166 protein-coding genes and 1 pseudogene (1 of these 167 only partly in view) are annotated in these 188,408 nt (G+C 34.0%); 96 read left to right on the forward strand and 71 right to left on the reverse strand.

Annotated features, from left to right (window positions below; genetic code table 11):
• Positions 1-2,357, reverse strand: the 5' portion of a protein-coding gene (locus SMGD1_RS13605) for an efflux RND transporter permease subunit (protein WP_008337450.1). It extends 28 nt beyond the left edge of the window; 2,357 of the gene's 2,385 nt are visible here — the first part of the coding sequence; the start codon lies at positions 2,355-2,357; its stop codon lies beyond the left edge, outside the window.
• A 60-nt stretch (positions 2,358-2,417) separates the two neighbouring features.
• Positions 2,418-2,708 carry a hypothetical protein gene (locus tag SMGD1_RS13610; RefSeq protein WP_008337614.1) on the reverse strand — a complete coding sequence of 97 codons (291 nt, stop codon included), beginning with the start codon at positions 2,706-2,708 and terminating at the stop codon, positions 2,418-2,420.
• A 243-nt stretch (positions 2,709-2,951) separates the two neighbouring features.
• Here SMGD1_RS13610 and SMGD1_RS13615 point away from each other — a divergent pair, with 243 nt between their 5' ends.
• Positions 2,952-3,557 (forward strand): DUF6166 domain-containing protein, encoded by a 606-nt coding sequence (locus SMGD1_RS13615; protein WP_008337080.1) that lies wholly within the window; start codon positions 2,952-2,954, stop codon positions 3,555-3,557.
• Between the two features lie 2 nt (positions 3,558-3,559).
• Here SMGD1_RS13615 and SMGD1_RS13620 read toward each other — a convergent pair whose 3' ends face one another.
• Entirely contained in the window at positions 3,560-4,798 is a 1,239-nt protein-coding gene (locus tag SMGD1_RS13620; RefSeq protein WP_008337366.1) for an EAL and HDOD domain-containing protein, read from the reverse strand.
• A 110-nt stretch (positions 4,799-4,908) separates the two neighbouring features.
• Between SMGD1_RS13620 and SMGD1_RS13625 the strand changes: the two genes are divergently transcribed.
• On the forward strand, positions 4,909-5,100 hold the full coding sequence (locus SMGD1_RS13625; protein ID WP_008337172.1) for a hypothetical protein: 192 nt from the start codon (positions 4,909-4,911) through the stop codon (positions 5,098-5,100).
• 13 nt (positions 5,101-5,113) lie between these two features.
• Here the strand turns inward: SMGD1_RS13625 and SMGD1_RS13630 are convergent, their stop codons facing one another.
• Entirely contained in the window at positions 5,114-5,617 is a 504-nt protein-coding gene (locus SMGD1_RS13630; protein WP_008337574.1) for an ankyrin repeat domain-containing protein, read from the reverse strand.
• Between the two features lie 74 nt (positions 5,618-5,691).
• On the opposite strand from SMGD1_RS13630, the gene SMGD1_RS13635 reads away from it, so the two are divergent.
• Positions 5,692-6,891, forward strand: coding sequence for a tetrahydrodipicolinate N-succinyltransferase N-terminal domain-containing protein (locus tag SMGD1_RS13635; RefSeq protein WP_008337285.1), 1,200 nt, complete (start codon positions 5,692-5,694; stop codon positions 6,889-6,891).
• A 175-nt stretch (positions 6,892-7,066) separates the two neighbouring features.
• Complete coding sequence (locus SMGD1_RS14945; protein WP_241761497.1) at positions 7,067-7,372, forward strand: flagellar basal body rod C-terminal domain-containing protein; 306 nt, start codon at positions 7,067-7,069, stop codon at positions 7,370-7,372.
• A gap of 11 nt (positions 7,373-7,383) precedes the next feature.
• Here the strand turns inward: SMGD1_RS14945 and SMGD1_RS13645 are convergent, their stop codons facing one another.
• The 13 genes from SMGD1_RS13645 to SMGD1_RS13700 all read right to left on the reverse strand — a co-directional run bounded on the left by SMGD1_RS13645 (position 7,384) and on the right by SMGD1_RS13700 (position 17,827).
• A complete protein-coding gene (locus tag SMGD1_RS13645) occupies positions 7,384-8,745 on the reverse strand; it encodes an SH3 domain-containing C40 family peptidase (protein ID WP_008337478.1) in 1,362 nt (453 codons plus the stop codon).
• Positions 8,746-8,761: 16 nt separating this feature from the next.
• Positions 8,762-9,421 (reverse strand): LexA family transcriptional regulator, encoded by a 660-nt coding sequence (locus SMGD1_RS13650; protein WP_008337161.1) that lies wholly within the window; start codon positions 9,419-9,421, stop codon positions 8,762-8,764.
• 214 nt (positions 9,422-9,635) lie between these two features.
• Positions 9,636-9,782, reverse strand: a complete 147-nt coding sequence (locus tag SMGD1_RS14785) for a hypothetical protein (RefSeq protein ID WP_008337416.1) — start codon at positions 9,780-9,782, stop codon at positions 9,636-9,638.
• Complete coding sequence (locus SMGD1_RS13655) at positions 9,779-10,249, reverse strand: tRNA (cytidine(34)-2'-O)-methyltransferase (protein WP_039920051.1); 471 nt, start codon at positions 10,247-10,249, stop codon at positions 9,779-9,781. Before SMGD1_RS13655 ends, SMGD1_RS14785 begins: the two co-directional genes overlap by 4 nt.
• On the reverse strand, positions 10,249-11,085 hold the full coding sequence (purU, locus tag SMGD1_RS13660) for a formyltetrahydrofolate deformylase (protein WP_008337370.1): 837 nt from the start codon (positions 11,083-11,085) through the stop codon (positions 10,249-10,251). Before purU ends, SMGD1_RS13655 begins: the two co-directional genes overlap by 1 nt.
• Positions 11,082-11,462, reverse strand: a complete 381-nt coding sequence (locus SMGD1_RS13665; protein ID WP_008337351.1) for a CiaD-like domain-containing protein — start codon at positions 11,460-11,462, stop codon at positions 11,082-11,084. Before SMGD1_RS13665 ends, purU begins: the two co-directional genes overlap by 4 nt.
• Positions 11,453-11,701 (reverse strand): tetratricopeptide repeat protein, encoded by a 249-nt coding sequence (locus tag SMGD1_RS13670; protein WP_008341581.1) that lies wholly within the window; start codon positions 11,699-11,701, stop codon positions 11,453-11,455. The genes SMGD1_RS13665 and SMGD1_RS13670 overlap by 10 nt, the downstream gene beginning before the upstream one ends.
• Before the next feature lie 15 nt (positions 11,702-11,716).
• Complete coding sequence (gene leuB / locus SMGD1_RS13675; RefSeq protein ID WP_008337188.1) at positions 11,717-12,784, reverse strand: 3-isopropylmalate dehydrogenase; 1,068 nt, start codon at positions 12,782-12,784, stop codon at positions 11,717-11,719.
• Entirely contained in the window at positions 12,784-13,287 is a 504-nt protein-coding gene (locus SMGD1_RS13680; RefSeq protein WP_008337354.1) for a 3-isopropylmalate dehydratase small subunit, read from the reverse strand. The genes leuB and SMGD1_RS13680 overlap by 1 nt, the downstream gene beginning before the upstream one ends.
• Before the next feature lie 59 nt (positions 13,288-13,346).
• The gene (locus SMGD1_RS13685) at positions 13,347-13,931 is read right to left on the reverse strand and encodes a diguanylate cyclase domain-containing protein (RefSeq protein WP_008337238.1); all 585 of its coding nucleotides are present in this window, start codon (positions 13,929-13,931) and stop codon (positions 13,347-13,349) included.
• Between the two features lie 15 nt (positions 13,932-13,946).
• The gene (locus SMGD1_RS13690) at positions 13,947-16,067 is read right to left on the reverse strand and encodes a methyl-accepting chemotaxis protein (protein WP_008337175.1); all 2,121 of its coding nucleotides are present in this window, start codon (positions 16,065-16,067) and stop codon (positions 13,947-13,949) included.
• A gap of 138 nt (positions 16,068-16,205) precedes the next feature.
• Positions 16,206-16,994, reverse strand: coding sequence for a flagellar basal-body rod protein FlgG (flgG, locus tag SMGD1_RS13695; protein WP_008337588.1), 789 nt, complete (start codon positions 16,992-16,994; stop codon positions 16,206-16,208).
• Between the two features lie 11 nt (positions 16,995-17,005).
• Positions 17,006-17,827: a flagellar hook-basal body protein gene (locus SMGD1_RS13700; protein ID WP_008337299.1), complete on the reverse strand. Its 822-nt coding sequence runs from the start codon at positions 17,825-17,827 to the stop codon at positions 17,006-17,008.
• Positions 17,828-17,969: 142 nt separating this feature from the next.
• Between SMGD1_RS13700 and rpoD the strand changes: the two genes are divergently transcribed.
• Both rpoD and SMGD1_RS13710 read left to right on the forward strand, forming a co-directional pair.
• Positions 17,970-19,841, forward strand: a complete 1,872-nt coding sequence (rpoD, locus tag SMGD1_RS13705; RefSeq protein WP_008337200.1) for an RNA polymerase sigma factor RpoD — start codon at positions 17,970-17,972, stop codon at positions 19,839-19,841.
• A gap of 3 nt (positions 19,842-19,844) precedes the next feature.
• The gene (locus SMGD1_RS13710; RefSeq protein WP_008337189.1) at positions 19,845-20,528 is read left to right on the forward strand and encodes a hypothetical protein; all 684 of its coding nucleotides are present in this window, start codon (positions 19,845-19,847) and stop codon (positions 20,526-20,528) included.
• Positions 20,529-20,531: 3 nt separating this feature from the next.
• Here SMGD1_RS13710 and SMGD1_RS13715 read toward each other — a convergent pair whose 3' ends face one another.
• From SMGD1_RS13715 to hemL, 3 genes are read right to left on the reverse strand one after another with little or no spacing between them, the layout of a single operon-like run.
• Positions 20,532-21,047, reverse strand: coding sequence for a hypothetical protein (locus SMGD1_RS13715; protein WP_241761498.1), 516 nt, complete (start codon positions 21,045-21,047; stop codon positions 20,532-20,534).
• Positions 21,031-21,378 (reverse strand): AtpZ/AtpI family protein, encoded by a 348-nt coding sequence (locus tag SMGD1_RS13720; protein WP_008337486.1) that lies wholly within the window; start codon positions 21,376-21,378, stop codon positions 21,031-21,033. The genes SMGD1_RS13715 and SMGD1_RS13720 overlap by 17 nt, the downstream gene beginning before the upstream one ends.
• Positions 21,371-22,663 (reverse strand): glutamate-1-semialdehyde 2,1-aminomutase, encoded by a 1,293-nt coding sequence (gene hemL, locus SMGD1_RS13725; protein WP_008337368.1) that lies wholly within the window; start codon positions 22,661-22,663, stop codon positions 21,371-21,373. Before hemL ends, SMGD1_RS13720 begins: the two co-directional genes overlap by 8 nt.
• Before the next feature lie 101 nt (positions 22,664-22,764).
• On the opposite strand from hemL, the gene SMGD1_RS13730 reads away from it, so the two are divergent.
• Genes SMGD1_RS13730 through SMGD1_RS13765 form a run of 8 tightly spaced genes read left to right on the forward strand, consistent with a single transcriptional unit; the run spans position 22,765 to position 34,636 of the window.
• A complete protein-coding gene (locus tag SMGD1_RS13730; protein WP_008341582.1) occupies positions 22,765-23,658 on the forward strand; it encodes a hypothetical protein in 894 nt (297 codons plus the stop codon).
• 28 nt (positions 23,659-23,686) lie between these two features.
• Complete coding sequence (locus SMGD1_RS13735) at positions 23,687-24,853, forward strand: efflux RND transporter periplasmic adaptor subunit (protein WP_008337487.1); 1,167 nt, start codon at positions 23,687-23,689, stop codon at positions 24,851-24,853.
• A 2-nt stretch (positions 24,854-24,855) separates the two neighbouring features.
• Entirely contained in the window at positions 24,856-28,002 is a 3,147-nt protein-coding gene (locus tag SMGD1_RS13740; RefSeq protein WP_081444050.1) for an efflux RND transporter permease subunit, read from the forward strand.
• Positions 28,002-29,288, forward strand: a complete 1,287-nt coding sequence (locus SMGD1_RS13745) for a TolC family protein (RefSeq protein ID WP_008337284.1) — start codon at positions 28,002-28,004, stop codon at positions 29,286-29,288. The genes SMGD1_RS13740 and SMGD1_RS13745 overlap by 1 nt, the downstream gene beginning before the upstream one ends.
• A gap of 1 nt (position 29,289) precedes the next feature.
• A complete protein-coding gene (locus tag SMGD1_RS13750; protein ID WP_008337187.1) occupies positions 29,290-30,504 on the forward strand; it encodes a DUF418 domain-containing protein in 1,215 nt (404 codons plus the stop codon).
• A 9-nt stretch (positions 30,505-30,513) separates the two neighbouring features.
• On the forward strand, positions 30,514-31,929 hold the full coding sequence (locus SMGD1_RS13755) for a DASS family sodium-coupled anion symporter (protein WP_008337337.1): 1,416 nt from the start codon (positions 30,514-30,516) through the stop codon (positions 31,927-31,929).
• Positions 31,930-31,939: 10 nt separating this feature from the next.
• Positions 31,940-33,433, forward strand: coding sequence for an OprD family outer membrane porin (locus SMGD1_RS13760; protein WP_008337613.1), 1,494 nt, complete (start codon positions 31,940-31,942; stop codon positions 33,431-33,433).
• Positions 33,434-33,442: 9 nt separating this feature from the next.
• Positions 33,443-34,636 carry an OprD family outer membrane porin gene (locus tag SMGD1_RS13765; RefSeq protein WP_008337417.1) on the forward strand — a complete coding sequence of 398 codons (1,194 nt, stop codon included), beginning with the start codon at positions 33,443-33,445 and terminating at the stop codon, positions 34,634-34,636.
• Here the strand turns inward: SMGD1_RS13765 and SMGD1_RS13770 are convergent.
• The 3 genes from SMGD1_RS13770 to SMGD1_RS13780 are packed head-to-tail and all read right to left on the reverse strand — an operon-like array spanning position 34,620 to position 36,534.
• Positions 34,620-35,237: a fumarylacetoacetate hydrolase family protein gene (locus tag SMGD1_RS13770; RefSeq protein ID WP_008337575.1), complete on the reverse strand. Its 618-nt coding sequence runs from the start codon at positions 35,235-35,237 to the stop codon at positions 34,620-34,622. The genes SMGD1_RS13765 and SMGD1_RS13770 overlap by 17 nt on opposite strands.
• Positions 35,238-35,279: 42 nt before the next feature.
• Positions 35,280-36,200, reverse strand: coding sequence for an HpcH/HpaI aldolase/citrate lyase family protein (locus tag SMGD1_RS13775; protein WP_008337616.1), 921 nt, complete (start codon positions 36,198-36,200; stop codon positions 35,280-35,282).
• Positions 36,190-36,534 (reverse strand): c-type cytochrome, encoded by a 345-nt coding sequence (locus SMGD1_RS13780; RefSeq protein WP_008337586.1) that lies wholly within the window; start codon positions 36,532-36,534, stop codon positions 36,190-36,192. The genes SMGD1_RS13775 and SMGD1_RS13780 overlap by 11 nt, the downstream gene beginning before the upstream one ends.
• Positions 36,535-36,687: 153 nt before the next feature.
• On the opposite strand from SMGD1_RS13780, the gene SMGD1_RS13785 reads away from it, so the two are divergent.
• The 9 genes from SMGD1_RS13785 (at position 36,688) to trpB (ending at position 46,258) form a co-directional block, all read left to right on the forward strand.
• Positions 36,688-40,059 carry a caspase family protein gene (locus tag SMGD1_RS13785; protein WP_008337212.1) on the forward strand — a complete coding sequence of 1,124 codons (3,372 nt, stop codon included), beginning with the start codon at positions 36,688-36,690 and terminating at the stop codon, positions 40,057-40,059.
• 18 nt (positions 40,060-40,077) lie between these two features.
• Entirely contained in the window at positions 40,078-41,271 is a 1,194-nt protein-coding gene (locus SMGD1_RS13790; RefSeq protein ID WP_008337578.1) for a patatin-like phospholipase family protein, read from the forward strand.
• 67 nt (positions 41,272-41,338) lie between these two features.
• Positions 41,339-42,211 carry a bifunctional methylenetetrahydrofolate dehydrogenase/methenyltetrahydrofolate cyclohydrolase FolD gene (gene folD, locus SMGD1_RS13795; RefSeq protein ID WP_008337386.1) on the forward strand — a complete coding sequence of 291 codons (873 nt, stop codon included), beginning with the start codon at positions 41,339-41,341 and terminating at the stop codon, positions 42,209-42,211.
• A complete protein-coding gene (lepB, locus tag SMGD1_RS13800) occupies positions 42,211-43,020 on the forward strand; it encodes a signal peptidase I (protein WP_008337123.1) in 810 nt (269 codons plus the stop codon). The genes folD and lepB overlap by 1 nt, the downstream gene beginning before the upstream one ends.
• Complete coding sequence (locus tag SMGD1_RS13805) at positions 43,007-43,681, forward strand: site-2 protease family protein (protein WP_008337190.1); 675 nt, start codon at positions 43,007-43,009, stop codon at positions 43,679-43,681. The genes lepB and SMGD1_RS13805 overlap by 14 nt, the downstream gene beginning before the upstream one ends.
• Positions 43,682-43,700: 19 nt before the next feature.
• Positions 43,701-44,138 carry a ribose 5-phosphate isomerase B gene (gene rpiB, locus SMGD1_RS13810; protein WP_008337231.1) on the forward strand — a complete coding sequence of 146 codons (438 nt, stop codon included), beginning with the start codon at positions 43,701-43,703 and terminating at the stop codon, positions 44,136-44,138.
• A gap of 25 nt (positions 44,139-44,163) precedes the next feature.
• Complete coding sequence (locus SMGD1_RS13815; RefSeq protein WP_008337590.1) at positions 44,164-44,496, forward strand: hypothetical protein; 333 nt, start codon at positions 44,164-44,166, stop codon at positions 44,494-44,496.
• A gap of 14 nt (positions 44,497-44,510) precedes the next feature.
• Positions 44,511-45,059 (forward strand): adenine phosphoribosyltransferase, encoded by a 549-nt coding sequence (locus tag SMGD1_RS13820; RefSeq protein ID WP_008337273.1) that lies wholly within the window; start codon positions 44,511-44,513, stop codon positions 45,057-45,059.
• The gene (gene trpB / locus SMGD1_RS13825; RefSeq protein WP_008337091.1) at positions 45,059-46,258 is read left to right on the forward strand and encodes a tryptophan synthase subunit beta; all 1,200 of its coding nucleotides are present in this window, start codon (positions 45,059-45,061) and stop codon (positions 46,256-46,258) included. Before SMGD1_RS13820 ends, trpB begins: the two co-directional genes overlap by 1 nt.
• A gap of 26 nt (positions 46,259-46,284) precedes the next feature.
• Here the strand turns inward: trpB and SMGD1_RS13830 are convergent, their stop codons facing one another.
• A complete protein-coding gene (locus SMGD1_RS13830; RefSeq protein ID WP_008337544.1) occupies positions 46,285-46,854 on the reverse strand; it encodes a class I SAM-dependent methyltransferase in 570 nt (189 codons plus the stop codon).
• A gap of 114 nt (positions 46,855-46,968) precedes the next feature.
• On the opposite strand from SMGD1_RS13830, the gene SMGD1_RS13835 reads away from it, so the two are divergent.
• The 5 genes from SMGD1_RS13835 to SMGD1_RS13855 all read left to right on the forward strand — a co-directional run bounded on the left by SMGD1_RS13835 (position 46,969) and on the right by SMGD1_RS13855 (position 51,044).
• Complete coding sequence (locus SMGD1_RS13835) at positions 46,969-47,565, forward strand: SpoIIAA family protein (protein ID WP_008337178.1); 597 nt, start codon at positions 46,969-46,971, stop codon at positions 47,563-47,565.
• A complete protein-coding gene (trhA, locus tag SMGD1_RS13840; protein ID WP_039920055.1) occupies positions 47,558-48,187 on the forward strand; it encodes a PAQR family membrane homeostasis protein TrhA in 630 nt (209 codons plus the stop codon). The genes SMGD1_RS13835 and trhA overlap by 8 nt, the downstream gene beginning before the upstream one ends.
• 65 nt (positions 48,188-48,252) lie before the next feature.
• Complete coding sequence (locus tag SMGD1_RS13845; RefSeq protein WP_008337222.1) at positions 48,253-49,665, forward strand: leucyl aminopeptidase; 1,413 nt, start codon at positions 48,253-48,255, stop codon at positions 49,663-49,665.
• Positions 49,662-50,543, forward strand: a complete 882-nt coding sequence (locus tag SMGD1_RS13850) for a DMT family transporter (protein ID WP_008337451.1) — start codon at positions 49,662-49,664, stop codon at positions 50,541-50,543. The genes SMGD1_RS13845 and SMGD1_RS13850 overlap by 4 nt, the downstream gene beginning before the upstream one ends.
• A complete protein-coding gene (locus SMGD1_RS13855) occupies positions 50,544-51,044 on the forward strand; it encodes an RNase H family protein (protein ID WP_008341586.1) in 501 nt (166 codons plus the stop codon).
• On the opposite strand, the gene SMGD1_RS13860 is transcribed toward SMGD1_RS13855, so the two are convergent.
• The 3 genes from SMGD1_RS13860 to SMGD1_RS13870 all read right to left on the reverse strand — a co-directional run bounded on the left by SMGD1_RS13860 (position 51,013) and on the right by SMGD1_RS13870 (position 55,024).
• Entirely contained in the window at positions 51,013-52,941 is a 1,929-nt protein-coding gene (locus SMGD1_RS13860; protein WP_008337378.1) for a putative bifunctional diguanylate cyclase/phosphodiesterase, read from the reverse strand. The genes SMGD1_RS13855 and SMGD1_RS13860 overlap by 32 nt on opposite strands.
• Positions 52,938-53,531 (reverse strand): SCO family protein, encoded by a 594-nt coding sequence (locus SMGD1_RS13865; protein ID WP_008337396.1) that lies wholly within the window; start codon positions 53,529-53,531, stop codon positions 52,938-52,940. Before SMGD1_RS13865 ends, SMGD1_RS13860 begins: the two co-directional genes overlap by 4 nt.
• A gap of 218 nt (positions 53,532-53,749) precedes the next feature.
• Positions 53,750-55,024 carry an ABC transporter substrate-binding protein gene (locus tag SMGD1_RS13870; RefSeq protein ID WP_008337277.1) on the reverse strand — a complete coding sequence of 425 codons (1,275 nt, stop codon included), beginning with the start codon at positions 55,022-55,024 and terminating at the stop codon, positions 53,750-53,752.
• Positions 55,025-55,172: 148 nt separating this feature from the next.
• Between SMGD1_RS13870 and SMGD1_RS13875 the strand changes: the two genes are divergently transcribed.
• The 7 genes from SMGD1_RS13875 to SMGD1_RS13905 all read left to right on the forward strand — a co-directional run bounded on the left by SMGD1_RS13875 (position 55,173) and on the right by SMGD1_RS13905 (position 63,122).
• Positions 55,173-55,880 (forward strand): tetratricopeptide repeat protein, encoded by a 708-nt coding sequence (locus tag SMGD1_RS13875; RefSeq protein WP_008337296.1) that lies wholly within the window; start codon positions 55,173-55,175, stop codon positions 55,878-55,880.
• Between the two features lie 151 nt (positions 55,881-56,031).
• Positions 56,032-56,619 (forward strand): GNAT family N-acyltransferase, encoded by a 588-nt coding sequence (locus SMGD1_RS13880; protein ID WP_008337591.1) that lies wholly within the window; start codon positions 56,032-56,034, stop codon positions 56,617-56,619.
• Positions 56,620-56,732: 113 nt separating this feature from the next.
• Entirely contained in the window at positions 56,733-58,691 is a 1,959-nt protein-coding gene (locus tag SMGD1_RS13885; RefSeq protein WP_241761499.1) for a TonB-dependent receptor plug domain-containing protein, read from the forward strand.
• Positions 58,692-59,237 carry a hypothetical protein gene (locus SMGD1_RS13890; RefSeq protein ID WP_008341592.1) on the forward strand — a complete coding sequence of 182 codons (546 nt, stop codon included), beginning with the start codon at positions 58,692-58,694 and terminating at the stop codon, positions 59,235-59,237. It abuts the gene before it with no gap.
• Positions 59,238-59,322: 85 nt separating this feature from the next.
• Positions 59,323-61,263, forward strand: coding sequence for an EAL domain-containing protein (locus SMGD1_RS13895; protein WP_008337364.1), 1,941 nt, complete (start codon positions 59,323-59,325; stop codon positions 61,261-61,263).
• A gap of 77 nt (positions 61,264-61,340) precedes the next feature.
• Entirely contained in the window at positions 61,341-62,441 is a 1,101-nt protein-coding gene (ychF, locus tag SMGD1_RS13900) for a redox-regulated ATPase YchF (RefSeq protein ID WP_008337260.1), read from the forward strand.
• A 57-nt stretch (positions 62,442-62,498) separates the two neighbouring features.
• Positions 62,499-63,122: a hypothetical protein gene (locus SMGD1_RS13905; RefSeq protein ID WP_008337576.1), complete on the forward strand. Its 624-nt coding sequence runs from the start codon at positions 62,499-62,501 to the stop codon at positions 63,120-63,122.
• Here the strand turns inward: SMGD1_RS13905 and SMGD1_RS13910 are convergent.
• Genes SMGD1_RS13910 through SMGD1_RS13925 form a run of 4 tightly spaced genes read right to left on the reverse strand, consistent with a single transcriptional unit; the run spans position 63,094 to position 66,619 of the window.
• On the reverse strand, positions 63,094-63,876 hold the full coding sequence (locus SMGD1_RS13910) for a hypothetical protein (protein ID WP_008337196.1): 783 nt from the start codon (positions 63,874-63,876) through the stop codon (positions 63,094-63,096). The genes SMGD1_RS13905 and SMGD1_RS13910 overlap by 29 nt on opposite strands.
• A complete protein-coding gene (locus SMGD1_RS13915) occupies positions 63,869-64,687 on the reverse strand; it encodes a phosphatidylserine decarboxylase (protein WP_008337314.1) in 819 nt (272 codons plus the stop codon). The genes SMGD1_RS13910 and SMGD1_RS13915 overlap by 8 nt, the downstream gene beginning before the upstream one ends.
• 29 nt (positions 64,688-64,716) lie before the next feature.
• On the reverse strand, positions 64,717-65,790 hold the full coding sequence (gene truD / locus SMGD1_RS13920; protein WP_008337381.1) for a tRNA pseudouridine(13) synthase TruD: 1,074 nt from the start codon (positions 65,788-65,790) through the stop codon (positions 64,717-64,719).
• 10 nt (positions 65,791-65,800) lie between these two features.
• Positions 65,801-66,619, reverse strand: coding sequence for a thiamine-phosphate kinase (locus SMGD1_RS13925; protein WP_008337431.1), 819 nt, complete (start codon positions 66,617-66,619; stop codon positions 65,801-65,803).
• 88 nt (positions 66,620-66,707) lie between these two features.
• Here SMGD1_RS13925 and SMGD1_RS13930 point away from each other — a divergent pair, with 88 nt between their 5' ends.
• The 5 genes and pseudogenes from SMGD1_RS13930 to SMGD1_RS13950 all read left to right on the forward strand — a co-directional run bounded on the left by SMGD1_RS13930 (position 66,708) and on the right by SMGD1_RS13950 (position 72,566).
• Positions 66,708-67,913, forward strand: coding sequence for a GGDEF domain-containing protein (locus SMGD1_RS13930; protein ID WP_008337479.1), 1,206 nt, complete (start codon positions 66,708-66,710; stop codon positions 67,911-67,913).
• 162 nt (positions 67,914-68,075) lie between these two features.
• Positions 68,076-69,788, forward strand: a complete 1,713-nt coding sequence (gene sdhA / locus SMGD1_RS13935; protein ID WP_008337520.1) for a succinate dehydrogenase flavoprotein subunit — start codon at positions 68,076-68,078, stop codon at positions 69,786-69,788.
• 9 nt (positions 69,789-69,797) lie between these two features.
• Positions 69,798-70,778 carry a succinate dehydrogenase/fumarate reductase iron-sulfur subunit gene (locus tag SMGD1_RS13940; RefSeq protein WP_008337320.1) on the forward strand — a complete coding sequence of 327 codons (981 nt, stop codon included), beginning with the start codon at positions 69,798-69,800 and terminating at the stop codon, positions 70,776-70,778.
• Positions 70,779-70,788: 10 nt separating this feature from the next.
• Positions 70,789-71,670, forward strand: coding sequence for a CoB--CoM heterodisulfide reductase iron-sulfur subunit B family protein (locus tag SMGD1_RS13945; protein WP_008337210.1), 882 nt, complete (start codon positions 70,789-70,791; stop codon positions 71,668-71,670).
• Positions 71,671-71,790: 120 nt separating this feature from the next.
• Positions 71,791-72,566 (forward strand): annotated as a pseudogene (locus tag SMGD1_RS13950) (exodeoxyribonuclease III).
• 16 nt (positions 72,567-72,582) lie between these two features.
• Here the strand turns inward: SMGD1_RS13950 and SMGD1_RS13955 are convergent.
• The 15 genes from SMGD1_RS13955 to SMGD1_RS14025 all read right to left on the reverse strand — a co-directional run bounded on the left by SMGD1_RS13955 (position 72,583) and on the right by SMGD1_RS14025 (position 89,057).
• Positions 72,583-73,437, reverse strand: coding sequence for a hypothetical protein (locus SMGD1_RS13955; RefSeq protein WP_008337617.1), 855 nt, complete (start codon positions 73,435-73,437; stop codon positions 72,583-72,585).
• Positions 73,438-73,563: 126 nt separating this feature from the next.
• A complete protein-coding gene (gene mog, locus SMGD1_RS13960) occupies positions 73,564-74,097 on the reverse strand; it encodes a molybdopterin adenylyltransferase (protein WP_008337512.1) in 534 nt (177 codons plus the stop codon).
• A 25-nt stretch (positions 74,098-74,122) separates the two neighbouring features.
• On the reverse strand, positions 74,123-74,644 hold the full coding sequence (gene bioV / locus SMGD1_RS13965) for a pimelyl-ACP methyl ester esterase BioV (protein WP_008337177.1): 522 nt from the start codon (positions 74,642-74,644) through the stop codon (positions 74,123-74,125).
• A complete protein-coding gene (locus SMGD1_RS13970; RefSeq protein ID WP_008337182.1) occupies positions 74,631-76,274 on the reverse strand; it encodes an AAA family ATPase in 1,644 nt (547 codons plus the stop codon). The genes bioV and SMGD1_RS13970 overlap by 14 nt, the downstream gene beginning before the upstream one ends.
• Entirely contained in the window at positions 76,261-77,508 is a 1,248-nt protein-coding gene (mtaB, locus tag SMGD1_RS13975; RefSeq protein WP_008341594.1) for a tRNA (N(6)-L-threonylcarbamoyladenosine(37)-C(2))-methylthiotransferase MtaB, read from the reverse strand. The genes SMGD1_RS13970 and mtaB overlap by 14 nt, the downstream gene beginning before the upstream one ends.
• Positions 77,509-79,149, reverse strand: a complete 1,641-nt coding sequence (locus SMGD1_RS13980; protein WP_008337228.1) for a mechanosensitive ion channel domain-containing protein — start codon at positions 79,147-79,149, stop codon at positions 77,509-77,511.
• Positions 79,150-80,199 (reverse strand): 3-dehydroquinate synthase, encoded by a 1,050-nt coding sequence (gene aroB / locus SMGD1_RS13985; protein ID WP_008341595.1) that lies wholly within the window; start codon positions 80,197-80,199, stop codon positions 79,150-79,152.
• Positions 80,200-80,276: 77 nt separating this feature from the next.
• A complete protein-coding gene (locus SMGD1_RS13990; RefSeq protein ID WP_008337195.1) occupies positions 80,277-81,683 on the reverse strand; it encodes a COG3400 family protein in 1,407 nt (468 codons plus the stop codon).
• 81 nt (positions 81,684-81,764) lie between these two features.
• Complete coding sequence (recQ, locus tag SMGD1_RS13995; RefSeq protein WP_008337105.1) at positions 81,765-83,546, reverse strand: DNA helicase RecQ; 1,782 nt, start codon at positions 83,544-83,546, stop codon at positions 81,765-81,767.
• Positions 83,539-83,730, reverse strand: a complete 192-nt coding sequence (locus SMGD1_RS14000) for a hypothetical protein (RefSeq protein ID WP_008337103.1) — start codon at positions 83,728-83,730, stop codon at positions 83,539-83,541. The genes recQ and SMGD1_RS14000 overlap by 8 nt, the downstream gene beginning before the upstream one ends.
• A 148-nt stretch (positions 83,731-83,878) precedes the next feature.
• Positions 83,879-84,448: a toxin-antitoxin system YwqK family antitoxin gene (locus SMGD1_RS14005; protein ID WP_008337593.1), complete on the reverse strand. Its 570-nt coding sequence runs from the start codon at positions 84,446-84,448 to the stop codon at positions 83,879-83,881.
• Between the two features lie 28 nt (positions 84,449-84,476).
• The gene (locus SMGD1_RS15080) at positions 84,477-86,231 is read right to left on the reverse strand and encodes an efflux RND transporter permease subunit (RefSeq protein ID WP_008337261.1); all 1,755 of its coding nucleotides are present in this window, start codon (positions 86,229-86,231) and stop codon (positions 84,477-84,479) included.
• 2 nt (positions 86,232-86,233) lie between these two features.
• Entirely contained in the window at positions 86,234-87,811 is a 1,578-nt protein-coding gene (locus SMGD1_RS15085) for an efflux RND transporter permease subunit (RefSeq protein ID WP_008337262.1), read from the reverse strand.
• A gap of 5 nt (positions 87,812-87,816) precedes the next feature.
• On the reverse strand, positions 87,817-88,629 hold the full coding sequence (locus SMGD1_RS14020) for an efflux RND transporter periplasmic adaptor subunit (protein WP_008337402.1): 813 nt from the start codon (positions 88,627-88,629) through the stop codon (positions 87,817-87,819).
• Positions 88,630-88,649: 20 nt separating this feature from the next.
• Positions 88,650-89,057: a hypothetical protein gene (locus SMGD1_RS14025; protein ID WP_008337572.1), complete on the reverse strand. Its 408-nt coding sequence runs from the start codon at positions 89,055-89,057 to the stop codon at positions 88,650-88,652.
• 388 nt (positions 89,058-89,445) lie between these two features.
• On the opposite strand from SMGD1_RS14025, the gene SMGD1_RS14030 reads away from it, so the two are divergent.
• The 5 genes from SMGD1_RS14030 (at position 89,446) to SMGD1_RS14790 (ending at position 94,462) form a co-directional block, all read left to right on the forward strand.
• Complete coding sequence (locus SMGD1_RS14030; RefSeq protein ID WP_008337406.1) at positions 89,446-90,594, forward strand: hypothetical protein; 1,149 nt, start codon at positions 89,446-89,448, stop codon at positions 90,592-90,594.
• Positions 90,595-90,708: 114 nt separating this feature from the next.
• Complete coding sequence (locus SMGD1_RS14035) at positions 90,709-91,758, forward strand: hypothetical protein (RefSeq protein ID WP_008337230.1); 1,050 nt, start codon at positions 90,709-90,711, stop codon at positions 91,756-91,758.
• Between the two features lie 54 nt (positions 91,759-91,812).
• Positions 91,813-93,108, forward strand: coding sequence for a MotA/TolQ/ExbB proton channel family protein (locus tag SMGD1_RS14040; protein WP_241761500.1), 1,296 nt, complete (start codon positions 91,813-91,815; stop codon positions 93,106-93,108).
• Positions 93,109-93,114: 6 nt separating this feature from the next.
• On the forward strand, positions 93,115-94,296 hold the full coding sequence (locus tag SMGD1_RS14045) for an OmpA family protein (protein WP_008337390.1): 1,182 nt from the start codon (positions 93,115-93,117) through the stop codon (positions 94,294-94,296).
• Position 94,297: 1 nt separating this feature from the next.
• Positions 94,298-94,462: a hypothetical protein gene (locus SMGD1_RS14790; RefSeq protein WP_008341600.1), complete on the forward strand. Its 165-nt coding sequence runs from the start codon at positions 94,298-94,300 to the stop codon at positions 94,460-94,462.
• Here the strand turns inward: SMGD1_RS14790 and SMGD1_RS14050 are convergent.
• Genes SMGD1_RS14050 through SMGD1_RS14075 form a run of 6 tightly spaced genes read right to left on the reverse strand, consistent with a single transcriptional unit; the run spans position 94,456 to position 98,907 of the window.
• Positions 94,456-94,800: a hypothetical protein gene (locus tag SMGD1_RS14050; RefSeq protein WP_139064138.1), complete on the reverse strand. Its 345-nt coding sequence runs from the start codon at positions 94,798-94,800 to the stop codon at positions 94,456-94,458. The genes SMGD1_RS14790 and SMGD1_RS14050 overlap by 7 nt on opposite strands.
• A gap of 8 nt (positions 94,801-94,808) precedes the next feature.
• Positions 94,809-95,507 carry a hypothetical protein gene (locus SMGD1_RS14055; protein WP_008337194.1) on the reverse strand — a complete coding sequence of 233 codons (699 nt, stop codon included), beginning with the start codon at positions 95,505-95,507 and terminating at the stop codon, positions 94,809-94,811.
• 5 nt (positions 95,508-95,512) lie between these two features.
• Complete coding sequence (gene trmA / locus SMGD1_RS14060) at positions 95,513-96,619, reverse strand: tRNA (uridine(54)-C5)-methyltransferase TrmA (RefSeq protein ID WP_008337164.1); 1,107 nt, start codon at positions 96,617-96,619, stop codon at positions 95,513-95,515.
• 13 nt (positions 96,620-96,632) lie between these two features.
• On the reverse strand, positions 96,633-97,367 hold the full coding sequence (fliP, locus tag SMGD1_RS14065; RefSeq protein ID WP_008337333.1) for a flagellar type III secretion system pore protein FliP: 735 nt from the start codon (positions 97,365-97,367) through the stop codon (positions 96,633-96,635).
• Positions 97,367-98,143 (reverse strand): OmpA/MotB family protein, encoded by a 777-nt coding sequence (locus tag SMGD1_RS14070; protein ID WP_008341605.1) that lies wholly within the window; start codon positions 98,141-98,143, stop codon positions 97,367-97,369. The genes fliP and SMGD1_RS14070 overlap by 1 nt, the downstream gene beginning before the upstream one ends.
• Positions 98,143-98,907, reverse strand: a complete 765-nt coding sequence (locus SMGD1_RS14075; RefSeq protein WP_008337255.1) for a motility protein A — start codon at positions 98,905-98,907, stop codon at positions 98,143-98,145. Before SMGD1_RS14075 ends, SMGD1_RS14070 begins: the two co-directional genes overlap by 1 nt.
• Positions 98,908-99,042: 135 nt before the next feature.
• On the opposite strand from SMGD1_RS14075, the gene SMGD1_RS14080 reads away from it, so the two are divergent.
• The 15 genes from SMGD1_RS14080 to SMGD1_RS14150 all read left to right on the forward strand — a co-directional run bounded on the left by SMGD1_RS14080 (position 99,043) and on the right by SMGD1_RS14150 (position 119,845).
• Positions 99,043-100,437, forward strand: a complete 1,395-nt coding sequence (locus SMGD1_RS14080) for an ArnT family glycosyltransferase (protein ID WP_008337433.1) — start codon at positions 99,043-99,045, stop codon at positions 100,435-100,437.
• Positions 100,438-100,489: 52 nt separating this feature from the next.
• Entirely contained in the window at positions 100,490-101,395 is a 906-nt protein-coding gene (locus SMGD1_RS14085; RefSeq protein WP_081444051.1) for a lysylphosphatidylglycerol synthase transmembrane domain-containing protein, read from the forward strand.
• Positions 101,396-101,427: 32 nt separating this feature from the next.
• Positions 101,428-102,651, forward strand: coding sequence for a glycosyltransferase family 9 protein (locus tag SMGD1_RS14090; RefSeq protein ID WP_008337185.1), 1,224 nt, complete (start codon positions 101,428-101,430; stop codon positions 102,649-102,651).
• Positions 102,635-104,065, forward strand: a complete 1,431-nt coding sequence (locus SMGD1_RS14095; RefSeq protein ID WP_008337587.1) for an ArnT family glycosyltransferase — start codon at positions 102,635-102,637, stop codon at positions 104,063-104,065. Before SMGD1_RS14090 ends, SMGD1_RS14095 begins: the two co-directional genes overlap by 17 nt.
• Positions 104,062-104,736, forward strand: a complete 675-nt coding sequence (locus SMGD1_RS14100; RefSeq protein ID WP_008337585.1) for a phosphatase PAP2 family protein — start codon at positions 104,062-104,064, stop codon at positions 104,734-104,736. The genes SMGD1_RS14095 and SMGD1_RS14100 overlap by 4 nt, the downstream gene beginning before the upstream one ends.
• The gene (locus tag SMGD1_RS14105; protein WP_008337436.1) at positions 104,720-106,027 is read left to right on the forward strand and encodes a purple acid phosphatase family protein; all 1,308 of its coding nucleotides are present in this window, start codon (positions 104,720-104,722) and stop codon (positions 106,025-106,027) included. The genes SMGD1_RS14100 and SMGD1_RS14105 overlap by 17 nt, the downstream gene beginning before the upstream one ends.
• Positions 106,024-107,325 carry a bifunctional UDP-N-acetylglucosamine diphosphorylase/glucosamine-1-phosphate N-acetyltransferase GlmU gene (gene glmU, locus SMGD1_RS14110; RefSeq protein WP_008337343.1) on the forward strand — a complete coding sequence of 434 codons (1,302 nt, stop codon included), beginning with the start codon at positions 106,024-106,026 and terminating at the stop codon, positions 107,323-107,325. Before SMGD1_RS14105 ends, glmU begins: the two co-directional genes overlap by 4 nt.
• An 11-nt stretch (positions 107,326-107,336) precedes the next feature.
• A complete protein-coding gene (locus tag SMGD1_RS14115) occupies positions 107,337-108,776 on the forward strand; it encodes a methyl-accepting chemotaxis protein (protein WP_008337127.1) in 1,440 nt (479 codons plus the stop codon).
• A gap of 78 nt (positions 108,777-108,854) precedes the next feature.
• A complete protein-coding gene (locus SMGD1_RS14120; protein ID WP_008337077.1) occupies positions 108,855-110,840 on the forward strand; it encodes a methyl-accepting chemotaxis protein in 1,986 nt (661 codons plus the stop codon).
• A 45-nt stretch (positions 110,841-110,885) separates the two neighbouring features.
• On the forward strand, positions 110,886-112,004 hold the full coding sequence (locus SMGD1_RS14125; RefSeq protein ID WP_008337248.1) for a metallophosphoesterase family protein: 1,119 nt from the start codon (positions 110,886-110,888) through the stop codon (positions 112,002-112,004).
• Entirely contained in the window at positions 111,991-114,360 is a 2,370-nt protein-coding gene (locus SMGD1_RS14130; RefSeq protein ID WP_008337526.1) for an AAA family ATPase, read from the forward strand. The genes SMGD1_RS14125 and SMGD1_RS14130 overlap by 14 nt, the downstream gene beginning before the upstream one ends.
• 15 nt (positions 114,361-114,375) lie before the next feature.
• A complete protein-coding gene (locus SMGD1_RS14135) occupies positions 114,376-116,847 on the forward strand; it encodes an AAA family ATPase (RefSeq protein ID WP_008337340.1) in 2,472 nt (823 codons plus the stop codon).
• A gap of 43 nt (positions 116,848-116,890) precedes the next feature.
• Positions 116,891-118,375, forward strand: a complete 1,485-nt coding sequence (locus SMGD1_RS14140) for a DUF2779 domain-containing protein (protein WP_171801010.1) — start codon at positions 116,891-116,893, stop codon at positions 118,373-118,375.
• A 75-nt stretch (positions 118,376-118,450) separates the two neighbouring features.
• On the forward strand, positions 118,451-119,329 hold the full coding sequence (locus tag SMGD1_RS14145; RefSeq protein ID WP_008337311.1) for an ORF6N domain-containing protein: 879 nt from the start codon (positions 118,451-118,453) through the stop codon (positions 119,327-119,329).
• A 75-nt stretch (positions 119,330-119,404) separates the two neighbouring features.
• Positions 119,405-119,845, forward strand: a complete 441-nt coding sequence (locus SMGD1_RS14150; protein ID WP_008337076.1) for a hypothetical protein — start codon at positions 119,405-119,407, stop codon at positions 119,843-119,845.
• 213 nt (positions 119,846-120,058) lie between these two features.
• Here SMGD1_RS14150 and SMGD1_RS14155 read toward each other — a convergent pair whose 3' ends face one another.
• The gene (locus SMGD1_RS14155) at positions 120,059-121,258 is read right to left on the reverse strand and encodes a cation:proton antiporter (protein WP_008337174.1); all 1,200 of its coding nucleotides are present in this window, start codon (positions 121,256-121,258) and stop codon (positions 120,059-120,061) included.
• A 125-nt stretch (positions 121,259-121,383) separates the two neighbouring features.
• Between SMGD1_RS14155 and SMGD1_RS14160 the strand changes: the two genes are divergently transcribed.
• Positions 121,384-121,794, forward strand: a complete 411-nt coding sequence (locus SMGD1_RS14160; RefSeq protein WP_008337545.1) for a Spy/CpxP family protein refolding chaperone — start codon at positions 121,384-121,386, stop codon at positions 121,792-121,794.
• 1 nt (position 121,795) lies between these two features.
• Here the strand turns inward: SMGD1_RS14160 and SMGD1_RS14165 are convergent, their stop codons facing one another.
• Positions 121,796-122,110: a hypothetical protein gene (locus tag SMGD1_RS14165; protein WP_008337083.1), complete on the reverse strand. Its 315-nt coding sequence runs from the start codon at positions 122,108-122,110 to the stop codon at positions 121,796-121,798.
• A gap of 97 nt (positions 122,111-122,207) precedes the next feature.
• Positions 122,208-123,364 (reverse strand): IS3 family transposase gene (locus SMGD1_RS14170; RefSeq protein ID WP_430738972.1). Its coding sequence is split into 2 segments (ribosomal slippage): positions 122,208-123,115 and positions 123,115-123,364, totalling 1,158 coding nucleotides; the frame shifts between segments, so codons are not numbered across the junction.
• A gap of 203 nt (positions 123,365-123,567) precedes the next feature.
• On the opposite strand from SMGD1_RS14170, the gene SMGD1_RS14180 reads away from it, so the two are divergent.
• The 7 genes from SMGD1_RS14180 to SMGD1_RS14210 all read left to right on the forward strand — a co-directional run bounded on the left by SMGD1_RS14180 (position 123,568) and on the right by SMGD1_RS14210 (position 129,074).
• Complete coding sequence (locus SMGD1_RS14180; protein ID WP_008337359.1) at positions 123,568-124,065, forward strand: hypothetical protein; 498 nt, start codon at positions 123,568-123,570, stop codon at positions 124,063-124,065.
• A complete protein-coding gene (locus SMGD1_RS14185; protein WP_008337155.1) occupies positions 124,065-124,652 on the forward strand; it encodes a class I SAM-dependent methyltransferase in 588 nt (195 codons plus the stop codon). Before SMGD1_RS14180 ends, SMGD1_RS14185 begins: the two co-directional genes overlap by 1 nt.
• 58 nt (positions 124,653-124,710) lie before the next feature.
• A complete protein-coding gene (gene thiI / locus SMGD1_RS14190; protein WP_008337176.1) occupies positions 124,711-126,174 on the forward strand; it encodes a tRNA uracil 4-sulfurtransferase ThiI in 1,464 nt (487 codons plus the stop codon).
• Positions 126,175-126,266: 92 nt separating this feature from the next.
• Positions 126,267-126,518, forward strand: a complete 252-nt coding sequence (locus SMGD1_RS14195; RefSeq protein ID WP_008337150.1) for a hypothetical protein — start codon at positions 126,267-126,269, stop codon at positions 126,516-126,518.
• 53 nt (positions 126,519-126,571) lie between these two features.
• Positions 126,572-126,889 carry a hypothetical protein gene (locus SMGD1_RS14200; protein ID WP_008337565.1) on the forward strand — a complete coding sequence of 106 codons (318 nt, stop codon included), beginning with the start codon at positions 126,572-126,574 and terminating at the stop codon, positions 126,887-126,889.
• Position 126,890: 1 nt separating this feature from the next.
• Positions 126,891-127,742 (forward strand): L,D-transpeptidase, encoded by an 852-nt coding sequence (locus SMGD1_RS14205; RefSeq protein WP_008337403.1) that lies wholly within the window; start codon positions 126,891-126,893, stop codon positions 127,740-127,742.
• Between the two features lie 15 nt (positions 127,743-127,757).
• Positions 127,758-129,074: an MATE family efflux transporter gene (locus SMGD1_RS14210; protein WP_008337207.1), complete on the forward strand. Its 1,317-nt coding sequence runs from the start codon at positions 127,758-127,760 to the stop codon at positions 129,072-129,074.
• On the opposite strand, the gene SMGD1_RS14215 is transcribed toward SMGD1_RS14210, so the two are convergent.
• The gene (locus tag SMGD1_RS14215) at positions 129,054-129,851 is read right to left on the reverse strand and encodes an ion transporter (protein WP_008341611.1); all 798 of its coding nucleotides are present in this window, start codon (positions 129,849-129,851) and stop codon (positions 129,054-129,056) included. The genes SMGD1_RS14210 and SMGD1_RS14215 overlap by 21 nt on opposite strands.
• A 140-nt stretch (positions 129,852-129,991) precedes the next feature.
• Between SMGD1_RS14215 and SMGD1_RS14220 the strand changes: the two genes are divergently transcribed.
• The 9 genes from SMGD1_RS14220 (at position 129,992) to SMGD1_RS14260 (ending at position 137,026) form a co-directional block, all read left to right on the forward strand.
• Complete coding sequence (locus SMGD1_RS14220) at positions 129,992-130,594, forward strand: hypothetical protein (protein ID WP_008337559.1); 603 nt, start codon at positions 129,992-129,994, stop codon at positions 130,592-130,594.
• Between the two features lie 62 nt (positions 130,595-130,656).
• Positions 130,657-131,295, forward strand: coding sequence for a helicase-related protein (locus tag SMGD1_RS14225; RefSeq protein WP_008337219.1), 639 nt, complete (start codon positions 130,657-130,659; stop codon positions 131,293-131,295).
• Positions 131,296-131,387: 92 nt separating this feature from the next.
• On the forward strand, positions 131,388-131,873 hold the full coding sequence (locus SMGD1_RS14230) for a hypothetical protein (RefSeq protein ID WP_008341615.1): 486 nt from the start codon (positions 131,388-131,390) through the stop codon (positions 131,871-131,873).
• A 268-nt stretch (positions 131,874-132,141) separates the two neighbouring features.
• Complete coding sequence (locus SMGD1_RS14235) at positions 132,142-133,092, forward strand: GGDEF domain-containing response regulator (protein ID WP_008337298.1); 951 nt, start codon at positions 132,142-132,144, stop codon at positions 133,090-133,092.
• 104 nt (positions 133,093-133,196) lie between these two features.
• Positions 133,197-134,258 (forward strand): ADP-ribosylglycohydrolase family protein, encoded by a 1,062-nt coding sequence (locus SMGD1_RS14240; RefSeq protein WP_008337125.1) that lies wholly within the window; start codon positions 133,197-133,199, stop codon positions 134,256-134,258.
• A gap of 81 nt (positions 134,259-134,339) precedes the next feature.
• Positions 134,340-135,551: an EAL and HDOD domain-containing protein gene (locus tag SMGD1_RS14245; RefSeq protein ID WP_008337272.1), complete on the forward strand. Its 1,212-nt coding sequence runs from the start codon at positions 134,340-134,342 to the stop codon at positions 135,549-135,551.
• Positions 135,552-135,567: 16 nt separating this feature from the next.
• Positions 135,568-135,804, forward strand: coding sequence for an ADP-ribosylglycohydrolase family protein (locus tag SMGD1_RS14250; protein ID WP_008337527.1), 237 nt, complete (start codon positions 135,568-135,570; stop codon positions 135,802-135,804).
• Between the two features lie 78 nt (positions 135,805-135,882).
• Positions 135,883-136,776 (forward strand): ADP-ribosylglycohydrolase family protein, encoded by an 894-nt coding sequence (locus SMGD1_RS14255; protein ID WP_008337160.1) that lies wholly within the window; start codon positions 135,883-135,885, stop codon positions 136,774-136,776.
• A gap of 58 nt (positions 136,777-136,834) precedes the next feature.
• On the forward strand, positions 136,835-137,026 hold the full coding sequence (locus SMGD1_RS14260) for a hypothetical protein (protein WP_008337186.1): 192 nt from the start codon (positions 136,835-136,837) through the stop codon (positions 137,024-137,026).
• A gap of 53 nt (positions 137,027-137,079) precedes the next feature.
• On the opposite strand, the gene SMGD1_RS14265 is transcribed toward SMGD1_RS14260, so the two are convergent.
• Positions 137,080-138,189: a multiheme c-type cytochrome gene (locus SMGD1_RS14265; protein WP_008337374.1), complete on the reverse strand. Its 1,110-nt coding sequence runs from the start codon at positions 138,187-138,189 to the stop codon at positions 137,080-137,082.
• A 136-nt stretch (positions 138,190-138,325) separates the two neighbouring features.
• Here SMGD1_RS14265 and coaBC point away from each other — a divergent pair, with 136 nt between their 5' ends.
• Genes coaBC through truA form a run of 5 tightly spaced genes read left to right on the forward strand, consistent with a single transcriptional unit; the run spans position 138,326 to position 142,828 of the window.
• Positions 138,326-139,594 carry a bifunctional phosphopantothenoylcysteine decarboxylase/phosphopantothenate--cysteine ligase CoaBC gene (coaBC, locus tag SMGD1_RS14270; RefSeq protein ID WP_008337295.1) on the forward strand — a complete coding sequence of 423 codons (1,269 nt, stop codon included), beginning with the start codon at positions 138,326-138,328 and terminating at the stop codon, positions 139,592-139,594.
• 2 nt (positions 139,595-139,596) lie between these two features.
• A complete protein-coding gene (locus tag SMGD1_RS14275; protein ID WP_008337560.1) occupies positions 139,597-140,274 on the forward strand; it encodes a di-trans,poly-cis-decaprenylcistransferase in 678 nt (225 codons plus the stop codon).
• Between the two features lie 5 nt (positions 140,275-140,279).
• On the forward strand, positions 140,280-141,089 hold the full coding sequence (locus tag SMGD1_RS14280) for a prepilin peptidase (RefSeq protein WP_430738973.1): 810 nt from the start codon (positions 140,280-140,282) through the stop codon (positions 141,087-141,089).
• Between the two features lie 2 nt (positions 141,090-141,091).
• Entirely contained in the window at positions 141,092-142,111 is a 1,020-nt protein-coding gene (locus SMGD1_RS14285) for an LptF/LptG family permease (RefSeq protein WP_008337315.1), read from the forward strand.
• A 6-nt stretch (positions 142,112-142,117) separates the two neighbouring features.
• Positions 142,118-142,828: a tRNA pseudouridine(38-40) synthase TruA gene (gene truA, locus SMGD1_RS14290; RefSeq protein ID WP_008341619.1), complete on the forward strand. Its 711-nt coding sequence runs from the start codon at positions 142,118-142,120 to the stop codon at positions 142,826-142,828.
• Here the strand turns inward: truA and SMGD1_RS14295 are convergent, their stop codons facing one another.
• On the reverse strand, positions 142,829-144,841 hold the full coding sequence (locus SMGD1_RS14295; RefSeq protein ID WP_008337101.1) for an LTA synthase family protein: 2,013 nt from the start codon (positions 144,839-144,841) through the stop codon (positions 142,829-142,831).
• A 93-nt stretch (positions 144,842-144,934) separates the two neighbouring features.
• Between SMGD1_RS14295 and SMGD1_RS14300 the strand changes: the two genes are divergently transcribed.
• Positions 144,935-145,414 (forward strand): iron-sulfur cluster assembly scaffold protein, encoded by a 480-nt coding sequence (locus tag SMGD1_RS14300; protein ID WP_008337133.1) that lies wholly within the window; start codon positions 144,935-144,937, stop codon positions 145,412-145,414.
• Positions 145,407-146,216: a protein-binding non-hem iron gene (locus SMGD1_RS14305; RefSeq protein ID WP_008337592.1), complete on the forward strand. Its 810-nt coding sequence runs from the start codon at positions 145,407-145,409 to the stop codon at positions 146,214-146,216. Before SMGD1_RS14300 ends, SMGD1_RS14305 begins: the two co-directional genes overlap by 8 nt.
• Before the next feature lie 8 nt (positions 146,217-146,224).
• On the opposite strand, the gene SMGD1_RS14310 is transcribed toward SMGD1_RS14305, so the two are convergent.
• Together SMGD1_RS14310 and SMGD1_RS14315 are read right to left on the reverse strand one after the other, a co-directional pair.
• Positions 146,225-146,971 carry a YdcF family protein gene (locus SMGD1_RS14310; RefSeq protein ID WP_008341620.1) on the reverse strand — a complete coding sequence of 249 codons (747 nt, stop codon included), beginning with the start codon at positions 146,969-146,971 and terminating at the stop codon, positions 146,225-146,227.
• Complete coding sequence (locus SMGD1_RS14315) at positions 146,971-147,732, reverse strand: alpha/beta hydrolase (protein WP_008337536.1); 762 nt, start codon at positions 147,730-147,732, stop codon at positions 146,971-146,973. Before SMGD1_RS14315 ends, SMGD1_RS14310 begins: the two co-directional genes overlap by 1 nt.
• 48 nt (positions 147,733-147,780) lie before the next feature.
• Between SMGD1_RS14315 and SMGD1_RS14320 the strand changes: the two genes are divergently transcribed.
• Positions 147,781-148,530, forward strand: a complete 750-nt coding sequence (locus SMGD1_RS14320; protein WP_008337259.1) for a hypothetical protein — start codon at positions 147,781-147,783, stop codon at positions 148,528-148,530.
• A 1-nt stretch (position 148,531) separates the two neighbouring features.
• On the opposite strand, the gene SMGD1_RS14325 is transcribed toward SMGD1_RS14320, so the two are convergent.
• Genes SMGD1_RS14325 through glyS form a run of 4 tightly spaced genes read right to left on the reverse strand, consistent with a single transcriptional unit; the run spans position 148,532 to position 154,195 of the window.
• Positions 148,532-149,650, reverse strand: coding sequence for an NAD(P)/FAD-dependent oxidoreductase (locus SMGD1_RS14325; RefSeq protein WP_008341621.1), 1,119 nt, complete (start codon positions 149,648-149,650; stop codon positions 148,532-148,534).
• Positions 149,651-151,075 (reverse strand): S1C family serine protease, encoded by a 1,425-nt coding sequence (locus SMGD1_RS14330; RefSeq protein WP_008337611.1) that lies wholly within the window; start codon positions 151,073-151,075, stop codon positions 149,651-149,653.
• A 29-nt stretch (positions 151,076-151,104) separates the two neighbouring features.
• Positions 151,105-152,184: an FkbM family methyltransferase gene (locus tag SMGD1_RS14335; RefSeq protein WP_008337256.1), complete on the reverse strand. Its 1,080-nt coding sequence runs from the start codon at positions 152,182-152,184 to the stop codon at positions 151,105-151,107.
• Positions 152,177-154,195, reverse strand: a complete 2,019-nt coding sequence (gene glyS / locus SMGD1_RS14340; protein ID WP_008337087.1) for a glycine--tRNA ligase subunit beta — start codon at positions 154,193-154,195, stop codon at positions 152,177-152,179. Before glyS ends, SMGD1_RS14335 begins: the two co-directional genes overlap by 8 nt.
• Positions 154,196-154,325: 130 nt before the next feature.
• Between glyS and SMGD1_RS14345 the strand changes: the two genes are divergently transcribed.
• From SMGD1_RS14345 to SMGD1_RS14360, 4 genes are all read left to right on the forward strand, one after another.
• Positions 154,326-156,419 carry a TonB-dependent receptor gene (locus tag SMGD1_RS14345; RefSeq protein WP_008337405.1) on the forward strand — a complete coding sequence of 698 codons (2,094 nt, stop codon included), beginning with the start codon at positions 154,326-154,328 and terminating at the stop codon, positions 156,417-156,419.
• A gap of 8 nt (positions 156,420-156,427) precedes the next feature.
• Complete coding sequence (locus tag SMGD1_RS14350) at positions 156,428-157,852, forward strand: 4Fe-4S binding protein (RefSeq protein ID WP_008337310.1); 1,425 nt, start codon at positions 156,428-156,430, stop codon at positions 157,850-157,852.
• A gap of 302 nt (positions 157,853-158,154) precedes the next feature.
• Positions 158,155-159,957, forward strand: a complete 1,803-nt coding sequence (locus SMGD1_RS14355) for a methyl-accepting chemotaxis protein (protein WP_008337163.1) — start codon at positions 158,155-158,157, stop codon at positions 159,955-159,957.
• A gap of 111 nt (positions 159,958-160,068) precedes the next feature.
• Positions 160,069-160,455, forward strand: coding sequence for a class II SORL domain-containing protein (locus tag SMGD1_RS14360; protein WP_008337148.1), 387 nt, complete (start codon positions 160,069-160,071; stop codon positions 160,453-160,455).
• A 23-nt stretch (positions 160,456-160,478) separates the two neighbouring features.
• Here the strand turns inward: SMGD1_RS14360 and SMGD1_RS14365 are convergent, their stop codons facing one another.
• Positions 160,479-162,044: an EAL domain-containing protein gene (locus SMGD1_RS14365; RefSeq protein WP_008337316.1), complete on the reverse strand. Its 1,566-nt coding sequence runs from the start codon at positions 162,042-162,044 to the stop codon at positions 160,479-160,481.
• A gap of 108 nt (positions 162,045-162,152) precedes the next feature.
• Between SMGD1_RS14365 and SMGD1_RS14370 the strand changes: the two genes are divergently transcribed.
• Entirely contained in the window at positions 162,153-162,809 is a 657-nt protein-coding gene (locus SMGD1_RS14370; RefSeq protein ID WP_008337435.1) for a uracil-DNA glycosylase, read from the forward strand.
• Complete coding sequence (locus SMGD1_RS14375; protein WP_008337552.1) at positions 162,806-164,077, forward strand: type 1 periplasmic-binding domain-containing protein; 1,272 nt, start codon at positions 162,806-162,808, stop codon at positions 164,075-164,077. Before SMGD1_RS14370 ends, SMGD1_RS14375 begins: the two co-directional genes overlap by 4 nt.
• Here the strand turns inward: SMGD1_RS14375 and SMGD1_RS14380 are convergent.
• From SMGD1_RS14380 to mgtE, 3 genes are read right to left on the reverse strand one after another with little or no spacing between them, the layout of a single operon-like run.
• A complete protein-coding gene (locus SMGD1_RS14380) occupies positions 164,060-164,440 on the reverse strand; it encodes a YbgC/FadM family acyl-CoA thioesterase (protein ID WP_008341625.1) in 381 nt (126 codons plus the stop codon). The genes SMGD1_RS14375 and SMGD1_RS14380 overlap by 18 nt on opposite strands.
• 54 nt (positions 164,441-164,494) lie before the next feature.
• Entirely contained in the window at positions 164,495-165,658 is a 1,164-nt protein-coding gene (locus SMGD1_RS14385; protein ID WP_008337090.1) for a calcium:cation antiporter, read from the reverse strand.
• 10 nt (positions 165,659-165,668) lie between these two features.
• Positions 165,669-167,036 (reverse strand): magnesium transporter, encoded by a 1,368-nt coding sequence (gene mgtE / locus SMGD1_RS14390; RefSeq protein WP_008337099.1) that lies wholly within the window; start codon positions 167,034-167,036, stop codon positions 165,669-165,671.
• Between the two features lie 65 nt (positions 167,037-167,101).
• Here mgtE and SMGD1_RS14395 point away from each other — a divergent pair, with 65 nt between their 5' ends.
• The 5 genes from SMGD1_RS14395 to SMGD1_RS14415 all read left to right on the forward strand — a co-directional run bounded on the left by SMGD1_RS14395 (position 167,102) and on the right by SMGD1_RS14415 (position 174,564).
• On the forward strand, positions 167,102-168,988 hold the full coding sequence (locus SMGD1_RS14395) for a sensor domain-containing diguanylate cyclase (RefSeq protein ID WP_008337468.1): 1,887 nt from the start codon (positions 167,102-167,104) through the stop codon (positions 168,986-168,988).
• A gap of 115 nt (positions 168,989-169,103) precedes the next feature.
• Positions 169,104-170,411: a TolC family outer membrane protein gene (locus SMGD1_RS14400; protein WP_008337078.1), complete on the forward strand. Its 1,308-nt coding sequence runs from the start codon at positions 169,104-169,106 to the stop codon at positions 170,409-170,411.
• Complete coding sequence (locus tag SMGD1_RS14405; protein WP_008337192.1) at positions 170,395-172,572, forward strand: type I secretion system permease/ATPase; 2,178 nt, start codon at positions 170,395-170,397, stop codon at positions 172,570-172,572. The genes SMGD1_RS14400 and SMGD1_RS14405 overlap by 17 nt, the downstream gene beginning before the upstream one ends.
• Positions 172,569-173,951, forward strand: coding sequence for an HlyD family type I secretion periplasmic adaptor subunit (locus SMGD1_RS14410; protein WP_008337353.1), 1,383 nt, complete (start codon positions 172,569-172,571; stop codon positions 173,949-173,951). Before SMGD1_RS14405 ends, SMGD1_RS14410 begins: the two co-directional genes overlap by 4 nt.
• 1 nt (position 173,952) lies before the next feature.
• Positions 173,953-174,564: a helix-turn-helix transcriptional regulator gene (locus SMGD1_RS14415; protein ID WP_008337325.1), complete on the forward strand. Its 612-nt coding sequence runs from the start codon at positions 173,953-173,955 to the stop codon at positions 174,562-174,564.
• On the opposite strand, the gene SMGD1_RS14420 is transcribed toward SMGD1_RS14415, so the two are convergent.
• The 3 genes from SMGD1_RS14420 to SMGD1_RS14500 all read right to left on the reverse strand — a co-directional run.
• Positions 174,557-175,084, reverse strand: a complete 528-nt coding sequence (locus SMGD1_RS14420; protein ID WP_008341631.1) for a hypothetical protein — start codon at positions 175,082-175,084, stop codon at positions 174,557-174,559. The genes SMGD1_RS14415 and SMGD1_RS14420 overlap by 8 nt on opposite strands.
• 255 nt (positions 175,085-175,339) lie before the next feature.
• Positions 175,340-182,854 (reverse strand): VCBS domain-containing protein, encoded by a 7,515-nt coding sequence (locus SMGD1_RS14425; protein ID WP_008341633.1) that lies wholly within the window; start codon positions 182,852-182,854, stop codon positions 175,340-175,342.
• Between the two features lie 246 nt (positions 182,855-183,100).
• Positions 183,101-188,408, reverse strand: a 5,308-nt coding sequence (locus SMGD1_RS14500; RefSeq protein WP_008340241.1) for a beta strand repeat-containing protein, incomplete at its 5' end; no start/stop codon positions are given.

Here is a 188,408-nt window from a genome sequence, read left to right on the forward strand (position 1 = left end):
AGAAGTGCGGGACCTAGTATTATGTTTGATATAAGCGCTATTGTTATCGATCCGCCTGCTAGTATCCCAAAGTTTATAAGATTGCTTAGAGATGCAAACATATAGACAAAAAAGCCTAAAGAAAGAACAACACTCGTAGCAACAAGTGCGCGACCTGTTCCTGTCATAGTTCTAACTACAGACTCTCTAGTTCCAAGACCCTGATGGTGATATCTGGCAAAGTTATGGAAAAAGTGAACTGTATCATCAACTGATAGTCCTATCACTATGGCACCGACCAGCATCGTAAACATATCTAGCGGCATATCTACTATAGCCATAAATCCTAGAGCCATTATTACTGGTAGAACGTTTGGTATCATGCTTGTCAATCCTATCTTAATACTTCCAAGAAGAATCATCATCATGATAGCTATCAGTATAAATGCCGTTATATAGCTAGTAGCCATTGATGTCATAGCAGCAGAGAGAGTTCTTTGAAAAAGTGGAACCATACCTGTAATGGTAATCTCTACACTATCTCCAAGCTCACTCTTCATCAAACCAGTAAGCTCTTGTGAAAGTTCCTCATACTCTCCTGCCTCCATCCATGGCAGTTTAAAAGTAATACGAGCTTTTGAAAATGCAGAGTCAACCAAATCTTCCAGATCATCGCTTCCGCTGTTTTCAAAAAGTAAAAACTCCTGAGGAATCAAAGCATCGTTATCAGTAATAACATAATACTCTTGAGAGTTCTTATGCAGTGCTCTATGAATCTCTTTTAAGACTTCTGCTACACTCCAGCCTTTTCCTACGAAATATTTATCATTCTCAATTGCTTCAGCCTTACGAACAACAGAGTCTATCTTATTTAAAAGCTCTGAACTATAAAGGCCATTCTCTTTTTTTGTGTCAACTATTACTTCCATAGTAACAGAACCCCTTAGCTCTCTGTCCACTACTTCTGTAGATAGTTTAATTGGTGAGTTGTCAGGTTGCCAGCTAAGCGGGTCGTGCTTAAACTCAACCTTAGATGCTGCGTAAACAGAAAGAACAATTATTACAACACTTACGCCAACTATTGTTTTGGCATGATCAACACTAAAAATAGCTATACGACTCAGCAGCGCATCCATCTTTTTTGTATTTTCTATATGTTTTTGTTTTGCTTGCTTTATAGGTAAAACGGCTAATATTGCAGGCAATGTAATTATTGTATTCATAAGAGCTATCATTACACCAACAGCTGCAAATAGGCCTAAATCAGCAATAGGTGCAATAGCAGCAGTAGAAAATGACAACAACCCAGCTGCAGTTGTCAGAGATGTCATGATAATAGCTAGGCCTGAGTGCCCAAGAGAGTATGATATAGCCTTGTTCTTATCACCATTATCGTTATAGTGTTTGAAGAACATTGCCAGCAGATGCACAACTGCCCCGATGCCAACTGCAAGCAAGAATGATGGAAGAATCTGCGTAGGAATAGTTATTGGCGTTCCAACCAAAGCCATTGTACCCATAGTAGTTAAAAGTGAAAGAGCTACTATAAAGATAGGTAAAAGCACAGCACTCGCTCTACGAAACACTACAAAAAGAAAAATCATCATCATAAGAAGAACAAGTTTTACAAATTTTTGCATATCTTTTTGAACTGCACGCTTGTTAAAGTCATTTACTGCAAGAGAACCAGCTATAAATACATCAAAACCATCAGAGCTAAATTTCTTAGCTATCGTTTGAGCAGCTTCAACCATCTCGCTCTTAGAACTATCTTTAAGAAACTCTAACTTTGGCTGCTCTTTAGCATCACTAAAACCATCAAGATCATTTACTGATGTTGAACTTTCATACGCACTTGGTTCCAGTATTACAGTAGTTAGGGTTAGATCTTGGCTCAGAAGAAGATTTTTATACATAACATTGTTAACTGCTAGATTCTTCTTTAACTCTAGTTCTTCTTTGTTTTTTGGAAATTCTTGAAAAAGATCTTCAACTATAAGTCTATCCTTTTCACCTCTAGTGTTTCTGGCATTTATAAGTGAAGTTATATCATTTAGGTGTGGGATGTTGTTTTCTAACTCCAGATGCAACTCTTGAAGTTTTTTTAAAAAAGCAGGTTCGAAAATATCTTTACCTCTAACGACAACCATGATTTTTTCATCTTGACCGAACTGTTCTTTAAAAGCCTCATATTTGACCAAAGCTGGATCGCTATCGTGCAAAAAGCCTTCTGTTGAAGTGTCTATGGTGATTTTTGGAAGATTTGATATAAGAGCTATACTAAATATCAAAACAAGAAAGATAATTTTTATTGGATTTTGGGTGATTTTATCACCCATAGCTTCCAAAGAAGCTTCTGTTTTACTACGCCAGTTCATATATACCCCTATAGAAATAATACCCAATAGTATTATTTCTATATTAGGGGAATGTTAAGACTAGTCTTCTTCTTCAAATCCGAAGTCTTCGTCGTCATCGCCTTTTTGAGCTTCTAAAATATCATCTATAAGTTCTTTAGCTTCTTCTTCATCGATGTCACCAGCTTTAATATCTTCTAGTACATCTTGCAAGTCAGCTTTAAACTCACGAAGCTCTTCTATTTCTTCTTTTGCATCTTCACTTGCATCTTTATTATCAGCTATCTCTTCAAAAATCTCATCTAATCTTTCATCAATATCTGGGATAACACTTTTTGTAAGAAGTTCTTCTAATTTTTCTACATTAGACATTTTTTTTCCTTGAATAATTTGTAGCATCATACTAAAAAAAGGCAAAAATTTTAATAAATTATAGTTTTTTGTCGATATTAGTCTATCGTAAATCAAGGAATATCATCATGTTAGTTTGGTTATTGGTATTTTTATTGCTAGTGGTGATTAGTTATGTTGTTTATAGGGTATCGTTTTCTGCAAAAGAAGTGGACTCAAGCAGTAGTAATCAGCATTATACTTTCAAAATATAAGAAGAGAATTATGGCTATAAGAAATAATCACGTATTTAAAGGGCACAAAACACTACTAGGAAGCAGGTATGTAACTTACGCAGAAGTTGAATTACCTCTGAAATATGAACTATTTTCCAAATCAAAAGATGGGTTTGATTGGGGACACAATGGTTCTGCATCTATTCAGCTCGCATTTTCTATACTTCATCAACTAAGTGATGTCGAGTTTGCTACAAAACATGCTCCGGAATTTTGTCAAGACGTTATAAGGTCATTACATTCTAGAGACTGGATACTTAATGCCTCTGATGTTGTGGATTGGATAGAAAAGAACTCAGAAGACTATCAAAAAATATATACTGAATCAAGAACTATGAGTATGGTAAGACCACCGCTAAAAGCTAAAAAAGTAAAAAGAAATGTTGTTAAAGATGTGTGTCGAGAACTATCTATTACTCAAAAAAATCTTGCAGAGATTTTAGAGGTTCCAGAAGGGACTGTTAGTAGTTGGGCAGTCAAAAATGAGATACCGAGACTTGGCAAAAAAGCAATCGAATTCTACATACAAAACAGAAAAAATCAAGAAGTTGTAGATAGCTATAAAAACTTTGTTAAGCTTTTACAGAGCGCATAAACCTATGCGCTCCTTGAGTTTTCAAACTCATTTGCACTTTGAATAACTTCAAAAGTAAGTTTTTCTAACTCCTCTGTTTCTATATCATATTTGTCACAAAAATTCTCAACAGCTTTAATATCAAATTTCTCTAAGTTCTTTGCAAACATATATATATCTCCAAGAACACCTTCTCCTCCATTAATCGCTTCTTTTATCTCACTGTCTATATTCAACTCTTCCAAAATAGTATTTATATTAACATTGAAAAGGGTATCTAAAAGCGATATAACTCCAACAAAGTAAACCTTAGATGATAGATCTTTAACACCACTGTCTTGAATCTGTTTGGATACTTCAACCATTAGATTTGTTCTGCACTTTAAAAGTTGCATTAGTGGAGATTCTGACTCTTGTTCATTCAGGGTTCCATTCGTAGAGTAAACCATGAGCATAAGCCACTGAGTTAGCGGTGTTCTTCCCATAAGAGTTAAAATTTGACGAACTGAAGATATGTTTTGTCTAAAGTGAAATGAGCCAGAATTCACATACTTTAAGAGTTGCAAAGAGATTGCATGATTTTCTTCAAACTTTTCAACTATTTCATCTATACTAGAATCACTCATAATATAGTTACATAGATTAATTGCTGTTAAGCTATTTGGGTCGAACTTCTCTTGTTCTAAAATCTTTGGCTTAGAAAAGAAATAGCCTTGAACATAATTACCATTAAACTTTTTAGCCTTATCATACATATCATGAGTCTCTACTTTTGTAAAAATCACTACAAGGTCAGAAGATTGAAGAAGGTCTAGGTTTTCACTGGGTGTATTAACATCAACTTTAATATAAGTAATATATTTTAAAAGTTTAGAGAACTTATCTAAAGTCTCTTTTGTAAGTAACACATCGTTTATAGCCAATAGATAGCCCATTTCACTAAGTTTTATTATTCTTTGTTCAAGAGCTTCAGTAATTTCCATGTTTGCTTGTATCGCAAATATAAAGTGCTCTTTTGGTATATAGAATACCACATCATGCATCAGAAATTTTTTATCTGCTTTGATAAATGCCTTATTGTCACCAAGTAGATTTTTAACACCAAATTTATTCAGTACATTACTTAAGACTGTAACGGTTGCATGCCTATCATTTTTAATATTAGAGCTTTGGTTGGAGTCTCGATAAAGTAATTCATATGCAAATATATTATCGTACTTATCTAAAATAGGCTGTCTGGCTATATATAAATTTGAGTTCATTCTTAAATCTCTTTGACAAATTTTTGTCACTATTATACAAAAGTATTCTTAAGCTCGCAAAAAGTGATTCTTTGATACTATATAATTTACTATATAGTTAGGAGCAGTTAATGAAACCAAAAGACGAAATAACAAGAAGTCTACTCATAGATAGAAGCACATGGGATGAGGCAATGAAGTACTCTAGAAGTAGATACAAAATGAGCTTAAGCAAAGTAGTTGAATCACTTCTTCAAGAGTGGCTTGCAAAAGAAAAGAGAAAACCTTTAGATAATGATAAGCAAGGTAAATTTTTCCACTAGATATATCTTAATATTATCTAGTATAAGCCTTGTTCTTTGGATTGTCTTTATCATATTCTAAAATATCCAAAATACTTTTTTTATTCATTTTTCTAGCTAAATCAACCGCAGAAAAACCTTTTGTATCCAGCATTTCCTGATCTGCACCATGCTCTAAAAGTAGCTTTGCAATATCAGCTCTTCCATAAGATGCAGCAGCCATCAGAGGTGTAAATCTACTTCTTCTGTTTGTGAAATTCACATCTATTCCTTGAGCAATCATATACTCCACCATTTCCATGTTATTATATGTAATTGACATGTCAAATATACCTACACCTTCATCGTCAAAATCGTGTATATCTGCACCATTTTCTATTAATAACATCAAAAGATCCATATCGCATCTGTGTCTAATTGCATTTGCTAAAACAGATTCACCCGTTTCATTAGCTTCATTTACATCTGCACCATCTTTTATATACTTCTTAACACTTATAAAATCGTTGTTTTTTAAAAATTCTATCCATTTATTCATAATGTAAGTATATATAAATTCTTGTTAGTAGTTTTTAAGTATAATTCCAACAATAAATTATTAAGCGAGAATTCATGGAAATAATACAAACAGCAGATGCTTTTAAAGCATTAATACAAAGCATTAAGTCGGAGATATCTGGTTATAAAGACCCTTTAGCATTTGGTATATGTAGAGTTGACTTTGGTCAGATAAATATTGAAAAAACACTTCAAGCTACATATCCTTTGATTAACTGGAATGAGAACTTCGGCAGTGCTGCTATTTTTATCAAAGCACTGTCAGAACAAGGTGTGGAAGTTGATTTTAATGAGAGTGAAGTTGTTTGTAATATTAATGCAGCATTTTTAAAGAGTTGTCTAAATGCATTTACTCCTTATGCTGATGAAGCTTACGGCGATGCTCATAAAAACATTCAAGTTGTATCTGCACTTTACAACCAAATAATGAATAGCGGATCTCTTGAAGGCGAATTTAAAGTAACATTTATCTTTGCAGATGAAGCACTTAAAAGTGTTGAAGCAACATATTTAAAACTATATGCAATGAGTCAAGCCAAAGTTGAACTTAGAAGTATTAACCTAAACGGTGCATTCGGTGCTTTACCTAATGTAGCCTGGTCAAATGGGCAGCCAATTGAACTTGAATACCTAAGAGAGTTTGAAATAGAGTTAAAACTTGCAAATGAATATCCTCATATTGATTTTGTAGATAAGTTCCCAAGATTATTACAGCACATTATTCCTGCAGACAACACTCGTATCCTTGAGACTTCAAAAGTAAGATTTGGTGCTCAACTTGCAGCTGGAACAACTGTAATGCCTGGTGCTTCATATATAAACTTCAATGCTGGAACAACAGGTTCAGTAATGGTTGAGGGTCGTATATCTAGTTCTGCTATCGTTGGTGCCGGCTCTGACGTAGGCGGTGGTGCTTCTATCCTTGGTGTACTAAGTGGAACTGACGGTAACCCTATTTCTATCGGTAAGAACACTCTACTAGGAGCAAATTCTACTTGTGGCATTCCTTTAGGTGACGGTTGTATTATAGATGCAGGTTTAGCAATCTTAGAAGGTACAAAAGTAGGAATCAATTCTAAGGAACTTACAAAAATCAAAGAAGTTAATGAAAACCTAAATATGGAAGGTGAAATTTTCAAAGGTAAAAGTCTTGCAGGTCTAAATGGTCTTCACTTTAGACAAAACTCTTTAACTGGAGAGACTACAGCTTCTCGCTCAACAAGAGAAATCAAACTTAACGCTGATTTACACTAGTACTTTCCAAGCATCTGGCAGTTTCTTGCTAGATGCGATAACATCTACTTTATATATATAAACAAACTTTCAGAAATATAGTATTATAATGAGTACTAGGAATAGTAGCCTAAATGTCTCCTAAGCTATTTTCTTAGCCTTGGAGACTTTTTATAATTTTGCACAGGAGCATGTTATGAATATCTCAAGCAATGTGTCATCTATACAATCTCATCAGATAATGATGAATACCAATGCGAACAATGTAGCGAATGTTAATACTGAGGGTTTTGTGCCATCAGACACCAAAATGTTAGGTAATGAAAATTCTGTTAGTGCAAATACTAGAAAAGCTGATAACACTGGCTCAAAAATGAGTCAAACAGACTTAGCTAAAGAAATTCCAGATCAAATAGTAGCACAAGGTGCAACGGCGGTAAATGTAACAGCGATAAAAACAGAAAATGAGATGCTTGGCTCTCTGCTGGATATAAAAGCTTAAGCTTTTAATATCTACTGCGTTAAAATATTCATACTCTTTAAATTAGTAAGTATTTCAGCTTCTTTGTCATAATCTTCTAGATTTGATCCAAGTCTTAATGTACTAAAAACTGTTTTACCAACTACAACCCTGCCCTCTACATCATTCTTTTTAGTCTTAATTCCCCATGTGTTATGAAAAACAATTATTTCATCATCAACAGTTCCCACATAGAGAACTATATGCCCTTTTTTATATAAAAGAGTTTGAAAAGGAACAGCCTCTTCTTTTATAAGAGATATCTTTTCCTCATCACTCAGGTTTTCTAATGTAATTATTCTACCAACTTTAGCTTGCTGAGACGAGTTTCTAGGAAGCCATATTCCAAATGGTGCATACATGTCACGAAGCGTTGATGAACAATCTCTTTGCCCATACATTCCTCCCCAACCATAGTTACTTTTGAATACTTCGTTCATTATATGTGCTAGAGCTTCTCTGTCCAGATTTAGTATCTCTTTTCTAGCTATGTTTTTAGATATCTTTACTCTCTCAAACATTGGAGTTAAATTTTTGTATGAAGATATTACTAGTGCCGTGAAGTTTTCTTTATCTTCAGATATTAGAGCTAGCATCATTCCTATTTTTGAAGAAAAAAGAAAATCACCATTCGTGCTGTAAATAGGAACATCTTCTTTTAGTAAAAATATTTGCTGTGCATTTTGCCATGAGTCTGTATGTTCTTTTTTTAAAAAAACAATGTCACTTGTTTTTATCCAGCCGGAAGTGAAACTGCTAAAAGCATAAACCCACTCTTTGTCCTTTGAATAATGAGATACAAAGAGTGGTTTGTTTGCATACACTGTAGAGTTTTGAAGATAGTCAAAAGGGAAACCTTCTCCAGCTTTTTCAGGATCTCTCAGAAGTGGTTTTATTGTAGGAAAAGCTCTTATATCTGCATGTCTAAGGGTAATGGCTTTAGCATTTATAGTTGCATAATTATCAAAATTAGCATTTTGAAACATCTCATCAAAAAACTCTTGTTTTAAGAGTTCAAAATTTTCGCCATAGCTATTACCTGCTTTATATGAAAAAAATGGCCACTTTACATCTTCTAATTTCTCTCTTGGCTCTATATCATTCCATACATTAAAGTAGTACTGCTCATATTTCTTTTGAATAGGGTAAGTTTCTACCCTCGCATTCAGAGAATTTGTAAAAAATTCAACATTTTGAGGGATATCAATCAAATCAGCTATCTCTACAACCTTTTTGGTCTCTTGCTTAGGCTTAACTTCTTTCTCTACTTCTTGTTTCTCTTTATTTACTATTAGTTCTTTAGAAGAACATGAAGCAAAAATTAAAGCAAGTAACACTAAAAAAAAATATCTCAACTTATTTATCCCTGTTTTAATCTACATCACCAAATCTACTAACAACTCTACCTATAACTTCTATTTCATTAAGTTCCAAAGTCTGTGTAGAATATACTTGATTATCAGATATTATATCTATTTTTCCATCTATTCTTTTTTGAACACGCTTTATAAAGAGTCCTGCTTCAGTTCTTATAGTAAAGATGCCGCCTCTTTGGAGGTCCGTCTTTGCTCTGTTTATAAATACAATATCATTATAACTAAAAGTTGGCTCCATAGAATCACCTGAAACATTAATAGCTTCAATATTTTTCATCTCACTCTCACCACCAAGCATATACACAAACTGTTCTGGAAGCTCAAGATCTTCAAGCTCTTCACACTGCTCATCTGCTCCACCACCTGCACTTGCATTTACATTACTAAAGTACTTAACCATATAGAATCTGTTTGTAGCTTCTACAAGACTTTCAGGTGATTGACCATACAGCATCCAATTTATAGATATGCTTCTAGCTGCACAAAAATCCATTAGCTCTCCAAATGGAACCTTATTTCTTTTCTTCATAGTCGCAAAATTCATTTGAGATATACCTAAAACATCAGCTACATCTTTATCAAATATTTTTTTTGAGTTAAACTCAGAAGAGACTATACTTTTTATTTCTTCAACAATTTCCAAAAAACACTTCATGACATTTCTCCCATATTTTTCCAATTATAATGTAATTTTGAAATAAAGTCAAAATATTTATGACAAAATGCCATGTTTTTTAGGTTTAAATTTAAAAATGTGTATTATTTAACATACTTAATAAAGGATTTGTAATGTCAATGATTATTAAAAACGCAGAAAGTCTATTTGAAAGATTTGAAAATTCTATTGAGATGTGGGCGAGTAAAGTTTTTTAAGACTCGCTCTTTTTTTTGTTTTCTTCTTCTATTTTAAATTGTTCTTCTCTTTGAGCAGATTTATTTTTATGGTAACCACCAAAAATAAACACCATAAATAGAATAAATAAAACAACCATGATTCCATCAACAATTGGATTCATAAAATCTCCTTAAAACGACTATGGTTTTGTCTTATAGCATCATAAAGAACTATGCCTGTGCTAATAGCTAAATTTAGGCTTCTTCCTTCTTTGGTCATAGGTATAGTTATATTTTGCTCTTTATGAGCATTTAATATATTTTCAGGAATACCGGCAGTCTCACTACCAAAGAAGATAAAATCACCCTCTTTAAATTCTGCTTCAAAATATGGTTTATCTGTTTTTGTTGTAGCAAAATGAGCATTATCAGTGATTGTGTTTTTTTCAAAAAATTCTTCTATGCTTTCCCAAACATGTAAATCTAGCTTATCCCAATAATCAAGTCCTGCTCTACGAACTGCTTTTTCATCTATATCAAAAGCAATTGGCTTTATTATATGCAGCGATGCCCCAGCATTTACACACAAGCGCCCTATTGCACCTGTATTATTTGGTATTTGTGGATTTACCAGAACTAGATTAAACACTAGAAAATCACGGTTTTGTTCGCATATACGAAAATTCTATCTTCAAGCGCGAGCTTAAGCGCACGTGATAAAACAACTTTCTCCACATCTCTACCTGAGCGTTGCATATCTTTCCAGCTGTAAGCATGATCTACATGTATAACTTCTTGAGCTATGATTGGACCTTCATCAAGATTATTGTTTACGAAGTGTGCTGTAGCACCAATAATCTTGACTCCTCTGTTGTAAGCTTGCTTATAAGGGTTTGCACCTATGAATGCAGGTAAAAACGAGTGATGAATATTGATGATTTTATCTTCATAAGTTTCTACAAATCTAGGAGTTAGTATTCTCATATATTTAGCTAAAACTATGTAATCAACATCTTTGAAACTATCTATACACTCAATGATTTTTTGCTCATGCTCTATACGCTCAAGACCTTCATGAGATACAGTAATATATGGAATATTAAATCTAGTGACTAAAGACTCAAGTTCATCATAGTTTGATATAACAGCTAATATGTTTGCATCTAATTCATCAGCTTCATGACGAATAAGAATATCTCCTAAAGCATGAAGTTCTTTAGTAGCCATTATAATAATATTTTTCTTTTTAGGTTCAATTAGTTTGATTCCTGCGCTCTTTGGTAAAACTTCTTTTAGACTCTCTCTTAACTTAGATATATCAATATCACCATCTACAACACTTCTCATAAAAAATTTGTTATTTTCTTTATCAACAAACTCACTATTTGATAAAATATTTAAATCATTGTTGTAAAAAACGGTTGATACTTTATGAACTAAACCTTTTTCGTCATTTGCATCTATAAGAACTCTGTATTTGCTCACTTTAATTTTCCTTTTTCTAACTGCTCTGCTCTTAAATCTATTGTAGCCAATGAATACTCTAAAAAGTTTAGCGTCATATCTACTTTAGCTTCTATATTTGTATTATTTGGTGCTTGAAAACCTTCAAATAGCACAAGAAGTCTCTCTCTTAATGAGTTTAAAAATAAAAGTTCACCATCTACGCAAGAGGAAGATTCTTCTTTTTTAACCCTGTTTTCTTTAAGTAAAGGAGTTTGCATTGGAGGTTCTGGCTTTAAATCACTTATCTCTGATTTTTCCATTTTTTTAGGTTGAATAGAACTATTTAAAACTTTTTTTGTAATTTCATTATCTTCCATTTCTGCCAAAGTTGATAGTATTACATCTTTTAATTCCATGACTTTAATAACCACCTTTCAAACTCATTAAACTCTACATCTGCTTCCATTTTTAAAAAAAAATCTTTCATCTGAGTATTTACATTTAAAAACTTTTTTCTCATGCCAGATAGTCTTCTTATAGCAATTTTTGCGTCACTGTTTGAAGGATCTTTTTTTAAAACTTCTTTGTAAATTTCCAAGGCCTCTTCTTTAAGGCCTTGTAGCTCATAAATATTTGCTAATGTTAGAGTTTGCATATATATTTTCTATTTCTATCTTACTATGTAGTTAGCAATAATAGAACCCATTTCGCTTGTTGAACAAACTTCTTTTGCGTCAAACTGTGCTAAATCTTGTGTTCTGTAGCCTTCGCTAAGTGCTTTTTTTATTGCTTCATCTATTTTATCTGCAGCGGCATTTTCACCAAGAGCATATCTTAACATCATAGATGCTGAAGCGATAGTAGCGATTGGATTAGCAATTCCTTGTCCTGCAATATCTGGTGCTGAACCGTGAATAGGCTCATAAACACCTATTTTAGCTCCAACAGATGCTGATGGTAAAAGACCAATTGAACCAGAAAGCATACTAGCTTCATCACTTAAAATATCACCAAATATATTTCCAGTTAGCATTACATCAAACTGTCTAGGATCACGTATAAGTTGCATTGCAGCATTATCTACATACATGTGGCTTAGTTCAACTTCTGGATAGTCTGTTGCTACATCTTCAACAACTTCTCTCCATAGTTGAGAAACATCTAAAACATTTGCTTTATCAATAGAACAAACTCTTTTGCTTCTTGTCATTGCAATCTTAAAAGCTTGGTGCGCGATGCGAACAATCTCATCACGAGTATATACCATAGTGTTCCAGCCTCTATTCTCATCACGACCTTTAGGCTCACCAAAATAGATGCCACCAATAAGCTCACGAACGACCATTATGTCAACACCCTTAACTATTTCTGGCTTAAGTGATGAAGCATTTACTAGTTCATCATAAACAACAGCAGGACGAAGATTTGCATAAACACCAAGTTCTTTTCTAAATCTTAAAAGTCCACTTTCTGGTCTTTTTTCACGAGGTAAAGAGTCCCATTGTTCTCCACCGATAGCACCAAAAAGTACTGCATCGGAGTTTAATGAGATATTTATAGTTTCTTGAGGAAGTGGGTCACCTGTAATATCATAGGCACAACCACCCATTAGAGCTTCTTCATATTCAAAGTGAAAGCCACAGCATGAAGATACAGCATCTAAGACTTTAACTGCCTCATCTACGATTTCTGGACCTATTCCATCACCTTTAATTAGTGCTATTTTATAATTTTTCATTATTTACCTTTTATTTCATTCTGTGCGAAATTCATTAATCCGCCAGCGTCTATAAGTTCTTGCATAAATTCAGGGATTGGAATAAAGTCGTATGACTTATTTGTAGTTTTATTTGTGATTGTACCAGCATTCATATCAACACTGATTTCATCGCCTTCACTGATTTCTGCACTCTCTTTTAGCTCAAATATAGGAAGACCCATGTTAAATGCGTTTCTATAAAAGATTCTTGCAAAAGTTGGAGCAATTATTGCAGCAACACCAGCAGCTTTTAGAGCAATTGGAGCATGTTCTCTTGAACTTCCACAACCAAAGTTTTCACCTGCAACTATAACATCACCTACTCTCATATTATTTACAAACTCTGGGTCAGCATCTTCCATAACATGTTTCGCAAGTTCCTCTGGAACAGATGTGTTAAGATAACGAGCAGCAATAATTAAATCTGTGTCGATATCTTTTCCAAAAGTCCAAACTTTTCCATCAATATTTGCTTTTTGCATATAAAATCCTAGATATATTTTAAAATATTTTTGCGATTATATCCAAAATGAGATTGGTATTAGTTTAAAGCTTTACGTATAGCATCATTGATTAATTCGTTAGACTCTGTTGCGTCATCTGGATATATACTTTTTCCAATACTTATTTTTATATCCAAAGTACCTTTTTCATCTTCAAATTTTTCACTAAAAAGCGTGTTTATTCTTTCAAATATAACATTTAAATTTTCTTTTTCAAGGTACTCATTAAATACAATAATAAATCCATTATCAGAGATTCGAGAAAGCATGTCCTCATTACGGATTGAGCTAAGCAACCTATTGCTTGATTCTACAACAAACTCTTGAGCACGTGTTTTAGATCTCAAATTAATATCGTGGTAGTTAAGTAGCTTAACGGCAGCAACTATAAACGATTTTTTATGTCTAAAAGCTCTAATTATCTGCTCACCTATTATTATGTCGAGATTGTTTCTATTTGGTAGCTCAGTAACAGGATCAAAGTAAGCTTTTTTTATGAGAACAAGATCATTTTCACCACGTTTTTTAGCAAGCTGTCTCTGTTTAATATTAAAATAAATGCTAATAAGTAACAAAACTATTAAAATATATAAATAGTATTCAAGTCCATAAAATTCTGCCATGTCAATCCTTCTTTGTTATGTTTTAAACTGCTCTAGCTTGGTAGATAAATCATCAGTCATATGGTTTAGATGCTCAGCAGCGCTTGCTATTTCTTCAACGCTTCTTGCATTTTCTAAAGATATAGTGTTTATCTCTTCAATACCTTTAACAATATAATCTATTTGAACACCAGTATGCTCAAAATCCTGTACAGATTTATCACTTGCTTGCGTCGCTTTATTTACAATTTCAGTTGTTAATCGTATCTTACTCTCAACTTCTGAAGCAATTACAGATAACTCTGCCATCTCTTTAGAGCTTTTACCCATCTCATCACTTGCAGAATTTGTAGCCTGAACTATTATATTAATTGTAGCATTAATTTCCGATAATGATTTTTGAGTTCTCTCGGCAAGTTTTCTGACTTCATCAGCAACAACAGCAAATCCACGACCATGCTCACCTGCACGAGCCGCTTCAATCGCTGCATTTAACGCCAATAGATTAGTCTGCTCAGCAATATCTGATATAACTATCAGAACATCCTTTACTTGCTCAGTATCTTTAGATAGCTCTTCTATTTTCATTGCTAATTCAACTTCTGATTCAACACTACTTTGAACCTTTGATGTCAGAGTTACAATCTCATCTCTAGCACCGTTTAACATTTCATTAGCTGCTAGCATCTCATGTTTAGATTTATTTGCGTCTTCAATAGCTATCTGTATTTGAGAATGTGTTTTCGTAGCATGCTCTGTAGTTTGGTTTACTATTTGTACTGATTTTTCAACATTAGTTCCAACTTGAAGTGCTGTTGATGAAAGTTCATTAGAAACAGATGAGTTCTCAAAACTTGATTTTTTTGCTCCATCTACGCTTTCATGAACTTTTTGAATAAATTTATTAATGTTATTTGCAACATCTCTTATTTCATCATTACTCTCAACTATAACTCTTTTTGTTAAATCACCCTCACCCATCGCTAAATCTTCTGTAACTTCAAGGATGTTTCTAATAGGCTTAACAATAGCTCTATCTGCTGCGAAACTTACAATGATAGTTATCACAAAGACTAAAAGCATTGATGATAATACTATTTGTGTAGTAGAAGCAACTATTTGATCATTTGCATCATCACGCATCTGTTGTATTTTTGCTTCTATGTTATCTATATATTCTCCTGTACCTACTACCCATCCCCAGTCTTTAAATAGCATCACATAAGACATCTTTGGAACAGGTTTGTCTAAACCTGGTTTTGACCAACTGTAATCAACTCTACCTTCGCCCTTGTCTTTTGCTATTTTTGCCATCTCAGTAAACAAAAATATTCCATTTGGATCTTTTGTATCAGACAAGTCTTTTCCATCCAGCGCCGGTTTTATCGGATGCATAATCATCTTAGGAGTTGTATCATTTATCCAGAAATATCCATCTTTACCAAAACGCATCTGAGATATTGTTTTTAATGCTTCACTTTTCATCTTAGTTGTTACATCAGAAACATAAGCGCCAGTACCTATTATCCAACCATATGGCTCAAATTTTCTAACATAAGATACTTTTGGCTGAGGCTTTTCAAATCCTGGCTTAGCCCAGTGATAGTTTACTACACCGGCATCACTGGATTTTACTGATTTTACCATATCATTAAATAGGAAAACTCCATTTGGATCTTTAAAGGTAGTTAAGTCTTGTCCGTTTAGACTAGGTTTGATTGGATGCATAATCATTCTTGGCAACTTGTCATTTATCCAAAAATATCCACTGTCCCCATATCTAGCAGATTCAACTACATGCATTAAATGTTTTTGCAGTTCTGATTTTGACATTGTATTTTTATTTTTGTCGTAAGCCTGCTGAATAATGCTAAAAAGAAAGTCCGTCTGCTCTTTTAGGTCAGATTCAACTTCTTTTTTAATTTTATCTTTTGATGTTCTAGCGTAAAAAGATTCAATAGACTTCATAGCTACACTAACGTAGTTTTTGAGTTCTGATTCCTTATTCTGATAAGCTTCTTCCTTATATTTAGAAACACTTTGTTCAGTCATCTCATTTATACCATGGATAGACTGCAAAATTATTGCGATGGAAACGGCTATAACGGTAGATATAATGAGAATAACCATTTTCATTTTTATCGATATTGTTTTCATAACGACCCCTTTTAACAATATAATATATGAACATATTAAATCATTATATCTAAAAATATAGCAATAATATTATAATAAAATCAAATGAGAAGTTATGCTTAAGTATTGGAAAAACCAATACTTAATTATTGTAGAATACTATCTTTTGAGGTTGTTTGTAGTTTGCAGCATTTCATCACTTGTAGTGATTACTTTTGAGTTAGAATCATAGGCACGTTGCCCTGTAATCAGGTCAGTAAGCTCAACAACAAGCTCCACATTACTTAACTCAACAAAACCCTGTCTAAGCACTCCAAGACCATCTACACCAGGGGTTCCTTCTACTGGTTGTCCTGAACTGTCTGTCTCCAAATAAAGGTTATCACCGCGTGAGTGTAATCCCGCTGGATTAATAAAATTTGTCAATGTGATTTGCCCAATTTGAGTTGCTTGAGTCTGTCCTGGCTGAACAACAGTAACTGTACCATCTGTACCGATACTAATATCTGTAGCATCTGGCGGAATAACTATCTCAGGAACTAGCTTATATCCATCACTGTTTACCATACTTCCATTGTCATCAACTTTAAAAGCACCGTTTCTACTGTAAACCTCTGTTCCATCAGGAAGTTCAAGTTTGAAGAAACCTCTACCAGTAATTGCAACGTCTAGTTGATTGTCTGTCTGCTTAAGACTTCCCTCGGAGAAAATCTTGTTAATAGCAGTAGGTCTTACACCAAGCCCTACTTCTATACCTGTTGGACTCTTAGTTACATCACTTGTAGCCGTTCCGGCGTATGACATAACCTTGTACATCAAGTCAGAAAACTCTGCACGAGATTTTTTAAAGCCTATAGTATTAACATTGGCAATATTATTAGCTGTTGTATCTATCTGTGTCTGCATCCCTAACATTCCTGTAGAGGCAGTATAAAGTGATTGCATCATAATCTAACTCCTTAAGCTTTTCTGGCAATTTTATTTATAGCATCGTTGTTCATATCATCCATCTGAACACTCATCGCTTTTTGATACATTCCAACTAAGCGATTTGTCTCTATCATTTGTGTCATCATCTTCACGGCATTAACATTACTTTTTTCTACAAAACCTTGCATAACAGCTTCTGTATTATCAAGAGATTTTAAATCCGTTGTTCCATCATATCTATAAAGATTATTACCCTCTTTTTTAAGAAGTGCAACATTATCTGGTTGCGCAACAAACAGATGTGAACCTTGAACTAATTTAACACTATTAGGTATATTTTTATAAATCTGACCATGCTTATCAACTTTTATGACATTTTCATCGTCGTTAAATGTTATATTTCCACCAGCTTCAAAGTAATCATTTGGCAAAACTTCATAACCGTTTTTAGTAACAAGCCTTCCTTCATCATCCTTTGTGAAAGAACCATCCCTTGTTAGTCTAACACCCTGAGGAGTCTTAACCAAGAAGAACAAACCTTCTCTAGAGAGTGCAAAATCCATATCATTATCAGTCTGCTGAGTATTACCTACAGTAAAGTCTGTATACGAATCGACAACTTGAGGAGCTTTTGTCATAGCTCTGTTTAAAAACTGTGCTCCATCTTCTGAATGATTTTTATTAGGTAGTTCATCTCTAGCCTCTTTATAAAGACGCTGAAAGTCACCGACCACAAGATTGTCTTCTTTAAAACCTACCGTGTTAACATTTGCAAGATTATTAGCAATGGTATCTAAACGATTAAACTGAGTAACCATACCGGCTGCTGAACTATAATATCCGCTTTGCATAAAATCCCTTTATTTAGCATATCTGTTTGAACAAAAGCAAAGTGCGTTCCAAAAATAATTTATTCTAATTTAAGAGTAGTTTAAAATATTCTGGGTATAATCCACTCTTTAAAAAATCTTAACTATTAAGGCATATTTTAATATGACAGCAAAAGACCTCAACAAAGCTATAGACTCATATTTTGCAGATCACAAGTCAAAAGACTGTAGAACTTACGAAGCATTAATAGAACTTTTTGACAAACAGCCAACAGCAGCTCAAGCTAAAACTATTCATAAATTAATGATAAAACATAAAACATGTCTATATACAGCAAGCGAACATGCTAAGAAGCTAAATGATAAAGAAGCTGAAGCTAGAAAAGATGCTCAAAGAAAAATGCTAGCTAATAATGAATCAGATAATTTTGATATCTTAAAAGAGCATGAACTTCTTGAATGGTCTAGATCAGACTCTCCAGTTCGTATGTACCTTCGTGAAATGGGACAGATCCCTCTTCTTACTAAAGAAGAAGAGATTGAAATTTCTAAAAAAATAGAAGGTGGAGAAAGTATTATTATAGATGCTATCTGTTCTGTGCCTTATCTTATTAGATTTATCCTAGATTACAGAGAACCTCTTATTAATCGTGAAAGAAGAGTTAAAGAACTTTTTAAAAGCTTTGAAGATGAAAAAGAAGATTCAGAAGATGATAGTGATAGCGATAGTGACACAGCTATTGAGATAAGTGATGAAGAAGAGACTAAGACATTGACTGCTAAAGATAAAAGCAGAGTGGAAAAAGTAACTCTAAGCTTTAAAGCACTTGAAAAAGCTAAAAAAGAGTGGATAAAACTAGCAGAAAAAATACCTGAAGACATAGATGGTGAGATTACATCAGATATAGTTCAATACTTTCTTAACGTAACATTTAAAAAGTCTGTTCTTAAAGATAGACTTTTAGATCTTGGTCCAACTTCTAAGCTAATAAATGAACTTGTTAAAGCTATGGAGACAGCACTTAAGAGTGATGACGGGTATGATAAAGAGCTTAAGAGACTTGAATACAAACTACCACTTTTCAACTCTACACTAAAAGCTAATCACAGAGTTCTAGTAGGTAAAATTTGTGAGCTAACTAAAGAAGATATCTCAAGCATGGTTCCAGAAGCTACAATGGTTAGCACATATATGGAAATCAAAAAACTTGTTCAAACCAAAGAAGCTTCAAAAAATAGTTTCGACATGGAACCAGAAAAACTTTTAGATATTTTAGAGCAGATAAAACGTGGTAAAAATATCTCTGAGATCTCTAAGACTAAGATGGCAAAATCTAACCTTAGACTTGTTGTTTCTATTGCTAAGAGATATACAAACCGTGGCTTACCATTCCTTGACCTTATTCAAGAAGGTAACATTGGTCTTATGAAAGCTGTTGATAAATTTGAATACCAAAAAGGTTACAAATTCTCAACTTATGCTACTTGGTGGATTCGTCAGGCTATAAGCCGTGCTATTGCTGATCAAGCAAGAACTATTCGTATCCCAATACACATGATTGAAACAATTAATCGTATCAATAAAATCATGCGTAAACATCTTCAAGAGCATGGTAAAGAGCCAGACGTAGAGGTAATCGCTCTAGAAGTTGGATTATCAGTAGAGAAAGTTAAAAACGTTATAAAAATAACAAAAGAACCTATCTCTCTTGAAGCGCCTATAGGGAACGAAGATGATGGAAGATTTGGTGACTTCATTGAAGATAAATCATCAATCTCGCCTTCAGATGCGATACTAAAAGATGACCTAAGAGTTCAAATCGAAGGTGTTTTAGAGCAATTAAATGAAAGAGAAAAAGCTGTTATCAAACTAAGATTTGGAATAATGGATGATGAGAGCGATAGAACACTAGAAGAAATAGGAAGAGAGCTAAACGTTACTCGTGAGCGTGTTCGTCAAATAGAATCTAGTGCTATCAAGAAACTTAAGCACCCTAAAGTAGGTAGAAAACTAAAAAGTTATATAGAAGAATAATATATGACTTTTGAACAACAGTGGCTAGAATACGATTACAACCCTTTTGTGCTTTTTAGTTCTAATGGGAAAATTATATCACTAAACGCTGAAGCTCAGTTTCTTATTGGTGCTGCTTCTTCGCATGACCTTTTTGAACTTGCAACAGCATATGCTAATGTCTCTTTTGGTTTTAAAACTACTTTTTTAGAACTCGAGTTTGGTAGATACAAATTTTTTGCACTTACAGTTGGTTACGAAAATGAAGAAGAGATAGGTATTAAATTATATCAATCTCCATCATTTAAGTTAAACAATCCAAAACCTGTTGGTGAACTGACAAATATTTACACACTTGTAGATCTGTGTATCTCCACAAACTCTATTAATTCAAATATAAAGTATACAAAAGAGTTCGATCCAACTATCCCAGAGATAATTATTAATACAAATAAATTTATTAAACTATTAAATAAGATTTACTCTTGTTTTGAAGACAATGATAAAATCAATACCAAAATATTCTATAGAGTTGGTGAGCATATAAAGTTTGAAGGTAAAAAATACAGTATATTTTCTATTGAAATACAAGCAGAAAATATGAATCAGCAAAAAGCAGATGAGCTGGAAGTTATAGCCTCTAACACAAACTTCTACATCGATATGCAAAAAAAGATAACTATCAATATACCTATGATAACTTCTTAAGAGCTATTTCTCTACAGAGAAAAGCTCTTTTCCACTTACAGAACCAACTACTATTCCAACAAGTAAAGATGGTAAGTATACAGCTATATCTAATAGATCATTATTTTTCAGTGCTATAAATCCAAGAACCAAAAACACATATGGCACCAGTCTAAATAGTGACGTACTGCCTTTAACACCATGCTTCATACTATTAAGACTAAAAGTCTTTATTTTTTTCTTCTCTTCTTTAACAATAGCTCTTAAGTCTAACTCTTCAACTGGTGCATAGTTTATAGAGTCCTCTTCATATAACTCATATGGGTCTTCTATCTCATCGAGGATATCTCTTTTTTCTTCAACCATATCAGAAGTAACTTGAGTATCTACCATCTTTCTATAAGCATAAGAGGAACCCAATATTATAAATAGACTACTTAAAAAGGCAATCTGCAAATTCATGAAAAAACTAAATGATATAAATGAAGATGCTATTATTAAAAGCTCTGCTACAGTAATGAGCCTAATACTTTTTTTCACCATAATCCTCATCGTCATCAGAATCTTCTTCTAATTGTTTTTTAATAGCATATCTGGGTTGTTTAGCAAGTTCTTCAAATACCTTATATTGTTTTGAGTATGCTTTATAAACATTTAAAATTGCCGCTGCTATACCTATGGCAACACCGACCCAAAATAACCAACCAATTCCAGTCAAATTGCGAAGAAGATAACCTATACCAACACCCATAACAACTGCAACAACCATAGAAATACCTAGAGAAAGGCTATCAGCTGCTTCAATAATTGGTTTTATTCTAGGCTTATGCTCTTCTTCTGTTTCTTCTACTTTATTTTCAGCATCAGCCATTTGTAATTGCCTTAAGCACTTTCGCGCTAGCTTTAATCGTATCTTCAATCATCTCATCAGTTGTAGCAGTTGAGATAAAACCTGTCTCATAAAGAGAACAAGCAAAGTAAAAACCTTCTTTAATCATGCCAGCATGAAACTTAGCAAAAAGCTCAGCATCTGAGTTACAAGCATCTGCAAAGTTTTTAACAGGTGCTTCATTGAAGAAGAAACCGAACATACTTCCTCTTGTATCTATTTGCATAGTGACTCCACACTCAGAAGCTGCAGCTTGCATACCCTCTACAAGTCTTTTAGCACGAGCATTAAGAACATTCATTACAGGTGCATTTTTCTTTAATTTACTAAGTGCCGCAAAACCTGCTGCCATTGCAACTGGATTTCCACTAAGTGTACCTGCTTGATACACTGGTCCTTCAGGTGAAAGCTTAGCCATAATTTCAGCACTTGCTCCAAACGCCCCAACAGGCATACCACCACCGATAACTTTACCAAGAGTGACAATATCTGGAGTAGTACCAGTGATAGACTCAGCACCGTTTATAGATGCACGAAAGCCACTCATAACTTCATCAAAAATAAGCAGTGTTCCATTCTCATCACAAATCTTTCTTAATTCTGCTAAAAACTCTTTATCAGCAGGTACAAGACCCATATTTCCAGCAATTGGCTCAATAATAACACAAGCAATGTCTTGAGAATCAGCAAAACATTTCTTTACACTTTCTATATCATTGTACGTTGCTAAAAGTGTATGTTTTGTAAAGTCAGCTGGTACACCTGGTGAACTTGGGTTTCCAAAAGTAACTGCACCACTTCCTGCCTGAACTAAAAGGGAGTCACTATGTCCATGATAACAGCCAGTAAATTTTACAATATCATCACGACCAGTAAAACCACGAGCAAGACGTATTGCACTCATAACTGCTTCTGTTCCACTACTTACAAATCTAATCTTATCAATAGAATCAAACATAGATACAACAAGCTGAGCCAAGTCTGTTTCAGCCTGTGTAGGGGCACCAAAACTAAGTCCGTGCTTAACAGCTTCTATAACTGCTGCTTCTATGCTTTCATCTCTATGACCAAAAATCAGTGGTCCCCAACTCTGTACAAAATCAACATATTTGTTTCCATCAATATCAGTTAAATAAGCTCCATTTCCTTCTGCGATGAAAATCGGTGTTCCACCAACGCTTGAAAATGCTCTAACTGGAGAGTTAACTCCACCTGGAATTAAATTTTGTGCCTGTTCAAATGCTTTTGACGATGCTTCTGTACTCATTTAGTAACCTTAATATTTTTTTTGTTATTATAGCTAAGTTGTATTAATCTATATTAGTTATAATCATTGAAATTATTTAAAATTATAATAAACGGAACAATTTGAATAGATCCTCTTTTGCATTATTTGTAGCACTTCTTATACATCTCCTGCTTGTATTGATTTTTTGGCTACTTGGAACTATAGTCCCTGATATAGAAAAGCCTGTTAAACAACAAGAAAACAAAATAAAAGTCTCACTAAAAGAGATGCCAAAAATAGAAAAAGAATCTGGAGATATAAAAAAGAAAGTTGAACCTTCTACTATTGCTCCACCAATGCCAAAGGGCTCACAGCTTAAAAAAATCGTTAAGCCACCTGTTACATACGAACCAAAAAAACCAGTTAAAGAACCAAAGCTAAATCCAAAGCCAAAAGTAACTAAGCCAGAGCCAGCATCTAAACCAGAGCCAAAAACAAAACCATTACCGCAAAAGCCATATATAGCACTGACTTCAGAAAAAGATATAAATATCACTAAAGAAGAACCAAAAAAAGAAGTTAAAAAACCTGTAGATCCACTATACGCTATGCTATCTCAAGACAAGTCTTCTAAAGAGGAAGAGAAGCAAGAAAAAAAGACATATAGTGAAAGTAGCATAAATCAAAACATCAAAGAGCTTTATGGTGATGAGTTCGGAAAACTAAGTCCAGGACAACAAAAATACATCTTAGACAATCAAGAGATAATGAGAAGAATAACTCAGCAGGTTCTTACTCGTGTGGCAAGAGTAAATCTTCCAAGAGATTTAAACGTAAATAGAAGTAACGTTATAGAATTTTACCTGCATCCAAATGGAGATATGAGTGACTTTAAGTTTTTAGAAAAAAGTGGTTACTATGTTCTTGATGACACTACAAAGGAGACAATAGAGTACGCTTACAGTAGATACCCAAGACCTACAGAAAAAACTCTAGTCAGATACAATGTATTTTACAATTTAGCAAGATACTGATACAATTACTTATAATTAAAGGCAACAAATGAAAACAAAACTTATAAGCACAATACTACTCTCCTCCCTCTTTCTCTTTAGCTCATGTTCAGACGATAAACCCGAGCAAGTTCAAAAAGAGATGCCACCACTTAGCGTTAATACCATTACAGTAAAAAAAGAACCTATTCCTATATGGAAGCAGTATACAGGTACAACAAAAGCAAGTTCTGACCAAGAAGTTCGTGCCAGGGTTCCCGGCATACTTAAAAAGATTTATTTTAAAGATGGTGATACAGTTATAAAGGGTCAAAAACTCTTTATGATAGAGCAAGATGAGTATATAGCAGCTCGCGATGCAGCAAAGGCTAAAAAAGCTCAGGATGAGGCTTCATTAAAACTAGCAAATGCTGATGTTGCAAGATACGAGCCACTTGTTAAAGAAGGTCTTGCTCCTCGTGCGACACTGGAGCAGTACCAAGCACAGCAAGCCGGATTAAAAGCTGCCATTGCAGGTGATGTAGCAGAAATTAAAAAAGCACAACTATCTCTTAGCTACACAATGATTCGTGCTCCAATTAGTGGTAAAGCAAGTGCAAGAAGAGTTGATATTGGAAATCTTGTAGGACAAGGAGAGTCGACACTTCTTACAACCATTATGAGCGTTGATCCTATTTACACTTATTTTTCTCCTTCACAAAATGATGTAAGATTATTTGAAAAATATAGAAATAAAGAAAAACCAGTTGCCTTCATAGAAATAAATAGTCAAAGAGAAACTATAAGACTTGATGGATATGTAGACTTTTCAAATAATGTTGTCGATTCTCTTACTTCAACAATTAGTATGAGAGCTACTATATCTAATCCAGATGGAAAAGTTTTACCAGGCACTTTTGTATATGTGAACCTATTTATAAACGATAAGTACAGCTTTTTAATGATTCCACCTGAAGTAATATTTTCAGATCAACTCGGAACTTATGTATATGTTGTAGATAAAGATAATAAAGTTAAAAGAGCTGATATTGAGACTGACTACTCTACAAAGTATTATGTAAGCGTTAAAACTGGTCTACAGGATGGGGATAGAGTTATAGTATCTGCTCTAGTTAAATTAAAGCCTGGTCGTGCTATTAAAGCGACAGATGTATCGTCTACGCATGGGATTAAAGCTGTTTTAGAAAAAAACAAACTTATTCCAAAGAGTAAATAAAAATGTTTTCAGTAACATTCATTAAAAGACCTATTCTATCGATAGTTATATCGTTAATAATTATTGTTGCGGGTCTGGTATCAATGGCTGTCCTTCCTATATCAGAGTATCCAGATGTAGCACCACCGACTGTAAATGTATCCGCGACTTATACTGGAGCAAATGCATTTGTTGTTGAAGAAACTGTTACTCGTGTACTAGAAGATAAACTAAATGGTATAAAGGGTGTTATATATATGGACTCCTCTTCTGCATCAAGTGGAAGTTCAAGTATAAACGTATATTTTGAACCAGGTTATGATATAGATATTGGTGCTGTCGATGTCCAAAACAAAGTCTCTACTGCAACTGCTTCTCTGCCTTCTGAAGTAACACAACAAGGTGTTATAGTTGATAAAAGAAGTCCCTCTTTAGTATGTATCATTGCCATTAATGGTGATGATAGGTATGATGGTAGTTTTTTAAGTAACTTTGTAAACATCAATGTCCTAGATGAAGTCAAAAGAATTCAGGGTGTTGGTAAAGCTGAAAATATGGGTGAGAAGAAATACTCTATCCGTATATGGCTAGACCCTGACAAACTAAAAGCTCTAAATATGACTCCTATGGAAGTCATCCAAGCCGTTCAGTCACAAAACAAGCAAGCTTCTATAGGTAAGATAGGTGGTAACCCTACATTTGATGATCAGAAGCAGGAATTCACATTAACGACTAAAGGTCGTCTAAGCGAAGTTGATGAATTTGAAAACATCGTTTTAAAATATAAAAAAGATGGCTCATTAGTCCATCTTAGTGATGTCTCTAAAATAGAACTTGGAAGTGAGAGCTACGACTGGAATGCAATTAGTGCTAAGCGACCAACAGGGTTGATTGGTGTTTATCAGCTTGGTGAAGCAAACGCTCTTGATATTCGTAAAAAAGTAGAAGAGACAATGGTAAGGCTTGAGAGTAGATTTCCAGATGGTGTGACATATTCAGTTCCATATGACACTACTAAATATGTTAAGGTAGCAATAGATAACGTTGTAACAAACTTATTTACGGCCATTGGACTTGTTATTCTTATTATTTTCATATTTTTAGGCTCATGGAGACCAACCGTTATAGCATCTGTAACTATTCCAGTTTCACTTATAGGTGCATTTGCAGCGATGGAGCTTGCAGGTGGATTTAGCATAAACTTTTTAACGCTTTTTGGACTTATTCTCGCCATAGGTATTGTTGTTGATGATGCCATACTGGTTGTTGAAAATGTTGAGGTTATCATGTACAAAGAACCTGAACTAACAATGCCACAAGTTGTTAAAAAATCAATGATAGAACTTATAGGACCGATTATCTCAACTACTCTTGTTTTAGTTGCGGTATTTATTCCAGTATCTCTTCTACCAGGTATAACAGGAGCTCTTTATCAACAGTTTGCACTTACTATTGCATTTGCTGTTTTAGTATCATCACTAAATGCTCTTACACTATCTCCGGCTATTAGTGCTATTATTATAAAAAGAAGAAAAGAAGGCGAAGAGAAGTTTATACTCTTTCAAAAATTTGATCTCTTTTTTGATTTTTTAACTTCTAAATACAAAGCACTAGTTACACTTCTTGTAAAACTAAGATATTTTATGATTTTAGTTATGGGTGGTATTTTTTATCTTACGTATTATCTATTCGCCATAACTCCTACAGGCTTTGTTCCATCAGAAGACAAGGGTGTTTGTATGGTTTCTGTAAATCTAAAACCAGGTACTTCTATATCTCAGACCATAAAGGTAAGAAAAGAAGTTGAAGGCATTATATACGACATTGATGGTGTAGAAAACATTGTAGCCATAGAGGGTTACAACATCATCACATCATCTTTAGACGGTTCTGCTCTAGCCATGTTTGTTTCTTTTAAAGACTGGAGTGAAAGAACTACAAAAGAAAGCAGTGTTTTTGGAATCTTAGAGCAGATTAAACAAAAAACAGCTGGAATCACTGAAGCAAATATTGCAGCATTTAATATGCCTGGTATTCCTGGTGTCGGTAATGTAGGCGGATTTGACTTTAGGCTACAAGATTATCTGTCTGGTGACTTAGAGACTTTTGAGCATTTTGCGCAAGAGATGATAAAAGGAGCCTTTGCAGATCCAAGAATCGCATATGCATTTACAACATTTGCAACAAACTACCCTATGTACGACATAAAGATAGATAGAGAGAAAGCAAATGCCCTTGGCATAAATATGTCTGATTTGTTTACTACTATGCAAGCATATCTTGGCTCAATATATATCAATGATTTTACAAAGTTTGGTAAAGTCTTTAGAGTATTTGTTCAAGCCGACAAGGAATATAGAAGTTCAAAAGAAGATATTAACAAATTATTTGTTAAAAATGCTTTTGATAAGATGATTCCACTCAATGCAGTCCTCAAAATAAAAGAGATAATAGGTCCTCAAAATCTTACTCACTACAATATGTACAGAAGCATCCAGATAAATGGTGCTGCAGCTCCAGGATATAGTTCAGGAGACGCGATGCAAGCGATGGATGATATTGCTAAAAAAGTTCTTCCTCCTAGCTATGGATATGAATGGTCTGGAATGAGTTACCAAGAAACATTAGCCGGAAATGCTCAGATATATGTAGTTATTTTTGTACTACTTGTTGTATTTTTAGTTCTCTCAGCTCAATATGAGAGTTGGATATTGCCGCTAATGATTTTACTATCTGTTCCTATGGTTATCGCTGGTGCAGTAGCTGGACTTCATACGGTAGGACTTCCACTTAATACTTTTGCTCAAGTCGGACTGGTCTTACTCGTAGCACTTGCTGCGAAAAATGCCATCCTTATTGTTGAGTTTGCAAAAGAACAAAGAGAGAGCGGTATTGGGATTATTGAGTCAGCTATAAACGCAGGAACTCTTCGTTTTCGTGCGATTATGATGACTATTCTCTCTTTTCTTTTTGGTATTATCCCTCTTGCTTTTGCAACAGGTGCAGGTGCTATTACACAGATGTCTATAGGTATCGTATTGATGTTTGGTATGATTGCTGCGACTTTTATATCTACACTTTTTGTTCCTGTACTTTATGTACTTCTAGAGACTATGAGAGAGAAATTTGTAAGTGTTGAAGATGAAATAGCTACAAGGGAGTCAATATAATGTTAAAGATTTTAACTACATTTTTATTAGTTTTAAGTTTGCATGCAGAAGATGTCTATACAGTTGATGATTTAATCCTAGAAGCTCTCAAGAACTCTCCTGATTTGAAGATAAGCTCATCAGAGTATAAAGCTTCACAAAGTCGTTATGATTTAGCTTTTTCAAGCTATTTGCCAAAGGTCGATTTAAGCCTTACAGCTGGAGAAATAGGTATGAGTGATATACCTCTAAATCCAGATACCATGGTAAATGATTCTCTTTTACTTGGGCAACTGTCTCTTCAACAGATTATTTATGACTTTGGCAAGACAGGTGGTAATGTCGATACGTTTAAGTATGATTCAGACTCATACCTAAACTCAAACGAACAGCAAATCTCAAATAAAAAAAGAGATGTAAAGCAGGCATACTACGAAGTGCTACAATCCATTGCTCTTATCAATGTAAACAAAGAAAATGTAAAACTAAATGAGATTCAACTCTACCGTTCACAAAAGTATTTTGAAGCGGGAATTAGAACAAAGATAGATGTATCAGATGCTAAAGTAGAATTAATAAAATCAAAACTCAACCTCAAAAAGAGTCTCTACGATTTAAAGCTTTCATATGCTTCACTAGATCAAGTTGTTGGTTTCATGGAATCTGTAAAAGAGTATAGAGTATATTCTAAAGAGTTAGTATTAGAAAATCTATACGCATCTTTAAGTGATTATGGTTTAACTCTGAATGAGTCTATAGCTTATGCCTATGAAAATAGATATGAGCTTAAAAAGTACCTTGCCAATATAAAATCAGCTGAGTCTTCAAACGAATCTGCTTCGGCAGAGTACTATCCTCAACTATATTTTGGCGCTAACTACACTAAGCAAAAAGCTGACAAGTTTAAAAGTACAACACCAGAAGATCAATGGAAAGCTGCTCTAAATCTAGACTGGAATATTTACCAAGGTGGGGCTACTTCAGCATCTACTCAAGAGAAAAAAATCCAGATAGAGATTTCTAAATCACAACTGCAAAACTCTAAATTAACAATCAAAAAAGACGCTACACAGGCTTATATAAATGTATATAAAATGAAAGATTCTGTAGAACTCTCTCAAAGTCTGCTAGAAGTGTCTGAAGATAAGTTTGATCAAGCTCAAAAACGCTACGAGTATGGTTTATCAGACTACATAGAACTACAACAAGCAAGACAAGGGTATATAGATGCTAAATCCTCTTTAGTAATTGATTACTATAACTTCTACAACGCAATTGCTGTACTAGACAATGCTATAGGGAAGTAATTTGGGTGAAAAGATAGCTCCAATATCCAAAAACAATAGAGTGGAAATACTTGATGTTGTTCGAGGTTTTGCTATATTTGGGATAATAATCGCAAATATACAAGCTTGGAGTGGATATAAATTTGTTCCTTATGAAGTTTTACAAACCCTACCCTACTATGACTACAACACAACACTCAAATATCTTTTTATGTTTTTTATTGACACTAAATTTTACACTCTTTTCTCTCTGCTCTTTGGTATAGGTTTTTATATACAATTTGACAAGCAAAGAGACAGCCAAGCTTCTTTTATGAAGACATACAGAAAGAGACTTGGTTTTTTAATTATGTTTGGTGCTATACACTCTTTCTTTTGGTCTGGAGACATACTTCTCATATATGGAGCAGTCGGGCTTGTATTCGTTATGTTTAGAAACCTAAGTCATTACACTATATTTAAACTAAGTATATTTTTCTACTTTATCTGGTTAGCTTATGACATACTATTTGCTCTATTTTTTCCAGAAGTAATGAACTACCCATCCGGTGCTTATAAAACTTACCCTGATATATCTCCAGCAGAACTGACCGCTATATTTCAAAACGGAACTTTCATGGAAGTACTTCAGGCAAACTGGCACAACCTCTATTATCGCTACATTGACCTTGTCCCATCTGGACGTTTAACAAAGGTTTTAGCCCTTTTTATGCTTGGTTTCTACCTTATGAGCATTAACTACTTTACAACATATGCCCGCTCTGTAAAACTGTTTACGATCTTTTTCGTACTTGGTGTTGCTCTAACATATATCTCTTATGAGATTGGTGGAAGTATGGGTCAGTTCTCACATGATTTAAAAAATGTAGCTTACAAGGCTTTTGCAGTATCTGGACAGATATTTTTAGCCATGTCATACATTAATATTCTTGCTATCTTAGATGAGAAAGCTTTTTTCAAAAAATTCTTTCATCTTTTTGCTTATGTAGGTCGTATGTCATTTACATCTTATCTTACACATACTATATTTGGATTTTTAATTTTCTATCCATTCTTTGGTGGACTTTTTGGTACTATGGGAATATTAGAGATAACAATACTGGCAATTGTCTTATACGCTCTTCAGATAGTGTTTAGCTATGCTTGGCTTAAATACTTTAGATTTGGTCCACTGGAGTGGCTATGGAGATGTCTAACATACTCCAAACTATATCCTATTTTAAAAACAAAAAAATAAAGGGCAATTATGTCACACCACCCATTACAAACGATGAAGCAACACTATCTTCAACTATTTATTTTTGCCTTTGGAGCAACAATATGGTTCTCCCCGGTTCCGAGTGGTCTAGAGCCACAGGCATGGCAACTCTTTGCTATATTTATAAGTGCTATTCTAGCTGTAATAATAAAAGCTATGCCGATATTTACTTCATCTATTTTAGCCTTATCTGTTTCTGTTTTAACAGGAACACTAACAACTGACCAAGCTTACAGCGGTTTTTCAGAAGAGTTTATACTTCTTATTATTGTTGCTTTTTTAATAGCAAGAGGGGTTATAAAATCAGGTCTTGGTAAAAGAATCGCTTTTTTGATCATCAAAAGATTTGGCAAATCAAGTCTCGGTCTTGCCTATTCTATCATAGCAGCTGACATGTTTATCTCTCCTGCTTTTCCAAGTAATACCGCACGTTCAGGGGTTTTATATCCTATAGTAAATGCTCTCTCAGTTGACAGTGGTTCAAAGATAGCAGACGGAACTCGTAAAAAACTAGGTTCGTTTTTGATGATGTCCTCAATGGCTGGACTTACACTATCTTCTACTCTATGGCTAACAGCGATGGCTGCAAATCCAGCTGGTGCTAAAATGGCAAAAGATTTTGGAGTTGAAATCACTTACGGTTCATGGGCTCTTGGTGCATCTCTTCCTGTTCTTATTCTATTTTTTCTTGTTCCTTGGGTGATTTTTAAAATATATCCACCAGAGATTAAAGAGACACCTGAAGCTCCTGCAATTGCGATAGAGGCATTAAAACATATGGGTCCAGTTCATAAAAATGAATGGATTATGGCAGCTACCTTTGTTGGTATGGTATTTTTATGGGTTATGTCTGGAAGTTGGGGACTGGATAAGACAGCAGTTGCCTTTTTAGGACTTGGTGTTTTAATGGTTACAAATATCTTTACACTTGAAGATATGAGAGGAGAAGGGAATGCACTCTCGACTCTAGTATGGTTCTCTATACTTTTTGCTATGAGTGTCTACCTTGATAAACTTGGCTTTATGGGCTGGGTTGGTGCTCATATTTCAGATATGGTTGTTGGACTTGATTGGCCTGTGGTATATGTAGGTCTTACCATTGCTTATGTTCTTATACACTACTTCTTTGTATCTCAGACAGCTCAGATGCTAGCTCTGTTTTCAGTTTTTTTAAGTGTAGCTATCAGCGCAGGAGTTCCTCCAGAACTTATGGCTTTAATGCTTCTCTTTGCTACAAACTTTAATGCCATCATAACACCACAAGGTTCTTCTGCAAATGTTATCTATGCAGGTAGTGGCTATTTAGAACCTGGAGAAATTTATAAAGTCGGTGGTATAATAACTTTAATCAACACAGTAGTTTTTCTTACTATTGGTACAGGGTGGTTACTATTAATATTATAAGGATTTAACTATGCTAAGAACAATTATACTTCTTTCATGCCTATTATCCATAAATGCTCTCGCTAGCAATGATAAAAATATAAATAGCGACGACACCCAATATGAAGCCCCTCGTCTTGCTGGAGATTCACTTGCCATAAAACCTTTAGTGAAAAGTGTTTCTCAGCAGACAGTCTCACTAAGTGATATGTTTAAAAATGGTAATTTTAAGGGACTCATAAGATACAGCGCCCAACACAGAGATACAAACTACCGCTCCAGAGAGAGCTCAGCAATAACAAATTCTGTACAGCAGTACTCTGCAATTGGTGGCTATCTAGGCTATGAGACTGCAAAATTTAACAACATATCTCTTGGTGCTACATTTTACACTGCACAAAAAATAGGAAATAATCCAGACGATAGACTAGGTCTCGGTGGGTTAAACGAAGATGGCGGAACTGCTAATTCTTACGCTGTTTTAGGTGAAGCATATATAAAGTACAGAACTGAAGAACACTATCTGCACTATGGAAGAAGAGAGATGCCAGACTATAGATTTGTATCACTATCTAACATCCGTTTTTCTCCTTACACACACGAAGGTACTACTTATGAAAATACTATGTACGATGGTTTAAAACTAAATCTAGGATACATAAATTCTCAAAAAGCCAGAAATGCTGAAGATTTTCAAGATATGGTTAGATCAGCCCGTGTAAATGAATCAAGCATCAGAGGTAGCTATAATCCAAGCAACTACACTTCCGGAAGCTATAGTGGCGCTAATAAATCTATGGCAATGATAGGACTTGCCTTAAACAAAAATGGCCTTAGCATGGAAGTATGGGATTACTATGTTAGTGATTTTGTTAATACTCTCTATCTATATGGTGATTATAATTTTAAAATAAGTAAAGAGTTTACTCTTACTACAGCAGCTCAATACGCAAAACAGCAAGATGTAGGTAATCATGTAGCAGGAAATATTGATACATCTTTTTATGGACTAAAGATTCAAGGCGCATTTAAAAATGGTATAACACTTTTTGGAGCTTATAACAACGTAGCATACAATGAAAAATCTTATGATGGCGGTACTATTTTTGTTAGGTGGGGTACTCCACAAATGTTCAACTCCTTTCAAGTTCAAGATTCAGAAATCGCAGGAACAAAGTCTATAGGTGTCGGTGCACAATTTGAACTAGGTCGATTAGGCTTAATTGATAACACAGTTATTAGGTTTAGATACGCTAACTATGATATGCCAGACTCCGTGAATGATAGAGATGCCGCCCAAGATAGAAGTGAAGCCACATTTGATTTTAGATACTCTTTTACCAAAAACGATGGATTTGGTATATTTACAGAGATGAAAGGTCTCAGTATTCAATTTAGAATTGCATATGATGACTTTAAAACAGATTATGATTATGCCGCATACATTGCAAAACACGGCGTTTCTTTTAGTAAAGTCACTGATGATTTTGTTGATACACGTCTATATATAGACTATATGTTTTAGAAGTGACAGATGCCAAAATATAAACTCAGCTGTTTACTCTTCATCTTTGTAACTCTTACTCTTGAGGCAGACTCAAAACTAGAAGAAGCCTTCTCTAATGGTAATGTTGATGCAGAGATAAAACTATTTTTCTATGATATCAACAAAGAAACTGGTCTAGATGCCTATGCTACAGCACTCGGTGGTTACCTAAAATACACAACTGACACTAAAAATTCATTCTTTGCATCTGTTAGATTTCACACATCAAATCCTGTTGGCGATAATCTAAACAAAGGAGCTACAGCTCTATTTAACAATGACAAAAATGCAGATGCATTAACTACTATTAGTGAGTCATTCCTAGCCTACAAAACAAAAAGTAGAGTAATGAAACTTGGTAACTTTATGCTAAAAACACCGATGATGAATGATGACACGACAAGAATAGTTCCATGGAGTTATCAAGGTTTTACCTACACAGGTGAGAGTATAAAAGACCTGAAAGTTCAACTCTACTATATTAATGCTATACGCTCTTTTACATCTGATACTTATAAACAAGAGAGTGCCAGTGGTGAGTTTGGAGATAGTGGGATAAGTATGTTGTCTGCTCATTACACTGGTATAAATGGGCTAAAAGCTCAAGCTTTTTATTACTATGCTCCTGAGTTATACTCTACATTTGTAGCACAGACGGATTATGAACTATCTGTAGATAAAAATGCACTCTTTTGCGTAGGTGCCCAGTACTTCAATAGTGGAGATGGCGGAAAGTATGCAGTTACCCAAAATAGAAATGGCGGAGATGATATTAACCTTCTGGCATTAAGAACTTCTGTTGATACAGAAGATTGGATGATATCTATAAACTACTCTCAGAATTTCGGTCTAAGCGGTATAGTAAAAGGATATGGTGGTCTAGCAAAGGTCTATACAACTTCTATGATAGCTAACGGTCGTGGAAACTACAAACCTGAGACTTGGATGCTAAAGAGTACTTACAATCTTCCTTTAGGCTCACATCAAAGCGAACTTGGATTTAGACTGACAAATACCCAAGTGAATGACCCTAGAGGTGATGGCTTTAATGCTTATTATTTTCACTTTAAACACGACTTCACTAAAGAAGCTTCTATATATCTAAGATATGAAAACCTAGCTTACACAAGCACTAAGAGTGACGCCGCTTATTTTCGTGCCATCGCTAGTTATAAGTTTTAACAACCCACTCCCGCTCAACAAGTAGTTCATCACCGTAAAACACTTTTCCGACAAAGACATCACCAACTCTGTAGTTACTAACACCCTTTGGAGTACCACTCATTATGATATCATTATCTTCCAAGCTCATAAAAGTCTCTATCTCATTTATAATCTCAACAGGTTTATGTATCATAAGATCATAAGTCGCCTCTTGAGTAAGCTTGTCGTTTATGTACAGCACAAGAGCAAGCTTTTTAATATCACCCACAAAAGCTACAAACTCGCTAAAAACAGCAGAGCTGTCAAAAGCTTTTGCTCTCTCCCAAGGAAGACTTTTTGACTTTAAGTATGATTGGATATTTGCCTTTGTAAGATCAAGTCCAAAACCGACACCTGCTATCTTTTTATCTTTGATTAAAAAGCATATCTCACCTTCAAATCTTGTGTCTTCACTAAAGTAATATAGCTCATCACTTATGGCAGAATTTGGCTTATTAAAAAGGACTATACTCTCTGGTGTCTCATTTCCAAGCTCTTTTATATGCTCAACATAGTTTCGTCCGACACAGACTGCTTTGGATGTAAAAACGCTTTGATTATTGTACGTTACAGTTTTCATCACTAGTCCTTTTTTATAAAATAATAGTTAAATATTTTGATATTAGTTAATATTCAAAAGTGCTAAGGCGCCCTTATATATGGGCTCATCAACAAATCCATACTCTTCATCCACAAAACCTGTCACTCCAGTATCTCGGTGCATCTCAAAGAGTTTAACTATGACTTTTGCTCTGTTTATTTGAGCTTCTTCATCAACAAATATTTCATTTACAAGCTTTACCTGATCTGGCGAAATACACCCCTTTGAGTCATAACCCATACTTTTCTCTAACTCTATCCAAAGAGAGAATTCATCTAGATTTTTAAACTCTTGGTATACAAAAGATACAGGTTTTACTTTCATAGCTCTTGAAGTAATCAGAAAGTGTGAGAGCATATAAAGCATGGTAGGGTTGTTTAGGTTAATAAGGCTTTGGGATAGTTTCATATCTGCAAAAAGATCCAAGATGCCAAGATAAAAAGTAGTAACTCTAAGATTACCTTTTAGCGTTGCTAAGTTATGCCAAGCTTCCGATGTTTCAATAGAGAGATGCAACTCTATATCTTCATTTAAAAGAGCAAGAACATTATCTACTTCTTTTTTGTTTTTAATCTTTGGAACTCTTATGGCATCCGGCATAAACTGGTTTAAATAGGTTATCTCTTCATATCCACCCTCATCTAGTGCATTAACACGGACAACAAGCTTTTTACTGCACTCTCTATGTTTAGTTAAAAATATTGCACACAAAACAAGTGCAAAATGCTTATCTTCTTTACTTACACCATCTTCAAGGTTTAGCATGATGCAGTCAGCATCAAGATTCTCTATCTTATTTAGATGCTTTAGATTATTACATGAGAGCATTAAAACAGAACGAAAATCACTTCGTTTGTTAAGAATTCTAAAAGTCGGTTCTGCTAATGCATCTAGAGCTACTAAATCTCTTTCTTGGAAGGCTTTTTCTATTTTACTTAGCATCTGGCTTATCCCTATTTTGTTGAAGATAAAGATAGAGTGCTTGAACCTCTTTTTTTGTTAAGAAGTACATTGGCATTCCATTTTTTCTCTTCTCTAACGCATTATAAAAAACATTAAAGTCTAGACTGTTTATAGCAGGACCTTCAAAAGTTTTTTTCACTTTTTTATCTATATAACTTGCGACAAGTCTTCCTTCGCCTTTTTCACCGTGACAATGATGACAGCCAATTCCCCTAGGATTTTTATAGAGTTGAGATGCATATTCAAGCGGAGTTATAAACGAAGTTGCTCCAAACAAGAAATAAGGAAAAGTAAAAAGCAGCAGATATCTCATAAAATGACCTTCTAAATATATGATGATATAATAACAAAAAAATAATTTATGAGCTTTAAATCATTAATTTACTATATGCATAGACCACTAATAAGAATTTTTTTATTCTATTTAGATAATATTTACATAAATTGCACTAATAGAGGAAGCAGTATGTTTAAAAAACTAGTTAGTTTAACCTTTTCAATTATATTAATTTCTTATTTTAATCAAATCCAAACTGAAGCTGTAGCTTTTAGTATATCTAATATATTTGGTAATACAGAGACTACAAAAGTAATTGACTATAGTGATCCAGACTTCAAAGTAACTAAGCCCTACGTATCAATCAATCATAGTTTTAATATAGAAAAAGTAGTTATTACTCCTGATGGTAAATATGCCTTATCAGCTGGCGGTGATTATGATATAAAATTATGGGATATAAAAACTGGTAAAAACATTCGCACATTCGTTGGCCATACTAGGTCTATTATATCTATCAAGATTATATCAAATGGTAAACATATACTCTCAGGTAGCTACGATAGTACGATGAAACTGTGGGATATTAGAACTGGAAAGCTTATTAAAACATTTAATGGGCACAGTAGAGTCTTAACGGGAATATCAGTTATGAAAGATGATACATATGCTTTCTCAGTAGGTGCTTCAGATATTAATAAAAAACTTCAAGGTGAAGTTATATATTGGAACCTAAAAACAGGTAAAAAACTAAGGAAATACAATATAAGTCTAGAGGGTTTAAACAACGTTCAGATAGATGCAAATGACAAATACTTTTTTGTAAATGCTCCAGGTCATAAAATAAAGATGGTTAATATTGAAACAGGTGAAGAAAACAAAATTTTTAGTGGTCATACAAACCACGTAGGATATATTAAAATATTTAATGACAACAAACAACTCCTAACAGGAAGTTCTGACGGTAGTATAAAAATATGGGATATAGATAATGCTGAAGCAGTGCAGACACTAGAAGGTCATAAAAGTAGAATTACTGATATGGTTTTACTAAAAGATAATGAAGAGCTTCTATCACTATCTATTGATGGTATTATATTATGGGATTTAGAAAGTGGTAAACAAATAAAAGAGTTTAAACGAGATCGTGGGGAATATGGACATTGTTTAGCTTTATATCCAAATGAAAACTATGCCCTTTTGGGAGTAAATGAAAAACTATATAAGCTAGATATAAATAATGATACGAACTATGGAAAAGAACTCAATATAGCTATGGTTAACCCAGCTATAGTTCGTTCAGTGGGATTTAGCCCAGATAATAGATCTGTTATTGTCAGCAATAGATCTGTTTTTGGCAGGGATAATAAAAGAATATATGCTGGATTAGTTTACACTATGGATTCTGGTCTTTTTGGGAATATAAAAAAATATAAAGATTTACAGGGTGAAGTCTTAATAACAAAAGACATGAAGTATATTCTATCAACTTCTCTGTACAAAATACTTCTATCAGATATAAAATCAGGGAAAAAAATAAAAGAATTCATAGGTCATACAAATAGTATTACCTCAATCACCACTAACTCAGATGGAAGATATCTTATTTCAGCGAGTGATGATATGACTATAAAACTGTGGGATATTAAGTCTGGTAAGATTATTGATAGTTTTATTGTAGATACTAAAAAAGATTCGTCTTCCATAGATACACTTAAAGTCTCTTCTGATGATAAATATTTAGTATCTGTAAGTTCGGACAAAAATATAAAGTTATGGGATATTAAAACAGCTAAAGAAATAAACACTCGCATCTATTCTCACAACATAAGGTCCATAGATATTACAACAGATAACAAATATGTAATAGTTGCAGGTTGGAACAATAATATAGATATTCTAGATTTGAAAACATTTAAATTTATCAAATCATTCAAAGGTCATACAAACTATCTATATCATATACAAATATCTAGTGATAATAAATATCTTTTTTCAGCAAGCAATGACAGAACAATCAAGCAGTGGGATATTCAATCAGGTGAATTAATTAAAACATTCAAAGGTCACTCTTCTGGAGTTAAAGGTTTTGACTTAAGTGGCAATGGAGAGTACCTTATCTCATATGACAAAGGTGGTGTTATAAAATACTGGAGTATAAAAGAAGCTAAAGAGCTGTTGTCCATAATCTCTTTTGAAGATGGTAGTTCTATAAGTATAACTCCCGAAGGTTACTTTGATACAACTGCTAGTGGGACTAAGCATTTGAATATACTGACAAACACGATGGAAATCTCCACAATAGACCAGTACTACGAAATATTTTATAGACCTGATATAGTTAGCGAAAGCATAAGTGGCATAAATGAAAATTTTAACTATGCATATAAAGAATCATCTTTAGAGTTAAAAGCCAAACCAATCATAAAAACTGTAAAAGCTAAATCAGAACAAATGCCTAGATTAAAAATAAGTGAAATTAAGCCAGCACAAAAAGTAGCAATCATAGATACCAAAGAGAATATAGACAAAGAAGAGCTAAAAGTAACTCTTAAAATAACTCCAAACTCCGGGGGTATAGGTCAGATAAGACTTTATCTAGACGATGTACTGATTAAAACAGATGGTGATCGTGGACTTAAAAAAGCGCAAGACAAAAACATCGTGCTTAAAACTTATACTATAAAACTAACAAAAGGAAAACATAGTATAAAAGCCATAGTCTATAATGAACAAAACACTATGGCATCTAGTGAAGAAATCTTGGCTGTAATATCTACTTACAACCCTATAATAAAGCCAAATATATATGCAGTTGTAGTTGGTATAAATGAATATAAGAATCCATCTATAGCTCTAAAATACGCAGTAGATGATGCCAAACTTTTTGCAAAAACCATTAAACAAAGGACTAAGCATCTATATGGTGAAGTTGATATAAGACTACTCACTTCAAAAGATGCAACCTCAAAAGAAAATATAACCAAAGCACTTAAAGATATGCAAAACATATCTCCAAATGATTTATTTATCTTTTTTGTCGCTAGTCATGGGATGATTGAAGAGGCAAGATATCATATGATAACTTCAAATGTAGGAGCATTATCTAGTCGTGGAATAAAGAAAGAGGCTATCAATCAAGAGACACTTCGTGACCTAATAGCAAATATACCGACAACTAAAAAATTTATCATTTTAGATACTTGCAACTCAGGAAAATTAGGGAAAACTCTTGAGGTGGCATTTCTTACACGTGGACTTACAGAGACAACTGCCATGAAAGTTTTAAGTCGTGCAGTCGGTTCTACTATTATTTCCGCTTCATCGTCTTCTCAAGAGGCACTAGAGGGCTACAATGGACATGGTTTACTAACGTATGTGCTCGCTGATGGACTAAACGGCAAGGCAGATGCCGACAACGATGGATATATAAAAACATTAGAGATTGCAAACTTCGTAGAAGACAGAGTCCCTGAGATAGCAGAAAAAGTGTTTAAACGTGCTCAATACCCGTATATATCACCTCTAGGTCAAGGCTTTCCATTAGTAAAAATAAAATAAATAATTAATAGGCTTAATATGAAAAAAATACTTTTATCTATACTACTTCCTATACTATTTTTAGGTTGCACAACAAGACCACCGGCACTTCCGGATGCTCACGCTCATAAACTCCCTTGGGGTGCAATAGATTTAGACATAAACTCTAAAGACAAATCCTCTATAAAAAACTCCTTAGGAAGTATTTTAACTCAAAAAGCCAATAGATACAGCGAAAGTAACGGCAAAGTCCCTTTTGATATTTTAACCCTTACAGGTGGTGGCTCACGCGGTGCATTTGGTACAGGTCTTCTTATTGGCTGGACAAAAAAAGGTGACATTCCAAACTTCGACATAGTAACTGGAATCTCTACCGGTGCGGTTATGGCTCCATTTATATTTTTAGGTAAAGATGAACTAAAAAAAGTTGAATATTTCTATACAAAAATGCATACTGATGATATATTTGAAAGATCATGGACGAGCTTCTTCGGCTACGGATATATCATGAATGCCAAACCACTCAAAAAACTTTTTAAACGAACTTTTGACAAAGCTTTTTTAGACAAGGTAGCCTTAGAGCATAAAAAAGGTCGTCGTCTCTACATAGGAACTACTAACATAGATACGGGACAGCTTATAGTTTGGGATATGGGAGCTATAGCTTCTAGTGACAAACCTGATAAGTATCAAAGGTTTTGTGACATAGTCTATGCATCTTCTGCTCTGCCTATCTATCTGCCACCACAATATATAAAAGTAGAAGCAGATGGTCAAGACTACTACCAGATGCACATAGACGGTGGCATCTACTCTCAGGTTTTTATGATTGGCCTGCTTGTTAACTGGGGAGAAGTTTTGGACTTTAAAAAAACAGCTAACACTGACTTCGACGTTACGCTCTACACTGTTTCAAACAGAAAGTACAGACAAAGGGATATCTATAAACCGGTAGAACAAGCACCTTTTAGCATCATAGAAGCCTATGTATTAACAGAGATGGATCTGCTCTTTGACAGAAGCGTTTATAGACTCTACAGTAGTTGCAAGAAAAAAGGATTTAAATTCAAAATGGCGACCATCCCAGAGAAGATGACAGACGTCGTAATCGAACCTACAGAGTTTAACTCAAAACAGATGACAAAACTCTACAACATTGGCTACCAGCTTGGCAAAAATCACGTTGAGTGGAAAGAAAAAATATCATTTGATGAGTATGATAATAACAGATAGATAGCTCCTAAAGCGCCTTATTATAATTTGATGGGTATAATAATAAAAAAATATTCATGAGGTTTAAATGCAGATACTAGACGGTAGAGCACTCTCAAAAAAAATAGAAGAAAAAGTTAGTCAAGAAGTTAAAAACCTAAAGTCAACTTGCGGGTGTACGCCTGGTTTAGCAGTTGTTTTAGTTGGTCAAGACCCAGCAAGTGCTGCATACGTAAACATGAAGAAAAAAGCTTGTGACAGAGCTGGTTTTTACTCTATCACTCATGATATGCCAGAATCAATATCTCAAGAAGCTATTGAAAAAACTATCGTAATGCTAAACAATGATACAAATGTTGATGGAATCTTAATTCAGCTTCCTCTACCTGAACATATAGATACAACTAAACTTTTAGAGCTTGTTGATCCAGCTAAAGATGTTGATGGTTTTCATCCTTTTAATGTTGGTCGCCTTGCTACAGGTCTAGATGGCTTTGTTCCATGCACACCACTTGGAGTTATGGAACTCTTACGTGAATACAACATAGATGTAAAAGGTAAAAACTGTGTAGTAGTCGGTGCTTCAAATATAGTTGGAAAACCTATGGCTGCCCTACTTTTAAATGCAAATGCTACAGTTGAAATCTGTCATATCTTTACAGATGATTTGAAAAAACACACTTTAGCAGCAGATGTTGTTTTAGTTGGTGTTGGTGTTATCAACCTTATAACAGAAGATATGGTCAAGGACAATGTTGTGATTATAGATATCGGTGTAAGTAGAACTCCAGAAGGTAAACTTGTAGGTGATGTTGACTTTGAAAATGTAAGTAAAAAAAGCTCATATATTACTCCAAGTCCAGGTGGTGTCGGTCCAATGACTATAGCTATGCTTCTCAGCAACACTGTAAAAGCTGCAAAAATGAATGCAAAAAAACTTTTAGAAAAGAGTGAAGCTTAATGAAAGAAGTTATAAAAAAGGCCTATAGATTCTCAAACTCTTGGACTGGAACTATAATCATAGTTCTATTCATCATATTTTTTATCGCACAAGCGTTTAGAATTCCATCTGGTTCAATGAAAGACTCACTTCTCATCGGTGACCACCTTTTTGCTAAAAAGTTTGCGTATGGCATCTCTATGCCGCACATTCCTTTTCTGGAGATGTCAATCATGCCATGGAGCGATAAGCTTCGTTTAGTTGATGGTGATACACCGGAGCGTGGAGATATTGTAATCTTCAGGTACCCTGGTAATCCAAAACAGCACTTTGTAAAAAGATGTGTAGCACTTGAGGGAGATGAGCTATTTGTTTCTGAAAAAAACTTATACATTCATCACAGTGAAGGTGACGAGTGGATAAAAGAGAACTTCAAAGGTTTTGAAATCATAGTTTTTGCAGGAAAGCTTTGGGTTAAAAATCCTTACATGAAAGATCATCCAGGTATTCACCATGATGAAAAGATTGTAAACAACGGCAGATATCCGATGCCACTATTTTATTTCTCTCCTATAAAAGTTGAAAAAGGTAACTACTTTATGATGGGTGACAATAGAGACCACTCAAACGACAGTCGTTTTTGGGGAGCAGTTCCTTATGACAACATCGAAGGAACTCCTTGGTTTGTTTACTTCTCTGTAAATGATAAATGGGAAATCAGATGGGATAGAATCGGCAAGACTCCGACAGATTTAGAATCAGTTTCACATCTTGACTTAGCAAGAAAAGAGAGATTACAAATAGATAAAGATGACCATGGAATCTATTGATTTACTAAAAATATTAGCAGCAGTACTAGCACTTGCAGTAGCAATCATCGGGCATGAGATTATGCATGGTTGGGTTGCATACATGTATGGAGACACAACTGCTAAAAATGCAGGAAGACTATCTATAAATCCATTAATTCATGTTGATTTAGTAGGTACTATTATAGTTCCAGCGACAATGTACTTCTTACCTATGCTTCTTGGTGGAGAAAGCGGATTTTTATTTGGTTGGGCGAAACCTGTACCTATAAATACGGCTACTGTTATTAGAAGCGGTGGGTATAACGCTGCTATGCAAGTTGACCTTGCAGGAATAGTTTACAACTTTACAATGGCTACTTTAGCATCTGTAGCTGTAATCGCAATGGCTCAGCCTACAACTGCTGATAGTTTAGTATATATATTTGCATATATGTTTGTGTTTCAGCTTCTAATCATAAATGTTGTCTTAGGGGTATTTAACTTACTTCCTATTCCTCAATTTGATGGAGCACACTTTTTAATGCATCTTGCTCTAAAGTATAGAGTAAATGCTGTTGCAGAGTTTTTTTACAAAAATGAAAGATACGGAATTATAGTAGTTTTAATCATTCTAATGACACCACTAAAAAACTACCTGCTTTTAATGCCGGTACAAGCCATTTTACAACTATTGACATAATTAATAAAAAGGACAAATATTGAAGTTTTACATCGCTACAGACCATGCGGGAATTGATTTAAAAGACTATACAGTCGAACTACTAAAAGAAAAGGGACATGAGGTTATTGACCTTGGTCCTTTTTCAAAGGATAGAGTTGATTATCCAGACTATGCTGTTAAAGTATCTGAGTCTGTTCTAGGAGATCCAACTTCTCAGGGAATTCTTATTTGTGGTTCAGGTATAGGTATGAGTATGGCAGCAAACCGTCACACTGGCATCAGAGCTGCACTTTGTCACGATGCTTACACTGCTATGGTAGCTCGTGGTCACAATGACGCTAACATCTTATGTTTTGGTGAGAGAATCGTGGGTAAAGGTGTAGCTGAGTCTATACTAGATTCTTGGATAGCTTCTAGTTTTGATGGTGGAAGACACTGCGGTCGTGTTGATAAAATCGAAGCGATAAACGCTTAGTAAAAAACAATTTCAAGGAAAGCTCATGTTTTGGGAATGGTCACTTTTAACAATATTATCAATTGTATCCGTTTATCTATTTGTTAAGATGTATTACTTTAAAAGTATTACAAACAAAGAGCAAAGAGGTAACGACTTGATGAAGTTAACGCTTCGAGAAGCAGAGATGCTAATCAGAAAGTATCAGATACAACTTCAACGTGCACTTGGTAATGTTGATATTCTGAGTGAAGAGCTTACTAAACTTAGAAATGAGCTTAAAGTTCTAAAACAGAGAAATACTAAACACAGACAAGAGACTGATCGTCTAAATGGTAAAATCAAAGCACTAGAGGGTCGTATAGACGCTCTACTATAAAAAGGGGAAATGGCATGACATTAAGCAAAACAGAAAGAAAAATAATAGAAGCATCAATTAGGGATATCAAAGATTTCCCTAAACCTGGAATAGTTTTTAAAGATATCACAACGCTACTAAACGATCATAAAGCTTACGGCGTACTTATGAATCACCTATATCAAAGATACAAAGAGTATAACCTAGACTTTATAGCCGGTATAGATGCCAGAGGTTTTATCTTCGGTGCAGCTCTTGCTCAGATGCTAGGTCTTGGTTTCGTTCCTATTCGTAAAAAAGGAAAACTCCCATATACGACTATCAGTGAAAAATACTCACTTGAGTATGGTGTTGATGAAGTTGAAGTACACATAGATGCATTCAGTGCTGTCCCTAATGCAAAAGTTCTAGTTATAGATGATCTTATAGCTACAGGCGGAACTGCAAATGCTGCTGCTACACTTGTAAACCAAACTGGTGCTACGTGTGTTGAAGCTTGTTTTATTATCGGACTTAGCTTCCTGGACGGCATCAAAAAATTAGAAGAGAAAACAACTGTTTATTCTCTTATAGAGGTTAATTAATGTATATTCCCTCAGCTTCTAAATTTGACCCGGATGAGAATGGACACTTCGGCATCTTCGGTGGACGTTATGTTCCTGAAACACTTATGCCTGCACTGCTGCAACTAAAGGAAGAGTACGAAGCGATTCGTTTTGACAAAGAGTTTTGGAAAGAAGTTCACTACTATTTGACTGACTATGTTGGTCGCCCTTCTCCACTCTACTATGCTGAAAATATTTCTAAAGAGCTTGGAGCTAAAGTCTACTTAAAACGTGAAGATCTAAACCATACTGGTGCGCACAAAGTAAACAATGTTATTGCCCAGGGTTTAATGGCTAAGAGACTTGGTTATAAAAAAATAATCGCTGAGACTGGTGCGGGACAACATGGTGTTGCAACAGCGACCATCTGTGCACTCCTAGGTTTAGAGTGTGAGATTTTCATGGGTGCTAAAGATACTGAGAGACAAGAGCTCAATGTATTTCGTATGAAACTTCTAGGTGCTAAGGTGAACGCTGTTGAGAGTGGTTCACGTACACTAAAAGATGCTATGAATGAAGCTATCCGCCACTGGGTAACAAATGCTAGAGATACCTTCTACATCATAGGAACTGTTGCAGGTCCGCATCCATATCCAATGATGGTTAGAGATTTTCAAGCTATCATAGGCTTCGAAGCAAGAGCACAGATTTTAGAAAAAGAAGGAAGACTACCTGACCACGTAATAGCATGTATCGGTGGCGGTTCAAACGCTATAGGAATGTTTCAGCACTTTTTAGAAGATGCGGAAGTTGAGTGTATCGGTATTGAAGCCGGTGGACTTGGCATCGATACAGACAAACATGGATGTTCTCTTAAAAAGGGTCGCCCAGGTGTTCTGCACGGTCAAATGAGCTACACACTTCAAGATGAAGATGGACAGATAATAGAAGCTCACTCTATCTCAGCCGGACTGGACTACCCTGGAATAGGTCCTGAACACTCTTTTCACAATGATAATAAATCTGTAACTTATGACAATGCAACAGACCAAGAAGCTCTAGATGCATTTGTATGGTTATCACAAAAAGAAGGTATCATCCCAGCATTTGAGAGTGCTCATGCAGTTGCATATCTTAAAAAGATGAAAAACATAAAAGACAAAGTAATCATCGTAAACCTTTCAGGTCGCGGTGACAAAGATATGATTCAAGCTAAAGACATACTTCACTTCGATTAAAATCCATCCTCTTTTTGGGTGGATATTTATAAGCTAGCACTAACTGTATAGCGCCATTTATGTTTGCTTATCTCTACTTTAAAACCGTGACTTTCTAACATCTTTTTCAGAGCATCTACTTCGTAAAAATGTCCCGGTTCACCCAGTAGTTTTTCCATAGTACATATTGCTTTTCCTCTAAACGTGCCAAAGTCAAAATCATAGATAAACAGTTTTCCATCTTTCTTTAACACTCGCACTACTTCCTTCATAGCTACATCTGGATCATTGAAGTGATGCAGTGACTCGCCCATAAGTACGGCTTCAAAATTATCATCTTCAAATGGAAGTGCTTCAGCCATCCCTACATGCACTTGTGCGTAGTTTGGTGCATACTTTAACATTCCTTCTGCTGGATCAACTGCTACATATTTCAGATTAGAGTTGCATCTATGAGCGAACTCACTCATGACACCTGTTCCTGCCCCGACATCAAGCACAGATTCTTCACCCTTTAATTGTTCTAAAAATATGCATAGTTCATCAAGTACCTCTTTTGGATATATGACAGAACCAAAATGTTTAAAAAAGTATCCTAGATAGTTAAAAGGTATCATTAGTTTCTTTCCTTTACTTAATCAGTTTTAATTATATCATAGTGATTGAATCTTCACATTTTAAACACACTCTTTAGGTACAATATAAATATAAACTATTCAGAGGAGTATGCAATGAGCACAATAGAACATGGTATTTCCATAGGTATTAGTAGAGTAAATAAATTCTTTTTTATGAAAGTTAAAATAAACGGAACCCTAACTCATGAAGATTATGAGAGAATGGTTCCCATGCTAAGAAGTGCTATAGATGGAGTAAAAGATCCCGATGTCAGGGTTCTTATGGATGCTACCGAGTTTAGTGGCTGGGAGATGAAAGCCGCTTGGGATGACTTCATATTTGGCATCGAGTTTAGAAATGTTTTTACTAAAATAGCATTTGTAGGAACTACTGCATGGGAAGAGTATGGAGTAAAGATAGGAAGCTGGTTTATGAGTGGAGACGTTAAGTTCTTCAAATCTCTAGACGAAGCATACATCTGGCTAAACAAAGAAAAAATCATACCAACAACTGCTGTGCAAAAAGATTTGCACGCTAGAAAAGAAGAGATAAGAAATGATCTGGAATCTCTGTTTAAATCAAACCTAAAAATTGTTGACTGGAATGTACCGGAACCTGACGACCAAGATGCTTCTGAGATATTAGTTAGCATCTTAGAAGAAAAACTCCAAGAGATAAAAGCTGATGTAAAGGACGGTAAATATAAATAACTTCTCACTTCTTGAAGAAATTTGGCACGCTATCTCTCATGGACTTGGCTTAGCGTTAAGCATAGCTGGACTTGCTATATTAGTTGCATTTGCAAGTATTAACGGTTCAGCAATGGCTATTATAAGCAGTGCAATATTTGGGACAACCCTTATCTTTATGTATGGCTCTTCTACTCTATATCATGCTATTACACATCAAGAAATCAAAGAGTTGTTTCAAAAATTTGACCACGCATCTATATATTTTCTCATAGCTGGGAGTTACACGCCTATTACTCTTGTTTCTCTTGCTGGGCCATGGGGATACTCCATTGCATCTGCTATTTGGGCAACTGCTTTTTTTGGCATCTACATGAAGTTTATGTATCCAAATCGTTTTGAAAAACTATCTCTTTTTTTATATCTAATCATGGGTTGGAGTATTGTAGTAGCAATGAAACCTCTTAGCGAGTCTATGGAAAGTGGAGGTATTTACCTTCTTATTGCCGGCGGTCTTTCTTATACCTTGGGAGTATTTTTCTACATAAATGATCACAAGAATTTTTATCACGCCATCTGGCATCTCTTTGTGCTTGGAGGAAGTATTTTCCATTTCTTTATGACATTGTTTTACATCATATAAATAAACTCTATTTTATACTCTTTTAGATACTATCTTGCAAAATAATTTAACAACATGGATACTTTATGAACATTCAACTATTAAACAAAAATATTTCTGATATCAAAGCAGATATCACAGTAGAGTTTTTAACTCCAGATGCGTTAGCAGAACATACAGAGATAAGAGTTTTAAACCAAGCAGGTTTCAAAGCAGAGCAAGATTCTATTTGTTTTTTACATGAAAAAGGTCTTCTTTTTTGTGGAACTGATAGTAAAAAAAGTGACGATATAAGAAGTGCAACGGTAAGTATGATTAAAGCACTTAAGTCTTCAAACTATGAAAGTGCAGTATTTAGTGTTTTAAAAAACAGCTCTCTTGCTGCGATGGTTGAAGGTGTTGTCCTTGGTGGATATGAGTTTAATGAATATAAATCCAAGCCAAAAGAGATAGCTCTAAAAAATATTTCACTTGCATCTAACGAACTTGATTTTGAAGAACTAAAAAAGACTTTTGATGAAGCAATTATCATTGCTAATGCTACATGTTACACTCGTGACATTGTAAACAAAGCTCCACAAGAGTTAAACCCTGAGACTTTTGCTATACTGGCTAAAAAGCTGGCAGACACTAACTCACTAGAATGCAATATTCTTGCAGAGCTTGAACTAAAAGCTCAAAACATGAATGCTATGCTAGCGGTTGGTCGTGCTTCCATCCATGAGAGTCAACTTATCCACTTAGCATATAAGCCAGCCAATCCTAAAAAAATCATCTCACTTGTTGGTAAGGGTCTAACTTACGATAGCGGTGGACTAAGTCTAAAACCTGCTCTAAATATGGTAACTATGAAAATGGATAAAGCCGGTGCTTGTGCTGTTTTAGGAATTATCAAAGCAGCTAGTGAGTTAAAACTGGATGTTGAAATCCATGCATTTATTGGTGCGGTTGAGAATATGGTTGGTGGAAATGCTTACAAGCCTGATGATGTATTAGTTTCTCGCAGTGGAACAACTATTGAAGTTAGAAACACAGATGCCGAAGGTCGTTTAGTGCTTTGTGACGTTTTAGACTATGCTCAAGATGCTGTAAAAGCAGATGCTATCTTCGACTTTGCTACTCTTACCGGTGCTTGTGTAGTTGCACTTGGTCAATACACGACTGGAGTTATGGGACATTCACATAAACTAAAACATGACATGTCAAAAGCTGCTAGTGCATCAGGGGAGCTAACTGGTTCACTTCCATTTAACAGACACCTTAAAAAACTTCTAAAAAGTGAAATTGCAGATATCTCTAATGTATCTTCTAAGCCTTATGGCGGGGCTATTACAGCCGGTCTATTTTTAGATAAATTCATCAGAGACGAGAATAAGAACAAATGGATGCACTTTGATATAGCAGGTTCAGCATATACTGAGACTCCATGGGATTGTAATGTTTACGGTGGAACTGGAGCTGGTGTGCGCTTTATGAGTGAGTATTTAAAAAATATATGACAAAAGAGCGCGAAGGCGAACTTTTTATGATAGGACTCTCCATTTTGGAGAGTTGGTTTCCTATACTTTCCATCGTAGCCATTTCATATATAGGCGCTCTTCACACTTACGCTTTTTCTCTATTTGTATCACTATTCTTTTTCATACTCATAATGCTAAAGAAAAATCTTTTTCAAGAACTTAAAAACAGAGAAGCTTACAAAGACCTGCTACTTACGAGTTTTTGGATTACAACACTCTTTGCGCTTGTGTTCATAGGTATGCAGTTCACTACAGCTGGTAATATGTCCGTTATTATATTTACCCAACTCTTTTTCTCCTACATATACTTCAATGTGTTTGGAAAAGATAAAATGTATTTTATTCACAGTGCTGGCGCTTTTATTATGGGAGTTGGGGCGATAATAACACTTACTCCTGATGATTTTACTTTGAATAAAGGTGATTTTATAATCCTAATAGGAGCAGCAATCGCACCCATAGCTAACCTATACTCAAAAAGAGCCAGAATTTTTTGCTCATCTGAGACTATTTTAGGATTTAGAACGATCATTGCACTTCCATTCATAACTCTTTTAGCATGGATTGTAGAACCTGAGATTACTCTGGATGGCGCACAAAAAGCTCTACCATATTTTCTTCTTATAGGATTATTAGTTTTTGGCATCTCAAAAATTTTATGGATGGAGGCCCTGCATCGTACATCTATAACCAAGATTAGTGCTATGACTGCGATAGTTCCACCTATGACACTTTTTTTTGCATATATATATTTAGATGAAATACCTGAGATTCGTCAGATGCTTGGAATAATTCCTATTTTAATAGGTGGCTATCTTTTGACAAAACCAATTAAAACTAATGAAATATCTAGCTAGATGCAGACAACAAGTCATAAACCTACTCTCTACCTGTTTACAGATGCAAGTGTAAATCCTCAAGCAAAAATTGGCTTTGGGGCATACATACTTCTAGACGAAGAGAAAATTTCTTCTGCAATGTTCTCTAAAGATGATGTAAAGAGTAGAAAATTTGAAAATACAAGCTCAACAAAACTCGAGCTTGAAACTTTACTTTGGGCTTTAAATGACATTCCCTTGCAAAACAATAAGATTATTATATTTACAGATTGTCAAAATATCATAGGCTTAAATGACAGACGAGAGAGATTTGAGAAAAATAACTATCTGACTAGTAAAAACAAACTGATAAAGAATCATGAACTATATAAAGAGTTTTTTAAAATTACAGACACTGCTGATTGTGACCTTATAAAAGTCAAAGGTCACAAAAAGCATAAAGATAAAGACATGATAGACAATATTTTCACTCTAGTCGATAAAGCTTCTAGAGATGCTCTTCGTGAAGCAGTTTTATAAACTCTTCTTCTGGCATTGGTTTTGCAAAGTAATACCCTTGAATAATCTCACAGCCATGCTCTTTTAAATAGCTGTATTGGTATTCATGTTCAACCCCTTCAGCTACAACATCAAGACCTAGACTTTTTCCCATAGCCAAAATAGTATTGAGAAGTATCTCATCATTATTTCCCACTTCAGATATGTCATCAACAAAACTCTTATCTATTTTTAGCGTGTCTATTGGAAACTTCTTAAGATAAGAGAGTGATGAATAGCCAGTTCCGAAATCATCTATATATATGGAAACACCAAGATTTTTTATCTCTTGTAAGGTTGTGAGAGTTTTCTTAATATGCTGCATCATTATACTCTCTGTTATCTCTATACCAAGTTGTTTTGGGTCAACATCATTCTTTGATAATTCTTCTTTTAGGTCTTGATAGAGGTCTGTATTTTGAAACTGTCTTGTTGATATGTTAATCGAGACTTTTAAACCATTATAGCCTAAATCACTAAATCGTCTAATAGCCAGACTGCTCTCTTGTATAACAAACTTACCAAGACTCAACATAAAACCTGTACTCTCTGAAATAGGGATAAAAACATCTGGTCCTATAAGCCCTTTTTCATGATGAATCCATCTAAGCAATGCTTCTGCGCCAACAATTTTTTTACTCTTAGCATCTACTTTTGGTTGATAGTAGAGTTTAAACTCATTATCATAAAATGCTCTTTGCATATCATTTATTATGTCAACTTCATTATGTATCTTGGTATTTAAAGACTGCGTAAAAAAGCTAAAGTTATCTCGTCCATCTGCTTTAGCATTGTACATAGCTATATCTGCATACTTCATAAGCTCTCGAATACTTGATGAATCATCTGGAAAGATTGAAATCCCTATACTTGCAGAAAGCCTTAAAGAGTAACCTTTGATAAGCAACTCTTTTCTAAACTCTCTAAGCAGGTTAGTAATTATTGGCAACAGCTCATCATCACTGTCAAAATCTGAGATCACAATAATAAACTCATCTCCACCTATTCTTGTAATCAAATCATTCTTGTTGACACCATTTCTTAGAATATTTGCCACAGTCTGCAAAAGGGCATCTCCAATGTCATGTCCAAGCGTGTCGTTAATATTTTTAAAATGATCTAAATCTAAGAAAATAATCGCAAATTTTTTAGAGTTCTCATCAGCATAATGCTTTACTTTTTCTATCTGCTCATTTAAGTAGAGTCTGTTTGGAAGACCGGTCAAAGAATCATGAAGTGAAGTGTGTTTTAGCTCTTTATTTAACTCAAACACTTTGTTTCTCGCAATATTCAGGTCAATATTATGTTCTCTTTGAAGTCTTATAAGATAGCCCAAAACTAAGAATTCACTCACAACAAAGATTGCATGCAATAAAACAATATCAAAGCCACAACCATAGTTAAAAACCATTACAGGCATATCAAAGAGAGAAACCTCATATAGCTGAAGATAATTAAACACAATATGGTGTATGGTAGTCGTTAAAGCTGCAGCCAATAGAGGAAAAATATCCTTATACAGTGTTAGTATAGCCATAGTTATAAATACATGAAAGTGCATCTCTATTCGACCTAAATACTGCTGAATAAAAATAACTGAAAAGAGCATTAGTGCTATAGCTATAAAATATCTATAAAAATTATCACCCTTTAAAAATGGATATAAAATAAGAATAGGAATAACAATTAAAGCCCCGCCAAAAAATCCATAATAATAAGTATCATAAAGTATTGAGGTAATAAATGTAGCAATAAACCACTGGAGAACAAGTAATCCAATCATCACCTTATCTGCTTGTATATTTAGCAGTTTAAAACTACCCTTTGCAAAAAACGGTATTCTCGGATATGTAAATATGTAATTCATTACTGTGTTCATTTTAAATCCTCGGTTTTTCTTACTTTTAATTGTTTTATATCTTCAGTGATTTTTTCCTTGTTAAATGGATGCACGGAGTAGATATTTTTCAGGACTTGTCTATTCGAAGCGTTTTCTATCAAATATAGAAAATCAGTGTGATCTAGTTCTGTCTTATCCGAGAGGCTTCTTGAGAAAAAAAGTCCGAAAGTCCTATCTATACTCAGTGTCTCTTTTCTTGATAGATATACACCTTTAAAGTCCTTGTTAAAAACTTTTGCAAAATTATCAGGTTGATGCTTTTCTACTTCAGGTGTAAGATTTACAAACATCACTTCCACATCTTCTTTAACTGCTTCAAACTCTTTAGACTCATGCATAGTATTTAATTTTTCCAACAAAGGAGTACATACGTCTACACATCCAACATAACCAAAAAAAAGTAAGATAAATTTTCTGTCACTTTTTACATAGCTGGCTTCTAGCTCTTTATTTATTTCAATTTTGCCTTTAGTATTTGAGACAAAGATAAAAGATTGTATAAACGGAACCATCAAAAAGAAGATTGAGAGCAGAACAATCGTAACTATTTTATATTTTTTATTTTTCAATTTTTACTATTCCAATTATTAAAGACGTGAATGATTAATATACTCAGTATAAACTTTATGTGCAACATTCAAGTAGCTTTATTTGACGTAATAAATCTATGCTTAAATGTTATAGATTTTTTAGATTTTTTACTTGCACGCACTCATCAAAAAGTTTTTTATCATTTGAGTGTATAAAATATGTTAGAACATTGGGATCATCTTTATATATATCACTCTCAACCAACAAAATTAGCTAGTAACTCTTTTGAAACAAATAGTTTTTCTTTATCAGTTTCAAGTCTCCAATACGCCAAATCAAAAAGAGGGGAGAGATGTTTATTGATAAACTGATCTTTTGCATATAGTTTTGATTTTAGATATTCCAGTTTTGATATTTTCTTAGCTTGGTGTTTATACTTTTTTTTCTCAATTGCGTACATTGTGACAACTCCAAAGAACAAAACTATGAAAACAATTGTAAAGATATTTAAAAACATCGACTTTTCACCTTCAATGGAATTATCATTATCAATCAAAGTGGAATTTCTTGCGATATACTCCGATAGTATAACTCTTGAGTTACTTAACTCTTTTAAATTAAAAAAATACTCATTAGAATCTTTATCTATAGATTCTAAACCTTCTAAAGAACCTTTTTCCAAATATTGTAAAACTAATTTTGCTGCCCCGCCACCTTGCGAAGAACCACTTGTAACATAACCACCAACAACACCATCATACATATATGAGTCTTCCATGCTCAGTATGATTAAGTTTTTATTTTCTCTAATAATATCAATAGACTCTCTTGGTAAAAGTGTAATATTTTTACTATCTTTAAAATTTCCTATTGTTGTTAAAATAACAAAACTTCTCGGCTTAGTCGGAAGTTGACTTTTAATTTTAGAAATATACTCATCGCTTAAATAATGAAAATTAATATTAGCAAATTCACTTTGCTTAGATTCAAGTTCTTTTTTTATAGAAGCATAAGTATTTGAGTTGTCTCCTATAAAATATATATCTCTGGTTTGCGGAGAAAACTGTTTTATCAGCGCTATATTTGGTTCTATATCTTTTAATTCATAAATCCCTACAAATACATCTTTTGGCAAGATTTTTTGCATATCTAAATTATTTACTCCAGAAAAGAATATTGGTATTTGCTTATGAAATATTTTTTTATAATTAGAAAAAATAAAATTAAGGGCATTATCATCCGTAACGTATATCAAATCTGGATTTATTTCAGCATACTTCATCTTTAAATACTCAAGAAAATACTCTTGATACTCATCTGTAAATTTTAATCTTTTTGTATCTAAATATTCGCTCGAAAATTCAAATTTTTCAGTAGAGTTATTTAGAGTTTCTACAAATGAATTGTGCTGTTTTTTCGTCCAAGCATATTCTTGTGAATATGAATGTAAAATAAATACAGAAGTTTTATCTGACGCGTATAAAGAGAGTGTAAAACTAATAACTAGTAATAATTTTTTAAAAGAATCCAATATATAATCACCTTAAGTTGTTTTATTATTATTCCTTATTTTACAATTTATATACTAAAATCACGTTTATATCACTTTTTCTTTCAAGTTATTTTTCGTTATAATTATTTATGTGTGTTGCTATATTTGATATACAGAGGAGAAAATTATGAAAAAGTTAATAGTGGGGATAATTTTATTATGCAGTATAAATCTATATGCTGACTTTGCTGCGGGCATCTATGAATACAATGAAAAAAACTATGAAGATGCAATGGTTCTCTGGGATGAAGCTTGTAATGCCGGTGATATAAAATCTTGTCATAACTTAGGTCTAATGCTATATAGCGGTAAAAATGTAAAGCAGGATTATCAAAAAGCTATGAAATCATTCTCTAAGTCTTGTAAAAAAGGCGTTGACAGCAGCTGCTACAATATAGCCATAATGTATTTACGTGGTTATGGGGTTAAACAAGATTATAAACTTGGGATAGATTTCTATGATAAAGCTTGTAATGCTGGAAATTCTGAATCTTGCTACAACCTTGGAAATATATATAAAGATGGACAGGTGGTAACCCAAAATTTCCAAAAGTCAAAAGAATATTTCATAAAATCATGTACAACTGACAATATGTCTGCATGTTATGAGCTTGGTAATATGTACGTTAAGGGTCAAAAAGAGTATATTCAAGCTAAAGAAATGTTCCAAAAAGCTTGTGATGGAGGACTAAACTATGGTTGCTATAATCTAGGCGTATTATACCTAGAAGGAAATGGGGTAAAACAAAATAAAATAAAAGCTAAACAGCTGTTTAAAAAAGCTTGTGATGGCAGAATTTCAACAGCATGTAAAAACTATAAAGAACTAAAATAAACTTATTACATTATAAACTATGTTATTACTGGGTTATATTGATACTTATTAATATTTCTGTGTACTTTTGGAGGTCATTTTATGCCATTTTTGTTAATATATATAGTACGATTGTCGTAATTAGTTCAATTTTGTACTAAAAAGGGGCGGCTTGAATTTCACATTTTTAGAAGTTAAAGATAGCAACTTATTAGAAGATGTATTTAAGTTCAGATACAAAATTCTTTTAGAAATATATCCTGAGTATTTACAAAATCTAAATTTAAGTGAAGAAAAAGAGTATGATAAGTATGACCCGTATTCAGTTCATTTTGCTGTTTTAGATGAAAATTATGAAATTTGTGCAACTGTTAGATTAATACATAGTTCTCCGCTTGGATACCCTACTGAAAACTATATGAAAACAGATAGTGATTCTTTCCAAAGAGACAAACTTGGCGAGATGTCAAGAATATTTATAGATTCTAAATATAGAAAATTAAAAACAACCAAATGTATAATACACGGTCTTATCAAATTGATTTATATAAAAATGATCCAATTGGATATTGAGTATACCTATGGCTCACTAGAATCAAACTTTTTAAGACTACTAAAAATTTATAAATTGAATTACGTCACAATTGGCGAAGAACAGAAGCATAAATATTTTGGTCTGCGTCATCCATGTATTCTATATACAAAACAGCTTGTTGCTGATAATCCCGAACTTGATAAAACGATAGGAGAACCGTCATAAAAAATACTATTTTAAATAAGCTGCCTAAAATTAGCTTTCTTTTGTTCCCTCTGATTAGCTTAACTAGCTTAAATGCTCAAACAGACGCTTTGCTTGATTCTATCTCCAGTGAAATGGCACATTATAGTAAAGTTGCAACTGCTACTAAACAAAATGAGCATTACCAGCCATACATAATCTCCGTATTTAAAGGTAAAGAGTTAGAAAAGTTAGGAGTATCTAACTTAAGAGAAGCTCTTGCTTTAGTTCCTGGCGTAGATATGGCTACAGATAACTTTAACAATCAAACACCTGTCTTTAGGGGATCAAATCCACTTGCATATGGGCAGTCAAAACTTTTTATTGATGATGTACTGGTAAATAGTGTATTTTTTGATGCTTATTTTGAATATCTATCATTTCCTATAGAGATGATCAAGCGTATCGAAGTCACAAGAGGACCTGGAAGTAAAACTGATGGTGTAAATGCGTATGCAGGTTCTATTCATGTTGTAACATATGCTGAAGACTTTAAAGACTTTGAAAACAATGATAAGCTAGTTTTCAAGTATGGTTCATATGACTATATGATGGGCGGATTTGTGAAAAACTTCAAAAGTGAAGACTTAAAAGTCTTTACAGACTTTTACTATCAGCAGGATGATAAAAAACTGTATGCCGGTCCTGATGGTCTATCACAAGGAGCCCTCGGTGCTGTTAATATACCAAGATCACAAACAGGGGATGCCCCTGTTTGGTTAAAAGAGTATTCACTAGGTCTTAATATACAATATAAAGATTTTTCTATTAAAGCCAGACTACATGAACATACTCAGGGAAGCGCGTATGGAGTCAACCTATCTTTACCACAACATGATGACAGAGTAAAACTTCCAAACTACTACCTTGAACTTGGATATAACAAAGAGATAAAAGACTATGCTGTTGATATAAAAGCAGGTATCAAATATAACGCTTTTGACTCTAAAGCTAAACTGGCTCCTGACAATACAATACTATCTGGACCAACTCTGTTTTCTCAAGGTGTATATAGTGAACACTTTGCAGGACAAAGAGAATTATACCAATCATCTTATCTAAAGTATAAAGGTTTAAGTAAGCATCTTATATCTGCCGGTTATCGATTTACAAACGATGAGACTATAGATATGTCTTCAAAACTATCAAATAGAACAACTGGTGACCCTGCCCTTTTTGACTATACTGATACATTACCATTTTTCGATAAAAATGCAAAGCGCAATACTATTATTGTATCTTTGCAAGATGAATTTCAATATAGTAATAGTCTAAGCTTTATCTATGGCTTCAACTATGAAGAGAACACATATAAAACTGCAGGTTTAGAGCCTAGAGTTTCGATGGTATATCAACACAACAGTAATAATATATTTAAAGCAATATATAGCCGTTCACACAGAGATGCTTCATGGCAAGAGATGTATACCATGAACAATTTGGCAAGAGTTGGTAATAAAAATTTAGATCCTGAGAAAGTAGATGCTTTTGAGTTGGCTTACATCAAAAAACTATCTACTGATTCATATTTACAAAGTAATGCATTCTACCTTATAAATAAAGATCAGATATATAACACTGCGTCCGACCCAACATATAGAAATGTTGTTGATACAGATATTTATGGTTTTGAACTTGAGTATAAAGGTAATCTCTCATCATCAGACCAAGTATATATCAACTACTCTTATGTTAGTGGAACTTCTTATATAAAAGATGAAGATAAAAGCAGCTCTCTTCCTAATGTAGCTAATCACTTAGCTAAGGGCTACTACATATATAACTTTACTAGTTCCCTGTCCTTAAGCGGTATTGCTAAATATGTTGGCGCAAAGGAAAGGGTCGATGGTGATACGCGTGACAAAGTAGAAGCATACTCTACACTCGATTCAGCTCTTAGTTATAGAAATAAAAAGTATGATTATACTCTAGCTCTTAGTTTAAAAAACATATTTGATGCTACAGTTAAATTCCCGTCTCCACCAAAGACATACTCAGAAGATTATGAGCAAGAAGGCAGAAACTTTTTAATCGCTCTAACAAAGAAGTTTTAGATGAAAAAACTAATCTTCTTATCTTTAATCTTTGTAAATATGCTTTATGGCTATAGCTATAATGATATTTTACTAAAAGCACAAGCTTCAATTTTTCCAAAAATAATGCTCTTAGATAAAAACATAGAAAACAAACTCGTAGATGGAAAAATCGTGTACACAATTGCTTACGATAAGAGTGATATAAGCATAGCTCAAGAAATAAGTAAATTTATAAATAAAAATTTTGATGGATATTTTGACAAATACCTATATCAAATAAATTTAGTTGAGTTTTCTGATTTATCAAGTGATACAAAAGCTTCCGCAATTTACACTCTAAATTCAGATGAGCATATAGACAAAGTTGCAAATATAGCGAGGGAAAAAGGTGTCATAGCTTTTTCATACGATATAGAAAATTTAAAAAAAGGACTTCTATTTTCTATGATGCTTGAAAAATCAACAGTCCTCTATTTAAATAAAGAGGATTTAAATAAAACAAAAATTGACTTTGTTGATTCTCTACTGCAGATGGTTAGATTTATAGATAAAAACGATCTCTAATTGTCTCCCGATTTTTTAATAAATATGATAGAATAGCCTCCACAAAGCATAATTCTATATTTTAGAGAAACTGGAGGTTTTTGTCATGAAAATAAAAAATTTTAAATCTCTCTCCAGTAAAATCGTACTATTAATCATGCTTATTTCACTTCTTAGTGTATTAGTGATTTTCACTGTATTTGAAAGAGTAAATAAAAAAGCTTTTTACAGTGTAGAAATGGAGAAAGCAGACCTTGTTGCTAGAACTATAGAGCCGCTTATAGCCCTCAATATCTACCTTGATATGAAAAATAAAACAGATGAAGTAATAACTCAGCTTTTAGAAAATCCAAACATACTTGCTGTCAAGGTTTTAAAAAACAATGAAGTAATAAATGAAATAAAATCAAATGAGTATGCGCATAATATTGAAGAGTCTTTTATTATTGAAAAAACTATTAATCAACCAAATTATAAAAAGAAACTTGGTACTTTAGTTATAACTTATTCAAATAAGAACTACAAAGAACTTACAAATCAATATACTAAAATTTTATTGATAATGTTTATTGCTTTTAGTGTACTCTTTACACTCTTTAGTTTATATGTAAAAAAACTATTATTACCTCTTAGAAAAATTGCCAAATCATTAAAAACATACTCTCCAGATATGGAGATAGACATCCCATACGTATTTCAAAACAATGAGATTGGACTAATATCCAAAGCGTTAAATGATATGCAAAAAAAAATCTCACAATATTCAAAAAAACAAAAAAATATCAACCAATACCTTGAAGACAAAGTCAACGAAAAGACTTTAGAACTTCGTAAACAGCTCTATATAGACACTCTTACCGGTTTGCCAAACAGACATAGTCTATTAAATGACATAATAGGTACTAATGACGGAGCTCTTATTATTGTAAATATAGATGATTTTAAAGAAATAAATGATTTTTTTGGTCAAATAACCGGTGATGATATTTTAAAAAGTTTTGCTTATAAATTAAGTAATATGTTCAACAAAGACCATTACACAACTATTAGCAGACTCTCCGGTGATGAATTTGCTATATTCTTTACAAAAAAACCATTACTTAAAGAATTTATTGAGATTTCAAAAAAACTAGTAGTCGATGTAGAGAAAATGATTTTTTTATATGAAAATAATGAACTATCCATAAGAGTTACTGCAGGTTGTTCATATCAAATAGATAATGTTTTAGAAAAAGCTGATATTGCTCTGAAATCTGCAAAAAAACAGCAAAAATCTTTTTTACTTTATGATGAAAAATTAAATATTGAAGAGCAATATAAAGATAATATAGAATGGGTTAAAAAGCTAAAGATTGCTATTAAAGACGATAAAATAGTTCCATATTTTCAACCGATTTTTGATAACACATCAGATAAGATTGCAAGTTACGAATGTTTAATCCGCCTCATTGATGAAGATGATAGGGTTATTGGTCCATATAAATTTTTAACAATTGCCAAAAAGAGCAGACTGTATAGTAATTTGACAAAAATCATGATTGAAAAGAGTTGTAAATATTTTGAAAATATTAATTGTGATTTTTCAATAAACTTATCAGTTGAAGATATTTTAAATAAAGATATTGTTGAATATATCAAACAAAAAATAAAACAACATAATGTTTCTAAAAAAATAATATTTGAAATTCTAGAGTCTGAAGGTATTGAAAATTATGAAGATATATCAATATTTACAAATGAGATGAAAACTCTTGGCTGTAGAATTGCAATTGATGATTTTGGCTCGGGATATTCTAACTTTGAGCATCTTCTTCAATTAAAAATTGATTATATTAAAATAGATGGTACTCTTATAAAAAATATTGATCACGACATTAATTCTCAAATTGTAGTTGAAACTATTGTAAATTTTGCTCAGAGATTAAATATTTTAACTGTGGCAGAGTTTGTTCACAATGAAGACGTATACAAAAAAATTAAAAGCCTTCAAATTAATCGAACTCAAGGCTTTTTCTTATCTGAACCATTAGAGAAGATAGATAAATAAAAATCTCTTTATAAATAATCCAAGTATAATTTAGATAGTATTACACAATTATTTTATAAGCATTATAAAGGGCTCAAATGGGATTAAGTATAGGTCTAGTAGGACTTCCAAACGTAGGTAAATCAACAACATTCAATGCACTAACAAAAGCACAAAACGCAGAGGCAGCAAACTACCCTTTTTGTACAATTGAACCAAATAAAGCAGTAGTACCTGTTCCAGACAAAAGATTAGCAGAGTTAGCTAAAATAGTTAATCCGGAAAGAATTCAATATTCAACTTTAGACTTCGTAGATATTGCAGGTCTTGTTAAAGGTGCTTCTAAAGGTGAAGGTTTAGGAAATAAATTTTTATCTAATATCCGTGAAACTGAAGTTATTTTACAAATAGTAAGATGTTTCGAAGATGAAAATATTGTTCATACTGAAGGTGGCATTGACCCTCTTCGTGATGTTGAGATTATTGAAGGTGAACTTATCCTTGCTGATATCGAAGTTTTATCTAACCGTATTGATAGACTTAAAAAACAGGCTAAAGCTGACAAAAATGCTAAAGCTGCACTTGATATGGCAGAAGAGATCATTGAGTTTTTAGCAGACGGAAATCTAGCTAGAAACTTCAAAGATGTTGATAGTGAAATATACCAGCAACTAAACAATGAAGTTAGATTTCTAACTCAAAAAGAGATCATGTATGGTGCTAATACTGACGAAGATGGTCTTTTAGAAGATAATGAGTATGTTGTATTGCTAAGAGAGCATGCAAACAAAAACAACTGTGAACTTATAAAACTTTGTGCTAAAGTTGAAGAAGAATTAATAGGACTTGATGATGATGAAGCACAAGAATTCTTAACTGATTTAGGTGTTGAAGAATCAGGACTAGAGCAGATCATACATAAAGGTTTTGATAAATTAGGTCTAATGAGTTACTTTACAGCCGGCGTTAAAGAAGTTAGAGCTTGGACTATCAGAAAAAACTCAACAGCTCCAAGAGCAGCAGCAGCTATCCACAATGACTTTGAAAAAGGTTTTATCCGTGCAGAAGTTATATCTTACAATGATTACATAGTATGTGGTGGAGAAGGCAAAGCTAAAGAAGCAGGTAAAATGAGACTAGAAGGTAAAGAATACATTGTGCAAGACGGCGATGTAATGCACTTTAGATTTAACGTTTAAACACAAAAAGCCGATATAGCACGCATAATAAGAACTAAATAAAATAAGGTATTAATTATGGAGTTAAAATATGTCGGTCCCAAACCTATCATTTCACATACAGGAATAGAGTTTGACAACAATAAAGAGGACAAGTATGTTTATTTAAATATCGTTGTTCAGCTCTTAAAAGCACTAGACCACGATTATTTTGAAGATAGAACATACAATTATCAAGCTCAAACACAGCGCCTCTCTCCAGATGAACTATATAATGAATTAAAAAAGCAGTGTCCAAATATTAAGGCGCTTATGGAGCAAGAGAATCACAACATTGAAGAAGAAATAGAACACAACCTTCAAAGGGCGGAAGAAAATAGTGTTTTAAATGAAGAGAATAGAGAAGTGCTACAGAGCAACATCAATATTATGCACGACTACTTAGTTCAACGCTCAATAAACAAAACTATATATTACTGTGCTATAGATGCACTAGCTGAACTACTTAAAAAAGATCATATTGATCATGTAATAACACCAATGTTTCAAACATTTTCTCATGTACTTCACTCTGTTCAGGGTAGTCTTAAAAAGCAAAAATCACCAATAGATACATCTCTTGATGTGTTTGAAAAGAATGGTAAATTACTTGTAAAACTTCAAGTCATAAACACTAAGAAAGGTGGCTCATTCCTATCATAGATTGAACCATTGTATCTTTTAATCTTTTAATACCTGGATCGAATTTATCTAGTCCCTGATGTTTTAATTTTGTTAATTCTTTATTAGATTTTTCAAGTAAACTATAGTATTTCTGCTTTTCATCAGCATCGATATTTGGATTTGCATACTTCTTTTTCATCTCAACAACTTTCATCTTTGCAGTAGTGATGTCAGAATTTTTTATATTTTGAGCTGACTTTATGCGAGTAAATAACTGAGAAAAATTATGCATTTCAAGTATTTGTCTATTTTTGATTAAATTACTCTGTAGAGTCTCTTGTATAAGCTTAGTAGCATCTTTGTCTTGTTTTACATTTGAGACTAACTCAATAAAAGTATCAGCTATCTCTTCAAATATTTGACGTTTATACTTTTCATAATAGCTTTTGGCTAAAGAGTGTATAAATTTAACTCTTTCCTTACCTTGAAGTTCTTCAATAGCCTCTTTTTTTGGATAATATAAAATATCAGTAGCAAAACTAATCCACTCGTTTGCAATTTCGTGAAAAATTATATTTACAATCTGTGTAAATTTAAAATCATCATAACTCTCTAAATACAAAAAGTTTATCTCATATTTTAATTTATCACGAACAAGGGTTTGCGCTAGTATTTGCATGATCTCAAGCCTGTCATAATGAGAAGATACATGTAAAACTTCCCACTCAAACAGTGCTTTGTCTTTGAAAATTTTATCAATATACTTTTGCTTTTCCTCTTGTGTTCTATACATTTTTAGCTATATTTTCTCCATACTTAACATCTTTGCCAGCTAGGTCTTCAAATTCTAGCATACCTTTTTGAGATAAGATTACAATAGTAGAACCCATCTCAAAACATCCAAAATCATCACCTTTATTTAGATATAAATCTTCATATTCATACACAGTCGGAATTAGAACATCTGCATTTGTTTTTATATTTGGCTCAAATGAAACTTGCATCACACCAACATTTAAAGCACCTACAAGTACCATATAAAACTTCTTACCAGAAGCATTTTCACACATCAGAACAACTCTTTCATTTTCTATAAAAAGATTAAGCCTCTTTCTTAGTGAAGGAAAGTTTACTGGATAGAGCTTACCTGGAATATGAACAGCTCTTAAAACTTTTAAATTTGTCGGTATATGAAAACGATGATAATCTTTTGGAGAGAGATAAAAGTTAATAAAATTACCATCGTGAATAGCTTTCTTCTCATCAGAGCTAAAGTGATTACCTAAAAGTTCATCACTTGAGTATTTCATACCTTTGATTTGAAGAGCATAGTCCTCTTTTAACTCTCCACACTCAGAAATAAGAGAATCACATGGTGAAATAAAATCGTCTGCATCTAGAGAATATTTTCTGTCTTCTTTTAATTTTCTTGTAAATAAAGCATTTAAACTTTTGTATGTGCCAGGAGCGTGAAACTCGTTCATGTTCAGTCCCATTAAACCTACATAAGAGCTATTTACAATTTTTTGGAACCATTTAGGAAACTCTTTATTTGCAAATTTTCCAAAGTTTTGTGATATTGCTGATGTTATATGTCTACTCATTTATATATTTTTCCTTCTATTATAATATTTTAGTTGATTTTTCTTTTAGCTATCTCTTCAATAAGAACAGTTGCGTATGACCCTTTTGGAAGCGTAAAGTTCATCTCATAGTGAGCCTCTACTGGTATAAATCTACCTTCGATATCTGTAGGAAAAACCCATGCATATCTTCTAGCACCATCTTCATTTATTTCATCATCAAAATCTTTTTCAATAGTTCTTGCTATACCAGATGCTATTTTAACTTTTTTGCCGCATAAAAGGCCTGTAGGAGAAATATTTCTTTCATTAAACCTAGCTAAGTCTTCTTGTGTCGCTTCAAAATCAAATAGCCTTCCATGTGGATAGTGTTCCATCACATCACCGCTAATCAGCTTAAAAGGATGCTTCTGTGACTTTAATTTTGCAACTTCATCATTTGGCATATTTAAAATTGGCTCAAGCTCACTTACTTCAAAGTTATTGATAAGTCTACTTATCTCTAATCTTCTGCTTAACCATAGGTTAAAAAGATGACTCTGATAAGCATTTACCAGAAGCTTCTTTACTCTAGGATTTCTCTCCCTAGCCTCACCTTTAGCAATTTTCTCACCTAAGATATGGTTATCGCCATCATTTCCAAATCTCTGATAACCAAAGAAATTTGGCATACCAAATTTAGATATTTTTTTTAGAGCCTCATCTATTTTAGCAGCACTGGTAGGATTTACTTTTTTAATTTTAATATAAAATCTATTTCCTTTAAGATGCCCTATACGTATCTTATTATTGTGATAAGTTTTTGAAATTATTTTTATATTTTCATGTGTAAAGTTTTCGAGCATCTCTTCATGTTTTTTATGCAATGATATATACTGCTTTGTCATGGCATGCTTATCTTTTAAGCCTGCATAACCTATCTCTTTATTTTGTATGCCAAGGTATCTTGCAAAAATTCCCACCAATTCAGGGGTAGTAAGACTCTTTTTTCTTACAAATAAAATAAGATGCTCCCCCTCCCCTGAAAACTCATAAAGAGGAATTTCTTCAACTACAAAATCACGAGGACTCTGCTTAAAATGAAAATCAATACTAGAGTGATCTAGCGAATAAAATCTATCCATATAATTGCCTTTAAAAATGATGCGCTTTGCATCTGTTTGTGTATCTAACTCTTGCGCTTGTTGCAAAAATATTCAGCGGTGTTCTTACCTGTGCAGCTCGTCTTATAAGCGCTTTTTTATATCTCTTGTCAAAGGCTACTAGCATCTCATATTCTTCACCACTACAAGCTATAGCTTTTGAGATTTTCTTATTAAATTTAAAACCAAGTTTATTTGCACTTGCCAACTTATCTAAATCACTAAAAAGACCATCTGAAATATCCATACCGGAACTTAAAAGTCTGCTACAGTTATTTACAAACTTTTCTCTTAACTTAATATCAACAAACTTAGATTTTTTATGTAGTTTAGCATTACCTAAGAGGCGCTGTAAATCTTTTTTACTCTTGCCTAACTCACCGGTATAAGCAATCATGTAACCTTGTCTCAATCCACTTCTAAGAAGTGGTCTTTTAGTTGTTGAAATTATAGTAATTGTAATATCTAACTTAATATTACTTATAGTATCTCCGCCAATAATCTCAATTCCATACGTAGACGCTGTATCTTTAAAACCAGATGCTAGTTCTCGCATCTGTTGTTTTGAGATACTCTTTGGCATAGCAACACTTAAAAGTGCATATTTTGGTTTAGCATTCATTGAGATGGCATCTGAGATATTAATCATCATTGACTTAGCAGCTATTTGATAGTGACTCATCCATTTAGTCTTAAAATGTACATTCTCAAAAAACGCATCTTTGGAGTAAACAGTGTCACCGATCAAGGCACCATCATCACCTATGCGACTACTGTTAAATTGAGATATAAAATAATTTTCTAAATTCAAATAAACTTCTTTTAAAGTACCTTTAAGTAAGGATTAAAGGCTATAAATATAAAATGCTTACAATTATATCATTTTTAGGAAAAATAAAATGAAACATTCTATAAATAAAATTTTCAATAATCTTTCTATGTTTTTAATTTTAACCACTTTAGCTGTTGGTCTAGTTACTCTTTTAGTTCTAGAACAAAACAGTTCATATTCAAAAATTAATAATCTTAAAAATCAAAAAGAGCTTATCAATAGTTTAGCAAACCTTCAAAAAAAGGATATAGAGCTAGCTCTAATACAATTTAATGGCAAAAGCACTCAGCTTCAACATGAAATTGAAAAGCTTCGTAATTTAAACAAATACGACTACACAGGAAAGTTTCTGCTTGGCAACTCAGAAGAGTATTTATCTGATTTGGACAACTTGTCAAAACTGACTACTAACTTTAATAAATCTGCTCATGAATATTATATAAAAAATCTTGAAAATGAAGAAGAGAAAAATCAAGAATTAAAAAATATTTTTAGTTCTATAAACAAATTCTTAGATTCTATGATAATAAGAAACATAGGCTACAATGAAGAAAAGTTTTACCTCCTTGAAAAGATAACTGTTGTTGCATTTATACTTACATTTATTACTACATTTTGGTATAGAAGAAGACTAAAATCTGTATATGGTGATATATTACATTTATATGCTATTGATAATAATAAAAAAGATTATGTTATTTTTTCACAAGAAGCAGATGCTATACAACTTAGAATGAACAGAAAACCTGTTGTTACAGATAACCCTGCTATGCTAGATCCGGTTACACAGATAAACAACCATAAAGGGATGCTAAGCTCATATAGTAATAAAAAAGGGATGAAAGATAGTAACTTCACATCAGTTACTATCTTTGAAATAGATAACTTTTCAAAGCAAAAAAGAGCTTTCTCTCAAGAGTTCACTCAAGCTATACTTAAAAAAGTTGCTTTTACGATATCTCTTCATGAGCAAGCAACAGATGTTATAGCTAGAACTGACTATAATCAGTTTACAGTGATTTTATCCAGAGCCTCTAAAGAGCAATCATTTAAAGATATAGACATCATTCGTCAAAGCATCTCAGAGATAAAATTTAAAGCACCTGGCGGAGATTCTATAACCATTACTGCAAGTGGTGGTTTTATTATTAAACCAAATAACCAATCTTTAGATGAATCTCTTAGACAAGCTAAAGAAGTTTTACAACATGCTAAGAAAAAAGGCAAAAATAGTATTTCTCAAATTAGAGATGTGGCGGAACATGAGCTCTAAGGCAGATGTTACAAAAAGTTACTCCATCTATTTCAAATAGTTATATACGTCCTAAATAGTAACAAACTCAAACTTCCTGATTTCAAACTCTACATTTAACATTGCCAAAGGCTTCACACGATATAATCAACATTATTTTATATCTTTAACGAAGGAAAGCTAATGAGTATTCCTATTTATACTTACGATGCAATAGTTGTTGGTGCTGGTCTAGCAGGCTGTGCCGCAGCAAGAGAGTTGCAAAATGCAGGAAAAAAAGTTGCTGTTATTACAAAGTTACACCCTCTAAGAAGCCACTCTGGGGCAGCTCAAGGTGGTGTTAACGCAGCATTTAGTGATGAAGACAGTATTGAGTTACACGAGTTTGATACAGTAAAAGGTTCTGACTACTTAGCAGATCAAGATGCTGTTGAGTTCATGTGTCAAAAAGCTCCAGAGACTATCCGTTGGGCAGAGAGAATGGGTGCAGCATTTAGCCGTACTCCAGATGGAAAGATTGCTCAAAGACCTTTTGGTGGCCAATCTTCTCCTCGCGCATGTTATGCAAAAGACAGAACCGGCTTAACTTTACTACAAACTATTTATGAACAAGCTCACCGTGCCGGTGTTAAGTTTTGGGATGAGTGGTATGCAGCTGATTTAATCTATAAAGATGGAAAGGTAAGTGGTATTGTTGCGTTTAATATTCGTGATATGCAAACTGTTATCTTTAATGCTAAATCAGTAATGTTTGCAACAGGTGGATATGCACGCTCGTACAAGATTAACTCTAATGCTCACGCAAATACTGGTGATGGGCTATCTATCGTTGCTCGTCACGGTCTTCCTTTAGAAGATATGGAGTTTGTACAATTCCACCCATCTGGTCTTTCAGGAAATGGTGTTTTAATATCTGAAGCAGCTCGTGGTGAAGGTGGTAAACTTTTCAACTCAGAGGGTGAAAGATTTATGGAGAAATATGCTCCAAATGCAATGGAATTAGCATCTCGTGATGTTGTTTCACGTGCTATTCTTAATGAGATTAGAGAAGGTCGTGGTGTCGGTCCAAGAAAAGATGCAGTTTTTATTGATGTAACTCACCTAGGAAAAGACATAATCATGGAAAGACTTCCTGAACTTCGTGATTTAGCTATCACGTTCTTAGGTCTAGACATGATTAAAGAGCCAATTCTAATCTCTGCAACTGCTCACTACTCTATGGGTGGTATTCCAGTTAATATTGCTGGTAACGTTCGTAAAAACAATGATGAGTTTGTAGAAGGTTTTTATGCTGCTGGTGAATGTTCTTGTGTATCGGTTCACGGTGCAAATAGACTTGGTGCAAATTCAGTTCTAGAAGCTTTACTATTTGGCCGTTTTGTTGGTAAGACAATGGTTAAAGAGATTGATGATATCAAACTTAGAGTAGCTACCCAAGAAGATGCAAATACTGCTTTAGCTGAAATCGATTTTATTTTAAGCAACAATGGTAATGAGACTGTTCCAGGTTTAAGAGAAGAACTTCAACAATGTATGACAGATAATGCAGGTGCATTCAGAACTAAAGAAACTTTAGATATAGCAATTGCAAAAGTTAAAGAGCTTCACAAAAGATACAAAAATATTCGTATAAAAGACAAATCAAAAGTATTCAACACTGAGCTTCAAGAAGCTATAGAATTTGGTCATATGCTTGATTACTCTGCATTTATCGTTGAGAGTGCTGTTGCTAGAAATGAGAGCCGTGGTGCTCACTACAGAGAAGATTTTGAGTCTCGTGATGATGAAAACTTCTTAAAACATACAATGGCTTACATGGATGAAAAAGGTGACATCACACTAGATTATATGAATGTTACTCTTGGGAAACATGAATTAAAAGCAAGAACATACTAAGGAGAACTTATGAGTACAAGTAACATAACTACACAAAAAGTAAACTTCAAAGTATTTCGTTTTAATGCTGATGAAGATTATCTTCCGTATTACGAAGATTACAATATGGACGTGACTTCTGAAGAAGTTGTATTAGATATATTAAATAGAATTAAATGGGATCATGACGGTAGTTTTTCTTACCGTCGTAGCTGTCGTCACGGTATTTGTGGCGCCTGCGCTATTAAAGTTAATGGTCGTTCAACTCTTGCTTGTAAAGAGAATATGTCGACAATGATAGAACTTTTTGGCAGTGAACTTACTATTGAGCCATTAAGCATCAAAAGAGCTGTAAAAGACATGATAATTGATAAGGGAGATTTTTGGGAGAAGCACGATGCAATTCACCCATACCTTATCTCTGATGTTGATGAACATCCAGAGCATGAGCATATAGTAACACCTGAAGAAGCGGATAGACTACTAGAAGCAGATTTATGTATTCAGTGTGGAGCTTGTCATTATGCTTGTCCCGCTCTAGAGGTAAATGACAGATTCTTAGGGCCTGCAGCTTTTGCAAAGGCATATAGATTTGAAGCTGATGTTCGTGATCAAGCACGTAACGAAAGATTACAAGAACTTCACTCTGAAGAGCAAGGTATTTGGGATTGTGTTAAGTGTTTTGAGTGTGCAGAAGTTTGTCCTAAAGATGTTAATCCAATTGATAAAATAACTAAACTACACTTAATGCTATTTAAAGAAGGTGTTGCAACTTCAAATGTAGCCACTCGTCACGCTGTTGGATTTAAACATTCTATAGCTAAGCATGGTATGCTTGATGAAGGTGGATTAGTTCTTTATTCAGAAGGTCCTGGAATCGTTAAACATATTCCTGTAGCATTACAAATGTTTAGAAAAGGTAAGATAGTTATGCCTTGGAATATGCCAAAATCTGATAATCTTGATGAGATTCAAAAACTAATCAAGTCATCATCAACTGCAAAGTTCTAGGAGTAAAAATATGAAAAAATTAAAATATGCACTTTTTACTGGTTGTACAGCTAAACAAAGTACTCCAGAACAGATGATGTCAACTTTAGCAATAGCTGAGAAACTAAACATAGAGCTTGTAGAACTTACAGAAGCTTCATGTTGTGGTGCTTCTCACCTGCAAGACTATGATGATTTTTTATCTCTTGTTTTAAATGCTAGAAACATTGCTTATGCTGAAAAGCATGAGTTAACAATGGTAACTATCTGTAATACATGTCAACTAAATACGGCTATGACTAAGCACCGTCTTGATAACAATGCCGATCTAAAAGCTAAAGTAAATGAGAAGCTTGCAGAAGTTGGTTTGGAGTATAAAGGTACTTCTAACATCATTCACTTCTTATATGCAATCATTGATGATATAGGTCTTGATAAAATTGCTGAGATGGTAACTACTCCTCTTACTCAGTTCAATATTGCACCATTCTATGGTTGTCATAACATTCGTCCATCTGAGCTTCAAAATGAATCTCACAAGACTAAAGAGAGTGCTTACCGCCCTACTTCACTTGATGATTTAATTATTGCATGTGGTGGTCAAACAGTTGAGTATGTAGAAAAAAATAAATGTTGTGGTTTTCACGTAGAGTTACAAGCTCCAAAGACTGCAGCAATACTAACTGGTAATGCAATTGCCGGTGCTATGGATGGTAATGCAGACTGGATGGTAACTCCATGTCCATTATGTCACTTAAAACTTGATACACAGACACATCATGCTTCTCAAGCTATCGGTCGTGAAGTTAAGCTCCCGGTTCTTCATATGCAACAAATGATTGGTCTTGCTCTTGGCTGCTCTTCTGAAGAGCTAGGTCTAAAGCATCACGTAACAAAAGTAGACTTTATATAATTCTAAGGCTCAGGAATGAATTTCCTGAGCTACGAACAACTCTACGTTTACTTCATCAGTAGGCGCTTTCACATTAGAATGCTCTCTATCTTAATCACATTACAATAAAAGTAGATATACATGTCAAACTCAATAGAAATAATCTCATGGAATGTAATGGTGTTCGTGCTGTTGCGAACAAAGAAGCTCTAAAATGGATAGATGAACGTCAACCAGACATATTATGCTTGCAAGAGATAAAAGCCCTAGAAGATCAAATACCAAAAGATATGTTTGAAAAAGAATATCAAGATATCATCGTGAACTCTGCTATAAAAAAAGGCTATAGCGGGACTATGACTTGGAGTATTCTGCAAAATAGCTATAACTCAACTTGTCTAGATATAGATACAATGGGTGAAGGCAGAATAGTTGAGACTCACTATGATGATATAGTTCTTTTCAATGTATACTTTCCAAATGGCCAAAAAGATGAAGAGAGACTTGCTTATAAGATGAAGTTTTACGATGATTTTTTAGATTATTGTGAAAAACTGCGTGAAAATGGTAAATCTATAATTATTTGTGGGGATGTAAATACTGCTCACAAAGAGATAGATCTAAAAAATCCTAAAGCAAACTCTAAAACATCAGGTTTTTTACCTATTGAAAGAGAGTGGATGGACAAGCTGGTAAATCACGGCTATATAGACACTTTCAGGTATGTAAATGGAGATGAAATAGACAGATACAGTTGGTGGTCTTATCGCTCTGGTGCGAGACTAAAAAATGTTGGCTGGAGAATTGACTACTTCTTTATATCTGAAGATTTAGCAGAAAACTTAGAAGATGCATTTATACTAGACTATATAGAAGGCTCAGACCACTGTCCCGTTGGCATAAAACTCTCTATATAAAAGAGAGTTTTATATACTAAAAGAAACTAGAAGCACTTAGATAGAAGAGTACAGTTTTATCTTTATCTACACCATCTAGCTCATTGACTAAAGGTATTTTCACCCCAAAACCTAATGGAGCATCACCAATTATCTTACTACTATTCCAAGATAGCCACAAGTCTGCACTTTTTACTTCTCCAGTTTTTACTCCTAAAGAGCTTACACTATCAACATGAAAATACGTCAATTTAGCATTGGTAGTAACTTTATCTGTCATTAGGCAAGGCATTGCTCCACCAGCCATAAGCATATATGCGTTACCAGAATCTAAGTCATCATTAACTGTATATGATACAAGACCATGGGCTTGATACCTGCCATCCATATACTTAGTAACTCTATGAGACAAAGTAGTTGACTGTCTAATTGTACCTAGTCCTTTATCTTCATCACCCGTAATAGTTTTATACAGAAGTGTTGTGATATTATTTCCCATCATATCAGAGTACTTACCAAAGTGAAAATTTCCACCAATAGAGACATCACCAAGTCCAGTGTTTTCTTCATCAAGCATAGCATTGTAAACTCTTAAAATAGGGACGTTAGCTTCTATTCCAAAGTTTGATCCAATATTTACTCCAACAGGTATATTTAATACTTTAATATCACCTGCACTAATAATCTGTACTCCTACCCCAGCTAGCTTACCACTATTTATAAACTCTACTTTTGTTGGTGTAGTAATAATATCATTAACCACTGTTTGATTTGTTACATAAGTCTGCTGATCTGTCTTATCTGAGTTAGAAGGAAAATTGGCATGAGGATCATAAGAAGCTCCAAACAATAATGTAGTAGCTACTAATAATGATATTGTAATTTTTTTCATTTTCAATCCTTTAATATAGTATAATTTTATGATATAACTTGTATACTTAAAAAAACTTTATATTTAATTGATTATTTATTATGATTGTTTAATTTAGTTAGTATGTTACAAAGGCTAAATAAAATATTATTTAGCCTTTGGTCTAAATGCCTTTATAACATCTTCATTAGTCTCAATAAATGGACCTTCTATCAGATCTATACAGTAAGGAACAGCTGGAAATACTGCATCTAAACATTCACGAATTGACTTTGGTTTTCCTGGTAGATTTATAATCAGTGATTTTCCTCTTATTCCTGCTGTTTGACGTGAAAGAATCGCTGTTGGTACATACTGTAGACTCACTTGACGCATCAGCTCACCAAAGCCAGGCATCATCTTTTCACATACATTCTCAGTTGCCTCAGGAGTCACATCTCTTAGTGCTGGTCCTGTTCCGCCTGTTGTAACAACCAAGCAGCACCCTTCCTCATCACAAAGCTCTTTCATAGTTTCTTCCAGTACATCTTGCTCATCTGGTATACATCTGTAAACAATCTCAAATTTACTAACTAAATAATCTTTCATAGTATCTTGTATAGCCACACCAGAGATATCTTCATATATCCCTTTACTAGCTCTGTCACTTGCTGTTATTACGCCTATTTTAATTTCACTCATAATTATGTATTCCTTTTATATTTTATTAGTTTAGTTGTAAAAAATGGTTTGCTTCTTTTATGTATGTCACAGATGCTACCTCTAAAAACAATTCTCTTGCACCTTCTACATCAATTATCTTATCTTTTCCACCAAGATATACTTCTATTCTCACACCTTTGGCAACAAGCTTTTGCAACTCTTCTAAGTCCCATTCATAACTAAGCAACTCGTCAAGCTCCTCTGATGTACTTTTTTTAAATTCAACTATTTTTTTCTCATATGGATCAAAACACGAATCAATAAAATGTTTCATATACTGCAATCTATCTTTAGAATGAGAAAGCATCTGTAATCTTTTAAACTTAGTATCTTTTGTTTGAAAAAAAGCTGGAGAAAGCAGTTGCAGAGTATCTACTCTTTTACCAGATGCTAATTGTTCTTTTGCATAATTAAACGCTTTTATAGCTCCATAACTAAAGCCAGATACACAGTATGCTGATCTATTTAAATATTTATCAAAAAGGTATTCTTCATTTTTAAGTGAAAATCCACTATAAAACTGCATCTATCTCTTTTCTCACATCAGCTTTTGTGATGCTTTCTCTTTCTATTAATACATCTTCAACTGCTTGCATAGCACTAGTCATAGATTCTAAAAGCAATTTTGTCTCATTATATAATCTACTCATTAAAATTCTATTCTCTTCATCTGTAGAGATTAAAGATGAACCCATTCCATAATCTTTTAACATCTTTGTAACTAGTTCTTTGGCTTCATCCAAATCTGCTTTAGCACTACTTGCATGTTCACCGTATTTTATGTCAGATGCTACCATTCCAGATAAAAGCATCTTCACTCTTGATTCTAATTCATGCTTAATTAGTGGCTCATCAATGCTTGGTGTCAGTTTTTCATTTGATAGCATCAGCTTCTCAAATGGGAGATCAAAGTAAGTAGCACATATAGCTTTAGCCGCTTGATATGTAACACGATAGGCTTTTTGTTTATCACTTAGCATCTGAAGCCTTTTCTTACCAAACATAACCTTATCTTTTACCTGATGAAAGTGCTCTGTATTTACCTGAAAATCATTTTGTCTAAGAGCAAGAAGTGCTGCTTCATTTACAAGAGCAGCAAGAGATGCGCCGTTAAAGCCTACTGTCATATTTGCGACTGCCATTACATCTAGGTTATGAGGAACTTTATTAAGGTATTTTTCTAAGATAGAAACTCTCTCTCTTTTTGTTGGAAGTTCTACAAATACTCTTCTATCAAATCTACCAGCACGAAGAAGTGCTGAGTCTAGGACATCTATCTTGTTTGTAGCAGCAATTACAATTATTCCGCTTTGACTCTCAAACCCATCCATCTCAGTAAGAAGTTGATTTAAAGTAGCTTCACGCTCATCATTTCTCTGCCCATCTCTTTTTTTACCGACAGCATCTATCTCATCTATAAATATGATTGATGGAGAATTATTTTTTGCAGCATGAAAAAGCTCATGTACTCTTTTAGCACCCATTCCTACATATATCTGAACAAATGAAGCTCCACTTTGATAGAAAAACGGAACCCCCGCTTCATGTGCCACGGCCTTTGCAATCATCGTCTTTCCAACACCTGGAGGCCCAACTAGTAATACGCCGCGAGGCATTCTAGCTCCGAAACTTTTATAGCGCGCAGGCTTTTTCATAAAGTCTATAATCTCTTCAAGTTCCATTTTTACATCACTGATACCACCAATGTCACTAAACTTAACATCACTTTTTATAGCTTCAACCGGAGTGTTTTGAGCAATATCTAATCTTGAAGCGGAAGAGACACCACCACCTTCAAAAAGAGGTGATTTTTTCTGCCACCACCTAAGCAACAGTGTTCCCAAGCCCAAAAACAAAACACCAAAGAGAATATAGACTATTACACTAGACCCAGAATCAACTTCCACTTTGTAGTTTACAAACATCTTAGGTGTAACTTGAGAAGAAGCAATCTTATAAAATTCATTATCCGTTTTCAGGTATACATAATCTTTAGTTACTGTAACACTTTTTACAGAATGGTTCTCCAGAATTTTCTGAGCATTATGCAGAGTAATATCAGATGCGTTATCTCTTAGTATTGCAAATAAGACCAAAGCAATTATTATAAATGCCGAAGCATAAAGTAAAACTCTGTTTATTTTAGAGTTTGGCATGATTGAATTCTCCTCTTACTTCATAGTTTTCTATATTTACCCAGTTTCCAAGAAGGTCTTCATCTGACTCAACTACAATCTTATTGAAATGCTGATCATGTCCTATAAATAGAGAATCTTTTTGACTTTCTAGTAAAACTTCCAGTTCACCACTAAAAGCTTTTCTGAAATTTAGATTCTTTTGCTTGATGATCTCTTCCAACTCATGCAAACGCTCCTTTGCAACTTTGCCATTAACTTCTGGCTTTAACGTTGCAGAAGGAGTACCATCGCGCTTAGAATATGTAAAAGCATGCAAATGTGTCAATGGCAAATCTCTTACATTTACCATAGCTTCATCCCAAAGCTCTTTACTCTCCCCTGGATGACCTGTAATAAAATCAGTCCCGATTGCAAAACCTTTAGATGCTAGAAATTCAAACAATTCTCTATCTTGCTTATATACATTTCTTCTATTCATTATACGAAGCATCTCTGGAGATGTATGTTGCAGTGCAATATGAAGATGCTTTTCAAGCCATGGTTCGTCTAGTATCTCTTTAAATTCATCACTTACCTGAATAGGTTCTACACTTCCTAGTCTTATGCGTCTAACTCCACGAATTTGTGAAATCTTTTTCATAAGTTTTGCTACAGAAGTTCCTGTTTTTTGTCCATAACTGCCAACATTTGTGCCAGTTAAAATGAATTCTCCAAAACCATTTAAAGCAAGTCTAGTTATTTGCTCTAAAATTCTGCCTTCATCCATACTTCTCGCATCACCGCGAACAAACGGGATGATACAGTAGGAGCAACGGAAGTTACATCCTTCTTGGATTTTTATAAACGCTCTGCTCTTACCTACAAAGTCATCAACAACAGCTTCATCTATATGGTTTAAGTCACCTGGATCGTAAAAAGGTTTTTGAGTAGATAAAAGAGAATTAATCTTTAGTTTTTCACTCTGCCCAAATACTCCGTGGACTCTTCCTGATTCCAAAAGACTTTCACCCTTGGTATGTGCGCCACAACCAGTTAAAAAAACTTTGGCATTCATAGTCTTTTCTACATGCGAGAGGTATGAGCGAACATGAGAATCAGCTCCGTTTGTAACTGTACATGAGTTTATAACTACAGCATCTGCTTCCTGCTCATCTTGTGTAATCTCATAGTCTTTTAAGGCACTCATCATAACTTGAGAATCATAAAGATTTGTTCTGCAGCCAAAAGTTTTAAAAAATACTTTCTTCTTCAACTATACAACCTCATTTGTATCAAAAGGAGCTTCTCTTCTCTCATCTTGAATATGTAACTTTTGAGTTGGATACGCAATAGTTATATCATCTGCAGCATTAAATGCATCTACAATCTCAACAGAGATAACACTCCTTAGAGTCAGTGTTGCATAAGCATTTGTCAAGTACCATGAATCAATAGATATACCGTTAGGTTGTATAAATGAAAAGATTCTAGGCTCTACATTTGTATTTTTAAGACTATACTGATTTCTAAGTTTATTTAGCTGTTTTCTTGTAATATCTGTGTATCCCTTAGAATATTTTTTAACTATCTCTTTAGCTAGATGCATTGCTTTTTTATGATTTGAATCAAACGTTATAGTTATAGCAACACCATCCCAAACAGTTTTTAAAGAAGAGTGAGTATAGTTTGCTATCATGTTCGTAAAAACATAATTATTTGGAACAAATATTATTCTTCCTGCTCTTCTGTTGTTCATAATCGATGTAAGTGTAATATCTTCCAGTATTGTCATACGAAGAAGTGAGATATCCATAACATCTCCAACATATTTCATGCTACCCATATCTACACGAATTCTATCGCCAACATGAATACTTCCACCAATAACTATTACAAGCCATCCCAACATACTCATAAACCAATCTTTCATAGCAATGGCGATACCCGCAGATGCAAAACCTAAGATTGTAACGAGATAACTGGCATTTTCAATGTAGTTAAAAAACACGATTAAAATAATCAAAGTAACATTAATAAATGTAATGATTTTATTTGCCATATAAAATCGTTCATTATCTGTAATATATTTTTTGACAAAGAATTTAAGCAGAAAAAAGATAAAAAACACAACTAAAACAACTACACCGATTTTAGCAAGTTTTATTACTTGAACTTCAATATCTTTATTTATATTTATCTCTATTATCTCTAGTCTTTTCTGGTAAAGTTCCGCAGTAACGATCATTGTATCTAGTGCTGTCTCAAATCTATCTATCTGCTTAAGCTTAGCTTCTGAATCTTTTACATATTCCTTGTTGATATCTAAGGTAGCTATCTCTTTATAGATAGTATTTTCTTTATGCAAAAGAGCAATCAAATCCGTCAACTCATCTTTTCTTATTATATAGTCATTATAATCAGCATAAAGTGTTTTGATAAGAGAAAAGCCTGTAAATATATCAAAAGGATTAGTTATACTTGGTTTATCCTCAATGATTGGAGGAGTAATTATTTTTGAAAAAGGTGCGCTATCTTTTTCTTTTAATTTTTCTATTTGTGAAGTTAAAATCTTCTCTTTTGAAATTAGAGCATTTAGTTCATCTTGTTGACTTAGGGTTTTTTTTCTTATTTTCTGAAGATATTTTATACGTTCTTTTATCGTCTGTAGAGAATTTCTAACATCTAAAGATGTGAGATAAGAAGCATAACTTTTAGTCCATACTTTCTCTTCTGATATCTCATTCTCAATCTTTTGCAAAACTTTTAAATGATCAGAAATTCTACTAATTCTTTCTTTTTCTTTCTGAACTTCCAGTTCTTTGAGTTCTGTTTTACTTAGTGTTGATTTATCTTCTGTAACTTCTGCAAAAAGTACAGATGCAAGAAACAAAAAGGCAAAGAGTATTTTTTTCACTTACACTTCCCCGAACTTATTTAAAACAGAAATAACAACTTCCATTTTTACACTATCCGTAATACTTACATCACCTATCCCCACGGGGATAATAAATGTAATATTGCTATCTGAACTCTTTTTATCCAAAAAGAATGTCTCATAAAAATTATCGCTATTTTTAACATTATAAGTTGTAGGAAGATCGTATTTTTCTAAAAGAGCTTTAACTCTTGAAGCTTCTTCTACGCTCATTAAACCCATGCTTATTGCTGTCTCATTGGCCATAACCATGCCGATAGCTACTGCTTCACCGTGAAGATACTTTTTATATTTTGTCTCATTTTCTATAACATGACCAAAAGTATGTCCATAGTTAAGTGCAGCTCGCAATCCATGTTCTTTTTCATCTTTAGCTACTACATCTGCTTTTGTTTGAACAGCCTGCTTAATTGCTTCTTGAAGAACATCAGGATTTTTAAGATCAGCACTCTCCAGAAATTCAAAGAAACCTCTGTTAAAAGTTACAGCCATCTTAACAATCTCTGCTACACCGGCACCAAATTCACGAGAAGGAAGAGTTGTTAAAAAATGAGGATCAATATATACTGCTTTAGGCTGATGGAAAGCTCCTATTAAGTTTTTTCCATAAGAGTTATTCATCCCTGTTTTTCCACCAACACTTGCATCTACTTGAGAGAGAAGTGTAGTTGGAATTTGAATAAAGTCTATTCCTCTTTGATAGATGCTAGCCGCATAACCAGTCATATCACCTATAACACCTCCACCAAAAGCTATAAGCATTGACTTACGGTTAAAACGGTGGTTAAATAGAGACTCAAGGATAGTATCTATGCTCTCCTGATTTTTATACTCTTCTCCATCTGAAACAGTAATTATATAAAGCTCTTTAGCACTTATTTTACTAAGAAGGTATGCCAGATGCAAACCTGCCACTTTAGGGTTCGTTACTATTGCTACTTTAGTGTCAAAATGAGTTTTAGTAAGAGAGTCTATAGTAATATTATATGAGTTATCGACAACTTTTTTTAGGGGGATGTTTACTTGCATTATATATCCAAAATTTTTAATTAATTAATTGAATATATAATACTTAAAAAAGAGTAAAAAAAAGCTAAATCATGCTTCTACAGCTGAACAGGTATAAAAATTTGATGATAATTATCTAGTTTATAATAAAGTTTTTCACTATCTGTTGATAAAAACGAGTAAATTCGTCTTTTTGTCAACTTTTGCGTAAATGGCAATATGTGAACAAAATTGTCCTTTTGCCTAAGCGTTCTAATCGGATTTTGGTTCTCTTTAATAACCTTAATACTTTTAGAAAAAATTGTTGCTAGATTATAATAATGCTCTATTACTTGTTCTTTTTCTTCTTGATGCTCGTTCATATAGTTATATATTTCTAAATTAAATCCCATCTGCTCAGAAATATCAAATATAGTAGCAGATATTTTTTCCAAGTCACGGTTATCACTTAGTATAATAGCGGCATCTTTAACACTGGAAAATGACCTATCTGAGAGCTTTAGTACCGGAACATGTGACTCATAAAGAGTTTTCCTTATGCGATAGTTTGCGAACATTTCAGCAGATACTATTACAAGCCCTATATGGTAAGCTTTTATATCATTGTAAAATGTATTTCTCAAATCACGAGACTCATATTCTATGTCAACTACTACATTGTTATCTCTAAACTCTTTGATGTATTGAAGAGTAGCTATATTACTTGGATTTACCACTTTAATTACGAGGTCATGCTTGAACTTTTTATGAGCAAACACTGCTCTTCTAATAAGCTCTTTTATAGTTGATAAGTTAACGATATTCATATCTACATATAGAAAGATATTTGATCCAAACGGTTCAGGAAATTGTCCAAGTTCTCTTTTAATTGCACGATAAACTGATTTAAGAACTGCTGGCTCACCAACCAATACAAGAAGATCATTTGGCTGTATCATTCTTCTTCTTGATGGCATTAGAAGTTTTCTGTTTCTGTATAGTGCAACAATGCGCCAATTTTTCTGCTCTATTACACCAATATGTCTATAAACGAACGAACTTCCAAATGGAACTAAAACTTCCATTATCTCACCCTCGCCTATTCCAACATTTTGTGCAATTACAGGAACATTTGGAAGATAGTCTAAAAGTCTAGATGCTAAAAGCTCATTTGCATTAACCATAACAACATCTGTATCTTCATTTTTCATATCCCATTGATTTAAAACTATTACACGAAGATGCTTTTTAACAAGTTTAATGTTTTTAATAGTATTTTCAACATCAAGCTGACTATCCATTGCAATAATAACTTGAACAAATTCCATTTTAAGAAGGTTTGAGAGTTTATAAAAGCTTGTTGGATCAAACTCATAAAACTTAAAACGTGCTGGATTCACGTCTTCATACTCTCTAGATTTCAACTCAACTACATAGTAAATATTTTCACTGGTGTAAGTTTTTAAAACTCTTTGTATGAAATGTTCTCCGGCAGTACCGTCACTAATTATTAAAATTTTTTTCAAATTATACTCTGCTAGCTTAAAATTTTTATTATTATATCATTTTTAGAGTGGTCTTAACTTAGAGCAAACATATGCTTACAATTATCCATTAATCTCTTTACAAAGAGCTAAAAAATCTTCTCCATATCTCTCATATTTAACTTCTCCAACTCCATTTACATCCAACATCTCATCTTTTGTTTGTGGAAGTTTTTGTGCAAATTCTAAAAGTGTTTTATCTGAGAAAACTATATACGCAGGTATCTCATTTTTTGAAGCAATCTCAGATCTCAATGCCCTAAATTTATCAAAAACTCCATCCTCTACAGGAGTTAGTTTCTCTTTCTTAGAAGTTCTGCCTTTAACATCCATTTTATGCTTATCTATTTCTACAGTTGCTTTTTTTTGTAAGATTCCTGCTCCAAATTTTTTAAGTTTAATAGCTCTAAATTCACCTACCTCTATAGCATCTAACTCAAACAATCTATCAGCAATAGCATTCCATACTTCTTTAGAAACATCTTTACCTATCCCATAAACAGAAAGCTTATCGTGATTAAACTGCAGAATCTTTTGTCCAGTAGAACCTCTTAAAACATCTATCATATGAATCATTCCAAATTTTTGTTCGCATCTGTAGATGCAAGAGAGAAGTTTTTGTGATTCGAGTGTAATATCTATTTTCTCAACTTCTCCTCGCCTACAGTTATCACATATATCTCCACAACTGCCTATATCATCTTCAAAGTACTTTGCAATCAACTTATGTCTGCACTCACTTGAGTTTGAGTAGCTGTACATCTTGCGCAGTTTGTTATAGAGTAACTCTTTGTACTCTGAATTCTCTATAACATCTATAAACGATCTCATCTTGACATCATCACTCTTCGTATACAGAAGTAATGTTTGTGCTTCTAAACCGTCTCTTCCTGCACGACCAATCTCTTGATAGTAGTTTTCCATAGTCTTTGGCATACTCATATGAACAACAAAACGAATATTACTTTTGTCTATACCCATACCAAATGCTATGGTTGCAACTATAATATCAACCTCTTCATAAATAAAATCTCTGTATACTTTATTTCTAACTTCACTTGAAAAGCCTGCATGATATGCTGCTACCTTAAAGCCTTTTGTTTTTAAAAAACCTGCAACTGCTTCAACATCTTTTTTACTAAAGGCATAAATTATTCCACAGTTCCCACTATGTTTTGATAAAAAGTTTATAAGTTGAGTGCGTCCATTGCCTACTCTTTGCTCTGAAGATATTGTAAGATTGTCTCTAAGAGTTTTGCCTCGAAGCTGTAAAGGATTATTGAGGTTTAGAGTCCTAACTATGTCATCTTGAACTTTATGAGTTGCAGTTGCGGTGAATGCCGCTATGTTAACATTAGGAAAGATTTGTTTTAATTTAGAGAGATTTCTATAATCGGCTCTAAACTCATGTCCCCATTCACTTACACAATGAGCCTCATCAATTACAAAAAAGTTTATTTTTACTCTTTGAAGAAGTTCAATAAAACCATTTGCACTTAGTCTCTCCGGCGCGATGTAAAGTAGTTTTATATCACCTTGAAGTAGTCTAGAAGTTATCTCTTGCACATCATTAAAATCTTGTGAAGAGTTAATCATCTCTGCTTTAATATCATTATTTTTAAGTGCATTCACTTGATCTTGCATCAGAGCTATTAGTGGGGAAACAACAACAGTTACACCATCCATCATAAGAGACGGCAATTGGTAACAAAGAGATTTGCCACCACCTGTTGGAAGTATGGTGATTAAATCTCTTGAGTTTAAAATAGCATCTACAGCTTCTTCTTGTGATTGGCGAAAACTATCATGTCCGAATGTAGTTTTTAGTAGGTTACCTTTAATCATCAAGCAGTGAACTGAGAAACGATTTTTTTTCTTTTACTTTTTCGTGCACACTGGTTCTTTCATCAACAAAATTAGGATCGCCGTTTTCAAAAATTGTCTGGGCGACTCTTTTTATATGTTTTTTAGGTTTTATCTCAATATAACCATTATCTACTCTGCCAACGGCACCATGAGGGATACACATAATAAACCTCCTACTATAGAGTACTAAGCCTACAAAGCCCCTCTCAAACTAGAGAAACGCTTTATACTAGACCCTTTTCACCTACCTATAGAAATGATACTATGATTATGCTTATCATTACATGAGCTTATTGGATTACTTTATAAATCTAAAACCCTAATTTAGCAAAATCTTGTTCATTCATTTTTCTGTCTTTGCCATTACTTTCGTAAATACGTCCTTTTTTAGCACGTCCATCTTCCATTGTAACATTATATTTCAAATTGCCATCTGCATAGTACTCTTTTTGAGTACCATAAAACTTTCCACTGTCATCAAAGTTTAATTTTGCTTTCATGTTTCCATTTGGATAGTAAACTTTCTTGGATCCAATAATTTTGTCCATTCTGTATTCTGTTGTAGATTTTAATTGAGAATTATCATAATACTCTTTTTGAGTACCATCTATTTGACCCATTCTCATAGGTATCTGAGCTTTTAAAACACCATTTTCATAGTAACCATATGTAGTGCCGTTAACTTTACCATTTTTAAAGTTTGTCTTTGTTTTCAGGCGACCATTATCATAATAAGCTTTAGCAATTCCATTTAACTTACCATTTTCATAGTTTCTCTCAAACTTAACTTTTCCATTTGGATATAGAGTTTTTTTAACCTCTGCACTTAAAGATACTGTTGCTAAGATTGCTACTAGAGCAAGACTGATTTGTTTTTTCATTTTATTCCTTTTTTTTGATTTAAATTAACTATAATCCAATTTTCTCAGGATCTATATGTCCTTCTATTCCACCTTCACACTCATGTGGCTTATGGTCTCTACCCTCTGGACAAATAGCCACTGTATCATCTATTAATACAGGTACTAAAAACAGAGATACTGCTGTTGAAGCGATTGAACCAAAGATAAGAGCAATACCCAAACCACCAAAAATAGGGTCAGTTGAGAGTAGTAAACTACCAAGAATAATAGCTACCGCTGTCATTAAGATAGGTTTCGCACGTGTTGATGTAGATATAGCGATAGCTCTTCTCTTTTCAACACCCTTCTCTATCAATGCTTTTGAAAAGTCAATCAGCAGCAGAGAACTTCTAGCACTAATTCCCATCAATGATATAAATCCTATCAAAGATGTAGCCGTTAAAAAGAAGTTTATATCTGCAAAAAGCAGAGATATCATATCTGTAATGAAATGGCCTACTATAACACCGATAATTGAGAGAAAGCTTGCAAGTAATATAATTCCGCTTAAGGCAAAAGATTTATAGTACATTACCATCAGTAAAAACATCAATACTAAGGCTGCTATAAATGCACCGCCTAGATCACGAAATGTGTCTAGTGATACCTTCATCTCTCCATCCCAACGAAGCAACATCTTATTACCAGTTTTTTTCTCTACAAGATTCAGATCAAACATGTAAGTAGACATACCATCTACCTTGGTGACATTGAAATCATTTGATAACTTTTCTATCAGCTTATCTCTAGCTTCCATAAGTGGATATACCTGTGAGACCAAATCACACTCAGCAGTAATACTTACAAAGTTTTGCAGATTTTTTCTAAATATGGTTGGACTCGATGGAATCTCTTTAACATTTACAACTTCTTTAATCGGTATCATCATACCCATAGGGTTTAGAAGTTTCAACCTTGAAAGCTTAAAATAAATTCCATCCCTAGAGTTTGGATGTATTAAACGACTAGCATCATCAAGGCGAACAAAAATAGGAATTTGGTCTTGTTGAATCTTTGAATTTTTAACAGCTACTATCATTCCTTCAAAAGCTATATAAAGAATATTATTTACCTGCTCAACACTTAAACCACTTCTAATAACTTTTTCTTTGTCCGGAACAATCTCATAGTATGGATAAATATCATCTTGCATTATATCAATATCAACCAGTCCCTCTGTCTCAGCAAAGACTTTAGCAATACGTTCAGCAGTTTCACGCATTAAAGCACTCTCTTTGCCAAAGAGATTAACAACAACTGTTGCAAAAGTAGGTGGACCTGATGGCATCTCTATAAACTTTATAGTGGTAGAATCTACTAAAGGCTCACAACGCTTTTTTATAAGGGGACGAATGCGATGAACCATTTTATAAGAAGCCTCATCACGAGAGTGTTTATCACTCAGATTTACAACTATTTCAGCTTGATTTTTCATTCGCTTAAGCGCACTGCCCTTAACCAAACCAGCATAATCCAGTGGAGCACCTTGAGCTAAATATACTTCAGCATTATGAACTGCACTTTCCTGCTTCAGATAACTAAGAACACAACTTGTAACCTTGCTAGTCTCTTCTATAGAACTATTAGTCGCTGTGTCTACATAGATGCTAAAAGTATTAGCACTCTTTCCAGGGAGCATCTTAGCAAGTACTATTTTTGTAGGTATCATCATCACAGATAGAAGAAAAGCTAAAACAATATAAAGAATAACTTTTCTTTTTTTCTTTTTAGAATTTAAAATTCCATAAATCAGCTCTTCCATAATTAATGCGTTCCTTTCGCACGTTTAATCATTTTCTTAGCCAGAAATGGGGTAAACACATAGGCAACAAATAGTGAAACAGCTAGAGCTACAGGAACATTGAGGGGTATAGGTTTCATAAACTGACCCATCATTCCACCAACAAATGCCATCGGTACCATTGTTAAAATAATTGCAATAGTTGCAATATTTGTAGATGGTCCAATCTCATCTGTAGCTTCGACTATGATTCTGTCAAAACTATGGTCTGCTGTCTCTTTTAAGTGCATTCTTCTATGAATATTTTCTATAACTATAATCGCATCATCAACAATCAAACCAAGACTTAGTAAAAATGCAAATAGCGTGATTCTATTGATAGTCTGGTCTGTCATATATGCAATAAATAGTGTAGTCGCAAGAATCATTGGAACAGCAATTGATACAACTGCCGACTCTCTCCATCCAAGAAATGGGATAAGAATCAATCCTATAATCCCGATAGTTATTATAAGGTGATGCATCAACTCACTTACAGCTTCATTTGCACGCTCACCATAATTTCTTGTAACTATATAACCTATTCCAGCTTCTTCAAAATAATCACCCTTATCTTCAAGAAGTTTTAAAACATCACCTGCCACATGAACGGCATTAGTACCTTTTAATTTTGATACAGTTAGTGTAACTTGCTGAATTGGATCATCAAATGTAGTATTATTATCTCTTGTGACTATTTGAGAGTTTTGAAAGTGTTGAATATCATATCCATATTCAATCTGAGCAACGTGCTTTAAATAGATAGGAGAACCCATATATTGTGCAATGATTAGATTTTTAAGATCTTCAATATCTTCAATAGAATTTTTAACACCAAAAACAATAATTGATTCATTACTGGTTGGTGCATTTATATTTGGAGCATTATTAGCTATCGCTTTAACAGAAGCTGCAATCTGACCTAAAGACAGATGAAAAGAAGACAACCTGTCTAAATCAACTTTAATATTAAACTGTGGTTGATGGATACCTTTTAAAGTACTCTTAGAAACATTATCAATTGCATTTATTTCTTGTTGGACTTCTCTTACTAAATGGTACTGCTTTAGTGTGCTTGGCTTACGAGAGTTTTTTTGATAAAAAGCAACTGTAACAACTGGAATATCAATATCTATATCAAATGGCTTAACTAATGGTAAATTTACACCTTGTGGAAGCGTATCCATGTTTTGCATAACTTTATCATATAGCTTTAGATTAGAATCTTCACGATTTTCACCTATAAGATACTGCACATTTATCATTCCCACATTATTCATAGCTGTGCCATAAATGTGCTCAACACCCTTTATCTCACGGATTCTTCTCTCAAGTGGTTTTATTACAACATTCGTAATTGCTTCTGGAGATGCGCCGGGTATCATAACAATAATAGAACCACCACTAACTTCTATTTGTGGATCTTCTTCTCTAGGAGCAATATTAAGCGTGATATATCCAAGCAGTATGATTGAAACTGCGAATATCATTGTCAAGGGGTTATTTAGAAATGCTTGAGCTAAATATCCAGCTATATTTTTACTTTTGTAACTATCCGACATATTGGCTAGTCCCTTGTATAGTATTTTTCATCTATGTCGATTAAAATTTTTGCGTACATACCTGGAAATATTTTATCACTCTTCTTTTCAAAATTAATAATGATTTTAAATGTATGTGCCATAGGATTTGCACTGGGAACTATCGATTTTACATAACCTGTGTCTCTATAGCTGATTGAAGGAATATCAATCTTTACTTTTTGAAATTTATTCACGTATTTTAAATCTGACTCAGCAACTTCGCCTTCTATCTGCAAGTGATCTAAGTCTACTATAATCATTCCAAGCATTCCAGGAGCTACTAAATCGCCTACACGAATTCTTTTCTCAACTATAATCCCGCTATTTGGTGCTTTAATTTCTAAATAACCTGTAACGGTTGCCACTTGTTTAATTTTTGATGCAGCATTTTTTACCAGTACTTGAGCAGATGCAAGTCCAGCTTGAACATTATCCGCAGTTATATCAAGGTTTTGCATATCTTGTGAGTTAAACATACCCTGCTTTTTAAGTAGCTTCTTTTCTCTGTTGATAGTATTAATGCGAGTTTGATACATATTTACAATAGAGTTTGCTTGTTCTAGTGCCAAATCAGCCTGAGACTTTAAAATATCAAATTCTGCAGATTCCATCTCAAAAAGAGTATCCTCTCTCTCAACTCTATCCCCAATATCAAAATAGATGTGCTTAATATATCCCATATACCTTGCACCAACCATTTTTTGGTTGTAAGAAACCACTGTACCTGTTACTGGCAACTCAAAGGCTGACAACTCTGCTAAAAGTAGAAATAAAATGGTTAAACTAATTTTTTTCAATATTTAAATCCCAACCTATCTTACCACTCTCTAATTTCATGATGGCATTTCATGCACTGCTTCATTATTTTTGTATAGGCTTGAACAGATGCTTGAACATCTCCCTTAGCAAATCTTTCTATTATTGTTTTTGCTTTTATATCTATGTTCTTAACTATCTTATTACTAAATACAACTTTATTATTCATATATCTAGCCATAGGGTCTTTTTCTTCAATTTCTTCAAGAGGAGGCTGAACTCTTCTAATTGCGTCTGAAAGTGCTAATGCACCATTTTGAACTATATCATTATTGTTATAAAAAAAACCAGTCTCTATAGTCGACATTGCTTCTGCCATTGTTTGCATATCTTTTATGCGATCTTGTTTTGTATATACTCCAGCAAAAAGCGCAGTCCCTAATAATAGTGCTATAGATATTTTTTTCATTTACCAACCTTTTATTTAAATTTCTTTATCCTACCTAGAGTATAACTAAAATATTTATTTATGTAACATTTTTTATAAATATTTAAAATTTTAATTTTGTCACAAGTTTGTCACAAAAAAACCTTATACAACATCACATTTCAGGACATTAAAAGGACATCATAATATTTTTGCATAAAAAACATCACAACTCTTTATAAGCTAGTATTATAGGGCTACATAAGGGTTTTTAATATAAAAAAAATCAAAAATATAAAAAATAATTATATGTGAATTTAAGTTACACTTTAGCTTTTAAGGGTTATAGTTGTGATGTAACACACTATTTATCACACAAATGTGATATCAATAAACATATTGAGATAGATAGTAAAAATAAGGAGTGTACATGAAGAAAACAATTGTAATGAGTAGTATCGTTTTAGGTTTATTAACAACATCGGCTTCGGCAGGGGATTTTAGTTTTGGGGACATGTTCAAGGACATGAAAGAAGCTACAACAACGATGAGTCATGATGCTCGTGACACAGCTGATTCAATGAAAGATGGAGGGGTTGAAATTAGTAAGAGTGGGGAAAGAACTGCTACTAGTCTAGGTCACGATGCTCGTGACACAGCTGTTAAAGTTTCTGATGATCTTAAAACAAGTGAAATAGCAACTGTAAAAAGTGGTGAAGTTTCTACTACAAGCGTAAGCCGCGATGTACGTGACAGCACAATTGAGCTTGCTGAAGATTCAAAAGACAGTATCTCTAATACAAGTCGTGATTTTAAAGACAGCACTACTATGGCTACAAAAGATTTTAAAGATTCTACAGTAGCAGTTTCTCATGATGCAAATGATGCAACTAAAACTACATCAAACAACATGAATGACTCAACTAAGACTATCTCTAACGACCTTAGAAGTTCAACAGAAACTACTTCAAACAATTTGAATGATTCTGCTAAAACTACTTCAAATAACTTGAATGATTCTACTAAGACTACTTCAAACAATTTGAATGATTCTACTAAGACTACTTCGAATAACTTAAATGACTCAACGAAGACTACTTCAAACAACTTCAATGATTCTACTAAGACTTTATCTAATGATCTTAGAAGTTCAACAGAGACTACTTCAAATAATTTGAATGACTCTACTAAGACTACTTCAAACAACCTAAATGATTCAACGAAGACTACTTCAAATAACTTCAATGATTCAACGAAAACTATCTCTAACAATGCAAATGATTCAACGAAGACTACTTCAAACAACTTCAATGATTCAACTAAAACTGTATCTAACGATGCAAGAAAATCATCTGTAAGTGCTACTGACAATGCAAATGATTCTACTAAAACTGTATCTAATGATGCAAGAAGATCATCTGTAAGTGCTACTGAGAATGCAAATGATTCTACTAAAACTGTATCTAACGATGCAAGAAAATCATCTGTAAGTGCTACTGACAATGCAAGTGATGCAACACACTCTTTAAGTGATAAAGAGTATGCAGATTACAAAAAATTTAAAGATTCTAAAAAATAGATTCTTTTACGACAAGAGAGAATTAGTTCTCTCTTGTTTTTATAGATAGATATATTTATCTGTGAAGCAAAATTTTGTTTTTATTTCACAAATAAATTTATACCAAGGACCACAATGAAAATAAACTCCACTAAAATAATCCTCGCATCTACGCTTATATGTCTTAACTTATCAAACCTAAACGCAAATCAAAACGAAACTATTACTGTAAAAGTACCTGAAGTCCCAAAAGTACTGGCAAAAGTTCCTAGTGTAAACGTTGTTACAGTAGGTGGAACTGCATATAGTAATAATCCTGAACTAGAAGAGCGTCCTAAAAAAAGAAGTGCCATAGGTTCTAGCCATAGAATTCCACCAAACTATAATAAACAAGAGAGCAGTCAAGTTTTTAAAGATGTTAAAGTTGGAGAAGTCAATAACTCTAGAGTTTCTGCTTATCTACAGAGTACCTTAATTCCAAAAGATGAGTTAATAAAAAAACTACAAGATGCTGGGTTTAAAGTACTCTCTGAATATAAAATAGATAAAAAAGGTGAACTTACATCTATCGTTTTTACAAATGAAGAAATAACAAAAATAGCTTCAAAAGACATGCGCGGTTTTGCCGGTTCACTTAGAGTTTTAATTGATAAGTCAAACTCTCAAATCAGTATCTCGAATCCACTATATGTTATGAAAGCATTCATGCAAGATGAATATAACGAAAAAGTTGCCAAAGAGACTTTAGATAACATACATTCTGTATTTAAGGATTTAAAAAATTCAAAAGACATAGTTAAATTTTCCAGATTAGAAAGATACCAATTTATGAAAAACATGCCTTACTATCAAGATATGACTAAGATTGCTGTTGGAGAGAATAAACTCTTACTAGAAAAAGCTAAGAAATCTAAAAAAATCGTATATGAACATCACCTAGACAATGGTTCTGTAATAATTGGTGTGGAACTATCAAGCAGAACAAGTAAATTTGTTAAAAAAACAGGTTACCAAAACAGTGGACTACTACCATACCCTGTTTTAATTGAAAACAACACAGCAAAGATACTTGCACCTAAGTATTACATAGCAGTAATGTATCCTATGCTTTCAATGTCGGAATTTATGACAATTGCAACAATTCCAGGAGCAATAGAAAAAGATTGCGATAGAGTCTTCCGCTAAGAGTGCTATAATACCATCAATAAAAAATTATATACTACAACTAGGAAGAACTATATGACACCGCAAGAACAGTTTACAAGTTTATCTATCGTCTTAGGAAAAGGCCGAGGCTGTTCTCTACGTTTACTATGGCTACTCTCAATTCCAATCTTTCTCTTTTTATTTGCAATTGCAGGTTACTTAAAACTGATCAATTTTCACGTAGAAATACATAGTGTTTTAATGATAGGTGCTATATTTATTATATATATTTTTTTTATGAAACATAATGCGTATTATGCAGCTTGTAAACTTAGAAGAAATTTTGATGAAGTAAAAGCTAATCTGCTAAAATACATAAACAAAAATCTACTCTCTATTGCCGGCATAGAAAAAGCAAATGCTCCTCTTGATGATTTTTTAAATGAAGAAGCTAAAAAAATGAGAAATGAAAACTTCTCTTCTATTGCAGCTGGTATATTCCCTACTCTAGGTATATTAGGAACATTTATAAGTATCGCTATATCGATGCCAGACTTCTCTTCACAGACTTCTCAGGTTCTTGAAGAGGAGATCTCAAAACTTCTTGGCGGTGTTGGTACTGCATTTTACGTTTCTATTTATGGTATCTTTTTATCAATATGGTGGATATTTTTTGAAAAGAGCGGACTGAGTCGTTTTCAAAAAGACTCAAACATTATAAAAGAAGCAACTCATGATTATTTTTGGCAAAAAGAAGAGATTGAACAGACATACTTTAGAAAAAGCATGGAAAACTTCGAGAAGCTAAACAGCGTATTTGATACCTTTGCATCTGGAGCCTTTGTTGAAAATTTAAATAAAGCATTGGCTCAAAGAATGAATATATTTGAACAGATAATAGAACACGAGCAAAAAGCTACAGGTAAAGTTTCAAAACTTTTAGAAGACGGCGCTCTTAGATTGGAGACTATTGCGAACCAGCAAAAAGAGATAGCTTTAGTGTTTCAAACTACTATTGATAAGTTTGAAAACTTTGCAGCAAGCGTAAACAATCAACACAACTCTTTAGACAAAGCTCATAATGCTCTCTCATCAGAGTTTTCCAGAGCAGTAATGATAGCCGAAGTCCTAAGCGAGAACAGTGTTAAACTTAATGAAGCTCTTTCAAATATTAATGTACAAAATGTTCAGAATTTATACAGTGGTGTAATTAACAACATAGAATCAATGAAAAAAGAAATAGACCAAATTGGATCCTCTTTTGATGATAGAATAAATCAGTTTGACGATAAATTTTTAAATAAACTTAAAAATACACTTAAATTGATTGATTCTGAGACTGCAACTATAGTTTCACAAATTTCTCAGCTTAAATCAGATGGCAACTAGTCTTCAATGCTAAAACAAGATAAAAACGAGAGTCAAAACTTCTGGATATCTTACGCCGACTTAATGGCAGGACTACTATTTGTTTTTATACTTGTAGTAGGCGCCATAGTAGTTAAAACTTTACTTATGCAGAGTGACTTACAGACAATCCGCCTAAATCTGGAAAAAGAAAAGAGTGCTTTAGAATTGAGTGAATCTCAGCTCTTTGAGAAAAAGAAAAAACTTCGTGAATTAGTTAGTAAACTTCAAGCATCTAGAGAAGAGAACATGAGACTTAGCATGCAGATAAGCATGTTAAAGAGTGAGACAGATGAGTTAAAGAATGAAGTCTCCATACTTAATCTAGATATAAAGACAAAAGCTTCTAAGCTGACACTTAGTGAAAAAGAAATGCAACTTCTAAAAGAGTTGCTTCTTGAAAATGAAGAAGATGCAAATATGTTAAGATATAAAATAGACATTCTGCACAAAGAAGTAGAAGGAACAAAGACAGAGATAACACAGCTTCAATCCTTTGTTCAAAGTGCAAATGCAAGACATGAACTAGATAGTAGTTTTATAAAAATCAGAGATGAAGAGATAGCTCAACTGGAAAAAGCTCTTTTACTAAAATCAAGAGACTACCAAAGAGTTATAGAAGATTTAAATATTACAAAGATAAAGATCAAAAATTTAACAGGTATTAAAATCTCAGTTGTTCAAAGACTTAAGAAAAAGCTTGGCAACTCTATTGAAATAGATCCACAGACAGGAGCATTGCGTTTCTCATCTAACATTCTTTTTACTCAGGGTGAAGCAGAGCTCAAACCAAGCGCTAAAAAGGAACTTAGTCGTATCTTAGGTAAATATATAGATGTACTGCTTAATGATCCCAAAATGCGTCGCTATGTTGATTTAATCACTATAGAAGGTCATACAAATTCAGACGGCTCATATCTTTTCAACTTAGACCTATCTCAACGAAGAGCATTAGCTGTAATGGAATTTTTGTATACACAGTATCCAAATAATAGAGAGCTATTTAAAAAATATCTAAGTGCAAGTGGTCGTTCGTTTGCTGAGCCTATTTTAGATGCAAATAAAAAAGAAGATAAAGATGCTTCTAGAAGAATAGAGATCAAATTTCGTATTAAAAGCGAAGATGCTGTAAAAGAGCTGATGAACTATTTAAACAAGAAAGAGAACTAAAGTGAAAGACGATGAAATATTAATTCGCCCAGAAAAGCTTCAAGCTCTTAAAAAACATTTACAGCTAAGACTTGGGAGAAGAAAAAAAGCAAGAGAGCTACTTCTGCCACAAGAGAAAAGCAACTTCGTAGATAAAATGAAAAACGTTTTCAATACATATCAGTAACGCAGAGCTTCTTTTGATGGATTTTTAATAAATTCTATTACAGACGGGTCTTGCTTAAGAGCTGTTATTTGAACTTCTTTATTCGGCTTTTGGATAAATCTGATTAGTTTTGCATCTTTACTTACTGCTGCTAATTGAACTTCTTGATTAGGCTTATTAATATATCTAATTAATTCTGGGCTATTTTGTACAGAGTAAAGCTTATCTTCTTGTTTGCACTCATTTATGTTGTCTTTAGTACAAATCACTTTTTTTGCTTGCGGAGATGTTACAGAACAAGCAGTAAAAACAGTTATAACAAGAAAAGCAGATGTAACTATATTTATAAACATTTTCATATTTATCCTTATTTTTTACTAACTTGAGAGTGTTTAACCCACATCTCTTGTTGAGCCTTTTTCCATTTTTTATCTGTAAAATATCCTGTGATTTTTACCCAGTTTTTTGTTTTTCTATTTGATGTAAAAGAAGTGTTCATTGTCCATGAGTCTATCTTCTTTCCATTTGGTGAATCATATATTTGACTATCATCATTCAAGCGAAATGTATTTGCTTTTGTAATTTCAATTTCTTCTATTATTGGTGCATTTTCTTTTGGCATTAACTTTGGAAAAGGATTGTCATCTATATCTTTAACGCATATTTCAGCAGGTTTTGTCTTTTTAGGAGCTGTTTTTTTATTACTATTAAGCTTTTTTTTCAAAGCTAATATTTCATTCTCTTTGGTTTTTAAGAGTTTTTCATATTTTTTTATCATTTTTTCATTATTTGCTGATGACTCTGTAAGATAATCCACTTCAGCTATTAAAATAATATTTTTTTGTCTTTGAGTTTTTAATTCTTTTTGATATTCACTTCTTTCGAGAACATTATTTTCAGGTTTAGCTACTTCTGCTTTTAAAGTCTCTTTAGCGTTTAAATTATTTTTACACTCTTCATACTGTGCACGAAGCTTAGTAATGTCTTGAACAATTGACTCTATTCTTTTCATCTCATCTGCTTGTAAAAATGAAACTAACAATAGTGTAATTAAAAAAGCTTTCATATCATCTACCTCTTAATTAGTTTAACACCCATCTCAACATGGTGGGTATATGGGAATTGATCAAACAGAGCCATATCAACCACATCATGAGTTTCACTCAAAATCTTTAAATCTCTAACTAGAGTTTCTGGATTACATGAAATATATAAAATATTATCATGTCTAGATGCAAACCTGCATGATGCATCATCCATTCCACTTCTAGGAGGATCAACAAAAATAGTATTTATATTATAGGCATCTATATCTATCTCATTCATACGACGAAATTCTTTCTCACCATCAAGTGCCTGAACAAATTCTTCAACACTCATACGCACAAATTCTATATTCTCTACATCATTTAAAAGCATATTCTCTTTTGCAGCATTAATAGATGGTTTAGAGATTTCAGTGGCCAAGACCTTGTTGAATTTTTTTGCAAATGGTATAGTAAAATTACCGGCACCACAGTAGAGTTCTAACAAATCTCCGCCACAATCAGACAAACTTTTCAAAGCCCAAGATATCATCTGCTCGTTTACTTTAGAGTTTGGCTGAGTAAAACTGTTTTCTATGTATTTAAATCTATATATTTTTTCATCAATATTTAGACTCTCTGTAATGTAGTCCTGTCCGATAACAAGCTTTTGTTTACGACTTCTACCTATGATGTAGATTCCAAGCTCTTTAGCTATCTCTGTCGCTTTGTCTTGCCACTCTTGGTCTAGTTTTCTATGGTAGATAAGTGAAACAACCATTTCTCCTCTGCTAGAACTTAAAAAGTCTGCACCAAATAGTTTAAAACATATCCCTTTATCTTTAATACTAACTAATAGCTTTGGCATTAAAGTATGGATAAACGCATTAACTTGAGGACAATCGTCAACTAAGACCACACCTTTGTGCTCCAAGTGGTTCATTCCATAGTGAATCTCATCTTCAATATGCCAGATTTTAAACTCGCTTCTTGAACGATAATGAGAGTCAGGTGATTTAAAAACTGAAATATTTTTAGTATAAAAAGGGGTAAACCTATCTCTATTTAGCTCTAATTTGTCACTAAGTTGTCCCTCATAGCCATTTTCATAAACTCTACAAGCGCCACATTCTCCGAAATATTTACAGTTCATTCTATTATCTATCCTACTTTATTGTTGCTATGAGGTTACCGATGAGTAAGCTCCATCCATCAATAAGCACAAAAACAAGTATCTTAAAGGGCAGAGAAATCATTACAGGAGGGAGCATCATCATACCCATAGACATTAGGATAGATGCTACAACCATATCAATAACCAAAAATGGTAAAAAGAGTAAAAAACCTATCTCAAAGGCGGTTTTTAACTCACTGATTACAAAAGATGGGATTATCACAGATAGAGGAACATCAGAAACTGTTGCCGGATTTTCCATTCCTCTTATTCTAAAAAATAGTGCTAAATCTTTCTCTCTTGTATTTCTAATCATAAAATTTTTAAAAGGCAGAGTGCTTTTTTCAAATGCCTCTTCATAACCTATCTTCTCTTCTATATATGGCTTTATACCATTATCATAGGCTTTTTGACCGATTGGTTCCATCACAAAAAATGTTAAGATCATTGCTAACATTACAAGAAGCTGTGTTGGCGGTACTTGCTGAGTTCCAAGAGCTTGTCTTAAAAAACCAAATACTATGACAAATCTGGTAAATGTTGTCATAACAAGCACCATACTTGGAGCTAAAAATAGAAGTGTTAAAACAACTAAAACATTTAGTGAAGATACTAGTTGTTGCGGAGTATCCGGAGCTGAAAGAGCAAAGTTCATAGTAGGAATAGTTACGGCTTCTGCTCCTAAAATGGAAACAAAAGCCAATATTACAATTAGAAGTCTTAACATTATTTAGCAGTTGCCTTATCTAAGACAGAACGTTTAATCTTCGCCTCTTGGTCTGATTTACTTCCATAGAAATGCAACTCGACTCTACGGTTTTTCTCTCGTCCTGCTTCTGTAACATTTGTGGCCAAAGGTTTATACTCAGCAAACCCTGAAGCACTGATTCTTTTTGGGTCAACACTATCAAGCAGTAGCTCTTGAAGTACAGAAATTGCTCTAGCAGAAGATAATTCCCAGTTATCTTTAAAGACACTGTTATTACCAGGACCTTGGTTATCTGTATGACCCTGAACACTTACTTGCATACTATTTGGTAACTCTTCTACAATAAGGGCAACCCTTTTAAGAAAAAGAAGTGCATCCTCATTTTCAATAGTTGCACTTCCTGACTTAAACAGAAGTGAGGCTGGAAGCTCGATTACAAATCCCTCTTGTGCTTCTTCTACAGAGATAGCCGGACCATGACCTTTTTCCATCATCTCATTTGCATCTATTACAGCCTGAGCAACTCTATTTACAGCTTCACTTGATTCATCATTAGAGTCAATTGGAGTTGATTGTTGCATACGCTGCTTAGAGACTTCTGTTTTTGTTCCACCTTCTAAAACACTCATCGCACCAGAGAGTGAACCGATAGCTTCAGATATTTTTTTAGCATCCATACTCGACATCGAGAGGAGTAAAACGAAGAAACACAAAAGAAGAGACATCAAGTCCCCAAAGGCAGCTAGCCAACCAGGCAGACATCTTTCACACTCTGGACATTTTTTCTTACCCATTAGTCAAACTGACTCACACGATCTTTAGGAGCTAAATAAGCAAGCAATTTAGCTTCAAGTACCCTTGGAGCATCTCCTGATTGTATAGACATAATCCCAGATAAAATCATCTCTTTTACTAAAGTTTCTTCATCGTTTCTGATACCAAGAATTATAGCTATTGGTGTACCAAAAACATTACCGATAATCGCACCATACATCGTGGTTAGTAAGGCAACTGCCATTGATGGACCAATTGCTGATGGATCAGCCATGTTTAAAAGCATCGCAACAAGACCGATTAGTGTACCAACCATACCCATAGCACCTGCAAGGGCCGCCCAGTTACTAAAGATAGAACCGTTTATCTTATGGCGCTCACTTGTCTGCTCCATATCTATCTCTAAAAGTTCACGAATTGTATCAGGTTCACTTCCATCAATCGCCATGGAAAGACCCTTTTTTAAAAACTCATTTGGTTCAGAATTAACTTCACTCTCTAGAGCCAAGATACCATCTTTTCTAGCCTTTGTAGCGAAATCTACAAGCTTCTTAATAAGCTCAACTTCATCTTCTATAGTTGGCTTTATAGCTACCATAAAAATTTTAGTAAAAGATTTCATTTGTGTTGGTTTATATGACACCATCAAGGCACCAATACTACCACCAACAACAATTAAAACAGATGGAATATCGATGTATGCACCGACACCAACACCCATTGACATAGCACCAAGAAGAAGAGCTAAAATCAGAACTATACCAACAACCGTACCTAAATCCATTCAAATACCTTAAAGACTAAATATTGAGCTTATAATACCACAAATTATATTATACAGCTATCATATCCAGAGAAATTCATTGAATAATGAATATTAAAACAGTACAATTACACAAATATTAGGGGAAGATAAGATATGTTAGAACTTTTGTACAAACAACCAAAAAGAAATGCTTATATTCTCATAATAGCCATGGCTTTTTTCTCCGCAATCTACAATGCTTTTTTGCCGCTTCACGGAGATGAAGCATACTATTGGATGTGGAGTCATCATCTTCAAGCCGGATACTACGACCACCCTCCTTTTATAGCTTATATGATCTATCTTACAAATTTTATATCTCAAGCAGAATGGGGAGTACGACTTGTTAATGTCTTTTCTTTAAGTGTCTCAGCTGTATATATTTTTAGACTCACATCTGAAATATTTGATGAAAAAATTGCATTAAATTCGGTACTTATATTTTCGAGTGTAATATTAGTTCATGCCGGTTACATCATAACCACACCAGATTCACCGCTTATTCTATTTTATTCTATTACCCTATACTACTCTTACAAAGCAATATTTTATGGGAAAACTATTGATTATGCGCTTACTGGAATCATGCTTGGGCTTATGATGCTGAGTAAATATACAGCTATTTTATTTGTTTTTAGTTTATTGCTTTTTATACTTTTAAAGAGAAGAGATATTTTACTGAGTGCAAATTTTTATTTGGCAATTATTTTATCTCTTATTGTGATTTCTCCGATGCTTTGGTGGAATTATCAACACGATTGGATTAGTTTTGTCTTTCAGCTTGGACATGGTTCAACAGATACATTTGAAATAGATACAGATTACTTTTTTGAGTTTCTTGGTGGTCAATTTGGCACTTTCTCCCCAGTATTCGCTGGAGTTTTGTTTTACTTTTTAATAAAAGACAGACTTTTTTACAAAGATGACAAACTTCTCTTTCTATCTCTCAGCACTGTTGTAGTTTTACTGTTTTTTTTCTATAAAAGTCTATTTACAAGAATGGAGCTGAACTACACTGCTCCTGCTTATGTAGCTGGAGCAATAATCACTGCTTATCTCTTCGAGCACTATAAACTTATAAAAACATTTAAAGTCGGTCTGGTTATAGCTATAATTTTAACTATTATAGGTCGTTTTGCATTTCTCTTTTACCTAGAGATTGTTCAAGATAGGATGTATGGCAACAGAGAAGCAGTCCAACTTCTTCAGACACATGCTAAAGAAGGTGACAGTTTTTACGGTGATCACTTAACTATTGTCGCATATTTAAAGTTTTATCTAAAAGGTCATCCAGAGACTGACTTAGCAGTTCCAAGTAGATTTTCACAGTATGATATGTGGAGAGAAAAAGAGTTTTTAAAGGATGGTTTAGTTCTTACAAGAGACCCTGAGCAAAAAAACTTAGAAGCTAAATATAGTGATGTAAAACTCATTGATACTATCACAGTTAAAAAAGGTATTACAAAGACAAAAACTCTATATATCTATAGAGTTGCCAATGTCAAATAAAACATTAATACTATTTTGGTTAAAATCACACTAATTTAAAATACGGTAAAAGATGAAAAATACAATTAAATTGATTATAACTATTGTTATGTTTTATTTTCTATTTCAATATGTAGATTTTCAGAACCTAATAGCTATTCTTGCTAAAAGCCATGGCGGAACAATCCTTATTGCCCTTCTCTTCCAGCTTGGAAGTACATACGTTGCAGCCTACAGATGGCGACTTATCATGAAACTTCTAGTTTTTAACGAAAGTGTCTCTTACTATGTAAAAAGTTACTTTAAAGCTTCATTTTTCAATCAAGTATTACCTAGTAGCATCGGTGGAGATGCTGTTCGTATTATTGACCTTACTCAAAAAGGTTATGACAAAAAAGATGCTTTTTATGGTGTCTTTGTGGATAGAGTAGTGGGACTTGTTGGTCTTTTAGTTTTAAACCTTTTGGCAACAATTATTTTCTTTGGGACATTTGACAAAGAGTTTTCACTTCTTATCATACTTATCACTATTGGTGGGATAAGCGGATTTACACTTCTATTTCATCTTGAGAAAATAAAATTTTTAGCAAAGTACAAAGGCTTAGATCTTTTTCACAGACTAGCCAGAAGATTAAACAATCTATATGCAGACAGAACTATTCTATACAAACATATTGCTATCTCTGTCGGAGTACATCTTCTCACAGTTTTATCTCTTTACGCACTAGCTTTAAGCATCGACTTTCATATTTCGTTTCAAACCTTTCTAATAGCGATTCCACCAGTATTTCTACTTACTATAGTTCCTATCTCACTTGCAGGCTGGGGAATAAGAGAAGGTGCTATGGTCGGTATCTTTATGCTAGTAGGAGCAGATGAGACAAAAGTTTTAGCTATGAGTATTCTTTACGGATTACTGCTCATAATAGCTTCAATCCCAGGTTCATACTTCTGGGTAAAAAGTAAAAGAACAACTTAAAAATTTAAGTAAATTAAAGGAATTATAACTATATGAATATAGATACAATGAGAAATATTGACCATTATGCCGGTGTACCACTAACATTTTTAGGTACTATTATTAAAAAAACTGTTGATTTTTTCGTACCTCCTAAAAAGATTAAACCTAAAAATGTACTTCTTATTGAACTATCGGAAATGGGTAGTGCTATCATTGTTGATCCTGCTATGAGAAAAATAAAAGCGAATATTGAAGGTGAGCTATATTTTGTAATTTTTTCTAAAAACAAGGTAAGTCTGCAACTTCTTGAGACTGTAAAAGAAGAAAATATCTACACTATTGATGAGAGTTCAATTTTCAACCTTGCAACAAGTGCATTAGGCTTTTTAAGCTGGTGTCGTAAAAATGAGATTGATTCTGTTATAGATTTAGAGCTGTTTTCTCGTTTTACTGCACTTTTAACTGCAACTTGTGGAGCTGTTAACCGTGTAGGTTTCCATGCGTTTCACAACGAAGGTCTTTACAGAGGTGACTTCCTGACTAAAAAAGTTTCTTACAATGCTCACCAGCATATTGCTAAAAACTTCATCTCTTTAGTTGATGCACTTCTAAGTGAAAAACAGGAACTTCCATTTACAAAAAGAATCATTCCTGATGATGAGATAATTATTGCTAAAGCTACTATCAGCGATGAAGAGCAAACAGATGTAAGAGCTGTAATATCTCAAATGTATGAAGGCTTTGACAAAGAGAAACATCCAGTTATTTTAGTAAATTCAAATGCATCTGATTTACTTCCTCAAAGAAGATGGGATAAAGAGAACTATGGTGATGTAATCAAGCTTATCCTAGATTACAATTCAGATGCTGTTATCTTACTAACTGGTGCTCCGGCTGAAAAAGACGGTGCACAACTTTTAGCTGACTACGTAGGTAGTGAGAGATGTATTAACTTTGCAGGTGCTGTTAAATTCTTACAGCTTCCAGCACTTTATAGCGTAAGTAAGTTTATGCTTACAAATGACTCAGGACCGGCTCACTTCGCATCTATTACTGATATGCATACTTTTGTTCTTTTTGGACCTGAGACACCGGCACTTTACAGCTCACTTGGGCCAACAACTCCTATCTATGCAGGTATGTCTTGTAGTCCATGTGTAAGTGCATCTAACCATAGAAAAACGCCATGTACAGACAACCAATGTATACAAATTATTACTCCTGAGTGGGTATTTAACACTCTAAAACCAAAGCTTGATGAACTTAGCAAATAAACAACACCAAAACTTCCTTTTCTTCATAAGCTTCGTAGCCATTTTACGGCTCACGCTAGCTCCTTTTGTCGGCCTAGGTGTTGATGAGGCTCACTATGTACTCTATGCTCTAAATTTAGACCTAAGCTACTTTGACCACCCTCCTTTAGTTGGCTGGGTTCAGTATATATTTACTTCTATTTTTAGCACTAGTGAATTTGGAGCAAGAGTTGCGGCAATAATCATAGGTTTTGTGACTTCTATATTTATATATAAACTTATATATGATATCAACAAAAACACGAACCAAGCTTTTATAGCTGTATTAGCACTTCATGCCTCATTTTTATTTAATGCTTTGTTTATTATGCTGATGCCAGACACTTTGCTTTTTCTACTTATTCTTCCTATTATATTCACAGTCATAGAAATTGAGAAAAATGACAGACTATCTACATGGCTTCTTCTTGGTCTACTTTTAGGCTTAGCAGGTCTCTCAAAATATACAGCAGTTCTTTTTATAGTTCCCATTATCTTATATGTTCTTCTAAGAAGAAGATATGACCTTTTATATACACAAAATATTATCCCATCTATTGTTCTTGCCCTAATCATCATTCTTCCGGTAATCGTTTGGAACATTCAAAACGATTGGTCAAGTTTTGCCTATCAGAGTGCTCATGTAGTTGGAAGCAATAGTATTAACTGGAATGGTTTTGCCAGTTCAATCGGAGCTCAATTTGGAGCTTATAATCCATTTCTTACTCCTCTTGCTTTTTACGGTCTTTACAAAGCACTTAGAAGCGAGAACTCAACTATATTTCTAACAGCTCTCTTTGGTTTTGTGATGATTCTCTTTTTCACTTATGCATCTCTGTATAAGACTGCCCTTCCACACTGGTCAGCTCTTTTTTATATGCTTTTTATTCCTATCGGTACATTTTACATGCTTCAAATATCTAAAAAATATCTAAAGTTTGCCATAGGTTTCGGGCTGCTTTTAAGTATTATTGCTTATGCGGAACTAGGTTTCAAATTTATTCCGCTTCCAGACCATCAATCACTTCATCGTGATATATATGGCTGGGATGAGATTATGAAAAGAGCAAATGAGCAAATCACAGACGCAAATACAGAAGCTATTGCAGTCACAAACTGGACTTTGGCATCTCGCGCTATTTACTACAACAGAAATTATGACTCGGCTGTTTACCTTGTTGATGACAGAGACGATCAGTTTGATGTTTGGGAAAAGGAAAAACCGCTTGGCAAGGATTTAGTCATCATCAACACTCACTCTTTTGAAAAAAATATAAACAAATATATGAAGTGTTCTGAAGTAATCCAATACAATAAATTTGATATAATGCTGAACGATTCAAAAGTCAATACTATACAACTAATCAGATGTAAAAACTACCAAGGTCTTAAATGATTTTTTCAAAAAAAGCTTATATCGTTTACATACTAACGCTAGTGTTACTTATGATAGTCTCATATTTCACACTAGACATACGTGTAGCTCACTTCTTTCTAGCAGATGCTAATACATATGAACCTATCGGCGACTTTATTAGCATCTTTGGTGAGTCTCACTGGTATATCGGTACAGCAGTTCTTGGTTACTTTTTTTTCAAGTTTTACAAAAAAAACGAACTATATCAGCAAAGATTTCTATTTCTTCTTTACATAAACCTTTTCTCAGGAATCATCAGTCTTTTTTCAAAATGGATATTTGGTCGCATTAGACCATGGGGAATGAGAAACGGCAATGAGGATTATGGATTTTTACTCTTTCAAAACTGGGATATGAGTTTTATTGAGAAGATGAAGTATCACTTTACAACTCTAGCAGATGCACCGACAACATATTCATCATTTCCATCAGGTCACACAACTACAGTCTTTACAGCATTTACATTCCTTGTGATTCTATTTCCAAGATACATATACATCTGGTTAAGTTTTGCTATTGTTCTATCTTGTAGTAGAATTCTTGCAAACGATCATTTCGTAAGTGATATATTTGCAGGTATCTTGGTAGGTACTCTATCTACTATATTTTTATACTCTAAGTTAAGGAAAAAAATTGAAAAACTTTCTTAAAAAATTACTGATATTTTTATTTATTGCAGCTTCTATTTATGGAGTTGGCAGACTTATTTTAGTTACTTACGACAGTTATCTGCATGTTCCCAGAGCGCCATACGCCGTTATGCAGACACAAGATGCCATAACCATTAAATGGCAGACTCCAGAGTTTGAAGTCGGCTCGCTGGAATATGGTTTTTTCTCTGACTCTATGAATACAAAAATCAGAGATAAAAAACAAACTAAAAAACACTCTATAACTATTTCAGGTCTTAATGAGTGTACAAAATACTACTACAAAGTCTCATCAGACTCCCTAGATATAGACAACGAAGACAGAAGTTTTAAAACATTATGTAAAAATGCAGATTCTCAAAAAATCTGGGTTATTGGCGATAGCGGAGAAGCTGGAAAAGATCAAGACCGAGTTTATTCTCAGATGCTAAAACACATCGACAAAGATTTTAACAAGCTTGATATGTGGATTCTTCTTGGTGATAACGCTTACAGAAGCGGAACACAAAAGCAGTACAACAAGAACATGTTTGAACCATACAAAGAGTTAGTAAAAAGATTTGTACCTTGGGCAATCATAGGAAACCATGACGATAGAAGATGGGCTTTTTACAATATCTGGGATTTTCCGACAAAAGGTGAAAGCGGTGGTGAGCCAAGCGGTAGTGAAAAATACTACTCTATAAACAACGGCAACTTGCATCTAGTTATGTTGGATAGTGAGATGCGCCGCATTGATGCAAACAGCGATATGGTTGCATGGCTCAGAAAAGATCTTAGTAAAAACACAAAACCTTGGGTCATAGTTGCTCTGCATACTCCTCCGTACACAGATGGCGGACATAACTCAGACAGCGATTATGACAGTGGTGGTCGTATGAAAAAGGTGAGAGAAAACCTTGTTCCTGTCTTTGATGAGTTTGGAGTAGACTTAGTTTTGAGCGGTCACTCACATGATTATGAACGCTCAAAACTCATAGCAAAACATACAGGAAAAGGCAAAAGCTTCAACAAACAAAACATAGTTCAAGATGCTAAGTCTTGCTACAGTAAATCTATAAAGCCTGCAAAAAACAGCGGAACTATCTACCAAGTATGCGGTTCATCTGCTAAACTAGACCAAGCAAACTTAAAACACCCTGCTCTTCCTTTTGCTTTTCAAGAAATGGGCTCAATCATTCTAGATATAACACCGACAACATTAAGTTCAAAATTCATCAATATTGATGGAAAAATAATGGACGAATTTATAATTAAAAAAGACAACACTTCATGTGAAGGTAAAAAATGAATAAAGACCAAATAAGTATAGTTATTTTAGCTGCTGGAAAAGGCAGCCGTATGAAATCTCCAAAGGCAAAAGTTCTTCACAGCATCTGTGGAAAACCTATGCTTTACCATATCATCAAATCTTCTTTAGAGATCTCTGACGATATCACAGTTGTTGTTGCTCACCAAAAAGATGCAGTTATAGAGCAGATTGGTTCTTTTTTTGAAAACATTCACTTTGTAATCCAAGATGCAGAGAACTTTCCTGGAACTGGTGGAGCTATGATGAGCATAAACCCTCAGCACGAAAAAGTATTAGTCCTAAATGGAGATATGCCTCTAATAACTTCAGATGCACTGCAAGGTTTCTTGGGAACAGATGCCGACATAATCATGTCTATATTTGATTTGCAAGATCCGGATGGCTATGGTCGTGTTATCATCGAAGACGGACAGGTTCAGCGTATAGTCGAGCAAAAAGATGCATCTATATATGAGCTAAAAGTCACAAGTGTAAATGCCGGTATCTATGCATTTTCTAAAAGCGTAATAGAAAAATATATCCCCCTTCTCAGTAACGATAACGCTCAAAAAGAGTACTACCTCACAGATGTTGTCTCTATGGCTAGAGCTGATGGATTAAATATATCTCCGCTACTTGTAGATGAAGAGAAATTCAAAGGTGTGAATTCTAAAAAAGACCTTTCAGATGCTGAAATTATTATGCAAAACAAGATAAAAACACACTGGATGAATGCAGGCGTTATAATGCAGCTTCCTTCAACTATCTACATCGAAGAGGGAGTTACTTTTGAAGGTGAGTGTATAGTTGAAAACGGCTGTCGTCTGACTGGGAACACTCTCATAAAAGAGTCTCACATCAAAGCTGGAAGTGTTGTAGAAGATAGCATTGTTAAAAACTCAGATGTAGGGCCACTTGCACACATTCGCCCTGCTTCTTACTTAGAAGATACTCACATAGGAAACTTTGTTGAAGTTAAAAAGAGTTCTCTAAAAGGTGTAAAAGCAGGACATCTGAGCTACATTGGAGATGCACAAATCGATGAAGGAACAAATATCGGTGCAGGTGTTATCACTTGTAACTATGACGGAGTCAAGAAATACCAGACTATCATCGGTAAAAATGTTTTTGTAGGAAGCGACTCTCAGCTAGTCGCTCCTGTGCAAATTGAAGATGATGTTATGATAGCTGCAGGAACTACGGTTACTAGCGGCAAAATAGAAAAAGGCTCACTTGCTCTTAGTAGAACAAAACTTAGAACTGTTAAAGACTTTTACTACAAATTTTTTAGTAAATAAAAAGGAAATTTATGAACAACTCAACTCTGCAAAATGTTGCCAAATCAAACCTGCTTCAATTAGTGATATTTGTTTTAGCTTTTGCTATTCAAACCTACATATTCGGTTTTTCTATCTCTATTATAATAGTAGCAATGGCCAATATTGGTTTAGCTTTATACCTACGCTCACAGCTATTGATAGTAAAAGCTTCTGTTGAAGGTGTTACAAGTTCTATGTACAAAGTAAGTCATGGTAACTTTGACGAACTTGCTATAGAAATAGGCAAAGGTGAGACACAGAAGCTTGGTGTTGAGTTTAACTCGATGATAAAACAGCTAAAACACTATATGCATGAGACTACAAAAGCTGTTAGAGTAGCTGAAGATACTACTAAGTCTTACTACGCAAATACCGATGGATTAAACAAAGTCTTTAAAGAAGCAGCAGATGCTATCAACCACTCTGTAAAAACTATTGAATCTGGTTATAAAGCGCAGATAAGAGGTGTGTTTACTGAAAGACTTCACAGTCTTGGTGGCGGTATAGCACACGGTTTAACACTAATTCAGAATAATCTTTTAACTAACTCAGATGAAGTAAATAAAATCTCTCAAATGTCTAAACAGACATCAGAAGAAGCAAACAAAAGCTTAGACTCTATGCAAGGAGTATTAGGTATGTTTAATGACTTGACTGAAAAAGTTGCTGCTACAAATGAGAACATCAACTCCCTGTCTGAGAGATCAAAAGAGATCTCTGCTATTGCAGACATCATCAAAGATATTGCAGAACAGACTAACCTACTGGCATTAAATGCCGCTATTGAAGCAGCAAGAGCTGGTGAGCATGGACGCGGATTTGCAGTTGTTGCTGATGAAGTTAGAAAACTTGCAGAACGTACTCAAAAGTCTACTCAAGAGATCTCTATAACTATTCAAACACTACAACAAGAGACTCAAGATATACAGTCAAACGCAGGAGACATGTCAGAGATAGCAAATAATGCTACCCATACTATTGATGAGTTTGCAACTACTTTAAAGAGCTTTCATAACAATGCTCAAGATTCATCAGACTATGCCGGTTTTATACGTGACTCACTATTTATGGTACTTGTAAAAATAGATCATATTCTATTCAAATCCAATGCTTATGCTTCTGTTATTGCTCAGAAAAATGTATCTTCATTTGGTGATCATAAACAATGTCGTTTAGGTAAATGGTATCTTGATGAAGGTAAGCAGAGATATGGTCATACTAAAAACTATTCAAGTATAGATGCTCCTCATGCTCTAGTGCATACAAACGTACTTAAAAATATAAATATGATAAATGAAGACGAAATGCTTAGTAAAGAAAAAGAAGAAACTATAATTACAAACTTCTCTAATATGGAAGATGCAAGTGACAAGTTATTTGGCATCTTAGATGATGTTGTAAATGAGTTAGATCCAACAAAAAACAAATAAACAAGAACTAGATTTTATATAAATTTTACAAAGACTTGCTACACTCTATAATATTTCATTATATTAAAAGGTGTCTCTATGTCTACTAAGAACTTCACGTTACTAACCAAACTGCTCGTTGCTCTGATTCCAATCATACTTTTAGCATTTCTCATACTCTCGGTTATTATATACAAGCAAGTAAACTCCATTGAAAGCAATATTTACAACAAAGAAGAGCTTTTACTAAAAAGTGATATTCAAAAAGATCTAAGCACAAAACTTGAATCTCTCAAAAACATTGTTATCTCTATTTCAAACAATGGTATCGTAGTAAACAGCATGTACGATGAAGATCGTGAAGCGATTTTTGATGAGATTTTCAAGCTTAGAGAAGTTCTAACAGCAAACAAATCTTTTACAAATCCTCTCATCCAAGTTGTTGATTTGATGAGTACGTCATACGTTAAGTCTTGGGACAAAAAGGCTTATGGTGCAGATGTAGGTATGCGTAACAGTATTAAAGTCGTTCAAAAAAATATGACACCGTTTATAGGTTCTGAAGTTACCAGAGGCGGAGTTATGATGGTTGCGACTGCACCGCTTATGTATCTTGCTGAAGGTGCAGAGGAAAAAGACTACATAGGAAGTGTTGATTTTATTTCTAGATTTAACACCCTTATCTATAAAAAGAACAACCCGCAAGATACGCGTGATTTGCTCATACTTGTTGATAAAAAGTACCTTGAAACGGCAAATTATATAAAAAATCCTACTATTATCGGCTCATACTATGTTGACCATGCAGATGACAAACCAGACCAAGCATTCTTAGATGCTGCATCTGCTATTGATCTGGAGCTCTTAAAAGAAAAAGGTCACATAAATGATAAAAAGTACTTTTATACATACGAAAACATCAAAGACAATGATGGAAAAAACATAGGTATATTCCTTTTAGCAAAACCACTAAACGAAGTAAAAGCAACTGCTAACGAGGCCACTGAAGCACTAATCTTTCTTATAACTATCTTTTTTATTGCCATCATAGTTATCATTTTTATTCTAATATTTGCCATAAGAGCACTGATTCTTTCACCGCTTAATGAACTCTCAGGCATCGCAAAAGATATATCTAGCGGTAGAGGAGATCTAACTAAAAGGCTTGTTGAGAAATCAAACGATGAGATAGGAAAGACTTCTAACTACTTCAACCGCTTTATAGAAAAAGTACAAGACATGGTCTCTAAAGTAATGTTTTCAGGACAAAAGACTTATGAAGATGTAGAAGATGTTACAAAGACTCTAGTTCAGATAAGTGAGCGTATGAGTCAAGAGAGAAGTTTTTTACATAAAGCTACAGATTTGGGTGCAGATGTTCAAAGCATACTCAAAGAGTCACTAGATGATTCCATTGAGACAAGCAAGAAAGTAAACCTTGCAGTTGAGAACTTATCCGCTGCACACGACGACATCATAAAACTTGTAGCATCCGTAAACAATGTCTCTGAGAAAGAGAATGAAATAGCACACTCACTTGCCCAACTAAGCAAAGATGCTGAAAATGTAAAGTCAGTTCTAAACATCATAGTAGACATAGCAGACCAAACAAACCTTTTAGCACTAAATGCAGCCATAGAAGCGGCTCGTGCGGGTGAACATGGACGCGGTTTTGCAGTTGTTGCAGATGAAGTCAGAAAACTTGCAGAACGTACTCAGAACTCTCTTTCTGAGATAAATGCAACCATAAATGTCATAGTTCAGTCCATCGTTGATTCAAGCAATCAGATAGATTTAAATGCAAAGTCTGTTGTAAAACTGGTGGAGCACACTACAAATGTAAAAGATAAGATTTTAGATAGTACTGAGTACATCCAAGAAGCATCTCTAATGGCTAAAAACTCAGAAGCTGTTTCAAAGAACTTAGCTCAAAATACTAGAAGCATCATCCAAAATATTGATGACGTTGATAAGCTTTCTACTCAAAACAAAGAATCGCTTGAAGAGATAGAACTAAAGGTTAAAAAAGTACAAGAGAGTGCTCACGACTTAAATGAGCAACTGGGACTATTTAAAGTTCAGTAAATATTAGATATCATATCCTAATTAATTTCGTTAATTAGGATTTACTTGAACATACTACACTTTAGCGATACTCACCTAGGCTTCAACGACTTAGACATTTTAAACGATGAGAACATCAACCAAAGAGAGGCGGACTTTTATGACGCTTTCTCTCAGGTTGTACAGCAGATAAAACTAAGCAAACCAGACTACATCATCCACACCGGAGACCTCTTTCACCGCTCAAGCCCAAGCAATCGTGCTATTACTTTTGCACTTGAACAGTTTAAAATCTTGGATGCTTTAGATATTCCTTTCATACTTATCGCAGGAAATCACTCAACACCGAGAACAAACCTAAGCTCACCTATACTAAAGATATTTGAAAGCTTTAAAAACATACACGTCTCTTACAACCAAGAGTATAAAAAAATAGAGTTTGAAGATGTTGTCTTTCACACCCTACCCCACATGAATGACGACTCTAAAGCCTTAGAGCAGATAGAGATTTGCGAGTCAAACATAGATGCCAAGAAAAAGAACATCATGATGATGCACTGTAGCGTTGGAGCTTGGTACTTGATGCAGGAGTTTGGAGAGTGGGTCTACCCGACTGACAAAGAGTATATCTTCCAAAAGATGGACTACGTAGCTCTTGGTCACTGGCACGGTTTTGGGAAAGTCGGTAAACATGAAAACGTTTACTACAGCGGTTCAACTGAGAGAACATCTCTTAATGACAAACGTAATTCAAAAGGCTTCGTAGAACTAACTTTAAACGGCTCTCTAGACGTAGAGTACAAAGAGATAAGCATACGACCTATTATCAGCAAAGAAATCGACTGTGAGGCTTATGCGAGCTCTTTAGAGATGCTTGACGCTTCTGACACAAAAGATGCAATAGTCGAGGTAAGACTAAAAAACCTATCTGCACTGCAATCTATCGACATTCAAAACTCAGACATCAAAGAACTTTTCCCAGATGCTATGAGCGTGAGTATCAAAAGAGAGTTCAAGAGAGATGCTAACGAAACTGACCTGAAAGATGTGGAAGCTCTAAGCCTTGAAGAGTTCTTTTTAGAGCACATAAAAGAAGATGCAAATGAAGAAGAGTTTGACAGACTAAAAGGTAAAGTGCAAGAACTGTTTGCACACTACGAAGAGAGCAACGATGATACTATCTAAACTGCATCTGGAAAACTTCAAAAAGTACACAAGTTACGACATCGAGTTTGGCGAAGGACTTGTCGGCATCATCGGTAAAAACGGAAGCGGAAAGTCTACGATATTTGATGCCATACTCTTTGCTCTTTACGGTGAGGCGAAAAAACGAGGAAACAAAGACATCCTAAGAAACGCTAACGCATCTGACAAAGATGCAGTAGTAGTTGAGCTTGAGTTTGAGTTTGAAAGTCTAGAGTACAAAGTGGTGCGAGAGTTCCGCGGAAAAGCTATGAGTGCAAATGCAAAGTTCTTTAAAAATGGTGAGCTTACAACTACAGGAGCCAAAGAAGTAACTGCCGCAATAGTCAACCTCACAAAGATGAGTAAAGATGCTTTCATGCACACACTCTTTGCATCTCAAAAAGAGCTGACAAGTTTAAGTACTCTTAAAAATGAAGACCGCAAAAAGATGATACGAAAACTTCTCGGACTAGAGAAGATAGACTTCGTAGAAAAAGAGCTGGTAGAAAAAAGCCGTGCGTTGAAAAATGAGATAGATGCATTTAGAGAGGTTCTTCTTGGCGTTGATGAGATAAAAGCAAAACAAGAGCAGATAAAGGCTAGTGTTGAGAAAAATAACGCTCTAAAAAAAGATGAGCAAAACAAGACAAAAGAGCTTGTAACTCTAAAAGACAAAGAGCAGTCAATAAAAAAAGAGCTTGATGTTTTCACTAAGACTAAAGAGCAAAAACAAAAACTATTCTCAGATCTAAAACTTCTAACAAACTCTAAAAGCCTAGAGATGCTAAATCAAGCAAAACTCATAGCTGAGAATCATGAGCTTGAACATAAAAAAGAAGAACTAGCAAGCCTTGCATCTGTAAAAAAAGAGTACCTGAGTCTGCAAGAGGATTTGAAAACTCAAGAGTTGCTAAAAGAGTACCACTTAAAACGTGTTGGACTCACAAAAGAGCAAGTCCAACTAAGAGAGCAGTACACTAAAAGTAAAGCAGACATTCATGTCCTAGAGAAAGAGTGTGAAATGTTCGAGCAGTACAGTTTTGATGCGAAAAATATGGAGCAAGACCTCTCTATTCGCCAAGACGACATCGAAGTAAAACACACCATAGAGCAAGAGCTACTGCTAGAGATGAAAGCCGAGCAGAGAATCATAGACGAGACAAACGCCAAGATTGCCAACATCAAAGAGCTAGGACAAGGCTCAGCCTGCCCAACTTGCACAAGACCGCTTTTAGAAGAGTACGACAATGTCATAAACTCTCTTAACGAGATAGTCCAAGGCACTCACCAAAAAAAGATAGACACACACAACACTCAGCTGAAAAATGTACAAGAACAAAAAGCAAAACTCGTAGAACAGAAGAAAGAAAAAGATAAAGAGTACCTAGAGCTTACAAAGAAACTAAACATCATAGTCTCTAAACAGAACGACCTCTCTCGTGCAAAAGAGCACTTCACACTCGTAGAGCAAAAAGGCATGAAAAACAAAGAAGAGCTAAAAGCACTAGAGCAGTTTAGCTACGATGAAACTCTGCACGCTAAAGTGCGTAAAGAGTACGATGAGCTCACACCAAAGTATAAACATGCAGTGAGCCTAGAGACAGAACTAAAAAGACTAGATGCAGTAAAGAAAGACTTAGAAAAAGTAACTGCACACATAGAAGAACTAAAGAAAAAACACCAAGACAAAGAACAAGAGTACAACAAAGTTCTCTACGATGAAGATGCTCACAAACAAAAGCTCACTCAGCATGACGAAGCACTAAAAACTGTAGATGCACAAACAACTACGCTAAACGATATAAAAGTAGCCATAGCATCTATAGTCGGAGAGATAAAGACCATCCAAAACTCTCTGGACAATAACGACACACAACTCAAAAAAGTCCAAACAAAAAAAGATGACCTAAGAGACTACGAGAAGATAAAAACAAGTCTAGCAGAGTTCAAGACAAAACTAAACGCTAAAGTAGCACCACGCATCTCAAGCCTAGCATCTGAGATGTACTCTCAAATAACAAAAGGCAAATACCAACACATAGAAGTAAGCAACGACTTCGACTTTTTCATCTACGATGAGGGCAAAAAGTACCCCATAGAACGCTTCAGCGGTGGAGAAATAGACCTAGCAAACTTAGTACTTCGCATAGCCATCTCAAAAACGCTTACAGAACTAAGCGGTGCAAGTTCCATTGGTTTCTTAGCGTTTGATGAAGTCTTCGGAAGTCAAGATGAAGCAAGACGTATGGAAATACTAGAAGCGTTTCACACCATCAAAGAGCAATACAGACAAATATTTTTGATATCTCATGAGATGGAGATAAAAGAGATGTTTGAGCGGGTTGTGGAGCTTTAAAAGAAAAGGAATTAGATGTCTATTCATATAAAAAAAATAAATCGTTTTACTTCATTTTGTGGTCTTGACAATGTAACATGTGATGAAGAGTTTCAAAACTATAATGTTATTTTTGCAAATAATGGGTCGGGCAAAACCTCTGTAACAAGAGCATTAGAATTATTAATACAAAAAAACACCCATATTTCAAAATATCAAAGTATAAACTCACAAATTGCACCAAGTATAGAATTTGAGTTGTCAGATAGAATACTAAACATTAATGATTCAACAAATTTACCTATTCTTCCATTTAATATTGAAGTTTATAACAGTGATTTTCTACAATATAATGCACCTTTAAGCTCAGAATTTGGACTTAAAAAACTTGATGATGAAACAATAGTCTTGGAAGGTTCAGCAATTGGAGAGGAAACTAAAGAGATTGAAGAGTTAAATAAGCAGAAAATCAAATTAGAAGATAAAATAAGTCGAATTGGAAATATTAGAGACATTGAAAATCTTGATGAAAATTCTGATATAAGAAAAGAACAAATTAAAACTTTAATAGCTATAAAAGATATTGAAAAAATAAGAAAAAATATCACATCAAGTTCTATTCAAATAAAAGCAGAGGATTTTGAAATAATATCTGATGAATTAAATGATATTTCAAAATATAATTATGATGAAAAGAAACTAGTAGATGCACAAAAAGAATTTGACGATTTAAACGAAGCTATAAAAGAATTCGACAGTTTAACTGAAATTCAAATAGCTAGTTTAGTTCAGTTAAATAACAAAACTAATATTGACTCTTTATTTGATTTTGATATGGAAAAAGAAGCAGGGCAAGTTAGTGAAAAGATAAAAGCTCATATTCTAAAAGTTGGTGAACAGTTTGTTAAAGATGGAAGAAAAATTATTAAAGATATTTTATGTCCATTTTGTAATCAACCAATAAAAAATGGAATTTTAGATGAATATACCAATTATTTTAATGAAGCAGTAAATAACTTCGATAATTTGTCACAAAAACTAGAAATAGATACAAGGAATGAATTAGAAAAATGGAATGAATGTAAGAATCAAATTTTAGAACAGTTTCAAAAATTCAAGCCTTTCTTAGATGACTTTGAAGCAAATAACATTACTCTTACTAATAGTATTGATGAAATTATAAAACAAACAAAACACCTCAAAGAGTTAATTGCTGATAAAAAAGGTATTAATAATCAGGAACAATACGGCAAGCAATTCATAGACATATACGCTAGTTTTGGTAAAGTAAACAAAATCATTGATTTAACGATAGAAATATTAGAAAGTAAAAAAGAGCAAGAATATAATTTAAAAGTCAAAAAGCAAGAATTCAAAAATATAAAAATTCAAAAAGCTAAAAAAGATAGTTTCAATTATCAAAAAACAAAAACTGAAAGTTTAGAAAAAATAAAAAGTTTAGAAAATGAATTTCTAAGTTTAGACGAAACCCTTGTAAGTATTAAATTGAAAATACAAGAATTACAAAATAAACGAAGACCAGATGTTCAGCAAATAAATCTTTACTTAAAAGCTTTAAATCTATCAAAGTATTCCGTAAATGAAGATTATAAAATCACTATTAGTTCATCATCTATTATTGAAAATGACAACTTGAGATTGGTATTAAGTGAGGGAGAGAAAACTACAATAACTTTTGCTTATTTTTTAGCTCGATTAAAGCTATTTTATAACAAATCATCTTTAAAAAATTTAGTAATAGTAATTGATGATCCTATATCAAGTTTAGACGAGCACAGAGTTTATAATACATCATATATAGTCTCTAAAATAAATCAAGAAATTGCAGGAGAAATTTTAGATAGAAAGGATGACAAAGCACAAGTTTTTGTATTGACACACAGTCATCTCTTTATGACAAATATAATCAGAATTTTAGGTAAAAATACTTCTTATTTTCAATTAGACAGACAAGATAATTTAATAAATTTTATTTCTAAAAATAAAGTTGCAGGGTATTTTGATACATTTTATTTATTACTATTTAAAGAAATTTTAACGTTTGCAGAAAACTCTACAATTAATGAAAATTTTAATGAATCAATTAACTATGGTAATAAAATTAGAATATTAATTGAAAGTTTTATGAAAACAAATTTTATAAGTAAATTTATAGAACAAGAATATAAAAATCAAAGTTCTTTTGATCTTGAAAAACTTCGAGTTATAATACAAAAAATTTCATCTTCAAATGTAACACATATATTTGCTAATTCATATTTCGAAGAAAGTGAATATAAAATAACTAACGATAAAGATTTGGAATTAAAACTCGATAGTGTAGTAAAGGGTTTACACATGGATAGTCATGGAAGTATCGCAGATTTTTATAATCAATATAAATTATCAATTTTTGAAGTACAGAAGCTTGCAAAAATCACCATCAATGTCATGACAGCATTGAACCCAAACCAAACTTATTTTTATATTGAAGCATCAAAAAATTGAAAAGTATAAAAAGAATATTTATTTTTAACCTAAAAATATATTTATGACCCTCTCAAAATCCCTTTACACCCGTGGCATCCAATGCCCAAAAGCACTTTGGTTAAAAAAGCACAAATCCTCTGTGCTTACACCTACAGATGCATCTGCTGAGGCTGTTTTTGAAACTGGTAATGCTGTAGGAGCTTTGGCTTGTGAGCTTTTTCCCGCGGGAAAAAAAGTAGAGTTTTCAAGAGAACATGATGAGATGCTATCCACAACTGAACAATACATGGAAGACGGAATGCCAAACATCTACGAGGCTACATTTTCTTACGATGGCATCTTGGTGATGGTTGACATACTCCGCGTAGATGCAGACGGTGTTAGCATCTACGAGGTCAAAAGCTCCACATCTGTAAAGGACATATATATTCACGATGTGTCTATTCAGCACTATGTTTTACGCTCTCTTGGCTTCAATGTCAAAAGTGCAAATGTTATCCACATAAACAGCTCTTACATCAGAGGTGATGAGTTAGACATAAACGAGCTTTTTTCTGTGGTAGATGTCAGCCAAGACGTACTTGAACTTCAAGCAAATATTCCACATGTTTTAGAAGAGTTTGAGAACTACCTGAGCGACAAAACCAATGAACCAGACATCGACATAGGCAAGCAGTGTAAAAACCCTTATGAGTGTGATGCACTCCACTACTGCTGGAGAGTTCAAAGAGGTATCCCTGAGTACTCGGTATTTAACATTTTCAACCTTGGAAGTAAAAAGCAAGTCGAGCTTTACGAACAAGGCATAGTAGACATAAAAGACATACCCGATTCTTTTGATATGACAGCCAAACAAGCTGGGGCGGTCAGCAACTATAAATCTGGCGTCACACACATAGATAAAGTTGCCATAGAAGAGTTTTTAAGCACCCTCACCTATCCAGTGTACCATTTGGACTTTGAGACCTTTCAACAAGCCGTACCAGAGTTTAAAGGAATAAGTCCTTTTATGCAGATACCGTTTCAGTATTCACTGCACATAGAGCATGAGGACGGCAGACTTGAACATATGGAATTTTTAGCACCTGACGGCATCGACCCAAGAGAGCATCTGGCACGTAAACTCTGCCAAGACATACCACGTAATGTAACAGTCCTAGCGTACAACATGGGCTTTGAAAAAGGTGTCATAAAAAAGCTGGCGTCTACCTACCCTGAGCTGAGTGAGCATCTACTAAATATTCATGACAACATAAAAGACCTCATGACACCGTTCCAGCAAAAACATTATGTAACTCCAAGCATGAATGGAAGCTACTCCATAAAGTACGTACTACCTGCCCTAGTCCCTCAGATGCAAGATGCATACAAAGAGCTAGACGGAGTACAAAACGGAAGCCAAGCCATGAGTGCATTTGCCAACATGTCAAAGCTAGATGCAGAGGATAAAGAGAAGATGAGGAATGCACTTTTGGAGTATTGTGAGTTGGATACTTTGGCTATGGTTCGGGTGTTGGGGAGACTGAAGGAAGTTGTGAATAAATAAACTTTTCATTCTGTCATACTTTTAAATCAAAACCTTTTTTTGTGCCATGATACATAAAAGTATCTAGGATTTGTTATGAATGATATATCAGTTATAAACGAAGAGACTATTAAAAACAAGATTTACTCTATACGTGGATTCCAAGTTATGCTTGATAGAGATTTAGCAGAGCTTTATGGAGTTGAATCCAAAAGATTAAATGAGCAAGTAAAAAGAAATATAGATAGATTTCCCAATGAATTTATGTTTCAACTTACAAAGAATGAGCTAGAAAATTGGAAGTCGCAATTTGCGACTTCCAATAGAGAAACAATGGGGCTTAGGAAATTACCTTTTGCTTTTACTGAGCAAGGTGTTTCTATGTTGTCAGCTGTACTAAAAAGCGATATTGCCGTATCAGTCAGCATTAGTATTATGAAAAGTTTTGTTCAAATGAGAAAATTCATGTCTAACAATGCTTTAGTATTTCAAAGGCTAGATTCACTAGAACAAAAGCAATTCAAAACCGATGAAAAGGTAGATGCTATCTTAGATGCCATAGAGAGTAAGGAGCTAAAACCAAAACAAGGTATCTTTTACGATGGACAGGTTTATGATGCTTATGTGTTTGTATCTGACCTTATAAAAAGTGCAAAGAAAAGCATAGTCTTGGTAGACAACTATTGCGACGAGAGTGTACTTACCCTGCTCTCAAAAAGAGATGCTGATGTAAAAGCTTGCATCTACACAAAGAATATCACTAAAGAGCTACAACTAGACCTTAAAAGACACAACACTCAGTACCAAAAAATAGAACTAAAAAAGTTTGATTCATCACATGATAGATTTCTCATACTTGATGACAAAGATGTTTACCACATCGGAGCTAGTTTAAAAGACCTTGGTAAAAAGTGGTTTGCTTTTTCAAAGCTTGATCTGGACGCTTTAGATATTTTAATGAAGTTATACAGTTAATATAAAACATGTTAATTAATGATTTACATATGACTGATAGCATAGTGAATATAGAGTAAATAAAAGGAATCGTAAATGATACACAAAAATTTTTTTTCAAAACGTTCTGTACTTTTAATATTATTAACAAGTAGTGCATTTAATCCTCTTTTAGCACTTCAACATGAGCCATACTCGATAGTTAAAAACACTCTACAAATCTCAAATGTAAAGATTGATATAAGAAATATACTTATAGGCAAAGGTCTTGACAAAGATATCGCTATCAGTAAAACCAACAAACTTTTTTTTAACCATAAACATACAGCAAATACACTTTCTGATCTATACAACTATCCGGAGATATTTATTTCTAAAGAGAAACTAAACGATGTACTTGCAACATATGCACTATATGAAAAACATTTAGATTTAAGCTCTTATAACTCTCTAGTTAGTTTAGCGCAAACTGTTTCATTGCAGTCATTAAGCACTAAACACTTAAACACACTCAAACATCTAGCAGCTACTCCATAAAGTACGTATTACCTGTTTATTTGTAAAAAACTTCTCACTGCATTTTTAAATCCATCTGGATTTTCTATCATGCTCATGTGTCCACTATTGCTTAAACTCACAAGCGTTGAGTTTTTTATTATATTTTCTTTGATTTTTTTATCTTAGAACCTTTTTTGTAAAAATGGTCATACTGGTTTAATGTCAACATATTAGCTTTAAGAAAAGGATGTCCTAAACACACTCACCTTTAAAATATTTCTTTAGTAAAAATGGCGGTATAACCGTTGTAATGATTATCACAAATATAAGCATTGCATAGATTTCATTCGGCAAGATTTCGTTTACTCTGCCCATCTCGGCAAATATCAAACCCACCTCGCCTCTTGGTATCATAGATATTCCTATTATTACATTGTTTCTGACACACTTTTGAATAATGAAAAATGCACCTACAAACTTACTGAAAAAAGCAATAAATACAAAAGATATTCCCATAAACCAAAACGAAGAAGATGAAAAGTCTATGACAGTCAAATCCATAGAGAGACCAACCATAACAAAAAATATAGGTGTAAATATTTGAATAATTGGTCTCATGTTTATTTGTACTTCGTGGAGAAGTTTATCATTTGTACTTAAAAATGCACCAAATGGCAAGAAAAATCTTCTTGAAAGAGCTATACCTGCCGCAAAAGAACCTAAAATAGCAGGTGCTCCAACTAAATGTGACAAGTATGCAAAAAGTAAAATAAGTGAGATTATAATAGTTGGAATATAGCCAGGCACCAAATCTTTACCATGAAATTTATGTATTATATATGAGAGTGTTTTAGCTAAAATCGGAGCTAAGATTAAAAATGTCAGAACCATACCGGCTACTGATAAAGTATGGTTAAAATTAGCTTCATGAGAGATTGAAAAATCGTAGATAAATACAAGTAATATAATACCTATAACATCATCAATTACCGCCGCACCAATCACAATTTGAGCTATATTTGTATTTTGCATATGTATATCTTTTAAAACTCTAACCGTGATACCAATACTCGTTGCGGTAAGCGTTCCAGCTATAAACAGAGATATATCAAATGACAACTCAAAAAGATAATATGCTACAGAAAACCCAAATACTAAAGGTAAAACAACCCCAAGAATTGCCACAATAAGCGATTTGGTTCCTGCATCTTTTAAACGAGCGAAATCTGTTTCCAGTCCAACTTCAAAAAGAAGTAATATAATCCCGATCTCTGCTAAAATTTTAAGTATCTCATTTGGCTCAACAAGACCTAAAATAGATGAACCAAGAACAATTCCCGCGAACACTTCACCAAGAACAGACGGTACACCAAATCTTGCAAACAACTCACCCAAAATTCTTGATACAATTAAAATTAAAAACAGCGTTAAAATAAAGTCATGCGCTTCCATGCATTATTATACTACTTTCTCAACATAGTTATCAAAATCATATATTAGTCCTAACATTGTATTAACACAAATACTATATCATTACTCTAACAAATAATAGAGGAAACTCTTACAAGGACAAAAAAATGAAAATAAAATTTTTAACGATAGCTAGTTTGTTGGTATTAGCTCTAGCTTCAACAAGCTTATCTGCTCAACAAAAACCGTTTCTTATTCATGGACAACTACCACATATTACTGGTACTATAATGCAGTTATGGGATGATGAAGATTTAGCTCTAAGCCTTGAACAAAAAACAAAACTAAAAGAGATTAGAATAAGAACAGTTGGTGGTCTTGCAACTATAAAAGGTGAAGTTTTTCCTTTAGAAGCTGAGATAGTTAAAGCAAGTTCAAATGGTGCAAACCCAGATAGTTTAGAAGATTCTCTTCAAAAGTTAGCAGAACTAAGAGCTGAGGCTACGATGCTTCATCTTCGTTGTCTTTACGACACAAGAAACATCCTAACTAAAAAACAGCTTCAACTTATAGAGTAATCTACAAGACATGCATCTCCATATCATCCAATTCATCAAGAGTTGGTTGACTCAACTTTGCACGACACCCATTGATCTCTTCTTTTAAGTGTTGATCTATATAGCAATTATCGCGGATTGCTGAATATATTCCGATATCAATAGTTTCTTCATACTTGATAAAAACATCGAAGATATCATTTATTATTTTCAAATTATCAGTTTCTTTTGCAACACTGATAATATGCGCTCTGTCTCTCCACAACTCCGATAAAGAATCTCTTTTAATAATTGCGTCTACAGCTTCTTCCATCTCGTGTATATAATGCAAATGCATAGCGTATCCTTTTATATTCTCTTCTCTTCTTTTCTCTTTTAATTATTTTATCTGGAATGTCCCCTATAAACTAGACAATTACTTAACCAGTAAAAACCTACTTTTTTAAAGACTTTTCATTATATCTTTTTTCAAACTCATTTGGTGAAATATAATCTAAATAACTGTGTCTTCTTTTCGAATTGTAGAACATCTCTATATATTCAAATATTTTGGATGCTGCAATTTCTCTCGTTAAAAATATCTGTTTTCTGACTAGCTCTTTTTTAAGAGTTTTAAAAAAACTCTCAGCAACAGCATTATCATAACAGTTGCCTCGTCTGCTCATACTCAGAATAATATTATGTTCTTTTGCAAACTTTTTATACTCATAAGAGCTATATTGGCTTCCTTGATCTGAATGAAGAATTACCTTACCATCTTTACTTAGCCTTGCAACTGCCATTTTAAGTGCGCTTATAATTAGAGATGTAGTTTGACGGTGCCCAGTTGACCAACCTATGATTTTTCTACTATACAAATCTATAACAGTAGCTAAAAATATCCATCCCTCTTTAGTTCTAATATAAGTTATATCACTAACCCATGTGTCATTTGGCTTTCCTGATATGAAACACTGGTGTAAATGGTTTGGATGTGCTTTGTGAACTGGACCAGCTTTAGAGTATGGCTTGCGTTTATAAGTACCAACACCGTAGAGCTTGGCTTCACTCATAAGTCTAGCTACTCTTTTTTTATTTACATGTATTCCTAGCTCTTTTAAATCTTTATGGATATTTCTATGACCATAAACTCCATTTGATTCTTTATAAGCCTCTTTTATTTGAATAAGCAATTCTTGATTCTCAAGCTCTCTATTTGAAATAGGTTGATTAAGCCACTGATAATATCCGCTTCTGTGTACTTGCATTACTTTACACAGTCTATGCACTGCATAAAATTGACTATACTCTTTAATAAAAGAGTATTTTAGTTTGTGTGGCTTGCAAAGTACACCGCGGCCTTTTTTAGAATATCCCTCTCTTCAGTAACTCGCTTTAGTTCTTTCTGGAGCTTCTTTATCTCTGCTTGAGATTCATCTAATATTTGATGTTTTTGGATTGCTTGAGGTGACTCTAGTCGTTTTATCCAATTTCTGAGTGAATCTGGATGCACACCTAATCTTTCAGCTGTATCAGATATGCTATAACCATTTTTAGTAACTTGTTTTACAGCCTCTATTCTAAACTCTTCACTATAAACTACTCTTGCCATTTTTAACCCTATTAAATCTCATAATGCTTTGGCATTATTCTATCTAAATTACTGAATTAATTAGTGTCTAGTTTATAGGGGACATTCCAATCTATATATATTATTTTTTACAATATTGTTTTTAAAGTAGTTAATAATATTTATATTTAAAAGCAAATATTAAAATGTTTCATAATCAGATACAATAATGTTAAACTACCGTTATGAAAAATATTGAGAAGATCCTCCATAAAGATGAGTCTGTTTTAGTTAAAGCAGACATCTCTAAAACTTTTTATACATCTATTGCTTTACTATATATGTTGGGGTTTGTTCTGCTTTTTATAGGTTACGAGTATGAGATAGGTGTCATCGGTGCTGTCTTAGTCATACGAACTTTCTACGTTAACCTCCAAGAGATAAAAGAGAAAAAATCATACAACTGTTTACTTACTCAAAACAGGCTCATCATAGTTAAAGGTCATAAGATAAAAGAGATTTTTCCTATAAACCTTGAAGATATAAGAACTATATATATTAAACCAATAAACCAAAGACTAAAACACATCTTAGATGTTGGTACTATCGAAGTTATTACTACATCCGGTGGTCGATATGTGATTCAAAATATAAAAGAACCATACCTCTACCATAAAGCTATTATTGGCGATGTTGTAAGTGCTACACACTACTCAAATAAAAATAAAGAAAAGAACAGATAATGTCACTAAAAGATAAAGAAAAATGGGATACTAAGTATCTCGAAAAAAGCCAACTGCTAAGACCAAGACAAGCCAGTAAAAATCTACAAGACAACATCGTACACTGCAAAGGGACTAAGGCTCTTGACTTAGCTTGTGGCTCAGGACGAAACAGTATCTTCTTGGCTGAGTGTGGTTTTGAGGTAGATGCATTTGATATTGCCGAAGCAGCTATAAAAGCGCTAGAAGCTGATGCGCGTACTAGAAACCTTCTCTCTAAGATAAATGCTACTCAAGTTGATTTAGATACACACAATATCAAAGAAAACTACTATGACATTATCGTTATGGCTAACTTTCTTGATAGAAAAGTTTTAGCATCAGCAATGAACGCACTTAAAAAATATGGGGTACTTTTTGTTGAGACATATATGCTCAGTGATGAAAACGAAAAACAATCAGACACAAACAACTTACTAAAGAGCCAAGAGCTTAGAGAGATGCTAGATGACTCGTGGGAAGTTCTATACTATGATGAGTTTGAAAATGAGGACTACGAGATATACAAGATGAAAAAACAAGCACTGCTAGCAAAAAAGATAAACTAATCAAACTACAACCACTCTCGTATGCTATACTTCCATCTATATAAACTAAGGCTATGTCGTGCAAAACCCATCAAGTAAAACACAAAAATTCATCCTAAAATTTTTCCCTGAGATCATGATAAAAGGCTCTTCAGCAAGAAGACAAATGACAGGACAACTCTATACAAACCTAGTCACTTTACTAGAACGCATAGATGCAGATATAAAAGTAAGAAAGTATTCTGACAAGATCGAAGTCCTAACACCCATCAGTGCACTGCCTGAAGTTAGAATAACTCTTATTAACACTCCTGGAATCGAGCAGATTCTTGAAGTCTTACAGTTCGACAACCTCGATACACTTGATAAGATTAAACACAAAGTCGGTGTAATAGTAGCCAAGAGTTTAGAAGATAAGACCTTTGCAGTAAGAGCAAAGCGTTCAGGTACACATACTTTTAAGTCTACGGAGCTTGAGAGCACGGTTGGCGGTTATCTTCTGGCACACACAGATGCTAAAAAAGTTGATCTTCACAACCCTGATGTAACTGTGAGAATTGAGCTGATTGAGAGTCAGTTAAATATTATTACTACAAAGTACAAAGGTCTAAGCGGCTTTCCTATCGGTACGCAAGGCGATATTTTATCTTTGATGTCGGGAGGATTTGACTCGACAGTAGCATCCTACTTCACGATGAAAAGAGGAATAAAAACACACTTTATATTTTTCAACCTTGGCGGAATGGCACATGAAATCGGAGTCAAACAAGTAGCCCTTTACCTGTGGTCAAAGTTTGGCTCATCTCATAGAGTTAAGTTTATATCTGTACCTTTTGATGATGTCCTTACTGAGATTTTTCGCTCTACAGCACCGACATATATGGGAGTCACGCTTAAACGCCTAATGCTTATGGCATCTGAAAAGGTAGCCGACTCACTTGAGATAGATGCACTCCTTACAGGTGAGAGTGTCGCACAAGTATCATCACAGACACTTAGAAACCTTGCAATAATCGACCAAGCAAGTAACAAGCTCATACTGCGTCCACTCTCAACCATGAATAAACCAGAGATTATGGCTATAGCAGACGACATCGGAACACGCCATTTTGCAGAAAGCATGCCTGAGTACTGCGGTGTAATCTCCCAAAATCCTATCACTCACGGCTCTTTTAAACGTATGGAAAGAGAAGCTAAAAAGTTTAACTATGAAGTGCTGGATAAGGCAGTAGAAGATGCACAGCATATCTATGTGGATGAGATAGTTGACGACATCAGTAATCAAGCTCCCATAGAAGTTGTAAGTGACTTAACGCAGGGTAATTTTGTAGTCATAGATATACGAGCGGAAGATGTCTGCATAGAAACATCATGTGAGTGTATAAAAATACCGTTTCATAAACTCAAAACCGAGTTCGAGAAACTTCCACAAGATAAAGAGTACCTGCTCTACTGTGAAAAAGGTATCATGAGTCAACTACATGCACAGTATCTAAGAGATGCCAAAAAAAGTGAAAACGTCAGGGTTTATAGACCTTTATAATAACACCCTATATTCAGGGTGTATTTTTTTTTAAACTTCAATAAAAATGCTTTAAGTACAATAGTAAAAATAAATATTAAATAAGGCTATTTATGAAAACTATACAGCTATTAATGCTTCTACTTGGAGCGATAACTCTTAGTGCGCAAGAGATACAAAATGATTATAAAAAATGCGGAAGTGAAATGAAAATTCAAAAGGCTAAGCAGGAAAATGCAAAAGATGAAGCCAAAAACTCTGTTGACTCTAGGTTTTCACCTAAGGCTTACCAAAAAACAGATTGGACTAGAGAAATACCAACCGATAATCATGACTATCCAAGAGGTAAAATCAGAACTCATTAAAAGTTTTATTTGGATATTGTACAATACGCAAAATATCTACAAGGTTACATGTTATGCACGAACAAATCATAGATGCACTAAAAGAGCAATACCCCAGAGACTTACGAAAACAAGTTGTAAAGTCTATACTTAGAAACGAAAAAAGTGATGATAAAGAAGCCCTAAAATCTTCATACAATATTCTAAACAAAATATTTTCATATATTATGAGTGAATTAAACTGGAGCATATCTAACAACACAAATGACTGGGATGAAACTCCACTTAAAATCCTTATAGAAGTATTTCCTAAAATAGAGACTACAAAATGGTTCAAAGACCAACAGCTTAGCGTTAGTAAGAGTATAAAGTTAGAGGGTCACTTCAACTAAAATGACTATATTTTTTAAACTATTTTTTACATCTATACTCTTATCAATACTCTTACAAGCTTCATCATTCGACGTAAAAAAAATGCAACAAGATTTTCATGATGAAGTTGTTTTAAAACCTCTCTATATTAAGCACAACGATAAGGCTCTTGTTGATAAAGCTGTTAAAGATAGAGCCAAAAAGTTTCGTATATATAACCAATACTGGGAAAAAGCTAAAAAACAGCTCTGGAAAAAGCGAAACTATCTTTCTCATTCTCAGTTTATGACTTTGGTTGACCTATCTAAACAAGTACTTATTGTAGTTTTATGGGACGAAACAGCAAAGGACTTCTATCCTATAGGCTTTGATTTTATCGCTAGTGGAAACATCAAAAGAGAAGTAGAAGTAACAAACGGTGATGCCCACTACTTTAAAACACCTGCAGGATTTTTTGGCATCAAGAGTGGATGGCGCTCTGATGGAGAGATATATAAAGACAACATCACGATGCCATACGGTAAGAAAGACAGATTTATCTTTTACTTTGGTGAGCAAAAAGGTCTTCGCTATAACTCATTTGATGAGAACAATACAAAAATAACAGATCCTAAAAAGTACAAACTCATAACTGACAAACTAAAATTTGCCATGCATGCGCACGTCAGCACTGCGCCATTGGGTAGCCCTCAGTCACACGGATGCATACGCATGAGTAATGAGCTAAATCTATATCTAGATAACAACCTAGTATTTTTCAAGCATCTCTACGATGGGAAAAAATGGATTCATCCATACAAAAAACCGCCAGCTAAGCCAAACAATCATGAACTAGCAGGTGAATATATGCTGATCTTAAACAAAGTTTATTAGCCAAGGACAATCTGAATGCACATAGACCTGACACGAGGTGTCATCAAAGAGCATATTATAAAACTTGCAGTACCGGCTGTCATAGGCTACTTCTTTCACACAATGTTTAATGTTACAGATACTATTTTTGCGGGGATGATATCTACTCAAGCTCTTGCTGCACTCTCGCTATCAGGATCTATATTTTTTATGGTTTTGGCTATAGGCATTGGTATGAGTGAAGCAGTAACTTCTCTAGTGGGAAATGCTTTTGGTAAAAAAGACATAAAAAAAGCCGAGCAGATTGTTCTAAACTCCTTAGTATTTGCCATTATTCTTTCTATATTTTTAATTATAATTGGACTTTTTGGTGTTCCTTACTTAGTAGTTGCACTCGGTGATCCTTCTTATGTTGCTGAAACTTACGAGTACATCAACCCGATCTTGTATGGATCTTTTCTCTTCATAGTAGCTTTCTTTTTAAATGCCATACTAAATGCAACCGGTGACACTATATCATTTAGAAATATCTTGATATTCACTGCCATTTTGAATGTTTTTTTAGACTACATCTTCATAATAGAGTTTCAATTAGGTGTTAGTGCCATAGCTTATGCGACACTTATATCCGAGGGGATTACGGTTTTATACCTCTTTTACAAAGTTAGAAGAACAAAAATCTGGTGTGGTTGTAGTAAATTAAAGCTAAATATAGACATAATGAAAGAGCTTCTAAAACAAGGTTTTCCACCAAGTATAAACATGTTTATGATGGCATTTGGTATGTATATCATCACTTACTTTGTAGCACCTTTTGGTAAAGAAGCAGTTGGAGCATTTGGTATAGGAATGAGAATAGAGCAAATCTTTCTTATGCCTGTAGTTGGGATAAATATCGCTGTTCTTTCCATAATTTCTCAAAACAATGGAGCTAAAACTTTTAGTCGTATTCCTGAGACCGTAAAACTTGCAATTGCTTATGGATGGATGATATCCACTCTAGGAGTGGCATCGTTTTTTATATTTGGAGAGTTTTTAGCTTCACTTATGACATCTGATCCTTTAGTTATAAAACAAGCTGCATTATATCTTCGTATTGCCGGACTTGCTTCCTATGGGTTTGTAGTTATCTTTGTCTATATAGGGATGCTTCAAGGTATAGCAAAACCGGCCGTTATCTTTCCAGTAAGTGTCTACAGACAGCTCATTGCTCCTATTATTGTGTTTAGTGCTTTAAGCTATTTTAATTTTGGAATATTTTCTATGTGGGTGGGACTAGACTTGATTATCTTTAGTTCAGCCCTATATCTGTGGTGGTATGGAGAGAAGAAACTAAAGCTTCTCTCGCACTAACTCTTTTAACTCTCTAATCTCTAACTGTAACGCTTTTAGTTGCAGGGCTGTATGATCTTCATGAGTATGAATCTCTTCTACTACACAACTAGTTTCATCTTTATTTATCTCAGCCATAGCATCTACTACCACGGCTACAATTAGGTTTATCATGATAAATGTCACCATGAATATAAACGGTATGAAGAACGTCCAAGCATACGGATGAACTTCCATTATAGGTCTTACTATTCCCATAGACCAAGACTCTAAGGTCATAACCTGAAAGAGTGTGTAAAACGACTCTCCTAAAGTACCAAACCATAAAGGAAAACTCTCGCTGTATAGTTGAGTTGCCATGATTGCAAAGATGTAAAACAACAGCATTAAGAGTCCAGCGATAGAAAGCATCCCAGGAATAACACTCACAAGAGCCATAACAATCTTTCGCATCTGTGGAACAACTGTGATAAGTCTCAAAAGCCTTATTACTCTTAGGATTCTGAATATCTCAAATCCTCCAGTTGAAGGTACCAAAGAAATCGCTACGATGGCAAAGTCAAAAAGACTCCATGTATCTTTAAAAAACGAGACTCTATGAGCATAGATGCGAAGCATTATCTCTAAAGTAAAGATTGTGATTACCAGTTTGTCAAATATATGAATAATAGAGCCGTAACTCTCCATAAAACCTTTAGAAGTCTCAAAACCCATAGTAATACCATTGATGATAATCAAGGCTATTATGAAGTTTTGAAACTTACTATTTTCAACAAAGTTTTTAATATTTTCTTGCATTAAAAATCCTTCAAATTAAAATTTGATTGGGATTCTATCAGAGAAATATAAACTCTTAAACATTAAATTTAAAAACATAAGAGATACTTGAATCACTCTAAGCTATAATTGAATATAGAACCTATACTAAAGGGGTCGTCATGAAGTTAGAATACGTTGGTAATAAACCTGTTATCAGTGCCAGAGGTGTCGACTTTAGTATAGGTAAAGAGGACAAGTACGTCTACATAGAAGCGGCAGCTCAGATGCTTGATTTTTTAGGAAAACTTGAAAAAACCACCAAACTTACTATAAATCCAAGAGAGAATATAGATGAAGAAAAAATATTTAAAGTTCTACACAAATACAGACCTGATTTTGACAAGTTTTTTAGTGATAGCGTCTGGGCATATAAAAATAAGATAGATGCAGAGATTTCAGATGTAGATAGTCATGACAGACTAAATAACATAGAAAAAGAAGTTTTAAAAAACAACCTCTCTTATATGAAAGATTACAGAATTCAACGTGCAACAAACAAACTGGTCTATGAAGAACTTATAAATGCTTGTGTAGATATCATTCGTAAAAAAGGTATATCAGAAATAACTATGCCATTTTCTCTTTCGTTTGTTCATGTTGCAAAATCATTTGATAGTTCTCTTACTCGAATCAATCGAGCAGTAGTAGCTAAAGTTGAAGTTATGCTTGATAAAGAAGACCCATATACAAGACTAAATATTGTTGGTTTTGGAAATATTTAAATACTATATATTTTTATCTACACTCAGCTATAATTCGCCCAAACCTACAAGGGAACTATTTTATGGATGTGAAAATCAAAAAACCTAGAAAAAGATACTTTGACAATGTCAGTGTCGGAAAACGTACTAAGCAAGTAGTTTACTCTTGCGAGCAACACGATAAAGCAGCAATGTTTGAGCAATTTATAAAAAACAGTGAGTCTAAGCAAACTGCAGTTCTTGTAAAAAGTAAGCGTAATGCAGATGCACTAAGTGCATACCTTAAAACAAAAGATATTCAAGCTCCAGCAATACATGGCAATCTTAGAATCCAGCAGATTGAAGAAGCTGGTAAAGCTTTTAATGCATCTGAGATAAATATTATTATAACAACGGACATGATTTTAAAATCACTTGAACTGACAAATATACAACGAATCGTAAACTATGATCTTCCTATTCAGCAAGAAGAGTATTTCATTCGTTTAGCGTATGTAGATGAAGTTGGAGAAGCTATCTCATTCGTTGCTCCAGATGAAGAAGGAATGTTGCAAATTATAGAGTTTAAGATGAAGCTTGAAATACCTGAAGAAGAAATAGCTGGTTTTATTCCTACAGAGATAAGTGAAAAAGACTCAAAATCTCAAAAAAACCAAAAGAAAAAACCTAGACATCGTAAGAAAAAACAAAAAGAAGAGAGTCAAAGCACTAAGGAATCTTAGGTCTATTCAAAGGTACACGCGCTGATTTAAATACACATAAAAAAGCCCTTATGTTATACTTACTAAAATCAAAACCTTCTAAAGGCAAACGTATGAAAAAAATAATACTCTCCATCATCTTACTAAGCAGTTTTCTTGCTGCAAGTGACTATTCTCGAGCAAATGACGCAGCTGCTAAAGCTATGGATAAACTAGACTGTGACTTTGAAGACTGCCCTAAACCAGCTCCAAAACCGGAAGTAATCATACAAGAAAAGGTTATTGTAGTAGAAAAACCTGTTCTAGTTGAGAAAGTTATTGTCAAAGAAAAAGTTATTATTATAGATAGACCAGCAGCTTCTAAAACAAAACTTTTTATGGGGCCGAGTGTTGATGGTTATGCTTTAGACATCTGCTATACATGGGGTGGAAGCTGTGGAAAGCCTGCGGCAGATGCGTACTGCCGTTTAATGGAATATAGTAGTTCAGTATCTCATGTAGTTAAAAACGATACTCCGCCTACAAAAATCATTAGCAGTGGTAGAGTTTGTGATGGCTGGTACTGCGATAGAATCAGTGAAGTTACCTGCACAAAATAAGGTAATTGTGTAAAGTAAGCAGTAGATTATGGAAATCACACTCAACCATACTATTATTCCCCTATATGAGAAGGTATTTGGCTTTTAGTTTTTAAAAGTATTGGAAGATTAACACTCGTTATGGTGGACGAAGAGTCTACTTTAAAGATGAAAATGAACATGTTTTAGAGATTCTTACGCAATATTATGTGATTGACTAGTATAAAAAATATTAATATTTGTTAAAGTTTAATTCCATTATACTTATCTTACTTATAAAGGACAACTAATGGAAGGACAAGACTTAGACCCAAATGCAATTGAATACTCCAAATACAGTATTCATATAGTTGAAGACAGTCCTCTTGTCATCACAGCACTCCTAAATGTTTTAGAACCAAAAAACTACATAATCAACTCTTCTTCAAATGGCAAAGAAGCTCTTGAAGCCATTAACAACAACAAACCTGATCTTATAATCTTAGATGTTGAGATGCCAATTATGAATGGTTACGAGACGATAACTAAACTCAAAGAAAACAAAAAAACTCAAAATATTCCTGTAATCTTTCTTACATCTCTTACAAAACCTGATGTTATAAAAAAGATATTTAACCTTGGAGCATCTGACTATATCTCAAAACCATTTGTAGCTGAAGAGATGCTAGCTAGGGTTGAGAAAGAGATCAAAAACATAATGCTGCAAACACTCTTAAAAGAGAAGATGTCAAAACTAGCTGAGCTACTATCTGTAGATGCACTTACAAAAGCTTCAAATAAGATGCATATGACATCTATCATCAAAACTAATCTGAAAAAAATCAGAGATGGACAGATAAAGTCATTTTCTCTTATGTATATCGATGTTGATGATTTCAACGCTTTCATTAGAGCCAATGGAATCAATGCTACAGATGCTACTATTAAAAAAATAGCGATGATTATAAAACGCTCTATTCGTGATAAAGACATACTCGCTCACTGGCATGGAGATAAGTTTATGATAAGTTTTGCTCAAATCTCAAAAGATGAGCTTGATGACACCGCTAAAGCAATCAGAGACAAAATATCAAAAGCACCTTTTGGTTTAAATGGGCATCTAACCTGTTCTATATCAATAGTAGAAATAACAAGCGATGAAAATATTAATACAATTATAGATAAGCTTCAAAATAGCATAAAACTCTCAAAAGAAACAAATAAAGGCTCCATCGTTAAAATTATGGATTGTGATATTTAACTTCCTACATCTTAAACCATTCTAAGCTAAAAAAAACTTTTTAAATCAATAAGTCATTTAAAACATTCCGTAGATACAATTGCTAAAAATAATAGGAATAGATTATGAGTAATATTACAAAAGAAGAAAAAATCAAAGGTACTTTTTTCGGAGCGATAGTAGCTGATGCACTCTGCTTAGGTAGTCATTATGAATATGACGCCAAAAAAATATACCAAGCCTACGGAGAAAAACCCATAGAAAAGTTCATGTCACCAGGTGAGATGATGGGTGGTCAAACTCATGGTATCGGCTGGGGTGAGCGCAACTATCATCCTGGTAAAAAAGCCGGTGGAACTACTGACTATGGTGATTATAATATTTTAGTTTTAGAGTATCTGGCTGCAATCGCTGATACTCCTAGACCTTTTAATGTTGCCAACATGATTCCGCACTGGATGAAAAGACTTGAGAACAACTGGGGCTCTTGGGTTTGTACAATGACAAAAGAGACATATGCACAGGTAAAACAAGGCGTACCTGTTGAGCATCTTGGCGGCATCTCTAATGCTATGGCAATTCGTCATGTTGCAGCACATGCTTACTATGACAGTGAAACAGAGATAATAGATGTAGCAAGAAAAAGTATGTTTACACACAAAGATGTTCATGCTCTTGGCGGTGCTGAGTTTTTTGCTCGTGTAACTCACCGCGTTATAAACGGGATAAGCCCATCAGATGCTATACAAATGGTTGCTGTAGATATGGGTGGTTTTTTTGCAGATAAAGTTTCTCAAGCTATTGCTAAATACAAAGAAGCTACAGATGAAAACTCAGCACTATACCGTGAGAAATTTGCTGATGATCTTGCTATTACAAGTATGGCTAGACTATGGGATGTAGGTCGTTCAGAGCCTATTAAGGTAGGAAAAGCAAGTCCAACCGAGGGGACACTTCCAGGAGCAGTTTACTTCATCTTAAAATATGCCAACGAAGAAGACGGACTAAAAAAAGCACTACAGGCTAACGCCATGGTTGGTGGAGATAATGCTTCACGAGGTATAGCAATCGGTATGGTTCTTGGAGCATATAAAGGTGTAGATGCAATACCACTAGAGTGGAAAGAAACACTTGATGAGTGGGACTACTGTGAAGAGATGCTAGATACTCTTCCTCTACTTAAGTAGCTTTCTTTATTTACTAATTTTTTTATATTATAGAGTGTCATATTAGAAAATGATATAATATAAAAAATCAAGGATATAGAGATGAATGTAATTAATATATCTAAACAAAAAATATTTGATAATAAAAAGCATATCTTTGCTTATGAGATAGTTTTTCGAGACAGTGAGAACCAGACAACAGGTCTTTCATGTAGTGTCAAAGGAACTTCTAAACTTATTATAAGTTCTATTGGCAGTACGGAACTAGACAAATTACTAGGCCAAAGAACATTAGCTTTTATCAATGTGGATGCAGAGACCTTAACAAAAGGCATCTTAGATGTTTTAGACAACAAAAGATTTATTTTAAATATACTAGAAGACATTGATTTAACTGACAATGTAATTGCTAAAATCATTCAGTATAAGAAAAGAGGCTTTAGTTTTTCTCTTGAGCATTTTGATTCAAGTGCTCAGATGATTACAAAATTTAGCAGACTTTTTAACTTTATAGATATCATTAAAATGGACATTGTTCTATCTGAAGCTTCTAATCTTGAAAAAGTTCAGGCTAAGTTTAAAGGTACTAGGATTAAACTATTGGCTCAAAATATTGAGACAAAAGAGGACTTTTTAAAGTACTCACAAATGGGTTTTGACTATCTACAAGGTTACTATCTCGATAAGCCTGAGATGATGGAAATTATCGGTACAAAAGAACCAGCCCAAGTTATAATACTCCAGCTTATTAAAATAATCAAAGATAACGATACTACTGAACAGCTAGAATCATTCATAAAAAAACAGCCTGACCTCTCTTTTAAACTTGTTCAATTTTTCAATAACTCTAAAAAATTTGATGTACAGGTAGAATCTTTAACTCAGGTAATCACTCTTATGGGGAGAGAGAAACTACTAAGATGGTTAATGGTCTACCTATACTCTGAAGCTTCACAAAATCCAGCTTCAAAAACAATACTCGCACTTGCTATAAAAAGAGCAGAAAGAATGGAAGCAGAAGCTGAACCTAAACAAAAAGACAAAGCTTACTTGGCAGGAATGTTTTCGATGCTTAGTTCGATTTTTGAGACAGATATAAAAGAGCTGATGAATCACATAAACATGGACAATGATATAACATCTTTAGTTCTAGATAAAAAAGGTATTTTTGCCAGTAGTTTAATGAGAGCAGAAGCAGCAGAAAAAGATTATTTAAAAGAGATCATGTTAGCAAATTTTGAAAAATTGCATACTACTGATTTGATTTATACATTAGAATACGGTGGAGTTGATATAGACGATAATAAACTTTAGTTTTAAAGGATATTCTATGAAAGATTTAATTCAAGTCAAAAATGCACTTTGGGGACTCTTTATCTATGATGCCATTAGCATGCCGGTACATTGGTACTATAAACGTGAATACATAAAAAAAGACTTTGGCAAAATCACCGGCTACAACGACGCTCTGCATCCACATCCTGAATCTTTTATGTTTAGAAACACTTACTCTCCAGATATAGAAAGTGCAAAAAGACTCAATCGTCCATACGATATACTTCACTAACATTCAAGATTTTACAACACTACATATAGCCACTTAGATATACACACAAAAGTACACTCAGGTGAACATGCAAATCTGATGCCTTCCCTTGATGAGAGGTACCACTACCATCATGGTCTAAAAGCTGGAGCAAATCTAGTAAGAGTCCTAATGCGCTCAATCATAAAAAATGAAGGTTACGAACAGAGTGAGTTTTTAAGTGATTTTATAGAGTATATGACAGACGTAGATGCTAACAACGATCCATATTTAGAGATATATATACGGGACTGGTTTGAAAACTATTCAAAAGGAGTAGCACCGGAATTGTGCGCACCTAGCCAAAGAGACAGATGGTCAATAGGTTCTCATGGCGGAATAATCCGTCCACTTGTTCTGTCTCTGACTGCAAAAAATTCTTTTGAGGGTTTAGGCATAGGAATCAGCCATCAACAACTTACTCACAGATCTGAGACTGTATCATCAGCACTTGGAAAGCTAGTCCCTTTACTTGAAAATCTACTAAGCAAAGATGATTCTCTAAGTCTTTTAACAGAGTCGGCAAAAGAAGTCGCCCTCATAAAGATTCATGGCAAAGATCTATCAAAAAGATATTTTGAAGCTCATGGACCTGGCAATATTCCTAAAGATCAAATGTGGAAAATACACACAGAGTATTCAGATGAGTTCTTAAGTGAAATACTCTCAGATGCAACTGATGAGAGTATGATTACAAATAGATTTGCAACTGCCTGCTACCCAGAGCATGGTGTACCTTTGATATATTATTTTTTATATAAAAATAAATTTGATTTTACATCTTCTCTTCTTGATAATGCAAATGCCGGAGGAGATAATGTACATAGAGGTATGGTTATGGGTCTTTTAGTAGGTGCTGCTAATAAAGAGATACCAGAATCACTAAAAATTGGACTAAAAAATTACACAAAAATAAACAATGAAATAGAAGATTTCGTTAAATTATGTAAATAAAACTGTATATTTACTTAAAAAATTATATAATACCCATAACTTAAGATAAGGGCAAATAATGTCAACTTTTAAAAATAATGATTCTTGTCAACACGATGAGTACTGCGGATTTTCAACAACTATATGTGTTGAGACAGATTTTAAAGATAAATGCCATATGAAAAATTCATCAATAGAGAAGATGCCTCTTCTGAAAAAAGTAAAAGAGCGTGTTGAGAGAGATACTCAACGCAAGCTACAAACTTTATAATTTATATTTTTAGCAACTAGTATCAATATAGATTGATACTAGTTTTCTTCCATCTATTCTACGCTGAAGTGTTTACTTTTTAGAACTGTGAATTCTGTTATCTCTTTTTCATCTTGGAGATTCAATTTTTCAAGAGCTTTAGGGTTTACTATAAAATAACCAAGAACTACTTCTACTTTATCACCACTCTGTAGAGCTTCATCAAACTTAACAACTCTTTTTTCATTAGCTTTTATCATAGTATCTTTTACAACTTCTGTTGCTAACCAAGGCATAGCCGGTTTGCCGTCTTTACCAATTATTTTTACAAAAGTATGAGTTTTTAGATCAGTTTGTTTTGCATCTCTTATCAAAGTAGCTCTTAATTGTACTACTCTTAGAGGATGAGTCATAAGATTATGAGGTGCTTTATTCTCTACAGTAATCTCAAAGCCTCTATTTGCATTTTGAAAACCAAACTCAACATATTTACTTAGCATCTCAGGTTTAACTCTTGCACCTGCAAAACCATGAAAAGCGTGTTGTTTACTTAACCTAACTGTTGTAGCAGTTCCATCTACTTTTGGCATATGACAAGTGATACAATTTGAATCCTTCTCTTTAGCACCCTCTTCATCAGTTGTACAAACTGAGAATTCATGTGAATTTTGTTTGTGAGAGTGACAACCCATACACATCTGACCATTGTAATAGTTCTCATTTGTATAATCTATGTCATGGTATGCCGAACCGACTGTAGTCTTATTCCCCCACCATGAAGTTGTCTTTTTATACTCAACTTTTTCACTTTCTCTACCAGCCTCAGCAGAGTAAAAAGTCTTCTCTTTTTTAGAGTATACATTCTTGTTTGCTTTAGCATGTTTTTCAACACTTGTAATAGTATGACAGCTAATACATGTGATACCTTCATGCTGTTCTTTTTCGCTAGTTGCATTTGGTGTATGACACTTTGCACACTTATAGTCACCTTTAGCTTTTGCAGGGTGTTTATCCCATACAGCTTTGTGAATTTTATCATCATATATAGATGATTTTTTATGCATAGAGCTTTCAAACTCAGCGGTAATAGTAGGATGACACTTCTTACAAGTTGCGGTGTCAGCCGAATCGGCAGATGCAAATAGTATTGAACTAAGAGCTAAGATGTAGAGTAAAGACTTCATATAAACAATCCTTTTAATTATTATAAGTTGAAATTCTATCAAAGATTTTAAAAGTTGGCTTGATATACATCAATAAGTAGATAATCAAGCAAATTAATTTGGTATAATCCATTATATATTTATAAGAGGTTATTTTATGCTTATTCCATCTGACTTACTTAAAGACAAAAAGATACTTTTAGGAGTTACTGGCTCTATTGCTGTTTATAAATCACTAGAGCTCGTTAGACTCTTCGTTAAGTCAGGTGCTGATGTAAAAGTTGTAATGAGTGAGTCAGCTAAAAAGTTTGTAACTCCTCTTAGCTTTGAAGTACTTACCTCAAACCAGGTTTTAGATGACACGAATGAGTCTTGGGTTAATGATCATAATCACATAAAAACTACACAATGGGCTGACCTATTTGTCATCGCTCCTGCAACTGCAAACACAATTGCAAAACTTGCTAATGCTATAGCAGACAATATGCTGCTTCAATGTGCACTTGCTTATCCAGATGCTAAGATTATAGCTCCTTCAGCAAACACAAATATGATGCACAATCCTATCACTCAAGGTAATCTTAAAATGCTTGCCATTGCTAATTACGAGATGGTAGACACACAGACAAAAGAACTTGCATGTAAGACTACCGGTGATGGAGCTATGGCTGAGCCAATAGACATTTTTTGGCAATCTGCCAAAGCCCTTCTAAGAGATGAGTTTTGGAATGACAGAAGAGTTATTGTAACTGGTGGCGGAACTATAGAAAAAATAGACGATGTTAGATATCTTTCAAACTTCTCCAGCGGAAAAATGGCTTCATCAATTGCTACTGCCCTTTACTGCAAGGGTGCCGATGTAAATCTGATTGCTACAAGATTTGAAGACAATATTCCACAAGATATGCACACTATTGATGTTGAATCTTCTGATGAGATGCTAGAGTATCTAACAGATTCTATTCGCATCGCTAAAAAAGGCAAGTTATCTAAAGCAACACTTATGAGAGATGAGCAAATCCACCTGATACAAAAAAAGCCGTATCTATTTATGGCAGCTGCAGTTAGCGACTATGTTCCTAAATTTGTGCAAAATGGTAAACTTAAAAAAGAGATGCTCGGGAATAGTTTCGAGCTTAGTCTTACTAAAAATGTTGATATCCTAAATTCTATTGATAAAGATGGCTTAGTTACCATTGGATTTAAAGCTGAGATGGACATAGAAAGTGCAATGAAGAGCGCTTCAAAAATGATAGATACTAAGGGCATAGATGCTGTATGCTTAAATATTCTAAAAGACTCTTCTAGTTTTGGTAGTGACAGAAATATGGTAGAGTTTATTACTCCAGATAAAATCGAATCACTCCCAGATGCTGATAAACTAAGTCTGGCATTTGACATATTAGAACATGCGAAGAATCTATAGAGATGAATAGAGCAAAACATATAGCCATCATCATGGATGGTAATGGTCGCTGGGCAGAACTAAGTGGTAAGAAAAGAGTAAAAGGTCATGAAGCTGGAGCTAGAGTTGTTAAAGAGATAACTACATACTGTTCAAACAACAAAGAGATAGAGCGTTTGACCCTATATGCTTTTTCAACTGAAAATTGGAAAAGACCTCGTTTGGAAGTTGAGTTTCTTATGAAACTGCTAGAAAACTACCTTAAGAATGAACTGCCGGTTTATCTAGATAACAATGTTCGTTTTGAGCCTATAGGTGATATAAGAGCATTTTCAAAATCTCTTCAAAAGACTATCAAAGATGTAAAAGACAAAACTGCTCATTGTGATGGTTTAGTTCAATCTTTAGCACTTAACTATGGTTCACAAGACGAGATGCTTCGCGCTATTAATAAGATAAAAAACTACGAAGATGATATTACACAAGAGATGCTGGGAAATGCACTTGATTGTAAGCACGATGTTGACTTGTTAATTCGTACAGGCGGAGATCACAGACTCTCTAACTTTCTGCTTTGGCAGGCAGCCTATGCTGAACTATTTTTTGTAGACACGCTTTGGCCTGATTTTACAACTGATGATTTGGAAAAAATCATTAAAAGTTATAAAAAGATAGAACGCCGTTTTGGAGGATTGAAATAGTGGAGATGCTAATTGCTTTTGTTTTTGGAGCTGTTATTGGCTCATTTTTAAATGTAGTGATACTTAGAATACCACATGATGAAAGTGTAGTCTTTGGTTCTTCGCACTGTCCTAGTTGTCAAACTCCTCTAAAACCTTGGCATAACATCCCTATCTTTTCTTGGATATTTCTTAGAGGCAGATGCTCATTTTGTAAAATAAAAATATCTGCACAATACCCAATCATAGAAATCATCTCAGGACTTATTTTTTTAACAATAGCTACTAAATTTACTCTTGCTTTTCCTGCACTTTTAATAGCTCTTAGTTTTTTAATGCTTTTAGCTCTCTCTGTTATAGATTTTAGATACAAAATGGTTCCAGACTCTCTAAATCTTTTAGCTATGTTTTTTGCAATCTTTGGAGCTTGGAACTTAAGTGGAGTTTTCACTAACTTTCAAAACGCTCTGCTCTTTGCAGGTGGATTTACACTGCTTAGATTTGTACTATCTTACTATCTTACTTCATCCGTTTATAGAGCTGGATTAAAGACTAAAACTTCTTGGAATAGATTTTATGATAGAACACCTTTTGTAGAAGCCATGGGAGAGGGAGATATCATGGTAGCTGCTACAATGGGAGCACTTCTTGGTCTTAAACTGACTTTAGTAGCTATATTTTTATCTGCTATTTTAGCTCTACCTGTTATGCTTTTACTTCTAAACAAATCAGCAGAACATCAGAGAGTTCCTTTTGTACCATTTTTAGCTCTTGCTACATTTATGGTATATATTTACGACTCTCCAATCCTAGCATATATCGAGGCAAATTATTAATCATGGATAGACTCAGAAAATACATAATCAACAACCTTTACATGATATTTTTATCTATGTTTATGCCTCTATTTGCCATTGCATCTGTTATTTTTATGATTAAACTAGCAACATATACGGCTGTTATTCAGCTGACACTTTGGGATATGGTAAAACTATATCTTTTTGTACTTCCCGAGATTCTGTTTTATACACTGCCTCTAACATTTTTCATAGCAGCCACTCTGTCTCTTTTTAGGCTCTCTACTGACAACGAGATGGTTGTTCTGTTTGCTCTGGGTATCCATCCAAAATTTATAATCAAAACACTATTTAAACCGGCCGCTCTTCTTAGCGCTCTTTTGATGTTTAATTTTTTAGTACTTTTTCCTCACGCTACAACACTCTCCAGTAACTTTGTATCTTACAAAAAGAGTGAAGCTAAGTTTAACCTCAGTGCTTCGGAGTTTGGACATAGCTTTGGTGACTGGCTTCTCTACATAGGTAAAGATAATGAAAACGAGACATACTCTGATGTTATTTTATTCAATAAGAACAAAAAAGAAGAAATTATCATTAGTGCTAAAAGAGCTGAGATTATTAACGATGCCGGAATACTTAGACTAAAACTCATAGAAGGTGAAGGCTACAGCTATTCTAAAGAAGAGTTTTCACAAATCGACTTTGATACTATGTATATAAATGACACTATGAGAACTGATTTGGCAGTTTACAGAACACCTCTTGAATATTGGCTCTCAAATGATAGAAAAGAGAGTAAAACACATATGATGATCACTGATACGCTCTTAAGTCTTTTTCCGCTGATTAGTCTATTTTTAGTAGTTAGTATTGGTGTTGTTCATGTACGACATCAAAAGGGAAGAATATACCTATATCTCTTTTTAGGTGTTTTATTATATTACGGTGCGACACTAGGACTGCAAAAATCTTTAGTTTACTATACGATTCCAACAGTAGTTATCACTTGGCTGATAGTAACATACATAATCTACAAAAAAAATATCGTAGAGAGATTCTAGTAAGAGATGCGTTGTGCTTTAACGATTGCCTATAATGGCACAGACTTCTTAGGCTCGCAAGCTCAAAAAAGCTCATCCAATACTATCCTTGGAAATATTGAAAAAGTTCTCTCACAGCTTAGTATAGACTCCAAAATCATTGCATCTGGAAGAACAGATAAAGGTGTCCATGCTACCGGTCAAGTCTGCCATATAGACCTTCCAGAGTTTTGGCAGGATTTAGAGAGACTAAAAAAAGTTTTAAATGATATGTTATCTTCTAGTATTCAGGTCAAAGCTATTAAAGAAGTAGATGCAGAGTTTCATGCAAGATACAGTGCTAAAAAAAGAGTCTATAGATACCTTATAAAAGAATCAAAAAGTAATCCATTTGAAAATAGTTTCATTACATTTTTAAACTCTGTAGACTTTAACGCCATTGAGAAAAATATCAAACTATATATTGGTGAACATAACTTTGCCAACTTTATGAAAACAGGCAGTGATACTAAAAGCAGTATTAGAATAATTTACAAAGCTTTTGCATATAAATATAAAGGCTACATTATTTTAAACTTTGAGGCAAATGGATTTTTAAGAAGTCAAATCCGCTTAATGGTTGGAGCACTTCTGAGACTAGATGCAAAAGAGTTACAAGAGCAGTTAGAGTGTAAGAAAAATCACAAAATAAAACCCGCACCAAGTAACGGGCTCTACCTCGCTAGAATTAAATACTAATTATTTAGCATCTTCTTGTTTGTTGAAGTATGGAATATACTTAGCAGTTTCATAGATGCCATAGGTCAAATCTTTCATCTTTTTAACAAGCTCTTGATTCTCGGCTGAGTGGTCTTTTAGTGGTGTGTCACTTTGGATTTCATAGAGTCCCGCACCTGTTCCATCTTCTTTTGTTTTAAAGTAATATTTCTCTCCAACTAAACCAATGGTAGGATTTGTGCTATGCTGAATCGTAAAAGCATATCTGCTATCATCAAAACTATCATCAAAAGCATCTCGACCCAATGTAGTACCAGTATATGAGATATTAGCCATAGATGCGATAGTTGGAAATGCGTCTATCTCACTAATCACTTTATCAAAAACTTTTGGCTCTTTTATAAGAGGAGAATAGATTACAAAAGGCACTCTATGTGAGCCTAAACTAAGATGGGAACTGCTTTCGCCAACATAAGTATGCTCACCTGTTCTTCCATCTATACCGTGGTCTCCCCAAAATATAAAGATAGTATTTTTATAGTAGTCACTCTTACGGGCAAGTTCCATAAAATGCCCAACAGAGTAGTCCATAAACCTAAAGGAGTTATATTCCTTTACAGAGTGAAAACCATACTTTACTACTTCTTCTTCACTAATATCAGTTCTTGGCTCATAGCCATAGCTATTATCAGGAATAGTATATGGTCTGTGATTCCCAGAAGTCTGGATTACTGATAGGAATGGCTCTTTTCTTGTTAAAAGACCTTTATGTGCCTCACGAAACAGATCAATATCTGAGATACCCCAAACATCAGTACGTGGAGATGAATAATCACCCTCTTCGTAAAGCTTTAGATTATCCATAGATTGAGTCAACATTCCACGGATATTTCCCCAAGATGCTGAACCCCCAATAAAGTAAGACTTATCATAACCTTTAAAATCCTGTCCGATACTATGCTGATTTACAATAAGAGGGTTACGACTAGAAGTTCCCTTTAACTCAACATCAGGCAGGCTTGTAACTGTTGTGTATATTGAACGTGCTGTTCCGGTTGATGGTGTAAAATAGTTTTTAAACAGGTATCCATTTTCAGCCAATTCTCTAACATAAGGAGACGGATCTAGTGGATTACCTGAAACACTTGATTTATGAGATGCGAAAGACTCTAAAATAACTATAACAATATTTGGCTGGTTTCCTATTGGATGTTTAGGAGTTACTTTTCTTTTATAATTTAAAGTTTTTTCATCTTTATCTTTCACACCTATAAAATCAGCAATGATAGAGTAATACTTAGCAACTTTTTTCTTATCATAAGAAACACGTCCATTTTTCCAAGTATCGAAAAAGTAGTGTACTGGATTGTAGGTTAGCTGTGTTGCAAATGGATGTTTTGAAAAAGCTGCTTCACTCCAGCGAAGAGGATACTGAGAAAACTTACTATAACCTGCAACCAGGAGAATTAAAAACGCGCCTAAGCCAAATGCTATACCTTTTTTTATAGTTATATTCGCTTCTTCTTGTTTTGAGATAAGAGTAAAAAGTTTATATATGAGATATATGAAAATAAAATTTGCTAAGGCGATTCCAATAGAAATCCAGATAACAGGATAACTCTCCCAAACCATTTGTGTTGAAATATCAAGATTTTCTAAAAACCGAACAGCTGTAAAGTCAAGCCTTGTATTTAGATAAGAGTAGTGACCAAAATCAAAAATATAGAACATAAAGTAAAAAGCGAATACCCCACTAAAATATACTAACCAAAAATATCGAAAAAAAGTCTGCTTAAAAGGGCTTATCCATTTGATTCCTCCAAGAATAAAAAATGGAAGAACCATAAGCACAACCATTCTCAAATCAAATCTTAGTCCAAGCCACATAGACTTAATAAAATCACTTATGATTAGAGGAGATGTCGGGTCGCTAAAAGCAATGTAAAAAGCAACTCTTAGAACAACATATAGAAGTGTTAAAGATGGAATAAAAATTAGTAAAAATCTTAAAAGTTTTGGAAGTTTTAAAAACATATAGATGAACTCTCTTTGTGTGGAAAAATATTATGGAATTTTACTATTATTTTAGTTACCATTACATTAACAAAAATTATAAAGAATTAAACTATGAATGAAATGCTAAAAGATGTAAAAATTCCTGATGGAATAAACGCTGATACATTGGAACATTTAATGGATCCAAAGAATTATGGTAAACTTGAAAATGCAAACTGCGTAGGTGTTGGACTTGATGAAAAAACAAAAGAGTATGTAATCTTTTACACTCTTTTAGATGGTGAGATTATCAAAGATGTTAAGTTCGCTACTAATGGCTGTCAGGACACTGTTGTAATAGGATCGATGTTTACTCAGATGATAAAAAGCAACGATCTCGAGTATGCAAACGGTGCTATTCAGAAGATGAATGAAAAACTAGGGAGTATGACTCCTCAGCAAAAAGTATGTGCAGATATAGTATTTACAGCTTTTATAGCTTCTATGAAAAACTTTGAAAACATACAAAATGGTGCAGAAGAAGAGTTGCACATACTAAAGATGAAAGATAGCTGTGAAGCTGAAAATATGCAAGGAGAGAACAATGAATAAAATCTACCAGAAGAAACACGAACTATGGCTAAGCATAACTTTTGCTTCATTTGCAATAAGTGATGAAGAGATAAAATCAAGACTTTATGACTTTGCCCAAATAGCATTCAGACATATGAAGTGGATAGGTACAGATACTCTTACAAATGGAGATGACTATAACTATGACAGAGATATGACTCTTTACAAAAAAGAAAATGTTTTTGAAATATTAGAAGCATTAGTAAGTGAAGTTGAAAGCATACAGAGTGTTTATGGAAGTAGTGTCCTAGCAGATAGGATTAAAACAGACGACACCTACCTTCTAGAATACCTTACACAGATTTTAAGAAGAGAGTCAAATAATAAACCAGTCACTGCTTTTAATATGAAGAGAGAGTGGTTAGACAAAAATCTAGAACGAGACCAGATAGATGCTCTTACTCTATTTCTGTTTGAAGAGTCATACAAAGAGTATGAGCTTATCTTAGTCTATGCATATATGCAAGCAAGAACAGAGAATGTAATTCAGTACAATGTTTTTAGCGACCTAATAGATGAGTCACACTTTCATCTCAAATCTTTTGGAGATATGATGGCAAAACTTGGCATCTTAGCACTTCCAAGAGAACTACATGAGATGACTTATGTCGTAAAGGATCTCAAACAATTCGTAACGGATGGAATAGCTGAAGAAGAAGCTGCAAAAGTTATGTGTAAAGAGTTAAGTGAGGCTATAAAAGATGAAGAACTATCTAAGTTTTTTGACTTCATAAATTATCAGGAGAGTTATCATATAGAGTTAATGAGAAAGCTTCTTTAGCTTCTCATCTAACTTCTCAACTTACTCCATAAGATTCCCAAGTATTCATGCATGGCAATTTGAGATAAGTAAAATGAACCCATAGTTGGAAGTTTTAAAAAACTTCTAAATTTATCTTTATAAAAAGCGGTTGGAGCAGCTATTGGCTTTAAACCTATAGACTCAAACAGCATCATCGATCTCGGAATGTGACTCGCACTTGTAACGAGAACAAATGGCTCATCACCAACTAATTCTTTTGTAAAGTAGGCTTCTTCCTGTGTATCTTTTGCTTTCTCTCCAAGAATAATATCTTCCTCTTTTACCCCTAGTGCCAATGCCAATCTTTTATTCATTTTGGCAACTGATATTTTTTCATCACCACCAAAACCTGTAAAAATCAACTTTGAACCTTCTGTTTGATTATAGATTATTATGCCTTCCAAAGCTCTTCTCGTTCCTGCTTCTGAGATTATAGATGATATAGGCTGAGTCTCATCACCATTATGTCCATTTCCTAAAACATGAATATATTTTATATTATGCTTATAGTCATATTTTGGATACTGATTTTCCAAATCTGAAATCAAATAGTTTGAAAAAGGCGGATATGAGAACATAAAGAGAAGCCCAAAAGCGAGAGATAAAGAGACCTTTGCCAATTTATATTTTTTAAGTTTTGAGAGAATAAACCAAATCACAAATAACGAAAAAACCATTCCATATGGCTCAACAAAGAAAGTAACAAACTTCTTTAACATAAATCCTAATTCCATTATGATATCACTCCATTTATTTCATCTATCACTTCATTACACCAAAGTAACTCTTTATGACTTAAACTATCAAACTCTCTATAAAGAGCCAGATTTTTTATACTGTTTTTTAATATTCTAGCATTTTTAATATATACTACTTCATCACTTTTACTTGAAAACATATATACCGGTGCTTCTATACTTTTTACAAATTTTATATTATCAAATTTATACCTTAGTATCCACGAAACCACTACCCCATATCTTGCTTTTGCTAAAGAGGTTGTTGAATCAAAAGCGCCAGTTAAGAATACTCCTAATGGTTTATGCTTACTTGCTACAAACGCAGCTACACTTGCCCCCATAGAAAAACCTAAAATATAAAAGTCACCATAGTTTTTCTGAACTATTTGTGCTATTTTTAAAGCATCCCCAAGCATATTCTGCTCACTTATTGTGCCTTCACTTCTTCCATAAGAGCGATAATTAAAGGTTACTATCCTGCTATCTTTAAACTTAGAAGATAGTCTATTTATAAGACCTACACTATCATGTTCTCTACCACCAAAAAAAATAATTGTACTCTTTGCTTTTGAAGGTTCATAGGCCACACCCTCAAGCTCTACTCCATCTTCTGTCGTGATGCTAAGTATCTCACAACAACTGCCAATCTCCTCTTCACGAAAATGTGTTGGAGAAAAAACTATAAAATGCTGCCAATGGTAAATAGCAAAAGCCAGTATCAAAAATGTAAAAAATAAAAAAGCAATATAAATCATGTCGAGAATTATAGTATAATTCGCGAAAGTTATATAGGACTACAAAATATGCAGACATTCGGAAAATTTTCAACAAACTTCGACCAGGAATACTTAACAAAACATTATATTTACATCAATGAAAAAGATGAAAACAGAGAAGATATACTAATAGATATAAACGACCTAGAAGAAATGCTCAAAAAAAAGCGTAAAACTGTAGCTGGAACCATCTTTTTATACAATCCGACTATAAGCCCTGTTGGTTTTAACACCAACTCACTACTAGCAAAGCAGGGATTTGTGTTTGATGATAAGTTTCATGAACTAAACTTTAATGACATGATGAATCTTTTTTCAAAATCAATTAGAGATGGTTACAGAGGAAAGCTTTTAGAAATAAAATACCTATTTGGTCTAAACAGAGGCAATATTGAACCAACACCTATATTAGAAGAGCTAGATGCAGATTTAGATAAATACAACTCAAACCAACTAACTCGTTTTGACAAGCAACTAAATTATCAAGACTATTTAAACCTTAGTCTAAATGGAAAATTTGTCTATTTTGGAAGTGGGCATAAGCATGACAGACATCATAAAGAGATTATTGCATATGCTAGAAATATCGCCGCACAAGCTGTTAAACTTGGTAAAGAAATTTATTTTACTCATGACAACAATTATGCAGCAAGTGAATGTGTAGATGTGGCATATTTCTTAGCTCCGCTGGCAGTTGGGAAGATAAAAGAAAAACGTATCAATGCATTTAAAAATGCTTTTAGAACTAATCCACCTACTATCCAAAAACTACAATAGTTTAAAGTTTCTTAGCCCATCTAGCGAAAAATCTAGCCGGGCTGAGTTTTTCACTGATCTTTTTACCACTAAGAATATGCTCGCTCAAAATCTTTGCCAAGTATGGCGCTAATACAAAACCATAACCGCCATTTCCATTTATCATATAAAGATTTGGATAGTATGTGTATTCCTCAAAATCAGGTTTTTTAGTTTTAAATCTAATACCTTTAGAAACAAGTGTCTCTTCTGATAAGACAAGAGCTCCTATAAGTGGCATATAATCAAATGAGCCCGAACGCAATCCTGTAAAATCTCTAAGAACCTCAACATCTTTCAAACTTATCGTTCTGCTTGCTTTTTCCAACAACTCTGCCCGCCCTGCTTCTACATCGTAAGGCTTAGTCGCTGTTTGTGGATGATAGTGAACATTATGAGTAGCTCCGATTGCAAGTTCACCATCATTGCTTGGAGAGATAGATACATTTTGATGGATGCTGTATGGATTTGAAGTTGATGTCTTTATATCAATACGATGACCCCAGACACCGCGAAGATTTATATATTGCTCTTTTACAACACTCTCATAAGCACCGGTAGCCAAAAGAACACTCTTAGCACTGTAAGAGTCATTTATAATCCACAGTCCATCATCATAGACAAGGGTCTCTACTTTTTGCTCTACATACTTAGCACTCTTGCTCATGGCTCTACACATAGCCTGAGCATTTACTACTCCTGCATCTATACATATATGTTCGTAAGCGTTTGCGTGCTCTGTAAGACTCTCTAGGTACTCTAAAGATGGCTCTCTTAACTTGAGTGGTGTGTTTTGCTTATACTCTTTTAATATTTCTGATGACTCTTCATCTTTGGCAATATGCAGGAGCTCTGTTTTTGTAAATAATTTGGGGAAGTTTTTCTCATAAAACTCCATACTGTAAACAAATGCATCGTGAAGCAGTTCTTTTAATTCTCCGCCTTTTGAAAACTTAGGAGCTATGAATGCACCAGCCGCACCACTTCCACCACTTGCAATTCCATCCATATCAAAGATGATTACTCTCTTGCCTGCCTCGGCAAATTCATGAGCTACACTCGCACCGTTTATACCTGCACCAATTATTGCTAAATCATACAACTATAATCTCTCACTACTTTTAATGCTGTATCTTTTTAGAATAGTTTTTTCAATCTCCAAAGCCTTCTCCCTGTCTATAGCTATCTTAACACCCTCTTCATTTTCTATAATAAGATATTTACCGTCAAACTCTTTTACTATCTTCAAAAACTCTTTAAAATTTTTAAACTTCTTAGAGTTTACCTTATCTACAATCCAAAGAGAAAAATTATGATCTCCTCTACTTATATCAGATGCTAGAACTTTCAGTAAAAGAACTACTTCTTCCTTATCATCTGTTGCCCACTTAGAAGCTGCATCTCTTAGCTCTAAAAGCGTAGAGTTACTATTCATCAACAGATTTCTGCTCAATGGGGAGAAAACATAACCGCCATAGACATAATACTTGGGCATAACATCATAAAAGACCGTATCTACTAAAAGGTTGTCATCTGCTATGTTATTAAGTTGCACGGAAATCTTTTGTTTCTTACCATCTCTCAACACACGTACAGTGACACTCTCTCCAAGTTGCTTTTTATCAATGTAATATTTATATGATGTAAATTGGTGATGCCTAAACTCAACTGTTCCGTCATTTTCTATTTTATTACAATCAATGCTGAGTAAGACATCACCCGGTTTAATCTTATCAAATGCTGCTGACTTCTGCGCAACATCAATAATAAGAACACCAGTTGTATTGTCATCCATCTTATTAACACGTCGAAGTGTCTCATTTTCCATTTTTTGAGTACCTATACCCATATGAGCAAATCCATCATATTTTTTATCTTTTATATCATCTAAAAAGTGTTTAATTATTTCTGCAGGGACTAAATAACCAAGGTTTTGAGAGCGTGATATTTGCTGCATTACAACACCAACTATCTTACCATTACTCACAGCAGGACCACCACTACTTCCCGGGTTTACAGCTGCATCTATCTGTATAGATAAAAATATCTCTTTTGAATGGGCATATCTGTTATGCTCTATTCTTGATACAATACCTGTACTAGCACTAAGACTATCTCCACCCATAGGAAAACCATATACTGTAACCTCTTGACGTATTGTTGGAAGCTCTCCAAAAGTCAGACTCTTGGCACCTTTAAAAAATGTCTCATCTTTAACTCTCAAAACTGCCAAGTCTGCTTGATGAGATATATACTCTACTTTTGCTTCATAACGCTTAGAAGAACCATATCGCTTTACTTCTATAAATGTTTCATTTGCAACTATGTGAGCGTTAGTAAGGATTCTATTTCCCTCTATAATACTTCCTGAGCCATGAGATCTATTTATATTTGAGTTCCATGGGGTCATATAGTTTGGAGTTTTAGACACAGTGTATATTTTAACGATAGACTCTTCTACCTCAGTATTTGCCAGTATATTTGTACTTAGTAGCGTAGTAAGCAGTATGTATAATAGTTTTTTCATTCTCTACCTTTTTAGTTGGTATTTAAATTTTACCTTTTTTTAGGGATAAAATAAAGGACACTCTCAAATATACCTTCCATATAGTGACGTAAATAAACCTTGTACTCACTTTCTATAGAAAGTATCTTTTTAGGGATCCTATACCAGTCCTCAGCTTTGTGATAGATGCAGATGGCTAGGATTGGTTTATATTTTTTTATAGTCTCTTTTGCACCATCTATGGCATCTTGTTCTGCACCCTCAATATCTAGCTTTATAAAGTCTACTTTTTCTTTTACTATATTGTCAATAGTGTTTATCTCTGTTGCTTGGTAGTTATGGTCACAATTATTTTGATTTTCTTGTTCGTTTGTATAATTTAGTTCTTCTTTAGCACCTAAACCGCAGTTTATAAATTCTATATTTTCTATATCCCCAAAATCTCTTTTTGCTATATTTATGTGTAAGTTATTTGGTTCAATAGCATAAATCTTTTTATAATCGGAGAAGTTTTTTATGATTTGTGGGATGGTGTCTCCTACATATGCACCGCCATCTACAAAACATATATTTTTTATCTTGGGAACTATTGCTCTATCAAAGTATTGTTCGTCATGGTTGTTTGTAAAGCCATGCATAAAGTCAAAGTCAAATGATATTTTAAAGTTTAGAACTTTAGTAAATACTTCACGTGAGAGTTCATCTTCTAATAAGTCATAAAGATAGGTATATTCTTCATGATTTTGTCTAAAGTCTTCTTCAAAATCCAGCATGAAAGGCGGTGCAACTAAAGGTAGTTTTGAGTATCTGTAAAAAGACAGATAGTTAAAGTTGGTGTAGCCCTTAGCATCTAAAGTATTTTTTACTTCCAGTGGACTGCCAGTAGAAACTGATAAGATAATTGAGTCAAAAGGCACATCATCGATGCTGAGTATCTCTTTTTTCCTAGAGCGTTGAACTCTTGAGAAATCATCAATAATTCCATCAACTTCTACATGTTTGAGTATTGCTTTTGTTAGTGAATTTATACCGAGGATATATTTTTTTGTAGTTGTAGATGGAGACAGGAAAAGCTCTGTGAGTTTCCTGTCTTTTTCGTTGACGTAGTCGAAATCTACTAAATTAAACACTAACTTCTTTAATGTCTGCAATATTTAAAATACTTTTGTAGATAGATGCTACTAAAGATTTTCTATTGTTTTTAACAGCTTCATTTTCAGCATTTACCATTACGCCTTCAAAGAATTTATCAAGTTCTGGTTTAAGACCTAGAAGTGCATCCAGCTCCTCTTCATAAGAGTCGTATGATTTGGATGCAACGTTATTGTAAGCATTAAATAAAGCCTCTTCTGATTTATCTTCAAACAGTTTAGCATCTACACTCATATCTTGAGAAAGGTCGATATCTTTAGTGATGTTTGCAACACGCTTAAATGTAGAAAAAGACTCACTGAAACCTTCAGCGCTAGCAATAGCATCTAGAGCTTCTATTTTCTGACCCATCGCAACTATTTCTCTCTCTCCGGATGCAAGAACAGCTTCAACTATAGAAGGATTTACTTTATAGTACTGTTTTACACGCTCTAGGAAAAAGCTCTCAAGTTTTTGCATATCTATCTCAGCATATCCAGATGCAAGCTCAGTCATTGTTTCAACTATATCAAACTCCAGATTATGCTCTCTTGTAATTCTAACAAGACCATTTACAGCACGACGAAGTGCAAATGGATCACGAGAACCTGTAGGAATTTGGTTGATGCTAAACAGAGCTAAGAGAGTATCTAGTTTTATACTCATAGCAACTATAGCACTAATAGCAGTCGACGGAAGCGCGCTGTCTTCACCATCTGGAAGATACTGCTCATTTATTGCAGTTGCAACTTCTTGACTCTCACCCTGCTCTAGTGCATAGTATGAGCCCATAAGACCCTGAAGTTCTGTAAATTCATAAACCATCTCGCTCGTAAGATCAGCCTTAGCTAGACTGATAGCTCTGTCTAGGTCTTCTTTTTTAGCATCTGGTTTGTATTTGTCAAATAGAATATTAGCTATTTTTGCTTCTCTTTGAATTTTATCCGCAACACTGCCAAGACCTTTAAAAAATGCAACTTTTTCAAGTCCCTCTGTACTTAGTCCATTTTTCAAGTCATTATCGTAGAAGAAAAGTCCATCAGCTAAACGAGGACGAAGAACTCTCTCGTTTCCCTCTATAACTTCAGAAAAATCATTTGTAAGTGCGTTTGAAACCACAACAAACTTGTTTAAAAGTTTTCCATCTTTAAATACTGGAAAGTATCTCTGGTGTTCTTTCATAGAAGTGATGATAACTTCAGGAGGAAGTCTTAAAAACTCCTCATCAAATGTTCCAAGTAGTGCAGTTGGATGCTCAGTAATAGCTACAACTTCATCAAGAAGGTCTGCATCTACTTCTATTTGGATGCCATTGTCTTTTTCTAAAGATGCAAAGTTTGCTAAGATATCTTCTCTTCTTTGTTCTTGAAAAAGTGTAACTCCACCTTTCTTTAAAACATCAAAGTACTCTTTAGCTCCAGAGATACTAACTGAGTCAAAGTTTGAGATGCGGTGAACAAAAGTCTCTTTTTTAGACGTGACACCAAATAGTTCAACGTCTACAAGCTCATCACCTAAAAGTACATTTACCCAGCGAACAGGTCTGATAAAACTCTCACTAGAACTTCCCCATCTCATAGACTTACCGAAGTCTAAAGAGTTGATCCAAGTGTTGATGATGTCACTAAGAAGCTCAATTGATTCTTTACCTTTAACATCTTTTTTGTAATAAAGAACTTCTTTTCCGCCCTTAGTACCTGCAGAAATCTCATCAATAGATACTCCACACTTCTTAGCAAAACCAAGAGCAGCAGGTGTAGGTTCACCATCTTTGTAAGCAACTGCAATAGGAGCACCAAAAAACTCTTCTACACTATCAGCTTGTTGAGTATTGAACTCTCTGTGCCAAATAACCAAACGACGAGGAGTATAGTAAAATTCAAACTCACCAAGAAGTGAATTTTTTTCTAAAATATCAACATACTTTTTTTCAATATTTCTCAACTCTTTTAAAAGTGGAACAGCCGGTAACTCTTCAACACCTATCTCTATCAGTAGTGGTTTTAACATATTTGTACTCTTTTATTAAATTAGCGCGATTTTATCTATTTTTTGGTTAAAGAGTTCTTTTATTACTTAACACATAATTAACACATGTGAGTTAAAGTTGTCAACTAAGAATAACAACAAGGGAAGAAGAATGAAAATAAGACTATCAATATTCACTTTAATGGCATTATCATCGCTCAGTGCACAGGAAGTCATATTAGACTCTATTAGTGTAACTGCTACTAAGATATCGACAAAGACAAAAGATATCTCTCAATCAATAGCTGTTGTTGATGAAAAGACAATTGAAGATAAAAATGTACTCAATATTCAAGATGCTATAGGTGATATACCGGGTGTAATTGCAGAATCATCAACCAACTCTCCAAGTCCTAGACTTATCATCAGGGGTGCAGGACTTAAAGCTAGATACGGGGTTAGAGAGATCATGATCATGAAAGATGGTGTTCCTATGACTGATCCTGATTCTTTTACTAGATTTGACTTTATAGATATGCAAGATGTATCTAGTGTAGAAGTACAAAAGGGACCAGGTTCTATCAATGCTGTAAATGCAACAGGTGGTGTTATCCAGCTAGTTACTAAATCTGTGTTTAAAGATGATAAAAATAGAATAAAAGTCGGAGCAGGTAATGACAATCAAAGAAATGTTAACCTAAAACTAAGAGGTGCTCTAAGCAAAGATGACTTCGTAGCTTTTACCTTTAGTAAGAGAACAATAGATAACTCTTGGAGAGATCACAATAAGTTTGACTCTACTCAAGCTACACTCAAATATGGTCATATGTTTGAAGATGATTCAACATTTGAAACAGAGTTCTCGTATACTGAATCAAATATGGAACTACCTGCTTCAATGACTGCAAGTGAGTTTGAAACATTTAAAAATACAGGTAGTCAACATAATACAAGTGATCAATGGCAAAACAGCGGAAGAGATTCAAAGATTTTTTCTATCAATGCAAAATATGAAAAAGAAGTTGGAAGTACTACTTTTAAACCTAGAGTTTACTTCAATACTTGGGAACATTTTCATCCGGTAACTGGGATGATTAATGATAGTAATGACAACAGTGTATATGGAACTGATTTAGAGCTAAATAATCTTCATAAACTATTTGGGCAGAAAGCTACGTTTGTTGCGGGTGTAACATTAAAAGCAGATATTACTAATGGAGCCAAAAAATATAAATATGCAGATTATGAAACTAAAGTTGCTACAAGTTGGCCCTTTGCCCCATACATTAGTAAAACCCTATCGGACAATAAAGGTGCTTTAGCACAGACTGAGGATAGTAAAACTATCCTTTATGGTGGTTATCTTATGGAAACATTCTCTCCATCAAATGATTTTATTATAGATGTTAGCACAAGAGTAGATGAACTTAGCTTTGATATTAGCGGTAATGAGGTTACAGCCTATAGTTATAGTCTTAAAAACTATACAGCTGGTAAAGGCTTATACAATGTAGATAAATCATACACACTTTTCTCAGCAAAACTTGGAGCAGTATATAAAATAACTGACACAACAAATATGTATGCCTCTGTTGCAACAGCTAATCAAGCTCCGACTACAAGTGAACTAGGGGAAAATGAGCAATTAAATATGGCAACAAGTGTAAACTACGAGATTGGTCTAAAAACAAGAGCAAAAAACATCTCAGCTGATATAGCTATCTATCAAAATGATGTGGATGATGAAATTATTCAAATCAAAGATGCAAATGGAAATTCTATCTATGATAATGCAGGTAAAACACAAAAAAGAGGTTTAGAGGTTACTGCTGTTTATAAACCAATTGAGAGTGTACAGCTTGGTGCTAACTACGCCTTTAGTGAGTTCAAGTTTATTAAATTTAGCGAGAACGTAGGTTCTTCTTCAGTTTCAAGAGACGGTAACTATTTACCATATATTCCAAAAAATCAGTACTCACTTTTTGCTACATACAATATGAAAAATGGCTTTAAATCAAGAGTAACAACAAAGACTTGGGGGAAATACTATATGGATAATGCAAATACCCAAGAGTATGATGGCTACCAGTTCGTTACAGACATTATGCTTGGCTATGAAAAAGATGCACATAATATTCAACTTAATATAAATAACATCACAAACCAATACTACGCAATGGAAGCTCTAAAAGATGTCTATGGCAATGAGTCATATAAAGCGGCTGCTCCTATAAACGGGATGCTAACTTATATCTATAAATTTTAGGACGTATCATGGTTGATTATCAAAAAAGAGATAAAAACGATATCTATAACATCCCTCTTCTGGGATTTATATTTAAAAACAAATTGTTTATTAGAGTTTTACAGACAGCTGTACTTGCTCTATTTATATATGCTATCGCCTTTGGGATTATCTATCCTAGCAAAGAAGAAAATATATTTACATCAGCAGTTTTCTGGTCTCTGTTTTGGCCACTGTTTATAGTAGTTTCTCTATCAACATTTGGTAGAGTATTTTGTGGCATCTGTCCACACGGATTTATGGGTAAGTATATTACAAAGTTTGGTCTTAAAAAGAAGATGCCAAAAGCACTTGCAAATCCATTTATAGGTGTTACACTTCTTCTAGTCGGATTCTGGCTGGTTTATTACATCTATCCACAAGCATACAAAACTCCTATAGCTACTGCTATATTTTTCATTGTTCTAACTCTACTTTCCGTTGTATTTTTCTATATATATAAAGATATGAGCTACTGTAAGTCTATCTGTCCAATAGGGACTATGATGAGAGGCTTTTCAAAAATATCATTTACTACCCTTGGAACTTATGAAGAGTCTTGTAAAAGTTGTACAACATTTGAGTGTGCATCTGCGTGTTCATATAATCTAAAACCTTTTACCTTTGACAAAAGAGACAGCATGACAGACTGTACTTTATGTATGGACTGTAGTGATGCTTGTGAAGCAGTGAGCTTTAAACTTGTTAAACCGTCAAATTCTCTATTTAAAAATTTTCAAATTCATAAAGTAGAAGTTTGGGCAATGATTCTAATCACTGCTGCCATAACAATAACTATGTCATTTCATCACGCTCTTAGTCGTGTAGCCATAGCAGACCAATATATCTGGTCAAGAACGGGTGCTTTTTTAGAACAAAAAGTTGCTATTCCAGGACTTGATTATGTAGGTATCAGTGCTCTATTTTTAGCGATGGTTATTACTATATCTTTAGTTTATGGCGGTATGTTTATAGCTTCAAAGATTTTAAAAGAGGATTTTAAAAAAGTATTTTACTCTCTTGGTTATGCAATAACTCCAATCTTTATTATAGGTGGTCTTTCACACACTTATGAGTTTTTCTTCTTGCATCACTACAGTGATATAGCAAATGGACTTATTCAAGGTTTTGGCATCTCTACGGAAGAGGTAAAAGCACTTGCTACAAGAAAAGACACTTGGACAAGAGTATTTTCTATAATGAATCACATAGCTGTAATCTGGGCATTTATTATTATGGCAAAACGTATAAATTTTTTCACTGCTTCAAAAATAGCAAAAACAGCAGCCTTTTTCTTTGCATCTAGTTTGATTATCTTTTATCTGGGATTGAATGTTTATAAGGGATATGCATTTAAGACTTATGGAGCAAAAAAATCTGGACATAATCATAGTAGCCATAACACAAAATCATAATATAAATTATTTTATCTCTCTTTAAGCCATTCTGATTTTAGAATGGCTTAAAGCTCCTTCTACGTGCAATTAAAATCATTTTAGTCAAATAATGACTATATTCTTTTATCAGATTCAAAGCATAATTGAAGTACTATTCACACCATAAAAAACATCACAAAAGGTAGTACATGTTAACGTTTCTCAGAAAGTTCAAGATTAGTACAGCATTCTCATTAATCATATTTCTTACTATTGTTATAGTTACGACTGCGGCTTACTCGAAGCTGTATACTGAAAATAAAAATGAGTATAACAGTAACTTGAGAACAAAAGCAGAATCTATACTTAACTTTGCAGGAGTACTGCTTGAGAGTAGAAATGAGAAGTTTTTTAGCGGAGAAAGCCCTGAGATTCCACAAGTTATTCAAAATGAAGTCTTTAAAAGATTTACAGATGTATCACAGGGGAAAGTATTTTTTAAACAGGCTTCAAAAGAACCTACCTTAGAGCGAAATAAGGCTGTTGATTATGAAGAGACTCTTATAGACTACTTTTCAAACAATAGAGATGTAAAACAAAAAGAGAAATTTGTTGTAGAAGATGGAAAAGATTATTACATTCTTGCTCGTCCCATTGAGGCTGAAGAGAGATGTAAGATGTGCCATCCTACATGGACAACAGGAAATATCATTGCCGTTGAAGATGTTAAAATAGATCTTATTGATTATAATGCAGTTCTTGATAACAACATCTTTTTAATGGTATTAAACTGGTTTTTAAACATCGTACTGGTTCTAATAGTCATCCAACTCTTCTTTCATTATGAAATCACAAAAAGAGTTTCAAGAGTATTGGAAGTTATTTTTAAAATAGAAAATGGTAATTTTGTTTTAGATAAAGAGCTTGAAGGAGAACTGACTCATAATAATTCAACAAAAAATGAATTTGACAGAATAATCAGGCACCTTAAAAAGACTGCTGATAGTCTTCAACCGGTTATTCAAAATGTTGTACAACAGTCAAAAGATATAACATTCAATGCTTCATATGCTACAGTAAAAGTTGATGACAACTCAAAAATGGTAGGAGAACAAAATAACGTAGTTAAAGAATCTATAGAGTTTATCAATAGTGTAAGCCAGAGTAATGAAGAGCTTATAGAAAATATGAAGACTCTAAAAAGCGACTCTCAGAAATCTATAAAAAGTGTTGATGAAGGTAAAGAGATGTTAGCTTCAAATATGGATAGTACAGATAAGGTTTATCAATCAATTGAAAAAACTGTAGAGTCAGTTGAGGGACTTAGAACTCTATCAGAAGAAGTTTCAATTGCTATTGGAGCTATATCTGACATTGCAGAACAGACTAATCTGCTGGCACTAAATGCTGCTATTGAAGCTGCTCGTGCAGGTGAGCATGGACGCGGATTTGCAGTTGTTGCCGATGAAGTTAGAAAACTAGCTGAAAAATCACAAAACAGTGCCAATGAGATTAAAGGTGTTATTAGTTCTATAGAACAAAGTATTGGTGATGTAACCAGTGATACTGAAGCTACTAAAGAAATTTTTGGTGAACTAAGAGAAAAATCAGAGCATCTTGAGAATAATTTTAACTCTATTGAGGGAACTCTTCACACAACAATTGATTCTATAAATATTTTTCAAGAGAAGTTTGATGTTCAGCTAGAGCAATTAAAATCTGTATTTAACGGATTGAACAGTATTGGTGAGTACTCCAACGTTTCACTTAAAAACTCTAAAATACTAGATGAGACAATTATAGAAATTATGAATGAGAGTACAAAACTAAAAGCACTTAGTGATGGTTTTCAAGCTGTACTGAACAAAAGAGATGTGGATAGAAGTGTAATCTCCCCACCTGACAAATGTATTATTAAGTCTAGTAATTTTAGTGAAGAAGCTTATCTGTTTGATGCTAATGACAGGGGAATAGCATTTTACTTTATGGATAAAAACATAAATCATAAATCAATCAACGGTGATCAGATAACAATAAGTTTCTATAGCGATATCCATCAAAACTTAGCTAATAGTAGGTACCAGATTGTATATGCTATAGACAAAGGAAATAACAGAGTCTTTTGTGGTGCTAAAACACTATAGTCATTTATAAAACTTTTCTTAAATAAGACAAATAAACTCTTATTTATGTTTGGGTAAATGATTATAAGTTACAATACCGTATAAAATTTAAAAATAACAAAAGGAATCCATATGCCAAAGATTAACAAATACGTAGATATTGATACTGTAGAAAGAGAAGCAAAAAAAGATTTAATTGACCGTCATTCTCCATTTATTCACTGTGCTGATACAGCTAAAGCTGGTGAGCCATTCGAAGTAACTGTAAAAATGGGTAACGAATATACTCATCCAGATGATTTCGATCACTATATTGAGTCAGTTACACTTTTCAACGGTGAAACTAAATTAGCGGGGGCTACTTATGTTCCAGGTACACTTGGTAACGTTAAAGCTCATAACACTACAACTTTTACAATAATCCCAACAGGTAAAAAACTTACTCTTGTTGCTCATGGTTACTGTACTAAACACGGTGTTTGGGAAGGTACTCCAGTTACTGTAGAAGTAGCAGAGTAGTTAAAAGAGGTCAAAAGACCTCTTTACTCTATATTTATTGATGGTTTATCTATATGGTAACCTTGAGAATACTTTATCCCCATCTCTTTAACTTTATCCATAACCGTACTTGAATGAACAAACTCAGCAATAGTTTCAACACCTAACTTACTTGCAAAATCAACAATTGTCTCAACAACGAGATAAGCATTTCTATCTGTATCTATATCTTTTATAAGGGATCCGTCTATCTTTAAAAAATCAACATTCATTTTTATCAAATAAGAAAAATTAGAATAGCCGTCTCCAAAATCATCTATAGCTATCCTAGCTCCATATCTTTTTATCTCTTTAATAAAACGTGCAATTTTTTCGAAATCCTGAATAGCTTCTGATTCTACTATTTCAAATATCACCCTATTTGAAGCACTACTTAATTTTAGTTTTTGCAGAATAAAGTTAAACATCTCACTATTTACTATATCTTCCATAGATAGGTTAATACTAAATTCATAATCATTTGCTTCAAAAAGTTTAAATGATTTTTCTATTATTATTTTTGTAACTTCATTATAGACTTTGATACGTTTTGCTATTGGTATAAACAGAGATGGAGAGATTACATTATTATTCTCATCTAAAAGTCTGGCTAGACACTCATATTTATTTATTTTTGATGTTTTATTATCCATTATAGGCTGAAAATATGGAACAATTTTTGAGTTTTGTACAGCATGTCTAACTATATTTGAGATATTTAAATTTTTCTCATACTCATTCTCAAACCTCATTCTATCTTCATATATCCAAAACGGCAGTCTATTATCTTTTGCATATTTTAAAGCCATAGAAACTTTAGAAAATAAGTTATCTTGGCTAGAATTTACGCATGAAGCCATAGTTAAACTAACGCTTATTTCATTTTCTTGATATGTAACGCTTACATTTTTTATTTTTTCATAAAGGTTTGTCATATAATCTTTTAAATCATAAAAGCCTAAATTATCTTCTAAATATAAAGTAAATTCTGTTCCAGAGACCCTATATATTTTTTCATTTATATTTTCTATAAGGTAGTTGCCAACCTGCTCTATTATATAGTCTCCAACCATGAAACCATAAAAGTTATTGATAGTGACAAAGTTATCTATTGCTATTGTTATCAGTCCAAATTTTTCATTGTCATGTAAATCTTTTCTAAGCTGATAAAGATTTGGAAAACTTGTTAAATGATCAGTAAAATATTTACTAAGAAGTTGTTTTTTACAATTTCTAAGATCCTCTGTTATTGCTATATCGCGTAATTGCAATTCTTTTAATACTTCATCACTAATATCTTGTTTTTGGACTTTTCTATCGATGTTGTACACAACAACTGAAGTGTGAGTTTTATCCTTATGATTCATCATAACAAGCTTGGAGTCTGGGAGCTTTTTTTCAAGTTCTAATTTTAAATTTTGAACAAGAACAGTGTTGTGTATGTAAGAAGAAATATGTATAAGCGAACTTGTGCTTGCTATCTCTAAAATACTTCTAACAACACCACCTACCTCTGTAGATGATGTCAATGTATAACTGTTAATGTCCAAAATATCATCCATTTTTGTCATGCTATATATCATCCTTTGTGTGACACTATTCTATCATAAAAGTATTCTAAAGTAGATTTTAACCACACTTTAACTATACTCACAAAAACATAAGTGGTAGGTACAAGAGTGAAGTCTTTTCAAAATCTAATTCTTCTTCAAAATCTCTATCGCTTAAAAGCTCTTGGATTTGACTATACTGATCCATTTTATGTAAATGAAAAGAGTACTCACGAAGAGCCTAAAACACTCAATGAACTTTCACAGAACATCTCTTCTTGCCACCTTTGTGATCTGAGTAAATCCAGGCAGCAAAGTATGAGCGGTTACGGAAATCCTAATGCGGAATTAATGATAGTAGATTTTAGCGTTTCTATGAGTGATGATTCCAACAATGGATACTACAGCGGAAGAAGCGGTGAGAGTTTAACAAATATGATTGAAAAAGTTATAGGGCTTAAAACAGATGATGTTTATTTTACTCATGCAATAAAATGCAAACCTTTAAACTCAAACGTACCATCTGCATCTGAGTGGGACTCATGTAAGTCATATCTATTTACTCAAATAGATTTTGTAAAACCTAAAGTAATTGTTACGCTCGGTGAAGAAGCATACTTTAAACTGACAAGCGAAGAGAGTGATTTTCAAAATGTTAGAGGACATGTAATAGACTTCAAAAAATATAAACTTATTCCAATATATCATCCTCAGTTTTTACTGAGAAATCCAGAACTTAAGAGAATCACTTTAAATGATTTAAAAACTATAAAGAGCTGCCTATGAAAAAACTATATCTACTAACATTAATATTTCCTATTGTAATATTTGCTCAGAGTTATCTAATCTCAAATATTCCTCTTCCTAAGACTTATATTCAGAACCTTGATCCATATCCATGTACTGAGCGCTGTATGCAAGAGTACCTTGATAATGAGATGATTTTTTCATTCCTTTCTCATGCTGATGCAAAATTAGAAAATAAAGAGCAAGATGAAGTAAGAATGATGAGTATATCTATCTTAAATCTTGGCTCATCTGTACTTACAGACAAACTCCGTATTGCCCTACTACTACCTTACAAAGTAATCGGCAGATATGCTTCATCAACTACTAATGCTTCATTCGCTTATCTAATAGCAAAAAATCATTCTTTTGAGTTAAAGAGCTATAAAATAGAGAGTGAAAGTATTGAAGATATTAAGAATGCATTACTAAAAATCTCTAAAGACGGTTTTAACTACGTCATTGCACCTCTTACTCAAAAAGGGGCAGATGCTGTAGGTGAGATAAACCCAGATATGAACATATTTTTTCCAACAATCAATAAAAAAGATGTAACTTCTACTTCATCATACCTAGTTTATGGCGGTATTGATTATCATGCACAAAGCGACCTGCTTTTAAAAGAAGCTGTATCTCCTCTTGTTATATTTTACGACAAGTCCAGCATAGGTAAAAAACTAAGCCTTTATGAAGAAGCGCAGTTTATGAATGCTGGCATTGATCAAAACTTAAGCGCAGAAGAAAAAGATGCTTTGATCTTAGATTCAAACAAAACAGTAGTTAAATTTTCAATCCCAAAAAGAACTACAAATTTAGAAAAAGAACTTTTTGAAAACACAAATATAGTAAACGGATCTTTTTTTATAAATACACCAATTGTAAAGACTGGCATGATTATGTCTCAGCTTACACTATATGATACAAATGCTACAAATGTTTTATCTACTCAGATTAACTATGATCCCCTCATACTATCTATGACACAGTATGAAGATAGAAAAAACATGATAATAGCTAATTCTATCACTCAAAACAACAACATACTGATTGAAACAAATTCTCTTTTAAGTAATGATATTGTTTATGATTGGATTAACTACACAACTACTGTAGGTGTTGATTACTTCTTCAATCTTGCCACAAGAGAAGATCGAGAATACAATATAGCTATACAGGACAATCAAATGATCTACCCTATAGAGCTTTTAACTCCTGCTAAATATAGGTTTATTAATCACATATCTCATATATCAAATATCGAAGAGTGATAAGATTAGTTCTTTTGTATCTGCATCTATCTTTTGAGGTCTTCCTTCAAAAGTGATGTAAGCCAGTGTTATAGACAATCCAAATATTTTTTTGCCATCTCTATATATAGTTTGAGAAAGTATAAATGAAGCCGCTTTCATTTGAATAAGTTCTGTTTTAATATCTAATACATCTCCAAGTTTAGCACTGATTATATAGTCAGCTTCTAGTTTTCTTGCAACAAAATGTCCATTATCCAGAACAGGTGTCATACCTTTTTTGAAAAAAGCATCACTTCTAGCTCTCTCACAAAAATTTAAATAATTAGAGTGATAAACGACTCCGCCTGTGTCTGTGTCTTCGTAGTAGACTCTTATTTTCACCTTTTTTCTCCTTTTTTTATATAGTTTACAGTAAAGATTGTATATCTTTATTTTTTAATAATAAATTGCAATAATTGTAAACGCTAAGAAGAACATTAAATGTGACATTCCTTCAAAATAATTAGTTTGCCCTTCATCTGTTGTTTTCCATGCTAGAATTACTGTGAGTATTAAAGCACCGATTTCCAGTGGATTGAAATCAAGTGTAAAACGTATTCCACTAAGATACGCTAAGCCCATCAAAATAGGAACTGTCAATAAGATAGAAACAGTAGAAGCACCCATAGCAATATTTACAACTCTTTGTATCTCATCATTTTTTGCAGCTTTAATCGCTGTTACTATTTCAGGAGATACTGCAACAATAGCAATAATTAAACCTGATATACCAACAGATATACCATACTCTTTAGCAAGTTTAATCCCATCATTGGCAAAGATTTCAGCACCTATGGCTATGATAGTAATAAAGACAAATATAGAAGCAATAAGCCCAAGCTTATTAAATTTTTCAAAGACATAATCATCTTCTTCCTCATCTCCTGAATCTTTTTCAGCCATCTTTCTTTTCAGTCTAAAAATTCTACTTCTTGTGGTACTTTTAAAGAAGTGTGTATGCGTTCTCGTTTGAAAGACTAAGATTATGATATAAAATACCATTAACAGTACGGAAATCCACATTGAAGCATCTTCTATTACTTCAGCTGAATGCTTACCTAGGCTTAATACACTTGGAACAAGTAAAGCCGCGGCTGTTACAAATAAAATCGTTGTATACGCACTAGAAGTTTCTTTATTGTGCTCTTGTTCTGTAAATTTTAGACCACCTAGAAATACTGCAAGCCCTAAAAGAACATTCATATCAACAATAACTGCGGAAATAATACCACCCTTAACCGTATCTACAACAGTAGGATCAGTAACTGCTTGAAGTAAAATAATATACAAAAGTATAATCTCAACAACAACAGCACTTAAAGTTAGTACAAAACTACCATAGGGCTCTTGAAGCCTCTCTGAGAGAATCTCTGCAACTTCAGAAACACTTAATGAAAGTGAACCAATACCGATAGCTGCAAAAAGAGTAGCTGCGCCACCTTGTCCCATCTTATGAAAATAAAAGGCAACCATAATGCTGCTTATTCCTAAAAATATATCCCAATAATCTTCAATAAAATATTTTAATTTTTTATCCTGTTTTTCTATGCTTATTTCCAACTCACTCTCCTTATAAAAGTATAATGCTTGCTAAGCCTAGAAAGCTGAAAAAACCTACTATATCCGTTACTGTAGTAAGTAAAACGCTACTTCCTATAGCTGGATCAACTCCAGCTCTTTGGAGAACCAATGGTATAACGCTTCCAAAAAAACCAGCTCCAAGTAGGTTGATAATCATAGATAAACCTATAACGACACCTAGCATCGGCATATTAAACCAAAAGTAAGCGATAATACCAATTACAATTGCAAAAAAAGTTCCATTGACTAAAGATATTACAACTTCTTTATAAATTGTTTTTTTTGCATCTTCACCTTCAATATCACCAAGTGCCATTTGACGCACGGTTACAGTAAGTGTTTGTGTTCCCGCATTTCCACCCATAGAAGCAACGATAGGCATTAAAATAGCTAATGCAACTAAAGATTGAATGGTTGCATCAAACATACCAATAACCAAAGATGCAGCAATAGCTGTTAAAAGGTTAAGCCCGAGCCATATAGCTCGTGTTTTACCAATTTGAAACATATCTTCATCTTGCTCAGCTTCGTCATTAACACCAGCTAGGTTAAAGATTTGCTCTGTAGCAGTTTCTTCAATGATGTCATAAATATCATCAGAAGTAATTCTACCTATAAGTCTGTTTTTATTGTCCAGAACGGCGATAGCGTTAAGGTTGTAGTTAGTTACTTTTTCTACAACATCTTTAATGTTCTCTTTATGATTTACAGAGTAATTTTTATGTTTATCATAAGGAATATCTTCAAAGTTTAAAGCATGGTCAAAAATAATCAAATCTTCAAGACCTACTGAACCTAAATATTTATCTCTTTCATTGACAAGATGAACATGCCAGATATTATCAACTTCACCACTTATCTTTAATACTTTAAGTCTCTCTAACGCTACACCAATATTCTCATCTATTTTTGCACTAAAAAGTTCAGTTTGCATATAAGAACCAGCTTCATCCCATTCATAAGATATAAGTTGCTTCATAAGTTCTTTGTCTTCATCATCAAAGTGGCCTAAGATGTCCTGAGAAATCTCCTCATGCTCTTCACTGATATTCTGAATAAGTGTGGCTGCGTCATCTGTATCCATAAGAGAAGCAATGTTAGCAAGTTTTTTAACACTAAAAATGTCTGCTGTCTCTTCTTGAACATAGTCTGGAAGCTCAGATAAAACCTCAGCAAAGAGTTCATGAGGCATCTTTTTGATGATTTTTTCATACTCTTCACTGCTTAACTCTCTAAGCTTAAGAAGTTGCTCTGCTATATCATAAGGGTGTACACTCGTGTCACTCTCTTTATACTGATTTATTTCAGCATCTAAGATATTGAGTATATATGTTAGTTCTTCTTGGTTTATTTCCAAATGTCACTCCTTTTAATTTTGCTATGTTATAATACTATACGTATGTAATTAAGAAGGTTTAATGAGTGAAATTTTCATTTAAATTTAAATTATTTTTTGCTTTCATTGGTTATGGATTAATTTTAGTTCTTCTAACCCAATTGGCTGTATTCAAAATTGAAGAGATAAGTCTTAAATCTGCGAGTATCAAAAAAGCATCTGAGACGTTTCAAGATAGAAATGAAATATTCAAATCATATATCAAAGACACAAACCTAAAACTCTCATCTATAATCTCATCTGATATCTTCCGTAGCTACCTCAAAGACACAAAAAATATAAAGCTAGCAAATTCACTCTTTTTAGATATTGCAAGTACTTCTGACAATATCATGCAATTGAGATACATAGATAATACAGGTATGGAAATAATCCGAATAGATAGAGAAGAGTTTTCTTCTGAGACTTATTTAATTGAGAAAGAAAAACTTCAAAATAAAAGTAGTCGTTACTATTTTAAAGATATATCAGATACTGATCAGAATGTTTTTTGGTATTCTAAACTTGATCTGAACATAGAACAAGGAAAGATAGAGATACCAATTAAACCAGTTCTCCGTATTGGCACACCTGTCTTTCATAACTCAAAACAAGCTGGTATTTTAATTATTAATATTTTTATGAAAAACTTTTTATATGAACTTGTCAACACTCCGCTATATGATATTTTTTTATTCGACAACGACGGAGATATTTTGGTTGATTCTACTCACTCTCACTGTTGGAATAAATATATAGAAGAAGATAAAACAATCTATTCTCACTTTGCTGAAGAAGCAAAACATATCATTTACAACACTGAGTACTTTGGGCAAAATTTATATTCAAATAAAATTTCTCTAAACAATGGTGAAAACCTACATATGGTAATAAAGCCAAAAACAGACTACATTCAAAAAGAGATTAGTGAACACCTAAATCAACTTATATGGATTATGATTGGTATTGTATTAATATCTTTTCCTATTTCATACTTTTTCTCAAAAACACCTATTAGACTAAAAGAACAAGCAGATGAACAAAAAAAAGACCAAGATGTTCTTCTTTCACTATTTGATCTAAGCGATGCTGTATTATTCAAATGGAATAACGATGAAAATTGGAGTGTTGATTCTGTTTCATTAAGTGTTGATAAGCTTCTTGGTCATACCCAAAATGATTTTGGCACTGGCACTATTACATATATTGGATGCATTCATCATGATGATAAAAAACAAGTCATCCAAGAAGTAACAAAAGCTATTGAAAATAAAGTTTACTTTTTCAAGCATAAACCATATCGTGTAGTTACAAAAGATGGTGATATAAAATGGATATTAGACTCTACTGTAATCGTTAGAAATGCTAATAATGAAATCATCAACTTCGTTGGTTACCTTACAGATATATCTGCTCTTAAGAATAGTGAGTTAAAACTTCAAAAGCTATCAAGAACAGACCAACTTACTAAAGTTAGCAATAGAATGCATATAGATGATGTTTTACAGAGTCAATATTACCGTTTCTATCGAGATAATGAACTGACTAGTATAATTCTTCTTGATATCGACTTTTTTAAGAGTGTAAATGATGATTATGGACACATTGTTGGAGACAGTGTAATTATAGAATTTGCCAAAATTCTTCAATCTTCAATCAGAAAAGGTGATATACTTGGCAGATGGGGAGGTGAAGAGTTCTTAATAATTCTCCCTCATACAAATTTAGACCAAGCTATGCAACTTGCAAATAAATTACAAAAAATAATTTTTCAAAATAATTTTTCCACAGTGAAACACAAAACTGCAAGTTTTGGAGTCTCTACATTTGAGAGAGGTATGAGTGTAGAAACACTAATTGACAGTGCTGACAAGGCTCTTTACCTCTCAAAAGAAAACGGTAGAAACTGTGTAACAAGCACTCAAACTCTATAAAAACAATATATTTTTCAGAGACATTTACCATAAAAAGCTTAAAATGACATTAATTTAAGAAAACTAACAATATTTTGTTAGTATACTTAGAATATATACACTGAAAGGATACAAGATGAAACGATTTCCATTACTATCACTAAGCCTATTGCCAGCACTATTAAGTGCAATATCCATCACTGAAGTTGTGCAGAATACGATCCAAACGCATCCACAAATTCAGATAAAAAAAGAGTCGGTTAACGTAAATAAAGAGAGATTGACGCAAGTCAGAGCAGGTTATTTACCTTCTGTGGATCTTTCTTACTCTATCGGGCCTGAAGCAACAAAAACACCTGCGAACTTAAGAGAAGAAGCTAAAATGACTAGACAAGAAGCTTCTGCTGCCTTAACGCAAAATGTATTTGCTGGTTTAAATACAATGTATGGGATGAAAGAGCAAAAGTCATTAATACTAGCTGCTAGCAGTACTGTAGTTGAGAGTGCAAATTCTTTAGCACTAGAAGCAACAACAGCATATCTAGACGTACTTAAAACTCTTGAACTATACAATATTGCTAAAGAGAACGTAACGGTACATGACAAGTACCTTAAACAGATAAAAGAGAAAGTGGATGCTGGTATAGCTAGAAATTCTGACTATGAGCAAACTCTATCTCGTTATGAAAATGCAAAAACTGCTGAATACTTAGCAGAGCAAAATCACTTAATTGCTACTTACAGCTTTGAGCGCATTTTACCTGGCATTGCTCCGGCAGACTTAGAAAAACCTGTTGCAGGTGCATTACCGGCAGAAGGGCTTGATTCACTAGTTGAAGTTGCAATAAAAGACAATCCAACAATAGCTGTTTCTCAGAATGACATAGAAGCAGCTAAGTCTGCGGTTGGTCGTGCAAATGCACCATACTATCCATCTGCAGATATTGTAGTTAGAGGTTACTGGAACGATCAAGTTCACGGTGTAGGCTACAATACTGTTACAAATGAAAATGATTTAGAGGCTGAAGATTCTGGTTATAGCGGAATGCTAGTTATTAATTATAATATCTTCAACGGTCTATCAGATGCTGCAAATAAGCAAGCAAATCAACACATTCTTCTTCAACAAAATTCTACACTTGCAGATGCAAAACTTTATATCAAAGCAAATACTAAAATTGCTTGGGTTACATATGAAATGACTAAAAAACAGTTAGTTTATATTGATAAAAACATTGCCGCGAGTGCTAAAACAGTTTCTGACTATCAGCAAGAAAATGAGTTAGGCAGAAGAAGTATTATAGATCTTCTAAACATCGAACTAGAATACAACAATGCAAAAAACCGTAAAGTTAATGCAGTATATGACAACTTGACTGCATACTATGGAATTTTATCACACACTGGTAAAATGTTAGAAGAAATGAATGTCGTCATTAAATAGAGATTTTAAAGACCCTATCCTAGAGTGTTTGGTGATCTTCACCAAACTCTATAATAGGCCTTTTAGTGCAGAAGCTTTGGTAGCAGACCTCCCAGTTGAGCCTGGTAGATCTATACCAAAGCTCTTTTCTCTAGATTCAAGAGAAGCAAAATCTGCTTTCTTTCGAGCAGCTCAACGTGCCGGATTTAGCTCTAAGTTAGTAAACTACTCATTTAAAGATATATCCCCGCTACTTCTTCCAGTAATTTTAATTTTAAAAGGTGATAAGGAAGCTGAAAACGCCTGTATACTCACTGAAATAAGCCCAGATAGAAAATACGCAAGAATAATACTGCCAGAACTAGATGGCGGAGAAAACTGGGTTGAAGTTGATACACTAGAAGAAGAATATATAAACTTTGCATTTTTAATCAAACCGGACCATAGCTATAAAGATGCACATAAGCGTATACTAAAACATGAAAAACATCATTGGTTTTGGGGAACCCTTGGGTACTCTAAAGGTGTTTACTCTGATGTTATAATAGCCTCGTTTTTAATAAATATATTTGTAATGGCAAGTCCTATATTTACGCTTAACATATACGACAGAGTTGTACCTAATAATGCCATAGATACTATGTGGGTCTTTGCCACAGGTATCATAGTTATCTATGTCTTTGATATGGTGCTTAAATTTTTACGCTCTTACTTTCTTGAAAATGCGGCTAAAAAGAGTGATATTATTATGTCCTCTATTATATTTGAAAGAGTTTTAAATCTAAAAATAGCTTCCAAACCAGCTTCAGTAGGTTCTTTTGCTAGTAATCTAAAAGACTTCGACTCTATACGCGGTTTCTTTACAGCTTCTTCTATAGCAGCTCTAATAGATTTACCGTTTAGTATTATATTTTTATTTATAGTCTATGTTATTGGTGGTTGGCTGGTAGCCATTCCAATGGTAAGTGGTTTAGTCATAGTTATTTATAGTCTGATTGTTGAAAAACCAATGAGACGTTCTGTTGAGAGTACTTATGAAGCTTCTGCACTTAAGAATGCTGTTCTTATTGAATCACTATCTGCATTAGAGACCATTAAAGCACTTGGAATCAGTGGACAGTCTCAGTGGAAATGGGAAGAAGCTGCAGGCGGAGTTGCTCAAAAAGGATTGAAGTCTAAGATCTTATCTAACTCTATATCTACTTTTGTAAACTTTATAGTCCAGATGAATACAGTATCAATCATAATCGGTGGTGTATATGCCATAGGTGACAAATCACTAAGTATGGGTGGTTTAATCGCTGTCGTAATGCTCTCTTCTAGAATGCTTGCACCTTTAGGTCAAGTGGCTTCTCTTATAGCAAATCTACAGCAGACTAAAACTGCCTATGACGCAATTGATGGAATTATGCACCTTGATGTTGAACGTGAAGATGCTAAAAAGTTTGTTCAACGTCCTTCTTTTAAAGGTAAGATAGAGTTTCAACATGTAAGCTTAATCTATCCAAATACAGACAAAAAAGTTTTAGATGATGTTAGCTTCACTATAAACCCTGGTGAATCTGTTGGTATCATAGGGACAAATGGCTCTGGAAAAACAAGCATAGAAAAACTTATTCTTGGACTTTATGAGCCTACAGAAGGTTCTATACTTATTGATGGAATAGATATACAACAAATTGATCCTGCAGATTTAAGAGAAAACATCTCCTATGTACCACAAGATGTAGTTCTATTTAGAGGTACTCTAAAAGACAACATTATCTTGCGCGCTCCAGATGCCAATGATCAACAGATACTAGAAGTTGCTAAACTAAGTGGACTAGATCACTTTGTAAATATTCATCCTATGGGATTTGATATGCCTGTGGGAGAGAGAGGTGACGGCCTCTCAGGTGGTCAGAAACAATCTATCTCTATTGCTAGAGCTTTTATACACCCTGCCCCTATTGTTTTACTTGATGAGCCTACTAATTCTATGGATAGTACACATGAAGGTCATTTTATAAGGGCTATGAAGGTATATAGAAAAAACAAAACAATGATACTTATATCTCATAAAAACAACCTGCTTCCACTTACCGACAGGCTGATACTGTTAGCTCAAGGAAAAGTTATTCTAGATGATACAAGAGCGAGTGTAATAGAGCAACTCAGCAGACCCAAAAAGGCCGTATCATGAGTCTAAAAGATAAATTTGTAGATTATTCCTACGAAAGAAAAGATATTAAAAAACTATCTGTAAAAGATGAAGATGATTTAGAGTATATGAGCTCTGTCAGTTCAGCAATGTTAATGCAGAACAATCTCAAAACAAAGCTTTTGCTATGGATAGGAATGTTTGTAATTATTTGGTTGATTGCTTGGGCTTATAATGCAAAGATTGATGCTCTAACTCGTGGTCAAGGTAAAATTATTCCATCAAATAAAATACAAGTGATTCAAAACCTTGAAGGTGGAATTGTTAGCGAACTTCTTGTAAAAGAAGGTGATACTGTAAAAAAAGGAGATATCCTTGTCAAGATTGACGATACAAACTTTGCAAGTATGTTTATAGAATCTCAACTTCGATACAATGAACTAGAAGCAAAAACTATTCGTCTTTTAGCTGAATCAACTGGAAATGCATTTTCAGCTACTAAAGAGATAAGAAAAAAATCTCCTGAACTAATAAAACATGAATTTTCTCTATACAGAACTAATAAAGAACAGCTAAACAACAATATTATGATCTATAACCGCCGTCTTAATCAAAAAAGAAATGAATTAAAAGAGGCTCAGGCAAAGCTGATTCAGCTTACAAATAACTATACACTAATTTCAAGAGAAGTAGCCCTTAACAAACCTCTTGTTAAAAAAGGTATCGTCTCAGAAGTGGAATTTTTACAACTCCAAAGACAACAGAGTACTATCCAAGGTGAGATGGGTGCCATTGAACTCTCCATACCTCGTTTAATATCTGTTCTTGAAGAACAAAAAGACAATATTAGAGAAGTAGAACTAGCATTTCACAATGCTGCAAAAGAGGCTTATAATGAAGCTAAAGCAGAGATGACTAGGATAAAAAGAACAAATATTGCCAGAGAAGACAAGGTACAAAGAACCTTTGTACGTTCACCTGTAACAGGGACTATCAAGCAACTTTTAATAAATACTGTTGGCGGTGTTGTAAAGCCTGGAATGGATATAATAGAAATTGTACCGACTCAAGACAACTTACTTGTTGAAGCCAAAATCAGACCTGCTGATATCGCATTTTTATATCCTGGTCAAAGAGCAATCGTAAAATTCTCTGCCTATGATTTTGCTATTTATGGTTCACTTCAAGGAACTTTAACCCACATTAGTGCTGGCACGATTGTTGATGAAATAGATAAACAGAGTTACTATCTGGTTCGTGTTAAAACAGACAAAAATTATTTAGGAAATGAAGATAAAAAGCTAAATGTCATTGTTGGAATGACAGCAGATGTAGATATTATCACTGGTAAGAAAACAGTACTTGATTATATTTTAAAACCGATACTACGTGCAAGAGAAAATGTACTAAGCGAGAGATAAGATGAAGAAAATTATTTTATTCACTAACATGACCTCTATAAAAAAACATTGGCAGAATGCTCTATTTGGCAAGTATTTAACTGTCTCTATAGATAGTTTTGATGCACTTACCGACTATTTAAAAACTATAGATGAAAATATAATCATAATGATTGATGAGTTAAGTGTCGCAGATATTGATGATGTACTCATAAAATTAGAACCTTTCCATAATGCCACTATTTTAATATTTCATTCTCTACCAGAAGTTCACCATGCTGCTCAACTTTTAAAACAAGGCATAAAAGGTTATGAGAACTCTTATATAGCAAAAGAAAATCTGCTCACTATGCTAAAAGGTATAGAAAGTGGTTATCGTTGGCTATTTACCGATTTAACTAACTTTGTAATCAACAAATATATTCAAACCATTGACAAGAGTGAACCAGAGTTTTTACATCTACTAACTCAAAAAGAAAAAGACATAGCTCTTATGATCGCAGATGGTTACAGCAATAAAGAGATATCCCAACAGCAAAGAATCGCTCTATCAACTGTTAAAGGTCATATACGCCATATATTTGAAAAGGCAGGAGTGTCAGACAGAATCTCTTTGGCTTTACAGTTTAGGTAACTATGTCATCTATTATCTGTGGAATATCAATTAATAAACCTTCATCACAACTATAATAAGTAAGATCATTGCTTACAACACTGCCAACTACTGTTTGTGTATAAGCATACGGTATTTCTATATCTTCTATCGTTGTTATTACATCAGATATTGTAATGCCATCCAATATTGTTGATTCTGAACCTAACTCAATGGCTTCATTTATACTCAAATAATCTAAATTTGATAGATCTAGACTATTATTAAAGTCAATATCATTTTTAAATATATTATCATTTCCATCTAAAGAAGAGACAACCGAATCATCAGCTAGAATTCTAAAGGCACCAGAGTACGTAGAAATCTCTTCAAGCCCTAAATAATTCACTTGAAAGAGTGCATCTGCATCATTACTATAGATTTGTTCACCATCGTAGAGTATGTCTTGGCTACTGACATTACGAAGATTACCTTCCACGTCAACTATCCTAACATCACCCACAGAAATATGAACTTTACCTATAATATTTTCATTGACCATAAAATGTCCTCAGATTTTTCCATATCCTAACATAAAGATTTTTTTTTGTATATAGTACTTTTGTATTGTAAGTAATACTTCACCCGTTCCACTACCATCTGATTAGGTATTTACTCAACCTTATTATCTTATCTTATTGTGAAATTTTGATATTTTTGTATATTGAAGATATTTTATGAAAGTAAAGTAATGTAAGAAGAAACAAATAAGAGATAAATTCCCACGCAAATTAAGCGTGGGAATAAAGTGATATGACTAGATATCAGTTGTGATTGTATCTTCAATCTCAATTAATAACGTAGCACCTTCACCTGTGTATTGTGCATATAGAGTTCCATCTGCACCTATATAATTATCTACCTGAGTTAATGAGCTATCTACATTAACTTGATCAGAAGCGTCACCGTCTAATGAGTTGATTACCAACATACCATCATCAGATGCGTCTAATACATCTGCAGCTGTAATATTGATAGAATCTTCACCTACAACATTTGAATCTTCGCCTAATTGAATAACACTGATATTTGAAACATTAGATAAATCTAAAGTATCATAATTATCAACAATTAGAGCATTGTCAACATTTTCATATGCAACACCTTCTGCTAAAGTACCTATTCTTACATTTACTGTTGCTGTTGCTGTTGCAGTTCCACCGTTACCATCATCAACAGTGTAATCAAATGTGGCAAACTCATTTACAGAATCACCAAACTCTGCTCCTGGATTTGGATTAACATGTACATCTCCGTTTCCATCAATTGTTACGCTACCAACAATACTTCCATTGTCTGCAGAATATAAGTTACCATCTACAAGACCAAGTTCTAAAGTATCACCTTCAACATCTGTGTCATTTGCTAATAGTGTCTCTTCTTCTATAACAAATGGTGTAACAGTTTCATATCCATAATATCCAACTACGTTAGATACTTGGAAATCTGTCCAATGGAAAGCGTTGTTTCCATCTGCCTGTTCTGCATATATAAATATTGCATCAAACACGATTCCATGATTTATTAATATAGTACCATTAGGTTGATTATAGATTTTACCACTAACCGGTTGTCCATCTAAGTATAGTCTATATGATGCATTATCATCTGAATCAAAGTTAGTATATGAGATTCTAGCAGAAGTAACATCATGAGCAAAAGTAAAGATTATTTGTTCATTTTGACCTAAGCTATCAATTTCATAACTGCTATCTGATCCCCATCCAGTTTGATTAATACCATAATCTCCATTAGAATCTTGCACAACATGATAATTAGGACCCATACCGTCATAAACACCATTAGGAGCAATAGCTGCACTATAAGAGTCTGAAAGAACTGTAATAGTCTCACCAATTGCTACAGGAGCATCATTATTACCATAAATATTGATAGTAATAAGTTGAGATGCACTTCCATCTACTGAAGAAACAGTAAATGTTTCAACCGCCCCTCCTGCTCCAACTGCTTGAGATGCAACTGGGTCTAGAACATAAGTCCAATGTCCAGTTTCAAACATCGTAAATGTACCATAAGCAGTTGAGCTATTTGCTACATATTCTGTATCAAATGCTGCCTGTCCATAATCCTCATCAGTTATAGCTAGGAAACCTTGTGCAGTAAAAGGTAAATCTTCAACTACATTTCCAGTAGCGATAATAGGACTAATTTCTGCAACATCATTAGTTCCTATAATTGTGAGAGTAACTGTTTTAACATTACTGTGAGATGCTTCATTATCTCCATCTCCTGTCGTTCCAAAGCCTTCCCAGTCAGAAGCTTTGTAATCAAAACTAACTGTTAGAGATTCACCCTCTCTTAAGCTGTTAAATTTATCACTAGAGATTGTGTAGTCTCCGCTTGTATTCCATCCATTGTTGCCAGCATTTGCTAAAGCAACACTTATATCTGCTGCTGTAATGCCAACCGCATTTTGTGAAACTTCAACATCTCCAACAATTTTATAATGAGGATTTGTATTGTTAGTATCTTCATCAGTTGAAGTTAGAGTTCCTTCAAAGACTGCATTTTCATTAGAGCCAATATCTGGATCTAGTGATTCTTCACTTACTCTCATCCATACATTTTTAACAACTGGTTGATCATTTGTACCAGTTATTGTAAGTGTTACAGTTTGCATATTTGAGATTGCACTCTCACCACTGTCTGCACCCGTAGTTCCATCTGTAACTCGTACATTAAAGCTGACTGTAACCTCTTCACCATCAGCTAATTTATTAAATGATGGATTAAATACTGAATAGTTACCATCAGAATCTAAAGCAACTTTTGTATTGCCGGTAATTACACCATTATTATCTACAACCAACGCATTCATTGGTCCAAATGCTACAAATTCATGTGAATCATTAACATCTTCATCACTAATATCAGCTACCAAAGTACCTGTAAGGAAAGAGTTTTCTGGTTTATCAGTATTGCCCCATGGTGAACCAGTTAAATCTGTTTCCATAATATTAGTATCTGTAGTTATAGAGTTAAGTACAGGACTATCATTTGTTCCGTTAATCACAATAGTTACAGTTTTGATTTCAGAGAATGAACTTTCATCATTATCAGTACCAGTTCCCACACCACTATCGTCTTGAACTTGAACATTGAAAGTCACTTCTACACTATCGCCTTCGCCAAGTTTGTCAAAGCTTGAACTAACTAGAGTATAGTTACCATTTGCATCTAGACTAACTCTCACCGGAGTTGTAACAAGATCAATATCTCCAGAGTCATCATGAGACTCACTAATATTCACACCATCTACAAGTAAATCACTAAATTCTATGTAATCGTAACCGTCATTGTCATCATCATCAGTTACATCAACCATATCATCAATGTTTCCAGTTAGAACTGCATTTTCATAAGTAACAGCTTGTGTATCGATAAATGCTTCTAAATCTTCTACAGGGAGATTTGAATTTGCAGACATACCGTAACTACCATCAGGGTTACTAATCACTGCACCAAATGTTTCCTCAGAAATCAATTCTCCGCCATTAATACTATTTATAGCTAAGAGTGAACTGCCTCCAAAGCCTTGGTTGTCATGATTATTAAGAACACCTACTACTATTGTATGTTCACCAGCAGTAGCAAATTCATAACTGAATGTACCATTTGCGTCTACACTGCCATCAGCTAAAGTAGTAACCACACCATCTACAACAACAAATGCTGCATCTTGCATATAGTCCCAGTCTCTTAAGTCAAATGACCAATTAAACGATACTGTTTCACCAGCAGCTGTATCAACAACAACTTTAAGTGCTGAACCTTCTGCTGTATCTGAAGCTATATCTGTCAATAATACATCAACATCTGCACCATAAGTCACCGCTGCTAAATCAGTTTCAATAGCATTTCTAGTCTCAATATTTTCAATGATAGGCTGATCATTTGTACCCATAATTGTAATAGTTACAAGTTTGGCTTCAGAAAGAGAGTTTTCATCAGTCATTGGACCTTCGTCACGACCTCCATCAGGAGAATCTAAAGGAGCAATGTCTTCTCCACCGCCACTGCCGCTTCCACTGCCGTCACTACCGCTACCGCCGCCGCCATGACCTCCGAAACCTTCTTTGTCATTAGCAAAGTATTTAAACGTGATTGTAGCTGTTTCACCAACACCTAAAGCATTGAAATCACCCTCTAGCTCAAAGTTGATTTGGCTGTCTTCAGCATTATTGTTAAAGAATGTAAGTTTGGTTACATCAAGATTATGTACATCTACATCTTCTGAGGCAATCATCATTTTAACACCTACAGGTTCATTCCCACCACCATCTTCACCGAGACTAGTCATTGGACCTGAATCATCAGGGTTACCGCCACCAGGACCTTTTTTGTAAAAGTCAACCATATCAAATCTGATATCGCCTTCATCTCCATTTTGTCCAGGACCACCGTTTCCATGTCCATAGTATTGGCTAGCTGTATAGTCTTTCACACCAAAGACATGTGTATTATTGACATCATCATCATCTGCACTGAGTATTCCATCTACTCTAGATAGTAAAACAGGACTGTCACCTTGAGTATCATCTTCTCCATTTTGATAGAATGTATCATCATGAGACTCATTGGCAGTAAAGCCAACATTTTGAATAACTGGTTGGTCATTTGTACCTGTGATTGTCACGGTTACTTCAACCGGATCACTCTGTGTACTTTCATGAGCATTATCAGTAGTTGCGATTGCACCACTCTCATCATCTATATAGTATTGGAAAGTTACAGTAGCTGTCTCTCCGTTAGCTAGATTATCAAAAGTTGGATTTGTTACGCTAAATGTACCATCTTCATTTACCACGACTACAGTTTGCGATGCATCTACAACATCTATACCATCACCTGGTTCTCTTTCTTCTACATCTGTTGTTACATCTGCATCTGCTATGTGGAAAGTAAGTGTAGCTGCGTCAAGGATATCTTCATCCATATCCTCACCCATTAGTCCACTTCTTGTTAATATATCTCTAAGTACACTTCCACTATCAGCACCAGGTAAGCTAGCTGTGAATGTTGCATTGATTCCGCCAACAGTTGTATCTGCTAACTCGGATTCCAATGCACGATAGTCAGCTTCGTAAGCTACAGGTTGATCATTTGTACCTAAGATAGTTAAAGTAACGGTTGCTGCTTCACTCTCAGATAATTCATCACGTCCATTGTCTTCACCTACTCCGGCATTATCAGTTGCTCTATAATCAAATCCTATAGTAATACTGTCACTTGCTCCAAGCAAGTTAAATAGTGGACTTTGAATACTGTAAGTACCATCTTCAGCCATAGCTATGTTTAGTATGCCGTACTCTTGTAACACTTCAATAAAGTGTTGAGGAATATCAACTGTAGTCGCTAGAGTAACAGAGTCTGCTACATCTGCATCTTCATCAATATTTAAGATGCTCATATCAAGGTTACCTTGGGTAAATCCTTCTATAAACTGTTCAAACGACTCTAAGTTATTGACATCAAATAGAGATAAGAAAGCTTGATTTGCTGTTGTAAGAGATAGTGTCAATGTACCTTCATCTATAGCAAAGGTATGAGTATTTTCTCCACCATCATTGTTATCATCATCACTTACATTATCAGCTACGCTACCGACATATCTAGCATCTTCTAACTCTCTACCTACTGGAGAACCTTCTCGAATATCATCTTTTCCTCCATCTTCTCCAATCATTACTTCTTCTAATGACTCTTCAGATACTACATTTGTCTCATCTGTCACTATAGGTTGATCATTTGTACCTGTAAGTGTTAATGTAACTGTTGCCGCCTCTGATGTGTCTGACTCATGAGGAATATCAAGATCTTCTCTATCTCCCGCAATATTGTCATCACTATCATCAATAGCTACATAATCAAATGTGATTGTTGCAGTCTCATCTTTATCTATATAATTAAAATCACCTTCGATTCTGTATTCCCAGTTTCCACTCTCTTCATTAAAAGAGACTGTAACCATTGATTGGTCTACAAGTTCACCGTTGATTCTTACAGTTCCATCGACTAGCTCATATGCATGTGTATCATTAACATCATCATCTGCGACAGTATCTATTACACCTGTAAAAATCATAGTCTCATCAGCTTGTGTATCAACTTCACCTGGGATATCTTCACCATCGTGAGATTCATATATTATATTACTACCTGTTGTAGTATTAAATGTAATTTCGCTTTCACTAGTAAAGGTAATCTGATACGGACCTTCATAGCTACTATTATAATTCACATCACCACCGATAGAGTCTTCACCTAAACTATATCCACCAACGACAAGAACATAGTTTCCAGCAGGTAAATCACTAAAGTCTAAATATGAATCATAAGAATGGATAGAACCATCTGCTTCACCATCATCATCCATATCACCATCATTGTTTACGTCAGAATCATCATTTGAATCTACATAAGAGTCTTGATCAAATGATCCAGTATCTCTATATAGATATATATATGAATCAAGTTCATCTTGAACACCATCACCATTTACGTCAACGTAATCTTCACCATACTCTGTTAACATATCTATAGTTATAGGACCGCCATCATGTGAAAAGTGCCAGTAATCAATACTTCCTGCTGATGATGAATCTTCACCTGGACTTTCTACAGGTCCTGAGTCATCTCCCGGATTATCATCTCCTGGGTATCCTTCCAACTGAACAATATTACCAGAAACGATTGTTTGTGACATATCATCTTCATTTGTAACTGATACTATCTCACCTGGAATATCAAGCACTGTTCCTACATCAGATAGTGCTTCAACATGACCAACATTTTCAGTACCTGTAATAGTACCACCTGAGACATATGTAACTTCTAAACTAGAATCAGCAATACTATCATCATCATTCATAGCACCAAATGTAATCTCATGCTCTCCAGCATCTGCAAATGTATGTGTAAAAACACCGCTATTTGTGTCTCCCTCTTCAAATGTATCTGCTAAAAGTCTAATCTCAACTCCATCTACAACTACAAAACCAAAGTCTCTATAACCATCGTCTTCTCCAGGATTAAAGCCTGAATCATCAGGCATATTATATCCTTCTGCATCATTAAACGTCCAGTTAAAAATAACTGTTTCACCAGCTTCTACATTCATTGTGATTTTTAGAGCTGCACCATCTGTTGGGTTATAGTCTTCACCACTTGCAGGATCTAAGTCTCTTACTACTACAGAACCTTCACCAATACTAAAGAGAGCATTTATGTCTTCTTCAGATGCACCATCTATATCATAGTATCCACCATCTTCACCTGGACCTGAATCTTCTCCATTTTGAGGTTGTGTAGAAGCTCCTATTAACCATGAAATAGTATCTTCTCCACCATTATGATTTATGTCTGTAATAACAGGCTGATCATTTGTACCAGTAACTACTATAGTGTAAGTTCCTGGATCAGATAGATTTGGTTGATTAGTAAGTGGATTATCATCTGTAGCAGTATAAGTAAATGTCAATGTTGCAGTCTCTCCTGCACCCAATGCATTAAAATTTCCCACTATTGTAAAGTCGGCTGAATTTGGAGTGTCATCGCCGTGGTCATTGTTTGTTAAAACAAAGCTATCAATAGTAATAGCACTAGGATCAACATCTGTTGACGTAACTACCAAGTCGCTAGTATTAAAGACATGAGTATCATCTACATTACTGTCTATCGCAGTTAATGTACCAGTTAATGTTGTTGAGACATCATCTCTAGTACCGTCTTCTCCATCAGCATCATGTGATTCATATATCAATCCTTCACCAGTACCTAGGGTAACATCAAGAACATCAGGCTGATCGTTAAAAGGATCGGCAAGACCTTGTTCACCAGCTCCGGCTGCACCACCAAGAAGTCCTGCTTCATCAGCACCTCTACCAAAACCTAGCAGTGATGATTCGTCTGTAGCGACTTCTTCTAAGAAAGCAGAGCTTCCTTCAACTCCTGCATCCCCAGCCGCAGTTTCCATAAAGTCGATATCGTCTCCGAACATATTTTCATTTCCATCAAGACCTGCAATCACCGAACCATCAGCGAGCACTCTAAATATGCCATCGTAAGCGGTGGCTTCAGGAAGTTGCGAATATTTGATTTGAAATAGTGCGTTTGGATCATCACTATAAATCTGTTCTCCCTCATACATGCGACCATCATAAGTAGCATCTCTGAGATTACCTTCGGTATCGACCAATCTAACATTTCCCACCGAGACTTGAACTGTCCCAATAACTTTTCCAGTAGCCATAACACACCTCCATAATTTAGTGTATTTATATACTAACATGCATTTTTTACTATTTAAATAGTACTTTGGTACTGAATGCGCATGAATTTTATTTATATATAGTACTTAAGTATTGTTTTTAATTTAAATATTAAAGATTTTAATAATAATGATTATTTTCCATAGATAAAATGAGGTAAAAAAAGTAAATGAAATGTGTCTGAAAAGTCCCCGTACAAGGGATGTACGGGGGTGTTTTAAAAAAACTTATAAGATATCAGACGGATCTTCTATCGCTATAAGTAAAGTTGCTCCTGAATCAACATATTGAGCATAATCTTGTCCATCAATCACTACAGCTGAAGCAGTTCCAAATGAGCTATGAACATTCACTTGATCATAAGCATTTCCATCAGAAGATTGAATGATTAAGGTATCAGATTCTACAGCACCTAATACATCTGCAGCTGTAATTCCTAATAATGGATCACTGCCTGTTACAGTTGCTCCTCCTTTTAACTCAACTATCTCAATATTATCAACATTTGACAAGTTAATAGTACTACTTACAATAAGAGTATCATTACCTATTCCACCATCTATAGAGACATCTATACTATCATAGATTATAGTATCATCACCAGCTTTGGCATCTATTGTGTCGCTTCCATCACGTCCATCAATGTAGTCTGAGTCACCTGTGCCAGTAATAACTGTACCACCTGAACCTCCAAAAATTGTTGTTGACACGTCAGCACCATCTGTTACTACTGCTGAAATAAATGGTTTAAAATCAACTGGCAATTCATTTTCTGCTGATAATACAATCTCATCAAGTTGAGAAAGAGGAATATCATACATTCCATTTACATCTGGTGTTAAATCTGTATAAACACCTGTTGTACTATTGTATACTTGTAAAACTGTATCAGCTGGAAGTTCACCAACATGAATACTTGTAATCGAATCTGTGTTACTTGAAGGGAATTCTGCTGTAATCAAGAATGGATAAGTATACGATGTATTATCAACAATTCTAGGGTCAAAAATATTTTTGAGAGAGAAACCTCCACCATCTACATTATTATCCGAGATAACAATACTATCATATGCAACTGCACTTTCAAGATATATATAGTCACTTGCATTACCTGAAGCAGTTGTCCAATCAACATTAGTTACATTAGCTTCCGTATCAGTAAATGTTGCTGTATAACTATTGTTACTTATTTTTGTAAATAACCAATACCCAACCTCTGCATCTTCACTAAAAGCAACTACTTTAATTTCATCACCAACAATATTTTTCACTTCAAGTGCCATATTTGTTACTTGATTTGGAAATAAAACTGTTAGCATTTCATTATTAGGTACTGTATAATCAATTTGATTTCCATCATTACTACTACCAGTCGTATCTACACCAATACCAGTACCTGGCACAAATCTCAAAATATCTGTCGAAGAAGTAATGACTAAACCATTAAATGAGAAGATATTTGTCGCATCATCTTCATCATAGTCTGGATCAATGTTACCTGTGTTAACTAACGGCTCACCAATTAGAACACTTAACTCATTGCCTTGTAAAAAATCAGCAACAGGATTAACAGTTACATTTACTGTTGCTGTATCTCCATCTGCATTTGTGTATGTAAAAGTATCATCTCCATTAAAGTTTTCATTTGGAGTATATTTTACTGTTCCATCTTCATTAATTGTAACTGTACCATTTGTGCCGTCTGTTACAGAAGCTACAGCTGATACAGCACCATCATCATCTGTATCATTAGCTAATACGTCTATATCAATTGCAACATCTTCATCTGTTACGACTGTATCATCTACTGCTACCGTAGGGTCATCAGTTGGAATTGTAGCTGCTGGTGTATCTGAATCATTTGCAGTTAAACCATTTGAGCTTACTGTTACATCTACATCCGGTAAATCTCCACCATCATTTACATGTGCAATGCCTGCTGCACTTAGAGTTACTGTTCCCGTAGCTGTATCGATTTCATAGTAACCGTTAGTATCAGTTCCTGCTGTAATTGCATATGTCATAGACGCGTTATCATTATCTACATCATTTGCATCTGAAGTTGCAATTACCGTTGTTGCATCTACTGCATCTTCTGTAATTAAATCTGTAGCTGTTACCGTGATAGTTGGAGCATCATCTGTACCCTTAACTGTTACAGTGATAGTTTCTGTATCTGTTGAATCTACAGATTTTACTGTAAATGACTCAGTGAAGCTACCAGTTGAACCTAGAGCCTGTACTTGCGATAATGTATTATCTATTGTGTATGTCCAAGCACCATCTGCTGTAATACTTAGGCTACCAAGTACAGTTCCTACCGGAGTTACTGTTGTACTAAAGATATTTTCTCCAGCATCTACATCTGCAACTGTTAATGTTCCAGTTTCAGTTAATATATCTAATACTGCATCTGTATCTTCTGTTACTGAACCTGTGTTTGTTCCACTGATTGTTGCCAAGTCATTAGAACCTGTAATATTAACTGTAATAGTCTCTGTATCTGTTCCATCAAATGATTTTACAGTTAGAGAATCACTTACTGCATCTCCTGCATTTAATTCTTGAGTTGCAGGTTTTGAGTTATCAAGTGCATATGACCAGACACCTGTAGTCGTATTAAATGTAAATGTTCCGTATGTTCCTGCCAAAGAGGCTGGAGTTTGGAATACTTCTTCGCCTGCATCTACATCTGCTACGCTTAGAGTTCCGCCTGCTACTGAATCTCCGGCTACATTGTAACCTGCTTCAAGTACGGCTGTATCTTCAGAGTCAGATGCTGTGATAGTAGCTTTGTCATTAGAACCTGTAATATTAACTGTAATAGTCTCTGTATCTGTTCCATCAAATGATTTTACAGTTAGAGAATCACTTACTGCATCTCCTGCATTTAATTCTTGAGTTGCAGGTTTTGAGTTATCAAGTGCATATGACCAGACACCTGTAGTCGTATTAAATGTAAATGTTCCGTATGTTCCTGCCAAAGAGGCTGGAGTTTGGAATACTTCTTCGCCTGCATCTACATCTGCTACGCTTAGAGTTCCGCCTGCTACTGAATCTCCGGCTACATTGTAACCTGCTTCAAGTACGGCTGTATCTTCAGAGTCAGATGCTGTGATAGTAGCTTTGTCATTAGAACCTGTAATATTAACTGTAATAGTCTCTGTATCTGTTCCATCAAATGATTTTACAGTTAGAGAATCACTTACTGCATCTCCTGCATTTAATTCTTGAGTTGCAGGTTTTGAGTTATCAAGTGCATATGACCAGACACCTGTAGTCGTATTAAATGTAAATGTTCCGTATGTTCCTGCCAAAGAGGCTGGAGTTTGGAATACTTCTTCGCCTGCATCTACATCTGCTACGCTTAGAGTTCCGCCTGCTACTGAATCTCCGGCTACATTGTAACCTGCTTCAAGTACGGCTGTATCTTCAGAGTCAGATGCTGTGATAGTAGCTTTGTCATTAGAACCTGTAATATTAACTGTAATAGTCTCTGTATCTGTTCCATCAAATGATTTTACAGTTAGAGAATCACTTACTGCATCTCCTGCATTTAATTCTTGAGTTGCAGGTTTTGAGTTATCAAGTGCATATGACCAGACACCTGTAGTCGTATTAAATGTAAATGTTCCGTATGTTCCTGCCAAAGAGGCTGGAGTTTGGAATACTTCTTCGCCTGCATCTACATCTGCTACGCTTAGAGTTCCGCCTGCTACTGAATCTCCGGCTACATTGTAACCTGCTTCAAGTACGGCTGTATCTTCAGAGTCAGATGCTGTGATAGTAGCTTTGTCATTAGAACCTGTAATATTAACTGTAATAGTCTCTGTATCTGTTCCATCAAATGATTTTACAGTTAGAGAATCACTTACTGCATCTCCTGCATTTAATTCTTGAGTTGCAGGTTTTGAGTTATCAAGTGCATATGACCAGACACCTGTAGTCGTATTAAATGTAAATGTTCCGTATGTTCCTGCCAAAGAGGCTGGAGTTTGGAATACTTCTTCGCCTGCATCTACATCTGCTACGCTTAGAGTTCCGCCTGCTACTGAATCTCCGGCTACATTGTAACCTGCTTCAAGTACGGCTGTATCTTCAGAGTCAGATGCTGTGATAGTAGCTTTGTCATTAGAACCTGTAATATTAACTGTAATAGTCTCTGTATCTGTTCCATCAAATGATTTTACAGTTAGAGAATCACTTACTGCATCTCCTGCATTTAATTCTTGAGTTGCAGGTTTTGAGTTATCAAGTGCATATGACCAGACACCTGTAGTCGTATTAAATGTAAATGTTCCGTATGTTCCTGCCAAAGAGGCTGGAGTTTGGAATACTTCTTCGCCTGCATCTACATCTGCTACGCTTAGAGTTCCGCCTGCTACTGAATCTCCGGCTACATTGTAACCTGCTTCAAGTACGGCTGTATCTTCAGAGTCAGATGCTGTGATAGTAGCTTTGTCATTAGAACCTGTAATATTAACTGTAATAGTCTCTGTATCTGTTCCATCAAATGATTTTACAGTTAGAGAATCACTTACTGCATCTCCTGCATTTAATTCTTGAGTTGCAGGTTTTGAGTTATCAAGTGCATATGACCAGACACCTGTAGTCGTATTAAATGTAAATGTTCCGTATGTTCCTGCCAAAGAGGCTGGAGTTTGGAATACTTCTTCGCCTGCATCTACATCTGCTACGCTTAGAGTTCCGCCTGCTACTGAATCTCCGGCTACATTGTAACCTGCTTCAAGTACGGCTGTATCTTCAGAGTCAGATGCTGTGATAGTAGCTTTGTCATTAGAACCTGTAATATTAACTGTAATAGTCTCTGTATCTGTTCCATCAAATGATTTTACAGTTAGAGAATCACTTACTGCATCTCCTGCATTTAATTCTTGAGTTGCAGGTTTTGAGTTATCAAGTGCATATGACCAGACACCTGTAGTCGTATTAAATGTAAATGTTCCGTATGTTCCTGCCAAAGAGGCTGGAGTTTGGAATACTTCTTCGCCTGCATCTACATCTGCTACGCTTAGAGTTCCGCCTGCTACTGAATCTCCGGCTACATTGTAACCTGCTTCAAGTACGGCTGTATCTTCAGAGTCAGATGCTGTGATAGTAGCTTTGTCATTAGAACCTGTAATATTAACTGTAATAGTCTCTGTATCTGTTCCATCAAATGATTTTACAGTTAGAGAATCACTTACTGCATCTCCTGCATTTAATTCTTGAGTTGCAGGTTTTGAGTTATCAAGTGCATATGACCAGACACCTGTAGTCGTATTAAATGTAAATGTTCCGTATGTTCCTGCCAAAGAGGCTGGAGTTTGGAATACTTCTTCGCCTGCATCTACATCTGCTACGCTTAGAGTTCCGCCTGCTACTGAATCTCCGGCTACATTGTAACCTGCTTCAAGTACGGCTGTATCTTCAGAGTCAGATGCTGTGATAGTAGCTTTGTCATTAGAACCTGTAATATTAACTGTAATAGTCTCTGTATCTGTTCCATCAAATGATTTTACAGTTAGAGAATCA

It is taken from the genome of Sulfurimonas gotlandica GD1 (assembly GCF_000242915.1).
Taxonomy (GTDB): Bacteria; Campylobacterota; Campylobacteria; order Campylobacterales; family Sulfurimonadaceae; genus Sulfurimonas; species Sulfurimonas gotlandica.

Bases quoted from the DNA above. Each gene is read 5' to 3' on its own strand.
- SMGD1_RS14225 (WP_008337219.1), top strand. From the start codon at position 130,657: ATGGATGTGAAAATCAAAAAACCTAGAAAAAGATACTTTGACAATGTC.
- SMGD1_RS14230 (WP_008341615.1), top strand. From the start codon at position 131,388: ATGAAAAAAATAATACTCTCCATCATCTTACTAAGCAGTTTTCTTGCT.
- SMGD1_RS13765 (WP_008337417.1), top strand. From the start codon at position 33,443: ATGCCAAAATATAAACTCAGCTGTTTACTCTTCATCTTTGTAACTCTT.
- truA (WP_008341619.1), top strand. From the start codon at position 142,118: ATGCGTTGTGCTTTAACGATTGCCTATAATGGCACAGACTTCTTAGGC.
- SMGD1_RS13665 (WP_008337351.1), bottom strand. From the start codon at position 11,462: ATGGAATTAAAAGATGTAATACTATCAACTTTGGCAGAAATGGAAGAT.
- SMGD1_RS14320 (WP_008337259.1), top strand. From the start codon at position 147,781: ATGCAGACATTCGGAAAATTTTCAACAAACTTCGACCAGGAATACTTA.
- flgG (WP_008337588.1), bottom strand. From the start codon at position 16,994: ATGATGCAATCACTTTATACTGCCTCTACAGGAATGTTAGGGATGCAG.
- ychF (WP_008337260.1), top strand. From the start codon at position 61,341: ATGGGATTAAGTATAGGTCTAGTAGGACTTCCAAACGTAGGTAAATCA.
- SMGD1_RS13780 (WP_008337586.1), bottom strand. From the start codon at position 36,534: ATGAGATATCTGCTGCTTTTTACTTTTCCTTATTTCTTGTTTGGAGCA.
- SMGD1_RS13845 (WP_008337222.1), top strand. From the start codon at position 48,253: ATGAACATTCAACTATTAAACAAAAATATTTCTGATATCAAAGCAGAT.
- SMGD1_RS13790 (WP_008337578.1), top strand. From the start codon at position 40,078: ATGAAAAAAATACTTTTATCTATACTACTTCCTATACTATTTTTAGGT.
- SMGD1_RS14310 (WP_008341620.1), bottom strand. From the start codon at position 146,971: ATGGAATTAGGATTTATGTTAAAGAAGTTTGTTACTTTCTTTGTTGAG.
- leuB (WP_008337188.1), bottom strand. From the start codon at position 12,784: ATGAAAAATTATAAAATAGCACTAATTAAAGGTGATGGAATAGGTCCA.
- SMGD1_RS14135 (WP_008337340.1), top strand. From the start codon at position 114,376: ATGTCTATTCATATAAAAAAAATAAATCGTTTTACTTCATTTTGTGGT.
- SMGD1_RS14250 (WP_008337527.1), top strand. From the start codon at position 135,568: ATGAAAGATTTAATTCAAGTCAAAAATGCACTTTGGGGACTCTTTATC.
- SMGD1_RS13680 (WP_008337354.1), bottom strand. From the start codon at position 13,287: ATGCAAAAAGCAAATATTGATGGAAAAGTTTGGACTTTTGGAAAAGAT.
- SMGD1_RS14345 (WP_008337405.1), top strand. From the start codon at position 154,326: ATGAAAATAAGACTATCAATATTCACTTTAATGGCATTATCATCGCTC.
- SMGD1_RS14155 (WP_008337174.1), bottom strand. From the start codon at position 121,258: ATGGAAGCGCATGACTTTATTTTAACGCTGTTTTTAATTTTAATTGTA.
- SMGD1_RS14145 (WP_008337311.1), top strand. From the start codon at position 118,451: ATGAATGATATATCAGTTATAAACGAAGAGACTATTAAAAACAAGATT.
- SMGD1_RS14210 (WP_008337207.1), top strand. From the start codon at position 127,758: ATGCACATAGACCTGACACGAGGTGTCATCAAAGAGCATATTATAAAA.
- bioV (WP_008337177.1), bottom strand. From the start codon at position 74,644: ATGCAGTTTTATAGTGGATTTTCACTTAAAAATGAAGAATACCTTTTT.
- SMGD1_RS13850 (WP_008337451.1), top strand. From the start codon at position 49,662: ATGACAAAAGAGCGCGAAGGCGAACTTTTTATGATAGGACTCTCCATT.
- SMGD1_RS13740 (WP_081444050.1), top strand. From the start codon at position 24,856: ATGTTTTCAGTAACATTCATTAAAAGACCTATTCTATCGATAGTTATA.
- fliP (WP_008337333.1), bottom strand. From the start codon at position 97,367: ATGTTAAGACTTCTAATTGTAATATTGGCTTTTGTTTCCATTTTAGGA.
- truD (WP_008337381.1), bottom strand. From the start codon at position 65,790: ATGGATAGATTTTATTCGCTAGATCACTCTAGTATTGATTTTCATTTT.
- SMGD1_RS13670 (WP_008341581.1), bottom strand. From the start codon at position 11,701: ATGCAAACTCTAACATTAGCAAATATTTATGAGCTACAAGGCCTTAAA.
- SMGD1_RS14090 (WP_008337185.1), top strand. From the start codon at position 101,428: ATGAATATAGATACAATGAGAAATATTGACCATTATGCCGGTGTACCA.
- SMGD1_RS15085 (WP_008337262.1), bottom strand. From the start codon at position 87,811: ATGTCGGATAGTTACAAAAGTAAAAATATAGCTGGATATTTAGCTCAA.
- SMGD1_RS13700 (WP_008337299.1), bottom strand. From the start codon at position 17,827: ATGCAAAGCGGATATTATAGTTCAGCAGCCGGTATGGTTACTCAGTTT.
- SMGD1_RS14080 (WP_008337433.1), top strand. From the start codon at position 99,043: ATGTTAGAACTTTTGTACAAACAACCAAAAAGAAATGCTTATATTCTC.
- SMGD1_RS14095 (WP_008337587.1), top strand. From the start codon at position 102,635: ATGAACTTAGCAAATAAACAACACCAAAACTTCCTTTTCTTCATAAGC.
- SMGD1_RS14365 (WP_008337316.1), bottom strand. From the start codon at position 162,044: ATGACAAAAATGGATGATATTTTGGACATTAACAGTTATACATTGACA.
- SMGD1_RS14415 (WP_008337325.1), top strand. From the start codon at position 173,953: ATGAAGAAAATTATTTTATTCACTAACATGACCTCTATAAAAAAACAT.
- rpoD (WP_008337200.1), top strand. From the start codon at position 17,970: ATGACAGCAAAAGACCTCAACAAAGCTATAGACTCATATTTTGCAGAT.
- folD (WP_008337386.1), top strand. From the start codon at position 41,339: ATGCAGATACTAGACGGTAGAGCACTCTCAAAAAAAATAGAAGAAAAA.
- SMGD1_RS14260 (WP_008337186.1), top strand. From the start codon at position 136,835: ATGTCAACTTTTAAAAATAATGATTCTTGTCAACACGATGAGTACTGC.
- SMGD1_RS14180 (WP_008337359.1), top strand. From the start codon at position 123,568: ATGAAAAATATTGAGAAGATCCTCCATAAAGATGAGTCTGTTTTAGTT.
- SMGD1_RS13940 (WP_008337320.1), top strand. From the start codon at position 69,798: ATGAGTACAAGTAACATAACTACACAAAAAGTAAACTTCAAAGTATTT.
- SMGD1_RS14165 (WP_008337083.1), bottom strand. From the start codon at position 122,110: ATGCATTTGCATTATATACACGAGATGGAAGAAGCTGTAGACGCAATT.
- SMGD1_RS14360 (WP_008337148.1), top strand. From the start codon at position 160,069: ATGCCAAAGATTAACAAATACGTAGATATTGATACTGTAGAAAGAGAA.
- lepB (WP_008337123.1), top strand. From the start codon at position 42,211: ATGAAAGAAGTTATAAAAAAGGCCTATAGATTCTCAAACTCTTGGACT.
- sdhA (WP_008337520.1), top strand. From the start codon at position 68,076: ATGAGTATTCCTATTTATACTTACGATGCAATAGTTGTTGGTGCTGGT.
- SMGD1_RS14070 (WP_008341605.1), bottom strand. From the start codon at position 98,143: ATGGGTAAGAAAAAATGTCCAGAGTGTGAAAGATGTCTGCCTGGTTGG.
- SMGD1_RS13905 (WP_008337576.1), top strand. From the start codon at position 62,499: ATGGAGTTAAAATATGTCGGTCCCAAACCTATCATTTCACATACAGGA.
- SMGD1_RS14300 (WP_008337133.1), top strand. From the start codon at position 144,935: ATGAATGAAATGCTAAAAGATGTAAAAATTCCTGATGGAATAAACGCT.
- SMGD1_RS13710 (WP_008337189.1), top strand. From the start codon at position 19,845: ATGACTTTTGAACAACAGTGGCTAGAATACGATTACAACCCTTTTGTG.
- SMGD1_RS13815 (WP_008337590.1), top strand. From the start codon at position 44,164: ATGTTTTGGGAATGGTCACTTTTAACAATATTATCAATTGTATCCGTT.
- SMGD1_RS14280 (WP_430738973.1), top strand. From the start codon at position 140,280: ATGCTAATTGCTTTTGTTTTTGGAGCTGTTATTGGCTCATTTTTAAAT.
- SMGD1_RS13775 (WP_008337616.1), bottom strand. From the start codon at position 36,200: ATGCTAAGTAAAATAGAAAAAGCCTTCCAAGAAAGAGATTTAGTAGCT.
- SMGD1_RS14150 (WP_008337076.1), top strand. From the start codon at position 119,405: ATGATACACAAAAATTTTTTTTCAAAACGTTCTGTACTTTTAATATTA.
- glyS (WP_008337087.1), bottom strand. From the start codon at position 154,195: ATGTTAAAACCACTACTGATAGAGATAGGTGTTGAAGAGTTACCGGCT.
- SMGD1_RS13805 (WP_008337190.1), top strand. From the start codon at position 43,007: ATGGAATCTATTGATTTACTAAAAATATTAGCAGCAGTACTAGCACTT.
- SMGD1_RS13915 (WP_008337314.1), bottom strand. From the start codon at position 64,687: ATGAGTAGACATATAACATCAGCAATATCACAAAACTTTGGAAAATTT.
- SMGD1_RS13630 (WP_008337574.1), bottom strand. From the start codon at position 5,617: ATGAATAAATGGATAGAATTTTTAAAAAACAACGATTTTATAAGTGTT.
- SMGD1_RS14400 (WP_008337078.1), top strand. From the start codon at position 169,104: ATGAAACGATTTCCATTACTATCACTAAGCCTATTGCCAGCACTATTA.
- hemL (WP_008337368.1), bottom strand. From the start codon at position 22,663: ATGAGTACAGAAGCATCGTCAAAAGCATTTGAACAGGCACAAAATTTA.
- trmA (WP_008337164.1), bottom strand. From the start codon at position 96,619: ATGAACTGTAAATATTTCGGAGAATGTGGCGCTTGTAGAGTTTATGAA.
- SMGD1_RS13635 (WP_008337285.1), top strand. From the start codon at position 5,692: ATGGAAATAATACAAACAGCAGATGCTTTTAAAGCATTAATACAAAGC.
- SMGD1_RS13930 (WP_008337479.1), top strand. From the start codon at position 66,708: ATGAAACATTCTATAAATAAAATTTTCAATAATCTTTCTATGTTTTTA.
- SMGD1_RS13720 (WP_008337486.1), bottom strand. From the start codon at position 21,378: ATGGCTGATGCTGAAAATAAAGTAGAAGAAACAGAAGAAGAGCATAAG.
- aroB (WP_008341595.1), bottom strand. From the start codon at position 80,199: ATGCAAGTAAACATCCCCCTAAAAAAAGTTGTCGATAACTCATATAAT.
- SMGD1_RS14085 (WP_081444051.1), top strand. From the start codon at position 100,490: ATGAAAAATACAATTAAATTGATTATAACTATTGTTATGTTTTATTTT.
- SMGD1_RS13820 (WP_008337273.1), top strand. From the start codon at position 44,511: ATGACATTAAGCAAAACAGAAAGAAAAATAATAGAAGCATCAATTAGG.
- SMGD1_RS14005 (WP_008337593.1), bottom strand. From the start codon at position 84,448: ATGAAAAAACAAATCAGTCTTGCTCTAGTAGCAATCTTAGCAACAGTA.
- coaBC (WP_008337295.1), top strand. From the start codon at position 138,326: ATGCTTATTCCATCTGACTTACTTAAAGACAAAAAGATACTTTTAGGA.
- SMGD1_RS14075 (WP_008337255.1), bottom strand. From the start codon at position 98,907: ATGGATTTAGGTACGGTTGTTGGTATAGTTCTGATTTTAGCTCTTCTT.
- SMGD1_RS13945 (WP_008337210.1), top strand. From the start codon at position 70,789: ATGAAAAAATTAAAATATGCACTTTTTACTGGTTGTACAGCTAAACAA.
- SMGD1_RS13610 (WP_008337614.1), bottom strand. From the start codon at position 2,708: ATGTCTAATGTAGAAAAATTAGAAGAACTTCTTACAAAAAGTGTTATC.
- SMGD1_RS14195 (WP_008337150.1), top strand. From the start codon at position 126,267: ATGAAAACTATACAGCTATTAATGCTTCTACTTGGAGCGATAACTCTT.
- SMGD1_RS13830 (WP_008337544.1), bottom strand. From the start codon at position 46,854: ATGATACCTTTTAACTATCTAGGATACTTTTTTAAACATTTTGGTTCT.
- SMGD1_RS14295 (WP_008337101.1), bottom strand. From the start codon at position 144,841: ATGTTTTTAAAACTTCCAAAACTTTTAAGATTTTTACTAATTTTTATT.
- SMGD1_RS14330 (WP_008337611.1), bottom strand. From the start codon at position 151,075: ATGAAAAAACTATTATACATACTGCTTACTACGCTACTAAGTACAAAT.
- glmU (WP_008337343.1), top strand. From the start codon at position 106,024: ATGAATAAAGACCAAATAAGTATAGTTATTTTAGCTGCTGGAAAAGGC.
- SMGD1_RS14050 (WP_139064138.1), bottom strand. From the start codon at position 94,800: ATGAAAATGTTTATAAATATAGTTACATCTGCTTTTCTTGTTATAACT.
- SMGD1_RS13615 (WP_008337080.1), top strand. From the start codon at position 2,952: ATGGCTATAAGAAATAATCACGTATTTAAAGGGCACAAAACACTACTA.
- SMGD1_RS14245 (WP_008337272.1), top strand. From the start codon at position 134,340: ATGAATGTAATTAATATATCTAAACAAAAAATATTTGATAATAAAAAG.
- SMGD1_RS14240 (WP_008337125.1), top strand. From the start codon at position 133,197: ATGAGTAATATTACAAAAGAAGAAAAAATCAAAGGTACTTTTTTCGGA.
- SMGD1_RS13770 (WP_008337575.1), bottom strand. From the start codon at position 35,237: ATGAAAACTGTAACGTACAATAATCAAAGCGTTTTTACATCCAAAGCA.
- trpB (WP_008337091.1), top strand. From the start codon at position 45,059: ATGTATATTCCCTCAGCTTCTAAATTTGACCCGGATGAGAATGGACAC.
- SMGD1_RS14235 (WP_008337298.1), top strand. From the start codon at position 132,142: ATGGAAGGACAAGACTTAGACCCAAATGCAATTGAATACTCCAAATAC.
- SMGD1_RS13690 (WP_008337175.1), bottom strand. From the start codon at position 16,067: ATGAAAACAATATCGATAAAAATGAAAATGGTTATTCTCATTATATCT.
- SMGD1_RS14185 (WP_008337155.1), top strand. From the start codon at position 124,065: ATGTCACTAAAAGATAAAGAAAAATGGGATACTAAGTATCTCGAAAAA.
- SMGD1_RS14100 (WP_008337585.1), top strand. From the start codon at position 104,062: ATGATTTTTTCAAAAAAAGCTTATATCGTTTACATACTAACGCTAGTG.
- SMGD1_RS13625 (WP_008337172.1), top strand. From the start codon at position 4,909: ATGAAACCAAAAGACGAAATAACAAGAAGTCTACTCATAGATAGAAGC.
- SMGD1_RS14055 (WP_008337194.1), bottom strand. From the start codon at position 95,507: ATGAAAGCTTTTTTAATTACACTATTGTTAGTTTCATTTTTACAAGCA.
- SMGD1_RS14315 (WP_008337536.1), bottom strand. From the start codon at position 147,732: ATGATTTATATTGCTTTTTTATTTTTTACATTTTTGATACTGGCTTTT.
- recQ (WP_008337105.1), bottom strand. From the start codon at position 83,546: ATGATTAAAGGTAACCTACTAAAAACTACATTCGGACATGATAGTTTT.
- SMGD1_RS14025 (WP_008337572.1), bottom strand. From the start codon at position 89,057: ATGAAAAAAATATCTATAGCACTATTATTAGGGACTGCGCTTTTTGCT.
- SMGD1_RS14045 (WP_008337390.1), top strand. From the start codon at position 93,115: ATGCTAAAACAAGATAAAAACGAGAGTCAAAACTTCTGGATATCTTAC.
- SMGD1_RS14200 (WP_008337565.1), top strand. From the start codon at position 126,572: ATGCACGAACAAATCATAGATGCACTAAAAGAGCAATACCCCAGAGAC.
- SMGD1_RS14405 (WP_008337192.1), top strand. From the start codon at position 170,395: ATGTCGTCATTAAATAGAGATTTTAAAGACCCTATCCTAGAGTGTTTG.
- mog (WP_008337512.1), bottom strand. From the start codon at position 74,097: ATGAGTGAAATTAAAATAGGCGTAATAACAGCAAGTGACAGAGCTAGT.
- SMGD1_RS14030 (WP_008337406.1), top strand. From the start codon at position 89,446: ATGAAGAAAACAATTGTAATGAGTAGTATCGTTTTAGGTTTATTAACA.
- SMGD1_RS13785 (WP_008337212.1), top strand. From the start codon at position 36,688: ATGTTTAAAAAACTAGTTAGTTTAACCTTTTCAATTATATTAATTTCT.
- SMGD1_RS14265 (WP_008337374.1), bottom strand. From the start codon at position 138,189: ATGAAGTCTTTACTCTACATCTTAGCTCTTAGTTCAATACTATTTGCA.
- SMGD1_RS13970 (WP_008337182.1), bottom strand. From the start codon at position 76,274: ATGCCAAACTCTAAAATAAACAGAGTTTTACTTTATGCTTCGGCATTT.
- SMGD1_RS13875 (WP_008337296.1), top strand. From the start codon at position 55,173: ATGAAAAAGTTAATAGTGGGGATAATTTTATTATGCAGTATAAATCTA.
- SMGD1_RS13760 (WP_008337613.1), top strand. From the start codon at position 31,940: ATGCTAAGAACAATTATACTTCTTTCATGCCTATTATCCATAAATGCT.
- SMGD1_RS14140 (WP_171801010.1), top strand. From the start codon at position 116,891: ATGACCCTCTCAAAATCCCTTTACACCCGTGGCATCCAATGCCCAAAA.
- SMGD1_RS14420 (WP_008341631.1), bottom strand. From the start codon at position 175,084: ATGGTCAATGAAAATATTATAGGTAAAGTTCATATTTCTGTGGGTGAT.
- SMGD1_RS14305 (WP_008337592.1), top strand. From the start codon at position 145,407: ATGAATAAAATCTACCAGAAGAAACACGAACTATGGCTAAGCATAACT.
- SMGD1_RS13890 (WP_008341592.1), top strand. From the start codon at position 58,692: ATGAAAAAACTAATCTTCTTATCTTTAATCTTTGTAAATATGCTTTAT.
- SMGD1_RS14785 (WP_008337416.1), bottom strand. From the start codon at position 9,782: ATGAATCCAATTGTTGATGGAATCATGGTTGTTTTATTTATTCTATTT.
- SMGD1_RS13650 (WP_008337161.1), bottom strand. From the start codon at position 9,421: ATGAAGTGTTTTTTGGAAATTGTTGAAGAAATAAAAAGTATAGTCTCT.
- SMGD1_RS13685 (WP_008337238.1), bottom strand. From the start codon at position 13,931: ATGGCAGAATTTTATGGACTTGAATACTATTTATATATTTTAATAGTT.
- SMGD1_RS14215 (WP_008341611.1), bottom strand. From the start codon at position 129,851: ATGCAAGAAAATATTAAAAACTTTGTTGAAAATAGTAAGTTTCAAAAC.
- SMGD1_RS13955 (WP_008337617.1), bottom strand. From the start codon at position 73,437: ATGAAAAAAATTACAATATCATTATTAGTAGCTACTACATTATTGTTT.
- SMGD1_RS13910 (WP_008337196.1), bottom strand. From the start codon at position 63,876: ATGTATAGAACACAAGAGGAAAAGCAAAAGTATATTGATAAAATTTTC.
- SMGD1_RS13855 (WP_008341586.1), top strand. From the start codon at position 50,544: ATGCAGACAACAAGTCATAAACCTACTCTCTACCTGTTTACAGATGCA.
- SMGD1_RS14410 (WP_008337353.1), top strand. From the start codon at position 172,569: ATGAGTCTAAAAGATAAATTTGTAGATTATTCCTACGAAAGAAAAGAT.
- SMGD1_RS14275 (WP_008337560.1), top strand. From the start codon at position 139,597: ATGAATAGAGCAAAACATATAGCCATCATCATGGATGGTAATGGTCGC.
- SMGD1_RS13735 (WP_008337487.1), top strand. From the start codon at position 23,687: ATGAAAACAAAACTTATAAGCACAATACTACTCTCCTCCCTCTTTCTC.
- SMGD1_RS14040 (WP_241761500.1), top strand. From the start codon at position 91,813: ATGACACCGCAAGAACAGTTTACAAGTTTATCTATCGTCTTAGGAAAA.
- SMGD1_RS14285 (WP_008337315.1), top strand. From the start codon at position 141,092: ATGGATAGACTCAGAAAATACATAATCAACAACCTTTACATGATATTT.
- SMGD1_RS13755 (WP_008337337.1), top strand. From the start codon at position 30,514: ATGTCACACCACCCATTACAAACGATGAAGCAACACTATCTTCAACTA.
- SMGD1_RS13860 (WP_008337378.1), bottom strand. From the start codon at position 52,941: ATGAACACAGTAATGAATTACATATTTACATATCCGAGAATACCGTTT.
- SMGD1_RS14945 (WP_241761497.1), top strand. From the start codon at position 7,067: ATGAATATCTCAAGCAATGTGTCATCTATACAATCTCATCAGATAATG.
- SMGD1_RS14220 (WP_008337559.1), top strand. From the start codon at position 129,992: ATGAAGTTAGAATACGTTGGTAATAAACCTGTTATCAGTGCCAGAGGT.
- SMGD1_RS14350 (WP_008337310.1), top strand. From the start codon at position 156,428: ATGGTTGATTATCAAAAAAGAGATAAAAACGATATCTATAACATCCCT.
- SMGD1_RS15080 (WP_008337261.1), bottom strand. From the start codon at position 86,231: ATGGAAGAGCTGATTTATGGAATTTTAAATTCTAAAAAGAAAAAAAGA.
- SMGD1_RS13620 (WP_008337366.1), bottom strand. From the start codon at position 4,798: ATGAACTCAAATTTATATATAGCCAGACAGCCTATTTTAGATAAGTAC.
- SMGD1_RS14205 (WP_008337403.1), top strand. From the start codon at position 126,891: ATGACTATATTTTTTAAACTATTTTTTACATCTATACTCTTATCAATA.
- SMGD1_RS14375 (WP_008337552.1), top strand. From the start codon at position 162,806: ATGAAAAAACTATATCTACTAACATTAATATTTCCTATTGTAATATTT.
- SMGD1_RS14130 (WP_008337526.1), top strand. From the start codon at position 111,991: ATGATACTATCTAAACTGCATCTGGAAAACTTCAAAAAGTACACAAGT.
- SMGD1_RS13835 (WP_008337178.1), top strand. From the start codon at position 46,969: ATGAGCACAATAGAACATGGTATTTCCATAGGTATTAGTAGAGTAAAT.
- SMGD1_RS13745 (WP_008337284.1), top strand. From the start codon at position 28,002: ATGTTAAAGATTTTAACTACATTTTTATTAGTTTTAAGTTTGCATGCA.
- SMGD1_RS14035 (WP_008337230.1), top strand. From the start codon at position 90,709: ATGAAAATAAACTCCACTAAAATAATCCTCGCATCTACGCTTATATGT.
- SMGD1_RS14120 (WP_008337077.1), top strand. From the start codon at position 108,855: ATGTCTACTAAGAACTTCACGTTACTAACCAAACTGCTCGTTGCTCTG.
- SMGD1_RS13895 (WP_008337364.1), top strand. From the start codon at position 59,323: ATGAAAATAAAAAATTTTAAATCTCTCTCCAGTAAAATCGTACTATTA.
- SMGD1_RS14255 (WP_008337160.1), top strand. From the start codon at position 135,883: ATGCCTTCCCTTGATGAGAGGTACCACTACCATCATGGTCTAAAAGCT.
- SMGD1_RS13885 (WP_241761499.1), top strand. From the start codon at position 56,733: ATGGCACATTATAGTAAAGTTGCAACTGCTACTAAACAAAATGAGCAT.
- SMGD1_RS14115 (WP_008337127.1), top strand. From the start codon at position 107,337: ATGAACAACTCAACTCTGCAAAATGTTGCCAAATCAAACCTGCTTCAA.
- SMGD1_RS14160 (WP_008337545.1), top strand. From the start codon at position 121,384: ATGAAAATAAAATTTTTAACGATAGCTAGTTTGTTGGTATTAGCTCTA.
- SMGD1_RS14000 (WP_008337103.1), bottom strand. From the start codon at position 83,730: ATGTGTATCCCTCATGGTGCCGTTGGCAGAGTAGATAATGGTTATATT.
- SMGD1_RS14425 (WP_008341633.1), bottom strand. From the start codon at position 182,854: ATGGCTACTGGAAAAGTTATTGGGACAGTTCAAGTCTCGGTGGGAAAT.